This is a genomic window from Flavobacterium sp. IMCC34852 (assembly GCF_030643905.1).
Taxonomy (GTDB): domain Bacteria; phylum Bacteroidota; class Bacteroidia; order Flavobacteriales; family Flavobacteriaceae; genus Flavobacterium; species Flavobacterium rivulicola.
In genome coordinates this window covers 980414-1211099 of the sequence record NZ_CP121446.1, presented here as the reverse complement: position 1 = coordinate 1211099, position 230686 = coordinate 980414, and the positions used below count along the sequence as shown (strand labels likewise).

The window sequence follows — 230686 nt, the reverse complement described above, 5'->3', positions numbered from 1 at the left end:
ACTTAAACACATTAAAAGAAGACAATGAAAAAACACTAAAAAAAGTAGAAGAAAGACTTTTACCTTCGGGAGGATTTTCATGGTTTAGCGGCGGAAATCAAAACCGATACATTTCTCAAAACATAATCACAGGTATTGGCCATTTGAACAAACTATTTCCGAATGACAGCTTGAGATATAAAAACATTCTCTCGAAAACCATTCCTTATTTAGATAAAGTTTTTATGGAGACTTATCCCAAAAACGTAAAAATCGGCAGACCAAGTACAGCCAATTTGGACTATTTATATACCCGAAGTTTTTTTCTGAAAAGTTATCCAATGTCTAAAAAATGTGATTCTATTGCCCAACTGCAATTGCAGTATTGCAAAGAGGATTGGTTAGCTTATTCTCTCCTGGAAAAAGGATATTTGGCGCTGACTTTAAATCGATTTAATGAAAAAGATTTTGCCAAAAAAATCATTGCAAGTTTAAAAGAAACCATTTCCAACAACGAAGAAATTGGAATGTATTGGATTGAAAATGTTTCCAGTTACGGATGGTATGACTCCAACATCAGCACGCAAGCTTTATTAATTGAAGCTTTTGCCGAAATTGACAAAGACAAAGAAATCATTGATGCCATGAAAGTGTGGCTTATCAAAAACAAACAAACCAAAAATTGGCCCACGACCAAGTCAACTGCCGAGGCTATCTATGCTCTGCTCAGCCAAGGCACCGATTGGACATCTATCAAGGATAATACTAAAATTAATATTGGAGAGGAAAAAATCTTAACTCGAAAACTAGCAAAAAAAGAAGATGAGTCGGAAACCGGTTATCTCAAACTACAATTCAATGCTTCTGAGATAAGTCCGAAAACAGGAACAATTATCATTGAAAACAAAACTAAAGCACCCGGTTTTGGCGGAGCGTATTGGCAATATTTTGAATCCTTAGAAAATATCAAATCTGATTCAACACAAACTTTATCTATTGATAAAAAACTGTTCAAAAAAGTCAAAACTACTTCCGGAGAACAACTCGTTCCTGTGGAAAATGAAACTTTGAAAGTGGGTGATTTATTGACCGTGAGATTGACAGTCAGCGCCAATAACAATCTTGAGTTTGTGCATCTGAAAGACTTGAGAGCCTCTTGCTTGGAACCGGTTGATGTTTTGTCAAAATACGAATGGCGAGATGGTCTGGATTATTACAAAAGCACTAAAGACATTGCCACCAATTTCTTTTTCGACACACTTTATAAAGGCACTTATATTTTAGAATATGATTTGAGAGTCACCAATACCGGTGTCTTCAACAATGGAATTTCCACACTGCAAAGTATGTATGCTCCCGAATTCAGTACGCATTCCGATAATACCAAGATTATTGTTACAGAATAAAAAAAGCCGACTTTAAGTCGGCTTTTTTCTTATATGTTACTTCAGTTTATTTCACCAAAGTCATTTCGTCTACAATATGTTTGGCCCCTGAGAAATTCTCAATTACCCACAATACATAACGAATATCAACATTAATCGTTCTTTGCAATTTACTATCAAAGATAACGTCACCGGCCATTGCTTCGATGTTTCCGTCGAAAGCTAAACCAATTAATTCTCCTTTACCATTCAATACCGGTGAACCTGAATTACCTCCGGTAATATCATTATCAGTCAAGAAGTTTACGTGTAACGAACCGTCTTTGTCTGCATAACGACCGTAATCTCTGTTTTTGTTCATTTCCAATACTTTCAAAGGCAAGTCAAATTCTTGATCACCTTTTTTGTATTTCTTTACCTGACCGTCAAGCGTAGTGTAATTGTTGATTTTGGCGTCATTGCGTTTGTCAGCCGGTAACGAACGAACTTTTCCGTAAGTCAAACGCAAAGTAGAGTTAGCATCAGGATATTTAATAGTCCCGATTTTTGACTCTCTTAAACCTTCTACCAATAAACGGAATGAAGCACTGTAATCGTTTTGAGCTTTAGCAATTTCGTCTGATTTTGCTGAGAAGTGTGTCAACATATCATTAGACAATACATACAACGGATCATTGTCTAAAACACCTTGACTAGGAATCACTAAGAAAGCTTTGATTCTGTCTAATGAAGTAAAAATACTCATATCAAATGCTGCGTTCACATATTTAGCAAAATCATTATTGTTTTCGTCAGCAATCTTTTTAACAGATGGTGCAATCGCATATCCTGTTGATTTAGTAGCATACAATTTCAATTGAGCCGCTAAAATATCTTTCTCGGCAGGAATGTGCAATTCTTTGTACATTTCTGTTGCCATTTCTTCGATAGCCGGAGCCATTTGAGCTCGCTTAGTTGCATCGGCTTTTACATAAGCATCTAATTGTCTTCCTAACGTTCTACCAATTGTTCCGAATGTAGTAGTTCTGAACAATTGTTGCATGTAGTTATCGTGTCTTGACTTTTCGTTGGTCAAAGCATAAAACTTATTGATGTTGGCAATTACATTACCATATTTAGCTTTATTAGCCGGTTTGTTAGCCCAAGTATTGAACTTAGCTTCTTGTGCTGCTTTGGTCTTGGCGGTACCAAACTTAGTCAAAGCATCAATCATTCCTTGACGGTTTTTCCAATAGTTGGCTGTTGAAGCATATTTTGAAGCATAAACCAAGTTCAAAGCATCACTTTGATCCATATATTTTTTCATGTTGTCCATACCGGTTTTGGCACCTTCAACCCAAGCAGGATAAGCAAACTTTACGTTTTGCTCAATTCCGCCTGCCGGCATCCAACGGTTGGTTCTTCCCGGGTAACCTAAAATCATCGCATAATCATTTTCTTTTACACCATTGATATTTACCGGTAAATAGTGTTTAGGTTGTAAAGGCACGTTATTCTCTGAGTACTCAGCAGGATTGCCGTTTTTGTCAGCATACACTCGGAACATAGAGAAATCGGCAGTGTGACGTGGCCATTCCCAGTTGTCAGTATCACCACCATATTTACCCAAACTTTCAGGCGGCGTTCCTACCAAACGAACATCTTTGTAATCTTGATAAACAAAGTAGTAAAACTCATTGCCTTGGAAAAACGGACGAACAGAAACGGTATATTTTCCGCCTTCGTTATTTTCTTTTTCAATTTTAGCAATTTCGGCATTGATCGCTTTTTCTCTTTCAGCCTCGCTCATACTAGGATTTACGACTGCTAAAATACGTTTGGTACAGTCATCCATTCTTACGAAGAAACGAACGAACAAACTTGAAGGTTTGATTTCTGCTTTTCTGTTGGCTGCCCAAAAACCGTCTTTCAACAAGTTTTTCTCAGCTGTAGACAATTCTGCAATAGCATCATATCCGCAGTGGTGGTTGGTTAAAACCAAACCGTCTTTAGAAATGATTTCCGCCGTACAACCTCCGTTGAATTGCACGATGGCATCTTTCAAACTGTGGTTATTGATACTGTAAATCTCTTCGGCTGTCAATTGCAAGCCCATTTTTTGCATGTCTCTGTGGTTTAATCTTTCGATAAACATCAAAAACCACATTCCTTCGTCAGCTTTAACACTTGTCGGAACAAGCATAATAGCGGCAATCAAGGATAAAATAATTTTTTTCATTGTATTGATATAAGTTAATAGTTTGAATGTTAGTAGTCTATCTGAAAAAATAATTGTTACATCAAATAATCTAAAAACGTGTGCGAAGATACTTTTTTTTGTTAATTTAAGAGAACAACTTCAAATAAAACTATAACGTTTGAGTAAATTTTAACTTAATTTTTAGAATTAAAAAAAGCTACCCGTTTGGATAGCTTGTAAAATATCAGTTTTAACTTAAATACCGTGGCTATTCTCCGGCTCTTCGGTATTCACAATGAGCATTTCCCAAAGCTTGTACTTGAGTTCGGAGTATAGTCTCAATTTTTTTTTTATATTTATCAAATAATAATTTTGTTACAACAAAAAAGCCTAAATTAAATTTAAAAAATTGTTGTCAAAAATTTAAACTATATCGTTATGGAGGCTAATCAGACAGAAGGAAATAAATTTTTAGCATTTGTTAAGAAGGAAACTAGAAAACCCGCGTTTAGAAAGGCATTACTGATATTCTTTATCTGTACAATTCTGGGATTTGCAATAGGATTTATCTTTAATATGCTTCAGCTTGCCGCATCAGCAGGAATAGGATTTGGACTTATCTGGATGGGTGCTGCCTATTTCGGCCAAGATGAAAACGAGAAATAACATTAAAAAATCTCATCTCGTTTTTGAGAACGAGACGGGATTCTGTTTTATATTCCATGGCTGTTTTCAGGTTCTTCCAAATCAACATTGAGCATTTCCCAAAGCTTGTCTTTTAGCTCTGTCAATCCTTGATTGGCAATAGAAGAAATGAACAAATAAGGTAATCCTTTGAATTCTTTATCGAGTTGTTGTTTGAGCTCCGCTTTTAATTCATCATCCAACATATCACATTTAGAAATAACCAACAAACGGTCTTTATCTAACATCTCCGGATTGTAACGGCGTAATTCGTCTAATAAAATCTCGTACTCTTTTTTGATGTCATCCGCATCGGCCGGAACCAAAAACAATAGTGTTGAATTGCGCTCAATATGTCTCAAAAAGTAATGCCCTAAACCTTTTCCTTCGGCTGCACCTTCAATAATTCCCGGAATATCAGCCATTACAAAAGACTTGAATTCTCGGTAAGCAACGATTCCTAAATTTGGCTTCAAAGTGGTAAACGGATAATCGGCAATCTTGGGTTTGGCCGAAGTCAATACCGATAACAAAGTTGATTTTCCGGCATTGGGAAAACCTACTAAACCTACATCGGCTAGTACTTTCAACTCTAAAATCACATCCAACTCTTCTGCCGGCATTCCCGGTTGGGCATATCTTGGCGTTTGATTGGTAGAACTTCTGAAATGCCAGTTGCCTAAACCACCTTTTCCGCCTTTAATCAAAATTTTTTCTTCGCCGTGTTCAGTGATTTCAAATAAAATTTCTTCGGTTTCTTTATCTCGAACTACCGTTCCTAATGGTACTTCGATGATTTTATCTTCACCATCATGACCGGTACTGCGAGAACTTCCACCATCGCCACCGTGTCCGGCTTTGACATGACGTGCAAACTTTAGGTGAAATAATGTCCACAGACTTTTATTTCCTTTCAATATTATATGCCCACCGCGACCACCATCTCCGCCATCAGGACCGCCTTTTTCAATAAATTTTTCTCGGTGTAGATGCGAAGAACCTTTTCCTCCTTTTCCGGAAGAAACATAAATTTTTACGTAGTCTACAAAGTTACCTTCAGTCATTTTTTCTAGTGTTCAGTGTTCAGTGTTCAGTGCTCAGTAGTTTTGCCTACTGCCAACTGACCACTGTCAACTATTCTTTTATCGCTTTCACAAGCACTTTATCAATCTTCACGCCATCCATATCGATGACTTCCATTTCAAATTTGTTCCAAATCAGTTTTTCTCCTGTTTTGGGTATATTGCCTAATTCGGTCATGATTAAACCGCTTAAAGTTGTTACATCATAATCGTTTATCAACTCATCCATATCGAAATAAGTCAAGAAATCATGTAACGAATAATGGCCGTCAACCAACCAAGTGCCGTCTTCACGAGCGATTAATTTGAATTCATCTTCATAAAAATCGGCGGCATCACCTACCAAAGCTTCTAAAATATCATTCAAAGTAATAATCCCCTGAAAAACACCGTATTCATCTGTAACCAAAGCGTAATGCACTTTTGATTTTTTAAAATTCTCCAACGCTTTATAGGCCGAAGTATGTTCAATCAAATACACCGGATCTTTGGTGATGGTTTTTAAATTGAATTTGCCTTCTTTCTCAAAACTTGAGAACAAATCTTTCAGCAAAACCACGCCAACAACATCGTCTAAATTTTCGTTACAAACCGGATAAACCGAATGCAATTCGTCTAAAACTTTTGCTTTTAACTCTTCAATAGTATCTTCATACGACAGATATACTATCGACTTTCGGTGTGTCATCAACGAGTTGACTTTTCGGTCGCCGATGTGAAAAACACGTTCTACGATATCTTGCTCAATTTCCTGTACTTCACCGCCTTCGGTACCTTCTTTGATGATGGCTTTGATTTCCTCTTCGGTTACTTTGCCGTCGGCTGTAGGTTTGATTTTGAAAACATCCAAAATAAAATCGGTCGAAATGGTTAGCAACCATATAAAAGGCATGGTGATAACCGAAACCATTTTCATCGGAACAGCTACTGCTTTGGCTATGGCTTCCGGGTAATTCAACCCAATTCTTTTGGGTAATAATTCGCCTAAAACCAGAGAAAAAAACGTCAAAATTACCACCACTATTCCTACGGAAAGCGAATGAGAATAAGGCTTCAGCACTTCAAACCCTTCTACAAACAATTTGACATCTTCGGTGATTTTATCACCCGAATAAATACCGGTCAAAATCCCGATTAAAGTGATTCCGATTTGTACAGTCGATAAAAACTTGTTGGGCGAATTGGCCAAGTCTAAAGCGACTTTCGCATTGGTATTTCCTTTTTTGGCAGCCGTTTCCAATCGATTTTTACGGGCCGAAATCAAAGCGATTTCCGACATCGAAAAAACGCCGTTTAACAGGATTAAAAAAAGAATAATGAGTATTTCCATTGGAATTGGTTGTTGGTTTTCGTTGGTTAATTTTAACTACCAACCGTTAACCTTCAATTAAAATTTATCAAAAACGCTGGTTAGTCTTTCGGTTACTTCTTGTATGGTTCCGATACCGTTTACGGCGTGAAATTTCCCCTGTGCTTTGTAATAATCCATCAAAGGAGCTGTTTTTTCGTTGTATTCTTGGTAACGGTTGCGGATTTTTTCTTCATCTTGATCATCCGGTCGGCCTGAAGTCTTTCCTCTTTCCAACAAACGAGCTACTAAAATATTGTCATCCGCTTCTAAAGCTACAGTTGCGGTGATGTTTTGTCCTTTAGAGGCTAAAAATTGGTCCAAAGCTTCAGCTTGCGCGATAGTTCTTGGGAATCCATCAAATAAAAATCCGGCTGAATGCGGGTTTTTATCCACTTCGCTTTGCAACATTTGAATGGTCACTTCATCAGGCACCAAATCACCTTTATCCATAAAGGTTTTGGCCAATTGTCCTAACTCGGTGTCATTTTTAATATTGTATCTGAAAATATCTCCTGTAGAAAGATGGGTCAAATTGTATTTTTCTTTTAAAAATTCAGCTTGAGTACCTTTTCCGGCACCCGGTTTTCCGAAAAGAACGATGTTGATCATTGTAGTAGTTATGAGTTATAAATTATGAATTGTAAATTATTGCGCGAGTTGGTAAACGTCCGGTAAATTTCTACCCAAACCATCGTAGTCTAAACCATAGCCTACGATAAATTTATTTGGTATTCTAATCCCAACGTAATCAATTTTGATGTCTTTTTTATAAGCTTCCGGTTTGAAAAATAAAGTAGCAATTTTTAAGTGCTTCACTTTTTTCTCTTTAAAAATCGCTTTCAATTCTTCTACTGTATTGCCGGTATCCACGATGTCTTCCACAATCACCACCGTTCTGCCTTCTAAATCTTGGTTCAAACCTATTAACTGTTTAACTTCATTGGTGGTTTGTGTTCCTTCATACGAAGCCATTTTCACAAAACTCACCTCGCACATGCCGCGGTATTTTTTCATCAAATCGCTCAACACCATAAACGCACCATTTAAAACACCAACAAAAACCGGAACTTCATCAAAAAAATCATCGTCCATTTGCTTGGCCATATTCGCAATCGCAAAATCAATTTCTTCCGAAGAAATAAATGGCTCGAAGGTTTTATCGTGTAAGTGTATCATTTTGGTTTGAATTTTAAATAAGGTGCAAATTTAAAGAAGTATAAAGTATTAAAGACTAAGTATGGAGACTTTTTTGCAAAATAGATATATTTACCAAATGAATCCCGAATACTATACAACCATTGCCAATAGCACCGCGCATCGAAAAAGTAGAGATGACAACAAGAATTTCATTTTTACCCATCCCGAATATTTGAAAGATTTACTGCAAATAAGCTACAACACTACAGACAAAAACCACCACAAAGCCTGCTGGATTTTAGAATTGGTTTTTGAGGAAAAGATTGAACTTATCCAACCGCATTTAAATGATTTCTGCCAAAATTTAAGCCTTTATACTTCTGATTCTGCCATCCGTTCTTTGTCGAAAATTTGTTTGTTTTTGGCCCAAAGTAAAAAAATAATCTTAACCGAAACCCAAGAAGAAAAAATTACAGAAGCTTGTTTAGACTGGCTAATCCAAACCAAAAAAGCTGCCAATGCTGCTTATACCATGAGAGCTTTATACCATTTGGGCAAAAGACACTCTTGGATAAACGAAGAATTAAAACTCATTTTATCCCGAGAATTTGAAAACCAAACGCCTGGTTATCGCTTTGCCGTGAAAGACCTTTTAAAACGATTGCGTTAGTTTTATGGATTACTTATCTTTGCGCCAACAACTACAACCACAACAATGAACTATTTCTCTTCCGATTTTAAATTGGGCATCCTTGGTGGCGGACAATTAGGCAAAATGATTTTGGCCGAAACCCGAAAATTCGATATCCAAACGTATGTACTCGATTCAAGCGATGAAGCGCCAAGTCGTTTTGGTAGCCACGCTTTTTACAAAGGCAGCTTGATGGATTTTGATACCGTGTACCAATTTGGCAAAATGGTAAACTTGTTGACCATAGAAATTGAGAACGTGAATCTAGACGCTTTAGATAAATTGGAAGCCGAAGGTTTACCCGTTTTTCCTTCACCCAAAACGTTGCGAATGATTCAAAACAAAGGAAAACAAAAAGATTTTTACGTTGAAAATAATATCCCAACTTCACCGCACCAACGATTTGTGGACTTAAGTGATTTAAAAAAATCAATCGAAAAAGACGAATTAGATTTTCCTTTTGTGTGGAAATGTGCCCAATTTGGCTACGACGGTAATGGCGTAAAAATAGTACGCTCGGCTATTGATTTAATCAACTTACCCGACGTAGAATGCATTGCTGAGCAAATGGTACCGTTTAAAAATGAGTTAGCGGTTATTGTTGCCCGTTCGGTTTCAGGGGAAATCAAAACTTATCCCGTCGTGGAAATGGAATTCCATCCCGAAGCCAACCAAGTAGAATATGTCATTTGCCCGGCACGAATAGATGATAAAGTTGCTCAAAAAGCCACCGACATAGCTTTACAAGTATCTCAAGCCTTTAACCATGTAGGTTTGTTAGCCGTAGAAATGTTCCAAACGGCTAACGATGAAATTTTGGTGAATGAAGTCGCGCCAAGACCACACAATTCAGGTCATTACAGCATAGAAGCGAGTTATACTTCCCAGTTTGAAAATCATTTGCGAGCGATATTGAATTTGCCTTTAGGAAACACCGCTAGTAAAGTTGCCGGAATTATGGTAAATTTGGTCGGCGAAGAAGGTTTTTCAGGACAAGTGGTTTACGAAAACATCGAAAAAATCATGGCCATTGAAGGCGTAACGCCACACATTTACGGCAAACGCGAAACCCGTCCGTTCCGAAAAATGGGACACGTAACGATTGTCAATGAAGACATGACAGAAGCGAGAAAAATTGCGGAAGAAGTAAAGAATAGTATTAGAGTAATATCAATTATTTAATTTGGTTATTTGTTAATTTGGTTATTTGTTAACGATTCTACTTAAATCTTCAAATAAACAAATCCACAAATCCACAAATCCACAACATAATGAGCAAAGTAGCCATAATCATGGGTTCAAAATCGGATTTACCCGTAATGCAAGAAGCCATCGACATCCTTCAAGGATTTGACATACCAACCGAAGTCGATATCGTTTCGGCGCACCGAACGCCTGAGAAATTATTCGAGTTCAGCAAAAATGCTCACCATCGCGGAATTTCGGTGATTATAGCCGGTGCCGGCGGTGCTGCACACTTACCCGGAATGGTGGCTTCTATGAGTCCGTTACCGGTCATTGGTGTTCCGGTAAAATCGAGCAATTCTATCGACGGTTGGGATTCTGTCCTTTCGATTTTACAAATGCCTGGCGGTGTTCCTGTGGCAACAGTTGCCTTAAACGGAGCCAAAAATGCCGGAATTCTAGCCGCACAAATCATCGGAAGCCACGACAAATGCGTCTTGGACAAAATCATCTTTTACAAAGAAAGCTTGAAAGAAGCGGTGAACAAGTCATCGGATGAATTGAAAAAATAATAGCTTTATTTGGAGCTGTTTCCCGCTTTCCGCAGTATCTCTTCGAGGATACTTGCTGCAATCGGGGCTATAAAAACATTTAGAATATACACATGAAAATCTTAACCTCAACTTTTACCACCAAACACAATACGGCACCATTTTCGCAAATCAAAATCGAAGATTACCAACCTGCTTTTGAAGCCAACATCGCCAAAGCCAGAGCCGAAATTGACGCCATAACCCAAAATCCGGAAGCGCCGACTTTTGAAAACACCATCGAAGCGTTAGATTTTTCGGGACAAGAATTGGACAGATTGTCGTCTATTTTCTTCAACTTGAATTCGGCCGAAACTTGTGACGAAATGCAGAAAATCGCCCAAGAAGTTTCGCCTTTACTGACAGCGTTTGGCAATGACATTGCGCTGAACGAAGAATTATTCAAAAGGGTAAAAGCCGTTCACGATCAAAAAGACAACCTGAATTTAACCCCTGAGCAATCAACATTACTCGACAAAAAATACAAAAGTTTTGCCCGAAACGGAGCGCTGCTTTCCGAAGATAAAAAAACACGTTTACGCGAAATTGACGCCGATTTGGCCAAATTCAAACTGACTTTCGGTGAAAATGTTTTAGCGGAAACCAACAACTACAAATTACACATCTCCAACGAAGCCGATTTAAAAGGTTTACCGGATGGTGCCAAAGAAATGGCGCGTTCGTTAGCCAAAGCTGATGACTTAGACGGTTGGTTATTTACTTTAGATTTTCCAAGCTATTTGCCTTTTGTGACCTATGTCGACAACCGTGAATTGAGAAAAGAAATGGCCATAGCCGCCGGCAAAAAAGCGTTTCAGGAAAACGAATACGACAATCAGGAAAATGTAAAAACCATCGTGAAATTACGTCACGAAAGGGCGCAATTATTGGGTTACAACTCGCATTCGCATTTCGTTTTAGAAGAACGCATGGCGCAAAATCCGGAGAAAGTACAATCGTTTTTGAATGATTTATTGGAAAAAGCGAAACCGGCTGCGCAAAAAGAATTCGCCGAACTAACCGCATTCGCCAAAGAACTCGACGGATTGGAAAGTCTGGAAAAATGGGACGGCGCGTATTATTCAGAAAAATTGAAGCAAAAATTATTCAGCTTGGATGATGAGATTTTAAAACCGTATTTCAAACTCGAAAACGTTTTGAATGGTGCATTCACCGTGGCTGAAAAATTATTCGGCATCACATTTAAAGAAGTTTTTGACATTGATAAATACCATGACGATGTACAAACTTTTGAAGTGTTAGACTTTGAAGGCAAACTTGTTGCTGTCTTCTACTCCGACTTTTTCCCGAGAAAAGGCAAACGCAACGGCGCTTGGATGACTTCGTTCAAACCACAATATATTAGGAATGGTGTAAACGAAAGACCACATGTTTCTATCGTGTGCAATTTTACTCCACCAACCGAAACGAAGCCTTCACTCCTTACTTTTAACGAGGTAACGACTTTATTCCATGAATTCGGACACGCTTTACACGGCATGTTGGCCAATACTACTTATCCAAGTTTATCGGGAACCTCCGTTTACTGGGATTTTGTGGAATTGCCGAGTCAAGTGATGGAAAACTGGTGTTACGAACCGGAAGCGTTGGCTTTGTTTGCTAAGCATTATGAAACGGGAGCAATCATTCCGCAACAATATGTCGATAAAATCAAAGAAAGCGCGAGTTTCTTAGAAGGCATGGCTACGTTACGCCAATTGAGTTTTGGGCTATTAGACATGGCTTATCACGCCAAACCACAAACCATTGAGAACGTAAAAGCTTTTGAAAAAGCTGCGATGGACCACACTACTTTGTATCCTGATGTGGCCGAAAATTGCATGAGCGTTTCGTTTTCGCATATTTTTCAAGGCGGTTATTCTTCGGGGTATTACAGTTATAAATGGGCCGAAGTTTTGGATGCTGATGCTTTTGCGTATTTCCAAGAAAATGGGATTTTCAATACAGAAGTCGCTACCAAATTTAAAGACAACGTCCTTTCCAAAGGCGGCACCGAATTGCCGATGGAATTGTACAAACGTTTCCGCGGACAAGAACCGAAACCGGAAGCTTTGTTGAAACGAGCGGGATTGATTTAGATTATTAGACTAATTAGATTGTTAGAATACTAGAAACCGGAGTTAGGGCTTCGGTTTTTTTTATGCACAGACGATTGCGTTAGATTTGATATTAAGAGGAGGACAGCCAGTGGCTGTCAGGTATATTTTAGGTTATTTATGTTTGCGTTAGGGATTGCAGTGGCATCCTTTTTTGTATTTCATTTTCAAATGAAATACAAAAAAGATAGAACGGAAAGCCCGACCTGAAAGGGAACGCCCAAAAATTTAAAAATAAGTTTCATTTTTTATTGAAAGTTTAAAAACTTTTATTTACCTTTGAGTCATGGAATTCAGAGAAGCAAAAAATAAATTCGTACAAACCTGGGGCGCGTTAGGTTCACAATGGGGAATCAACAAAACCATGGCGCAAATTCACGCCTTGTTGATGGTGTCAAACGAAGCCGTTTCGATGGAAGACATTATGGAAGAATTGCAGATTTCTCGTGGCAATGCCAGTATGAACTTGAGAGCATTGATGGATTGGGGCATCGTTTACAAAGAGTACAAAACCGGCGAACGCAGAGAATATTTTACTGCCGAAAAAGACTTAGACGAATTGGCCGTAAAAATCTCCAAAGAGCGCAGCAAACGTGAAATCAAACCGGCTTTGAAAGTGTTGAAAGAAGTGTCTTCCATCGAAGCTGACGGAACTGCGGAGGAAAGACATTTTGTAGAGCAAACCACCAAATTGTATGATTTTGTTTTAAAAGCGGATAACGTTTTAGACAAAATGACCGAGTACAAAGACAATTGGTTGGCACAGATTTTATTGAAATTTATGAAATAGTAAAAAAATTTAATTAAAACTTTCATTTTTTTCTGAAAGTTTAAAATAAATGATAATAATGAAAGGATTAAAAGTTTTAAATACTATAGCATTAGCAATCCCGATTAGTTTTGCCTTATTATCTATTGTTGACGATGGTTTACTTATTGCAGCGGTTGTTTCAACTATGGCAACTGGATTTATTCAGCTAATGGCTAGTATCTACTTTTGGGTTGAATACCCGAAAAGCATACATATCAAAATCTATTTTTTCTTTGTGGGAACTTTCTTTTTTCTATTATTTACTAAACTAACTGATGATTGGTACTGGGTTATGCCACCAATACTTTGCTTGTATTTATCGGTATTAATTTACACTAAAAAAGAATAATCATGAACTTCACTATCCCAAACTGGCTCATTATTCTAAGCGGAATAGGCCAAATTTTTACCGCTATGATTTATCCTTATATCCGTCACCATGTTTTTGATTGGTATAACGATGTCAAACAACTCAAACCGCTCAATCAGGAAATTGCCAAAACTTATGGCAGATATATTCAAGGCTTGAATTTTTCTTTTGGTTTGATTGCTATTTTATTTACCAACGAATTGAAGGAACAATCTGCTTTAGCAGTAGCATTAACCGGATTGATTGCTATGTATTGGGTTGGAAAAGTCGCCACGCAAATCGCCTATTACCCAATGTATCAAATTCCGCAGAAAACGATTTTTAAAATTGGCAGTTATGGCATGAATACTTTGTTTGTACTGTTTGCTGTAGTGAATACTTTGCTTTTTATTCACAATTTAATCGGACATTTTAAACTTTAAAGTCATGAATCTCAACATCCTTGGCTACGCCATTTACTTGCTGATAACGATTTTCATCATCGTCAAAGTAGGCCGAATTTGCTACCAAAACGGCAATATTTATGTCGCCCAACTTATTCCAGACCACATGGATTTGTGTCATAAAATCAATCAAGTGTTGTTGTTAGGGTATTATCTGATGAACATTGGTTATTGTGCCATGACTTTAATTTCATGGGAAAAGATTATCGCATTCGACCAACTCATTGAAGTCATTGCCTTCAAATCGGCTATCATTATAGCAACGATTGCCTTGATGCATTACCTCAACATTTTCGTTCTTACCAAATACATTCAAAAATTAATTTAAATACTTATTATCATGGAAACCACAAAAATTTTAATCGGTTACGCAATCTACTTACCTATCGCTTTATTCCTTACTTACTATGTTTCTAGAACACTTTTCAAAAACAGTAAAATATACATGTTAGACATTTTTAAAGGTCGAGAAGAAATTGCGAATGCTACGAATAAACTCTTTGAAACCGGGTTTTATTTACTCAATCTTGGCTTTGCCTTAATGATTTTGGAAATGAATCTTTACAATGACAGTTATCAATTGCTAATCGAAAAACTGAGCTACAAAATTGGCGGTTTTACCATTTATCTCGGTTTGATGTTGTTCTTGAATTTATATTTCTTTTTTAGAGGAAAAAGAAAAGCCAGAGAAAATCAAACCCAACAAAATGCGATTGCCTAAACTTAAATATTCTTATTGAATCAATAAACCGGAGTTTAAGCTTCGGTTTTTTTTATTGAAATAAAAGAAGTAAAACCCACCACAAAACAGGAATGCTTTCAGCCCAAAAAGAAGAATAATACTTCGACCGGTTTTCATTGGAAAACAACAGAAAAAGCAACACCGATAAAGCAATTCCGGTTTTTAAAATCAGGGTTGTATAATTGAAATCGGCATACAAAAACTCTAATCCGACAAACACCAACATAAGTAACGACCCTAACTTTTTAGTTCGCTCAACGCCTATCTGTTGCGGCACGGTTTTTAAATGCGGATCGTCTTGCTTCAAATCAATGATTTCAAAAATCAATATCAAAACAAAAATCAAAATAAATCGCTGAATAGCCACCAAAAAAACATATGTGGTCAATGGAACTTCAGCATTAATAATCGGCAAAAACAAAGTCACGCCAACCCAACACAAAGCCACGATGTAAATCTTTACTCCGGCCCAATTTCGGGCATTCTTTTTATTGGGAAAGAACGGTAAAGTGTAAAGCAAAGTCAGAATCAAAAAAACAACCGCAATGATCTTGGTTTTTTGTGCCAATTGTAAAAAGAAAAATCCACAAGCCAATAATGATAGAAAACTCAAAACGGCTATCACTTTTAACTGCGTTCGCATCCGCAATTTTTGCGTTCGCGCCAAAGCATCGTACTTCACAAAATTATACCCGACAATCGTTCCGAAAAAAGCAAACGAAGCACAAGCTTCAATCATAGTAATTTGAAACAAAAAACCCGTCATTCGCACCAAAGCATAAACCGACAAAGCCACGTGAATACTGCTGTTGATGTAAAAGTCGAGAAGTCGTTTTAAAAATAGCATAGGCTAAAAGTAAGCAAAGTGTTAATAAGAAGCCTTTTCGGTTGAAAAATTGTCAAAATATTAGACTTTGTTTAGCACAAAATTAGAACATTAATAATTACTTTTGTTGGCGTTAAAAAGCAATCTCGTTTTCTAGCAAAACACACACAACTAAACACACTTATAGAACTTACAATTTAATGAGAACAGACGCATTTGCATTACGCCACATAGGTCCACGTGAGAGCGACCTAAACCACATGTTCAAAACTATCGGAGTCGAATCTTTTGACCAATTAATTTATGAAACCATACCGGATGATATTCGTTTGAAAAACGATTTGCAATTAGCCCCGGCAATGACCGAATATGAGTATTTAACGCACATTCAGGAATTGGGTAAAAAAAATAAAGTATTCAAATCATACATCGGTTTAGGTTATCACCCGACGATTGTTCCGGCGGTTATCCAAAGAAATATTTTTGAAAATCCGGGTTGGTACACGGCTTATACACCCTACCAAGCAGAAATTGCCCAAGGTCGTTTAGAAGCCATTTTGAATTTCCAAACCATGGTGATAGAACTAACCGGAATGGAAATTGCCAATGCTTCTTTGTTAGACGAAGGAACAGCAGCAGCAGAAGCCATGGCTTTGTTATTTGACGTTCGTTCTCGTGAACAAAAGAAAGACAACGTTTGTAAATTCTTCGTTTCAGAAGAAATATTACCCCAAACTTTATCGGTTTTACAAACCCGTTCTACGCCAATCGGTGTGGAATTGGTTGTTGGAAACCACGAAACTTTTGATTTCTCTTCTGACTTTTTCGGAGCGATTCTTCAATATCCGGGCAAATACGGTCAGGTAAATGATTATGCTGCCTTTATTGCCAAAGCGAATGAAAATGAAATCAAAGTAGCCGTGGCTGCCGATATTTTATCATTAGCCAAATTAACTTCTCCGGGAGAAATGGGCGCTGCTGTAGTAGTAGGAACGACCCAACGCTTTGGTATTCCAATGGGTTACGGCGGACCGCACGCAGCTTACTTTGCCACTAAAGAAGAATACAAACGCTCGATGCCGGGAAGAATTATCGGAGTTTCGATTGATGCTAACGGAAGACGTGCGTTGCGTATGGCTTTGGGAACTCGTGAGCAACACATCAAACGTGAAAAAGCTACTTCCAATATTTGTACGGCACAAGTTTTACTAGCCGTTATGGCCGGAATGTACGCCGTATACCACGGACCAAAAGGTTTGAAATACATTGCCAATAAAGTTCACGCTTCGGCAGTGACTTTGGCAGATGCTTTAAACAAATTAGGCGTTTACCAAACCAATACCGCTTTCTTTGATACGATTTCGGTAAAAGCGGATTCGGCTAAAGTAAAAGCAATTGCGGAAAAACACGAAGTAAACTTCTTTTATGTAGATAATGACACCATTTCAATTTCAATAAACGAAACAACCTCGTTGAGCGACTTGAACCAAGTCATCGCCATTTTTGCAGAAGCTACAGGTAAGGAAGCTTTCAAGGTTTCTGAATTAAGTTCAAACAACAATATCCCAACTTCTTTAGAAAGAACTTCAACTTTCTTGCAACATGAAGTGTTCAACAACCATCATTCTGAATCTCAGTTGATGCGTTATATCAAAAAATTAGAGCGCAAAGATTTGTCGTTAAATCACTCTATGATTTCCTTAGGTTCTTGTACGATGAAACTCAATGCAGCAGCTGAAATGTTACCTTTGTCTATGGCGAATTGGAACAGCATTCATCCATTTGCTCCTATCGAACAAGCAGAAGGTTATATCACGATGCTTAAAAAATTAGAGCAACAATTGAACGTGGTTACCGGTTTTGCCGGAACTACTTTGCAACCCAACTCCGGTGCGCAAGGCGAATATGCAGGTTTAATGGCGATTCGTGCTTACCACCAATCCCGCGGTGACAACCACAGAAATGTGTGTTTGATTCCATCCTCTGCTCATGGAACCAATCCTGCGTCGGCAGCGATGGCCGGCATGAAAATTATCGTAACCAAAACCATGGAAAACGGTAATATTGACGTAGAAGATTTAAGAGCAAGAGCGATTGAGCATAAAGATAATCTTTCTGCCCTGATGGTGACTTATCCATCAACGCACGGGGTTTTTGAAAGCGCTATTTGTGAAATTACTAAAATCATCCACGACAATGGTGGATTAGTTTATATGGATGGTGCCAATATGAATGCTCAGGTTGGTTTAACCAATCCGGCGACAATTGGTGCTGATGTTTGTCACTTAAACTTACACAAAACGTTCGCGATTCCTCACGGCGGTGGCGGACCTGGTGTTGGCCCAATTTGTGTTAACGAAAAATTAGTACCGTTTTTACCAAGCAATCCGATTGTAAAAGTGGGTGGAGACCAAGCGATTACTGCTATATCTGCGGCACCTTACGGTTCGGCCTTGGTGTGTTTGATTTCTTATGGTTACATCACGATGTTAGGGGCTGAAGGGTTGAAAAAATCTACAGAACACGCTATTTTGAATGCTAATTATATGAAAGCCCGTTTAGAAGCACATTATCCGGTTTTATATTCAGGAGAAATGGGACGCGCAGCTCATGAAATGATTTTAGATTGTCGTGCTTTCAAACAAAACGGCATAGAAGTTACTGATATTGCCAAGCGTTTGATGGATTACGGTTTCCACGCGCCAACAGTTTCTTTCCCGGTAGCCGGAACGTTAATGATAGAACCAACAGAATCTGAAGATTTAGCCGAGTTGGATCGTTTTTGTGACGCGATGATTTCAATCCGTAAAGAAATTGACGCGGCTTCGGCTGACGACACTAATAACGTTTTGAAAAATGCACCTCATACTCTAGCAATGCTAACGACTGATACTTGGACTTACCCTTACACGCGTGAGCAAGCGGCTTATCCATTGGATTATATTCACGAAAACAAATTCTGGCCAAGCGTTCGTCGTGTAGATGATGCTTATGGTGATAGAAACTTAGTTTGTTCTTGTGCGCCGATTGAGGCGTATATGTAATTCAAAGTACGAAGTTAGAAGTACGAAATACAAAGTAAAGAGTAATAGGTTTCAAGTTGTAAAATTTGGAACCTTTTCTTTTAACAGCTGATTTTAGTCAGGAAATCTAAACCTATGAAGTTTTATTTTTGTGTCAAATGAAGAAATTATGAATGATATTCAAAATCAGGGTGACTTGTATTTACTGGTCGATGAGTTTTACAAAAAACTTTTATCCGATGACACTATCAGTTATATTTTTACCGATGTAGTTAAAATAAAACTCGAAGAACACTTACCCATTTTGGTTACGTTTTGGTCTCAAGCCATTTTGGGAACCGGTGGTTATACCAATAATTTGACGCAAATTCATTTAGATGTCAATGCCAAAGAATACCTGTCACCTGAGCTGTTTAAAATTTGGTTAAATCATTTTTACAACACTGTGGATGAAAATTTTAAAGGGCCAAAAGCAGAGCAGATTAAAACGCAGGCCTTAAGTATTGGCACGATTATGCAGATTAAAATAAAAAACGAGAGGAGTTAACCTCTCGTTTTTATTTTATTTCTTAACGATTCTTTTAACAACAGTACCCGAATCACCGTTCATTTTAAGCACATATACTCCGGCTTGTAAAAACCGAACATCAATTTCATTGGAGTTAAAAACACCTTTTTTAACAATTTGTCCTAGATGATTATACATCTCATAATTAATCAAATAATCTGAATGAAGTACTTGTAAAAAATCATGTGTCGGATTAGGATAAACTTCTATGTTTTGAAGCAAACTCTCTACAGTACTCAAAGTGGCATCTACTACACAAATATTAAAACTTGAGGTAGTTATCGGGGTCGAATACTCGTTTACCACCCGCACATAATACTCGTTACCTACAGTATAATTTGTATATGTATAAGTTTCACCTGATCCGTTGCCATTTACATTTCTACAATAGACTAATGTCCCGTTACATCCTCCTTCGTACACCTGATAACCATTACTAACATCGACAACAGTTGACAAAGTAACGGTCATACTTGTATTAGTTGCTGTAAATTTATACCAAACATCTTGTGAAGGATTGGGCGAACACGAAAATATAGAACCTACACCATCCAAGGTTGAACCGCTTAATGCTACTGTATTGGTGGCACAAGTTGTGCTGGGTTGGAGAGTGATAGCGTTCACACAATTATCATTAGCCGGTGGTGGATAACTCTGTACACAAATAGAGAAGGTGTTGATAGATGTTGCTATAAAAGCATTAAAAACCCGAATAAAATAGGTGGTGCCAATTTCAAAGTTATTATACAATAGGCTTTCACCGGAACCGGTTGTATTGTTAGCATTTCTACAAAGGAATGTCGATCCGCTGCAACTACCGGTCAAGACTTCAAATCCGTTACTAATTCCAGAAGTTCCGAATAAAACTATCCCCATTGTTTTCTCTGTTGCCACAAAACTATACCAAACATCCTGAGAAGCATCTGGTCCACAACTAGGAGCAGCAGTGCTAATTGTAGAACCAGAAAATGTTCCCTCAACAGAATTACATGAAGAGGATGGATTCAAAGCAACAGCATTCGAACAATTATCGTTAGCCGGCGGAGGATAGCTTTGCAAACAAATAGAGAATGTATTTGAAGAGGCAGCTATAAATGCATTAAAAACGCGGATATAATAAGTGGTTCCTATTTCAAAGTTATTGTACAATAAATTTTCTCCAGAACCTGTAGTATTATTGACATTTCTGCAAATAATTACCGACCCGTCACAACTTCCGGTTCTAACTTCAAATCCGTTACTAATTCCTGCTGTTCCAAATAAAACTATCCCCATCATTTTCTCAGTAGCCACAAAACTATACCAAACATCCTGTGAGGCATCAGTGGCACAACTTGGCTTCGGTGTTGAAATTGTAGCGCCGTTAAATGTCCCTTCAACAGTTATACAAGAAGAACCAGGTGTTAAAACCGTAGCGTTGGCACACAAATCATTTTGAGAATAAACTAGCGTTGCACTAAAAAAGGCAACTAAGAGAAAGTAAATTTTTTTCATTTGCTTTTTTTTTACAAAAATATAATAATCCATTTATTTGCAAAAACGGTCATAATATAAATATTGTTAAAAAAACTTGGTAAAAAATAAACGAATTCGCAAAAATTATCAATTAACAAACAAAAGTGTTTAATATTATTTTTAAATCAATAATTTAGTGGAACTATTACCATTACACATGAACATTAAAATAACCGGTTCCGGAAGTTATATCCCGACCGAAATAGTTACCAATAAGGATTTTACCAAACATGTCTTCCTTAATGATGATGGAACACCTTTTCCACTTCCAAACGAAGTCATCACTGAAAAATTTTACGACATCACCGGCATCGAAGAACGCCGCTATGTTACGGATGATTTACAAACCTCTGACATTGCCACCATTGCCGCCAAAAGAGCTATTGAAGATGCCGACATTGATCCGGAAACTTTAGATTACATCATCTTTGCGCACAACTTCGGGAACGTAAAAAAAGGCGCCATTCAAACTGATTTACTGCCGAGTTTGGCTACCAGAGTCAAATTTGATTTGCGCATCAAAAACCCGAAATGTGTCGCCTACGACATGCTTTTCGGTTGTCCGGGTTGGGTGGAAGGCGTAATCCAAGCCCAAGCGTTTATCAAAGCCGGCATGGCTAAAAAATGTTTAGTCATCGGAGCCGAAACCTTATCAAGAGTGGTTGACATGCACGACCGAGACAGCATGATTTATTCTGATGGCGCCGGTGCAACAATTATTGAAGCTACAGAGGATGATGGCGGGATTTTAGCCCATGCTTCGGCCACATTTACTTATGACGAAGCCTATTATTTGTTCTTCGGAAATTCCTTCAACAAAGAACACGATCCCGATGTGCGTTATATCAAAATGCACGGTCGAAAAATTTATGAATTTGCTTTAAGTCAGGTGCCCAAAGCCATGAAGGAATGTGTAGAAGCCAGCGGCATCGACATCGGTAACATCAAAAAAGTACTGATTCACCAAGCCAATGAAAAAATGGATGAAGCCATTATTCAACGATTCTACAAACTGTTCGGACAAACCGCACCCGAGGGCATCATGCCTATGAGTATTCATAAACTGGGAAATTCGAGTGTGGCGACTGTACCAACATTATACGATTTATTGGTCAAAGGCAATCTCGATAATCATTCCATTCTAAAAGGTGACGTGATTCTTTTTGCTTCGGTTGGCGCAGGTATGAATGTGAATGCGATTGTATACAGAATGTAAAAAAGTTGGAAGTTGGAAGTTGGAAGTTGGGAGAAAAAAGTAAATTTGTAATCCAATTTCCTAATCATGTACGAGAAGACCTATCCAAGCAAACGCTTTAACATTACCCTTCAGTTTTTAAAAAAACATATTTCCACTTCTGAAACTATTTTAGATTTAGGGGTGCCAAATCCGTTTTCCAAAATCATGGAAGACAATGGTTATACTGTTATCAATACCAAAGGTGAAGATGTTGACAAAGACCAAATAGCGCTGCAAACTGATAACTACCAAGTGTTTACTGCCTTTGAAATTTTCGAACATCTACTCAATCCATATACCGTTTTGGAAAATGTAAAAGCGGATAAAGTTTTAATTTCGATTCCGCTTCGTTTATGGTTTTCTCCGGCTTATCGCAGTAAAACAGATATGTGGGACAGACATTACCACGAATTTGAAGATTGGCAACTCGATTGGCTTTTGGAAAAAACCGGTTGGAAAATTGTTGACCGAGTGAAGTTCACACATCCTGTTAAGAAATTAGGTTTCCGACCTTTATTGAGATATTTCACGCCAAGATATTACATGGTTTACGCAGTGAGAAAATGATTAGTAATTAGTGATTGGTAATTAGTCAAATGAAATACTACATAGTCATTCCGGCACATAATGAAGAAGCTTTTATGGCTTTGACTTTACAATCGTTAATAGAGCAAACTGTCTTACCAACAAAAGCGGTGATAGTAAATGACAATTCTACCGATAAAACGACTGAAATTGTTTTGGCTTTCGCCGAAAAGCATCCTTGGATTTCTTTGGTCAATAAAACTTCCGATGCGATTCATTTACCGGGAAGTAAAGTCATCCAGGCTTTTCAAAAGGGTTTGGAAACTTTAGACAACAATTACGATATCATCGTAAAAGCCGATGCCGATTTGATTTTTCCATCGAATTATTTTGAAACGATTATCCGGCATTTTCAATCCGATAAAAAAATCGGAATGGTTGGTGGGTTTTGTTATATCGAGAAAAACGGCGAATGGATTTTGGAAAACCTAACCGACAAAGACCATATTCGCGGTGCGTTGAAAGCGTATCGAAAAGAAACTTTCCAACAAATCGGTGGTTTAAAACCCGAAATGGGTTGGGATACTGTGGATGAATTGCTTTGTAAATTCTACCAATGGAAAGTGGTTACCGATGAAACTTTAAAAGTCAAGCATCTCAAACCCACCGGGGCCAATTACAATAAAACGGCGCGTTACAAACAAGGAGAAGCTTTTTATTCATTGGGTTACGGATTTTTTATCACTTCAATTGCTTCTTTAAAATTGGCGATGCGAAAAGGAAAACCATTATTGTTCCTGGATTATATCAAAGGTTTCTGGAAAGCCAAATCGACTAGGAAACCGTTATTGGTTACGAAAGAACAAGCACGTTTCATCCGAAATTACCGTTGGAAGAAAATGAAGGAGAAATTGTTTTAACCTTTTTAATGTACCTATCAAGTAAAATATAGTATTTTTACTGCTTACTATAAACTGAACACTGAATACTAAAAAATGATGCTCGTTCGCTATTTATCGCAAATAGGAAAATATTTCTTGATGTTGAAAGAAGTTTTCCGAAATCCCACAAAATGGTCGGCCATGCGGCAGTTAATTTTTAAAGAGATAGATGATTTAATCATTGATTCGCTCGGGATTGTTTGCTTTATTTCGTTCTTTGTTGGTGGCGTAGTTTCTATTCAAACCGCTTTGAACCTGACCAATCCTTTGATTCCGAAATACCTTATCGGGTTTGCGACGAGACAATCGGTAATTTTAGAATTTGCGCCTACTTTTATCTCAATCATCATGGCCGGAAAAATGGGTTCGTTTATCACCTCAAGTATTGGAACGATGCGCGTTACCGAACAGATTGATGCCTTGGAAGTGATGGGAGTCAATTCGCTTAACTATTTGGTTTTTCCCAAAATTATTGCTTTACTACTTTACCCATTTGTCATTGGAATTTCGATGTTTTTGGGTGTTTTAGGCGGTTGGATTGCTTCGGTTTATGGCGGATTTGCTTCGAGTAACGAGTTTATCACCGGAATCCAACAAGAGTTTATTCCGTTTCACATTGCTTATGCTTTTATCAAAACCTTTGTCTTTGCGATGTTATTGGCCACGATTCCTTCGTTTCACGGTTATTACATGAAAGGCGGTGCTTTGGAAGTAGGTAAAGCCAGTACGGTTTCATTTGTGTGGACCTCGGTGACCATTATTTTGGCCAATTATATATTAACGCAATTACTATTGACCTGATGATAGAAGTAAAAGGTATAGAAAAGTCATTTGGCGACAGCAAAGTATTAAAAGGGATTTCGACCGTTTTTGATACCGGAAAAACCAATTTGATTATCGGTCAAAGTGGTTCAGGGAAGACCGTATTGCTCAAGAGTTTGTTAGGCATTCATTCACCCGATAAAGGCACTATTTCTTTTGACGGCAGAATTTATTCGGATTTGACTCCGGATGAAAAACGAACCTTACGTACTGAAATCGGGATGGTGTTTCAAGGCAGTGCGCTTTTTGACAGCATGACGGTAGAAGAAAACGTAGGCTTTCCATTGAAAATGTTTACCAATAAATCGGCCGCTGAGATTAAGGAGCGCGTAGATTTTGTAATCAATCGTGTGAACCTTATCAATGCCAATCATAAAAAGCCTTCTGAAATTTCGGGCGGTATGCAAAAACGGGTGGCGATTGCGCGTGCAATTGTGAACAATCCCAAGTATCTTTTTTGTGACGAACCCAACTCAGGCCTCGACCCGAAAACCGCTATTGTAATTGACAATTTGATTCACGAAATTACTTTAGAATATAACATTACTACCGTAATCAATACCCATGACATGAACTCGGTGATGGAAATAGGAGATAAAATTATCTTTTTAAAAGAGGGCGTTTTGGCTTGGGAAGGCACTAAAAAAGAAATCTTTAAAACCGATAATGAAGCCATAACCGATTTTGTGTATTCCTCCAATCTGTTCAAAAAAATCAGAAAAGCGCAGAACAAAGAAGATTTATAAGCTATCGGTTGGCACTAAGAAATACCCAGCCGACTTTATTTTCTCCCGTTCTAAGATTTAAGATGTAATAATAGGTCGAATCGGGCAATCTTTCGCCTTTCATGTTTTGACCGTGCCACTCATCGATGTAATTATTTTTCTCATATACTTTTCTGCCCCAACGGTTGTAAATTTCAATTCGGTCAACTTCAAAACCGGCCAAATCAAAACTGTCGTTACTAAAATCATTATTAGGTGTAATCACATTAGGTATATAACAAATGGTTCTTACCACTTCTATAGCTTGCGATGCGGTACAACCATTTTCATCGGTTATGGTTAAATTGTAAAGCCCTTCTTCACCACCGGTAATCAAAATAGGATTTTGTGAGGCTGTAAAATTGTTAGGTCCTGTCCAGGCATAAGTTGCCATTGAAGCGTCAAATGAATTGGCAACCGGTGTAGCAGTAACTACATATTCGTTTTCGATGCAATTCTGGCTCAACGCTAATTGTGGCAAAGCATTAACCAAAACCTCAACGCCGGATGTTCCCGACGGACAGCCATTCTGACTAGCAAAAACCGTATACATTCCGTTGTTTGCTGCCGAAAGATTGGAGATTATAGGATTTTGTTCATTAGCGGTAAATCCATTCGGACCTGTCCATTGGTAGGTTACATTGGGAATGGGAGTGGCATAGAGTTGTAAACTTCCGCTTTCGCAAATAATACTATCGGCACCGGCAACCGGAATATCCGGGATTTCATAAAGGGTAATATTGATAAAGGCTTCGTCAAATAAACTACAGCTTCCGTCAACATGGTACCTGAATTCGTAACTGCCGTAAGGAACACTAACGGTATTCCAAAAATTATTGCTGAGCGTTCCGCTGGAAGTCATTTCATCCCAAGTTCCACCTTCATCATAAGTCCCTTGTGCTTGAAGCAACGCAAACAAATCGATGGTTCCTTGTCGGCCACAATAGGTAAAAGAAGCACTATTTCCGGCATTCGGTGGAATATTGGTCACCAAAACCTCATAACTCAATACCTGATTCAAACAAGAACTCGGATTGTTGGTATAGCTAATTCGAACATGATAAATTCCGTTATTGGCCAAGGCATTAAACGGATTGAAATTCAAAGAACTGGTCGTACTAAGGATATTTGTTGTGTTGTTGTCTTTCCACCATTCATATTGAAAAAAAGAAAAATCAGGCACCGAAAGCGTTAAGTTGTCTCCGTCACAGAATACTTCATTCGCCGTAATTTCAAGCGGATTGGGATTCACAATCTCAAAGGCGCTGTTTAAGAAATTCCCGCAAGCATCTTGCACTTGAAAATTATAGATGGCCGGTTCTAAACCGGTAAAAATGTTGGAGTTTCCATTTTCAATCAAAAAAGGCTGTCCGTTTTTAAGGGTAATTCTGTACTGCAAAGGATTGAAGCCAACGGCCAGCACAATCACTTCAAAAGTATTTCCGCAAGAAATAGAGTAAACATCATCAATGCGAGGCAAACCATTATAGTCAAATTCATAGATAGTTTTAAAACAATTGGTTTGAATGATACTGTTACTTATATAGCTTCTGAAAACTTTCAAAATTCGGAAATGCCCTTGGTAAGCTAAATTATAATTGATTGTATTATTAATCAGGGGAAAAGAGTTACTGTTATCGGGTATTGAGCCTTCTGTGTAATCATTTCCGTTTGAGGGATGTTCCCAATTGTTGGTTATGGTGTTGAGTTTCTGTAACCAATAGGCTGTAACTCCGCTATTATTACTCGTGTTATTTAAATTGAGGTCGAAGGAACCACAATTGGGAATTACAGCAACATCAGTAATATCTTGATGCCCCAAAATAGTAAAAGCGGTATTGGTAGTTACATTACAAGAATTCGTAGATTGAATCACGTAATCTCCGGCCGGAAGTGAATCTAAGACCAAATTCGTATCATTTAAAATAAGATTACCCATTAAATCCTGAGGTAAAGCAACCCCATAGGTTGCCGGAGCCGTAATCATCGCAATGGCATCAAATTGTCCGGTTAATCTAATAGCACCCGTTCCATCTTCACATCCTTCGGAAATAATCAGGTCCGGAGGAAGAGATAAAGGTTCTATTTCTATTTCCAACGTATGCGGTGCGTTGCATATATCGAGTACCTCAAAGACATAAAGTCCGACAGGTAAATTTACAAAGGTGATGTAATCCGCAGAATTAATTAAACTCGTATAATCATGTGGCAAAGCCACCGCATAAGTCGACGGCGCAGCAACCATGATGATTTCAGAAATACCGTAAATTGATACCGAGCCTGCAGTACAGTTCACTCCAAAAATGGAAATAAACGGCGGAGCAATTTCAACAATTACTATTTCTATGGTAAACACTTGCGGATTACCACAAACATCTATGGTATTAAAGACGTAAGTTCCGGCAACTAAATACAAAATGGTAACCGAATTATTCACAATTTGGCCAGTGTAATTTTGCGGTAAAGTAGTCGTAAAAGCGGCAGGCGCTGACACCAAAGTAACGGCTGAGACATTAAAAAAACTGACTTGCTTGTAAATACATCCTTGGGGTAACACAGTATAAGTAGCTGCAATGGATAAATTATCGACTACACCGTTGTGTGTATAAACCGTTCCACAACCATCCGTTACGGTGATACTGTAGTTATAGGGTTGGTTAGTATAAAAAGGAATTTCCTGGAAACTGGTAATTCCTCCGTTTACGGTTTGATTATAAGTAATTGATCCACCGGTAGCCGGAAAAACAGTAGTGGTTACCTGAAGCGGAAACTTCACCACACCAAAAGGCGTCGGAAATACTGATTCAAAACCAAAACCAACATTAACGGTGGTACAACTTGCGAGTATCGGTTGAAAAAAGCTAACCTCTAATGCCGGATCAGAAGCTTGTACAGTAAAGGTTTGCACTACTCCTTCACCACAACTGTCATAAACCCTAACACTATAAGTTCCTGCCGTCAAGTTATTGAAAATATTGGACGCTTGTAATGGTCTTATCATTGGTCCGGAAAAAAGTTCGTAACTCAATACGTTTGGTGTCACAGTTCCGGATAAAATAATAACTGTGATTCTTCCATCGTTACCACAAATTTCATTAGAACTGACTATCTGATAGGTCAATTCTTCTACATCATCTTCAATAACAACATCCTGCTGTTGTGTTCCGCTGTTCCCTGCCAATGTTTGTGTAGCTACTATTCGATAAGTTCCGGCGGTCAATCCTGATAAAGAACCGTCTGACTGAACAGATATCGGATTGGCTACATCCGGCAACTCATAAATGCTGTATAAAATTGTTGCCCCCGGAGTTGTATTAGATACACTGAAAGACAAAGAACCGTTTCCGGTACAAGTTTCATCAGTATGATTGACAGTAAGGGTAAAATTAGACAATTGACTAAAAGACAATTGTGTTAGGAATAAAAAGACAAAAGCAAACTTCAATTTAAGCGAATCCATTTAGTGCTATTTTTTTCTGACAAAACCAAATGGAAAGATACAACAAAAATCTAACGCCTACGTAAATTCTTAGTTTTTAACAAAGTGAAATGAGCAAATGATTATTTTCAACTATAAATCGTTAGCTTTTGCTGTGATTTTTTTGATGTCTTGTTCCTTACTTTTGGGATAAATCATCAAAACATTTTCGTTATCTACAATAATATAATCATCCAAACCATCAATCACGACCAACTTTTTAGCATCGGAACGAATGATGTTATTGGAAGCATTTTCTAAAATTACCGTAGCGTTAACCACAGCATTATTTTGCTCGTCTTTATCGAGTTTTTCGTGTAATGAACCCCAAGTTCCCAAATCATTCCAATCAAAAGTAGCCGGAAGCACATAGACATTGGACGCTTTTTCCATCACAGCATAATCGATGGAAATGTTGTCGGCTTTACTGTAATTATCGAGTATAAATTGCTTTTCACCCGAAGTATTATAGCTATTAAAACCTTGTTGAAACAAGGCATTCATTTGCGGTTGGAACTTCTCGAAAGCATCTGTAACGGATTTTACACTCCATATAAAAATCCCTCCGTTCCAAAGGAAATTACCGGCTTCTAAAAATACTTTTGCCGTTTCGTAATCAGGCTTTTCTCTAAACTGATTTACTTTTTTGATTGGACTGCTATCGCTTTTATCAAACTCAATATAACCAAAACCGGTATTGGGAAAAGTGGGTTGTATACCTAAAGTCAGTAATGCATTTTCTTTTTGGCAAAAAGTAAAACACTGTTTTAAATTATCGGCAAACGCAGTTTCGTCTTCTATCCAATGATCGCTAGGCGCGACAACCATAACGGCATTGGGATTCATTTTCTGAATCTTTAGCGAAGCATATAAAATACAAGGCGCCGTATTACGCATGGCTGGCTCCAGTAAAACTTGTTCCGGTTTCACTTTGGGCAATTGCTCTAAAACCAAACTGTTGTAACGCTCATTGGTTAAAATGAATATATTTTCAACAGGAACCAATTTTGACAAACGGCTGAAAGTTTTTTGAATCAAGGTTTCCCCAGAACCCAACATATCGTGAAATTGCTTCGGAAAATCATTAGTACTCACCGGCCAAAACCTTGAGCCTACACCACCGGCCATTATGATTGCGTAATAATTGTTGTTCATTTTTTCTAAAAGTAACTAAGTTGCTAAGGTACTAAGTTGCTGAGTTTTTTTTGTACTATCCCGGAATTATTTCCACCTCAGCATTAGCGTTGAACAAATATAGTCTTCCTGTTTTGACTTCCAAACATTCATAACGCTTCACCCTTAACCCTTTCTTTTGGAAAATTCTGCCGTTTTTGATTCGGAATAAACTGCCGCTCGGTACTTCATGTACAAAGTGAATATCGGGTTTTCTTTCATCAAATTGTTTTAAGGCAAAAGCCAATCGGGCATCGGTATCGCTACTGGCTGTGGGATTTCTGAAATGATTGGCCACCAAAGGCAAAACCGAATGCGGAAAAATCTCCGGGCGAATAAACGGCACCATCAATCGTTGAAACGTATGCTTCCATTCGTTGCCGTGAGGCTTTATCATTCGTCCAAACTTTTCATAAGCCACCAAATGCGCAATTTCGTGTACCAATGTGATTAAGAATCGGTACTTATTCAAATTGGCATTGACCGTAATCTCGTGCTTTCCTCCTATCGCCCGACGGTAATCACCGTGACGCGTTTGGCGCTCGTTCACGATTTTCAAATGCACATTGTTGCTCTTGATTAGCTCAAAGCAAGAAGGCACAGCGTGTTCGGGTAAATATTTTTGAAGGACTTCGCTCATAGTTAGTTGTCGGTTGTCGGTTGTCGGTTGATAGTTCTATGCAACAACTATTACCAAAAACCAATAACTTTTATGGAGTACTAGATGACACTTGAATCACTTTTCCGTTATGGTATTTATTGCCGGTTAAAGCAAAATTATAGATGTAATCGGCCATTTCTTTGGCAGAAATTGAGGCTTCGTAACCCGGAAATGCTTCTTGTAACATTTCGGTATTTACAGCTCCGAGTGCCAACACATTAAAAGCAATGCCTTGCTCTTTGTATTCTTCGGCTAACAATTCCGAAAGTGTAATCACTGCACCTTTACTTGAACTGTATGCGGCCAATCCGGCGAATTTCATGCTGCCTTGAATGCCGCCCATCGAACTGATGGAAACTACATGACTGCCTTTTTTCAAATAGGGCAAACAAACCCGCGTTAAATTGGCGACACCAAAAACATTCACTCGGTAAACACTTTCAAAATCTTCTTGTGACGTTTGTGAAAATGGTCGGTTGAGCAAACTTCCGGCATTGTGAATAATAATATCGACTTGTTTCCAAGCCGTAGAAAGGAATTTTTCGACTTCAATTAATTCTTCTTCTTTGCCTAAATCGACCGAAAGACAAGTGATATTCTCGTTTTCGATTAAAACTTGAGGTGTTTTTCTGGAAATGGCTAAGACTTGGTGTCCGGCTTTGGCAAATTGTAAAGCCAATTCGTAACCAATGCCACGCGAAGTTCCGGTAATAATGATGTTCTTCATGGGTTTCTTTCTTGTCGTAAATATACTAAAAGTAAGGATTTGAAATCCATTAGAAATATTTCTTCCAAAATTTAAATCCTTGCCAGATTCCAAATCCCAAAAATACTAGTGGAATAATAATTTGCATTAAATATTTGGCCAAAAAATCAACATTGGAAGCAAAATAATGCAGTGCCAAAATCAACGTAAGCATGCCGCAAAATGTTCCGACAACAGTTCCAAAGACAAAAACATATTTTCTCGAACCGGAAATTTCGATATAATTACCATTCAAAAGCCAAAGATTCCAGCCGGTCCAAAACGGAATCTGGATAAAGTTGAGGCAACTCAGCACAATTCCTAAAACAAATGGCGCGTAATTAAAACCGGTTGAAAAATCGCTTTTGGCATTGGCACTCGAGTAAAAAACATACGCCAAAAGGAACATGAATATTATCGAAAAACCTTCAATATACTTGGTCAGTTTTTTGTTTTCGGCTAATCTTTTGGCAAAAATTAAGGTGAAATAAATCACGAAGAACTCAATAATGATTACACCCAATAAATACAACATGGTTGGCGTCAAACCCAATTTTTCATAAACCTGAAAACCCACGACATTCAAATACCCCAAAGGAATCGACCCGATAAAACTCACCAAAAAACCGACTGTTATGTTTTTGAGATTTTGCATTAAAAATTCACAATTTTATTGCTTTGCTCCAAATGCAAATTATACTGTTCCATTCCCACTTTATGAGGCAAATAATCATAACCTCGTTTGTGATTGGCCACACTGATTTCGAACATATAGGTTATGTGTCGTGCCAATTCTTTCCATGCAAAAAACAGCGAATGTTTTGGGTCATAAATGTGTGTTGGTTCGCTCGCTGCACCATTTAATTCGACTATGGAGAAGTTTTTACCTTGTTCCAATTCGGCCCAAGTGTTGTACATTAAATCCATTCGCCCGAAATAAAACTCATCGATTTGCAGACACATATCGTCAATGACTTTGGTCAATTCGGGAGAAATTAAATGACTGTAATCTAAAAATTTCGCCCCTCGAGCATGATTGCCATACGGAACCAAATTGCGTTTTTCGCCTTTAGGCAAGATGTCTTTGAGTTGGTTGCCGTATTCTTTTTGTAATGCTTTTAACTGCAATTCGTAACGCGGATTGGCCTTTATCAATTCTTCAATAGTCGAACAACCATCGCCTTCCACAATAAGGAATTCTTTGGCTACAATTCCGGTAATTCTGCCGTTTTTTTCATGAGGATAACGCACATAAAAAATCCCGACTTCATTCGGAAACGGAATCAAATCTTGGATTAAGTAATCAAAATTAGCTTTGCTGTGGTAATTTTTTAAATCGTCTAGTGTATCGATTTTTTTCACGGCTGAACCGCGCAATCCAATATCAGGTTTGGCTATAAAAGGAAACTCGATTTTGGAATGGTTCAATGTATTTTCGACTTCGTCAAAAGACTGTTTTTCTTTGACCAATTTGGTTTTGGGATAAAACTGTGGCGGAATCAAATCATAGATTTCCATCTTGCTATCCATGATAAATCCTCCGTTTCGCATAGTTGGATTACAAGTATTGAAAAAGAAAATCGTCCGCGCTTTCAACGCATAATATGCCCAAAGAAAATAAATTGGGATATATACAATTTTGAACGGCCAATATTCCCAGTGGAAGAGTTTGTGGAGAAATAGTTTCAAATTAATTATGAATTACGAATTGCAAATTACGAATTCCTAAAGTGATAGAAACACGTTAGAAAAATCTTTTTCGGCAATCAAATCATTGTAATGAATGGCAACTTTGTTCTTTTCGATTACGGTTTGCGTGATGCTAAGTGTTTTTAAAATATCATTTCGGTTGATGACTAAGCCGTGCTCGGTGTTGTCTTCTTCGGTATAACGGTGAAAGTTGAATAGTTCTTCTTCGTTGACTTCGGGTTGTGTATCGAGGAAAGTAGAAAACCAATTCGCTCTTTTTTCTCGAATTTCTTTCGAATATAATGTTGATGACGACCAAATATGACTTTGATTCGTATCCAATGCTAAAGTGCTTTTGGCCAGCTCATTCCAACGCAATTGATAGAGCTTTTGGTTTTCGAATAAGACCAAAGTAAACGGTTCGATATCGTTTAGATCAATCGTTTGCCAAGCCTGAAAAGGCGATTCGCTGCTGATTAAATCGAGTACAATCAGACCACGACTTTTGCGATAACTGTTTTTTAAAGTATGTTTTTCTTCGGCACCATTTAGCAGAACCAAGACATTAGAATGTTCATCGATGGCATACCAAGTACCGCCGGCTTTATTGTCTTTAGGGAAGATAACTTTCTTATTATTGATGTGATAAGTTTTAGGTTCAATGGCATTCGGTCGAATGATTTTCTCATCACGATTAGAAGTAATGATAATTTTACCATTGGTGTTGACAAAACTTACTGTGCACATTGTTTTCGGTATTCGATGGTAGAACGTGCTACGCCAAAATCGGCATCAATTGCAATGGTTTTCGACTGGATAATCGCCACTTTGATTAACGCTTGATGGTGAATGCAATGCTCTAAATTGTACAACAATTCTCGGTGGTAATTACTATCAATCAATAGCTCTTCGCCATCGACTATTTGTTGCAATTGCAAGTTTTTGTTGGGTTTATCGACTTGGTTCAAAATAGTATCGATACATTCTTTGGCGAAAGCCGTATTGGTTTGAATCAGGTAATCTCGCTTTCGATTATCATAATTGACAACGCCTGTTTCATATTGGTTTTCCAAACACTGAAACATTTCAATAATGTGACGCGTGTGTTCGCCAATGGTGGCATTGCTTAAATCATGACACGGACAACAATAATCGTCGTCTGATAGTTGCAAGACCAAGCCTGATAATTCGTTAAGAGTTTTGTAGATCGCCGGAATAAGCATATTTTTTTGTTTGATTAATTATAGTTACGATTTTGGTCAAAAAATAGTTTTACAATTTAAATCGCAATAAATCCGGAATTTTATTTCGCTCCGCATACACCAAAAGCAAACAGCTTAGTAAAGTGATGAGAGCCAAAACAAATAACGTTCCACCATCATTTTGCACTTCTATTCCTAAAACAAATATATGAGAAAAAATGGCACCTAACATCGTACCCAATCCTAAAAGTGCGCCAAGTAAGGTTGTTCTGGGAATCAAAATCAAAATCGAAGCAATCAATTCGACCACGCCGGAACCAATTCGACCAAAAGGTTCAATGCCTAAAGTTTGAAAAATGTACACGCTTTCTTCAGCGGCGGTGAATTTGAAATATAAGGTTTGCAAAAGGATTACGACTGCGATGAGCTTGACAATCCAGAGTATAATTGGGTTTTTCATTGTATAGATTATTAGATTATTAGACTACTTAGAAGATAATTACTGATCACTAACAGCTGATCACTGACCACTAATCTTTTTCCAGTTGGCATCGGCTTTTTTCTTCAAATTGACTTCGTCTTTGTTCCAACTTTTGAGTGTATTGTTGAAATAAGCGTTGTAAAACAAATACAATTTACCATCCAAAACTTTAAACGTTTCCGGATTAATTTCTACTTTCTCGCCATAATCGCCCATTGCGAAAGCACACCAACCGCCATATTGAGGTTCGTAACTTGAAGGATTTTTAACGAAAGCTTCTTTGTTGGCTTGAGAAGAAAAATAGTAAGTCACGCCTTCATTGGTTGAAGCGAATGTCGCTTTCCCTTTTACTGCTTTTTTCTGTGTAAAATACGCCACAGGATCATAACCTTGAATGGCTACTTTTTTTTCTAAATTGAAATGAGTGGCTCTTGAAGTTTGCGCCAAACCGGTTACCGAAATAAAGGCAATCAGTAAGATTAGAATTTGTTTGTTCATGAGTTTTAATTTTTAAATTATCTTATTTGATAAAGCAAAAGTAAAGCGCCATGAAAAGCAGTTTTGTCGGTTAGTTTACAATTGGCGTGAAATAATTAAAAACAATTTATTTCTATTCTATTACCAATCCAAATCCCAGACAGAATTCATCAATTAATTTTTGGTATTGCGTTATTCCTTCTTTTTGCACACCGAACTGAATTTCAACTGAACCACCAATTCCATTATAAACAAATCCCTGATAAATATATTCGAAACCCTGATATTCTAGTTGACATTCGAAATAATCAACCTCAAGATTATTTAATTTCTTTTTTTGAATTTTAAAATTAGTAACCTTTCCAATACTTGTGTATTGTTCTTTGACACTTTTTTTTAAACTTTTTTCAGGGAAAAAATAATCAAACTCTTTGTAAGAGCAAGTAACTAGATTGTATGTATCATTAAAAACAGCATCCCATTCTGTTTGATTATCACTTTTTATCCAACTCTTGTTATAATCTATCTTATATAAACCTTTTTTTTCCAATATAAGTTTGAATCTGCGAAGTCTGCCCTATTGCACTTACACTTAATAAAACCATTAAGACCAATACTTTCTTTACCATACTGTTTGCTTATTTACTTTCGAACTAACTTCGAAATATCTTCTATGATAATTTCTTTTCGACCATAATGCATCAAGCCGTTTTCCTCTAACTCATTTAATAAAACAGTAGCGGTTTGGCGTGAAGTACAAATGATTTGAGCGATGTCATTTTGGGTAAGATAATTTTGAATCGTAACCCGATTGCCATCGCGTTTCCCATCGCGTGCTGCCCAATCTTTGATAAAAGTGAGCAATCTGGTTTTAGCATCTTTGGAAACCAAATTGGCGTAGTTGTTTTTGATGCGTTTTAATTTCAGTCCTACAAACTTCGTGTAAGACAGTGCCAAACTTGGATTGCGCAACAACAAATCTTCAAAATCCGATAGGAGAAAACTGCAAATGGCCACATCGTCAGTCAAGGCTTTGGCATATTCATTAGAATTTCTGTCGCTTTCTAATGTTAATTCACCAAACAAATCGCCTTTTTCTATAATGTCTTTGATGGTTTCGTTGCCGTCTTCATCTATGGAAACAATTTTGATATTCCCTTTTTTAAGTAAAAAAACACGTGGTACATCCGAAGAAGAAAAATATATGATATCGCCTTTTTTGGCTTTTTTAAAACCGGTAATTATGCACAACTGTTTGATTTGGTTCATACTCAATGTCCAAAACAATTTGTGATCGCGGAGATACCAATATTTTAATTCTTCATACATAAGGTAAATGTATAAATTTTATCCAATAAAAAACCCTTCCAAAAAGAAAGGGTTAATTTTATCGTTTGAAGTTTGTTTTAAGAAACCAAGCCTCTTGAAATTACAATTCTTTGGATTTCTGAAGTACCTTCATAAATCTGTGTGATTTTAGAATCGCGCATCATTCTTTCAACGTGGTATTCGGCTACGTAACCGTTACCTCCGTGAATTTGCACGGCTTCATTGGCTACTTCTAGAGCGATTTCAGAAGCGTATAATTTGGCCATAGCACCACTGTGAGCAATGTCTTTCCCTTCGTCTTTTTCGCAAGCCGCTTTCATGATTAACATTTTGGCAGCTGTGATTTTTACATACATATCGGCCAATTTGAACGCAATCGCTTGGTGTTTGAAAATTTCTTTGCCGAATGCTTTGCGTTCTTGTGAATATTTCAATGCCAATTCGTAAGCACCGGTCGCAATTCCCAAAGCTTGAGAAGCAATTCCGATTCTTCCGCCGTTTAAGACATTCATCGCAAAGTTGAATCCGAAACCGTCGGCACCGATTCTGTTTTCTTTTGGAACCTTAACATCGGTAAACATTAACGAATGAGTATCACTACCGCGAATACCCATTTTCTTTTCTTTGGGCCCGATTTCGAAACCGGCCCAACCTTTTTCTACGATAAAAGCATTGATACCTTTGTGTCCTTTTTCGACATCGGTTTGTGCCATTACTAAATAAGTTGACGCAGTTCCACCATTGGTAATCCAGTTTTTGGTACCGTTTAACAAATAGTAATCGCCCATGTCTTTGGCGGTTGTTTTTTGCGAAGAAGCATCACTTCCGGCTTCCGGCTCTGACAAACAGAATGCCCCGATTACTTCACCTTTCGCCAATGGCACTAAATATTTCATTTTTTGTTCTTCCGAACAGTATTTTTCCATTCCGGCACAAACTAATGAATTGTTCACCGACATGATTACCGCCGCAGAAGCATCTACTTTGGCAATTTCGGTCATCGCCAAAACATAAGAAACACTGTCCAATCCGGCGCCACCATATTTTGGATCCACCATCATACCCATGAATCCTAAATCTGCCATCATTTTGACTTGCTCGGTTGGAAATTTGGAGTGTTCGTCTCTTTCTATTACGCCCGGTAACAATTCCGCTTGAGCAAAATCTCTGGCGGCTTGTTGAATCATTAACTGTTCTTCGGTTAAATTAAAATCCATAAATTGTAACGATTATGTTTGTTGTTTCTTTAATTTTGGTGTGCAAAAATAGGATTTAAAAGTTACAATTTCAAACGTTTTCGTAAATTTAGCCAATGTTGAAAGAAAGTTATAAGGTTATCGGTGTCATGTCGGGCACATCGTTGGATGGCGTTGATTTGGCACACATTCATTTTACGGTAATTGACCGCAAATGGCAGTATAAAATCCTTGAAAGTGAGACCATTTCTTATAGCGACAATTGGTTAAACAAATTGCGTACCGCGGTTGATTTTTCGGAAGCCGAATTAAAGCAACTTAATCAAGACTACACGATTCTTTTAGGGAATATCATCAAAGACTTTATCCTAAAATACAAGATTAAAAACCTCGATGCAGTTTGTAGCCATGGGCATACGATTTTGCATCAACCCCAAAATGGTTACACTTTACAAATTGGTAATCTAAAAGAAATTGCTCCAATTGTTGGCGAAACCATCGTCTGTGATTTCCGAGTGCAAGATGTGAAACTCGGTGGTCAAGGCGCGCCGTTAGTACCAATAGGTGATAGAATTTTATTCTCCGATTATGATTATTGTTTGAATTTAGGTGGTTTTTCGAATGTGTCTTTTGAACAAGACGGCAAACGAATTGCTTTTGATATTTCGCCGGTAAATACAGTTTTAAATTTTTATGCGAATAAATTAGGTTTACCTTATGACGACAAAGGCAATATTGCTCGAAGCGGTGAAACAGATATGGCTTTATTGGAAGAATTGGACAATTTATCTTATTACCAAAAACCTTATCCGAAATCTTTAGGCTTTGAATTTGTCAAAACTGTTGTGCTTCCGCTGATGGAAAGTTACGACCTGAGTATGGAAGACAAAATGCATACTTTTATCAAACACATTGCCAAACAAACAGCTTTGGCGCTTCCAAACAGAAGAGGAAATATGCTTGTAACAGGCGGTGGCGCATACAATACTTTTTTATTAGATTCGATGCAGGATTATTTACCCGAATTGCAACTAATTGTTCCCGATGCTAAAACTTTAGAATATAAAGAAGCTTTGATTTTTGCCTTGCTTGGTGTATTAAAGTTAAGGAAAGAGATTAATGTTTTGAGTAGTGTGACCGGCGCGAAGAAAGATCATTCATCAGGGTTTATTTTCGATAAGTGATATGAATTTGAGAATTATAGCTTTCCCTTTTTTATCTTTATCATAGTCCATAATTACATCATCAAAATCCTTAATTAATTTATTGGCCTCATCGGAATTATTCAGATGCACAAGTCTTTGCATATAATCTGAAGCAAACCAATTATAGTCTTCATCAACCAAAGCTTTCAAATTCTTTAACATTAAAGCGTCTATTTCATTTTCATTTCCTTCGTAAACCAAATCAACAAGACCTAAATCAAGATACGACTGGTCAGCTGACTTAATTAAAGCTGTTTTCAATCTTTCTTTTTGATCATTGGAAAGCAATAATTCAAAATCGGGAGCTTTCGATCTGGAATAAAACGACATAAAATGACTATCGGGCGACAATTCAAAAGTACCTTCCCATTGGGTATAATGATTCTCGGCACATTTAACGAGCCATTCAACGGTTTGTTTGAGTTGTTCTATCGTATTGTCCACTTTCAATATCGACTGTATTTCCTGAATTCGCTCTTTGTAGATTGCTATTCCTTCTTTATCTAAAGTCTTCGAACCATAGGATAAAGCATGTGTTGCGTACTTTCCGTTTTCTTCATCTAAAAAAGCCAATACATCTGTGTTTTCATAATACATATCAGAAGCCGGACAAATCATACCTGGTTCAAACTCAATTTTGATAGTGTCATCTTTTATGCTTCCCTGCAATCTTTCATTGACTACAATATAAGCAAATGTATCTGTATCACTTTGCTTTCTATTTATTTTACGTGTTATTTTTTCTACTTTAATTACATGTCCAACAATGATATGTTTGCTCTCTGACACTAGCATCCGTAAAGGTCTTGGCGAAATTGGATAAGTAATTGCATTGGCAGCATAAAACCAAAAAAGACAAATAATAAAAAATAGTTTTTTCATAAGACTACATTTAAAAACGACTACAAAACATTCTATAATATTAAAACAAAATCTAAAACAAATCTCATAATTTTTTGCTAAAATATATTTAATCAATATATCATAAATTGATTAAAACATAAACAATCAAAAGCACTTCTGCAAAAACTAGTTTTAATAAATAAATCCCAATTCGTAATTCCCAATTCGTAATTTTCAAATTCCTATATTTGCACCACAAACTAAATTACACTCTAACTAAAACTAAGAATCTGAAGTGAGCTCAGATTAGATACAATGAAAGACTTATTAAAAAAATTCGAAAACAAAGAACCCGAAATCGTATTCAACTGGAAAGACGCTGAGACAGAAGCCGAAGGATGGACAGTAATCAATAGCCTTCGTGGCGGTGCTGCCGGTGGTGGAACGAGAATGAGAAAAGGACTAGACATGAATGAAGTATTGTCATTAGCCAAAACTATGGAAGTGAAGTTCTCTGTTTCAGGTCCGGCGATTGGTGGTGCTAAATCAGGCATCAATTTCGACCCGAATGATCCACGCAAAAAAGGTGTGTTACAACGTTGGTATAAAGCCGTTTCTCCTTTGTTAAAAAGTTATTACGGAACCGGTGGTGATTTGAATGTTGACGAAATCCACGAAGTTATTCCTTTCACGGAAGAATGTGGCGTTTGGCATCCGCAAGAAGGGGTTTTCAACGGGCATTTCAAACCAACAGAAGCTGATAAAATCAATAGAATTGGGCAATTGCGTCACGGCGTAATTAAGGTAATCGAAAACCCAAAATTCTCTCCGGATGTTTTAAGAAAATATACTGTAGCCGACATGATTACCGGTTTTGGCGTTGCTGAAGCGGTTCGTCATTTCTATAATATTTATGGCGGAGATGTTCAAGGCAAAAAAGCGATTGTACAAGGATTTGGAAATGTAGGTTCGGCTGCTGCTTTTTATTTGGCCGAAATGGGTGCCAAAGTTGTCGGAATCATTGACCGCGATGGTGGTGTGATCAACGAAGAAGGTTTTTCTTTTGAAGAAATCAGAATGATGTTCCTGAATAAAGACGGTAATAAATTGGTAGCCCAAAATATGATTCCGTTTAATGAAATCAACGAAAAAATATGGACTTTAGGTGCTGATATTTTTGCGCCATGTGCCGCTTCAAGATTGGTAACCAAAGACCAAATCGATAGCTTAATCACGAATGGCTTAGAGGTGATTTCTTGTGGCGCGAATGTACCGTTTGCCGACAAGGAAATATTTTTTGGCCCGATTATGGAAGAGACAGATAGCAAAGTAAGTTTGATTCCGGATTTCATCTCCAATTGTGGTATGGCGAGAGTTTTTGCCTATTTCATGGAGAAAAAAGTACAAATGACTGACGAAGCCATTTTCTACGACATTTCGGAAACCATTAAAAAGGCTTTGGACAAAGCGCATGCTTTGAATTCTGACAAGAAGAATATCAGCGCGACTGCCTTTGAAATTGCACTGAAACAATTAGTTTAGTAAAAAATTAACAGCGAGGTTTACACAATATTTAGTACTTTTAAGCGTTATAACTTTAACGAACAAAAGAATAGTTATGAGTTTTGAACTATCCAATGACGATAAAAAATCCTTAGCCATTACTACTGTAGTGTATGCTTTATTGATTCTTTTACTTTTCTTATTGCGTTTTTGGCCTCCGGCTGACATGAAAATCATGGGCGGCGGTGGCGGTGGCGGTATTGAGATGAACTTTGGCGACAGTGATTACGGTATGGGCGATAATTACAAAAGCGAAGTCTTAAATGTAAAAGACCAAGCTAAAGTAGCCCCAACGACAACTTCTCCTGAAGACAATATCATTTCGGATGAAAATGACGATGACGATACCAATGTAGCCATTCCTAAAAAAGACATCAAGAAAACACCAACTCCTGTAGTTCCTAAAAAAGACATCAAACCCGCACCGGAAAAACCAAAAGTTTCCAAAAATGCCAATGATGCCTTATCAAGTATTTTAGGCAATAAAGGTGGCGATGGTAATGACACTAAAGGCGGTAACAAAGGAAGTGCTAACGGCAACCTAAATTCAAGCGGTTATTACGGTAACGGCAGTGGAACAGGTTCTGGCGGCGGAAACGGCAGTGGAACCGGAACCGGAACAGGTTCGGGAACAGGTTCAGGAAATGGAAGCGGAAATGGTGGTGGCAACGGCAGTGGTTCAGGTTATTCCCTAGGAAACCGAAAAGCTTTGAGTAAACCACAACCGGATTACACTTGTCAGGAACAAGGAAGAGTAGCCGTGCAGGTTACAGTTGATCGAAACGGAAATACAGTCAGTGTTACCGCCGGAGTTCAAGGCACAACCAATACGGCGAAATGTTTGCTCGACCAAGCAAAAATTGCAGCCATGCAAACCAGATGGCAAGCTGATGCCAATGCGCCCGAAAAACAAGTTGGAAAGATAATTTATACTTTCAGTTTGAACTAAACATAAAAAAATCCCATTCGAGTGAATGGGATTTTTCTTTTATACTATTTCGATTACCAACCGTCTGCTTTCTTTTTCTTATCCATAAAAGTGACCAAACTTTTATTTAACTCGTTAAAAAGAGATTCATAAGCGGCAGGTACATCGTCTTTGTACTTCTTCAAACTTCCATCTTTATTGTAATACTCTGAGAAGTCATTAAGGTCGTGCGTTACCACAGTTGTTGCATTGTTAGGTTTTTCGGTTAAACCAACGGCTTCAAATTTGAATTTGCCTTCTTTAAAACTGATTTCAATAGTAAAAGTAGCATATGTACAAACAGTAGTTCCACCGGCTTTACTGCAAAGGAAATTCTCTTTTCCGCCTTCAACCGTTATTTTTTCTCCTTCTACAGAAGAAACTACTTTATACCCTTTTTTACTGTTTTCTTTAACCCAAGCCAAAGTCAGGTTGTAGGTATCTTTAGCCGAGCCTTCATAAGTCGTTACGATAAAATCGGTCAAACCTTCTTTGGAAAACTTGAATTCGGTGTCTTGGGCAAATGTTGAGGCTGAAATAAAAGCCATCAACAGCAACGTTTTTATTTTCATTATAATTTAATTTTAATTCGGACTCGTGGCGATAACGAACTTAAGTTTGTTCTTAACACCTATTTGCAGCACATCTACCAAGTCTTGGACTTGCATAGTGGCCGGAATTCTAATCACAACCGTTTGTTGCTTTTCGGGATCCATTTTGGACAAAAGTTTGTCTTCTAATTGACCAAAATCTACTTCCTCTTTATCGACAAAAAATCGTTTCTCTTCCGTCACCGAAAGCGTGATTAATTGTTTGTTGGTTTTCTCATTCGTTTTCGATTTCGGCAATGTCATTCGGATAACATTCGGATTTGCCAAGGTCGAGATAATTAAGAAAAACAACAATAAGAAGAACATAATGTCGCTTAACGAAGAGGTCGCGACTTCTGCATGAAATCGTTTATTTCGCTTTATGGCCATTTGGTCTTTGAATTATGTTTACAAATTCTAATACTTGTTTTTGAATCGACAAAGAGAAACCGTCAATCTTCCCGTTAAACAAGTGATAAGCGGCATAGGCAATAATCCCTACGATAAGTCCGGCACCACTACTAATCATCTTTTCGTATAAACCTCCGGATATATTCCCTATACTGATGTCTTCGGTTACCGAAATGCTGTAGAAAATTTTAATTACCCCGGAAATCGTACCGATAAATCCTAAGGTTGGTGCAATACCTGCAATCAAACCCAATTGACCTAATCTTCTTTCCATATAACCAATTTCGATATTGGCGGCACGCTCCATATTGGATTCAATTTCATTGATGTGTCTTCCAATAGTAAGTACACCTTCTTTTAAGATATTCCCTTGAGCTGTTCCGCTTCTTTCGGCAGCCATAACAGCCATATCAATATTGGCATTGTTCAAATGATTGCGTACATCCGACATCAAATGATTGTCGATTTTTGCGGCTTTGTGAATGTAGATATAACGTTCAAAAATGATATACAACGTATAAAAAAGCAAAAGCGCAATCGGAATCAGGAAAAGTCCTCCTTTGAAAATAAACTCTAAAACAGAAACTTCGTTGGTTAGAGCTGCATTTGCAGTGTCAGCAGTTGGAATGGCTTGCGCTAAAGTATCAACTTGCAACTGTAAAAATGTACTAATCATATTTATTAAATTTTGGGCTATTAATTCTGAAAATAATTTCAAATTTGTATTGACCTTACGGGCATCACAATATACAACGAAAAAAAAATTAAAAAAGTATATCAAAATTATTTTTTCCTAAAATTATGAACTATAAAGAAACCTTGGATTGGATGTTTAATCAATTACCGATGTACCAAACTCAGGGTGCCACAGCTTATAGAAAAGACATCACCAACACGGTTTTATTAGCCAATCATTTAGGCAATCCTGAAAAGCATTTGAAGTGCATACACGTAGCCGGAACCAACGGCAAAGGCTCAACTTCACACCTACTCGCTTCGGTTTTACAGGAAGCCGGCTATAAAGTTGGGTTGTACACTTCGCCACACTTAAAAGATTACCGCGAACGAATTGCCATCAACGGGAAACCTATTTCGGAAGACTATGTTTGTGACTTTATCAACAATAACAAATCATTTTTTGAAGCCCATCAATTGAGTTTTTTTGAAATGAGCGTCGGACTGGCTTTCGAATATTTTGTCAAACAAAAAACAGACATCAACATTATTGAAGTCGGTATGGGCGGAAGATTGGATTCAACTAACATCATCACACCGTTGATTTCTGTGATTACCAATATTGGATTAGACCATACTCAGTTTTTAGGCAATTCACTCGAAGCCATAGCCTTTGAAAAAGCAGGTATCATTAAACCAAATATTCCTGTAGTGATTGGCGAATATGTTACAGAAACCAAATCAGTTTTTGAAACCAAAGCCAAGGAAACGAATTCCGAAATCTATTTTGCCTCCGATTTGACCCATGAAAACTATCCATCAGCCCTATTAGGCGATTATCAGTTTTACAATAAAAAAACGGTTTTACAAACTTTGAAAGTATTACAAGAAAAACAATTGCTTTCAGTTTCCGAAGAAGCGATTAAAAAAGGCTTTTTGAAGGTAATTGAGAATACCAATCTTCAAGGTCGTTGGCAACAATTAGGAGAAAACCCAAAAATAATTTGCGACACGGCTCACAATGCTCATGGATTGTCCATTGTTTTAAACCAATTGAAAAAGGAAAAATTTGACACACTGCATATCGTTTTAGGTGTAGTGAATGATAAAAATCTGGAAGAAATTCTGCCGCTATTCCCAAAAAACGCGAAATATTATTTCTGTAAACCCAATATCCCACGCGGTTTAGAAGCTGAAATTTTGGCAACAAAAGCCGCAGATTTTGAACTTAAAGGTGAAATATATAATTCTGTTTCAAATGCTTATGCGAACACTACAAAAAACGCAACGGTCAATGACTTAATTTATGTAGGCGGAAGTACTTTTGTAGTTGCAGAAATTTTGTAATTTTTTTTCATTTTAATTTGCAGAATCAAAAAAACGGTCTATATTTGCACTCGCAATCAAGCGCAAGACGGGCGATTAGCTCAGTTGGTTCAGAGCATCTCGTTTACACCGAGAGGGTCGGGGGTTCGAATCCCTCATCGCCCACAAAGAAAACCGATTAGGAAACTAATCGGTTTTTTTATTTTCAATATGTGACAAAAGCTTGCTTTTAGGCGCAGATTGAAAATAAAAAAACAAGGCTGAGTAGCAGCCGCAGGTTTTCTTTGTTCAGGATTCCTCAGTATGGGATCACCGAAGGTAATCCTATTCAATTACGAACTAAAGTTCGTCTACCTGACTGCCACCGGCAGTCCTCCTCTTAATATCAAATCTCATCGCCCACAAAGAAAACCGATTAGAAAACTAATCGGTTTTTTTATTTTCAATATGTGACAAAAGCTTGCTTTTAGGCGCAGATTGAAAATAAAAAAACAAGGCTGAGTAGCAGCCGCAGGTTTTCTTTGTTTAGGGTTCCTCAGTATGGGATCACCGAAGGTAATCCTAATCAAAAGAGACTATTTTTTTAGGAGCACACCTATACCGCTTTCTTACACTCCTGCTCCCGCTTTCCGCTCTACAAGGTGCCACTGCAATCGGGGCTAATTAGACGCATTGATTTTCTATCATAAAAAAGCCACTCGCTTGAGTGGCTTATATATCTGTTGGTCTATCGTTTCAATGTGAAATGCGCTTTAAACTGCTTCATCTTGCCTTGTTCAGGGAAATCTACCGTGAACCAATAATCATCCGAAGGCAATAACTTTCCATTGTAAGTTCCGTCCCATCCTTCGCTTTGGTCACTCGCACTCAATTGTTTCAACAACTTACCGTAACGATCAAAAATGTATATCGTGGTTTGCTCCGCAAAATTTGATAATCCAACAATATTCCAAGCATCGTGGATACCGTCTCCGTTTGGTGTAAAATAACGTGGGTAATCTATCACCATCACTTGATCTATCGTCAGCTCTTCACAACTAAACGCTACTCCTCCTTCGGTATCCCAAACATGTATCACATGCTCACCTAAAGAAACCCCTTCAAAGATATTGCTCGATTGTCTTGGGCCGTCATCCAAACTGTATTCATACGTTCCCCAACCTTCAACAGTAACCGTAATAATTTGACTATCCGTAAAGGCATTGGTTACCGTATAACCTACTGTCCCTGATGCTATAACCGCCTGTCCTGATTGTATCACCGGGAAGTCTGCCGAGGTAGTCTCACACAATAAATCACTATTGCTTATCACTCGTACATGGTAGTTTCTGGTAGCACCCGTTGGTGAAGAAGTGTTTACCGTATACGTTGAACCCGTAGCACCTACAATTAAGTTGCCATCCTCATACCACTCAAAAGTATAATCCGAAGCGTTGACAATACCACTCTCTAAAACTAGTGGTCTTACCACTTCTCCCGTGGTGAAGTCAACACATATCGTAGTGACATCATTCTGGGTATCAATAACCGGATTAGGGTAACGCTCTATCTCTATATCAATAGTGGTCAGTGCATAACAGAATGGTACAATGCTATTGCTGCTGTTCTCTACCTTAACCCAAATCTGATCCGTATCGGGTTGGGTAATATAAGCTTGTGCTTCCGCCAGTGGGATAGCATTAATCCCTGCCTCTGCATCAGCCTGACTGTGGTAGTAACTAATCAAGAAAACAGCCGGGTCTTGTCCGTTGAGAATAGCCGTGTTGAATTGCGTTAAATCCAATTGGAATACCCCATCATATGGGTCGTTGTAATCATCACATTGTGAAAACTCTTGCGCTCCTGTTGCCGTAGCATATTCCTCCACTGCCAAAGTCAGTACTCCCGTTGCATTAACACAACCTGTAGCATTGTTCACTACTCTGATGTAAATATCTTGCGCATCTGGGGTAATATTAGTATACGGAGATACCAGTGGTGTCTCTCCTGTATTGGTAAAAGGATTGGCTCCTGCTGCTGTTAGATAATACGTAATGGTAAAATCAGCCGGGCTTTGGTTCGCACCCAAAATGGCGGTGGCCAAGATTGGGTTGGTCAAATCAAACTGTGCAATACCGTCGGTATTGTCATCACACATTCTGTATGGTGCCAAAGGTTGGATGACTTCAGGTAAAGGATTAACCGTTAAGGGTTGTTCCACCAATACATAACAGTTATTACCCAAATAATCCACTTGGTTGTTCTCTACTCTAATCCAAACATTATCGCCTACCAAAGCCTGAGTCGGGTCGGCTATCGGGAACTGAGCAGCATGAGCATCTGCCTCATTGGTATAGTAAGTCAAGGTAACATTCGTGGCGCCGTTAATGATATAAGCCGCATTTACCGTTACATCAAAAACTTCAACCATATCTCCCGGATTGTTGTCATCACATAGTGGTGCTAAAGGATTCGGGTCGGTGTTCGGTGTTGGTACCGGTAATACTCTAATGTCTAAAGTCGTAATGCTTTGACAACCCGCTGCGCTGGTTACCAAAACGCCTAAGGTTTGAACCGCCGGAAATATATTGGTATAAGCCGTAAAATCTGTTATGGTGGTTGCTCCTCCGGCTTGGGCTTCTGATAATGATGGGTAATACGTTACTGTATAACCTGATAATCCTTGGGTGATCTCAGCATCTTTTACCGTTAAATCAAAACTGTGGTATTGATTATTCGGATCGGTATCATTATCACAAACACTCAGTGGTGCAGGTGTGGTTAGTAACAATGGAATATTGATGATAACATCAAATGAACCTATATTGAAACAACCCGTGGTATTATCTTCTACTCTAACCCAAATAGTTTGGTTGTTCATAGCCGTATAATTGGTCACATTGATAATCGGGGCAATTCCATCCTGGGCAGCCGTTTGAGAGGTGTAATACTCAACAGTATAATTACTTGCAGCCAAAGGTTGTTGGGCCAAGATACTAGCTGTATTGACAGTCAAATCAATACTGGTAATGGCATCTTGGGTATTGTTATCATCATCACAAACTACAATGTCATCTAAATCAACCGGGGCTATTGGACTTGGGTTAACGTTTAGTTCTATTGGAATAACGCTCCAACATCCCGTTAAAGGGTCAACCGCTCTTACGTATAATATTTGTACAAAAGGATTGATATTGTTATAAAGAACACTCGTGTCAATTGGGGTATTACCCTGTTGTGCATCGGTTAAGGTCTCATGGAAAGTCAAAATATAGGGTGCACCTTGTAAAATGTCCGTTGTTAAGCTCGTCAAATCAAATCCGGAAAAGCCATCTTGATTCTCATCACAAATCGTGAAAGGCGCTGTTGGCGGAATTGGTGTTGGCAATGGAACTACTCTGATATCCATCGTAGAGATGCTGTAACATCCGGTGATGCTATTGGTGATACGAATACCTAAAGTCTGTACATAAATAATTTGGTTCGGATACTGTAAATCAGGATGAGAAACATTGATCGCATTGGTATCATTCTCTGCATCTGTCAAACTCGGATAGAAAGTTACCGACATTCCCGTCTGGCCTAATAAAACAGCAGCTACTTGAGAAGCCAAATCAAAAGTCTCAAAACCTATCGAGCCATTGTAATCACACAAAGTGTATTGAGCATAATTAGGCTGGGTAGCATTCGGTAGCGGATTCACTATCAAGTCTAACTCCACTATGTCATAACAACCTGTGGTATTAAATTCTACTCTAACATACACTGTTTGGTTCCACTGCGTTTGGTTGATGTAATTCGTCACACCGCCAATAGCATTAGCATCGTCTTGCGCATTGGCAAAAGTCGTATGGAAAGTAACCGTAACCGTAGTAGGATCAATAGACCCTAAAACCTGTGGTATCGTTGTAGTTAAATCAAAACTCTCAAAACCAGTCTGGCCTGTGTAATCACAAAGCGCATAATCATCCGGCTCGGTTGCCTCAGGGGTTGGGTCAACTATTAATTGTAATTCAACATAATTGGCACAACCGGTCAAGGTATAAAACACTCTGACATAAATCGTCTGTGTCCATGGATTGATATTGTCATAAGGACTCGCAAGTGATGGTGCTGCGCCTATCAAAGCATCGGTCTGGGTTTCGTAATAACTTATCGAAACTCCCGTTAGTGGCCAAACGCCTCCGGCTATTTCTGCAGTGGCTGAGGCTAAATCAAACACGCCAAATCCGTCATTATTAGGATCACAATAATGCAACGCTTGTGGAGTAACGGCAATAGGGCCTTGGGTTACTCTTAATAATTGCGTAGTGGTTGAATAACAACCCGTAACATTATCCTCTACTCTGATATAAACTATCTCGTTATCTGTTCCGGTATATGTACTTGGGGTAACTATCGGACTTGACTCATTTTGGGCCGCAAGCAAAGAGTTATAATACGTAACACTGACTAGTGAAGTATTCCCTGCTGTAACAACGCCTTCATTTATGGTCAAATCAAACAAAGCCTGTGTCGTGGCTCCGTTACTACATTGGAAGATAGGATCCGGTGTAGTCGCCGATGGCAAAGGATTTACCACCAAATTAAACGAACTCACCGAACTACACCCTGTGGTATTATTACTGATGTTTATCCAAATCTCTTGCGGATTACTAATGTTAGTGTACAAGTTCGGTAGCGGACTCGTTTGAGTCTGAGCATCACTCTGAGTCAAATAATATCCTATAGTAACATTGGCCTGACCATTGGCAATCTCTGCATCTTTACTATTCAAAGTAAACACTTCAATACCATCGCCCGGATTGGCGTAATCACACAACTCATAATCCGTAATCACCGGATTGGCTAATGGTAGTGGGTTGACAGTAATAGTATAAGAACCTGTTGTTGAACAGTTGTTTAAGCTGGCTACAATATTAATGGCTGCTGTTACAGCAGACGATCCATTATTAGAGGCAACAAAATTAGGAATGCTACCGGTTCCGGAGGCGGATAATCCAATCGATGACAAACTATTGGTCCAACTAAAACTAGCTCCTGCAGGAGTGCTGATAAAAGCATTAGTGATCACACCTTCTCCTGAACAAACCACCACATTTGATGGCACATTAGTGATTACCGGAAGAGGATTCACGGTAATTATTGCAGAGCCCGACTGTGTTTGACTACAAAACGGAGCGCTTGAAGAAGCAACACTCACTAAAGTATAAGTGCTGTTAACAGTCAACACCGGTGTAGTTATCGTGGCAATTCCTGTACCGTCTAAGGCAATTGTCTGATTGGCACCACCATTTATAGTGTAAGTTACCGTTGCATTGGCAGTACCGTTGAAAGTGATTACTGCTGTATTCCCGGAACAAATGGTTGTTGTACCTGAAATGGTTACAGTTGGAGATGCATTTACTGTTACAACGGCCGAACCTGTTTGTATCTGACTACAAGCCGGAACGCCTGCAGCGGTCACACTCACTAAAGTGTAAGTTGTATTGGTATTTAATGTTGGCGTGGTAAAATTAGCTGAACCGGCTCCGTTTAAAACAATAGTCTGATTGGCACCTCCATTTACAGTATAGGCAACAGTAGCATTTGGCGTTCCGCTAAAAGTAATTACAGTAGTATTTCCGGAACAAATAGTTGTTGTCCCCGAAATTGTTGCTATTGGCAAAGCATTTACCGTTACAACTGCCGAACCCGTTTGCGTTTGGCTACATGCCGGAATTCCAGCAGCTGTGACACTAATTAAAGCATAAGTGGTATTGGCTGTTAAAGCTGATGTAGTTAGCGTTGCTGAACCGCTTGCATTTAAAACTAAAGTCTGATTGGCACCACCGTTTATCGTATAAGTCACTGTTGCATTTGGTGTACCATTGAAAGCAATGGTGGTTGTTGAACCAGAACAAATTGTAGTTGTCCCGGATATAGTGGCTGTTGGTAAAGAATTAACAGTTATTACAGCAGAACCAGCTAGGGTTTGACTACAAGCAGGAGAACCAGAAGCAGTTACATTTACTAAAGTATAAGTACTATTTGCTGATAATATTGGTGTGGTAATAGTAGCCGAACCTGTTCCATTTAAAACAATTGTTTGATTGGCACCTCCATTTACAGTATAAGCAACCGTAGCATTGGGTGTTCCGTTAAAAGTAATCACTGTGGTAGTCCCTGAACAGATTGTGGTTGTACCTGAAATTGTTGCAGTTGGCAAAGCATTAACCGTCACCAGAGCCGAACCAACCAAAGTTTGACTACAAGGCGGTGTTCCGGATAAAGTTACCTGTACCAAATCATAAGCTGTAGTAGTTGTTAATGCTGGTGTTGTCAAAGTAGCCGAACCTAGTCCGTTTAAAAGGATGGTTTGATTCGTACCGCTATTAACTGTATAAGTCACCGTGGCATTTGGCGTACCATTAAAAGTGATGACTGTAGCACTTCCTGAACAAATGGTAGTTGTTCCCGATATGGTTGCCGTTGGTGCAGAATTTATAGTAATTACCGCCGAACCGGTTTGGGTTTGGCTACAAGTAGCAGCTCCCGAAACTGCAACACTTACCAAAGCATAAGTGGTATTTACAGTCAATGCCGGAGTAGTTAGCGTAGCTGAACCGGTTCCATCTAATACTATAGTTTGATTGGCGCCACCATTTACTGTGTAAGTAACGGTTGCGTTTGGTGTTCCATTGAAAGTAATATTCGTAGTTGATCCTGAACAAACAGAAGTTGTTCCCGATATCGTAGCGGTTGGTAAGGCAATAACAGTTATAACTGCCGAACCTGTTTGAGTTTGGCTACAAACCGGAGTCCCTGAAGAAGCGACACTTACCAAGCTGTAAGTAGCGTCCGCAGATAAAATTGGCGTCGTAATCGTTGCTGAACCTGTACCATCTAAAACTATAGTTTGATTACCTCCTCCATTCACCGTATAGGTTACTGTTGCATTAGGAGTACCGTTAAAGGTGATAGTTGTCGTATTTCCAGAGCAAATAGTGGTGGTCCCGGATATCGTTGCAGTTGGCAATGGATTAACCGTTACAGTTACAGATTGATTTAGAGGCTGTGAGCAAATAGTAGTTCCTGAAGCATCTATAGCTCTGACTCCTGTTAGCGCATAAGTTGTATTAGCAGTTGGAGACTGTGTTAAAACATAGCTCCCTGTAGCGTCAATATTAGCATTTTGAGTTGGTCCGCCATTGATGATGTAATCAAAATTAGCTCCTGGAGTTCCTGAAAAAGTAACCGTTACACTATCTCCTGTACAAATAGATGTTGGAGAAACACTCATACTCACAGTGGGAATTAAATTCACCACTAAATTAAAACAGACGATACTAAAACAGTTCGAAACATTATCTGTTACTCTTGCACACAAGGTCTGTGGATTAGATAGGTTTGAATAAATGTTAGGCAATGCGTTAACGTTATCATTAGCATCTGCAGGAGTTTCATGAAAAGTAATTGTATTCCCTGTAGTATCTGCATTTATAAGTGGTCTAACCGTATTAAGATCATAAATCCCAACATTAGGTGTACTACTACAAGCCATAACATCCGGAATTGAAGCTGCGCTTGGCGGTGAAGGAAAAGCTCCGGTTCCGGCTGTGGCCGAACCTATCCATTGTATTTGAAATCCTCCATCACCATTAGGTCTGTCAATCGCAATGTAATAGGATTGTCCCGGTAATACATTAAGCCATCTTACATAACCATTTCCATTAGGACCCGGACCTACTTGGGTATTCAAAGTGGAACCATACATCCCGGTCCAATTTGCTGTTGGCCCTGTTAATCCGGCTTGTTGCGGATTGGTTGTAGCGCATCGAATGGGCGCTCCGAGACTACCACAAACAGGATTAGGACCAAAAACCCAAAAATCATAATCGACTGTAATACTCGGATCATCAGGAATCAAATTAAACCCAAGTGTTCCTCCTTGAACAATATTGATTTCTAACCAGAGAGAATTGCTTTCAAATCCGCCACAGGCATTAATTTCCTGAGTATTACCTATACCATTTGCATTAGAAAAAAAAGTGCCGTTTCCACAAATAGTCAAGGCATTGACACAGTCGTTTGGCTCAACTTGGGCAACAATTGTATTGGCAAAAACAAAAGATAATAGTAGCGTTAAAACTTTCTTCATTGAATCATCATATTTATGCACAATAGCCAATCTCAATTTTCATCGAGATTAGCTATCATTTACCAATCATTAATCTATTTAACTTTTAATCTTAGCTGTATGACTGGGTATTGTATTTTATAATTAATCTATTTCTTCACAATCAAGAACTCTGAGCGTCTGTTTTGTGCATCTTGTTCTTGGGTACAATTCGTACCGCATTTTACTTTTTGTTCAGTGCTTCCGAATCCTTTACCTGAAATACGACCTTGAGTGATTCCTTTAGAAATCAAGTACTGAACAGTTGATTGTGCTCTTCTTTCTGACAAGTTTAGGTTGTAGTTTAAACTTCCTTTTGAATCGGTATGTGATTTAACAAAAATGACCATAGAAGGATTGTCTTGCATCACTTTTACTAACTTATCCAATTCAACAGCACCTTGAGCGGTGATGTTGCTTTTATCATATTCAAAATAAATCGGATTCAAGATAACTTCTGTATCGGTAATAATCACTTCAGATGGCGCTAAGGCAACCTCAACAACTGTCTCACCTGCTTTTACTGCTTTTACCGCTGAAGATGCAGTTTCAAAATTTTGGGCAGCTACTTGTAAACCGTAACCTAAATTACATTCAATAGGGTAACTTACTTTTCCTTCAGCATTAGATTTCTCTGTAGCGATTACATTGCCTTTTAAGTCTAAAATAGCTACCGAAGCATTAGTCAATGGCGCTTTTGTTTTGGCATTAGTTACTAAAACAATAGCTTCTGCTTTACAAAGTGGAGCTGCTGAAAATATAGCATCGTCACCATTTCTGTTGGAAGAGAAATAACCAATATTAGCATTTTTATTAAAACTGAAGGAGAAATCATCTTTCTCACTATTCACCGGTTTACCGAGATTTATGGCTTGATCTGAACCATTTAAATTGGTTTTGTAAACGTCAAATCCACCCAACCCTTGTCTTCCTAAAGAAGCAAAATACAAAGTATTATCTTCTGCAATGAAAGGGAAATTTTCTTTATCGGCTGTATTTACATTTGGACCTAAATTTTGAGGTTTACCATAACCATTAGCTTCTACAGTCACTTTCCAAATATCAGACTCACCCAATCCGCCCGGCATGTTAGAAGCAAAATACAAGGTTTTACCATCTTTACTCAAACTTGGATTGGTAGCTGAATAACTGGTGCTATTAAAAGGCAAAGCTTCAACATTGGTCCATTTACCATCTACTTTTGTGGCTTTGTAAATACCTTGTTGTCCAATTTTAGTATTGCTTTTTTTGCTTTTTTCGTATTGCCCTTCACTGTGACCGTCTCTGGCGAAAAACATGATATTTCCGTCAGCACTCAAAGTAACCGGACCGTCGTGAAATGGTGTGTTTAATTCTCTAACCGGTGTTGGTTCAGAAAAACTTCCTTTGTCATCTCTTGTTGATTGGTAAATGTCTAAATATGGTTGGTTATTCCATTTATCCGTTTTATTGGAACTGTTTCTGGTACTGGCAAAATAAAGAATATTGTCATTGGTCAATAACGCTCCGAAATCACTTTGTCCTTTACTTTTGATATTGGTTTCGGCAACATCAAATAATTTTGAATTGGTAGCCAAACTCGGGATGTAATTTGGGTTCGCCAAATGTTCTTTTGCTCTGTCGTCTTTAGGCATCATTTTGGCAAAAACATCCATTTGTTTATTGGCTTCCGAATATTTCCCCAAAACTTTTAAAGTTTGCGCATAACGGTAATAAGTTTCTGCATCCGCTTTACCTTTGGCCGTTGCTTTAGCAAACCATTTTGAGGCGTTTTCTGAATCAAAAACATTGTAATAACTTTCGGCTAATTGGGTATAAATGTATTCATTAGCTCCTTTGCTTTCGGCTAGTTTCTGGTATTCCTCGATAGCAGCAACATACTGATAGCTTTCAAAAAGCTTATCGGCTTTAGCGGTAGCACTATTTTGCCCGTAACTTGCTGTTAGCATTAATATCAAACTAAAGGTGATATATGTTTTTTTACTCATAAGTTTAATATTGGATTTTTGGTATTCGTGAATCTTCGATTTCATAATTGTTGTTTTTAGAAAAATCTTGGTGAAACAGAAACTTTTTTAGACAAATTTAAATCAAATAATAACATAAACTCATGTGAAGCCGGAGATGTTCCATTGATTTCTGAAATAACATGGTCATAAGCATAGCCAATTCTGACCGAAGGTGTTACTGCAAAGTTAATCATGGCTCCGAAAGAGTCGTCTAAACGATAGGTTCCGCCGATTTCATATTTTTCAAAGAACAAGAAGTTAGCCGAACAGTCAAGAGATGTTGGTGCTTTGAAAGCTGATTTCAACATAAATGATGGTTTAAATTTGGTGTTAGCCGATAAGTCAAACACATAACCACTGGTTAAAAAATAGTGTTGGGTATCGCTTCCAAATTGGTACTCTTGTCCGTTTCGGGTGATGTCTAAATGTTTTCCATCTAACATATTCGGTACCGATAAAGCGGCATAATATTTATTAGTATAGAAGAACAAGCCGGTTCCAATATTCAATTTGATATTGTTGCTGTTTTCGTCAAAGGCAAAATCGCCCGGTTGTTGGGTATACCCATTTCCAATATCTGAAAACAAGCCGATTTTTTGAAAAGTAGCCCCGGCTTTCAAACCAAAAGCCAATTTGCTTTGGCCACCCATACTAACGGTGTAAGAGAAATCTCCATATACATTGGTTTCTTCCACAGGACCAATTTTATCTGAAATAGCAGACAATCCCAATCCTACATTTTTACCAACGGGACTGTGAATAGCGAAAGTAGCCGTCTTTGGAGCGCCTTCTAAGCCAACCCATTGTTGGCGGTAAAGTAATCCTCCCGAAATATTATCTTTTGAACCTGCGTATGCCGGATTCATGACGTTCATATTATACATATATTGTGTATAATGTGGATCTTGCTGTGCTTTTACCTCCAATGCGAACAATGATAGTAATGCCAGTGCTAAATATCCTTTTTTCATTAGGTGTGTCATTTTATTTAATAATAGTTTGTTGGTAAACACAAACAAACTGTTTATACTCATTTGATTAATACTGTCTGTTTATGTAAACCCATCCGGTTTTGTTAGCACCTTCACTAGTGTGAATACTATAGAAATAAGTACCATCCGGTAATTCATCACCACCGTCTGATTGTCCTTTCCATTGGTTAGTATAATTTCCGGAGAAAGAGAATACTTTGGTTCCGTAACGGTTGAAGATAATAATATCTTTCACGCCGTAACCGGTTAAATCAAAGGTGTCATTCAATTGGTCATTGTTAGGCGAAATTCCTCTTGGAATCACTCTACAAGGATTATTTTCTACGGTAAAACTTTGAGTTGTATCACATCCGTTTAATCCAATGGTAACCGAGAAAGTAATTGGTAAAACCATAGAAGGGTTTTGAGCCATATACTCATCTACATTGAAAGAACCATTTGTTCCTACGATAGTTGTTCCTTGCATCCAAGTGTAACTTACTGTATCAGTATTAAAGTTTGCATCGATTACATCTAAAGTCAGCATGCTGTTTTGACAAGAATCACCAATGGCAAAAATTAACTCGGGAGTAATTGTAATAACCGCTGAGTCTGTAACTACTTGACTACATGAACTGGTTCCTGATGCTGTCACATCCACTAAAGTATAAGTAGTTGTGGCAGTCAAAGCCGATGTAGTAATCGAAGCATTACCTGAAGCATCTAACACTGTCGTTTGATTAGCCCCTCCGTTTACGGTATAGCTTACCGTTGCATTTGGCGTTCCGTTGAATGTTACGGTTGCTGTTGATCCGCTACAAACGGAAGTAGTTCCTGAAATGGTTACTGTTGGCAATGTTTCAACGGTTACTATGGCAGTTCCCGATTGAGTTTGAGAACACGAAGACAATGTTGCACTTGAAACACTTAATAATTGGTAAGTGAATACTCCAACGGTTGCCGTTGGCACGTTAACAGAAACGCTGTTTCCACTAGTAGTTGTTATCGTTTGAGAAGTACCACCGTTTACATTATAAGTGAAAGTATAAGGTTGAGCACCTCCAACACCGGTAAATGTAATATTTGTTCCGGTTGCGTTTTGACAAACAGTTGTAGTTCCAGAAATAGTAGCAGTTGGTAAAGAAACAACTGTTACCACAGCAGAACCTGACACCGTTTGACTACAAGCAGTAGTCCCTGAAGCCGTTACACTAACTAAAGTATAAGTTGCTGTTGCGGTTAAAGCTGCAGTAGTAATTGTTGCTGTACCCGAAGCATCTAAAACAATAGTTTGGTTTGCACCACCATTCACGGTATAAGTCACCGTTGCATTTGGTGTACCGTTAAATGAAATGGTTGCTGTTGACCCTTCACAAATTGTGGAAGTACCAGAAATGGCCGCTGTTGGTAAAGCCTCAACTGTTACTACAGCTGAACCTGATTGTGTTTGAGAACATGAGGTTAATCCGGCGCTTGAAACACTTACCAAAGTATAAGTAAATACTCCGACAGTTGTCGTTGGCACACTGATTGAAACACTGTTCCCCGTTGTTGTTGTTAAAGTTTGGTTTGCCCCACCATTGATAGTATAGGTGAAGGTGTATGGTTCGGCACCATTAGCGCCGGTGAATGTAATAGTTGAATTAGCGGCATTTTGACAAACAGCAGTCGTACCGGTAATTGTTGCTGTCGGTAGTGCTCCAACGGTAATTGTTGCTGAACCTGAAACAGTTTGGCTACAAGTTGTAGTTCCCGAAACCACGCTTACTAAATCATAAGTACTGTTAGCAGTCAATGCAGGAGTTGTAAGTGTAGCGTTTCCTGTGGCATCCAAAGTAATGGTTTGGTTGGTTCCACCATCAACAGTATACGATACAACGGCATTTGGTGTACCGCTAAATGTAATTACCGCAGTCGCACCGGAACAAATTGAAGTTGTCCCTGAAATAGCAGCAGTTGGTAAAGTATTAATTGTTATTGTAGCTAAACCGGTTTGCACTTGGCTACAAGCTAAAGTTCCCGAAGCAGTAACACTTACCAAAGAATATGTACTGTCTACAGTTAATGCAGGAGTAGTAATTGTGGCAATTCCGGAGGCATTCAATACAATAGTTTGATTCGCACCACCGTCAACTGAGTAAGTTACTGTAGCATTTGGCGTTCCGTTGAAAGTTATAGTAGTGGTCGCTCCCGAACAGATACTGGTTGTTCCTGAAATGGTCGCTGTTGGTAATGATTCAACTGTTATCAAAGCATTACCCGTTTGTACTTGACTACACGGATTAGTTCCAGTAGAGGTTACACTTACTAAATCATAACTTGCATTGGCAGTCAAAGCAGCAGTTGTTAACGTTGCAACTCCTGTGGCATCCAAAGTAATGGTTTGGTTGGACCCTCCGTTTACTGTATAAGTTACTACAGCATTTGGTGTTCCATTAAAGGTTATTACTGCTGTTGTCCCTTCACAAATTGTGGTAGTTCCCGAAATAGTGGCAGTTGGTAAGTCATTTACTTGAACCACAACTTGTGCTCTTGGTCCTTCACAACCGTTAGAATCTACTGCAGCAGCATAATAAACTTGGGAGTTGCCTGCTGAAACAGTGCTTGGTGTTGGAGCTACTGTTGTGCCTGTTCCTCCAACCGCTTGGGTATACCAATTAACTGTATGACCTGATGCAGCAGTGGCTGTTAAAGGCGTAGCTATATCATTAACACAATATACTACCGGGCTAACAACTTGAGTAGTTTCGTTTGTTCCTTGTTTTGTAATTGTTATTGTTTTATCACAGTAGCGAGATTTCCAATAGAACACATAACTTCCGGGAGCAGTGAATCCTGAAACGTTAGTTGATCCACTGTTTGGATTGGCTATTGTTGTAGTTGCAGGATTATTAGCATCTGCTTCCCACATTCCAACTCCATTAGCATTAAAGGCCATAGCAGTAGTTGTACAATCTAAGGTTGTATCAGCAGTATTAATTGTAATATCAACATTTGCTTTGAAATTAGCGGCATCTAAAATATGTCCGATATTATTCCCCAGCGTACGGAAAATAAAACGGGTAGTGGTTTGTCCGCTCGGAATGTTATAACTGCCTTGCACCAATTCCCAATCCGTACTATTCGCATTATGCTCAGCAATTACTGTAAATGGTCCTGAAGGCGGTCCTGCAAATAATTGAACCGTGGTTCCGGTGGTACTATTTTGTCTTGTGCCACTAGCAAAGCTATAGTCCATCACTGTAATTTCAGAAGTATCAAAATCTTTATACAATCCTTTAATATTAGGATCATTCGGATCCCATGCATCTGTACCGTCTTGTGTTAATTGAACACACTGTCCCCCTTCATATGGAATTACCCCTATATTGTTTCCTTCAAGGAAGAACATGGTTCCCCAATCAGTATTGGTTCTCCAGCCCGGTATTACTCTTGAATTAAGAATAGTTGAAATTCCTGATACAGTCTGCATTGGTAATTTTTCAAAACTATAATTAAAAGCATCCATATCACACAAATCTTCAGGAGTAGTCACACAAATATGGAATGTTTTATTAGTAATTCCTGGATCATTTAAAGTCAGTCTTATTTTATAAGTATTACCAACCACTAGTTCGCTAGTATATTTAGCTACAAATGAATTGTTATTACTACATCCTTTTTCAACAAGAGATCCGTCACCTTGGACTTCATATAAAGACATCATGATTTGCGGCCAAGCTCCAACATAACCTCCGGTATAATAAGTTCCAGGCGCAAAGTCACTTAATTCAACAACATGTACTTTTGAAGTGGCAACAAAGTCATACCAAATATCTCCGCTGTTCACGCCCGGACAAGAAGTCGGAACCGTGGAAGCTGTTGCGGTAATGAAAGAAGCATCAGCTCCTGAAACATCACAAGTTGAACCTGTATTCACTTGTAAACGAACAGCGTTTGCCGGTTCATCATTTCTGATAAACACTTTTGGTCCCGACCAATAACTTTTATTTGTTGAACCACATACGGCACGAACCAAATATTCATAAGTACCATCGGCAGCATTCATAAAATCAGCGGCTACCGGAGTATAACTTGGTGTATTTACAATGGTTCCTGATTGTGGTATAGTCCCGTTTTGATAGGGTTGTACAAAAACTTCCCATTGGGTTTCTGAACCGCCCGGTGTCCATGAAAAGACTCCTTGGTTACTTACTGCTAAATTAGTAGGCTGCGGACATGTCACAACACCACAACTGGCCACGCTGGTAAACAACGTAGTGTTTACGGTACCTAAACCTAGTGGGCTTGTCCAAACAACATTATTAGACTCGTCTCTGATGACAATTTGGGCTTGTGAATATTGTAAACCACTACCAAATCCATTCCAGTATAGTGAAAACTCAACACCTGAACATAAGTAAACCTGATAATCCAAAACGGCAGGCTGACCAAAAGTTGGAAACTCTAATGCTTGCACTACAGTCCCATTTTGCATTACAGTTACGTTATCAGTAACGGTACCTGTACTTCCGTTGGTAACTGACATGGTATATAAACAAACGGTTGTAAAATCACATCTTGTTAAAATTTCAAAAGGTCCAACCCATATACTTTCTGATGAATCGCTACAAATAGCTCTAATGTAATATTGGTAAAGTGTTGAAGGTGTTAATCCTGTAACTGTATAAGGGTGAGCATTAGCTGTATAAAGATATGCAGGCAAAGTATCTCCTACCGGTGCCGGTGTTCCATAAGGTTGCACTGAAATCTCCCAAGCGGTTTCTGTTCCTGTGGTTTCCCAATTAATCTGAGCAGAAACATCCAGTATGTCTGATGTAGTCACATTTATCACTTCAGGACAAGCCGGAATATCTTCTACAATTACGTTGTCAATAAAGGTATATTGCCCTCTGTAATTCCAAGGGTTTGGTGGAAAGAATGGGGTATGAAAAGCAATATTAATATTTGAATCCGTAGTAATTTGGTCTAAGTTAATGACCATTTCTCTCGTTTCTGTATTATTAATCACTTCATGAGTAAATACAATATGTAATGGTCCTGCCATAGTAATAGTTGCGGCTTCAGACACTGTAATTGTATTGCCAACCACATTAGTTACTGTAGTTGCATATGGAATAGGGAAACCAGGAATGTAAAACGTATCTCCAACACGAACTCCTGATCCATCAGCTACCGTTATTGTACTTGAACCCGCTGTCGTTCCGGCAGCATCTATAGTGGTGGTAAAATTATTTTCGTATAAAATGGTTGTAAATTGGTTGGTAGCTACACCATTTACAGACAGCATTACTTTTAAATCCTCTTCGAAGAAATTGCTGTATGTTTTGTAGTAAAAACGCAATCTTTGTCCGGCATGAGCCGAAAGTGTTGGGGTAATTAACCAATCATTATTGTTTCCATTTGTTCCGGTAAATAGAGCGGCCATTTGGTTACCAAACATTGGTTGCACCGTTTGGTTAAGATTCCAAGTGTTATCGTCTGCAACGTTATTGTAAACCGTCCAACAAGTCTCTGTTGGTGAAGTTGTATCAAAAGTTTCCAAAAATGGTGTTGGTAAGGCATCACAAATCGTTCTGAAAAGGAATGGTCCAACCCAAACACTACTTTCTGTATCACTACAAACTGCTCTTACATAATATTCGTAAGGGGTATCTTGTGTTAATGAAGTGACCTGGTAGGTTGGTGTATTATTGACTGTAACTCCAGAACCTGTAGGCACCCCTGACATTGGTGCTTGAACTACAACTTCCCACTGGGTTTCAGTATAACCCGGAGTCCAACTTAAATTGGCTGTGGTTTGTGTTATATTCTCAGCGGTTAAACCAGCTATATCAGGGTTCGGACATGCTGGGGCGTCTTCAATTACAAAATCATCAATGGTTACGAGACCGGTTTGTGCCGGATTAGGCATATTAGGAGGCATACGGAAAGCGATGTAAGTCGTTCCGGTTCCTGTGAATAAAACTGAATCTTCCTGAAAACTGTCATTGGTAAAATCGTGCAACGGAATCAAAGTAGTGTAAGTAGCAAAATCAGGCGTTGAAGACATCAATACTTCAAAGTTCCCTCTCGGATACAATGCAATCGGACCAATTCCGGCAGTTACCCTATAGTTAAAACGCAACCTTTTAAGACCAACGGCATTAACCGGTACACTGATTAACCAATCGTTATAAGAAACAAAAGGATCAAAAAAGGTGATTGGCTGTGGTCGTATGTTGGCATCTGTTGTACCGATTATCCATTTTGCGGGGTCTCCGTTAGCATTGTTTACAGACCAACAGAATTTCTTCGTATTAGGGTCATTGCTATTATAACTTTCATAATAGGGTGTAGGTTGTTCAATACATAAAGTATTAAAGTTAATAGGCCCTACCCAAATACTTTGCTCAGAAGCAGAACAATAAGCTCTCATGTAGAACTCATATTGTGTAGAAGGATTTAATCCGGTTATAGTAAACGGATTAGTATTCACAATATTCACCACAGCACCGGGAACAAATGGTTCCGTAGGCACACCTGTTCCTAAAGGCTGTGCCACCAATTGCCATTGCGTATTAGCGTAACCATTTGTCCAAGAAATTTCGACTGAATCTGTATCTAAAGTTCCCGGAGTAACCACCGGATAAGCCGGCTCCGAACAAGCCGGTAAATCTTCTATATAAACATCATCAATATACAACCATGATCCTGCTTGCAGAGCACCCGGTGGCACTACCCAAGCAATATTAACATCTGCCTCAATATTAGGTAACGGAACAATCATTTCAATAAAATTGTATGCCGTTGTATATTGGGCCAAAGGCACTACGGTTGTAGTAAAAGTATTTGGACCAACACCAGTCGTTGACATTCTTATTTCAAATGAACCAGGTCCGCCTGTTGGGTTGTTTACAATTAGCCCCCAGTTTCCATAAAAATTGTATCTGAAACGGAGTCTTTTTTGTGTAACACCATCAAAGTGAAAGGTTGGTGTAACCAACATATCGTTATTATTTGTCGACTCTGAAACTCTTAATTTCGCAACAGGCTCGCTAAAAGCATTTGGACCAAACCAAAAGAATCTTTCGTCATTATTCAAATTCAAAGAAGTCCAACATGGTTCCGGAGTATTAACGCTTGAGGTAGCATTGTTAAATCCGGTATAATAAGGTAATGGTAAAGGATTACAAAGTGTAGTGAAAGTTCTTGGCGCTGACCAAGACCCCGGAGTTCCATTACAAACGGAACGAACATATAATTTATAATCCATTCCGGGAGTAAGACTCGATATCGGATTGTTTACATTAGTATTGGTAGCAATTCCTGATTGAGCCGCTGTTGGAGCCGGATCAGTAGCTGGTAAAACCAAATATTCCCATGCACTTACCAAATTCTGAACATTATCCCAAGAAGCTGTCGCGGTAGTTTGCAACAAATCGCTTATAGATAATGACGGCTGAGTTGGTGAAGGACAGGTTGAACCACTAATACTAAAGGTAAAACAAATACCTGCTCCCGGATTAGTGTGTTGATAAGGTGACGAGATTACGAATATATAAGTTTGACCTGCTTGGGCATAGAAATTCGGAATTTGATAAGGAGTATTAGGGTTGGTGGTGTAAAGTGCAGCCAAACAACCAGCAGAAGTTCCAACACCGGCGCAACCATCAAAAACGAAAACACTCGAAAGTGCATTATAACAATTATTACCACCACCGCCTGAAGCTGTATTGGTGGTCTGAGTAATATTGATTAACCCTGAAGCAGTTGGCGTGTAAGTAAGATAAAGGTGGTTTCCTAATAATAGGTTCTGAGTTTGATTTGCTGGTTGACAACTCATCCCTTGGCTATTCATCGGTACATATGTAGTCCCGTCATAATACTGATCCAAATTGGTTATCAGAGTATATGGTGTAGTTATAACATCCGGTGGAATTACGATAGCCGACGGACAAGTTAAACCAACTACAGAAGTGGTAAAAGAAAAAGGACCTGCCCAAGCACTTGACGTTTCTGAGTCACAATTGGCAATAATGTAAAAATCATAGCTTGTTGCAGGGTTTAATCCTGTGGGATTATAAGTTGTTCCGGTTACCGGGATTCCGGTAGCACCATGCCCTGCTCCTGCCGGGACAACTTCTACTCCGAATGATGTTGCAGTAGGATGTGTCCATGATATACTGGCACCATCAATTCCGGGAACTATTGTTGGAGTTGCCACTGGATCGCAACTTGACATGACCCTAACCCTATCAACAAACCAAGTATCTCCTATGGTTGCTGTGGTTCCTAGTTGATTAGTGATGGCAACAAAAGCAATATTAACCGGAATTCCTGCTCCAACCGCTCCGAGTGAAACAATCTTTTCTTCATAAGTAGTTGCAGAAACATTTAATTGAGCCTCAGTCCATGAAGCCAAAGTAACATTATAACTGGTAAGATCAGCCTGATTACCGGTGGAGATTCTCACCTGATAGGTAGTACCTCTGTTAGAAAAACTCCCTTGCTTGGTCATGAAACGAATCTCTCCATTAGCCGGAGTGATGTATTGAGAGGTAATCATAAAATACTCCGCAGTAGTATTTTGTGTGTTATTCAATGACGGATTCACCGTTGCGCCTCCGGTACCTAAATATCCCCCGGCAGCTGTATGAACCCAGTTATTGGCAAATACCGTTTCTGTTCCGCCTTGTCTTCCTTTGACAAGCCATGAAGCCGGTATACCACTTTCGAAATGTTCTGTTTGGCTGTAACCAAAATTGGCTACAATCAGAAATACCATAACGAAAAATTTCTGAAGTACTATTTTATTAATAAAGTAGTCTACATTACCATTATTTTTTTGAAAAAAACCATGTAGTGGTTTAGGCAATATAGTTTCAAAAAAGGAATAATTTTTCTGCATTTTGTTAATTATTAAATTGGTTGTATTAGTTTATTTTAAAAAAATTAATTTTCTTTTTCGAATGTCGTCTGACTGAAAAATTAATTTCGATTTTTAAAAATGATCTTTCCATTTTGCCCTATCAGTTTTTAATATTTCTTGCTTGAGAAAAGTAAATAGTCCTTCTAAATTTGATTTGAAATCTATCTGTTTGAAAACAGAAAGCTCTTTGAAATGTTAAAATTTAGACTGAATACGCTTCGGCAATTTTTGGCTGTAAGAACAAATTCATTTCAACCTCTGTTTTGGCTTAATTTGATCTAAAAAAAGACAAAAATGAGAGAAAATTACTGAAATAAAAAAACTAACAAAACCCTGATTTACAGCAATAAACAACAGTATTTATGTGCGTTTTTTAATTCCTTACACTAAGATACGCAAATAGCAAGAGTCGGAAAATGATTTTACTTTATAATTTACTGAATTTATAAAGTATAACAGGTGGATTTGGAGTGAATTTAGGGGGAAAAATAGGGTTTAAGCCTCTTTGCCTTTCTTGTTTTGTAAAATGTAAATTTGGCTTTTTATGGCTTCAATTTCTTTGTTTTTACGTTTAATTATTACGTAGAAAAATAAAACAATAAGAGTTAAAACAAAAAATAAAACAAGTAGTAAATAATAAAATTTATTGGAAAGTTCGTCACGATTTGCTTTTGATTCGGCTTCTTTAACCCCTAGTGACTCACCTACGGATAAACGTTCACGATCTTTAATTTGCTTTTGGACTTCGATAAATTTTTGTTGATTGGTTTTGAATTGATTCCAATCATTAATAGCTAAATAGTTCTCAGATAATCCCATGTAAATCTCTTGATTCAGGATTAAATCATTAACTTCAGAAGAAAGATATAAAGCTTCATCAAGTGCTTTGATGGCCTCGATGTTTCTGCCTTCGAGAGTAAATACCTTAGCTGAACCCTTTAAGGCAAAGGCTTGTAAACTTTTAGCATTTACTTTTTTGGCCATTTGTACAGCTATCTGAAAATTTTCTAGCGCTGATTTGTTATTCTTTAACAACAAATAACAATTTCCTTTGTTATAGGTCGCGATACTAATTTTGGATAAATCTGATTCTTTATTTGATTTTTTTAACTCGGCAATCCCTCTGTCTAAAAAGGCAATGGCAATGGCGCAGCTAAGCTTTTCTTTGTAAATAAATCCTCTTACGATATAGTTTTTACCCAATTCAGTATGAATAGAATCTTTAACAGGATACTCCCCTATTAACTGTTCGGCTTGGTCTAAATATTGAATAGCTTTGTCATAAACCTTTAATTGGTGGTATTGAATACCCATTTTATTGACAATGGTTATTTTAAGCAGTTCATCATTGGTTTCATCCAATAATTCATTGGCTTTAATAACGTACTCTAATGACTTTTCATAATCACGTCGGGAAGAATAAGCATCTGAAATAATCTTGTATGCTTTAATTTTATAATCAACATTGTCTCCGGCCATCTTAATAATCTTGTGCCCTAACTTGATTACATTATCCGGATTTGCATAAATTTCTGTAGAAGCTACTTTGAGGATACTATCTATACTTTTGAGGTTTTGAGAACTCAAAGTATCAGCAATTACAAGTTTTGCAACAAGTAATATCAGCATATAGTATATATTCTTCTTAGTATTCATTTACTCTTCTAACAGATTATTTTCTTTTTCTTGATTTAATAATTCTATAAACTTAACCGGTGATATTCCGGTTATCGATTTAAATACCGTGGCAAAGCTGCTATGGGATGAAAAACCGCAGTTTTCGGCCAAATAACTAATCTTATAATTGATAAAATTAGGGTCAGTCTTGAGTTTTTCAATAATGTAATTAATCCTCAATTTATTGATATAAGTATTAAAATTAACATTGTAATGGGTGTTTATAATTTCCGACAAGTATTTGGTATTTGAGTCTAGTTGACCCGCTAAAACCGCTAGTGAAATATCTTTATTGATAAAACGTTTTGAACTTTCAAATTTCTTGAGTTTATTTAAAATTTGCTCTTCTGTTTCCTTGAGAATGACATTCTTTTTAGGCTCGTTTTTTTTATCTGTTACGGTAAAACTTTCTAAAAGATTGCTTCTTGTAATTTCGATATAACTAATAATCTCATCTAAACCTTTCTTTCGTTGCATTACTTTTTGCCAAAATAAAAGACAAATAAGGATAGTAATAAAAAACAAGGCTGAGATGACGTACAAGAAATTAATATAGTTTGACTTGTCTTTAGAATACTCATCGGCATATTCATCGGAAACAAGATTATATGTGGTATTAATAGCTTCTTGTTCTTGGGCTTCCGTTTCGCTTTGGGCTTCAAAAAATTTGATATTAATTGCCTTATAATTGGTCAAATCATTTAATGCCAAATAACTGGAACTTTGTAACTGCATGATTTTAACTTGCCAGAAAAGGTTACCCAACTTTTTCGCTTGAACCAAAGCCTCTTCGGTTAATTTAATGACATCTTGGTGCTCTTTTTTGTAAAAAGAAATACCCGCCAAACCATAAAGAGCATCAATTTTAGAATAGGCATTGTCCCCATTTTGCTCATTAATCATAGCTATAGCTGAATCAAAATATTTTTTAGAAGCTGCTAAATCCTTTTTTTCCAAAAACAAATGTCCCAGCGTTATGTCAAAATACAACTCTAACTCTTTGAAGTCGCTTGCCATTTTAGTCAAAAAAGCTTCTTGTGATTTTAGCAAGTTGATTCCTTTATCAACTTGACCTTCTTTCAAAAAATACCTTGCTTTTTCTATGTCAATTGAAATTTCGTAATAGGGCTTTAATTTGTCATTGGTCACATTATTAACCTCATTTTCCAAATTAGTCAATATTTTTTTTGCTTGCTTATCTAAAGACAACTCTCTTAGCAGTATGACTTTATTAATTTCGATTCCTATTTTTTCCTCTTCATCCAAATACTCTTCGTAATTCTTTTCTTCATAGAGAAAATTTAAAGCACTGCTGTAGTCTCCTTTTACTTTATAAGCCTTAGAAATTAAAAAATTGACATGCGCCTTTTCCTTATTTGAAATACCGGTTTTACTCAATAAATATTGGGCAACTTTTAACGCTTGATCAGGGTTTGAATTGATTAATCTTTCGATATCACCTGTTAAGTGATGCTTGTTTTCAGATGATTGCGCACTTATAGTGGTATGGAAAAATCCAATGAAAAAAAACAAATAAAAGAGGCTATTTATTTTAGCAAGACAATTCATGCTTTTTCAGGTAATTTGTTTAGCAATTTTCTAATCGGAATGGTAAATATATCTATAAATACAGACAAAAGTAATATTTTAAAACGTTAAAATAAACGATAAAATCTATAAAACCACAATAGAATAGCAAAAAAAATCCTCCCCGATAAATCGAGAAGGATTTTCAATTAAAAAAATACTTAGGAAATTCTTACTATCTTTTCACAACGCGAAGGGTTTTAACTTCGGCTCCTTGTGTGATAATTACATTATAAATTCCTGATGGATATCTGTTTCCAACTTGAAGCTCCGCAATATTTGCTGCACTAACTTCATGTTGTTCAACCAATTTTCCTGTCATATCATAAACCATTACACTTACACTCTCTTCGCTTGAAGTAGTCAAACTTAAATTGAAGTTTTCACTGTAAGGATTTGGATAAGCTACTACTGCAAAAGGAGATTTCTCAACACGTGCCTCAGGCGTAGTAGTTTTACAAGCTTGGTAATAAACTGTTACCGCAGCACTGTAAACCACAGTTCCACAACTGTTGGTAAATGAAGCTCTGTAATAGTTTGCTCCTACTGCCGGATTAGCAATAGTATAAGTTGTTGCGGTTTCACCAGAAATATCACTAAATCCTGTTGTTGTTGATGTAGTTGATGTTTGCCATTGAATAGCACCAACATAACCAGCACCAATAGTCAATACTTTTGAAGCATCAGTTGTACATAATGGCGCCGCTAGAGAACCCGCTGGAGAAGTTACATTGGCTGTAACTGGCTTGGCAACTGGTTTTGCAACAACATTTACAATAAAATAAGCTGTAGTTACTGTAGAACATGCCCCAATTGTAACTACTGCCTGATAAGCCGTTGAAGCCGTCAAGTTACCAGTTGCTAAAGTTGTATTGGTTTGTCCGTTTATATTAGCAAAAGTTCCAGGTAATCCGGTTGTAGCAGAAACACTTGCTTTTTGCCATTGAATAGCTCCGGTAGAACCAGATAAAGTTAAAGTAGTTCCTGTAGACGGACATATTGTAGAATTTCCTGCAGAAATAGTTCCTGCTACAGCGTTAGTTCCAATGGTATATTGAACAACATTACTGTATTCTGTAGCACATGAACCGCTAGTTACTCTAGCTCTGAAATAGGTATTAGCCGTAAGGTTTGATACTATGTAACTTGTTGCTGTACCTGATGAAGACGGCGTAGTAAACGCTGTAGTATTGTTAGGGTTGAAGAATGTTGGTACAAATGAAACTGTTTTCCAATAAGGTACTGTTAAAAAGTTTACACCATCTGTAGAATATTCCCATTGTACTTTTCCTACTTGACCTGCAAGTTTCAACGTTCCGCCACCATTTGCACAAACAACACCACCTCCGGTTACTGTTCCAGCAACTGTAATTGGATTTACGGTGATAGTTTTAACAGCACTTCTTGCCATTGTACAAGATCCGCTGTATACTACATTTCTAACATAGAACTTAGAAAGTGGCGGATAAGCTACATCATTCATTGTAAATACTAATCCGTTTGCACCACTTACAGGAGTAAAACCTGTGGTAGTTGAAGTAGTTGAAACTTCCCATTGATTTGAGGTTCCAACATAAGGAGCAGAAGTAAAAGTAATATCGCCTCCTGTACAAACACCTGTTGTAACTACACTATTTGAGGTTGCTGTAACTGCTCCGGCTTTTGCCGCTTTATTAACAGTTATCTTAACAACCGGTGATGTAGCAGTACATGCTCCATTTGACACCAAAGCTCTGTACCATGTATCAACAGTTAAATTAGCTGCTGTTAATTGATTACCTGAAACACCTGTAGTTACAGTTGACCAAGTTGGAGAAGCTGAAGTATAGTTGATTGATTTTTGCCAAACTACTGTACCGTTGTTTCCATTTAATGTAAGCACTGTACTATTAGTGTAAGGTAATGGAATAAGGTTTCCTGCCAAATCAAGCGGTGTCCCTGATGCTAAATAAGCACAAACAGTAACATCTCCACCACTAATGGTACCCGCAATTGCAGGAGAACTTACGGTAATTTTAGTAGCAACTCCATTAACCGAAGAACAAATACCATTTGAAGCGACAACTCTGAACCAAGTATCTTGTGTTAAAACTCCTGAACTAAGTGTTAACGCAGGATTAACCGCTGACAAAGCAGTTTGAGCAATTACACCGCCAACGTTATTATAAGTAATTCCATCTGTAGAAGATTGCCATTGAATGTTTCCGATACTTCCGGCAGCCAATGTTAAGTTCACAGTAGTTCCTACACAAGTTGTGTTTGCCGGATACAAAGTAGCATTGGTAGATGACTTTGCTGAAACAGCCGTAGCTTTAGACAAAACTGTTTGTTCTTGTAGAACAACAGTATCAGAAGTTACATTATTACAAATTCCACCATTGATAACAACTCTGTATTTTGTTCCTACTGCAGGAACAGAAGCTGTAGTCCTTGTTATATTTAACGTAGGTGTTGTAGTACCTGAATAATTTGCATTATTTGCCAAAGCAGTCCAAGTAGTTCCTGTAGCTGTTTGTGTATACCATTGGTATAATGCTCCTGTAGCTCCTGTAGCAGTAACAGAAACGGAAGCAGTTCCACCGGTTGCCTTACAAATAGTAGGATTAACCGGTTGTAGAGTAATCCCACAATTAGCATTTAAATCATGGCTCAAAGTATTGGCTTGAGTATACACTAAACTAACTCCAGGCGTACCTGCCGGAGCAGTAGTTGAATATGAGTATGATGCTGCTCCTAGAGTTGCGCCAAATGGGAAAGCATTTACAGCCGTATTGGTTTTACCGATATTATTGGGTTGTAACCACAATTGAGCATTAGAATTCTGAGTCCAACTCGCGGTATTTGTCAATCGGTATCTACCAAAAGTATACGTTCCGTTAACAACATCAAATGCAGTATCTATTGTTAAGGGAGAAGCCGTAATTCTGATATGCCCTGGCGTAACAGTGCTTGGTGAAGCAGCATTGATTAATCCTGCAATTGCAGCACTTTTTCCACCAATATAGGCACAAGAAACTGTACCACCATTTACAATAGCTGTATTGTAATTAATCCCTGCTGACATAGCAGATAATTTAACCCCAGCAGCAGCTGCTCCTGTTCCATCTACCGTAAGCATAACATCAAATTCCATAGTCGTGGAAGTAGAAGTTACGTTTGCCAGACTCACTGTAAAGTGAGTCCCGGCAACTTGAGAAAATCCTGTTAAGGAAATCATCATTAAGCAAAGAAGCAATAAGCTCTTGCCTAAATTATTTTTTATAATTTTCATTTCTTTTGAATTTAAATTAATTATGGGTGATTAGAAAAGATAAAATTATCTGAATTCAGGAATAATATTGGGAAATCACCAACGTCAACCGTTCCGTCTCCGTTTAAGTCTGTATTAAAATATCCAGAAATAAAGTTGTCATTATCACTAAATAAAGCAGGGAAATCTCCCACATCAATACTTTCATCTTGATTGATATCCCCAGAATAGAATCCAAACACTCCAGAACCTAAGTTTTTCATATTGCTACCATAAGCTTTGTTAGCTGCAGTTGAGAAATCATAAGTAGCAGTAGAAGTACCAAAAGCCTCAGCAGCAGCACTCCAAGTTTGAATTGCATTTCTGTGTTTTACTGCAATAAAATAATTTCCAGCTGGAGCTACTAATTTAGCAGCAACAGTTCCGTCAGTTTTCAACACTGCACTTGCAGAAGATACCACTGCATAAGTTGAAGCGTCTCTTAATTCTACAGTAACATCATCAACATCAGTAGTACTTGTACCAACACCTTCATTAGCTTTAACTGGAGTCATTTGACCACCGCCAATGTAGTATCCTTCGATGAATAATTTCAAGTTTTTAGTACAACCTACTGTTGCCTCAACAGCAACTCTAGGTGAAGAACAAACTTCAGTAACATTCAAATCAAAGAAGTTATTATTCTCTGAATTGCTAGTTGTATCAAAACTAGAAGCCCCAAGGGTAACAGTTACTGAACCTCCTCCAGCCGGAAGTGTTGCAACTCCAGGCGAAACTCTGGCCAACATATTGGTAGCACTTAATCCTGAAGTAACTAAAAGCGTATATCCGTTACCGGCAGGAATGTTATAGTTTAAGTTTACTGTATTCGAAAACGAAGCTGATATAGTACCCGTATTCGTTGTAGGAACAAATGTTACTGCATCTGTACCCGGAACTTGAACACCATCTTTAAATAATTTGATGGTCATTTGAGCACCGGCATCAAGAGCACCAGCCGTTTGTCTTGGATAAACTTTAACCGAGTTTAAGATTATGTTTTTAGAAGTATTGAAAACAATACCTGTAAAATTAGAGGTTGAAGTAGAAGTCCCTGTCAACGATTTTCCAACGGTGTAAGTTGAAGTTGATTCAGTAGCTGCATAATAGGTCGTTGTAGTTGCTGGTGACGGTGTGAAAGGACTACCGGTTGCCAAAGGTGATCCACCTGTTGCAGCAGCATACCATGTGATAGTTCCTGAAGCAGCAGTTGCTTCTAAGTTAACCGGAGTACTTGCCGTACAAGTTGTTCCCGGTGTAGTTGTATCAACAGCACTGCTAAGTGTTACCTGAACAGGAGTTGAAGCTACAGTAGAAGGACCAAAAGTACAAGTTACATTACAACGGTAATATGTGTTTTGAGTTGGAGCTCCTACATAAGTAGCCGCCGTAGCACCACTAATATTTACATAAGTCGTTCCTCCATCAGTTGAACTTTGCCATTGGTAAGTAATACCGGTTGCAGTAGTTGAATTTTGAAGACTTAAACGAACCAATTGTGATCCACAAAGTGAAGATGGATTTTGAACCGTTGAAAAGGTCAAAGTTGTTTGTCCGGCACTAGATGCAGTAGCTGGTTGAGATAATACTAAAGCTGTACCACTAACCGAAACTACTGTCGTTCCTGCTTGAATACCGTTACCTGTAACTGTTAACCCTGCAACAATCAATGGCGAAGCAGTAGCTTGTAAAGTAACATTAGCCGAACCATTCACAATTCCTGTAGATGAACTATTTTGAATTACAATATTAGTTATAGTTGATAAATCTGCTATTGTATTACCAGGATTGAAAGTTGTACAGTTTGGTGTTGTAGCATAGGCAAAATAGGAAGAGGTATAACCCGCTCCAGATATTGCAGTTGGTGCCGCAATGGTATTTAATGTACCGGCAGTGTAAACCATCGCATTTCCAAATGTATTATCATAAGTTCCATTTGCAATTGGCGCCTGAACAATAATATTATTAGCACCAATTGAAGGATGACCTAATTGAACTTTATAATCAGACATAGATCCTAAAGCACCTTCTCTGGTAACTCTCCAGTTGGTAGCACTTAAATTACTGGCATTTACAGATGTTGTCCCTGCATTTGAAGTATAAGCCTCAGCAGTAATAGAGGCTCCAGCAGTTATACCAACCCAAACAGGAGTATAACTGGTTTTCCCAACAGGAAATAGTTGAAAAGATGCACTTGTTGAATTTGTCGCAAAAGATTTGTTGTAAGGACCATCGATAAAAGAAGTATCGCTAAATGTCCCTGAAAGAATAGCACCTGAACTTAAATCAGCTAAACCATGATATAAAGGATAAGTAGCAGAGGTATGAACAATCCCTGAATTCAATGTAAGTGAAGAGGTTACTCTGAAATTCAGCATGCTAATAGTAACACCAGCACTACTTGTATTATTAATGGTTAATCCGGCAAACGAACCTGTTGATGCCGCAGTAGTTAAGTTGTTGTAAAAATTACCTGAACCTGAAATGGTTTGAGGAAGAGTAGTAGCTCCCAAAGCACCATTGGCTAAGTTTGTAATTGTATTTGCAGCCATAAACATTGAACCATTATTGGTTATGTTTCCTCCAAAGAACATTCCTCCTGAAGTATTTGTCTTTTTGAAAACACTGCCTGAAGTAATATTCAATGCATTTTGTACACTTAATACATTGGTTACATTGAAAAATCTATCTGCTCCGTCAAGTGCATTAACTGTTAAGTTGCCCAAAGACAACATTCCTCCTCCTTGAATAAAATTACAAAGGAAACCATTGGTAGTTACCGCAGCTTTATCAGTTGAAACACCGTCACCAATTTGTAACGTATGGTTTAATCCTGCCACATAATTTGTCGTTGCATTATAAGCAACAGCAAAACTACTCAAATTGCCGGCATAAAAATTCAATGCTACCGGTGCTACCATAGCTCCCGTACATGGAAGAGATAAACCTATTTTAGATTGAGTACCAACAGCATCAATACTAGTAACTGTAGTTCCCGGAGCAATACCTGTTCCTGAAACCGCCTGACCCACACTAATTAATGGATTGGCAGCAGGTAAAATAATCGATGAACAGTTAGGTGAAGCCCCAGAGAATGTAATTGTCTCAGCAGCAATAATTGGTGAAGTAGCTAAACCAGTTACCGGATTTGACAAGAATATGGCATAAGCAGAATCTGCAAATCCTGAACCTGCTCCTGTAACAGTAGTTCCGGCTGGAATTCCGTTACCGGTAACAATCTGACCTACTGCAATATTGAACCAATTGGCCGTAGATGTTGGAACACAAATTACACTACTACCATTATTCATAGCACTGAAATCTATGGTTGCACCTGTGAGAATAGTTGCAGTTGTTCCCTGTGATAAAGTAATTGATATTGGGGCTACAGAAGTTTGAGGCACTGTAAGTGCTGTAATAGTTGTACCAGGAGCTATACCTGTACCACTAACAACTTGTCCTATTGAAAAAGTATTGGCACGGTTAAAATTAGTCATACTCAAAACAGTTGAACCTGATGGAGCATCAGCCGCTAATGGCTTTGCAAAAGTACTGGCAAAAGTTGTCATAGTAAAATTTGTAACTGAAGTAGCACTAGTAGCAATAACATTATTGATAAGCGGATCTACAATAGTAATAGTACCTCCGGTTAAATTTAAATTAGGAGTATCTAATTTTAAAGAAGAACCTCCTTGACCAACACTGGTTGAAGCATTACCTGCATCATTACTATCAATAGTAACATCACCGCCAGTATGATTAAAAGTACTTCCGGCTCTGTGATAAACACCACCGTTTACTCTTAAAGTTCCACCTGAAACAGTACTAGTACCAAAGTTGGTAAAAATAGCATTGTTGTTTGTACAACCAACAGTCAAAGTACCTCCGGCGTTAACCAAAGTACCTCCTGCATTAATAGTTACACCGGCTGCAGAAGCAGTAGCATTAACTGTTACAGTATGTCCTGAAGCAATGGTAACAATATCACCACAAGCAGGAACCCCACTTGGAGTCCAAGTCCCGGCAGTATTCCAATCTCCTGAACCGGTAGATGTTTTTGTTGTTCCGCCTTGTACAGAAGTAGTAGCTCCACCAACATACATTGGACCATTCGCCGTAATGTTAGCTAATGTAAGTCCGGATCTTGCAGCAAAAGGAGCTGTTGTCCCGTTGATATGTGTTCCGCCAGCCGCAGCTGCACCGTATAATATTCTTGTGCTACCATCATTAGTGGCAAAAGCACCAGTAGCATAAAATCCTAAAGCAAAAGCAGTTCCTGCGTTAGTATAAGTAAATGCTGCCGGTGTACTAAGAGTTGTATCAACTCTACTATCCGGTGTAGTAATAGTCCAGTTTCCGTCATAACGAGTTCCAATGGTAATTCCGTCAACAATAGATACAGCGCTCATTGTGTTAGCGTCTGCATAAGTGATTGCTAATTCCCCTGCAACAGTACCTGAAGCCGGAGAAAGAATAGAAGCCCATCTGTTTTGACCATTAGCATTTATGATAGGAAATAAAACATTCGCATTGTTATAATCCAATCCTGCATCAATAGTTCCCGATGATGGATTAGCTGAAGTAGTGTACCATCTCGCCACAGTTCCACCAATGAAACCGGTTCCAAGACTACAAACAACATTGGTACTCAAAGCACCATAATTCCCAAGGATGATTTTGTTACTACCAAGAGCAACTCTTCCACTGGTTAAGGTTAATTTACTTCTAATTCTGGCATTGTTTACTTGCCAATCGATATTAGGTGTTGCAGTACTAGTATTAGTAACTGTCAATTGATTGATAATTCCAAAAGTATTGGTTGTACCATTTGCTTTAGTAGTTCCTCCTAAAAAGCTACCAGCATCCGTTGAAATAGTTTGTAATGTAGAACCATTTAAATTTAATTCTCCAACACCAGCACCTGTAGTACCAAAAGAAATATCTAAACGACCACCACTAGTAAAACTGATATCATGACCAACCTTTAATAATCTACCGTTACCAGCCGGTGTAACAACATTGGTAGGTTGGTAAACATTAAATCTGGCACCTGACCCACTAATAAATAAGTCATTACTTACTGTAAACTGGTCAGAAAAGAAACCAAATTGAGCCACTGCACCAGAACCAGCGATAGCTAAATCTCTTGCGCCTAAAGTGATTTTCTCATTGATATCCACTGTATGACCTGCTGAGATAACCACGTCATCTGAAGGCGAAGGTACATATCCTAAATCCCAAGTACTTGGACTTGTAAAAAGACCAGATGAAACTGATGTTAAAGTTTGCCCACCAGCTCTTGAAACTAATGAAATATTATCAACTGCTAATGGAGGATTTGTTCCACCACCATTTCCATTTGACCACATGAAAATAATTCTGGCAGTAGTTCCTGCGAAACTGGCAGGAATAAATCCAAATGATGATTGCGTTGTGGTATTGGTATTAGAATAAATAATAGGAGTTGCTCCTGTCAATGTATTTGGAAAAGTAGACTGTACATTTGAACCAATCGGTGTTACAGTTGTTGGCGCAACAAAAACCTGCCATGTATTAGCAGCAGACTTCCAATCAAAAGACAAAGCAATATTAGTATGTCCTGCAGGAATCACTACATCTTTGTAAAAATAAATCGTTCTAATTCCTGATATATTAGTCGCATGCGTCACTCCATTGTCTAAAGACAAATAAGCAGAGTTGCCACTAATATTAGAAGCAAGCGCACCAAAAGTTAACAACACATTAGTTTGTGCTGTTGCGTTGGTTGTTGGTAATGTTAAAGTCAAAGTAGTACCACTAATATTCGACACATATGTGTTTGGTTGAATATTTGCACCGGAAACAGACTGACCAATAGCAATGCTTTGGTTTAAAGCAGACAGCGTTACTGTATACGATGTAATCGGTATGGAACTAGCCGTTTGAGTTGTGCCTGGCGTAGTATCAGAAACTGCTGTTCCCACAGCCCATTTCACTGCACCTGTGCCTTCATTGGCAACTGTCCAACCATTGGCAGCAAAAGTGCTACCTAAATTAAAACCTCCATCCGTCGCCGGATTGATAATGGTTGTTTGAGCCTGTATGCCGGTTACAGCAGACAAGAGCATCAAAAGCAACCATGCAAAACCAAATGACTTTGGTTTTTGTCCAATGTGCTTCCCGTCCGAGGACGATGTTTGCAGCAATGAACTTTTCAAAAAGTAATTGATAAACATAATTATTTGAATTGGTTAATAAATTGTTGTTGTGGAAGTAAAACTATTATTTATACTTATACAAAAAAAAAGAAGACTTTCTAATTTAATGAATTTTAAAAGCCGTTTCCCCTCTAAAAGGCTCATAAATAAAGGATTTTCAAAAAAAATAACTGTTAAAATCAAAAAGGTTTTCAGCAATATTTAAAAGTAATTTGAAACCTTTTTGCATAAAAAAACCACTAACAACGTTAGTGGTTTTCTTTCATTTATTTCAAAACCCAAATTGAAATAACTACTAGTCTTTTTTAATCAATTTCACAACTTTAACTTTTCCATTTGAAATTACTTTTATCAAATAAGTTGCTGATGGCAACGATGATAAATCCATTGAACTTTCAGTTACGTTAGGTCTTTCCTCTAAAATAACTTGCCCAAGTAAATTCATAAGTACTATAGCGTTAATATTCTCAGTATATTTTATGGTAACAATTCCAGACGTTGGATTAGGATAAACTCTGAAGTTCGCATCATCAAAACCATCAACCTCCAATGCCACTGTAACCGTCACTGCAAAAGGCGCACTGGCACAACCCAAAGAAACGTTAACTGCATAATAAGTTGCACCATCTACTAATACTGTTGTAATAGCTAAAGGATTCACTTGATTTTGAGCATCAGCCAAAGAAGCATACCAAATCACAGTTGTTGGACTCACCACTAAATCCTCTAAAGTAGCATCGTTTAAATCATTAACCGATACCGTTTGAGTTGAGGAACCTGTTGGTGTCGGCGATGAGTTGATAGTTAAATTCAAAGTTTCTGTATGACAATCTACTACCGAAGTATAAGTGCCCGAAGCCGTATAAGTCGCTCCGTTTACCGACCATGTATAAGTGTCACAAGCCGAAGCCGTAGTGGTATTTGAAGTGCTTGGCGTGATAGTCAAATTCAAAGTTTCTGTATGACAATCTACTACCGAAGTATAAGTACCCGAAGCCGTATAAGTCGCTCCGTTTACCGACCATGTATAAGTATCACAAGCAGAAGCCGTAGTGGTATTTGAAGTGCTTGGTGTAATAGTCAAATTCAAAGTTTCTGTATGACAATCTACTACCGAAGTATAAGTGCCCGAAGCCGTATAAGTCGCTCCGTTTACCGACCAAGTGTAAGTATCACAAGCAGAAGCCGTAGTGGTATTTGAAGTGCTTGGTGTAATAGTCAAATTCAAAGTTTCTGTATGACAATCTACTACCGAAGTATAAGTGCCCGAAGCCGTGTAAGTCGCTCCGTTTACCGACCATGTATAAGTGTCACAAGCCGAAACCGTAGTGGTATTTGAAGTACTTGGCGTGATAGTCAAATTCAAAGTTTCTGTATGACAATCTACTACCGAAGTGTATGTACCCGAAGCCGTATAAGTCGCGCCGTTTACCGACCAAGTGTAAGTATCACAAGCCGAAGCCGTAGTGGTATTTGAAGTGCTTGGCGTGATAGTTAAATTCAAAGTTTCTGTATGACAATCTACTACCGAAGTGTATGTACCCGAAGCCGTATAAGTCGCTCCGTTTACCGACCAAGTGTAAGTGTCACAAGCCGAAGCCGTAGTGGTATTTGAAGTACTTGGCGTGATAGTTAAATTCAAAGTTTCTGTATGACAATCTACTACCGAAGTATAAGTGCCCGAAGCCGTATAAGTCGCTCCGTTTACCGACCAAGTGTAAGTATCACAAGCCGAAGCCGTAGTGGTGTTTGAAGTGCTTGGCGTGATAGTTAAATTCAAAGTTTCTGTATGACAATCTACTACCGAAGTATAAGTGCCCGAAGCCGTATAAGTCGCTCCGTTTACCGACCATGTATAAGTGTCACAAGCCGAAGCTGTAGTGGTATTTGAAGTGCTTGGCGTGATAGTTAAATTCAAAGTTTCTGTATGACAATCTACTACCGAAGTATAAGTGCCCGAAGCCGTGTAGGTTGCTCCGTTTACCGACCATGTATAAGTGTCACAAGCCGAAGCCGTAGTGGTATTTGAAGTACTTGGCGTGATAGTCAAATTCAAAGTTTCTGTATGACAATCTACTACCGAAGTATAAGTGCCCGAAGCCGTATAAGTCGCTCCGTTTACCGACCAAGTGTAAGTATCACAAGCCGAAGCCGTAGTAGTATTTGAAGTACTTGGTGTAATAGTCAAATTCAAAGTTTCATTGACTGTACATCCATTTAAATTGGTTGATGTACCCGTGTAAGTTCCACTCATAGTATAAGTCAATCCGGTTACTGACCAAACGTAGCTATCACAAGCTGATTCGTTAGTGACATTCGTTATTGGAGTTGTTGGACCCGAAACCGTTACAGGCACAGTAACATCAGGACAACCTGCATTTGAAACAACTACAGAATAAGTACCAACACTTAAACCATTAATGGTGAAAGCTCCTGACACTAATGTGGCATTTTGCGAGGCACCTCCATCTATAGTATAACTAATCGCAGAAACACTTGGCGTTAAAGCTGACATTGTAATGGTAGCAGCACCATCAGTTCCTCCAAAACAATCTACGTCTGTCACTACAGGTGTACCCAAAGTTGCACAATCCTGAGTTGATACATTTAATAATGCCGACAATGGTGTGGCTTGAGAATAGCCTAAACTAACTCCCGGAGAACCAGCAGGGGCAGTTGTACTGTAAGAATAGGATGCCGCTCCCAAAGTCGCTCCATAAGGAAAAGCATTCACAGCGGTATTGGTCCTACCAATATTATTAGGTTGCAACCATAATTGAGCATCAGAATTGCTTGTCCAACTTGCTGTATTTGTCAATCTATATCTACCAAAAGTATACGTCCCGTTTACAACATCAAATGCAGTATCTATAGTTAATGGTGAAGCCGTAATTCTTATATGCCCAGCTGTAACTGTACTAGGTGTCGTTGTATTTACCAAGCCTGCGATTGCAGCGCTTTTACCACCTATGTAGGCACAAGTAAGAGTCCCACCGTTAACAATAGCCGTATTGTAATTAATCCCAGCTGACATGGCGGATAACTTAACCCCTGAAGCAGCATCTCCGGTACCATCAATCGTAAGCATAATATCAAATTCTAATGTATTAGAAGATGAAGTAACATTCGCCAATGTAATTGTAAAATGAGTTCCGGCCACCTGAGCATTCCCGGTATAGGAAAACATAAAAAAGAGAAGAACTAATAGTTTCTTGCAAGAAGTAGTGTTAATCATTATTTTATAAATTAGAATTAAATAAGTTTACATTAAAGTTAGATTATACTTCAGAAAATTGCTTAAAAAGCCTATTTTCCTGATACTTTTTTTCAGCTTTTAAACCATATAAATAAGGTTTAAAATGTACCACATTTGTAATAACATATAAAAGTAAAAACAATTCCCGAACTTGAGATGAATTTCTCTTTCTAATTTAGTGAAATTCAAAAGTACTCCACAGTAATTATGCACCTATATCTTGCTGATTACTAAAATAATATCCAAATAAAAAACTCCTCAGTTTATTAAGGAGTTGTAAGTTTTTAAATATATTCTAAAGTTCGTTCTAATGCCATACCTCTCGACCCTTTTATCAAAATAATCTTTTGAGTAAAACTATGGTCGGATAAAAAATCAGCGAAGTCTTCAAAAGTGGCATAAAAGTGAAGCCAATCCTTTTTTATAGTATTGGCAAAAAAATCTTTACCAACCAAATGACATTCAAAAGAACATTCATTAGCTAAAAAATCAACTATAGATTTATGCTCAGACAAACTTTCTTCGCCTAATTCATACATATCACCAATTACAATAGCTTTGTTAGGTTTATCTAATTGAATGAAATTCTCCAAAGCCACTTTCATGCTGCTTGGATTGGCATTGTAGGCATCGAGTATAATTTCATTGCTTCCTTTTACCAACAACTGTGACCGGTTATTTTCCGGAATATAACTTTCAACAGCTTCTTTAATTTCTGAAGGTAATATGCCAAAATAATGCCCGATAGTGATGGCGGCGCTAATGTTATTAGCATTGTACAATCCAATCAAGTGAGAATGAATAGTTACACCTAGGGCGTCAATTTTGACAAGAGGATTTGCCACAACCCTTTCAATAAAAACATCGGCTGTTTTGTCTTGCCCGCTAAAACTATAGCGCTTAAAATCAACCGTTTTACTGTTTTGAATTTCATCGTCTACATTGACAAAAACCAATTTATCATTGGCTTTCAAATAAGCATACATTTCACTTTTGCCTTTAATAACACCTTCCACTCCGCCAAATCCTTCTAAATGAGCCTTTCCGAAATTGGTGATAAAGCCATAATCCGGTTGGGCAATCTCACATAGAAATTCAATTTCTTTCTGATGATTGGCACCCATTTCAACTATGCCAATTTCAGTATCTTTAGTAAATGTCAAAAGTGTCAACGGAACGCCTATATGATTATTCAAATTACCGACAGTAGCTACCGTTTTAAACTTTTTAGACAAAACCACATTAATAAGTTCTTTGGTAGTTGTTTTACCATTACTTCCGGTCAATGCAACTATTGGAGTTTTTAAAAAATTCCTATGGTAGGAAGCCAATTCTTGCAGTGTTTTTAAACTGTCTTGAACCAAAATTGTTCTTTCGTCAATGTAATACTCTTTATTATCAATGATAACATAGGAAGCACCTTTTGCTAAAGCTTCTTCCGCAAAAGTATTCGCATCAAATCGATCGCCTTTGATGGCTACAAATAAAGCATTAGACTCAATCTTTCTGGTATCGATAGAAACCCGAGAACATTTTAAAAATAAGGCGTGAATATTCTGAATGGTCATTTGGAATAGTATTAAAATAAAAAAGCCCTTAAAATTAGGGCTTTTTTGGTAGTATTCATAAACTAAAATTAGTTTCTTGGTCTTTTCTTTTTGTCAGCTTTAGGACCAACTCTAGACATTGCACATCTGAATCCGATGTAGTCAGTAGCTATATCTTGAGGGAAATATCTTCTTTGAGCCGGATCTAACCAATAAGCTCTGTCTCTCCAAGAACCTCCTTTGTAAACTCTTACATCGTCATTAACTAAAGTGGTTCTTTTGTTTGACTTGTCATATTTTTTAACCATGTTTCCTAAACTGTCTGTAGAAACATTGTGTTTAGGCGAATCATACATTCTTTGGTCATCTCTTAACTTACCTTTTTCATCACCTTCTTCTGAGTTACCGAATTTAAAATATCTGGTAGATTGTTTATCTCCATCACGGTAGTTTCTGTTATCAGATTTGTCGAAGTTTTGTCTTAAATAAGTTTCATTTTCATCAACCGGTACTTGAGCGATTTGTCCTGGGAAATTTCTTGAAACAATTTTACCGTTAGATAACGTGTCAAATTTTTGAGTTTCTTGAGTAACTAATTCTACTTTACCGTCTTCACCAATTTTATTTTTCATGTAAACGTTACCTCTGTAATAGTTGAAGTCATTAGCCTCATCATCTACAATTGGTCTGTAAACATCGGCAACCCATTCCGCAACATTTCCTGCCATATCATACAATCCGAAATCGTTCGGCGGATAAGACTTAACTTTATTAGTGATATCAGCACCATCATCAGACCAACCTGCGATTCCACCGTAATCTCCTTTTCCTTGTTTAAAGTTAGCCAATTGATCTCCTCTTACTTGTCTTTTTCCGGAACGAGTGTAAGTACCAGACCAAGGATATTTCTTTTGCCCTTTGTAAGCGTTATATTCTCTTTGACCTACGTCAGCAGCAGCAGCATATTCCCACTCTGCTTCTGTTGGAAGTCTGTACTCTGGCAAAATTATACCTGAAGTTCTTTGCGCATATACATTCTTAGGACTGTTACCGGCTGTGTTAGTAGCACCGGCTGCAGGAGCCGCTCCTCCTTTGGGAGCTTTACCGGCTTTTTGGCCTTTTTGTAATACAATATTACTATCACCACCCATAGCTGTCGAAGGTGAAGCTAAATAAGCCTCTGTACTAAACACTTTGTCAGCAGCAACGTCAGTTACTTTAGCATCTTTTTTCAAGAAACGTTGTTCTTCTAATATTTTCTCATTTACGCGATCTGTTCTCCAAATGGCAAACTCTGTAGCTTGAATCCAATTTACGCCAACTACAGGATATTCAGCATAAGCCGGATGTCTTAAATAGTTATTGGTCATTGTTTCATTATAACCTAAACGGTTTCTCCAAACCAAAGTATCCGGAGATGCACCTTCGTAAATGTTTTTGTAATTTTCTTGATCCGGCGGGAATACTCTTTTCAACCAATCTAGGTATTCCATATACATCATATTGGTTACCTCAGTCTCATCCATGTAGAAAGACATAACGTGTTGCTGATTTGGAGTATTGTTCCAATCGTGCATCACATCATCCTGAACTTTACCCATGGTAAATGTTCCTCCTTCGACCAAAACTAAACCGGGACCTGTAGCTTGCTTTTTGAATTTAGAAGCATACTGAAAACCTCCTTTTTTATCGTTGATTTTCCATCCGGTAGCTTTTGAACCGCCTTTTGAATCGGATTTTTTACTACAACTAGTAAAACCAATCATTATCACTAATGACAGTAATAATTTTACAGCAATAATTTTGTTTACTTTCATACTTTTAGTAGGTAAATTTTAGTGCCGCAATATAAGAATTAACCTTTACATTGCAACATCTTTTTAAAATTAATACTAAATCCAAACTCTCTTTTGGATTTTATATAGAACGCAAAAATAATAGTTTTATTGTATTTTGTCCCAAAAAAAAATTTTTTTTACTTTTTAATACTATTTTGTTGAAATTTGCGTTTATTGTTTACTATGAAAAAGATCTCTACTGTTTTATTGCTATTTGTTACCATCATAGGTTTTTCACAAGTGCAAGGGAACATCACTTTGAATTGGACTGAAAAAAAAGGGTTCTCTCATGGTGATTCTTCCTTCAATATCCCTCAATTCAATCCCGAAAATTACCAATTTGACAGCTATACAAAAACTGTTAGTTTTCTACTAACACTAAATCTTATAGGGGTTTTCGACGAAAACAGTATTCAAATCCGAAACTTGGTTTATGAAACTATATCCGAAAACCAACTCGGAGATTTAGACCCGAAAAACATTCCTACTGCTTTTAATTATAAATTCAAAACCAATATTGCGCGAGACAAATTTTATGGGCAACTAGTGGTTTCTCCTATAATCAAGGACGGGAACGACTTTAAAAAATTAGTTTCTTTCAGTTACAACATTCAACAAAATCAAAACAACCGTAATAACAATACAGCCAACAATGTAAATGCCATTCAAAATTCTGTATTAAGTTCAGGAAATTGGTATCGCTTTTATGTAGAAAAATCAGGCGTCTATAAAATCACCAAAAATTTCCTACGCAGTTTAGGTTTGGATACTACTGTAGACCCAAGAAAAATAAAAATTTACGGCAGTGGTGGTAAAATGCTCCCTTTATTAAACGCAACAGCCTACCCGATTGATTTAGAAGAAAACGCTATCCAATTTATTGGTGAAACCGACGGTGTCTTTGACAGTCAGGATTATATCCTTTTTTACGCAGAAGGCTTTGACAATTGGAACGATGACTATAAAACCAATTTAAACATCTATGCTGAAAAAGCTTATTATTACGTAACCGCTACCGGTAGCGATAACGGCAAAAGAATCGTTGATTTAGTCCAGCCTTCAGGAAGCGCTGATACCATTATTACAACTTTTGATGATTACCAGTTTCATGAAACCGAAAAAACCAATTTTGCCCGATTGGGCCGAATTTGGTTCGGCGAAGATTTCAATACTGATAACGAACAAGAATTCGATTTTACCTTTCCAAATTTAGTAACCGCTACACCTATAAGAATATCCGTGCATGCCGGTTCTGCCGCTTTTACACCAACCTCTTTTAAAGTTGAAGCCAACTCTCAACTGGTAGGCAACATTAATATGTCTGCACTCAGCCCTACTGGAAGCACCAAAATTTTAGTTGGTATTTCAACCAACGATGTCAATGTATCCTCTGAAAATGTAACTGTAAAAATCACTTACGACAATGGAGGCGTACCCGGCTCAAGAGGTTATTTAGACTTCATCAACATCAAAGCCAAAAGAAACTTACAGGGCTACGGAAAACAATTCCGATTTCAATATGACCAAGCCAACTCGTTATCAGGAATTGGTGAATTCCAACTCTCAAATGCTTCCGGTATTAGTCAGGTTTGGGATATTACGGATATTTATAATGTCACCAAAGTTGAAAACACTACCCAAAACTCCTTTTCTTTCAAATCAAACCTCGGTGAAATCAGAAAGTATATTGCAATTGACAGCAACGATTTTTTTAGCCCTTCAAAAGAATCCAAATCAAAAGTCGACAATCAAAACCTAAAAGGGACCATATTTAATAATGCTCAAGGCCAATTCCAAGACATCGATTATTTAATCGTAACCCCAAAAGATCTTAACGCACAAGCAGAAAAGTTGGCCAATTTCCACAGAAACTATTCTGGTTTAAATGTGAAAGTGGTCAATTTAGAAAACATATACCACGAATTCTCTTCAGGCAAACAAGACATAAGTGCTATCAGAAATTTTGTGAAATATGTATATGACAATGGTTCCTCTAATGACAGCAGAGTAAAATACCTGAATCTTTTCGGCGATGGCTCTTTTGATTTTAAAGACCGCATTCCAAACAACACCAATATTGTTCCTACTTATCAAGGGTTAAATGGTTTTACCGAATCAGAGGCTTCGTTTACCTCCGATGACTTTTTTGGCATGATGTCACCCGATGAAGGCCGATTAGATTTTGGGTTTCTTCCTTTAAACGGAACCATGACTGTTGGTTACGATTTTGGCGGTATCGACATAGCCGTCGGAAGAATGATTGTAAGCTCTGTACAACAAGCAGAAGAAATGGTCAATAAAGTAATCGAATACCATGACATTAAATCCTACGGAAGTTGGAGAAATATTTATGTAGCTATTGGTGATGACCCTAACGCCGATCAACCCAGCGACCGTCAATTACAATTCTATCAAAACAGACTGGCGGATCGTATTGCACTCGAAAAACCATTTATCAATACCAAAAAAATCCTTTTGGATTCTTATGTCCAAGAAACTTCCGCAGGCGGTAAACGCTATCCTAAAGCCAGAGAAGATATTTTTGCCTCCTTTGAAAAAGGAGCGTTGGTCTTCAATTATCTGGGACATGGTGGCGAAGACGGCCTTTCTGAAGAACGCATTTGGGAAAAATCAGACGGACAAAATTTAGCCAATCGCTATAAATATCCTTTGTTCATTACCATTACTTGTGAATTTTCAAGATTTGACAATCCGTATCGACCAACAGCCGGTGAGTACACTTTTTGGAATCCGAGAGGTGGCGCTATTTCTATGATTACTACAGTAAGATCTATAGGACAATCAACCGCGCAGTACTTTAATGATGTTTTGGCTCAATACTTATTTGCCTATGGCAGCAACCAATACACTTCCATAGCAGAAGCCTTGCGTTTGGCCAAAAACACGGGCCCTAATTCGGCTACAAATATTGTGTTTTATTTAGGTGATCCGGCGCTGATGCTGGCCATTCCAAAACCAAAAATCGTGCTAACAAAGGTCAATGATATGCCTATAACCGGACCGATAGACGATTTCAAGTCGTTGTCTTACATGAAATTGTCCGGTGAAGTTTTAGACCAAAACAATAACCTCTTATCAACTTATAACGGAGAATTATCGGTTAATATTTTTGACAAAACCATTACCGTAAATACACTCAGAAATGATGGCTCTGATGCTATGGTTTCTTTAAACGGACCATTAGCCACCACCATGCCGTTTACCGCTTTAGGCGAAACCATCTTCAGAGGGAATGCTTCTATCAACAACGGTCAGTTTGAGTTTGGCTTCGTGGTACCAAGAGACATCCGAATTCCTCTTGACTACGGAAGAATTAGTTTTTACAGCAAACGCAATCAAATACTATTAGACAAAACAGGATACAATACCGACATCAAAATTGGCGGAATCAACCCCAATGCCGAAGTTGATAATATCGGACCAACTGTTAAATTGTATATGAATGATGAAACTTTTGTCAATGGCGGAATCACCAACGCCTCTCCTTTTCTATTGGCCATCTTAGAAGATGCAAATGGTATTAATACAGCCAGCGGTATTGGTCACGACATAGTAGGAATTCTGGATGGAGATGAAAGCAATCCGTACATCATGAATGACTATTATGAAACCGAATTAGACGATTACACCAAAGGAAGAGTTTATTTTCCTTATCGAAATTTAGCCCCCGGTTTACATACTATTACTTTCAAAGCTTGGGACGTTTACAACAATCCTATCACAGCCGAAATTCAGTTTATTGTAATTGGTGATGAAAACGTAGCCATAAACAATGTTTTGAATTACCCTAATCCTTTTGTCAACTACACTGAATTTTGGTTTTCACACAACAGACCTTTCGAACCTTTAGAAGTACAAGTACAAGTAATGACCATTACCGGTAAAATTGTTTGGTCTAAAAACCAAACCGTAACTACTGATGGTTTCCTTTGCCGAGACATCACTTGGGACGGGAAAGATGACTTCGGCGATCGTATCGGTAAAGGCGTTTACGTTTATAAACTGACCGTAAAATCCACTTTATCGAATAAAAAAGCAGAAAAAATAGAAAAACTTGTAATCCTTTAGGAAAATACTATATTTGTTAACTTTTATTAAAATGAAGATGAAAAAAATTGCAATCCTTTTTATATTATTTACCACCATACCCACTATAAAAGCCCAGCAAGATAGTCGTGTTATTACAACAGGAGTTCCCTTTTTATTAGTAGCCGCTGATGCCCGTGCCGCCGGTATGGCAGACCAAGGTGTCGCTACTTCTGCTGACGCTTTTTCCCAACAATGGAATCCGGCGAAATATGCTTTTTCTTTAGATAAACAAGGTTTCACTGCAAGTTATACTCCTTATTTAACCGATTTAGTAAATGACATCTCATTAGGTCAAGCCACTTATTATAACAGAATCAACGAGAGAAGTGCTTTTGCCGCCAGCTTACGTTATTTTGGTTTGGGAGAAATTGAATTCAGAAGAGAAGCAGATGACCCGGCGCAAATTGTAAAACCAAACGAACTAGCGCTTGACGGATCTTACTCTTTAAAATTAAGCGAAAGATTTGCCATGGCCGTAGCCGGACGATACATACGTTCCCAACTAAGATTCCCAACAGAATCAGGAGGCGATGCCAAGCCGGCCAGTTCTTTTGCTTTTGATATTGCCGGTTTTTACCAAGGAGAAGAAACCGCTTTAGCCGACTTTAATGGGCGTTTGAGATTGGGATTCAACTTTCAAAACTTAGGCCCGAAAATCAATTACGACGCCGGTCAAGATGATGAAAGCAGTGCTAACTTCCTCCCTGCTAACATGAGATTAGGTGGTGGTTATGACTTCATTTTTGACGAATACAATAAAGTATCGGTTAATATTGAATTAGCCAAACTTTTGGTGCCAACCCCACAAAGTGCCGATTTAGATGGTGACGGATTGGTTACCACTCCGGAAGAATTAGCCTTGAGAGATGCAAACAATGCTGCCTACAACAAAGTCAACTGGGTTTCTGGTATTTTCAAATCGTTCAATGATGCTCCGGGCGGATTCAGCGAAGAGTTAAAAGAATTCACTTATTCTGTTGGAGCCGAATATTTATACCAAGATTCCTTTGCCATGCGATTGGGTTATTTCAATGAAAGCCCGGAAAAAGGAGCCAGAAAATTTTTCTCTCTGGGTGCCGGATTTAAATACAATGTAGTCAAAGTAGATGTGTCCTATTTATTCTCCGCATCCAAAGTAAAAAACCCATTGGAAAACACGTTGCGTTTTTCCCTAACGTTTAACTTTGGTGATAAATACGAAGAATATTAGCAGATAGTTAATCATAAATAAAACATCCAAATTTCTCCTCTGAAGTTTGGATTTTTTTTCCGCAAAAATGAAATAAAATTATTCCTCTGAATGAAGCAAATCAACATCAACACCTCGTTCGCCGTCTACGAATCGGTCGAAGAACTTCCGCTGGAAGTACAATCCTTAATGCATCAAGCGGTCGACATCAGAAAAAAAGCCTACGCTCCTTACTCGAAATTCAGAGTTGGTGCCGCATTGCTGTTAGACAATGGTAAGATTGTTTTAGGTTCCAATCAGGAAAACGCAGCTTATCCATCCGGACTTTGTGCCGAAAGGGTGGCGATTTTTCAGAGCGGTGCTATTTATCCTGAGGCCAAGATTGTAAAATTAGCGGTTACAGCAGCTTCTGATACCAACGAAACCAAGTCACCAATTCCTCCTTGTGGTGCTTGTAGACAGTCCATTTCTGAATACGAATTCAAACAGAACACTCCAATAGAAATCTATTTTATGGGAGAAAGCGGTGAGGTTTACAAATCGGATTCCATCAAAAATTTATTGCCTTTAAGCTTCGATAAAAACTTCTTATAAAAAGGTAAAAATTACTGCTTTTAAATTTCACTTCTTAAGTGGAATGTTTTACTTTTGCGTTTCGCAAATTTGTGTGTGAGTGAACTATTTTGCGTTGAATAATATTTTAGAACTTAATAACGCTTTAGCAAAAAGTAAAAAATGAAAGAAGTAACCAGAGAAGTTTATTTAAAATGGTATGAAGACATGCTGTTTTGGAGAAAGTTTGAAGACAAACTTGCCGCACTTTATATTCAACAAAAAGTTAGAGGATTTCTTCACTTATATAATGGTCAGGAAGCCGTTTTAGCAGGTGCTTTGCACGTGATGAACTTGGGCGGAAAAGACAAAATGATTACAGCCTATCGTAATCACGTTCAACCTATCGGAATGGGTGTTGACCCAAGAAAAGTAATGGCTGAACTTTTAGGAAAAGTAACAGGAACATCCAAAGGAATGGGTGGATCGATGCACATCTTCTCCAAAGAACATGGATTTTATGGTGGTCATGGTATCGTAGGAGCTCAAATTCCTGTGGGTGCCGGTATGGCTTTCGCCGATAAATATTTCGAAACCGGTGGGGTTACCCTAACCTATTTTGGGGATGGTGCTGCACGTCAAGGTTCGTTACACGAAGCTTTTAACATGGCCATGTTATGGAAATTACCGGTAGTATTCATTTGTGAAAACAATGGTTATGCGATGGGAACTTCTGTAGAAAGAACCGCAAACCACACCGACATTTGGAAACTTGGTTTAGGTTACGAAATGCCATGCGGACCGGTGGATGGAATGAATCCTGTAAAAGTAGCCGAAGCCATGCACGAAGCCATGGAAAGAGCACGTCGCGGAGACGGACCAACCTTCTTGGAAATGAAAACTTACCGTTACAGAGGTCACTCTATGTCGGATGCGCAACTATACCGCTCAAAAGAAGAAGTGGAAGAATACAAAAAAATTGACCCAATTACCCAAGTATTGGATGTCATTAAAGAGAAAAAGTACGCTACAGATGCTGAAATTGAAGTGATAGACGAAAGAGTGAAAGATTTAGTAGAAGAATGTGCAACATTCGCCGAAGAATCTCCTTTTCCGGAAGCACAACAATTGTATGACGTGGTTTACGAACAAGAAAATTATCCTTTCATCCCTCACAGACTATAATTATGGCAACAAAAATCACTATGCCGCGTTTAAGCGACACGATGACCGAAGGAACCGTAGCCACTTGGTTGAAAAAAGTTGGGGACAAAGTTTCTGAAGGCGATATTTTAGCTGAAATCGAAACCGATAAAGCCACCATGGAGTTTGAGTCGTTCAATGCCGGGACTTTATTATACATCGGAATCAAAGAAGGTGAAACCGCCGCAGTAGATTCCCTTTTAGCCATCATTGGTAAAGAAGGCGAAGACATTTCCGGGTTAATTTCGGGAGGCAATTCAGCTCCAGCAACTGCTGAAGTAAAAGCTGAAGCTCCTGCTCAAGCTGAAACCCAACAGTTAACCGACAACAGTCAACCGACAACCCTACCAAAAGGAGTTGTAGTAGTCACCATGCCGCGTTTGAGCGACACGATGACAGAAGGAACTGTAGCGACTTGGTTGAAAAAAGTAGGTGACGAAGTGAAAGAAGGAGACATTTTAGCCGAAATCGAAACCGATAAAGCTACTATGGAATTCGAATCTTTCAACGCCGGTACTTTATTATTCATTGGAATTAATGAAGGACAATCGGCACCGGTAGACAGCGTATTAGCTATCATCGGTCCTGCAGGAACAGACATTAACGGCATAGCCGAAAATTATAAAAAAGGTGGCGCTGCTCCAGCGGCGGCTCCGGCAGCAACAGAACAAGTAGCAACAACTGCACCGGTTGCCGAAACCACTCAAACAGCGGATGGTGGAAGAATTTTTGCTTCGCCATTAGCCAAGCAAATTGCTAAAGACAAAGGAATCAACTTGTCTCAAGTAAAAGGTTCAGGTGAAAACGGCCGTATCACCAAAAGTGATGTAGAGAATTTTACGCCTTCAGCGGCTGCACAAACCGCTCCGGCTGTTGCACCAAGCACTCCACAAGCTGCTCCTGCTCCTACAGTAAAACCATTTGTCCCGGCCGGCGAAAAATTCAGCGAAGAAATCAAAAACTCGCAAATGCGTAAAACCATAGCGCGTCGCTTGGCAGAATCTAAATTCACAGCTCCTCACTACTACCTAACCATAGAAGTAGCGATGGACGAAGCGATGAAATCTCGCGCTGTTATCAATACCGTTCCGGATACGAAAGTATCGTTTAATGATATGGTAGTAAAAGCTTGTGCTATGGCGCTTAAAAAGCATCCACAAGTGAATTCACAATGGAGAGAAGATGCGATGATTATCAACCACCATGTTAATATTGGTGTTGCTGTTGCCGTTGAAGACGGTCTGGTAGTGCCGGTATTGAATTTTACCGACCAAATGAGCCTGACTCAAATTGGCGCCAGCGTAAGAGATTTAGCCGGTAAAGCCAAAAACAAAAAACTAACTCCGGCCGAAATGGACGGCAGTACGTTTACGGTTTCTAATTTGGGTATGTTCGGCATCCAATCTTTCACTTCTATTATCAACCAACCGAATTCTGCCATCCTATCAGTAGGAGCGATAGAAGAAAAACCGGTAGTAAGAAACGGTCAGATAGTAGTTGGAAATACAATGACACTAACATTAGCTTGCGACCACAGAACTGTTGACGGTGCAACAGGAGCACAATTCTTGCAAACACTGAGAATCTTCTTGGAGAATCCGGTTACTATGTTGGCGTAAACCAATTGAATTTCAATTATCTTTTATAAAAAAATCCCATTCAGCTGAATGGGTTTTTTGTTGCTATATCTATCTAATTCTTAACAATCTTTTTTACTATAATTTCTTTTTTATCTGTAAGTAGTTTTACAAGATATATTCCTGCAGGATAACTGTAAAGATCGATTGAATTGGCATTTTCCCAGCTATTAAGTTCTTTCCCTTCTATTGAATAAAGAGTTAATCTTTCCAAAAGCATAGTATCTTCTAATTCAAAATAGACAACTCCTTTTGTGGGATTTGGATATGCTTCTATCAAACTAGAATAGTCAGGTTGGTTAATCTCTAAAACGCTGCATGGAGCTTGCACACTGGTAATATTATTTAATGTAATATCCGTTTTTACAACCGTTCGAACATTGTTCCCTTGAGAATATTCTAAATTCCCTAAAAATATAACTTGACCATTGATAACATAAGCTCCTAGACCAACACTTGAAAAATCTACAATTTGATTGTAATTATCAAAAATAGTATTGTCGTTGATTTTTGTTCCATTCAAATCATTTATTCTCATAATTCCCCATGCAGCAGGATCCCAGTGATCAGAAGCATAATAACCCGTCGCAAATATGTCATTGTTGCATCCAAAATCAAATGATAATATTGCTTCATTTGTACCGTTATCACTATTAGGTGTTCCAATCGTAGACATGTTAAGTATTGTGGTCGGACTGGTATGATTCCATGCTAATACCCCGTTCGAAATGTTTATCTTTTTTATCTCAAAAGATGTTGTAACTGAGCCAACATACCAATGCCTAAAACTAAGGTATAAATAATTATCTTTAAACTTATGGTCAGAAACAAAAGCCTCATTAGACACATTATTACTCTTCCAAAAAACATTACCATTATTGGAATTTATTTTATAAACATCCATATCATCTTCTTCACTCAACGCATAAAGATTGTCTGCACTATCCAAAAATAAATAAGCAATAGTAGGGAGTAAACCTTCTGAAGGAAGTCCGCTCATATAAGTTTTTCTCCAGAGTGTTGTATTGAAATCGATACCGTTAATTTTTTTTATGTAAGGATAGGCATTTGATTCATGATAAACAAAAATAAGATTCCCTTTTGAATCCTTACAGTAACTATGGGAATCCGTAGATACGGTATCTTCAAAAATCACTGTTCCGGAATAAGTTGGAGCGGTTTTACTTATCAAATTTATTTTGCGACCGATATTGCTGCCACCGGAAGAATATTTAGGTTCAACCAAAATAACATTGTTGGCATCATAGTCAATGAACTCATACTCAACATAAGTTTGGACACCATCAAAAGAAGAAGACCTCCAAACCAAGCCACCATTGCTTTTGTTTATTTTCCATAATTGAAAGCGTGATGGACTCCATTGCCCAACCGGATCATAGGCCGTTACTAATGCCAATATAAAATAAAAATCTCCGGTAGCATCGTAAATCTTATATGGTACTGTTGCATCAATTGAAAGAGCCGCATTGTTATATTGTTGACTCCATAACGTTTCCCCATTGCCGTCTATTTTTGTAGCAACCATGTTTCCCCAATTATTAAACTGACTTTGTGTATGGGAAAGTATTACAATTTCGCTTTCAGATTTTACAGCATCAACCATAATATCACAAGTTTGTCCATAGGAATAGAATCCCAATACCAATAGTATATATCTAAGTGATTTCATGATTAATTGAGTGTTATTGATTTAGTATAAGAACAGCCTAAAGCGTTGGTAACAGTCACCGAGTAAACACCCGGTTGGCTTATATTTATCTTATTGGAAGTTCCACCCGTTGACCATAGTATACTGTTCTCCGTTAAAGCTATTGTCAATGACTTATAAGCCCCGCAATTGTCTTTCTCAACAACAATTGGAAAATCTCCCAAGGCTGCATAATTCGACAAGAATTTTGTGTTATTACTAAAGTTATTATCTAATAGATTGTTTGGATTGCTCACAATGAAAGATATTTTTTCATATAGGTTATTAGGTATTAAAGTTAGATTAGCAAAAGGAACCTGAACAACTTGACCGGGATTTATGATTGTAGTATACGAATTTAATACACTAGGGTAAATGCTGAATTTAGCTTGAATATCAAAACTGTTAACAACAGTCGAACCGTTATTTTTAATACTTAAAAGTATTGCTGTATTGGCACAGTCAACCAACGATGGCGAATCAATGCTAACCAATTCTATATCTCTAAAGCTACTTAAGTCCATATTAAATTCATCAGCTCCTATATCAGGTATGACATTTCTGATTTCATTGTCTATATCAGTTCCAACATCCGAAAGAGATGTTCCACTTCCACTCAATATAATAGCATTTGGAGTGTGTAAATCGGTATCGCTCGCGTAAACCATATCAGAAATTTTACTATTAACTTCTTTGCCAGTTGCACTTTGCCAGTTTAACAAACTATAAAAGTCTGGGTTTCTGTAAATAGGTGTATCGTTATTACTGCTAAAAGCATTATAGTCCGAAACCACTAGGGCTTGGTTAAACGTTTGTGTAAAATCCATAGCCTTTAATCCTGTTGAATAGAACACGTTGTTTTTTACTATAAAAGCTGTAGTATAATAATTAGGTTCAATATAGATGCAATTGTAGCTTGACTTAAAATTATTATTCAAAACTTTACAGCTCCTGAAGTCAGTAATTCTCAAATTTTGAGACTTAGAATTGACAAAATTATTGCGCAGAATTAGATTAGAGATGATACTGCTTGATGGATTCATCGCCTTAAGTGACAAAGCCGAATAAGTGGTATTTTGTACTGAATTATAACTATTATTGATTATATTTCTTTCTATCAATGCATTGCCGGTAATACCCGTTGTAAGGATACTGCTCTTTATAGTTGCGCTGGAAAAAGTATTGTTACTGATAGTAAAATTATTTAACGAATTCAGTTCAATGGTTTCTACATTATCACCATTAAAAATATTATCAGAAATTGTGAGATTATTTTCAGTTGCTGAGAAACTATTTTTTAAGATGCAGCAGCCTACCATTCCATTAAAAACATTGTTAGTAATAGTTAAATCAGAACCGCTAACAACAATAAAGGATAATGCTTCTTTACTATTTACATTATTATACATGGTTTCAGTAACAGTCATGTAATTATGAGTGAAAACACAATTAGTTATTGCACAATTATCGCCTGAAATTTTAAACGCATTTGCATTTGAAGGATTAGTAGACTGATAAACATCAAATGTTAATTTATTAAAAATCAACGAATTTGAATTTAGCCTCATCATACACCCTGTGAGTGTCACACTATTTGGATTTAAATCTTCTGATTGAAAAGTGATACTGTTAACTGAATTGGCCCCGGGAACTGTACCAAACAAAAGATTATATACATTATAAGTTCCGGGTTTTATCTGAAAAACTACTGGACCAGAAACCCCGCTTGTAGTTAAAGCGGTAACTGCAAGTTGTACCGTTGCATAATCACTCCCGCTGGCTCCAATAGTATAAGTACCATTCAGTTGTCCAAAAATAAAAGGCGAAAAGCTCAACAATACTAGGGTAAAAAATTTTTTCATAAAAATGATTTGAACCTCAAATATATACAAAATACTTGTAAGATAAAATACACTTCAAAACTTTCTCAAGATTCATCTATTTAGTAAGCCTTGCTTTTTTAAACAAGCTCAACCCTTGCTAAACAACAGTTTTTCAATCCTTTAACAAATATTTAATACTATGCGCGCATATAATGGCAAACTGTTTGTAAGACCTTTTGTGTGAAATAATTCACAACCAATCTTTAAACTTTTTATTATGAGCACATTTTCAGAAATCGGACACGCAAAAAACATTGCCAACTTCCAAGACCTAATTGCTTTCGTAGAAGGCTACGGGTCAACGTACAACCCCTCAAAAGACGCATTAAAACTACCACAATTAAATACCTTAGTTACCCTCTCCCAAACACACCTTGCAGAGGTAATCACAAAAAACACTGCCTTCAACAATGCAGTAAATGACAGAATAATTGAGTTCGCAAACCTAAAAGGGCTCTCAACCAGAGTTATAAACGCTCTTGAAACTACAGACGCCACCAAAGAAAAAATTAACAACGCAAAAACATTCAATCGCAAACTCCAAGGTAAAAGAGCTTCGCAACCAACAACACCGGCAGACCCTAATGCTCCGGCACCCAATACCATCAGCGCAAGCCAACAATCCTATGACCAACAAATCCAACATCTAGGTGGTTTAATCTCAGTATTGCAAACCGAAGCAAGCTACACCCCAAACGAAACAGACCTTACCATTGCTAGTCTAACAGCTAAGCAAGCTAGTCTAAACGTAAAAAACAATGCCGTCTCTGTAGCCTATGCGGGTGTCAGCAACTCAAGAATAACCCGCAATAACACACTCTACAGCGAAGAATCAGGCCTAGTAGAAATAGCCTCCGAAGTAAAGAAATACATAAAATCCATCTTCGGAGCCACCAGCCAAGAATACGCACAAGTAAAAGGAATACAATTCAAAAAAATAAGAGTATAGCAAACCCAAAATCAGATTTCCTGCTACTCCATTAAGGAAACTCGCCACTGCGAGAAGAAAACACCTTACTGCTATTAGAAAACCACTAACTGCAGTAAGGTTTTTTATTACTGCAAAAAGAAAACTCCCTACTGCAACTAGATATCTCACTACTGCAAAAAGAAAACTCCTCACTGCAATTAGATTTCTCGCTACTGCAAGTAGAAAACTCCTTACTGCAACTAGATATCTCGCCACTGCAAAAAGAAAACTCCTAACTGCAATTAGATTTCTAGCTACTGCAAAAAGAAAACTCCCTACTGCAACTAGATATCTCGCTTCTGCAAAAAGAAAACTCTCTACTGCAACTAGATTTCTAGCCACTGCAAAAAGAAAACACCTCACTGCAACTAGATTTCTCGCTACGGCAAAAAGAAAACTCCCTACTGCAAAAAGATATCTCACTACTGCAAAAAGAAAACTCCTCACTGCAATTAGATTTCTCCTCACTGCAAGTAGATTTCTCCCTACTGCAACTAAATATCTCACTACTGCAAAAAGAAAACTCACTCCTTCAAGTAAATAACAATAAAGTTGCACAATGTCACCCTGAGCCTGTCGAAGGGCAAACCGTCCAAAACATTTGACCCGAGCGAAGCGAACTGACGAAGTATATTAAGAGGAGGAAGCCCAGTGGGCTTCAGGCCTGCCTGCCGGTAGGCAGGTATGCGAACTTCAGTTCGCCAATAATATAAAACAAAAAACCCCTCATCGTTAGATGAAGGGTTTTCAAAAAAAAGGCGGCGACATACTCTCCCACATTACTGCAGTACCATCTGCGCAGTCGGACTTAACTTCTCTGTTCGGAATGGGAAGAGGTGAGCCCCGACGCAATAACCACCTTAAGCTTTTAGCTAAAAGCTGTTAGCCGTTAGCTGCGGCCTTCGCCGCTAATATCTTAACATACTGAGATAAAGAAAATAATTTTATGCAAGAAAGTTTCTCCAGCCTCTTGCGAGGCTGGATGACGTACATAAGCTTACGGGTTATTAGTACTACTCGACTATGACATTACTGCCTTTACATCTATAGCCTATCAACGTGGTCATCTTCCACGACCCTTAAAAGAAATCTCATCTTGTGGTGGGTTTCGCGCTTATATGCTTTCAGCGCTTATCCCTTCCCAACGTAGCTACTCTGCGGTGCTCCTGGCGGAACAACAGATACACCAGAGGTTAGTCCAATTCGGTCCTCTCGTACTAGAATCAGATCCACTCAAATTTCTTGCGCCCACAGTAGATAGAGACCGAACTGTCTCACGACGTTCTGAACCCAGCTCGCGTGCCACTTTAATGGGCGAACAGCCCAACCCTTGGGACCTTCTCCAGCCCCAGGATGTGACGAGCCGACATCGAGGTGCCAAACCCCCCCGTCGATATGAGCTCTTGGGGGAGATCAGCCTGTTATCCCCGGCGTACCTTTTATCCTTTGAGCGATGGCCCTTCCATGCGGAACCACCGGATCACTATGCTCTACTTTCGTACCTGATCGACCTGTATGTCTCTCAGTCAAGCTCCCTTATGCCATTGCACTCTACGCACGGTTACCAAGCGTGCTGAGGGAACCTTTAGAAGCCTCCGTTACTCTTTTGGAGGCGACCACCCCAGTCAAACTACCCACCAAGCAATGTCCCCCATATGATGGGGTTAGACCTCAGATAAGCAAAGGGTGGTATTTCAACAATGACTCCACAACGCCTGGCGACGCCACTTCATAGTCTCCCACCTATCCTACACATCACTTATCCAAGACCAATACTAAGCTATAGTAAAGGTGCACAGGGTCTTTTCGTCCCACTGCGGGTAATCGGCATCTTCACCGATACTACAATTTCACCGAGCTCATGGCTGAGACAGTGTCCAGATCGTTACACCATTCGTGCAGGTCGGAACTTACCCGACAAGGAATTTCGCTACCTTAGGACCGTTATAGTTACGGCCGCCGTTTACTGGGGCTTCAATTCAATGCTTCTCCGAAGATAACATCTCCTCTTAACCTTCCAGCACCGGGCAGGTGTCAGGCCCTATACCTCATCTTACGATTTTGCAGAGCCCTGTGTTTTTGATAAACAGTCGCCTGGACCTTTTCACTGCGGCCCCGATTGCTCGGGGCGACCTTTCTCCCGAAGTTACAGGTCTATTTTGCCTAATTCCTTAGCCATGAATCTCTCGAGCACCTTAGGATTCTCTCCTCGACTACCTGTGTCGGTTTACGGTACGGGTTCTTATAATCTAAGTTTAGAGGTTTTTCTTGGAAGCCCTTAGGTACACTATCACTTTGGCCGAAGCCTCCGTGTACTATCGCATTTCCCCAAAAGCCGTGGATTTGCCTGCGGCTCTTATAGGTAGGTGCTTTAACGAACTATTCCGTCAGTTCGCGGTACTTTCATCACTCCGTCACCCCATCACAATTATAAGAAGTACGGGAATATTAACCCGTTGGCCATCGACTGTCCCTTTCGGGTTCGCCTTAGGACCCGACTAACCCTCAGCTGATTAGCATAGCTGAGGAAACCTTAGTCTTTCGGTGTGCGGGTTTCTCGCCCGCATTATCGTTACTTATGCCTACATTTTCTTTTCTAACCAGTCCAGCATGCTTTACAACACACCTTCAACCCTGTTAGAATGCTCCCCTACCACTCCATTGGAGTCCATAGCTTCGGTAGTATACTTATGCCCGATTATTATCCATGCTCGTCCGCTCGACTAGTGAGCTGTTACGCACTCTTTAAATGAATGGCTGCTTCCAAGCCAACATCCTAGCTGTCTGGGCAGACAAACCTCGTTTTTTCAACTTAGCATACATTTGGGGACCTTAGCTGATGGTCTGGGTTCTTTCCCTCTCGGACATGGACCTTAGCACCCATGCCCTCACTGCTGTAAAACATTATATAGCATTCGGAGTTTGTCAGGAATTGGTAGGCGGTGAAGCCCCCGCATCCAATCAGTAGCTCTACCTCTATATAACTATTATCAGCGCTGCACCTAAATGCATTTCGGGGAGTACGAGCTATTTCCGAGTTTGATTGGCCTTTCACCCCTACCCACAGGTCATCCGAAGACTTTTCAACGTCAACCGGTTCGGACCTCCACTATGTGTTACCACAGCTTCATCCTGCCCATGGGTAGATCACACGGTTTCGCGTCTAACACTACTGACTAAAGCGCCCTATTCAGACTCGCTTTCGCTACGGATCCATGACTTAATCACTTATCCTTGCCAGCAACGTTAACTCGTAGGCTCATTATGCAAAAGGCACGCCGTCACCCCACTAAAGGGCTCCGACCGCTTGTAAGCGTATGGTTTCAGGATCTATTTCACTCCGTTATTCACGGTTCTTTTCACCTTTCCCTCACGGTACTGGTTCACTATCGGTCTCTCAGGAGTATTTAGCCTTAGCGGATGGTCCCGCCAAATTCAGACAGGGTTTCACGTGCCCCGCCCTACTCAGGATACCACTATCCTTATCTTCTCTTACCTATACGGGACTATCACCCTCTTTGGTTAACCTTTCCAGGTTATTCTAGTTCAATCCGCAAGAAATGTCGTGGTCCTACAACCCCAAAATTGCCGTAACAACTTTGGTTTGGGCTAATCCGCGTTCGCTCGCCACTACTTACGGAATCACTTTTGTTTTCTTCTCCTCCGCCTACTTAGATGTTTCAGTTCAGCGGGTTTGCCCATCTATCGATGTACTATGTCTTCAACATAGTGGGTTGCCCCATTCGGATATCTACGGATCAATTCGTGTGTGCCAATCCCCGTAGCTTTTCGCAGCTTATCACGTCCTTCTTCGCCTCTGAGAGCCTAGGCATCCCCCATACGCCCTTATTTTGCTTATTGTACTTTTAGCTAAAAGCTAACAGCTATTAGCTGACAGCTTAAAACTGTGTTTCTTTCTACTTTTTAAATTTTCTTATCTCAATATGTCAATGAACTTTATCTGTGTGGATTGGGTTATTTGGTTATTCGGCTATTTGGTTTCCCAAATCAACAAATTACCGCATAAACGAATCAACAGATTCGTGGAGAATATCGGAGTCGAACCGATGACCTCCTGCGTGCAAGGCAGGCGCTCTAGCCAGCTGAGCTAATCCCCCAATCTAATTATGAATTGTGAATTATGAATTATGAATTGGTCAATCCATAACCCCTCAACCCTAGAATTTCCAAGCTAAAAAAAGTAGTCCCGGGCAGACTCGAACTGCCGACCCCTACATTATCAGTGTAGTACTCTAACCAGCTGAGCTACGAGACTCTGTTTTCTTTGCTTAATATTATTTGAACTAACAGCGAGAGTAAAAAAATTCTACTTTTTGAGGACTATCCCCTATATCGTCTCTAGAAAGGAGGTGTTCCAGCCGCACCTTCCGGTACGGCTACCTTGTTACGACTTAGCCCCAGTTACTAGTTTTACCCTAGGCAGCTCCTTACGGTCACCGACTTCAGGTACCCCCAGCTTCCATGGCTTGACGGGCGGTGTGTACAAGGCCCGGGAACGTATTCACCGGATCATGGCTGATATCCGATTACTAGCGATTCCAGCTTCACGGAGTCGAGTTGCAGACTCCGATCCGAACTGAGAACGGTTTTATAGATTCGCTCCTACTCGCGTAGTGGCTGCTCTCTGTACCGTCCATTGTAGCACGTGTGTAGCCCAAGGCGTAAGGGCCGTGATGATTTGACGTCATCCCCACCTTCCTCACAGTTTACACTGGCAGTCTTGTTAGAGTTCCCGACATGACTCGCTGGCAACTAACAACAGGGGTTGCGCTCGTTATAGGACTTAACCTGACACCTCACGGCACGAGCTGACGACAACCATGCAGCACCTTGTAAATTGTCCGAAGAAATATCTGTTTCCAAATACGTCAATCTACATTTAAGCCTTGGTAAGGTTCCTCGCGTATCATCGAATTAAACCACATGCTCCACCGCTTGTGCGGGCCCCCGTCAATTCCTTTGAGTTTCATTCTTGCGAACGTACTCCCCAGGTGGGATACTTATCACTTTCGCTTAGCCACTGAAGTTGCCCCCAACAGCTAGTATCCATCGTTTACGGCGTGGACTACCAGGGTATCTAATCCTGTTCGCTCCCCACGCTTTCGTCCATCAGCGTCAATCCACTGGTAGTAACCTGCCTTCGCAATTGGTATTCCATGTAATATCTAAGCATTTCACCGCTACACTACATATTCTAGTTACTTCCCAGTAATTCAAGTCTATCAGTATCAATGGCCGTTTGATCGTTGAGCGACCAGATTTCACCACTGACTTAATAAACCGCCTACGGACCCTTTAAACCCAATGATTCCGGATAACGCTTGGATCCTCCGTATTACCGCGGCTGCTGGCACGGAGTTAGCCGATCCTTATTCTTACGGTACCGTCAAGCTCCCTCACGAGGGAGTGTTTCTTCCCGTACAAAAGCAGTTTACACACCATAGATGCTTCTTCCTGCACGCGGCATGGCTGGATCAGGCTTGCGCCCATTGTCCAATATTCCTCACTGCTGCCTCCCGTAGGAGTCTGGTCCGTGTCTCAGTACCAGTGTGGGGGATCTCCCTCTCAGGACCCCTACCTATCGTTGCCATGGTAAGCCGTTACCTTACCATCTAGCTAATAGGACGCATGCCCATCTTTTACCGTTGGAACTTTAATATGTCTAACATGCGAAAAACATATACTATGAGGTATTAATCCAAATTTCTCTGGGCTATCCCTCTGTAAAAGGTAGGTTGCATACGCGTTACGCACCCGTGCGCCGGTCTCAAGGAAGCAAGCTTCCTCTACCCCTCGACTTGCATGTGTTAAGCCTGCCGCTAGCGTTCATCCTGAGCCAGGATCAAACTCTTCATCGTATATTGTTGATGCTCGCGCATCGTTTTTTTAGACAAAGGCTAGTCTTTTCAAAAATCCTAAGATTTCCTTACTCTCTTTTTGTTGTTCTAACATCTCTGTTAGAACGGCTGTCAATTCAATATGTCTATGAACGTTGTCTTCTTTATTATCAAACCAATCTCTCGATTAGCGGGTGCAAAAGTAAGCATCTTTTTTAAACTAACAAGGCTTTTTGAAATTATTTTTGAATTTATTTCAAATTCCTCGTTTTACAGCTTTTCAATGTGCTTTTCCTCTCTTGCGGGGTGCAAATATAAAAATCTTTTATCTCCCAATCCAAATAAAAAACACTCTTTTTTAGACTTTTTTTTAATTCGCTGATAGCTTGAATTTTACAAGTGCAGTTCGTCGACTGTTTGCTTTTCATGGTTTCCTCAAAACACCAAATGAACTCATTTAGCCCCGATAGGAGCTAGCTACCATGTAGCGCGGATAGCGGGACTGAACTTGATTGTATGCAAAAAATGTGTGCTACAAAATCCCACGCGCCGCATAATTCCTTCGTTAAAATAGCCACAGAGCTATTTCTTAACGCTCACTTCTACTCGAAACGGATAGATTTGGAAGGTGTGATTTTAGTAATGATATAGGAAGGAATTAATAAAACCAACAAACAAATCACTACAGTACCTATATTAAGAAGTAATATGTAAAACAGATTGATGTCGACCGGCGCTTCGTTGACATAGTAACTTTCGGGGTTGAGTTTGATGATGCCGAGGTATTTTTGCAACAATAGCAAACCGATACCAATGATATTTCCCCAAAGCAATCCTCTTCCTATTAAGTAGGCGGCGTTGTAAAGGAATATTTTTCGGATGGTCCAATTGTTGGCGCCGATTGATTTCAGAATTCCTATCATTTGAGTTCGCTCTAAAATTAAAACCAAGAGCGCTACAACCATATTAATGGTAGATACGGCAATCATGACAATTAGTATAACGACAATATTGAAGTCGAATAGTTTGAGCCATTCGAAGATGTAGTAGAATTTTTCGACTATGGTTACAGAATCTAAGGTAGAGGCTGTTTCGGCATAAACTTGTTGTCCTTTTTGTTCTATTTGGGTAAAATCGGTCACAAAGACTTCGAAAGAACCTATTTCATTGGGTTTCCATTTATTGATTCTTTGCACATGGCGAATATCGCCAATAACATAACTGGCATCGAATTCTTGAAAACCCGAATTGTAAATTCCTACTATTTTAAAATTACGCAAGTTGTAGCCTTCGCTGTTTTCTTTCATAAAATAGGTTACAAACTTATCATTGAGTTTTAAACCTAAGCGATTGGCGAGATATTGTGAAATGAGCACCTCTTCGTTGAGATTGGTTTTGAAATCGGGCAACCTGCCTTCAACCAAATACTCTTGCAAGTTGGCCGTTTCGTAGTCTTTTCCGACCCCTTTAAAAATAATCCCTTCGAAAGCGGCTTCAGTCCGAATGATTCCGGCTTTACCGGCTACGGCTTGGACATGCGTAATACCTTCAATGTTTTTGAATTTAGGGTAAAAACTTTGGTTGATGGAAATGGGTTTAGTGCTGACATCGGAATTATTATCATTGTAACCGGAGATGATAATATGACCGTTAAAAGCAGAAACCTTCTGGCGTATTTTTTGTTGAAGTCCAATACCGGTCGCAATAGAAACAATCATCATAATCATTCCCAAAGCAATGGCGGTGATGGCAATTTTTATAATTGGCGCAGATATACTACTTTTATGGTCTTTAGCAGTAATGAGTCTTTGGGCTATAAAGTATTCCGGTTTCAATTCCTTAATCGATTTGTGACAAAGATACACAAAGTTATCGGCGCTGAATTACTGCTCATTTTAGAAAATTATTTGTTATGAAATATTTTATCAACGGAATCTTATTGCTTTTAGCCTATTTGTTTATTTCTTCATCTTGCGGCATCAGGGAGAAAATCAGTGAGAGAAATCTTGAACCTACAAATACTGTTCGGCCAACGGTGGCACAACCTATAAAAACAGGTGCTGATAATTCAGTCACTTATCTTCCTTTATTAAAAGGAAAGAAAGTTGGCATAGTGACCAATCAAACCGGAATCCTTTCCAACAAAACACATTTAGTTGATTACCTTACAGACCAAAAAATCAACCTCCAAAAAATCTACGCACCCGAACACGGTTTTCGTGGCACCGCTGATGCAGGCGAATTGATTAAAGACGGCAAAGACACCAAAACCGGTTTGCCGATTATTTCTTTGTACGGCAACAACAAAAAACCAAAACCGGAACAATTAGTCGGAATTGACGTGATGGTTTTTGATTTACAAGATGTCGGTGCGAGATTCTACACTTATATTTCTTCGCTACACTATATTATGGAAGCTTGTGCGGAAAACAATATTCCGCTGATTGTTTTGGACCGACCCAATCCAAACGGTGCTATTGTGGACGGACCGATTTTAGAAAAAGAACACACTAGTTTTGTAGGTATGCACCCAATTTCATTACTTCACGGGATGACCATTGGCGAATATGCGCAAATGATTAACGGCGAAAAATGGTTGAAAAAAGAAGTACAATGTAACTTGACTGTGATTCCATGCTTGAATTACAAAAGGGAAATGCCATACAGTTTGCCTGTAAAACCTTCGCCGAACTTACCCAACGACCAAGCCATTAATTTATACGCCAGTTTGTGTTTGTTTGAAGGAACAAATGTAAGTGTTGGCCGCGGTACTGAAAAGCAGTTCCAAATTTACGGCTCTCCGTTTTTACCGAAAAGCGGCTTTAGCTTTACCCCGATACCGAATTTTGGTGCCAAAGAACCGATGCACAAAGACCAATTGTGTTATGGAGAAGATTTGACGCAAATTCAAAAAGTAACCCGTTTGGAACTAAAATGGTTGATTAAAGCCTACAACACCACTTCGGACAAAACCAAATTCTTCAACGACTTTTTTACCAAATTAGCAGGAACCAAAACCCTGCAACAACAAATTGAAGCCGGAACTTCCGAAGACGACATCAGAAAATCTTGGGAGAAAGGTTTGAATGAGTTTAAGACCATTCGTCAAAAGTACCTGATTTACCATTAAAACTCATCACGTCTGATTATCAGACAATTATTTTTATTACTTTTATGAAATATAAATAATTATTATGGATAATCCTGTTAAAAATAATTCTCGCGCTCCCATTTTAGACATGCTCAGAGGTGTTGCCTTATTGGGTGTATTTGTAGCCAACATTGCTGTTTTTTCAGGATATGTATTCCTGCCGGATAAGAAGAAATCACTTTTACCTACAGCAGCCACCGATGTTTTTGTTGACTTTTTTCATTTTGCTTTTATCGACGGTAAATTTTACTCTATGTTTTCGTTGCTCTTTGGTATTGGATTTTCCATCATTATCAGCAAATCCAGAGGCATTCTCACTTTTTACAAGCGCCTGATTATACTGATAGCCTTTGGATTGGCTCATATCTTTCTTCTTTGGTTCGGCGACATCTTATTGTTATATGCCTTGCTTGGTTTGTTATTGCCGTTGTTTGCCAAAGCCTCCAACAGAACGTTACTGCTATTGGCTTTGGTTTTAATCTTAAGCCCGATAGTATTGGATACTGCCCGAACCTTGAGTAATGATAAGTTTTCTCCTGAAAGCTATTTCTACCAAAAAGGGGCGGAAAAAGACCAAGAAATCGGCTTGACTGAAAACACCGATTTTGTAAAATTGGTAAGCGAAGCCGATTACCCCAAATTTAAAGCTATAATGGTAGGCGGATTTTATTATCGCTGGGGTGGATTAATTGAAAACAATAGGCTACCTAAAGTGTTCGCTTTGTTTCTATTAGGAATGATGATTGGCAGGAACCGCTGGTATGAAAACTTGGCAGACAAGAAAAAACTACTGCTTCAAATTAGAAAATGGTGTCTGATGATTGGCTTACCAACCACATTGGTCTTTGCTTATCTCAGTGTTTTTAATGACGAAGAACCCAAAATAGCGCATGCCATAGCCTATGCTTTTAGTGTGATTCCGATGGCTTTCGTTTATATAACTTCACTAATTTTATGGTATTTAAAAAGCCAATCCGGATTGAGGGCTTTTGCTTACGTGGGCAAAATGACTTTGACCAATTATATTTTGCAAAGCTGTTCGGCCTTTTTACTTTTTTACGGAACCGGCATGGGCTGGTTTGGCAAAATGGGTTCAACAGTAACTCTTTTCATGGCCATTGGTATTTTTGGAATCCAAATTATTCTCAGCCAATTTTGGTTGCGCTATTTTGAATTCGGACCACTCGAATGGATTTGGAGACAGCTGACTTACGGCAAGTTTATACCATTGCGAAAACCCGATTAAATCTGAACCATTATATTCGGATTGACTTTTAAAAGTTCCTGAATAAATGCTTCTCTTTCTTTGGGTGAAATGAGCACCTCGTCATACTTGTTATAAACCACCGCAATTCGGTCTAAAGACAAAGCCGGAGAGCTCAATGGGTTGTGAGTACTGTAGATTTTTTTAATCGATTTGATATCGATTTTTTTCCACCATATGATCAGGTTTTCTCCGTCAATTTTGTACTTGATTGATTTAAACATTAAAAAAACCAAACTTAAAACTCCGAATGATACCGAAAACACCACGTAGTCTTTACTCAAAAGTCCTTCAATCATCGGATAACAAAACACTATAAAAATAACGATAATCAACCACCAATCGATTTTAGATCTATACACTTTCATATCTTTATTATAAAGGGAGTTTTTTCTTCATTTCTTCTACTATATTATAAGCTGCCGGACAAATGGACACATTCTTCAACGTCAAATCTGAAATTTGTTGGAACTTTTTTCTATCCGTATGCGGAAACTCGCGACAAGCTTTCGGACGAACTTCATAAATCATACAATAATTTTCGTGGTCCAAAAATGTACATGGCACACTTTGCAACACATAATCTTGGTCTTCATCAATTCGCAAATACTGGTCGATAAACTGTTGAGGCTTTTGCTTCAAATGCTTCGCTATGCGTTCGATATCGGCAGAAGTAAATAATGGCCCGGTGGTTTTACAACAATTGGCACAAGTCAAACAATCGGTTCGCTTAAACTCGGCGTCATGTAAATCCTGCATCACATAATCCAAATTCTTAGGTACTTTCTTTTTCAGCTTGTCGAAATACTTTTTGTTTTCGATATGCTTATCTTTGGCTAACTTTTGTAGTATGTCAATTCGTGGATTTGTCAATTTGGTTATTTGATAAATGAATTGCAAAATTACATAAAACGAATAACCCAATAACCGAATAACCGAATAAACTCATGAAAGATCTTTTCGGCCAAGCCATCCTCGATTTCCAAACCCATAATGCGCCCGAAGATTTGGTCACGGAAACCAACATCTCCGAAGCCGATGAGATGAGCGTTGAGTATCTTTTTCGATCTTATAATGATATGCCGAAGTTGGAAAAGAAAGCTCTCCAACTGGCCAAAGGCAAAATCCTCGATGTAGGTTGCGGTGCCGGAAGCCATAGTTTATATTTACAAGCAAAAGGTTTTGACGTTACGGCCATCGATATTTCGCCCAGCGCCATCAAAGCTTGCCAACTTCGTGGCGTGAAAAATGCCCGAGTTCAGAATGTATTGGATATTGAGAATGAAAAATTCGATACTGTTTTTTTATTAATGAACGGCACGGGAATCTTTGGCACATTGGCCGAAACTTCGAATTATTTACAAAAACTAAAATCACTTTTGAATCCGAACGGACAAATTTTGATGGACAGTTCCGATATTATTTACATGTTTGACCAAGACGAAGATGGTGCCTATTTGGTTCCGGCCGATGGTTATTATGGCGAATTGACGTTTACCGTTTCTTACAAAGGAAAAACCGAAGACACTTTTCCGTGGCTTTATCTCGACTACAACACTTTGCAAAATGCCGCTCACGCCAATGGTTTGGAATGCGAATTGGTACTCGAAGGCAAACATTTTGATTATTTGGCTAAACTCACCTTATCATTATGAAAGATTTACGCTATCCCATCGGAACTTTTGAAGCCCCAAAAGCATACACGGCTGAACTTTTGGCGAAAGCCATACAAACGATTGAAACTTTCCCGCAAAAACTAAAAGCCGAAGTCGCACATTTAACGCAAGAACAATTAAATACACCATATCGTCCTGATGGTTGGACCGTTCGTCAAGTCATTCACCATTGCGCCGACAGCCATATGAATTGTTTTATCCGTTTAAAATGGACGCTAACCGAAAACAATCCGACCATCAAATTCTACTACGAAAATCTTTGGGGTGAAGGCATCGACAACAAAACCATGCCGATTGAACCAACACTGCAATTTTTGGAAGGTTTGCATTATCGCATGGCATTTGTGATGAAAAGTCTCTCGGAAACCGATTTGGAAGCCGCTTACATTCATCCCGAACACAATAAGGAATTCCAACTCCGCGAAATGATTTGCTTATACGAATGGCATTGCAATCACCATTTGGCGCACATCACCGAGTTGAAAAAAAGAGAAAACTGGGTTTGATTTTTAGGAGCTTAATCCGGCTTTCCATTCCAATCTCTTCGAGGATTTCCATTACAATCCGGGCTATGATTCTATGCTTCTATCAAATCTGTGGTTTGAATAATATCTTCCAGCGCTTTGTACAAAATATCCAAGTCTTCCTGAGAATTATAAGCATTAATCGAATACCTCAAATAAATATTACCATTCAAAGGCATGACCGGAATCTGTATTTTGTATTGGTCATATAGTAAATCCTTCAACTCAGCAGGCTTATAAGTCTTCACCGGAATACTGGCCATTTGGCCTAAAAATTCTTCGGTAATCGGTGCCAATGGTCGTGTTTTTAGCAAATCACAAAAGCGTTGGTAATTGGCAAACACGATTTGCTTACAAGCTTTTGATTTTTCCTTCCAATTATTTTGTTCCAAAAACTCAATGACTTTGGGTGTACACAAAAAAGCCGAATGGTCATTGGTTCCCTGATACTCGTGGTAATCCAAAAACCGACTCTCACTTGGCGCTACACTTTCATAACCCCAACTCACCACCAACGGATCTAAATCGTCTTGGAATTCTTTTTTAACGTACAAAAAGGAACTGCCTTTGGGAGCCAACATCCATTTGTGCAGTGTTCCGGTATAGAAATCGGGATTTAAATCGGTTATATTTAAATCGATATGACCTGGAACGTGTGCGCCGTCAACAATGGTGATTAATCCTAACTCTTGCGCTTTATCACAGATTTCCTTGACCGGAAAAATCAAAGCCGTTGAGCTCGACATTTGGTTTAAGAAAACCACTTTGGTCTTACTGGTATAACCTTTCCAAAACTCCTCAATAATTTGTTCTTTGGATACAATAGGCAAACTAATAGGTTGACGAACATACTTGGCTCCTGATTTTTTACAGTAAAAATGCCACGTTCTGTCCATCGCGCCATACTCGTGATTGGTGGCCAAAATCTCGTCTCCCGGATTGAGTTTTAAACTTCTCATTACGGTATTAATTGCCACAGTCGGATTGGGTACAAAGAAAAAATCTGCAGCATCACAACCTATAAATTCGGCTAATGGTGCTTTGGCAAGCTTTAAATATTGAGGCAATTTCTTTTGGATAAAGACAACCGGTTCGTTTTCTAGCTCTAATTGAAAGCGTTGGAATTCTTCAAAAATCGGTTTCGGGCAAGCGCCAAAAGAACCGTGGTTTAAAAATGTGATGGAAGGATCAAGTAAAAATTGTGATTTCATGTAAAGATTTTTTTGATGATGATTGTATTTTTGGTAAAAATAAAAAATCCCAAACAGTGTTTGGGATTTTAACTTTATTTTATGCTGAATGATTACTGCATGTATTTCATTACCAAGGCTTGTACTTCTCCTTGCAAACTCATCATAGAGTCTTGTGATTTCTGAGCAATTACACTAGCTTTTTCAGACATTTTTTTTCCTACCGGACTATTATAAAAGGCCAATATCGCTTTGACATCTTCTTTTGAATATTCTTGAAGGTAAATATCAATTGTAGCATCTGTAGCCTTTTTGATAATGATATCAAACTCTACAGCAAAAGCGGCTTTTTTATCTGCAGGAATCATCTCCAACACTTGTTTTTTAGCGCTATCTATCTGACCCAAAGCACCGCTTTTTTCTATCACTTGTTCTACTTCTTCTCTGGTTGCCTTGTCTTGTGAAAATCCTAATTGTGACACTAGTGCTAAAGCCACAACGAATAATAATTTCTTCATTTTTTTAAAATTAGTTAATAATGGTAAAAATACTTTTTTATGGTTACAAAAACAACAATGCTCAACTTTTTAAAACATAAATACTAAGGCAATTGTATAGAAATTGGCAAAGCATACATCACTCTGACCTTTTGACCATTTTGTTCACCGGGAATCCATTTTGGGCATTCTTTTAAAACCCTGATAGCTTCTTCTCCTGTTCCGAGACCGATATCTCTAATAACTTTGATATCGGAAAGACTACCGTCCTTTTCAATTACAAATGTCACAAATACTTTCCCCTTTAATCCTTTAACATTCGGGGTTTTGTAATTCTTACCGATGTATTTATAAAATTCATTAAGTCCACCCGGAAATTCGGGCTTCACTTCAATACCGGACGTATTGTAAATTGAATTGTCGTCAGTATTGGGCGATGCTGCCGGTTCAACATTTTGAGCAAAACCCAACATTGAGAAAAGCATAAAAAATAAAACTTTGATGGTTTTCATAACATTACGGGATGTTTAAATATTTGTGGGTTTGCAATGACACTCTCCATTTTGGGTTGTTCATGACATAGTCAACAATCAGCGGCGTCATTTCTTCTTTTTTGCTCCATTCCGGCTGTAAAAAAAGAATGGCATTCGGGTTAACTTTAGCGGCTTGTTCTTCGGCAAAGATAAAATCGTGTTTGTTGTAAATAATGACCTTTAACTCGCTGGCTATTGCATAAGCATCATCAACAGGCAACTTGTTTTTCTTAGGTGACAAGCAAAACCAATCCCAAGTTCCCGAGACCGGATAAGCTCCCGATGTTTCGATGTGTACTTTTAAATTTTTGGCTTTTAATTTTTGCGTCAGCAAAGTCATATCCCAAGTAAGTGGTTCTCCACCGGTTACCACAACAGTATCGGCATATTTTGCAGCATTGTCAACTATGGTATCGGTATTGGTTGGCGGATGCAATTCGGCATTCCAGCTTTCTTTTACATCACACCAATGACAGCCTACATCGCAACCGCCAATTCGGATAAAATAAGCTGCGGTACCGGTATGATATCCTTCGCCTTGAATGGTATAGAATTCCTCCATCAACGGAAGCATTTCTCCTTTATCAACAGCCAATTGTGTTTCTTTTGATAGCATTATAAATAATATAGTGGGCAAAGATACTCAATTTGAGAATGGATTTAAATAAAAAAACCGCCCTGAAACATCAGGACGGTTTTAGCATATTTGGACTGAAATTTATTTCAATAATTTCAAAGATTCAGTAGCATAGTTATTCGCCGGATCAAGGGCTAAAGTTTTATTAAAAAACTCTATGGCCTTGGCTTTATCGGTGTTGGCAAAATGAGCAGCCATACTATTGTAAGCTTCAATAAATTTAGATTTATTTTTAGTTACCTCAGCTTCTCCTTTGGCAGTAACCACGTCGATGTATTGTTGGTAGTAAGTGGCCATCATTTCATCATTATCTAACAAATTATTGGTTCTAGCTCTGAACAAATAAGCATCGGCTGTAGTTGGCGAAGCTGTAATTACATTTCCGAAAGCCACGTCTGCTTTTTGCAAAGCAATTGGGTCTGCTTTAACTACATCTTTTCGAGTGTTGTCATAGTATAATGAATTCCCCAAGTAAAAGTTATCTAACAAATAGTTTTTAGAAGTTGGATTGGTAACCGCTACTTCAAAAACTGCTGCGGCTGCTGAAAATGCTTTTAAGTCGTATAATTTTTTTCCTAATTCGTTTAATTCATTAGCCGCTAAAGGCTCCATTTCAACTGCCTTTTTGATATCTGCAATGGCTGAAGCTAATAAAGTAGGATCAATAGTTTTACCATCGGCACTGCTACCTTTTTTAATTTTGGCTTGACCTAAATACAAATAATCACGAGGAATAATCTTGTTCGCCGGATTAGAAGTATATTTTTGTAAAGCATCTAAAGCAGCATCAGGGTTACCGTTTTCGTAAGCTGAATATCCTAAATAACGAAGGATTCTTGGATTTACTCCATCTAATTCTTTCATTTTGTTAGCCTCTACTTCCAAAGCTTTATAATCTTTTGCCAAGATCAAAAAGTCGGCGTGACGCATACGTGAAGTAACAGAATAATCGGTTAGACTCATGTATTTTTCATAAAACCCTAATGCTTTTTGAATGTTTTCAGTGTAAGTAGATGGCACATTGTTTCCCCATAAATAGTGGGTTTCTGCTAACTCTCTGTAAACCGGACCATAATTTGGATTGATGGCAATCACTTCGTTGTAAGCTTTAACAGCTTCAGTGTAAGCTTTGGCTCCTTTTAACAAAACACCCAATTGCATTTTAGCTCTGATTAAAGAACTGTCTGTTTGGTAGGCATTTCTGTAAGCAACGTAAGCTTCGTTTTGTTTTCTTTCTCCATAATACGCATCACCCAAAGCCAATTGAACTTGAGCATCTGTAGGGTTAGCCGTAGCTGCTTTGGTCAAAACTGTGATAGCACTGGCATAATCAGGTTTGTCAGCATTCATAAAAGCACGAGCAATGTAAACATACTCCTCTGTATCTTTCTTCTTCAAATCTTTGGTAACCATGTCAAACTTAGCTTGTGCTGCCGCTCTATTGTTGGCATCTAAATCCATTTGAGCTAAACCAATGTTATTTAACCTTGCTCCTTCACTGGCGGTTAATCCTTTTTGAAAATAGATGGTTGCCGAGTCAGCAATATTTTGTTTTAAGTAAATGTTACCCAAAAGAAAAGCAGCTTTCCCGTTTGACGGTTTGGCTTGTATAATTGATTTTAATAACGATTTAGCCTTTTCAAATTGTTCAGCATCAATAGCTTTCTTCGCCGTTTCCAAATCCTGTGCTTTCGCAACGGTTGTTGCTACTAACGCTAAGCTGAATATTTTAAACTTGTTCATCTTGCAATTTTTAATTTTTATCTTTAGTAATATTGTTTCTAATCATGACTTTTCTGGAGGGAACTCGCTTAGGTACTAAACCTGATTTTAAAATAATTCGCTGTCCTCTTTCTCCTCCGAGGAAGGAAGCAAATCCCATTCCCAATCCTGAATATCCTTGACAATTGACGATATACAAATCACGTGCCAAAGGATATATTCCTTGTGCCAGGTTGTCTTGTGTTGGAAATACAAACTCGCTTGAACCAACCTCTTTCACCCCTAAAACGGTAATTTTATCAACCGTTTCTTGTAATTCTAATGGCGGTTGGAAAACCCAATTTATGCCAATCACCCCAATCATTCCGTCATTTTGGGCTACATATTTCATTACTTCCTCATTGGTCTTGAAGGAATAAACATTTTTTTGCCCTACTGCTGAAACGCCCGCCTTTTTAGAAATATAGCGAACGGTACTTGAGTTGGCATTGTCAAAAACTAAACCTTTAATAGTTGACCCGGCTTTTCCGTTCAAAAAATCATACACCTCTTGCAAAGCAATTAAAGAATCGTTGACTGATTTGCTTCTGATAAAAGCAACGGCATCAGTAGCAAAAGGAGTAATTTTGGGATTAATCTTTTTGGCTTGAAAAGCTTTTAACTCTTCCGGCAGCAGTGTTCTTGTGAGCACTGCGATAGTGGCCGTATCATTCAATAAAGCATTCAAGACTTCATTTTCAGACTGCGAAACCAATTTCAACTGGGCTTTGTATTGCGTTTCAAAAACAGCTTCTTCGTCTTCAATGATCGGTAAGATAGACTCATCAACATAAATGGTAGCTTTTCCCTCAATGATACTGTCTAATTTATCCTCTTTATTCTTTTGACAAGAAAAGACGAATAGTAAGGTCAGCAATAGAAAACCTGTAATAGTCTTAGTTATTTTATTCATCATCTAAATTATTCAAACGCTTTATTTGAGTAATAAAACGCAAAAAACCAAATAATAGTATTAGGCAACCTACAATTATTTGAAGATTATTGGAGAGATTCAGTTTTAGTTTGTCCCAAAACAACAAAAGTAATCCCAAGACACTGAAAGCAATAAAATTCAATAAGCTAATAACGAGAAGAAATCGCTCTTTAAGCGATTTCTTCTGAAAATTTTCTATGATTTTTGAAACCATTTATTCTGCTGATTGGATAGAAATCGGTAATGAGTACAATACCCTAACCTTTTTTCCATTCTGCTCACCCGGATTCCATTTCGGACAAGATTTTAAAACTCTGATCGCTTCTTTTCCTGTTCCGTATCCAATATCTCTGATTACTTTGATATCCGTTAATGAACCGTCTTTCTCTACCACGAAAGTTACAAATATCTTACCTTTCAAACCTTCTTCTTCCGGTACTTGGAAATTCTTACCAACGAATTTGTAGAATTTCTCTAAACCTCCCGGAAAATCAGGTTTTACCTCGATACCAGCGGTGTTATAGATTTGATTATCCTCTTCTACTACACTTGGTCCGTTTCCTACCGGCTCAACCGTTAATGGTGCATCCGGATCTCCTTTGATAGTTTCATCACCTAATTTTTTGTCCTTGATTTCCTCAATCTTAGGCGGTTCTTCAACGATTTCCTCTGTTTTAGCCACAACCGGTTTCACAAACTTTACCTGATCCACTTTTGGTGGAGGCGGTGGCGGTGGTGGAAGATTCTTAGGTTGCTCTTCTTTTGGCGGCAACTTAATCGTTACAATTTTTTTATCCAAATTAGCATCTTCATCAGCGCTGTCCGGAATTAAGCTTATGATAAGTGGTGCGCTTACCGCTAAACCAAATATAAATGCTCCTATGACCAATGAACGCAAAGTAGTTTTCGGATTCTCTTTACGCAACTCATAAGCACCATAGGCTTTATTACGTCCCTCAAAAACGATGTCTATCCACTGTCTTTTTAATAAGTCTAATTTCATTTTTTTACTTTTTAAAGATTAGTACAAGACACTACTTGTTCATTTCGTCTACTAGTTTTTGTTCTTCAGGTGTGATATCATTTACAATGGCGTAAGTAGGCACATCGCAAATAGCCATTTCATCCAAAATATCAACTAAGTTTCTGTATGTAGCTTTTTTGGTAGGCTTGATAATAACAATCATTCCTTTCTTTTTATCACCTGTTATCTGTGGAATAGAAACTACTCTTTCAAGTATTTCTTTTCTGATTCCGTTTTTACCATAAACTGCATCGGTTGGCGCTCCTCCCGGTTCTGGAGAATCCAATAAACCATGATACCATTTGATCTTATTGTCTTTTCCCATGAGAATCGTAACAGTTCTTCTTTGATCAACCTTCATTGGCTTGTCAGTTGGTTTATCTTCTTTATCAGGCAACCCCAAATCCATAGATTGTGGTTTAGATAAAGATGTGGTCAACATGAAGAACGTAATCAACAAGAATGCCAAATCCACCATGGCTGTAAGATCCACTTTTGCGTTGGATTTTTTACTTCTTACCTTTTTACTGCCTTTTTTGCCACCGCCGCTGTCGCCGGTATTTAATTCAGCCATTTTATATTATTATTAATATTAATAGTCTCTTCCTCTTAAACCAGTAACTAAGTTAAAGCTATTGATTTTTTGGTCCTGTAAAATATCCATCACTCTTTTGATTTGAGGATATAATTCTTTAGCATCGCCTTTGATAGCAAACTGAAGTTCTTTTGTAGCACCTTCATTGATGTTTGCTTGTCTTGCGCCTTGTATCCAATCTTGCAATTGGTTGTTGATAGAATCACAAGGAATACCTGATTGTACTCCTTTTTTAACTCTATCTGCTCCTTTCATGGCCAGTAATTGTTTCAACCCTTCTATCGGAACTCCAAACTCATCCACTAAAGCGAACTGAGCTTTTTCTTCCTCTGTGAAAGTCAATTGATATTTCTGAGCCATATAATCCAAAGCTCCCGAACGGATTGCTCTGTCTTTCATTCCAAAGAATACTTGTTCTTTACCATCACTTTTCCCTACAGTCAACATCACCAATCCCGTTTCCGGCAATTTGGTTTGTACTGTTGATGAAGGCGTGTCTACCGGTAACGGCTCCGGCATTTTGGCCGTTGCTGTTAAGATAAAGAAGGTAAGTAAAAGGAAAGCCACGTCACACATCGCCGTCATGTCGATGGCACCTGCTGCCTTATGCGATTTTACTTTAGCCATTATTTACTTGTTTTTAAATTACAATAATTAGATTGTCTAATTACTGCTTTATGATTTTAAACTTCCTCTGAATTTTCTGTAAGTGTTCACGATAGTTGAACCAGCCTCATCAATAGAGTAAGTCAAAGTATCGATTTTAGAAGTAAAGAAGTTGTAAGTTACAATTGCTAAAGCAGAAGTAGAAATTCCCGTAGCTGTATTAATCAAAGCTTCAGAGATACCATTTGCTAACGCTGCTTGGTCAGGTGTACCTGCTGTAGCTAACGCACCAAACGCTTTGATCATCCCTGTTACTGTTCCTAATAATCCGGCTAATGTTCCTAAAGCTACTAATGTTGACAAAATGGTCATGTTTTTCTCTAACATCGGCATCTCTAATGAAGTAGCTTCTTCGATTTCTTTGTGGATAGTCTCAGCTGCTTCTTCGCTGGTAAACCCTTCTTTTTTAACTTCTTGGTATTTAACTAAAGCCGCTTTGATTGCATTCGCTACAGAACCTTGTTGTTTGTCACAAGCTGAGATAGCATCATCAATATTTCCTGCTTTTACACTTCCTTGAACATTTCTCATGAAAGTATCTAAGTTCCCTTTTCCTCCTGCTTTAGAGATTACAAAGAAACGCTCAAATGAGAACACGATTACCATCAAAAACAATCCCATCAAAACCGGTACAATTGGTCCTCCTTTGTAAACCATTGCTAAATAATTCCCCGGAAGTGGATGACCTGTATTTACACCACCTTCAAAGTTTGAACCTGCACCCATGATGAAGTTCCAAATAATCCAACCAACAAAAATACATGCTACAATGATGATTCCTGACATCATACCTAAACCGTTTGACCCAGATTCTTTTTTAACGTTTGCCATTTTTTTAAATTTTAAAAGTTTTAATAAATTATAAGTTTTAGTTGTTAATAAACTTGATTAGGGGCAAATTTAATTTTTTACTCGAAATAAAAAAACTTTTTTTAACTTTAATAACATATCCGTAACATATCGTTTTTGAATGCTTTTTTGAGGTACTTTAGGTCATTTAAAACAATCATTAAATAATCAATAAAATTAAGTCTAATTTTCAAGGTTTTAATCAAGTATCTATAGGTATAACGAAAAAAGTCTTGAAAACGTATATTTAACGAAAACAATTTCGGTATTTTAAAATTACTCCTTTTTTTCTAGCAAAAGAAAGTAATTAACATTTCATAAATTTTAGAAATTGTATTATTTTGCCCTACCTTTATATTTGCATTAAAAACTTAGAAAATAAATGGCAACAGCATCCGATTTTTCAAAATACATTAACGACGGTTATAATTTTAAAGGCGAAAGCATCACTCTGGGCGGCGCTATCTTAAATGGCGAAGCTTTATCAGACACCTTTGTTAAAGTACCATTAAAAACCCTAAACCGTCACGGCCTTATTGCAGGAGCTACCGGAACCGGCAAAACCAAAACCATACAAGTACTTTCCGAACAATTATCATCCTTCGGAATTCCGGTTTTGATGATGGATATCAAAGGTGATTTTTCAGGTATTGCCAAAGAAGGCGAAGAAAAACCATTCATCACCGAACGCCATGCCAAAATCAACATTCCCTATAAAACCGAAAGCTTTCCGGTTGAATTAATGTCGTTGTCCCAACAAAACGGTGTGCGATTGCGCGCGACGGTTTCCGAATTCGGACCGGTACTTTTCTCCAGAATTCTCGACTTAAATGACACGCAAGCCGGAGTGGTAGCCGTAATTTTCAAATATTGCGACGATAAACAAATGCCGCTCTTGGATTTAAAAGACATTAAAAAAGTCATCAACTACATCACCGAAGAAGGCAAAGAAGAAATTGAAGAACACTACGGCAAAATATCAACTTCGACCACCGGAATCATACTGCGTAAAATTATTGAATTAGAACAACAAGGTGGCGATATTTTCTTTGGCGAAAAGTCATTTGAGATTGACGATTTAATGCGAATCGATGAAAACGGTAAAGGCTATGTCAACATTCTTCGATTGACCGATATACAAGATAAACCCAAATTATTTTCGACCTTCATGCTGAGTTTATTGGCAGAAATATACCAACAAATGCCCGAAAAAGGTGATGCCGATCAGCCTGAATTAGTCATTTTTATAGACGAAGCCCATTTGATTTTCAGTGAAGCCAGCGACGCTTTACTCAACCAAATTGAAACCATCATCAAACTCATTCGTTCCAAAGGCATAGGCGTTTATTTTATTACCCAAAATCCTATGGACGTCCCGGCAAGTGTATTAGCGCAATTGGGTTTGAAAATCCAACACGCTTTGAGGGCTTTTACCGCCAAAGACCGTCAAGCCATCAAACAAACGGCCGAAAACTATCCGGTTTCCGAGTATTATAAAACTGATGAAGTGCTGACCTCACTGGGAATTGGAGAAGCTTTTGTTACGGCTTTAAACGAAAAGGGAATTCCTACGCCGCTAGCAGCTACCATGATGCGCGCACCTATGAGCAGAATGGATGTTTTAACCGAAAGCGAAATTGCTGAAATCAACGCCAAATCGAAATTGGTTAGAAAATACAACGAAGAAATCGACCGCGAAAGCGCTTACGAAATGCTGACCAAAAAAATCGAAGAAGCCAACCAACAAGCCGAAGCCGAAGCAGCCACCGAAGCCCAACAAGAAGAAAGAAAAAGCAACGAACCAAGTACAGCTGAAGTAATTGGGAAATCGGTTACTAAAGTGGTTACCAGCGCTACCTTTATCCGTGGTGTATTCGGGATTTTAACCAAGCTTTTCAAAAAATAATGAAATCATTTCTGACCATTGGTCTATTAATTTTGTCCAATGTTTTTATGACTTTGGCTTGGTATGGTCATCTGAAATTTAAAGAACTCAAATGGTTTGAAAACGCCGGATTAATTACCATCGTTTTAATCAGTTGGGGATTGGCTTTATTCGAATATTGTTTCCAAGTACCGGCCAATAAAATTGGTTTTCAGGGCAATGGCGGACCTTTTTCACTAATGCAGTTAAAAGTCATTCAAGAAGTCATTACCTTGGTTATTTTTGTGATTTTTTCGATGTTGTTTTTCAAAAATGAAACCTTCCGTTGGAATCATGCTGTGGGCTTTGTATTCCTGATATTGGCCGTATATTTTATCTTTAAAAAGTAGTTCTCATGAAAAAAATAGTCTTAGCACTCATTACTGTTGCCTTTTTAGGTTGTAATAAAAAAGAAGCGGTCACCAAACTCGATTTGGAACCCATCAAAAAAGAAGTCTTGAAAGCCGAAGAAGACTTTAAAAACATGGCGCAAACCAAAGGCATACCCGAAGCCTTTTACACTTTCGCCGACAGCAATGCGGTCATCAAACGCGAAAACGATACATTGATTATCGGCAAAGAAAACATCAAGTTGTACTACAGCGACCAAAAATACCAATCGGCTAAAGTGACTTGGACACCCAGCCATGTTGATGTATCCAATGATGGAACCATGGGTTATACTTATGGCGATTACGTATGGTCGATCAAAGATTTTCAGGGAAAAGAACGAGAATTCAAAGGCGTTTTTCACACCGTTTGGAAAAAGCAAAGTGACGGCAGTTGGAAATACACTTGGGATTAATACTTATTACAAATAAAAAAACCAAAGGTTCACGAACACCAAAAAAAATATAAGACAGTGAGTAAATATTTTATTCAAAAAGCGCCTTTTGTAGTGCCAACCAACGACGGCAAACTCATAGAAGAACACCACGGGAATGCCACGACCAACAATCCGGATATTTCAATCGCACACATGATTGCACCGCCTAAATGGAGCGAACCGTTTCAAACCCCTGAGTTTGACGAATACACTTATATCATTTCGGGGAAAAAGCAGTTTATCATTGATGGAGAAACCGTAATACTTGAAGCCGGACAATCCATTAAAATTGAAAAGAATACGCGGGTACAATATTCCAATCCGTTTGATAAACCTTGCGAATACATCGCGATTTGCCAACCGGCTTTTGATTTTACGAAAGTACACCGGGAGGAAGAATAACCCTAGCCCGGATAGGAACAGCATCCTTTTACACCTGTCAGGTGTAAAAGATATAGTGTATAGCCGGATAAAGCTCCTAAAATCTATTGTAATAAATCAATGATTTTGTTTTCGACCGCTTCGCTATTCCAAATGGCTTCTATATTCGGCATTTGCATCACTTCTTCCATGATTTTATTTTGGAAATCGCCAATGGCCAGAGCTTCAGCATAAGGTTGTAAACTAAAAGTCACTCGACTGTACAATGGCATCCATTTATCGGGATGTTTGTCGGAGAACCATTTTTCGATTTTCTTTTGCAACAGGAACTTTTCATCGGCGGTTTTGGTACTCATTTCGATGAAGTTCCGAAGGGATAATTCGGCAATCGCATCGGCGTTAGGCTTGCGCGATTTTTGGTATTCGGAGAAAATCGTTTTCCAATCATCACCATATTTAGAAATCATTTCACTTAAAATGGTAATGTCTTCAAAACCGGCGTTCATTCCGTGACCGTAAAAAGGGACAATCGCATGTGAAGCATCACCAATCAAGGCTACTTTGTCCTCAAACGTCCAAGGATAACACTTCATAATCGCCAAATAACTGGTTGGATTTTTAAAGAAATCGCGAACCAAATCCGGAATTACTTCTTTGGTATCAGGGAAATAATTGGCAAAGAAATCAACTAACGAAGCTTCGTCTTTTAATTGCTCAAAAGAATTTTCGCCCTCAAACGGCATAAACAACGTACAGGTAAAACTGCCGTCTAAATTAGCTAAAGCCATCAGCATAAAATTGCCGCGTGGCCAAATATGCAATGAATTTTTATCAATCTTATGCGTTCCGTCAGCGTTGGCCGGAATATGCAATTCTTTGTAGCCTAACTTCATGAACTCTTGCGAGTAATCAAACATGCTTTGACGTTGCATTCTGTGGCGAATTCTCGAAAAAGCACCATCGGCACCAAAGACTTTGTCGTATTTTAATTCAGTCCACTCACCTCTTTCGGTTTCCCCAATGTGAAGTGTAGCGGTTGCTAAAGTCACATCCCAAATTTTGTGTTCGAAGAAAAACTCAACGCCTTCCGCTTCTGCTAAATCAATCATTCTTCGATTCAGAATTCCACGGGAAAGTGAAAAAATAGCTTCTCCATCTTTGCCGTAATATTGGTAATTGAGTTTGCCGTCTTTTAAATGAATAGCTCGTTTATCGACCGGAATTCCAATCTTTCTGATTTCATCATCCAAACCAACATCTTCCATGGCTTTCCAACCGCGATTAGACATCACCAAATTAATGGAACGTCCGGAAAATTCAACCGTTCTGATATCAGGGCTTCTGTCGTAAACGTGGATTGTATGTCCTTGTCTTTTGAGATAAATTGCCAATAAAGTTCCGACCAAGCCTGAACCAACGATAGCAATTTTTTGAGGATTTTGCATTGAAATCTGGAAAAAAAGTTAGGCAAAATTACTGAAATATTACAGAAGTTGACCCAACAAAGCACAAATATTTAGGCCGATAAAATATATTTGTTTAATAAAATTGTAGTTTTGTTAAACAAAATGTATCTTTGAAATAAAATACGGCATGAAAAAAATAACCCAAAAAGAACTAGCCCATTTATCCAAAATCCAACGACTAAACCTCATTAACAGTTGCACGGGTTACAAGTCGGCGAATTTAATTGGCACCAAATCAATAAAGGGAAACAGTAATGTTGCCGTGTTTTCTAGCGTCACTCATTTGGGGAGCAATCCCGCTATGTTGGGTTTTATCCTTCGACCGAATGTAGTAGCGAGAAATACTTATGACAACCTAAAATCGAATGGCTATTTCACCGTGAATCATATCGCTCAAAATATCATTGCCCAAGCGCATCAAACCTCAGCCAGTTACAATGCGGAGGAATCCGAATTTGAAATAGTGAATTTAACCGAAGAATATCTTTCTGAAATCGACGTGCCGTTTGTTGAGGAAAGTCCGGTAAAATTGCTTTGCAAATACCTCAACGAATACGAAATCAAAGAAAACAACACTATTCATATCATAGCTTCTATTGAAGAAATTTATTTCAAAGAAGCAATCTTGCACGAGGATTATTGGTTGCAATTGGACAAAGCTGATGTGGTCACTGTAAATGGTTTAGACGGCTATTGTTTGCCTAAAGTTTTAGACCGATTTGATTATGCTCGTCCGCATTTAAAAACCAAATCTATCCTCAAAAATGGCGCATAAAAAAGTAAACCTACCCGAGAAAATCTGTAAAACCTGTGGCCTGCCCTTTGCTTGGCGCAAAAAATGGGAAAAGAACTGGAACGAAGTAATCTATTGTAGCGAAAAATGCAGAAGAAACAAAAAACAGGATTAGTTTGGTTTAGAAATGACTTGCGCGTGAATGACAATCACTCCTTGTCTCAAGCCATTCAGAAGAACAATCAAGTCATTGCCGTGTACTGTTTTGATCCAAGACAGTTTGCCGAGACCACTTATGGATTTAAAAAAACAGCGCAATTCAGGGCTAAGTTTTTGATAGAGACCATTGAGGAACTCAGTACTAATTTGGCAAAAAAGAACATTAGCCTTTTGGTCATTCACAACACGCCCGAAGAAGTGATTCCCGAGTTGGTGAACCAATACAAAATCGACACTATTTACCTTCAAAAAGAATGGACAGCAGAAGAAACAGCTGTTACTGAAACCTTGAAGAACGAGTTGGAAAATATCGCTTGGCAAGAAAGCTACGACCAATTTTTATTCCATCCGGAAGACATTCCGTATGCTGAGTTCAAAAAAATTCCCGAAGTGTTTACGGAATTCCGAAAGCAATGTGAGAAAACCGTTTCGGTCAGAAGTTGTGTAACAATCAAAGCAATGCCGGAAAGTAATAGAATAGCGAATGATACTGCTATTCCAACCTTAAAAGATTTAGGTTTTGAAGATTTTAAAATGTCTTCTAAAACTGCTTTCCCGTTTCACGGCGGAGAAAACCAAGCTTTGTTGCGCATAGCAGAATACTTTTGGGACACCAAAAAATTATCCGTTTACAAAAAAACGCGCAATGGCTTAATTGGGAAAGACTACAGCTCGAAACTCTCGGCTTGGTTGGCCAACGGAAGCATTTCGGCACGAACGATTTATTGGGAAGTAAAAAGTTATGAAAAAGAAAACGGTGCCAATGAAGATACCTATTGGCTGATTTTTGAATTGATTTGGCGTGATTATTTCAAATACATTTCTCTCAAACACGGCAATAAAATTTTCCAACTCAAAGGCATTTTGAACAAAACCTACGAATGGAAATTCAATAACAAAGCTTTTCAGCAATGGACTAACGGAACCACCAAAGAACCATTTGTAAACGCCAATATGATTGAACTCCAACAAACCGGTTGGATGAGTAATCGCGGAAGGCAAAACGTGGCGAGTTATTGGGCGAAAGAATGGGAACAGGATTGGCGTATTGCAGCTGCTTATTTTGAAAGCATGCTAATCGATTACGACGTGCATTCTAATTATGGGAACTGGATTTACAATTCGGGCGTAGGCAATGATCCGCGGGATCGAAAATTTAACATCAAACGCCAAGCTGAAATGTATGATGCCAATGGTGCTTTTCAAAAACTTTGGCTCCAAACAACCTTATTCTAAATGAAAACACTTCGGCTAATTCTCGGTGACCAATTAAACAGCCATCATTCTTGGTTTCAAACCAAAGACGATTCCGTAATCTATTTGATGGCGGAAGTGCGTCAGGAAACCGATTATATGAAACATCACATTCAAAAAGTTACGGCCTTCTTTTTGGCGATGCGACATTTTGCCGACACACTGCAAGCGCAAGGGCATCAAATTCGGTATTACAAAATTGCAGCCGAAGACAATTTGCAGGACTTTGAAAAGTTAATTCAAAAAGAAATCGCATTACATTCCATTACTCATTTCGAATACCAATTACCTGATGAATATCGCCTTGACGAACAACTGAAGGCCATTTGTGGTAAATTAAGTATTCCAAGTCGAGTCTTTGACACCGAACATTTTTACACCAAAAGAGAAGAACTATCCCAATTTTTCCAAGGCAAAAAACAATTGTTGATGGAAAGTTTCTACCGCATGATGCGCAAAAAACACCAAGTGATGATGGTAGGCGAACAACCTTTGGGCAATCAGTGGAATTTTGACCATGACAATCGCAAAAAATACAAAGGCGAAGTTCCGGTACCCAAAGCCAAGCAGTTTCCGAAAAAGGTTTCAACGGTAGTTGACGAAATCCAACAAGCCGTTATTAGTACTTTTGGCAATATTGACCCTGATAATTTTGGTTGGCCTGTTTCCCGCAAAGAATGTTTGGAATTACTCGATTATTTCTGTCACAACTTACTGCCGTATTTCGGGACTTATGAAGATGCGATGCACACCCAAGAAAAGCAATTGTTTCATTCGCGTTTGTCCTTTGCCATGAACAGTAAAATGCTTTCTCCAAAAGAAGTGATTGATACCGTTGTGATGCATTATCATCAAAATCAAGCAACGATAACTTTGGCACAAGTCGAAGGTTTTGTGCGGCAAATTATTGGTTGGCGCGAATATGTAAGAGGGATTTATTGGAAGGAAATGCCCAATTATGCCCAAATGAATGTATTGGAAAACCACGAACCCTTACCCGATTTCTATTGGACCGGTCAAACCAAAATGCATTGCATGAGTCAGGCGATAAATCAAAGTTTGGACGATGCTTACGCCCATCACATTCAACGACTAATGGTCATCGGAAATTTTTCTTTGCTCACCCAACGCCATCCCGACGCCGTTGACGCTTGGTATCTTGGTGTTTATATCGACGCGATTGAATGGGTAGAATTGCCCAACACACGTGGCATGAGTCAGTATGCCGATGGCGGTATTTTGGCGACCAAACCTTATGTTTCTTCGGGTAGTTATATCAACAAAATGAGCAACTACTGTGAGTCGTGCCCCTACAGCGTCAAAGACAAACTGGGCGACAACGCCTGTCCGTTCAACAGTTTGTATTGGAATTTTTTAGACGATAAAAAGCAATACTTCAAGAACAACCAGCGCATGGCGATGATGCTGAACTTATTGAACAAAATACCAGCCGACGAACTTTATCGAATCAAAGAAAAAGCCGCTCACATCATTCAAAACCCAGATTTGTATTAGGATTTTGGTTTGAAAATTAGTTTGGTCGAGGTAGCTTCGATTTCTTTTTTATTCAACTTCATTTTTCTGAATTTTCCGTTGACAAACATCTCTGATTGGTCGCTGTAATGCTTACTCATAGGATTTCCTGATTGTCCGGTTGGCAATACGCTTAAGCTGTTTTCAATATCCGAAAAGTCTATGATACGTCGCGTTGATGGTCCGCCTTTAACCGGAATTACAGCTTCATCGGTGTAAATAAAGAGTTGGTTATTGATGACTTCATTGGTGCCCGAAATTGGAAATGGTCCAACATTAAAAAACTGGCTAAACAGTTTCACTTTGCCGATTGGATGCTGGAAAGTTACTTGATGCACTTTGCTCCATTGCCATTGTGAGACATCGCTGCCCAATTGATTTTCTAAAGACTTGATAGCTTCTTTATATGACTTCGTAAGAATCTCGGATTGGGTTTCCTTTTGGTCTTTGGTGTTGACATTGTCCCACCAAGGCGAAGCGGCATTGGCGGTTTGGTTTTCAATCATTTGCTTAACGATGTGTGTGTTCAATAACAGTTTGAAATTCTCTTCCCCGAATTCATCTTCTAATGTCGCTTTCAGGTAAAAATAAAACCATTTGTTGCAAAGCGTTGGCGCAATGTCATTCAACTCATGCGTCGCTTTCCAATCTTTTAAAATGGTCAAAGCCTGATTTTCATTGGCACTGAAATTAGCAATATTTAAAGCCTTAGTCATATTGCCAACGATAGTTTGTGCCGTTGCCGAAGTGTTATCGACTATCATTTTAGAAACAGTTTCTTTATCCCATTTATTTTTTTGCTCTAATAAACCATTGATTCGCATGGCTCTGTCTTTGGGCAAATAATAGCCGGGATACAAATAGCCATCGATAGGTGTCGGTTGGTTATTGGAACTGTACACATAATGCCACGGTGGATTAATCGCTTGCGGATTTTGGTCAAAAGACAGCCATTCTTTCTTATCATCGATACCATTGGCACCGTTGAGGATAAAATTAGCATTGACACTCTTAGGCAATTTGTATAATTTACCTGAAGTAATCCACGCGATATTGCCTTTGGCATCGCCATACATAATGTTTAAGCCCGGCGCGTGAATCAACTCAATACTTTTGTGGAAACTTTCTAAATTTTTAGCGTGGGACAATTCATAAACAGCATCGAGAATTCGGTTTTTTTGTTGGGTATAAATCCAATGCATCGCTACAGACTTCTCGGTTTCCAAACCGTCTAATAAACCGGTGATTATTGGTCCGTGTTGGCTGGTTTTGACATTCAGCTTAACATCTGTGCTATCTTTGACCTTGATGGTTTTTTGTTGGTAAGTGTAGTTTTTAAAACCATCAGGCGTTTTGTATTGCTTAGGGTTATTTGGATTTTCTTCTTCCTGAAAGAAGTCCACATCATCGTTCTCAAACATGGTTAAACCATAAGCATACTCTCGATTGTGACCCAAAAGCGGAAATGGCGTTCCGGCAATATAATAACCGTACATTTCATAATCAGGGCAAACGATGTGCGCTTCATACCAAGTTCCGGGTTGGGAATACATGATGTGCGGATCATTGGCCAAAATGACTTTCCCTTTTTTGGTTTTCTCACCGCCAATTACCCAACTGTTACTGCCTATAAAAGCCGGAACCGGAGAAGCTTCAAGCAAACTCGTTACTGATTTTGAGATTTCGCTGTATTCCTTGTATTTCCCTTGAAACGATTGCAATTGTTGGGTTCCGAGTTCGCCGTTGATTCCGAAATCTTTTAAATAGTCTAGGCCAAAACGGTCGCGAATGTCGGTCAGTAATGGGTCAGTTTTTTGGGCCATCGCAAAGCTGAAGGACATAAATCCGAAAATATTATACACATCTTTTAAAGTGAATTTTTCTTGTTCAATTCCGAGTAATCTGATTTCAATCGGTGTTTTGCCCTCGGCGATATATTGATTAATTCCGTCCAGATAGGCTTGCGCCAAAAGGTAGGTTTGCGAGTTCTTGTCTAATTGCGCTACTGCTTTCGCCGAATTCTCATCGATGCCAATTCCGCCAAAAAATTTGTCTGTTTTTAAAGCCGCGCCACCAAAAATCTCCGAGAGTCTTCCCGGCGCGATGCGGCGCATGAGTTCCATTTGCCATAGTCGGTCTTGTGCATGAACATACCCCAAAGTGGTCATGGCATCTTTTTGGTTCTCAGCATAAATGTGCGGCACACCATAGTCGTCAAAATAAACCGTGGTTTCTTTATTGAGATTGCCTAGAGTGAATTCACCTTCATAATCAGGCTTGCTGTATTGCAAATAAGTTGCGCCAACAATAACGATTAAAACAAGGAGGAATAAAATTACCAGGAGGATTTTTTTAACGAGTTTCATGGAGAAGAGATTGAATACTCAAATATAAGGAATTGGAGAGTACGAAGTACAATGTGGGAAATACGAAGTTTATATAATCCGAATTAAAAAGAAACCCCTTCATCACTGAAAGGGTTTTTTAATACTATTTTCTTTGGAAATTAATTTTCTGTCCGACGTTTAGTCCGTTGTTTTTGGCAAAAATACCACACATGTGGAAAAGCATTCTTGCGCCAACATTGCCATCCCAATCGTCGGTTTCACCCGGTGCTACTTCTACCAAATCGAAGCCTATGATTTCTTTACCGCTTTCGGCTAATTTATTGAACAAATAAGTGGCTTGTTCAAACGAAAATCCGCCCGGAACCGGTGTTCCTGTGTTCGGACAATACCAAGGATACATCCCATCGATATCAAAACTGATACAAACCTTTTGCGGTAACGAAGCAATGATCGCTTCACATTGTTCCGCCCAAGTTTTGCCTTCAAAAGTTTCGGCTTTTAAATCGGCGTCGGTGTTAATTAAAACCCTTCCGTTTGATTTTTGCACCACTTCTACTTCTTGCTCGCAGAAATCGCGAATTCCGACTTGCACTAATTTAGAAATTTGAGGAATTTGCAAAGCATTGTACATAATTGAGGCATGAGAAAACGTAAACCCTTCGTAGGCGATTCTCAAATCCATGTGCGCATCTAAATGCAGTATTCCGAAATTGTCATGGATACTAGCCAACGCTTCATAATAACCTAATGGGGTAGAATGATCGCCACCTAAAAGGGCTACTTTTTTGCCTTGCTGCATCCAGTGTAGGACACGGTCTTTCACTTCATTGTGCAACTCACGACACACTTTGTTGATTTTATCTAAATCGGCTTGCAATGCCGGATAATTTTCTACGACTTCACCGCTTTCTAACAATTCTATAATGGGTTGTGCCAAGTCTTTATATTTCTCTGAATTTTTCTTCCAATGAGCAGGCGCTTCATCTAGATAAATCCCCAACTTCCACAATTCCGGGAAATCTTGGTGGTTTAAATCGACCTGAAAAGAAGCATCGAGTACCGCATCCGGACCTTCAGAAGCACCGGCGCCGTAACTTACGGTTACTTCCCATGGTACGGGAATGATGATAATTTCTGATTGTTCGGCTGAAAAAGGCAATCCAAAAACTGTGGCATCGGCTAAACCGGGTTGGCTTGGATCAAAATTGGCTATGATTTGTTCTTTGGTCATTTTATCTTAAGGTTCTGAGGCGCAAAGGTACTAAGGTTCTGAGGTTTTTGCAAGAGTTGTTTTTAAAGCAACTGAGTTGCTGAGTTTTTATAAATTAAAAACCACAACGATTGCTCATTGTGGTTTGTATTATTTGAATTTAAAAATTTATTCTTTGATGAACTTGCGGGATACTTTTGCCGAATTGAAAGTTACCGTATAAACACCTGATGATAAAGATGAAACATCAATATTTTCCTCATTAGAAGAAATCTTTTTACTCATTACAACTTGACCTAACACATTATAGATTGTCACACTCTCGTTAGAATCAAATGCTCCTTTTACCGTAATTTGATTTGAGGCAGGATTCGGATACATAATAAAATTGTTGCTTATGGTGTTGCTAAGTCCTAAGTTAGGCATTACGGTTAAGTTAAAAGTTCTGTTTATTGTTGAAGCACCATTGGTAGCCGTCATTGTAATCGTGTAATCGCCGGGAGTCAATACTGTTCCGGCAACCGGAGATTGGGATAAGCCGGCATTACAACCATCAATTATTGGATTGGCCAACGTTGCAAAACTTGGCAAGGCATATGTATTTGTAACTTCAGCTTGAACGGTTTGGTTTTCGATAGGATTCATTGTCAAAGCCAATGCAGGCATTGCATAACCGGCTTCAAGGAATTTTTGAGTCATCACAGCCACATCGGCACAAGGATAATTCATATTGATGGCTGCTGTTCTTACGGCTATGGCTGCGTTTTGTTGGTTGGTATTACTAGTTGTCAAATCCAAACCATTAAGAAAGGCTTTATCTGTTTTTTCTCTTCCGATACCATCCCAAATTTTCATTAATGCGGTGGCCCAAATTTGTCCGTCGGTGTGAATTTGGTTTACCAAACCGCCATTGTATGATGCTCCGTAAGCAGTAGTTCTTCCGTTCCAAAAAGGATTGTGTCCGTCCCAACTGAAAACGTAATTATACTGAGGTGTATCGGATGTCCATTGGTTGAGGCTTCTGCTGTAGGAAACGGCCCAATAATCCCCACAACCTTCACTCAAACCATTAACTTGAGATAATCCGCCACCGGTAATCCAGTCGTGTAAGCCGTGGCCTAATTCGTGTAAAACCACATCGGCATCTTCGGCATCATCAACGCCACCTTCACCAAACTGCAATTGACCGTTTCCGTAAAAAGAATTATCGGCACTGCTGGCTCCATGAGGATCAAAGAAAACTGCACCGGCATTGGCACTTTGATAAGGAACGCAATTTATTCCTAACGTTTGGTTGATGTATCTTAAACTTTTATCCAAATGATAAAAAGCTGTCACTGCTTCAAAGCCATCTTCTAATCGGGTAAAATTAAAAGCCGATGAAGATTGGGTAAAAAGCCCTTTGTTGGGCATACCCAACTCTTTGATTTCTGCATACGTACTTTTTAGTTTGTACGTTCCGGCAGTCAAATCGATTTCCGGTAAAGTTACTGATACTCTGGCGTTGTTCAATTGCGTGGTAGCGGCATCACTTCCGTCGGTATATCCCGGGTCTCCGTAATTGACTCCGGCTTGAGATAGCGGATCGGGATTAAAAACCATTCCCGTTCCCGAAACAAAGGCCAAAGGTGCCATTGAAATTGGCGCTTTGGTTTTGCTTTCATTTTTATTATGCTTGTGATTTTTATGATAACAAGCAACATCTTTGGTACTTAAAACAGCTCCGGTTTGGGCATCAACGATGGTTTCCCAACTGCCTACTTTTGAGTAAGCATTGGTCAGTACTTTGTAGACTAATTTTGTTGAACCCTGTTTGTTATAAACGCCTAATTTGCTTTCTTGAAAAGTGATGTCGCCATTAATTTGCAATGCTTCATTGGAGATAGACGCAGCATTTTCTTTGGTAATTGACGGTATTGTATTGATATCGGCAACGGCTGCATCATAACTCGAAGCCGTACATGAAATCTCACCATAGGGGGAAAAATGGACGACTATTTCCGAGTCGATTACAGGTACTCCATTTTTTTGTTGCTGAAAGCGCAAGGTTTCACCGGCTTGTGTTTTTCTGACAAAGCGCAGTGAAAAAGTCTCATTGGGATTGATTTCTAATTTTTCTGCATTGGCTTTTAACCATAATCTTGCTTCGGTTTCTTTGTCGGAAACTTGGGCAATACTGGCTGTTATAACAGTAAAAAATGCCATAACAACATGGTGTAATTTTATTTTCATTCTGATGCTTTGGTTTGTGGTATTTGGTCAATAATCGGTTGCAAATCAACGAATTGTTTTTACAAAATCCAATTTTATTTGGCTAAAATCCCTTGTTTTAAAATTTGTCCGAAATCATACATATCTTCATACGAGCAGTAGAATGGCGCAGGAGCTAATCGAATTACATTGGGTTCACGCCAATCAGTGATTACACCGTTTTTCATTAAATAATCAAACAAGCTTCTGCCCTGACCGTGAAGAAAAACAGAGAGTTGACAAGCTCGCTCTTTTTGGTTGGTTGGCGTAATAATTTCAAACTCGGCACCGTCCAATTCGGCATCGATTTCGTGAAGGATGAATTCCAAGTAAGCGGTTAATTGGTTTCTTTTTTTTATGAGTTTTTCCATGCCTACTTCGGCAAACATTTCGGCTGAAGCCAAATACGGCGCTAAAGATAAAATAGGTAAATTACTCACTTGCCAACCGTCGGCACCGTGAACCGGATCAAATTGCGGTTCCATTTTAAAACGGCGTTCTTTATTATGTCCCCACCAACCTGCGAATCGAGGCAAGTTACTGTGATGATGCTTTTCATGAACGAAACAACCTGAAGCATTTCCGGGTCCGGAGTTCATGTATTTGTAGCTGCACCAAGCGGCGAAATCTACGTTCCATTCGTGTAATTTTAATTCGATATTTCCGGCAGCGTGTGCCAAATCAAATCCTACTTTGGCTCCGACTTTATGTCCGGCTTCGGTGATGGCTTTCATATCGAAGACTTGTCCGGTGTAATAATTGACGCCACCGATTAAGACCAAAGCCAGCTCATCGCCTACTTCATTTATCTTGGCTACAATATCTTCCAAACGAATGTTGTGTTCGCCTTCTCTGCGTTTGATTTCTACTATGGCATCTTCCGTTTTATAGCCGTGAAAATCGACTTGGCTTTGGAACATGTATTGGTCGGAAGGAAAAGCTTTTTCTTCACAAATGATTTTATATCTCGTGGCGGTTGGGTTGTAAAAAGACACCATTAATAAGTGTAAATTTACCGTCAGCGTATTCATTACCGTGATTTCGGAAGGTTTGGCACCCACAATTTGGCTCAACGGGTTGGCAAATCTTTCGTGGTAATCCCACCAAGGTTTTTCGGCGTAGAAATGACCTTCTACGGCTAAATTGCCCCAATCGTTCATAACATCCTCTACATATTTTTTGGTGCGTTTGGGTTGTAACCCTAAGGAGTTTCCGGTGAAATAAACAACGTTTTTGCCGTTGTGTTGCGGGAATACAAATTCGTTGCGGTAATTTTTTAATTCGTCTTGCGAATCGAGTTGTTGGGCAAATTCGCGGGTATTTTGAAAAGTCATAGTGTTGTTTAGTTTGGCGTAAAAGTAAAAAAAAGGGGAAAGAAAAAAGGGAAAAGGGAAAAGTTTTAATGTGCAAATGACCCTAGCCCCGATTGCAGTGGAAATCCTTTTTAGATTTTCCGGAGGGAAATTTAAAAAGATTGCAACGGAAAGCGGGACACGAGCTCCTAAAGAGTGAACTGGCGAAGCAAACAGCTCCCAAAAAAAAATCCCAACATTACTGTTAGGATTATAGTTTTAGATGATTAACATCGCGTCGCCGTAAGAATAGAAACGGTATTTTTCTTTGATGGCTTCTTCGTAGGCTTTTTTCATTAAATCGTGACCACAGAATGCCGAAATCATCATTAACAACGTTGATTTAGGCGTATGGAAGTTGGTAATCATACAATCGGCTATACTAAAATCGTACGGTGGAAAAATGAATTTGTTGGTCCAGCCCGTATACGGATTCAAGGTTCTTGCTGAGGAAACTGAGCTTTCAATGGCACGCATTGAAGTAGTTCCTACGCAACAAATTCTGCGTTTTTTCTCTTTGGCTTTATTAACGATATCGCAAGCTTCTTGGGTGATGATTAGTTCTTCGGAGTCCATTTTGTGTTTGGACAAATCTTCTACTTCAACCGGATTGAAAGTACCTAAACCTACGTGTAACGTAATTTCTGCGAAGTCAACGCCTTTGATTTCCAATCTTTTCAATAAGTGTTTAGAGAAATGCAAACCGGCAGTTGGTGCGGCTACTGCGCCTTCTTCTTTGGCATAAATGGTTTGGTAACGCTCGGCATCTTCTTCGGTTACTTCGCGGTTGATGTATTTTGGAATTGGGGTTTCGCCCAGTTCGGTTAATTTTTTTCTGAATTCGGTATAAGAACCGTCGTAAAGGAAACGCAAAGTTCTTCCGCGTGAAGTAGTGTTGTCAATAACTTCTGCTACTAATGAATCATCTTCACCGAAATACAATTTGTTTCCGATTCTTATTTTACGAGCCGGATCAACCAATACATCCCAAAGGCGTTGTTCTGCATTGAGTTCTCTTAATAAGAAAACTTCTATACGTGCGCCGGTTTTTTCTTTGTTTCCGTACATACGCGCCGGAAAAACTTTGGTATTGTTTAAAATCATTACATCGCCATCATCGAAATAATCGATTACGTCTTTGAATAATTTGTGCTCAATGGTTTTGGTTTTTCTGTTAACGACCATCAATCTTGATTCGTCACGATTTTCTACAGGAAATTCAGCTAGTAATTCGGTTGGTAAATTGAATTGAAAGTGAGATAATTTCATCTAAATTGAGTTATAAGTTATAAGTTATGAGTTATGAGTTACCATAATTTTAACTGCCTGCAAATATACTATCGTGAGATAGGCGTTGTCAAGTGTTTTGGGGTTTATTTTTGTAAAAGGTTCTGAGGTACTGACTTGCTTAGGTTCTAAGATTTCCTAAAGTTCAGAAATAGTGAATCCGATGCTTTTTAAATCTTCCCAAAAGGCGGGATAGGATTTGGAAACGACTTCAGCTTCTTCGATAATTACCGGGACTTTTAGTGCCAATGGTGCGAAAGCCATGGCCATTCTATGGTCTTGATAGGTTTTAATAGTGACATTTTCAGTTATCGATGATGAAGGTTCTAGAGTTAGACTATCATTAGTAACTAAAACATTTGCGCCAAGTTTTGTTAGTTCAACTTTTAAAGCTTCGAGTCGGTCAGTTTCTTTGATTTTGAGTGTATGCAAACCGGTTAAATGACAGCCAATTCCCAATCCGAAGCAAGTTACGGCTATGGTTTGGGCGATGTCGGGAGAATTGTTGAGTTCAAAGTTGTCGGTTGTCGGTTGTCGGTTGTCTTTTTTTCTCAATCGAATACTATTGTTTTCAAAAATAGTTTCCACTCCAAATGTTTTATAAATTTCTGCCAATGTGCTGTCGCCTTGCAGGCTGTTTTGTTTATAGCTTGACAAGGTGATTTCGGTTCCGATTTCGGACAAGGCTGCAATGGAGTAATAGTAGGAAGCTGAAGACCAGTCGGATTCTACAGTAAGGGATAAGGGATAAGGGATAAGGGATAAGGGTTTGACTGATATTATATTTCCTACGAATGATGTTTCTACGCCAATTTCATTTAGCAAAGCTAAGGTCATTTTGATATACGGAACAGACGTGATTTCACCTTTTAAAGTTAATTCTATACCGTTTTCCAGTTTGGGTGCGATGAGTAACAATGCTGAAATGTATTGGCTACTGACATTGGCCGGAAGGGAAACTTTAGACTGCGTTAGTTTTTTTCCTTTGATTTTGATGGGTGGAAAACCTTTGTTTTCTTCGTAGGTGATTTCGGCTCCGAGTTGTTGTAAGGCTTCGACTAAAATTTGAATCGGGCGTTCTTTCATTCGGACAGAACCGGTTAACACAACTTCGCGATTTTCTTGTGTGGCAAAATAAGCGGTTAAGAAACGCATGGCTGTTCCGGCGTGGTGAACATCTATAAGTTGCGTGTTGTGTGTTGCGAGTTGCGAGTTTTGCAATGCTATAGCCATGACCTCTGAATCATCGGAATTGGAAATATTTTCCAATACCAAATTCGGATATAACGCTTGGAGTAATAACAGACGATTAGTTTCCGATTTCGAACCCGTTATTGAGATTGAAGATTGAGGATTAACGATTGAAGATTTTAGCTGTAAATTCATTTGTTATTTCACGGAGTTACACAGAGAAGCACAAAGATACACATAGAAACTCCCTACTTCCAACTTCCGACTCCCAACTTATTTCAGTTTCTCGTTGTTGTGATGGCGGTCGTGGTCGCGTTTGGTTTTTAAATCCATTTTTTTGTCGAAAGCCGCTTGCAGGTCAACACCGGTTTGGTTGGCTAAGCACAAAACCACAAAAACCACATCGGCTAGTTCTTCACCCAAGTCTTTATTTTTATCGCTTTCTTTTTCGGATTGCTCTCCGTAACGTCGGGCAATGATTCGGGCTACTTCGCCTACTTCTTCGGTGAGTTGCGCCATATTAGTTAACTCATTAAAATAACGGACACCGTGATTTTTGATCCAATTATCGACTTCTTGTTGGGCGTTTTTGATATCCATTTTATATTTTCTTTAAAACGATTTTCTCGGTTTGTTTGTTGACTAGTTCTTTAAAGAAGCTTTTCAGTGCGTCGTAATATTCGGAACCAATTACTGCATTGTTAATATCAATGGCGTAACTGATTTGAACTGCTTTTTCAGTACTTGAAATGTTGTATTTAAAATTGGCCAATCCGTCAGGCATAGAAACTGCTTTTGGTGTTGGTAAGGTTTCTATAACATAACCCTCAGGAATGGTCAAAGAAATGTTGTATTTGTCTTGATGAGGATATCCAAAATCAACCGGATATTCTCTGACTTCTTGTTTGAAAGGATTCACATCAAGGGTAAAAAATAAAAACGGTGATGTATAGATTTTGTCCCCTATTACCTCAACACTGTTATTGGTTGTAAAATTATAGTTTTCAATTATGGGTTTGGTCAAATCCAAATTATTTTGGACTTCATAATCGGTCACTTCAATTCCTTTGTATTTTTTTTCTAACCTATCTACCAGACTTTCTTTGACCAAGCCATTGTATTTATCTCTGTAAAGATAAGCATTGTAATCAAAATACTGCTGCCTGATTTTTCCTTCTACTTGTCCTTCCGGTTTAATTTGGGCGATAATATTGATTAATTCTTTGGAATTCAATTGCGGCATTAAATCAATTTCTGAAGAAGAGCCATCTTCTTTGATTACTCTTCCATTCCAATTTAGGTCGCGAATAGGCAAAATATTGATGTCTGAATTTTTATCAGTAGCGTCCAACAAGAGACTTTGTTGCTCGTCAATAACGTTGACAATTACATAATTGAATATTGATTTATTGGGGAATTGCGCATAGCCATTTTCTCTGGTACTGATTAAAACCGGATAAGCTTCGACTCCTGCCATTCTGAGCATTGACAATAAGATAAAGTTAATTTCGGCTACATTCCCTACTTTTTCCTGATACGCTTTTATTACCCCTTTTTTGGTGTAGTATCCGTATTTTTCATCCCAATTCATTCTAGTTTTAACAAACGATAAAACTGCATTTATTCTGTCTCTTTTGGTAAAATCCTTTTTAATTAAGAGATTTAAATCACTCATAAAATAGGCTGTCTCTTTTAATTCTTTGCCAAAACGTTCTTCTTCGTAGATGGATTTTGCCACATTTTCCCAAGTAGTGGCTATTTGTTTCGGCTCTTGATCGGGATATCTTACCAATTCTAACTCATGTTCAATTTTTCCGTAATAATTATTGATAGAATTCACATAATCTTCTTCTCTTAAGGCGGGAATGTCTTTAGCGATGTATTTGGTAACAATTTGATTATACCTCATTACTTTGCCCACATTTGTTTTATCAATCTTACTGTTAAATGACTGAGAAGTAGGCTCAACATTATACGTTACTTCGGGCTTGACGTATCCTCTTATCATTCCTTTGTAAATATAAAATTCAGGAACTTGAGATTCATACTCTGCATAGTCAACCGGTATGTTGTACTGAAATTGAAAATCGGGTAAAACAGAGATGTTTTCAGATTTTAATCGGTATTTCAATTCGATAATAGAACCTTCTTTTACATTGGGAAAAGTAATGGTTTTCTTGGCCCAAAATTCATTGATTACTTTTTTAAATTTACTTTGACTGACAACTTTTTCTTTGATGATTTCATTTCCTTCTAAATTGTAGGTATAAGCGCTGATAATATCAACATATTCATCATTAAGATTTTCGTAACCAACGTAATACGGAATATCAAAATTAGCCCAATCGAAACCCTCTTTTTTATAAATTTTTATCTTTATATCGAATTCAGTTGCCGATTCAAATCCGTTTTCTTCATAATATGTAAAAGTTGTTTTGGCTTTTTTAAAGATGATAACGGCAGAAGCCGAAGTGTCTTTAGCATACACTTTTTCGGCTAACTCTTCTTTCTTTACTTTACCCAAAACAGCTTTTTGGGCAACAAGATGACAACTTAATAAAATAAAAAATAAGCAAAAAATTCTATTACTCATATTACGCTTTTTTGAGCACTATTTTCTCCGTTTGTTTGTTGACCAATTCTTTAAAGAAACTTTTAAGCGCATCGTAATAATCCGGATTAATAATAGCACTATTGATATCTAGAGAATAAATTAATTGCAATTGTGTACCATTATTGGAGATATTGTATTTAAAATTGGCCAAATCATCGGGCAAACCAATTGCTTTGGGCTGAGGCAATGTTTCCACTATATAACCTTCGGGCATTGTTAAACTGATTAAATATTTGTCTTGGTTAGGAAATACAAAATCAACCGGATATTCTCTCGTTTCTTGTTTGAATGGATTTTCGTCTAATGTAAAAAACAAAAAAGGTGAAATATACATTTTGTCTCCTATAATTTCGACATTTTTTTCGGTAGTGAAAGCGTAATTTTCTACCACCGGCTTTGACAAATCTGATCTGTTTTGCATGTCGTAATCGGAAACTTCCAATCCTTGACTTCTCTTTTCTATGCGTTCTACTATACTTTCATTATTTATTCCGCTGTTTCGGTCTCTGTAGGAGAACGCATTATAGTCAAAATATTGGCTTCTGACTTTTCCTGTAACTTGCCCTTCAGCATTGATTTGTGCCATAATATTGACTACTTCTTTTGAGTTAAACTTCGGCATCAAATCTATTTGCGTTGAAGTTCCGTCTTTACGGATCAAACGGCCAAACCAATTTAAATCACGGATTGGTAAAATATTCGGCAATGAATACTTATTGGTGGCGTCAAATAAAAATACTTTACCGTTGAGCTCAACACCGGAAATAACATAATCAAATGCCGTTCTGGAAGGAAAAAGTGAGATCCCGTTCCCTCGTGTACTCAACACTACCGGATTGGCTTCAAAACCGGCATGTCTAAACATTGAAGTCAACATGAGATTGATTTCTGCCACATTACCTACTTTATCCAGATAGGCTTTTCTAACTCCGACATCACAACCATATCCGTAGAAATCATTCCAATTCATTCTGGATTTAACAAAATTAAAAATGGAAGCTATTTTTTCTTCGGGTGTTGCAGCACCGGCCAAAACGGTTTTGAGGTCTTCTTCATAATAACCGGTTTTATTCAATTCCGGTCCGAAACTGTCATTTTCATAAATTGATTTTACTACATTTTCCCAATCAGAGGACAAGTTCTTCATAGGTTGATTAGGATATTGAATAGAATTTAATTCATGTTCAATACTGCAAGTGTAGTTTTTAATGTTATTAACAAAAGACTCGTCTTTTAAAGCCGGAACATTTTCTATGGTGTAAGTAGAAGTGATTTCGGAATAGCTGAATTGGTCATTAGAAAAACCGGTCGTGGTTACTCTTCCCTCGGATCTTTCTTTACTGGTAGTATTGATGATTTTTGTGGTACTGTTTGATTCATATTTTGGCACCAAAAACCCACGCATTAAGGGTTTGTAAACATAATATTCCGGAATTACAGTTTTGAATTGACTGTACACAACGGGGATACTGCTTTGAAAAGCCCAATCCTCTAATACACCTATACTTTCTGATTCTAAAGTATATTCATACTCAATGATTGACCCTTCTTTTACATTAGGCATGGCAATTTTTTTTCTGCCCCAAAATTTGCTGAGTTTTTCATCAAACTCACCTTCGCTTTTTAACTTTGTCTTTTCGATTTTTCCATCCACTAAATTATAGGTTACGGCATCTCTAAAATTTACGCGCTCTTTGGTATTTCCGCCAATGTAGTAACGAACCGACTTATTGGCCCAATCGTATCCTTCTTTTTTGTAAATTTTAATTTTGGTTCTGACTCTGGTTTTCATAACAAAACCCCTACCCTCCAGATATTCAAACCTCACTTCGCCTATATCAAACAATACCGCTGCGGCTGCCGAGGAATCTGCCGGACAAACTTTTTCGCTTAATTCTTCCACAGTAACTTTACCCAATTCACGTTTTTGGGCAAAAGAAGTAAAAGAAGTCAATAAAATAAGGATAATGATTTTTTTCATGGTGGTTAGGATTTTGAAATGACAGTTTTTGAATTATCTAATTTGGCTATGGATTCTCTGAACTTTCGGTAACTTTCGTATTTGGAACTTTCGTAGAATCCTTTTTTGATTATGAGTTTTCGTTTGCAAATTATGGTTTTGGAATTTACCGGTACAAACTCTATTTTGTACTCGCCAAATTCGGTTTTGAGTTCTGCATTATTGGGTTTAGCTTCGAAAATATAGCCCTCCGGAATGCTAATCTCAAATTCATCCTCATCGGTGTAGCCTCTGATGATTTCAAAAGGAAATTCTCGGTTTTTATATTTCTTAGGCACATAATTGTTTTGGTCAAAGGCATTGAGTGCAAACATTAATTTTCCGGCCGAATTTTGGGCGTAACTCTCCGCTTCCATTTCTAATTCTTCTGTAAATTCAATCTTATTCTTGTCATTGACCAGTTGCATTTTTTTGATGGATAAGTTATTGATATTATCAAACTCTTCCTTGTACCTACTGGTCTGATCTTCCTTACTCATTCGCTCTTTGCCAAAAGAATTGTCATACTGTATGCCATAAGAAATCATTTTAATTTTTCCGGACAATTTGCCTTCCTCATTTACAGAATATGCTCCTTTTATAGTTCTTAAACTTTCAGTCTCGGTGTAAGTTTTGGTCTTTACAATTTCACCGCCTTCGGGTTTGATTAACAATATATTCCTATCATCCGTGAAATCACCTTGAAAGCCAAAAGGCTGAATTTGACTTGTACATTCCAACCATACCAATCCTTTATCAGTGGGCAAAGTCAGAATAACATGATTTCCTTGTACTGAAGCAAAATCCTGTTGCAAATCTTTAGTCTCATCATCTCCTGCGTACACTACCGTGTAGTAAGAATCAACACCAACCGTCTTTAGCAATGACCGAGTGTAATTTGTCAGCGCTTTGCAATCGCCATAACCTAGTTTGTCAACTTCTTTAGCTAACATGGGTCTCCAACCACCAATTCCAACTTGAACACTGACATAGCGGGTTTTTTCTTGTACATACTTGTAAATAATTTTAGCCATTTCAACCGCATTTTTTTCAGTTCCTATAAGTTGCTTAATTTTAAGTTTGGTCTCTTCCGGAATTTCTTCTGTATCAGACAATAAAGATTGATAATACCATTTACCAAACTCATTCCAATTGGTAGCAATACCTTCAACATTTTCTAAGGAAAATTTTTCCAAAGAAAAATAAACCAGCGGAAATATTTTGGTGAAACCCGGCGCTAGTTCTTCTCTCTTCTTAGCTACTAAGTTCTTCGCAGCATAAGTTATTGAAGTGGCGGTTTCCTTTTTTTCAATTCCGAAATGACTTTTAAAATTTATTTCTTTGGTTTTTAGTCCCAATTCAGATTTGTAAACAATGGTCATGGTTGTTTTTTCTACACTTTCCAAATACCCGTTCATCGGGCTCCACGGACGTATAAAAGCTGTGTTTGAAGTTGCTACTTCACTCTCAAAAACTATCGTGAACGGATAGGTTGTTGGTGTAAAATCAAGATACAAAGCCCTGTTGTCATTAAAAATCGAAACCCCATCAGCTACACTGACATCCTTAAAATCCTTTCTCCTGTAAGTTTTAATTTCCTTTCCAAACAAATCATATACTGTGGCTTCAATTTTGCTGATTCGTTGATTTTTATCGTAGTTCTCAGATAAGTCCAAACTTCTTAAACCCAACTCATTCAAAACTGTTGTAACCACCATGGATTTGATTGTCATTTCTTTTTGAGAAGGAATTGAAATATTAACCTCATTCAAGCGAATAACGGCATTGGCATTTTGCTTTAAACTATCGGGGATAAGCATCGCGGCATATTCTAACTTTTGTCCTTGCGCGATTACAAAAAATAAAAGGAAGAAGAATGGTAAAATTCTTAGTTTCATGGGCACTAAATTTTACCAAATATAAAAAATTATGATTTATTTTATAATCTTATTCTTTATTTTTTTACAAAATATTTTTTGATTTTCGGGCTAATATAAACTTCGAATAAAGCCATAAAAATTCCGAAAAAAGCTGCAGAAGTGAGCGCTTTTTTAAAATCCCTCTCGGCCTCAGTATAATACATCATCACTCCAAAAAGAGTTCCGTAAACCAAAAAACCAACTAAAAATGTGATGGCTTTCTGCTTCATATTATTCTTTGTTTTTGGTGTCGATTATAATGGTCACCGGACCGTCATTTAACAAGGCTACTTTCATATCGGCGCCAAATTGTCCGGTTTGTACTTTTTTGCCCAATTCGTTTTCCATTTGGGTGACAAAACTCTCGTATAAAGGAATGGCTGTCTCAGGTTTGGAAGCCTTTATGTATGAGGGTCGATTGCCTTTTTTGGTCAAGGCATGAAGCGTAAACTGACTCACAATAATCATCTCACCATTGGTCTCTTTTAAAGAAAGATTCATCACTTGATTAGTGTCGGCAAAAATTCTGAGATTGGCAATTTTGGCGGCCAACCAAGTAATATCTTCTTGAGTATCGCTGTCTTCAAATCCAACCAAAACCAATAATCCTTGTTGAATATCGGCCACGATTTGACCTTCAATCGTTACAGAAGCACGGGAAACTCTTTGGATGACTGCTCTCATTTTGGGCTATGATTTCCGGGTTTCGTCACTGGCAATTCGGTCATCGTTGTAAATATCGGAACGGTAATGCTCATCGTCTCCCTCGAGAATCTTGAGGTAACTGTTGTAACGCGACCATGCGATTTTATCTTCTTCTAACGCTTTTTTAACGGCGCAATGCGGTTCTTCTTTGTGCAGACAGTTATTGAATTTGCATTGCTCCTTTAACCTAAAAAACTCAGGGAAATAATCGCTGATTTCCGAAGGTTCCATGTCTACTATACCAAAACCTTTGATTCCAGGCGTGTCAATGATTTTAGCCCCAAAAGATAGGTCATACATTTCGGCAAAAGTCGTCGTGTGTTGTCCTTGTTTGCTTTGTTCCGAAATGTGTTTGGTTTTCAAATTCAAACTAGGTTCTAAAGCATTGACTAGAGTAGATTTTCCAACACCCGAATGTCCCGAAAACATGCTCACTTTTCCCGTCATCATGGTTTTCAATTCGGCAATTCCCTTTTGTTCTTTGGCAGAAACTCTCAGACATTTGTATCCTATTTCGGAGTAAATGTATTGCAAGTACAATTGCTCATCGAGCAGGGCTTCGTCAAAAGTATCTATCTTGTTAAACACCAAAACCGCTTCAATCCCATAGGCTTCGGCAGTAACCAAAAACCTATCTATAAAACTGGTCGTTGTTGGCGGATTATTAATCGTAATCAAAAGGAAAACGATGTCAATATTAGAGGCAATAATATGGGTTTGCTTTGACAAATTCACAGATTTTCGAACGATGTAATTCTTACGGTCGTGAATCGTATTGATGGTTCCCGTAATGTCATCGGAAGTGTCATCCAATTCAAAATCGACCACATCGCCCACTGCTATAGGATTGGTGCTTTTAATGCCTTTCATGCGAAACTTTCCTTTGATACGACATTCATAAACCGCATTATCTTCGGTCTTCACGGTGTACCAACTTCCGGTAGATTTATAAACGAGTCCGGTCATTTTTTGAATTTAGTATAGTGCAAAGGTAAAAAAAATGAAACTGTAATGGGTTTAAAGTTTGTTTCAAATAAAAAGGCTGTGAAAAATCACAGCCTTTAGATTTTTAGTCTTCCAGGATCATGCGTCCCAGTTTATCCAGTTTCCTTCTTGAGGAATAAACGATAAACTCATTTTGATTTTTGCGGTAATAAATCCCCGGGCGAAGCACCAATTCGTTCTTGATTACTTCTTCGGGATCTTTTCTGATGATTTGACCTTTCTCATCAAAGATAAAAAGTGCCGGAACTGCGTTGTTGTAATTCCCTAATGATTTGATTTCTTCAATATCAGTAACGCCTTTGTTTTTCACATTATCATTGAAAAGCAAATTCAAAACACCATCTTTGTATATCGGAATGGCCCCTAAATATTCAGGACCTTTCCCCATTTGTGCCAAAGGAATAGCCATGGCTATGCCTACTGCAAAGTTGCCGTTTCCGCCAACAGCTCCAAAAGCAAATGACATAGTCGTCACCGTAGCCGATTGTTCTTTTGGCAATACATTACTCCAGTCTAGCGAACCATCCGGTTTAAGACAAGTAACGATGATTTCATTTTTTGTATAAGTTACCGGAGTAAAAGCCAAAGGCCCGATTCCTGAGCTTTGACCAACATAAACAAATTGTAACTCAGACAACACGATGATACCGCCGTCGTTTTTCTCAATTAAGGTAGTAATGCTGTAAAGTGGTTTTAAGTCTTTCCCTTTCTTAGCTCTTCTTTCCCCTAATAATTTAACTTTCGTTGCATAATCAAACTCGTTAAATTTTAAGTTGTCATTTACATTCGTGGCCAAATTAATGGTAGCATTGTAAACTCCTTTTAGTTCTTTGTTGGCTTTACCGTTTTCACGAACACTAGAGTAAAATCCAACCAATTGCAGTGTGTTTTTGTTGGTTGACATCATCTTACAGTTGATGATTTCTTTGCCTTTGATATTAATATCAACCACTTCTTTCACATAGTTGTTGGCTCTTTTGAAAGCGTGAATTTGGAATTTTTCTACTTGTTCTTTCTTTTTAGAATCGCGGTAGCTTTCGTTGATTACCAAAAACACATCGTCTTGAAAATTCAATTCAAAATCAGAAATGGTGAACTCGTAATCCTTCTTGCTGTCGTCAAATTTCACTTTTTCTTCGCTGCTGAAAAGTGTGGCTAATTTGTCGTCAAACAATTTAACTTCGTATTTAATAGCGTCTTCTTTAGGGAAACGAGAAGTGTGCATGATTAACAAAGCGCCTTCATCTGGAGATTGTTTGAAGTAAAATCCGCCACGCTCCGATTTTTTGGCTACTTCAGAATTGAATAAGGTAACTGATGTTTTGCTTAAAACTCCTTTTTCTGAAATTTCGGATCCGACTAAATTGAAAATTTTCTCTTTTTTGTTGTAAACACTTCCAATGGCATACAATTTACCGTTTAATAAAAAAACGTCTTCAAAGTCAACCTCTTTATCACTGATTTGTGGAATAACAATAGGATTAGACGAAATAATTTTCATGGTTTTTGATTCAAATATTTTTAGGAAATAATCCTCCTTTTCTTTGAATCCGAGAGCGTAAATTTTATTGCCGGTTTCTCCAATAATCTTTACGATTTTTTGTTTGTCTTCCGGTAATTCTTCACCGTAAGTCATGTTGATTTTGTCAATTTTGTTCTGTGCATTCAAGCTTATGCAACTGCAAACAAAAAAGACAAAACCTAAAAAGGTTTGTTTCATTTTGGTTGTTTTAAAATTAAAGATTGTTTTTATTGTGGCGCAATGATACAAAAAAAACCTGCCAAAATACTGACAGGTTTTCTTTTTAACTTAAAGGAAGTAATTAATTATTAATGACTTTCTCTTGATGGGTAATACTTTCTTGGTGAATTGCCTTGAAAATCTTCAAGATAAACTCTTCGCTCAAGCCTTTTTCTTCACCGTCTAAAATCATTTTCCCGAGGATTTCGTTCCAACGTTTATTCTGCAAAACAGCTACGTTTTTCTCCTTTTTCAAGGCTCCGATTTTATCGGCGACTTTCATTCTTTTGCCTAAAATCTCGAGTAATTTTCTGTCGTATTCATCAATATCAACACGGAATCTCGACAAGCGGTTGTTGTAATCATCAGCGTCATCGGTTTCTTTTCGGATGGTTAAATCGAAAATAATTTGTTTCAATCTTGTTGGCGTGACTTGCTGAGCCGCATCGCTCCAGGCATTATCAGGATCAACATGGGTCTCTATGATCATTCCGTCATAATTCAAATCCAAAGCTTCTTGAGTGACCTGAAAAATCATATCGCGGTTTCCGGTAATGTGTGACGGATCAATAATCAAAGGAATATCCGGGAATTTATTCTGAAAATCAATAGCTATCTGCCACTCGGGAATATTTCTGTATTTTGTTTTTTCATAAGTCGAAAAACCTCTGTGAATAACGCCCAGTTTTTTGATTCCGGCATTGTACAATCGCTCCAATCCGCCAATCCACAAAGACAAATCGGGATTCACCGGATTTTTGACCAAAACAATTTTATCGGTATTTTGCAAAGCATCCGCCAATTCCTGAACCGCAAACGGGTTTACAGTTGTTCTGGCGCCAATCCACAATACATCAATATCGTATTCCAACGCCAATTTGACTTGGGCTGCCGTTGCTACTTCTGTCGCCATGAGCAAACCGGTTTCTGCTTTGGCTTTTTTGAGCCATTTTAAACCAATTTCGCCAACGCCTTCAAATCCGCCCGGACGCGTTCTGGGTTTCCAAATGCCGGCTCGAAAAATTGACACTTTAGAATCTTTTAGTTCGTGGGCAATTTTTAAGACTTGGTCTTCGGTTTCGGCACTGCATGGTCCGGCGATTACCAGAGGATGATTCAAGTTGAAATCATCTAACCATTTTCTATTTTCTGCTGTAATATTCATAGCTTTTTATCTGTTGTAAATTTAGTAAAATCCAATTCGTAATTCGTAATTTCTAATTCGTAATTCTTTTTATAGCTTCTTGTATTTTTTCTTCGGTAACACAAAGCGAAAATCGAATGTAACCTTCGCCATTACTACCGAAAATAATGCCGGGCGTGATGAAAATATGCTTTTCAATTAAAATTTTATCAATAAAAGTTTCTGCTGAAATGGCTTGCGGTAATTTGGCCCAAACGAATAAACCGACACTATTTTTATCGAAAGTACAATCCAGTTTTTCCGCCAATTGGAAGATAAGATTTCGGCGTTTGGTATAAATTTCGTTTTGCTTACCAAACCAATCTTGGCCCAATTTCAAAGCTTCAATCGCGCCTTTTTGAATCCCGTAAAACATCCCGCTGTCCATGTTGCTTTTGACTTTTAACACCGCATCGATTAGGGTGGCATTTCCCATAACCATTCCCACACGCCAACCGGCCATATTGTAAGTTTTGGATAAAGAATTCAGTTCTAAAGTGACGTCTTTGGCGCCCTCAACTTGCAAAATCGAAATTGGGTTTTCGTTTAAAACAAAACTGTACGGATTGTCGTTGACAATTAAGATGTGGTGTTTTTTGCCAAAAGCAATCAATTTTTCAAACAACTCAATTGTTCCATTGGCGCCGGTTGGCATGTGCGGATAGGAAACCCACATGAGCTTGACTTTCGACAAATCCGTTTGCTCCAAAGCTTCAAAATCAGGTTGCCAATCGTTGGTGGCTGTTAAATCGTAATTCACTGCTTTGGCTTGTACCAATTCGGTGACCGAAGCATACGTCGGATACCCCGGATTAGGAATCAGTACTTCATCGCCTTCATTTAAAAAAGCGAGTGAGATATGCATAATGCCTTCTTTGGAACCCATTAACGGTAAAATTTCGGTATTGAAATCCAAATTTACCCCAAACTGATTCGCATAAAAATCGGCCATGCCTTTTCGCAATTCGGGTAAGCCTTGATAGCTTTGGTATTCGTGGGCTTTGTCGTCATACATCGATTGGTTCATCGCATCAATCACGGTTTTATCGGGCGCTAAATCTGGACTGCCGATACCCATATTTATGACCGGTTTTCCTTCGGCTATGAGTTGGCGCACTTCTCGCAATTTTCTGGAGAAGTAGTATTCTTGAACGCTGTTTAATCGGTTGGCAGTTGTTATCATGGTGTTCCTCTTTTGTATTCACCCAAGACTTTGAAATGGGTAGTCATTAGGGCTAAAATGTTTTTGGCTTTTTCATAATGTTTGTACTTCTCAAAAATCACATCCACAAAAAATGAATATTGAAAAGGTGTTTCTATAATGGGCATCGATTGAATTTTAGTTAAGTTCAGTTTGCAGTTGTTCATTACATTTAACACCGTGGCCAAACTGCCCGGTGTGTCATCTAATTCAAATTTGATTGAGGCCTTGTTAATTTGCTCTTTGGGTAACTCTTTATTGGTAGTTTTGACAATCACGAATCGGGTTTTATTACTTTGCACGGTATGAATACCGGCAGCTAATATTTCCAAATCGTATAATTTCGCGGCAATCGGAGCAGCAACGGCGCCTATTCCCATTAGTTTTTGCTCCTGAATGCGACGTGCAGTTTCTGCGGTATCGCCACTTTCGACCAATTTGATGTGCGGATATTGGCTAAAGAAAACAGCACATTGCAACAAGGCAATAGGATGCGAATGGACTTCTTTGATGTCTTCGATTTTTTGACCTTTCAACACCATTAAGTTCATGTGAATGTCGAGATAATGTTCTCCAATGATGTGCAAATTATTGCGGTCGATTAAAGCGTAATTGGGAATAATCGAACCGGCGATAGAATTCTCCAACGCCATGACACCTTTGTGCGCTTGATTATTCACTAAACTTTTCACCAAATCATCAAACGACATGCATTCATCTAAATCATTCACCTGTTCAAAATATTCTTGTGCCACTTGGTGGTGAAACGAACCTTTAATGCCTTGTATAGCAATTTTTGCTTCCATAAATCCAAAAAAAAATCCCAACTTTCGTTGGGATTTATATTATAGTTGTTTTAAAATTTTACTTTTTCACATAACACAATACTAATCCCTTTTTCTGTCCGAAGAAGAAATAAAAGAAATAGGTATAAAAAGTGTTAAACTGTCTCATGCTGCTGTTTTGTTTGGCTAATGTAAAAAATTAAAGTATAGGTTTTACAAGACTTGGCAAAAAAAATTGCGGAATCGTTTTCGTGAACATCATAAAAGCAGTAATTCTTCGTTATACTTTTATTAATTATTACATTTGCTCCAAATATTACCTTTATGTCGATAGAAGTTCAAAATATTTCCAAAAGTTACGGTGCCCAAAAAGCATTAGATAATGTTTCGTTTTCCATTAAAAAAGGAGAAATCGTGGGTTTCTTGGGCCCGAATGGCGCCGGAAAATCTACTTTGATGAAAATTTTAACGACTTATATCAACGCCGATGAAGGTTCGGCTGCCGTAAATGGAAATGATGTCAATGAAGCTCAAATTCAGGTGCAAAAATCAGTAGGTTATTTGCCTGAACATAATCCGTTATACTTGGATTTATACGTTCGCGAATATTTAGCTTTCAATGCCGATGTGTATAAAGTAGCCAAATCGCGTATCGAAGAAGTCATTGAATTGACTGGTTTAACTCCGGAAAGTCATAAAAAAATAGGGCAATTGTCTAAAGGTTTCCGTCAACGTGTGGGTTTAGCCACTGCGCTACTTCACAATCCGGATGTTTTGATTTTAGACGAACCTACTACCGGACTCGACCCGAATCAATTGGTGGAAATCAGAAATGTGATTAAGAATGTTGGGAAAGACAAAACCGTTTTTCTTTCTACACATATCATGCAAGAAGTCGAAGCCATTTGCGACCGCGTCATCATCATTGACCATGGCAAAATTGTAACGGATAAAAAACTGGACAAACTGGTTTCGGAAGAAAAAGAGCAAATCATAGAAGTAGAATTTGACAAAGCCATTGACGCAGCTTTATTGGCCAATTTAGCCCACATCAAAACCTACAAAAATAGCGGTGACAACCTTTGGTTACTAACCTTCAACACCGAAGAAGACATGCGCCCAGAAGTATTTGACTTTGCCCAAGCCAACGGTTTGAAAACGTTACAAATCAGTTTGAAGAGTAAGAATTTGGAGCAGATTTTTAGGGAGAAAACTAAAAAATAGTATTCCCTAATTTACGGGTAAATTATATTGCCCTGATACAATTCGGCGACATTTACAATCGGCGGTACATTTTTCAGGATAATATTTCCGGTACTGTTCATCGTTCCGGTAATGCTTTGAATGGGTTTTAGCGTCATATCATTGGAACCGCGATGGTATACATAAATATTTTGGGCGATTAAGTTTTCTGCCTCTACTCTTCCATCACCAAAATAAAAATTAAAACTGCCGTTGTTGGTTTGCCCTGAAAGGTAAAAACGTGAGACATTATTGTTCTTTATGGTAAGACTTTCGTTATTGATATTAAGGATAAAATCACCGGTTCCGGCTCCAGTTTCGCCATCGGCATCTTTGTCAAAAGCTGTGAAGGTTAAGGCAGGAAAAGTTAACACACCATTAGAACTGATATTCCTGTCGGTTTTAGAATACACTTCTTCTAAGGTTGGCGTAGTGACTAAAATCTTGGTCGTACCGTAAGCCCGAACCCAATTGCAGCTGGCATCATCTTTAAAAATTAGTTGGTCACCGTTTTGAATCACCTGAACATTATCAATAAAATTTTCGCCGGCCACAATTTCCACTTTGTGCTCCAAACCTTGGGTGATGACCACTTCAATGCCTCGGTAGACTTTGATTTTTTTGAAAGCTTGCACTTCCACTTCTTTGGTTATGATGGCTCCGGTGCTTTCCACACAATCACTTGGTTTTTCACAAGCGTTCAGCATCCAAAACAACACTATCAATAAGGAAAACTTTTTCATGATGCTACTTTTATAATCGGTAACCAATACCAAACTCTAGGGCTTCTGCCAAAAACAAATGGGTTTTGATGGTAAAGCCACCGAAAATTTTCTTGGTGAAATAATATTTTATCCCAACCCTATCATAAATCGGAATGTCTTTTTTAAACGGTTGGTAAGCATAATATCCTACCTGTGCTTCCAGGGAAATTCGGTTAATCAACAATTCATGTCCGATAAAAACACCTACTCTTTTGTAATCGGTATTGGCGCTAATGTTGTCTTCGGGATAAGCCACGGAATAGTATTTAATGTATTCCTGAATGGATTTAGTCAAAAACAATTCGGCACCAAACTGCAACGCCGATTTTCGGTTCAAACGTTTATCGGCGTAAAAACCTATATGGTAAAAGGGAAATTGCCCACTGTTGATAATAGGATTTTCGTTGACTCCGGTGCGCAATACAAAATTATAATGAATCGGTTCCTTATAGCTTTGCTGAACTGTTGTAGTATCAACTTCTTGCATCAAATCCTCAGCAAAATTATAACTTACCCCTAAATTTAACACATAAGTATTGATGCCGCTGTTGGGCGATTTTACCCTTCCGTTAGAATAATGGGTGAATAAAATTCCGGCCTGCAACCCAATATTTTTGAACAAATTTTGGTTATCGTAAGCCAACCCGATATTGGTATTGCCCATAAACTTACTGCCAAAGGCCTTATTTTTGCTGTTTTCTGCTTTATCGTAAGGATTGGTAGTCAAAGCAATTCCTTGGGACAATTTGAGTTGCAAATGTCTTTTCAAAAAGTAAAAATTATACAACGCACCTACTGCATAATTCTGCCCAAGGGGTTGACTTTTAAAATCCTGATACAAAAAATAACCCCCATAATCCGGGTAATTATAGGCGCGATGCCATTCTTTAGAACCATCCGTTCTGTTGAGCAACGACACCACAAAACCTTTCGGATGACCGTTAACCAAATGGTACATGTCTTCGGTATGCGGTAAAATATTTCCCCTAAAAACCGAAGCTTCCACGGCAAATGAGGCATTATTTTGACCGAAAAGCGAAAAACTAAACAGTAAAAAAAGCAGGTAAATTTTTCTCATCCTAAAATTTAAAACGCACAAATATAACGGAATATCTTAAGGTTTGATATTAAGAGGAGAATGTCCGGTAGACATTCGGCATTTTTTTTTATTTAAAAGCAAATGGCTTGGCCTTTTTTGTTGGCCTTGTTCCCGCTTTTGGTGTTACCTCGAAGTTTCGGGGGTAACACTGTCAATCGGGGCTGGTTAGGATTTGTCTTTTGTGAAATCTGTTTAAAAAACTTCCTTGGCAATTGCCTTGATGTTCTCTGCTTTTCCCATAGAATAGTAATGCAACACAGGAATTCCGGCAGCCACCAATTCTTTGCTTTGGGCCACACACCAATCAATCCCAATTTGTTTTACCTCATCATTGTCTTTCGCTTTTACCACAGCCATGATTAAATCATCGGGTAATTCCAAACTGAATCGGTGCGGAATCAAGTTCAATTGTTTCTTAGTCGCAATCGGTTTCAATCCCGGAATGATCGGCACTGTGATTCCGGCGGCGCGACATTTGTCCACAAAATCAAAGAATTTTTTATTATCAAAAAACATTTGGGTAATAATATAATCCGCTCCATTCTTGATTTTTTGTTTCAAGAAATGGATATCGCTGTCCAAACTCGGCGCTTCCATGTGTTTCTCCGGATAACCGGCTACTCCAATGCAGAAATTAGTTTTGGCTGAATTTTTCAAATCTTCATCTAAATAAATTCCGTTGTTCAAATTGCTGATTTGTGTCACCAATTCGGTCGCATAAGCATTCCCTTCTTTCTCAGGATGAAAATAAGTTTCGGTTTTCAACGCATCGCCACGAAGCGCTACTACATTATCAATGCCTAGGAAATCCAAGTCGATTAATAAGTTTTCCGTATCTTCTTTGGTAAAACCACCACACAATATGTGCGGAATCGCATCGACATTGTATTTGTTTTGAATACCGGCACAAATCCCAACTGTCCCCGGACGCTTTTTTACAATTTTCTTTTGTAGCAAACCATTCGGTAATTCTTTGTATTCATATTCCTCCCGATGGTAAGTCACATCAATAAAAGGCGGATTGAATTCCATCAACGGATCAATGCTGTCAAAAATCGATTGGATGTTTTGCCCTTTCAAAGGCGGTAAAATCTCAAAAGAGAATAAGGGTTTGCCGTTGGCGTTTTCGATATGTTGGGTTACTTTCATGTCTGTTGTCTGTTATCAGTTGTCTGTTAAAAATCTGAAATCAAAAATCGTTAATCATCAATCTGCAATATTTGGACTTAACCATTTTGTAGCTACTTCAGTTGCTATTCCTCTTCTTTTGGCGTAATCTACCACTTGGTCTTCTTTGATTTTTCCGAGTCCGAAATACTTGCTTTCCGGATTCCCGAAATAATAACCCGAAACCGAAGCCGCCGGCCACATCGCCATGCTTTCTGTAAGCTTCACGCCTATTTCTTGTTCGACATTTAAAAGTTTCCAAATGGTGGGTTTCTCCAAATGATCCGGACACGCAGGATAACCCGGCGCCGGACGAATGCCTTTGTATTCTTCGTCAATCAAATCTTGGTTTGATAAAGATTCATCGGAAGCGTAGCCCCAAATTTCTTTACGGACTTTTAAGTGTAAATATTCTGCGAAAGCTTCGGCCAATCGGTCGCCTAGTGCTTTCACTAAAATCGAGTTGTAATCGTCTAATTGCTTTTCGAATTCGGCTGCTTTTTCATCGACACCGAAACCTGTGGTTACACAAAAACAACCAATGTAATCTTGCTTTCCGCTGTCTTTGGGTGCTACGAAATCGGCTAATGCTATGTTGGGTGCGCCGGCGGTTTTTTGGGATTGTTGTCTTAAAGTTAAAAATGTTGTCGGTTGTCGGTTGTCAGTTGTCGGTTGTACCAAAATGTCATCATCGTTAATAGTATTCGCAGGGAATATTCCAAGAATTCCTTTGGCGGTTAACCATTTTTCGGAAACGATTTGGTTAAGCATTTTTTGGGCATCTTCAAATAACGAAGTGGCTTGTTCACCCACTACCTCATCGGTCAAAATCGCAGGGTATTTTCCGAACAATTCCCACGAACTGAAAAACGGCGTCCAGTCAATAAAATCAACCAGTTCCGACAATTCCACTTCAATGGTTTTGGTTCCGATAAAGTTGGGTTTTACCGGATTGAAATTATCCCAATCCAATTGCAATTTGTTCTTGCGAGCATCTTCAATCGAATGGTAATTTTTATCTCTACTTCTATTCAAATACCCTTCTCGGAGTTTGTCGTATTCGGCACGAACGGTTTTGGCATATTCCACTTTGGTTTCCGCCTGAAGCAAATTGCTCGCCACCGTTACCGCTCGGGAAGCATCGTTCACATGCACAACGGTTTCTTTATATTCCGGCGCAATTTTCACCGCGGTATGAGCACGAGAAGTTGTGGCACCACCTATCATTATTGGAATTTTGATATTGAGTTTGTCCATTTCTTTGGCCAGATACACCATTTCATCTAGTGATGGTGTAATCAATCCGCTCAACCCAATGATATCAACGTTTTCACGAACAGCAGCTTCAATGATTTTTTCCGGCGGTACCATTACGCCTAAATCGACAATCTCGAAGTTGTTACAAGCCAAAACTACCGCTACTATATTTTTACCAATATCGTGTACATCTCCTTTTACAGTCGCCATCAAGACTTTTCCGGCTGAAGACGATTTTCCATCTTTCGAAGCTTCTATATAAGGCAGCAAATAAGCCACGGCTTTTTTCATCACACGGGCAGATTTGACTACTTGAGGTAAGAACATTTTTCCGCTTCCAAACAAATCGCCTACTACATTCATCCCGTTCATCAAATGGTTTTCGATGACTTCAATGGGCTTTTCTACTGACTGACGCGCTTCTTCGACATCTATTTCTATAAATTCATCTATTCCTTTGACTAATGAATGGGTTAATCGTTCTTGTACCGAACCGTTTCGCCATTCTTGAACTGCTTTTTCATTGGTTTTGAAATCGCCTTTAAAACTTTCGGCCAAATCCAATAATCTTTCGGTCGCGTCTTCTCTTCTGTTTAGTAAAACATCTTCTACATGTTCCAATAAAATCGGGTCGATTTCATCGTAAATCTCGAGCATTTCAGGATTTACGATGCCCATCGTCATGCCGTTTTTAATCGCATGATACAAGAACGCCGAATGCATCGCTTCACGCACTTTGTCATTCCCACGGAACGAAAATGAAACGTTGCTCACCCCACCGGAAACTCCGGCATAAGGAAGATTTTCTCGAATCCATTTGGTGGCTCTGAAAAAGTCTAAGGCGTTTAGTTTATGCTCTTCCATTCCCGTTGCTACCGGGAAAATATTCGGGTCGAAGATGATGTCTTCGGGTGGAAAATGCACTTCATTGACTAAAATATCATACGAACGTTTGCAGATTTCGATACGTCTCTCGTAGTTATCGGCCTGTCCTTCTTCGTCGAAAGCCATTACGATTACTGCTGCGCCGTATCTTTTAATCAATTTGGCGTGATGAATGAAAGCTTCTTTACCTTCTTTTAGGGAAATAGAATTCACGACACCCTTCCCTTGAATGACTTTCAAACCGGCTTCGATGATTTCCCATTTAGAGCTGTCAATCATCACCGGAACACGAGCAATATCGGGTTCGGCCGCAATTAGGTTTAAGAACTTAGTCATGGCATACACCCCATCCAACATTCCTTCGTCCATATTGACATCGATGATTTGGGCACCGCCTTCCACTTGGGCACGGGCAATATCGAGCGCTTCTTCGTATTTTTCTTCTTTAATTAAGCGAAGGAATTTACGGGAACCGGTTACGTTAGTTCTTTCACCTACGTTGATGAAATTACTTTCCGGGGTTACTATTAACGGTTCTAATCCGGATAATTTTAAATATTTTGCTTCCGCCATTATATCGTTTCTAAAATTTGTCTTGGTTTGAATTCTTTAGCTACCTCAGCGATGGCTTTGATGTGTTCCGGCGTGGTACCGCAACAGCCACCGATGATGTTGACTAAATTGTCTTGCAAATAGTCTTTAATCAGTGCTTGCATTTCCGTTGGTGTTTGGTCATATTGCCCGAAAGCATTGGGTAAGCCTGCATTGGGATGTGCTGAAATATTTAAAGTAGTATTGTGTGCTAGTCTTTTTAAATAGGGTTTCAATTGGTCGGCACCTAAAGCGCAATTGAATCCGATACTTAATAAGGGAATATGCGCGATAGAAATCAAAAACGCTTCCACCGTTTGACCGGAAAGTGTTCTTCCTGACGCATCGGTAATTGTTCCGGAAACCATTACGGGAATATCTAAATTGCGCTCTTCTTTTACCTCTTCGATGGCGAATAAAGCGGCTTTGGCGTTTAGTGTGTCGAAGATAGTTTCCACTAAAAGTACATCACAACCACCGTCGATTAACGCTTCTACTTGTTGTTTGTAAGCGATTCGCAAATCGTCAAAAGTCACAGCGCGAAAACCCGGATCATTGACATCGGGCGACATGCTGGCTGTTCGGTTGGTTGGCCCGATAGAACCGGCTACAAAACGCGGTCTGTCGGTGAATTCATCGGCTACTTCTCGGGCAATTTTGGCGGATTGGTAATTGAGTTCATACACCAAATCTTCCATGTGGTAATCGGCCATCCCGATGGTGGTTCCTGAGAAGGTGTTGGTTTCTACGATATCGGCACCGGCTTGAAAATACAAGCGGTGGACTTGTTTTACGGCTTCGGGTTGGGTGATGGAAAGCAAATCGTTGTTGCCTTTTAGCGGATGTGGAAAATCTTTGAAACGCTCGCCTCGGAAGTCTTCTTCGGAGAAGTTGTTGCGCTGCAGCATGGTTCCCATAGCGCCGTCTAGGACGAGGATTCTTTCTTTGATGGCTTGCTGTATTTTTGACATATTATTTTGGTTGTCGGTTATCGGTTATCAGTTGTCGGTTAGACTACTGACTCCAAAAAATCAATACATTTTACTTTTTAGCCCCGATTGCAGTAGCTACCATGTAGCACGGAAAGCGGGAATATGGACTGCAACAATGCGCAAGCCATTCGCTCAAGATACTGAAACAAGTTCAGCATTAATTATAGTATGTTATCGTGAAAGTGAGAAGAATTCTCGGGGTTATCTGCTCTCGATTAATTGAGATAGAATGTAGCACCTTCTTTTGGCAAAGGGTTGCTAAGCTTTCAACGGGTCTATTCCCTCCAGCTTTCGTGATAACGAACAATAAGTTTATGAACGCTGCAAAGTAATGACACAGAATTCACATTTGCAAGGGTTTTGGAAAAATAAAAACCTACAACGTTTTCGCGCTATAGGTTTTTGGGGTGAATGGTTGGCTAGTTATATTTGAATCGGTTTATAACCAAATCGCTTCTTTGATTTTGATTTTCTCGGCTACTTTGAGAATATCGGTCAAAACGCCACGAGCCGTAACTTGTTTTCCGGCTCCGGCGCCTTGAATGACGATTGGGATTTCGCCATAAGATTGGGTATAAATTTCGATTAGATTATCGGCACCTTTGAGTTGGCCTAAAGCCGAACTTCCGGGAACCGAAACCAGTTTAACTTCCAATTGCTTGGTTTTAACCTCCAATTCACCTACATAGCGCAAGACATGGTTATCGGCTTGGGTGATTTTGGCAATTTGGAAAGGTTTGTCAAACAATTGTTTGTTGACTGCATACTCAGATTTGGCGCTTTTTTCATTTAGGTTTGGCAGCAAAAGGGATTCAATTTTGATATCGGTGAATTCAAATTCTTGTTCGATTTCACGGGCGAGAATCAATAATTTTCTGGCTACATCGTGTCCGGATAAGTCGTCTCGAGAATCCGGTTCGGTGTAGCCGTTTTTCTCGGCATCGAGTAAGATTTTGGAAAACGGCAATTCTTCTGTAGAAAATCTATTAAAAATATAACTCAACGAACCCGAGAATACACCGCGGATTTTCGTGATTTCTTCACCTGAAAAGTGCAAATCGTTTATCGTTTGAACGACCGGCAAACCTGCACCAACATTGGTTTCGTATAAAAATGTTTTATCGTGTTTCTTGAGATTTCTTCTCAGTTCTTTGTAGAAATCGGTGTGCAATGTATTCGCTTTTTTATTGGCGGCGACAATATTGAAACCGTTTTGGATTAACGGAATGTAATTTTTGATGATGTCTTGACTCGCAGTGGCATCGACAGCTATCAGGTTTTCCAATTGTTGTTCTTGCACGTATTCGATGATGTCTTCGATTCTGAACGGAATGGCGGATTGGGCGAAATTGGCTTCCCATTGGTTTTTGAGCCCGTCTTTTTCGAAGAAGGCCAAAGTAGAATTGGTGATGATGGGAAATCTCAAATCGATATTCTTCTTCTCAAGAAAGAATTTTTGACTTTCAATAACTTGGTTGACTAAAGTACTACCGACATTGCCGATACCGAAAAGGACTATATTGATTCTAAGCGCTGACATAATTTTTTTGTTTTTGTTTGTTAAAAATGGGTGATAAAATTTGGGCTAATTGTTCGAATTCGATTAAAAAAGCGTCGTGTCCGTGGATGGATTTTATTTCGTGATAGAAGACATTTTCTTTTATCGGTTTTAAGTTTTCAACCGTTTCCCGATTTTCATCCGGAATAAAAAAATAATCTGTATCAACAGCGACTACGTGAATGTTTCCTTGAATGGCTTTGGCTACCGCCAAAAAATCACCTCTGTTCCGAGTAATATCATTGGTTTTGAGCAAATGATTCATCAATTTGTAAGCCGATAAACGAAAGCGATTTTTGAGTTTCACACCGTGATTGGCCAACCAATTCTCGATTTGAAACACTGAAGAATCATTGAATTTACTTCTTTGAAAGCGTTGGTTGATTGATTGGGGTGTTCGATACAATAACATAGCGTGCAATCTCGCATCGGCAATGGGATCATCGGAATTGTTCAATACTTGGTCTTGGATTAGGACATTGGCAATCACCCAATCGGTGGCTTTCCAATCGGTGGCAATTGGGATGAGATTTTGAACTGCATTTGGCTTTAACACTGTCATTTCCCAAGCTACTGCTCCGCCTAAACTTCCTCCGATCACCGCAAAAACTTGTTCGATTTTGAGGAAATCTAAACCTTCCCAAAAAATACGTGCCACATCGCGAATGGTAAAATCTTTGTAGGTTGAAATCAAATTCCCGAAGTTGTCATCATAGCCATTTCCCGGAATGTTGAACGCAATTACGGTGAAATGATTGGTATCAATGATTTTTTCTTCTCCTATTAAATCGTTCCACCATCCGTTTTCTCCGGTGACATTGGAGTTTCCGGTTAAAGCGTGATTGACTACCACAACCGGCGCTGTGCCGATGGCTTGACCAAATGTTTGATAGAATAACGGAATGTATGGGCGTTGTTTTCCGTTTTCTAAATCGAAATTAAACAAATCTATTTTTTCCAACTTTTTCATATTATTTTTTTAAAGTTTTTTAAAAGACTGCCTTCAAACTCAACCTTGAAGACAGTCTTAACAAACAAACAAACAACCCGAGGCATTTGAGATTAAGAAAAATTAATTAATCTGGAGCGCAGCGGAATAAAACCTAACCAATGGTTTTCTTTTACAGCGTTGTTGCTGTAGCTTCATATTCTTTAACCAACACCACTGAAACCGGCGTTGGATTGATCAAATTGTCCTGAACCGGACAACGGTTTTCAACGGTGATTAACCAATCCTTTAATTGGTCCAAAGTGGCATCAGATTTGGGCTTTACGGTTACTTCTATCGATTTAAATCCGGCTCTTTCATCGCTAATTTTTCCCTGGTATTTGTCTAAACTTAAGGTTCCCGAGATTTCAACTTGAAGTGATTTTAAATCGATGCCTTGTTCTTTGGCTACCAATTTCCCGACGGCATTGATGCAACCGGCATAACCGGCCAAAATGTATTCTATCGGACTTGGTCCTTCCAGTTCAGGAAATTGATCATTTTTACTAATTCTGATGTCGAAGTTTTGGGCTTTGACTACGAATTGATTGTTTTCTTTAGCATAGCCAATTATGTTTACGGTTTTTGTGCTCATGTTATACAGTTTGTGGGGTTTTAATTTTTACAAAGGCTTCTTTCAAATCGGCTTTCAAGTCGTCGATATTTTCTAAACCAACAGACAAACGGATTAAGTCTTTGGTTACTCCGGTTGACTCTTGTTCGGCGCCAGATAATTGTTGGTGCGTTGTGCTTGCCGGATGGATGATTAATGATTTAGTGTCTCCAATATTGGCTAGTAAAGAGAACAATTTGGTTTCATCGGCTACTTTCTTGGCTGCTTCAAATCCGCCTTTCAGACCGAAAGTTACGATGCCACTTTTGCCTTCCGGTAGGTATTCATCGGCTAAAGCTTTGTATTTTGAAGTTTCTAATCCGGGATAATTTACCCATGCTACTTCTTCTTGGGTTTGCAACCATTGGGCTAAGGCCAAAGCATTTTCGCTGTGTTTTTTGATTCTGATTGCCAAAGTTTCCAAGCCTTGAATCGTTTGGAACGCGTTGAACGGAGATAAAGCTGCCCCAAAATCGCGTAAGCCTTCGATTCTTACTTTGGCGATAAATGACGCTGCGCCCAAAGCTTCATAGTATTTCAAACCGTGATAACCGGCTGATGGTTCGGTAAATTCAGGGAATTTCCCATTGCTCCAGTCAAAGTTTCCGGCATCGATGATTACGCCTCCAAGTGAAGTTCCGTTTCCGGTAATGTATTTGGTTAGCGAGTGAATGACAATATCGGCACCGTGTTGAATTGGGTTTAACAAATAAGGCGTAGCGACTGTGTTGTCCACAATGAAAGGCACTTTAAACCCTTTGGCTTCTTTGGAAATGGCTTTCAAATCCAGCACATCCAGTTTAGGGTTGCCCAAACTTTCTGCGAAAAACGCTCTGGTGTTTTCTTGGGCGGCTTTGGTAAAGTTTTCAGGATTAGACGGATCTACGAAAGTAGTTGTGATACCCAATCTTGGTAAGGTTACGTTCAACAAATTGTAAGTTCCTCCGTAAAGACTATTCGACGCTACGATGTGGTCTCCCGCTTTTAGTAAGACCAACAAAGTGGTGGCGATGGCTGAAGTTCCCGATGCGGTAACCACGGCTCCGATTCCACCTTCGAGAGCGGCTAAGCGTTGTTCCAAAATGTCGTTAGTTGGATTGTTTAATCGCGTGTAGATGAATCCGGCTTCGGCTAGACCAAATAAGTTAGCGGCGTGGTCAGAATTGTTGAATACATACGAAGTCGTTTGGTAAATCGGAACGGCTCTGGTTCCTGCGTTTTTAGTAACGTCGTGTCCTGCGTGTAAGGCGTTGGTTGCGAATTTTTGTGTGCTCATGATTTTAAAATTTAATTGTTAGCTATTTAGATTATTAATTTTTGGGAATAAAAAAAGTCCTTTTGGATGGCTTACCAAAAGGACTTCTAGAGTATAAATATAAACTTCGATTAAGTCTTTCGCTTTTGGTAACAGGGCATGTCGATACAACAACACATCATCATGTGCATCATACGGTTGTTGTTCATCATATTTTTTGCTGTTACTTTCATTGCTTTATGCTGAACTCGTTTCAGCATCTGTTTTAAATTATTGTTTTTACTTTTCACTAGACTCTGAAATTATTTCAGAGTAAAAAAAAACCTCTGCGATTGTGCAGAGGTTTGATGGATATATTTTAAATTTAAAATTATGCCATAAGCGTCCTCTGCGGAGATTTCCACATCATGCGACACATATTGCAAATATTTAATTTCATTTTTTTCTTGATTTTTATCGGAACAAACTTCTGAATGTTTTTTCAATTGACCAAACAAAATTTGAAAATTTAACATTTGAAGTTTGGTTATATATATTTAAATACTACGTATTTAGATTTTAGAAAAAATCATAAATAAAATAAAAAAAGATAAATTGTTTTTTGTTTTCGAATTAGTCTTTATACATTTGCAACCGAAAAATAAGAGGAAAAATTTGAACTGATTGCAACCTCGTTAAAAAATGCTAAAGCAGAAACTCTTCTTTAGCTTTCATAGCAATCTCCTCTTTTTTCAGTTAAATTAATATTAAACTAAAATATAGTTATGGCTTATTTATTTACTTCGGAGTCGGTTAGTGAAGGACATCCGGATAAGGTGGCAGACCAAATTAGTGATGCGTTAATTGATAATTTTTTAGCCTTTGATGCTGAGTCGAAAGTGGCTTGTGAAACGTTGGTTACCACCGGTCAAGTAATTTTGGCTGGTGAAGTAAAATCGAGCACTTATCTTGACGTTCAACAAATTGCAAGAGAAGTAATCAAAAAAATCGGATACACTAAAAGTGAGTATATGTTTGATGCGGATTCATGTGGTATCCTTTCGGCCATTCACGAACAATCTGCTGACATCAATCAAGGGGTTGACAGAGCCAGCAAAGAAGAGCAAGGTGCTGGTGACCAAGGAATGATGTTTGGTTACGCTACAAATGAAACAGAGAACTATATGCCATTGGCTTTAGATTTGTCTCATGCTTTGTTAATCGAATTGGCTAACTTAAGAAGAGAAAACAACGAAATCAAATACCTTCGCCCGGATGCTAAATCGCAAGTGACTTTAGAGTATTCAGACGACAACAAACCGGTTAGAATTGACGCCATTGTAATTTCTACTCAGCATGATGATTTTGCGGCAGAAGCAGAAATGTTGGCTAAAATTAAAAGCGATTTGATTTCGATTTTGATTCCGAGAATTAAAGCCAAATACCCACAATACGCTCATTTATTCAATGACAATATTACTTACCACATCAACCCAACCGGAAAATTCGTTATTGGCGGACCACACGGAGATACCGGTTTGACCGGAAGAAAAATCATTGTGGATACTTATGGTGGAAAAGGTGCTCACGGTGGTGGTGCATTCTCCGGAAAAGATCCTTCAAAAGTAGACCGTTCTGCGGCTTATGCGACACGTCATATTGCTAAAAACTTAGTAGCGGCAGGATTGTGTGATGAGATTTTAGTACAAGTTTCTTATGCGATTGGAGTGGCAAAACCAACCTCTATCAACGTAAATACTTATGGCACTGCAAAAGTGAACATGACCGACGGTGAAATCAGCAAAGTGGTTGAAGGTATTTTTGACATGCGACCTTACTTTATTGAGCAACGTTTGAAATTGAGAAATCCAATTTACAGCGAAACCGCAGCTTACGGACACATGGGAAGAACACCGGAAACGGTTACTAAAACTTTCCAGTTGCCGAATGGTGCTCCGAAAACAGTAACGGTAGAGTTATTTACTTGGGAGAAATTAGACTTCGTTGATAATGTAAAATCGGCTTTCGGATTGTAATATTCTTGGCTAATTATCATAAAAAAACCCAACTCATGAGTTGGGTTTTTTGTTTTTTAGCCCCGATTGCAGCAAGTATCCTCGAAGAGATACTGCGGAAAGCGGGAAACAGCTACAAATTATACTTCAAACTCAACATTACATAGCGTGGTTGCACTCTGTATTGTGACGTTCTGGTTGAGAACTGCGAGAAGTTATCGTCATTTAAAGACGTTGTATTAAGTAAGTTGGTAGCCGAAATTTTATACTCCCATTTGCTGTCTTTGGTCTTTTGATAAATCAAACTCGCCGAAAGAAAATCGTATTCATTTTCTACTGATTTGTCTTCGTTGTAGTAGTGATAAAACTCGTATTCACTCACAAAGGAAAAACTTTTCAAGAAGAAATAATCCAATTTTACCGTTGGTCTGTCGGTGAAAAACGTATCATTCGGATAATCATTGATGGTATAACTGTAACCTAATTCGATATTCGGTAAGTTTTTAAAATTAGTCGATGCTCTTAAATTGTAGGTTTGGGTAAAACTTTCATTGGTTATCAAAATATCTTGGAATGTGGCTCTGTCAATTTGAATGTTATTGAATTTACTCCAATTCAAATTTACATTTAAAGAAGCCTTATAGTATTTAAAGAATGAGCGACCATAACTGCCGAAGAACGACAATGTCTCATCGGCAAACTCCGAGTTAAAAGGCGAAGACACTTGGTTTACATTGTCGAAGAACGCTCTGGTTTTGATGGCATCAACGGTGCGATTGTAACTTACTGCGGCCGAAATATTTTCAAAGTTGAACATATTGTATTTAAAATAACGCAAAGAATGCGATTGCTGAACAGCATTCTCCAACGTTCGGTTTCCGCTTGATAAACTGCTGTAATTATTCAAAACAAAACCTTCTGCTTGACGATTGATGTCGGTGAAATTATTGGTAAACGAAAAATTATAGGTTAACGTTTCCGCCTTTTTGATTTGGTATAACGCTAAGAAATCAGGTAGAATTCGAGTAAAGTTTTGCTTATAACTCGTTCCCAATTGCTCGTTATTCAAAGCATAAGTATGGAAACTCACTCCGGGCGTAAACGTAAATTTACCGGTTAACACTTTGTAATGCACTCCCAAAAAAGCATCATTAAAACGGTAAGTAACATTATTAGTATTAGTGGTATTGTCTAAATTATTTACGTTTCCGTTGTCTAAAACTTGGTACATGCTCGAGTTGAAACTTTGGTTCGAATAAGTATTCCCCAAAGTCACATTGATGTTGCTTTTTGGTGTTAGCATAAAATAATAATCGAGCTTACTGTCTAATTTGTTGGTTTTCACGAAACGATTTTGGCTCAAATCGGTTCTGTTTTGCGCGGTGTCATACCCCAAAATATTGCTCGGTGGCAAGACTGACGTAAACGGGTCAGATTGTAAATTGGCGTTATAAAAAGGATTCTCATCTTGGTACAAATGCTGAGATTCAAAAGCAAAAATATGCTTTTCGGCTGCAGTATAATAAAAACTCAAATTCTGATTCACTGTAACCGGATCTTGTTTTTTGGCAGTAAAAATATCTTCAGTAGTCGAATTGTTATCCTCATCAATGGTTTCTCTCAACAAGGAATTGTTCTCATCTTGTTTGGAAAATTTAGCCAAAATATCATAATCAAACTGGAAATTGGCATTCGGTTTATAACTTGAGCTTAGCTTGAACAAGCCCAAATTGCTTTTTTGGTGTGCAATCTCCGCTCTGTTTTCGGTGGAAGCCACTTCGGTAGAGGTTGGATCTAAAAAGTTAGTCGACGATACTGTTTCCAAATCGGTTATAGAAGAAGAAAGAATTCCGAAACCACTAATTGTCCATGATTTGGATGGATTATACGAAAAGTTGGTGGCTCCGAAATCGGTTTCTATTTCTTTAGCACGATTGTTTCTAAGCAATGAAATCCCTAAATCATTGGAAGACACATTAAAACTCGAACCACCTTTGGACATCATATTCCTGAATCCGCCGGTGAACTTGAAATAGTCTTGAATGGTCAGTGGCAATTCGCCTATATTATTAAAATTGGTAATAATATTGACGCTGTATTTCGGGCTGTAATAAAACAATTTCGGGTTGATATTGTAACGATCAAACTTGGTTTCGGGTTGAAAACCCCCGGCAGCAGTAACATCTCCAAACCAGAAATTCTTTTTTCCAGATTTCAGCTTGATGTTCATCGCCACATTGTCTTGATTGTTTTCTACACCTTTTAAGATAGAATTTTCATTAAAATTTCGCAATACCTGAACTTTGTCAATCGCATCAGCCGGAATATTTTTAACGCCTAATTTGGTATCACCATCAAAAAAATCTTTGCCTTCGACCATTAATTTGGTTACTTTTTTGCCTTCCACTTCTACTTCTCCATCGGCATTAACTTCTACTCCGGGCAATTTTTTTAATACATCTTCTAATTTTCGTTCGGTTCCGGTTTTAAACGAATCCGCATTATATACAATGGTATCGCCTTTGATAGAAACCGGCATTTCGCGGACGATTTCAACACCATCCAGCTCGATACCACCGCTTTCCATAGTAATGTTTTGGGTAATATTTTGCGTTTGCGTGGTAACCGTTATCTCTTTGTTTTGCATCCCGAGATAACTTAGTTTGATGGTATAAGTCGCATTGGTTTTAAGGTTCAAAACAAATTTTCCTTTATCGTTGGTAATGGCATAAGCGTCCATGGCTTTGGTGGCTTGGTTCATCGCCATGATGTTAGCCATTTCCAGCGGTGCTTTGGTATTGTCTTGAATGACTCCTTCGAATCTGATGGTTTGGGCTTTGGCTGTAGAGATAACCAAAAACAATAATAAGGAAAGTTTTTTCATGAAGTCGTTTTGAAATGAATGATGGTGTAGATTATCTTGACATTCTCATTTGGAAACCGCCACCGCGACCGCTGTTCATTTCCTGCATTTCCTCCATTTTTTTAATTACGATTTCGTCATATTCTTTTTGAGAAACCTCTTTGCCGTTACTTGGTGCTTTAATTTCTGCTTTGTCTTTTGGATTTAAAACAATTTTGGAACAAAGAATGGTTGTTTTCCCGTCATTCACTTCTAAAATCAATCCCGGCAAACCCCAGTAGCCTTCCGGACCTTGACTTACCGGAATTTCAGGCGTGTACCAAGCGGTAATAGTCACTTCTTTGGGCAATTCAATTTGATCCATGAAACTGGTTTTAGTGCCTTCTTTGGTTTCTTCTTTGGCTTTATCCTCTTTTTTTTCTTCCTCTTTTTTTGGACGGAAGTTTCTAAAATCAGTCTTACTCGCCGGAATTACCGTAGTAGCTTTGAAACAATTATAGCCGCCGATAACACGGGTTTCACCGGTCATTTGCCAATTATAAGTTCTCAAAGAATCTTTGACCAAAAATTCTTTGCCCATAAATTCTTTGTCTACCGTATATGTCTTGTCTTTTACATTTTTATAGTACGTTCCGCCGCCGCCCATAACAGAGCTCATCATTCTGAAACCACCTTGACCTTGGCCGGGTGTTTCCAATTTTTCTTCTTCTTTGTAAATGGAAGCCGATTTGTCAAAGTTTAGAAAAAAAGTTTTTTCAAACATCTTCTTCATGCGCTCTTCAATCATTTTCTGCATTTCGGGTGTTATTTCTTTGTTGCCTTCAAAACGAGATTTGAAATCAGCAGTACTGGTTTTTGATTCGTAAACGGCCATACCTTGAAAGTCTTTTTGGGCATGAGTCACTAAATAAGAGAAGACAAAAAACGAAGCGAATACAATTTTTTTCATTGTTTTTGGTTTTGTTACGACAAATATGACGAAAGTAATTGTAAAGTGTTACCAATGATTTGTTAAAAAATAAGTTGAGACCATTAAAATTAACGCGGTTTACAGTAAATTAGCCTCATGATGCAAAAGCTTATTTACCTTCTTTTTTTAATGACCTGCTGTCAAGGTTTTGGTCAAAATCCCCGATTGAAAACTACTGAAATTAATGCGCAAACTTTAGAGGATAAAATCTATGCGGGTTTTGACGGTTTGGGTAATAACTATTTTATCAAAAACAACGTTTTCAGCAAACAAAACGAGAACCAAACTTGGGAATACAAAAACGTGGCTTTGGGCAAAATCAGCTCGGTAGATTTTATCAATCCGCTAAAGATACTTTTGTTCTACGAAGATTTCAATACCGTCATTTTACTCGACAACCAATTGAATGAAATTCAAAAAATCAATCTTTTTGAAATTGACAACACCATTTTTGCGTCTAAAATAGGCCTGGCCTCACAAAATCAGTTTTGGATATACAACGCCTTAACCCAGCAAATCATGCTGTTTGACTACTTGAAAAATACTTCCAAAACAGTAGGAAATCCAATCGCAGAAAATATCAAATACACCCAAACTGATTTTAATCACTTCTACTGGATTGACGAAATTAACAATTGGTATGCCATCGACCTCTTTGGCAAGGTGACTTTATTGGCTAACATTCCGCCATTTGAAAAAATACAAATTGTGGACCAGGAAAAATTATTGTTTTCAAGAGACAACACTTTGTATTGTTTGAACAATCAATCCAAAACGATTTTCGAAATCGAAATTGTTGAGAAATCGTTCCGAAATTTTTATTACAAAGACCAAATTTTAGCTATTTTTACCAACCAACAAATTAAGAATTTTAAAATAAAACTACCATAATGCACATAGCAGTAGCAGGAAATATAGGCGCAGGAAAAACAACACTAACCCGATTTTTAGCCAAACATTTTAAATGGGAACCGCATTTTGAAGATGTGGTTGATAATCCGTATTTGGATGATTTCTATCACCAAATGGAACGTTGGTCATTCAACTTGCAAATTTATTTCTTGAATTCGAGATTTCGTCAAGTGTTGCAAATTCGCGAAAGCGGCAAAAACATCATTCAGGATCGTACAATTTATGAAGATGCGCACATCTTTGCGCCCAATTTACATGCGATGGGTTTAATGACTAACCGCGATTTTCAAAATTATTCCGATTTATTCGAATTGATGGAAGGCTTAGTTGGTTCACCGGATTTGTTGATTTATTTGAGAAGTTCGATTCCTAATTTGGTTTCTCAAATCCACAAACGCGGTCGCGATTATGAAAACACTATTTCCATTGACTACTTAAGCCGATTAAACGAACGCTATGAAGCTTGGATTTCGACTTACGACAAAGGAAAATTGTTGATTATTGATGTCGACAACATAGATTTTGTAAACAATCCAGAAGATTTAGGAGTGATCATCAACCGAATTAATGCCGAGATAAACGGATTGTTTTAAGAGATTATTTCGAAGATTCAATTTCAACCATCAAACGTTTTAAGCGAATCATTATAAAATCACAGATGTTTTTAAAAGCAATGTAAGCGTCATTTTCTGCAGCTTTGCTTGGCGCTGAAATTTTTTCATTAGGATGTTTTCTTTGGAATTTGATTATTTCATTCCCAACAAAGAAGTCTTTGGTCCCAATCCATTCCCGACATTCTAAGTTTTTCTTCTTCTGATTTATACTGTCCAATCTTTTAATAGCTTGGTTGTGAAAATCAAATTGTAAATCCTGATACGCCCAAAAAAGCTCTTTGGTGCAATTTACTCTATCTTTTCTGACGCTTAGACATTCATTGTATTCGACCATTAAACTATCCAGTGTTGCTTGGGTTTGACCGCAAATCACTTCAAACCAAAACATGCTAACCCATACAAAAAACGATTTCTTAAACATACTGGAATTTATTTCAAAGTATCAAATAATGATTTTACTTTTATGGATTTAACCGGCTTTGACAACTTGATTTGCAACTTCTGCCCAGGTAAAATGTCAAAAAAATTATCGCTGAAAATCACTTCTTCGGCTGCTGACAAATACACATTTTTGGTCAAAACATCCGTCGTAATTTCATAAGTTAACTCATCGATTTTAGTAAGTTGAATGTTAGGTTGATTGAGTTGTAAATCTTTGGGTTTGACAAAGTAATATAGCGCATTTGCTTTTTTGCCATTTTGCATTATGCAAGATACCGACAAGACTAACTCCTTTAAATTATTATCGCTGTAATTCTCTTTTGGAAGCGCTACAAACAAATCTCTCGTATCGGCCGTAATATCAAATTCTACTTCATCTTTTTCCACTAGCTTTCCGTAAAAATCCAATAATTCAATTTCAAACCTTACTTTGTCGGAGTGAGAAGCTTCACTAACCAAATAAATTTCATAATTGACTTCATTTTCCTTAATAGAAATCATTACATCCTCAAAACTCCGCTTCGCCTGGTATTGAAAAGCTTTCCATTTTCCATAATAATCCACCGAACTCCAGGAAGTCACAGGCCAACAATCATTAAGTTGCCAAAATAATGTTCCCATACATTTTGGGTCGGTTCGATGTGCTTCGATAGCGATTTTCATGCCTTCAGCTTGAAGCAATTGGGACACATAAATATAGTCTTCAAAATTAGTTGGCACTTGGTAATCGCGCGCCATATATTCGTTGATGGTTTTGTAACCCGTTGGGTGTTTTTGGTGATTTTTTACCGCTTCCGAATCGAAATGCAGTTCATCGCTTTTGGCGAAAGCCTGAAACGTTTTGATATCAGGCATGCCTTGAAAACCATATTCGCTCATGAATCGCCCGACCTTTTTTTGGTACATTTCAAACGGTTCCATTCCCCACCAAACACCCCAATAATGGGCATCACCACTGAGCAAACTCTCTTTTCTACCCCAACCGATAGATGGAGATGACGGCCAATAACGGTTTTCATTTTTGGGCAACAAATTGTCAAGGGTTATTGGAATTAAGTCGTGAAAGAGCTTTTGATAGTCTTTCCAAATCTTAGTCGAATCTTGCTCCGAATAGTTGTATTGTTTTTGCCAACCCCAATTGTGCCAGCCTTCATCGTTCTCATTATTGCCGCACCAAAGCGCTATACTCGGATGGTTTTGCAAACGCGTTACATTATCGATGACTTCCTGTTTTACATTCTCCAAAAAGGCTTCATCGCCGGGATACATCGCGCAGGCAAACATAAAATCCTGCCAAACTAAAATGCCGTTTTTATCACACTCGTCATAAAAACTATCTTCGGCATACACACCGCCGCCCCAAACTCGGAGCATGTTCATATTAGCATCAACCGCATTTTTGACAATCGACTTATAAACTGAATCGGTTGCGCGTGGTAAAAAACTGTCAGGCGGAATGACGTTAGCACCTTTCATAAACACCGATTTGCCGTTGACTTTAAAATAAAAACTCTTTCCAATCGCATCTTTTTCCTGAACCAATTCAATCGTTCGCAAACCGATGTTTAGTTTTTTGTTATCAATGACTTGATTGTTTTGAGTTAAACTAATTTCAAACGGATACAACTTCGCTTCACCCAAGCCATTGGGCCACCACAATTTCGGATTCGCAATTTCGTAGGTTAATGATAAATTATTTTTTCCTTTTTTGAGTTGAAAGAACTCCGATTTATGATTGATTTTTAATTCATATCGAGAATTATTGGCACTGTTTATTTCGAGAATAAACTCTACTTTCGCTACCTCTTTATTCGTCAAATCCTGCTTGGTCTTGAGATTATTTATCGTGGCATTGTTCCAAAAATGAAGTTTTATGTTTTTATAAATCCCTGAAGTAACAAATCGCGGTCCCCAATCCCAACCGAAATGGTATTGTGCTTTTCGGGTGTATATTTTTTCGTCGCCCGGTAAAGTGTAAGTTAGTTTTTTGGCTTCTTCTTTTCCTTTTTTTACGGCAGAAGCGAAAGTAATTTCGAGTTTGTTTGGCCCAACTTTCAGCAGCTTTTTCACATCAACTTTCCATGTTCGGAACATGTTGTTGGCGGAGAGGATTTTGGTTCCGTTTAGAGTCACTTCGGCAAAAGTGTCTAAGCCGTCAAATTGTAAAATGGCATTTTGATGATTCAGCTCTTCATTTGAAATGTTGAAAGCCGTTTGGTATTGCCAGTCTTCGTTTTCTATCCATTGTAACTGTTTTTCATTGGCACCGAAAAAAGGATCGGGAATTAATTGGTTCGCCAACAAATCAGTGTGCACGGTTCCGGGAACTTTGGCAGGAAACCAATTGGTTTGGGTTACTTTTCTGAAAGTCCATGATTCTAAACTTAAATTACGTTCTTTATTTTGTGCCCAAAGTACCATTGGCCACAAAAAAACAATCAGGAATTTGAACAGTAAAGTTCTCATTGGAGTTTAGATTTTAAGGCTTGAACTTCCGTGGCCGAAGCCGTTTCACTTCCATCAGTTATAGCCGAAGAATGATAGAAAATCGCTTTGGCATTTTGTTGAATAACTTCAATATTTGCCGACCTCAAACCGCCGCCAGGCATGATAGTAATACGGTCATTGGCTTTGGAAACCAATTCGGTTAAACGGTTCATGCCTTCCGTTACATTTTGGGCTTGACCCGACGTTAAAATCGTTTTGAAACCGCAGTCGATAAGTTGTTCCAAAGCCAGAAAAGAATCTTCAACCTCATCGAAAGCTCGGTGAAATGTGCATGGAAAGGGTTTGGCCAAATTCACTAAAGTTTTATTTTGTTCAAAATTGATACTATTGTCTTCTTTTAAAATCCCAAAAACAAAACCGTTAACATTTAATTCCTTTAGGGCTAAAATATCGGATTGCATTTGCTCAAACTCTTCTTCTGAATAAACAAAATTGCCACCACGCGGTCGAATCATGACATACAAATCGATGTTTAACTTTTCTAGTGCTTGTTTTACGATTTCAAAATTTGGTGTTGTGCCACCCACTTCAATTTCGGCACAAAGTTCTACTCTATCGGCACCGTTTTCTTGGGCGATTAGAGCTGATTCTAAATTGAAACAAGCGATTTCGAGTAGGGGATTTTGAACCATATAAGGCATATAAGTTTATTTCAAAAAGTAATCAGCATCTACCAATTTATTTCCGGAGTTATCGTTAACCGCATAATTAAATCCGCCTTGAATACAATACGCACCATAATTGCCTTGTTTGTCTAAAGCGATAAAACCAACTTGGATGTCTTTAAGGTTTTTGTTGCGATTTTGGGTCAGTTTTACAATGCGCGACACGGCTTCTTCACAAGCAGCTTGTGGTGATTTTCCTTGTCGCATCAATTCTACAACCAAATGACAACCGGCAATTCTAATAACTTCTTCTCCATGACCGGTGGCTGTAGCCGCTCCGATTTCGTTATCGACATACAAACCTGCACCGATAATGGGCGAATCACCTACCCGACCGTGCATTTTGAACGCCATTCCGCTCGTAGTACAGGCACCGGACAAATTTCCGTGAACATCCAAGGCTATCATGCCAATCGTATCGTGGTTTTCGATATTAGCAATGGGTTTGTACTGACTGGTTTTGAGCCATTCTTTCCATTCTTTTTCGGAAGCTTCTACTAGGAGATTTTCTTTTTTGAATCCTTGAGACAAGGCAAACTGTAAAGCGCCGTCACCGACCAACATTACATGTGGGGTTTTTTCCATCACCGCTCGAGCAACAGAAATCGGGTGCTTGATGTGCTCCAAAGCCGCTACCGAACCGATATTGGAAAACTCGTCCATGATACAAGCATCGAGCGTTACTCGTCCGTCTCGGTCAGGCCGCCCTCCGTAACCAACGCTTCTTTCGGTTGGGTCGCCTTCCGGAATTTTCACTCCGGCTTCAACGGCATCTAGGGCACGACCATTATTCTTTAAAATATCCCAGGCAGCGCCATTGGCTTGTACGCCGAAATTCCAAGTGGAAAGCACAATTGGCTTATTGATTTTACCTTTTGGTTTGGCCGAATTGGCTGCTTTGGAAGCAAACGATTGCAAAGCTAAAGCCACTGAACCTGCAGCGGCGGTTTTGAGAAAATTTCTGCGATTTGACATGACTATTCTACTATTATTTCATCTGCAAATAGCCATGCTTTGTTTCCGGCGCCGGGTTGACCGTCAGGAATAGTGCCGAAGTTTTCGACCGTGACTTTTACAAATTGGATGTTTCTTTTATTGCAGTCTAAGTTGATTTGACCTTTGCTTTTTTGAATTTCTTCAGCAGAAAAAGTGCCGACGGTTTCAAATTGAATCATATCTTCTGAAACCTCGAAAGTTACTTTTTTCGGAAAATAAATCCATGATGAAGGACTGCTCAATAATCCGATTCCTAGGCGACTGATTTTTTGTTTAGAAGCCAAATCGATGGTTGCGATTAAATCAGTTCCCGAGAAGCCTAACCAATTTTGCCCAAATTTAGCTTTGTCGCCTTGAATTCCATCCACCAAAGTAAATCCACCGCCTTTGGCATAATTGCCATTAGGTTGATTTTGCAGTGAAACCAATTGGCTTGTGGCTTTGTGAATGAGGAACGATTGTTCGGCGACATTGCTTTTGGCACGGTCATCTTCGAAATAAGCGGATTTAATCGTTTGTGATTTGGTGATTTCCAGCGGTTGGTTGTAAACCTTGGATTGCGCTGTGGGTTGCGTTCCATCGGTAGTATAATGAATGCCGTTGGGATGCTGATTGGTTTTTAATAAATACAAAACACCATTACCTCCGGGTTTGGGCATCACCTCAGATGTAATTTCAAAAATCGCTTTGCTGTAATTGATGCCTTTTTGTTGTAAAACGGGAAACTGTTGGATCATTCGTTTTTCGAAATCGGCATATTTCTCGGGATTGGAAGTTCCCCAAAGCACTTCGGAAAGCGCCATCATTCTTGGAAAAATCATGTATTCCACTTGTTCTGGTGTGTCGATATATTCAGTCCAAACATTGGCTTGGGCGCCTAAAATGTATTTTGCTTCTTCATTGGACAATTCTTTTGGAATGGGATTGAAGGCATACACTTTTTCCACGGGAGTATAACCACCAATGGCCAACGGTTCATTTTTTGGATTGCCCTGATAATGGTCGAAATAGCAATGCGAACCGGGAGTCATTACGACGAAATGTTTTTGTTTTGCGGCTGCGATTCCGCCTTCGGTGCCACGCCAACTCATTACGGCTGCATTGGGCGCCAAACCTCCTTCGAGGATTTCGTCCCAACCAATGATTTTTCGGCCATTGGCATTGACAAATTTTTCTATTCTTTGGATGAAATAACTTTGGAGTTCATGTTCGTCTTTCAATCCTTTTTCTTTGATTAAAGCTTGGCAATGCTGACAGTTTTTCCAGCGCGTCTTTGGACATTCATCACCGCCAATGTGAATATATTGTGACGGAAATAGTGCCATCACTTCGGCTAAAATATTTTGCAAGAAGGAAAATGTTTCCTCTTTGGGACAAAAGACATCGTCTAAAACGCCCCATTGTTTTTCGACTTCAAATGGTCCGCCGGTACAAGAATATTGCGGATAAGCAGCCAAAGCAGCTACGGCATGGCCGGGCATTTCGATTTCGGGTACGACGGTAATGTGACGTTGTTTTGCGTAAGCTACCACTTCTTTGATTTGGTCTTGGGTGTAAAATCCGCCGTAACGTTTGTCATCGTATTTTTGTTCGTTATAATGGCCAATCATGGAACCGTTTCGCCAAGCTCCGACTTCTGTTAGTTTAGGATATTGTTTGATTTCGATACGCCAACCTTGGTCATCGGTTAAGTGCCAATGAAAGGTATTGAACTTGTACATCGCCAGGTAATCGATATACTTTTTGACAAACTCTATAGAGAAGAAATGTCGGGCGCAATCGAGGTGCATGCCGCGCCAGGCGTATTTGGGTTGGTCAAAAATATTTAGACAAGGCAAAACAAACGTTTCATTTTTATCTATTGGAACCAACTGAAGTAAGGTTTGGATTCCGGTAAAAAAACCTCGATTGAAAGGAGCTGTTATAATTACTTCTGTGGGTGAAATGTTAATATTATATCTTTCCTTGCTCCAATAAGGATCAATCGGGTACATTTCTTTCAAAATGATTTTAGAATCTACATTTGATTTTGCAACAATGGCTAATAGTAAACCAGTTTGCTGTTTTATGGCTTGTTGCAAATATTGTGCTTCATACGTATTGGCATCGGCCAGAATTACTGTTTCTTTATTTAAAACAAAATGTCCTTTTCGAATTTCAATCGATTCGGGTTGTGGAATTAGAGGCAATGAATTTTGTGCAAAAGCAATATTGAAAAGCAGCAATAAAAAGTAAGCGAATTTGGAAGTCATAGGGTTGTGTTTGTATTGGCTAATTTACACAAAAAAGACAAAAAAAATGCCCCGCAATTGCGAGGCATCTTTATTATATTAAAAATCTTGCGATTATTTCAAAGCGTCCACTTTAGCTTTTACTTCGGCTTCTGTACCTTCAAAAGTTTGGGTAGTAGCAGTTCCGCCTACTGTAGTAGTTACCGTTGCTTTTGCTTTTCCGTTTGTGTTGGTAATTTCAACTCTTACGTCTTTAGTTGCAGTAGCTACTTCCGGTTTGGCACAACAGTCTTTTTTATCAGCGATGAATTTCCCATCAGCACCGTAGTGTGACAAACAAGCTTCTTTTTGCTCAGGCGTACAACCTAAAGAATCGCACATTTTAGCACATTCTTCTTTAGTCATGTCTTTGCATTTGCTCATATCGCATTTGCCCATGTCTTTACACTCTTTTTTCATCTCCATAGTGCATTCCATTTTTTTGGTTACTGCACCGGCTTCGTGACCACCTAATATTGGAGCGATTACCAATCCGATCAAACAAGTTAATTTGATTAAGATGTTCATTGACGGCCCTGAAGTATCTTTGAATGGATCACCCACAGTATCTCCGGTTACCGCCGCTTTGTGCGCATCAGAACCTTTATAGGTCATTTCTCCGTTGATTTCAACACCCGCTTCGAAAGATTTTTTAGCGTTGTCCCAAGCACCACCGGCGTTGTTTTGGAACACAGCCCAAAGTACACCAGAAACAGTAACTCCGGCCATATATCCACCCAACATCTCAGCGATTAATTGGTTGTTATCTCCATAAACTAATTTACCTAATAATACGATTGCAATTGGGAAACCGATAGTTAAAACACCCGGCAACATCATTTCTCTTAAAGCAGCTTTAGTAGAAATTTCCACACATTTACCATATTCAGGTTTGTTTTTACCTTCCATGATACCCGGAATTTCTTTGAACTGGCGACGTACTTCGTATACCATGTCCATAGCCGCTTTACCCACAGAGTTCATTGCTAAAGCAGAGAACACCACCGGAATCATACCTCCAACGAATAACATTGCTAATACAGGCGCTTTGAAGATATTGATCCCATCAATTCCTGTGAAAGTTACATACGCAGCGAATAAAGCCAATGAAGTTAAGGCCGCAGAAGCGATGGCGAAACCTTTTCCAGTTGCAGCAGTAGTGTTACCTACAGAATCCAAGATATCTGTTCTGGTACGAACTTCTTTTGGTAATTCACTCATTTCAGCGATACCACCGGCATTGTCAGAGATTGGTCCGAAAGCGTCGATGGCTAATTGCATTGCAGTAGTTGCCATCATTGCAGATGCTGCTAAAGCCACCCCGTAGAAACCGGCGAAAGCATAAGAAGCCCAGATAGCACCGGCAAATAACAATACGGTTGGGAAAGTAGAAATCATACCTGTTGCTAAACCGGCGATTACGTTAGTTCCTGCACCGGTTGAAGATTTTTGTACAATGGCCAAAACCGGTTTTGTCCCTAATCCTGTGTAGTATTCTGTTACAGACGAAATAACTCCACCAACTACTAAACCAACGATAGTAGCATAGAACACTCTCATTGATGATATTTGTTGTGCTCCTTCACCATAAAATTCCATGGTCATTGTAGCCGGTAATAAATATTGTACTAAGAAGAAACATGATACGGCAGTTAAAATAATAGAAACCCAGTTTCCAACGTTTAACGCACCTTGTACTTGTTTTTCTTTAGCATCATCACTTGATATTTTTACTAACATCGTTCCGATGATAGAGAATAAGATTCCGAAACCTGCGATTGCCATTGGCAATAAAATTGGTCCGATACCACCGAAAGCGTCTTCGATTTTTCCGCCCATATCTTTGATTACATAGTTACCAAGTACCATCGCAGCTAATACAGTCGCTACATAAGAGCCAAATAAATCGGCACCCATTCCGGCAACGTCACCTACGTTATCTCCAACGTTATCTGCAATAGTAGCAGGATTTCTTGGATCATCTTCCGGGATTCCTGCTTCTACTTTACCTACTAAGTCGGCACCTACGTCAGCCGCTTTGGTATAAATACCACCACCAACACGAGCAAACAAAGCGATGGATTCTGCTCCAAGAGAGAAACCGGCTAATGTTTCCAAAACGATGGTCATGTCTTCTGTGGAAGTCCATACACCGTTCATAAAGTAACGGAAGAAGATGATAAAGAAACCTGTTAAACCAAGAACCGCCAATCCGGCAACGCCTAATCCCATTACAGTTCCACCACCAAAAGACACTTTCAAAGCTTGTGGTAAGCTTGAACGAGCGGCTTGGGTTGTTCTTACGTTAGTTTTGGTAGCGATTTTCATTCCCATATTCCCGGCTAATGCAGAAAATACTGCTCCAAAAATAAAGGCAACTACAATTAATATGTGTGTTGTTGGAACTACAAAAGAAATTCCGGCCAATACAGCACTGGCAATTACAACGAATACTGCTAATAATCTGTATTCTGCTTTTAGGAAAGCCAAAGCTCCTTCATAAATATAATCTGATATCTCTTTCATTTTGCCATCACCTGCATCTTGTTTTAAAACCCAAGATCTTTTGATAGCCATAAAAGCTAATCCAATTAATGCCATTACTATCGGCACATAAATCATCATTGATTCCATAAATATAATTTTTGTTATAAATTTTATCGGTCGCAAAAGTAACAAAACTTTAACAAATAAAAACAATATAATTAGTGAATATTAGTTCAATTGGTATACATGTATTTAAAGTAAATTATTGCTGACTAAACCAAAAACAGTTTTGACTCTTAAATAAGATGATTTATTTCGAATAAAGCTACATTATGAACTTCCTATTTCGTTTGACCAAATAATGATGCCATAGAAAATAAGTCGCCATAGTACGGTAAGGCTTCCAGTTTTCGGATAACGCCATCATGACTTCTTTTTCTTCGCAACCGTATAATTCCTTGATGGTATTCACAACAGCTATATCTCCCAGTGGAATGATATCGGGCGATTGTAAAGAAAACATCAGATAGACATCGATTGTCCAATGACCAATACCTTTGATTTGAATCAATTCTTTTCTGACTTCATCGGGATGTTTTTGAGAAAGCGTTTCTAAAACCAAAATCCTATTTAATATAGCGTCCGCCAAAGCTTTCAAATAAATAGTTTTTTGGCGACTGACTCCGCAGTTTCTGAGTGTTTCTTCAGAAGCTTGAAAAATAGTTTCAGGAGTAACATCGCCTAAAATATTTTCAATTTTGACATAACAAGCACGAGCCGACTCAATAGAAACCTGTTGCTCTAAAATGAGTTTACACATCGTTTGAAAACCTTCCGGTCTTGAAGGCACAAAGGGATTGCCGTATTGCTGATGCAGCTTTCTTAAAACGGCATCTTTTTCAACCAAATAAGCAATGGCTTCCTGCATCTTAGAAGTAGAATCCGAACGAACCTTTGATGGTAAAATTATTAGTATCCGGTAAATTTCGGTAGTTGCCTCTCCAAGCAAAGTCTAAACGGAAAACTTTGAATATATTCCCGATACCGGCGCTGTATTCCCAATAGGGTTTTTCCGGTGCTTTGTATATCAATCCCGAAGCGTTTATGGCTCTGTTCTCATCGGAAACTGTTCCGTAAACACCTCTGATTCCCACAATCTCACGCAAGTTTAGCTTTCTTATACCGGGAATTCGGGCAAAAATCTTTCCGTTGAAGTTGTGTTCCCATTGGAAAGTCGCATACTCATCGGCTACAAATTCGTAAAAATTCAAATTACTGAAAGTGTTTTGGATGATAAAGTACGTTTGGTTTCCGGGAACGACACTCATCAATCCTAACGGAATTTGTCCAAAGGTTTTTCCTAATTCCATGGTAAAATTAGAACGGCCTAATGCGCCTATGATAATGGGTTGTTTGTAGTATAACTGGATTTTTTGGTAATCAAAATCGCTATCAATTAATCCTTTGAATCCCTGACTGTAATTGATAAAGAAACGGCTATACGGACTGTCGATTTCTCTTCTTTCTACACCATAACCAATTGTTTTTCGTTTGGGAGTATATTCGACTTGGACATTGATTTCGGATTGCTTTACTTCACTTGCGGTAGTAGTAAAAGTATCATCGGTATAATAATTCAAGCTAAAAGTATTCGAAGCCGATTCCAACGTTCGATACGAAAATCCCAATTGGAAGGTTAGGTTTTTAACCGGTTCAATTTCGGCTGCCAAAGTACTGAGGTTGATGTTGGTCAGTTTCCCATTAGCACCCGTGGTAAACAATCCGGAAGAAGCGTAACTTCTGCCTAAAACATCATTGGTCGTGGTTAAACTGGCTCCGATTTGCTCCACATCGCGCCTATTACCGCCGGAGATGATAATTCTATTTTTCTTGTCGATCATCCATTTTCCGGACATACCGTATTTGAATTTGTTATCCTCAAATCCGTAAGCAGTATACCCTTGTAAACGCCAGGTATCATTGGGCCCGAAATACGTTCTGCCGCCGGCACGCAAACGCCAACCTTCGACTTCATTGAAACCTACGGTGGAGAAAATAGGTCCGTAATCTAATTTCAATTTCGGGATTTCGATGTAACCGCTTCCTAAAATGGACACCAAGCTATATAGGCGTTTGAATTTCTTAACCGTTTTAAGCGTATCAATCATTTCATAGATTTTCCGCTCATCCTTGTTGAGTTTTTCAAAGCGATTCTCTTCCCAGTATTCATCGGTTTTGGCGTACACTTCATTGTCAATAAAATTGACTTCCTCTTTATAGAATTTCTCCGGTTTCTTTTCGTCAAACTTGAAATTGCGGTACAAAGTGGTTCTTTTGCCGTAAACGCCTTTGGATTCTTCTTTTTTGCGCAAAGCGAAATCAGACATCATATAATCTCGGGTTGGCAAGAAAACAGAATCGTTTAACACTTCAAATTCCTGTTCGATATAAATGTCTTTTACCCAGTTGATGTTGGCACTTTTAGTCACCGCCATATTGATAGTTTTGATGGCAAAAGTGGAGTCATTTACCCAAAAATCGCCTTTGAAAGTCAGCTCGTTTTTACGTCTCGGATAAAACACGATATTGTAACACCATTTATTGTCGATGAACGCGGTATCGGTTAAAACATAATTATAAACATCTATTCCGGTACGCGATAACGGACTCACAAAACTCTTGTCGAAAAAGTTCAAATAATTGTCATAAATATCAAAATCGTTATACAAATCTTTGATAAACATATTCACGCCATCGCCGTTTCCTAAGCCTGAATTTTTATTGGCTTTGAGGATTTCTTTGGTTTTTTTGGCTTCATTATCACCATAAAAATCAGAGAGTGATTCGTTGATGAAAATAGGCAAATAAGTTTTTCCGGTAACGCTTGAAGTATCGATGTTTTTGAAGACAAACTCCATGCCTTTGAAAATTTTGCTTTTCATAAAAGCGCTGTCAATGGTGTTCATGTCAAACTCTACTTTTTCATACTTTTCGTATTGGTATTGCTTGAACATTTTTAGCCCGTTCTTTCTTCTGCGTTCCCAAATTTTTCTCAAAATATCTAGCGCCGGATTGTTTTTTTTGGAGGTTTTACCGGCGTACACTTTAACTTCTTTGAGCGCATTTCCTTCTTTCAATACAATTTTAAAATCATAATTTACCGGTTTGGGCAACTTTACCTCGGTATCCGGAAATCCGACAAAAGAAACAATCAAAGCAGTATGTGTATCGGGTGATTCAATATAAAATCGGCCGTCTTCGTTTGAAACAACACCACCGGTTTTGACTCCTTTAAAAACAATATTAGCATACGGAATCGGTTCATTTGAACTATCAACCACTATACCGCTAACTTTAGTTTGGGCAGAAAGACTGAAAACAAATAGGAAAACAATTAAGGAAAATATCTTTTTCATAGGCAAAAAAAAAACTCCATCTTATTTAGTAGGATGAAGTTTCAAATATAAGTATTTAGAGTATTAGATTTTTCGACTTCTCAGGTATTTAAAAAAATTTTCAAATACCCGACCAAACCGTTAGTCTGACTATCTATTTATATGTTACTTTTTTAACTGCTTTTATTACATCTTCTGCATTTGGCAACCATTCTTTTAACAAGGTTGGCGAATAGGGAGCCGGTGTATCAGCCGTTGTGATTCTTTGGATTGGCGCATCTAAATAATCGAAGGCTCTTTCCTGAACCATATAGGTGATTTCAGAAGCTACGCTGGCAAATGGCCATGCTTCTTCCAAAACTACTAATCTGTTTGTTTTTTTAACCGAATTGATGATACAATCGTAATCCATTGGGCGAACCGTTCTCAAGTCGATGATTTCACATGAAATTCCTTGTTTTGCTAATTCATCAGCAGCGATAAAAGCTTCTTTAATAATTTTTCCGAAAGAAACGATGGTCACATCTGTTCCTTCTCTTTTCACATCAGCAACACCTAACGGTAGTGTGTATTCTTCATCAGGAATTTCCCCTTTGTCTCCATACATTTGCTCCGATTCCATAAAAATCACCGGATCATTATCACGAATCGCTGATTTCAACAAACCTTTGGCATCATAAGGCGTAGAAGGTACTACCACTTTCAAACCCGGCGTATTGGCAAACCAGTTTTCAAAAGCCTGAGAGTGTGTGGCTCCTAATTGTCCGGCTGAAGCCGTTGGCCCACGGAACACCATTGGCATTGGGAATTGTCCGGCCGACATTTGACGCATTTTGGCAGCGTTATTGATGATTTGATCAATTCCAACCAACGAGAAGTTGAAAGTCATGTATTCTACAATCGGACGGTTACCGTTCATGGCTGAACCTACTGCAATTCCGGCAAAACCAAGCTCTGCAATTGGTGTATCGATGACTCTTTTTGGACCGAATTCGTCTAACATTCCTTTAGAAGCTTTGTAAGCACCATTGTATTCGGCTACTTCTTCTCCCATTAAATATACTGATTCGTCGCGACGCATTTCTTCACTCATCGCTTCGGCAATCGCTTCTCTAAATTGTATCGTTCTCATATATGATTTTGTTACGGTCAATAATTTTGAAAGGCAAAAATAAAAATTAAAAATGATTAAAAAACATTTCTGAGCCTTAATTAATAGCCTATTAACAAGTCTTCGAGACAAGACCATTTTTAATCATCAACGAAATCGATTGAAATTTGAAAAAATTATATGCATGCATATAAAAATTAGAAATATATTTTATACTTTTACGCTCAGAAAAAATCACTAAATAAATATTGCAATGAAAATATTAGTTTGCATCAGTCATGTGCCTGATACTACTTCAAAAATCAATTTCGTTAACGGTGATTCTGAATTTGACACTAATGGTGTGCAATTCGTAATCAATCCTAATGACGAATTCGGATTAACCAGAGCCATTTGGTTCCAAGAACAACAAGGCGCAAATGTTACTGTAGTCAATGTTGGCGGTGCTGATACTGAACCTACTTTAAGAAAAGCATTAGCCATAGGTGCCAACGAAGCGATTCGAGTAAACGCTACGCCTACTGATGGTTTTTTTGTCGCCAAACAATTAGCCGAAGTGGTAAAACAAGGCGCTTACGATTTAGTAATCTGTGGTAAGGAATCTTTAGACTACAATGGCGGAATGGTACCTGGAATGTTGGCCGGTTTATTGGATTACAACTTTGTAAACTCTTGTACCGAATTGACTATCGATGGAAACTCAGCCAAAGCCGCGCGCGAAATAGACGGCGGAAAAGAAACCATCGCCGCTTCTTTACCTTTAGTTATTGGTGGCCAAAAAGGATTGGTAGAAGAAAAAGACCTACGTATTCCAAACATGAGAGGAATTATGACGGCAAGAACCAAAGTATTGACAGTTTTAGAACCGGTTGGTGCTAACAACAATACCAAAGCGGTAAAATTTGAAAAACCGGCACCCAAATCAGCGGTAAAATTATTCTCTGCTGATGATTTAGACGGATTGGTCAATGCCTTACACAACGAAGCAAAAGTTATCTAATTTTAAAACGAAAGACATGTCATTATTAATATATGCAGAATCGGCAGACGGAAAATTCAAAAAAGTAGCTTTTGAATTGGCATCGTACGCGAAAAAAGTAGCCGAATCATTAGGAACAACGGTAACTGCTGTAACCGTAAACGCCGGCAATGTTTCCGATTTATCCAAATACGGTGTAGACAAAGTATTAAAAGTAACCAATGATAAATTGGCTAACTTCAATGCCAAAGCTTACGCCGATGTAGTAAAACAAGCCGCACAAAAAGAAGGTGCGAAAGTAATTTTACTTTCTTCTACAACCGACAGTTTGTACATGGCGCCACTGGTAGCCGTTGGCTTAGACGCGGGATTTGCTTCGAATGTGGTGGGATTACCTTTGAGCACTTCGCCTTTCCAAGTAAAAAGAAATGCTTTCTCTAACAAAGCGTTCAACATCACTGAAATCTCAACCGAGGTAAAAGTTTTAAGTTTAGCCAAAAACTCATATGGTTTAGTAGAAAGCGCTGCTTCAGCTACCGAAGAAGATTTCGCACCCAACTTAAACAATGCCGATTTCAACGTAAAAGTAGAATCTGTAGAAAAAACCACCGGAAAAGTAACTATCGCTGATGCCGATGTAGTAGTTTCGGGCGGACGTGGTTTAAAAGGTCCGGAAAATTGGGGCATGTTAGAAGAATTGGCCACTGTGCTGGGCGCTGCAACCGCTTGTTCTAAACCTGTTTCTGATTTGGGTTGGAGACCTCACAGCGAACACGTAGGCCAAACCGGAAAACCGGTAGCAACCAACTTGTACATCGCCGTGGGAATTTCGGGAGCCATTCAGCACATTGCCGGAATCAACTCTTCTAAAGTGAAAGTAGTGATTAACAGCGATGCCGAAGCACCGTTCTTCAAAGTAGCGGATTACGGGATCGTTGGTGATGCCTTTGACATTTTACCACGTTTGACACAAAAACTAAAAGAGTTTAAAGCTCAAAACGCTTAAACCGTTATTAATTCATTCCAAGAGTCGTTGAAAACTTTATGTTGCAACGGCTCTTTTTTTGTGCTTTCCATTTTTAGAAGCGAAAAGTTTTTGTTACTTTGCAGTCCGTTTTCCTGCTGTCCGCACTACAAGGTAGTCGCTGCCATCAGGGCTAATGGGGAAACCATTTTTATATTTGTCAGCGTAAGAGTAGGGATACTTTGTACGCCAAACACCACATCAAAAAATAATGAGTTTAGTAAAACTAACCATCAAAGGAATTTCTTATAGCCAAACCCAAAACGGCGCCTACGCTCTAATCTTAAACGAAGTAGACGGCGAGAGAAAATTACCTATAGTTATTGGTGCTTTTGAAGCGCAATCCATCGCTATTGCCTTGGAAAAAGAAATCAAACCACCAAGACCATTAACACACGATTTATTCAAAAGTTTCGCTGACCGATTCGACATAGTGGTAAAACAAGTTATCATCCACAAGTTGGTTGACGGCGTCTTTTACTCGAGTATCATTTGCGAACGCGACAAAATAGAGGAAATTATCGATGCCCGAACTTCAGATGCTATTGCTTTAGCACTTCGATTCAACGCACCGATTTTTACCTACAAAAACATCTTAGACAAAGCCGGTATTTACCTCAACACTAACCCAACCGACCTCGAAAATCAAAACACTGAAGACGAAGGGGTATTATCTACTCCGGAAACTTTCGGACTAGACAGTGAAGGCAATGCCGGAGATGCTTATGTGAGCATGAGTCTTTCGGAACTACACGAAGCTTTGGAAAAAGCCGTTCAGGACGAAGATTACGAGAAAGCAGCGAAAATTCGCGATGAAATATCAAAACGAGAAAGTTAATTCGGTTATTTGGTTATTCGGTTATTCGTAACAAATTACCAAATCCACAAATCCACAAATAACCAACAATGAAGCAATACCACGATTTAATGCGACACGTTATGGAAAACGGTTGCCAAAAAGGAGACAGAACCGGAACCGGAACCAAAAGTGTTTTTGGTTATCAAATGCGATTTGATTTAAGCGAAGGTTTCCCCATGGTGACTACCAAAAAGTTGCATTTAAAATCGATTATCTATGAATTGCTTTGGTTTTTAAAAGGCGATACTAATATTGCTTACCTCAAAGAAAACGGCGTCAAAATTTGGGACGAATGGGCCGATGAAAATGGCGATTTAGGTCCGGTATACGGTCACCAATGGCGCAATTGGAACAGTGAAGAGATCGACCAAATCACTGAGTTAATAGACACTTTAAAGAAAAACCCGAATAGCCGACGCATGTTGGTTTCCGCCTGGAATCCATCTGTTTTGCCCGATACTTCAAAATCTTTTTCAGAAAATGTAGCGAATGGGAAAGCGGCTTTACCACCGTGTCATGCATTCTTTCAGTTTTATGTGGCCGATGGGAAATTGTCTTGCCAACTGTACCAAAGAAGTGCCGATATTTTCTTGGGCGTTCCGTTCAATATTGCGTCTTATGCTTTGTTTACGATGATGATTGCTCAGGTATGTGACTTGCAAGTGGGTGAATTCATCCATACTTTTGGCGATGCCCACATTTACAACAACCATTTCGAACAAGTGGAATTACAGTTGTCACGCGAACCAAGACCACTACCAAAAATGATTTTAAATCCGGAAGTGAAAAATATTTTCGATTTTACTTTTGAAGATTTCACGTTAGTAGATTATGATCCGCATCCTCATATTAAAGGTGCTGTAGCGATTTAAACAAACAATCATGAAAATAAAACTGCTTTATTTCTTTTTCTTTTTTACAACAATTCTTTTATCGCAAAACAACCAAGATAAAGTTATTTTTTTGGATTCTTTAGGCAAAGAGACAACTGCTGAAAATTATAGTTACAAAAGAGTCATAAAAGATTACTACAAAGAAAAATCTGAATACCAATGGTTAGAATATTACAAATCAGGCGGTCTTAAATCAGAGCAAAAGCTGAGCGGTAAAGATGGTGGATATTCCATAGGTGAAGAAATCAAATATTATGAAAATGGGAATAAGAAAAGTTCCACTTTTTATGAAGATAAAAGGCAAGCCGGAAAATATACGGAATGGTTTGAAAATGGTAATTTAAAGCAAATAGGAAAATTTAACCCTGAAAAGTTCAATACAAATGAGTATTATTTAGCCGAAACCATTTGGGATGAAAATGGAGTCAAAATGGTTGAAAACGGCAATGGTTTATTTGATTTTCATGCCGATAAGACTCACACAAAGGGCGAATATAAAAACGGAAAGAAAGATGGTATTTGGACAATGACGAGTGAAACATATTCCTATGTAGATGATTATAAAGAAGGTGATTTTATTAATGGCTATCACATCGACAAAAACGGCATTAAAAAAGAATATCAAGTTTTAGAAAAAAAGCCTGAACCTAAAAAAGGGTTACAACATTTTTATAAGTTTATTGGAAGTAATTTTAAGCCTACCCGTGATGGGGTTAAGAACAAAGTAAAAGGAAAGATTTACCTTAATTTTGTTGTGGATAAAGACGGAAAAATAAGTGACATTAAAATCATAAGAGGATTAGGCTATGGTTTAGATGAAGAAGCTATTAGAGTCCTTGAAGAATATCCTGAATGGTTTCCGGGAGAACAAAGAGGTGTAGCTGTAAGATGCATGTATTCATTACCAATAGCACTTGATTATAGTAAATAAAAAAATCCGTCTCGAAATCGAGACGGATTTTTTCTTCTAACCAAAACTAAAACCTATAGTGCTAAAACACTATTTTCTGCTCCGGCAAATTCGTTATACGCATAACTGTCTGCCTCAGGATCGTTTACATATGAACCATCCACTAAATATTTAAACTCGAAAGAGTTGTCTTTTGGTAAATCAAAAGTTGCTTTGAAGGTTCCGTTTTTTAATTTAGATAATTCACCTTCAGCCGGATTCCAATTATTGAAATCGCCTACTACTGCTGCAGTATTAGCCTCTTTTGCCTCGATTGAAAAGGTAACTTTAACAACCGGTTTTGTTTTTATAACTTGTTTCTTGATAGCCATAACTAATTCATTTATAGATTACTGAGACAAAGTAAAGTGATTTTTTTATATCTTTTACACGCTTAATTATTTTTATGACATTGCTAAAAACATAGCCAAATAAAAAGAAGATTTACAATTTAAAAGGACTAAAATTTTACATCTGCCATTAAGAAATCGGTTTCGTAATACATTATTCCAAAATGAGATTTTATCATTTTAAAAATAAATTTTATCTTTAAAGCACAAATTTCGTCTTATGGAGAGTAACCAACACGAATTATACGAATACGCCCGGAACAGAATCAACCAAAAAAAGCGTTTGTTTCAACACTTTATTGTGCTGGGCATTGGTAGTGTTTTTTTGTTTACGGCGAATCATTTGTTGAATTATCACGACGAAACCAATTGGTGGATTTGGATCGTAGCCGTTTGGTGTAGTCTTTTCATTTTTCATGTTATTAAAGTACTTATCACCGACAGTTTTATGAATAAAAACTGGGAAAGAGCCCAAATAGACAAGTTGATGCTCAAACAAACCAAAAAAATTGAGCAACTCAAAAACGACTTGGAAAATACAAAACCTACAAAATAATGATAACACTTATAGCCGCTGTGGCTGAAAACAATGCATTGGGCAAAGACAACCAACTGCTTTGGCATTTGCCCGATGATTTCAAAAGATTCAAAACCCTGACATCCGGTCATTACATTATTATGGGTAGAAAAACTTTTGAAAGTTTTCCAAAGCCGTTACCCAATAGAACTCATGTAATTATTTCCCGCCAAAAAGATTTTCAGCCCGAAGGTTGCATTGTAGTTGATTCCTTGGAGAAAGCCATTGATATTTGCCCCAAAGAGGAAGACATTTTTGTCATTGGCGGAGGCCAAATTTACAAACAATCCATCGCTATAGCGGATAAAGTTGATATCACTCGTGTGCATCACTCCTTTGACGCAGATACTTATTTTCCGGAGATTGATTTGAACCAATGGCAATTGGTTTTTGAAGAATTCCATCCCAAAGACGAACGGCATGAATTTGATTTTACGTTTCAAACCTTTATCCGAAAATAATAATTCGCTCCACAATTCTTAAAGAAAATCATAAGCCTTATCGCAATTAAAATATTGGCTTATATTTGTCGAAAATTCGAGCATGTCAAAGCAAATTACACCTTACAAAGAATCCACTTTAGGCAAAAAAGAACAAGTCACCCAAATGTTTGATACCATTTCGGGAGAATATGACGGTTTGAACAGAGTCATTTCGATGGGGATTGATGTCAAATGGAGAAAGAAGGTAATCGAATTGGTCAAAGCCAAAAATCCTGAAAACGCACTTGACATTGCCACCGGAACAGGAGATTTAGCTATCATGATGGCCGAATCCACAGCAGCAAAGAAAATTATAGGATTGGATTTATCGGTTGGAATGCTCGAAGTAGGCAAGAAAAAAATTCTGGATAAAAACTTAGCCGATAAAATAGAAATGGTAGTTGGTGACAGCGAAAATATCCCATATCCCGACAACTATTTTGACGCGATTACCGTTTCGTTTGGCATCAGAAACTTTGAAACTTTGGAAAAAGGTTTGGCCGAAATCTATCGCGTATTAAAACCCAACGGTATTTTTGTAATTTTAGAGACTTCGGTTCCTACGAAATTTCCTTTCAAGCAAGGTTATGGTTTTTACACCAAATTCATTCTGCCACTAATCGGAAAACTATTTTCTAAAGATAATAGCGCTTATGGTTACTTGTCAGAATCAGCGGCTAATTTTCCTTTTGGTGAAGCTTTGAACAATATTTTGCGAAAAGTTTCGTTTATAGAATGTAAAGCAATGCCGCAAACTTTTGGAGTAGCTACCATTTATACTGCTACAAAAAAATAAAAACTGTATTCTCTGCCTGAGCATGAAAAAAATAATTGTCTTTTTTACCTTCTTTACTCTCAGTGTGCAAGCACAATTTGGGACAAGTATCTTCTCTAAAGATCCCATTGTCAATTTGGAAAACTTTGATAAACAAAGAGTCTATTGGGGTTATTTTTTAGGTTTTAGTTCTTTTGATTTCAAAACCGATTACAAAGTCCCAGGACAAGACATTAATGTAAAAGGAAATAGCGGTTTTAATGTAGGCTTGGTTGGCGTTTTAAGATTGCACGAATATGTAGAATTGCGTTTCGAACCCGGATTGTATTATGCCAGCAGAACGTTAACCTATCCCGGATTTACCAATGAACGCGATGCTTTGAGAGAAGTAAAAGCGACTTATATTGACTTTCCGTTAATGCTGAAATTTTCTTCGCTTCGTACCGGAAATGTGAGACCTTATTTATTAGGCGGTGTTGGAACCACACTCAACTTATCGAGTAATTCTAAATCAAAAGACGACAACTCGGAACAAAAATTCAGAGTCAAACCTTGGACACAGAATTATACTTTTGGTTTTGGGATAGATTTATATTTTGAATACTTCAAGTTTTCACCTTCCATCAGAGGTGTTTTCGGATTTAATGACGAGTTAATCCGCGATGATGACCCAAACAGCCCTTGGACAGGTAACATTGAATCATTGAAAACCCGTGCAGTTTTAATCAACTTTACTTTCCACTAGAAATTTCTTCTAAACTCACTTAAACATATTGCAGTGGCTGTAGCTACATTGAGGCTTTCGGTTTGTTGAATATCGCCAAATCTGGGAATCGCAATTCTGTTTTTGATGATTTTTTCTACCGAAGTTGAAATTCCATTGGCTTCGTTGCCAAAAATTAAAACACCCTCTGTTGGCAACACTTCTTTATAAATATTTTTGCCATCCATAAAAGTCCCGAAAACCGGAAGTGACGTTTGGGCAATAAAATCCTGTATATCCAGATAAACCAAATTCACTCTGGTTATAGAACCCATCGTAGCCTGAATTACTTTTGGATTATACACATCGACCGTTTCCTTGGAACAAACCAATTGTTTCACACCAAACCAATCGCAAAGTCGTATAATGGTTCCCAAATTACCCGGGTCGCGAATGTCATCGAGCACAACTATCAAACCTTTGTCCTCTATGATTTTGGCTTTTGGTATTTTGAAAATGGCCAAACACGAACTTGGAGAAGTCAAGACCGAAATTCGCTTCATATCGACTTCTTTTATCAATGTTTTTTGGGACGGAAGAACACTTTCAAAAATACTTTCAGTCTCAAATAAATGTTCGAGCACAATATTTGATTGTAACAATTCCTGTATTACTTTTACACCTTCGGCTATAAACAACTGATGCTCGTTTCGGTATTTTTTATGTTGAAGACTGGTAATTAATTTTATTTGGTTTTTACTAACCATAAAATACTGTATTTTTGAATTAAATATTTCGCACCACTTGAAAAAGAGTATCACAAAAATATCATTATTTATTCTAACCGGACTAATTATCTTTGGTTGTAATACAACAAAAAGAGTTCCTGACGGGAAAAGACTACTCACTAAAAATGATATCTATGTTGATGATCAAAAAAATAATTTAGAAGAAGTCACCAACCAACTCTATCAAAAACAAAACAGTGCTATTTTAGGGTATCGTTTAAGATTGAACCTTTACAATTTGGCAAAGCCGAAATCAGACTCGTTGTTCAAAGCCAAAATGATTAAAAACCCCAAACGTTATTACCATAAAGCCAATTGGCTTTCTAAAAAACAAGTCAAGCGATTGGGAGAATCTTTTCTTTATTCGGGTCTTGATAATTTCTTGAGAAAAACAGGCGAAGCTCCGGTTATATTGGATACGGCAAGCACCAAAAAATCATTGCGCCGTTTAAAATCCTATTATTACAATCGTGGTTATTTTGATGTCACTACAAAATATAAAATAGACACTATCGACAAGAAAAAAGTCAAACTCCGATACGACATCAATACCGGAAAACCCTATATTATTGACAGCCTTAACGCCTACATTGCTAGTGCTCCTTTGGATTCAATTTATCAATTGAGAAAAAAAAGCTCCTTAATCAAAACCGGTCAACGTTATGAAACCAGCATCTTTATCGAAGAAAAAAAGCGCATCACCGAGGATTTCAGAAACAATGGTGCTTTTCGTTTCCAACAAAATTATGTGAGCTTTGATATTGACACCATCAATAAAAAACACAGACCCAATGTAAACTTGGTCATCGAAAATGAAATCATTCGAACTGAAGACAGTGTACAAACAAAACCATTTGAATTGTACAAAATCAGTAAAGTAAATATTTACACCGATCACAGTCCGACCAATCCCAATGCAACTGTTAAAGATAGCGCGACTTACAACGACTTTACACTTTACAGTACCGACAAATTAAAATACCGACCTAAAGCCATAACCGATGGAATTTTTGTAACCAAAGGCAATTATTTTTCAGACTTCAGAACCTCGGTTACTTCCCGATACTTGAGCAATCTCAAAGTATTCAATTATCCGCTGATTCAATATGTGGAAGATAAATCCCAAAAGAACAGTTTGATTGCCAATGTGTATTTGACCCCGAGAAAGAAATATACTTTCGGGTTTTCTACTGACTTTACCCACTCCAATATTCAGGATTTCGGGATAACCGGAAACACTTTCTTAAGTATCAGAAACGTATTTAATGGTGCGGAAACTTTTGAAATTGGTTTCAGAGGTAACATCGGTTCGTCAAAAGATTTGAGTAATCCTAACAATACTTTCTTTAATATTTCAGAAATTGGGGTTGATGCCAAGTTGAATTTTCCCCGCATCTTTTTGCCTTTCAAAACAGACAAAATCATTCCGAAAACTATGATTCCTTACACTACTTTGAGTGTAGGTTATTCTAAACAAACCAATATCGGGTTAGACAAACAAAATTTTACCAGTTCACTGACTTACAATTGGACTCCGAAAAGAAACACGAGTTTTAAATTTGATTTAATCAACATCCAGTTTGTAAAAAACCTGAATCCTTCGAACTACTTTAATATTTATAAGTCGTCTTATAACACGGTAAATGAAATTGCGCAAAGTTATCCTAATGTCAATCCGGCTTATTTTGATGATGGTAATTTGAGGATTGAAGATGGTGTTTTGGCATTTTTTAATGATGTGAGTAATGGACTTGTGCCTGTAACTTTACCCGATGCGAAATCACTCTTGAGTATCGCTGAAAGAAGAGCAAGATTAATTGAAAACAACTTGATTTTTGCCTCTAACATTACCTTTACTAAAACCTCAAAAAAAGATTTTTTTGACAATGATTTTTTTGCCATTAAAGCCAAAGTAGAATCGGCAGGAAACCTGCTTTCCCTTTTAGCCAGAGCTTCCAAACAATTACAAAATCAAAACGGCGCCAATACTTTCTTAGATGTAGAATTTTCACAATACATCAAAACCGAATTCGAATACATCAAACATTGGGATTTAAGCCGTAAAAAAGTTTTGGCCGTCAAAGCTTTTGGAGGTATCGCCATTCCGTATGGCAATTCTGAAGACGTTCCTTTTTCGCGTAGTTATTTTGCCGGAGGAACCAATGACAATCGCGCTTGGCAATCCTATAGTTTAGGTCCGGGCGCGAGCGGTAGTTTTTTAGATTTTAATGAAGCCAATATGAAGCTGACCTTTAGTGCCGAGTTTCGTTTTAATATTTTCCAACAATTAAATGGCGCGTTTTTTACAGATGTGGGTAATATTTGGAATGTATTAGACAATACTGAAGACGAAGATTATATTTTTAACGGATTACAATCACTTGAAAATATCGCTGTCGGTTCAGGGTTCGGGTTCAGATATGATTTTAATTTCTTTATTGTTCGCTTGGATTTAGGATTCAAGACCTATAATCCGGCTTTGGAAGAAAACGAAAGATGGTTCAGAGAAATGCGCTTCAATAAATCCGTTTTAAATATTGGAATAAATTATCCTTTCTAAAATCAGAAATTATTATTTTTGTAGCCCGTTCCGAAGTTTCGGAATTGGAATTAACTTAAAAACAACATAAAACAATGGCTCATAATATCAAACCGGGAGTTGCTACCGGAGATGAAGTACAAGCAATTTTTAATTACGCTAAAGAAAAAGGATTTGCACTTCCTGCTGTAAATGTTATCGGTTCAAGTACTATTAATGGTGTTTTGGAAACCGCTGCCAAACTAAATGCACCGGTAATTATACAATTCTCCAACGGTGGTGCTCAGTTTAATGCAGGAAAAGGACTTTCAAATGCAGGAGAAAAAGCAGCCATAGCCGGTGGTATAGCCGGAGCCAAACACATTCATACTTTAGCAGAAGCTTACGGTGCTACAGTGATTTTACATACCGATCACTGTGCCAAAAAATTATTGCCTTGGATTGATGGTTTGTTAGACGCTTCTGAAAAACATTTCGCAGAAACCGGAAAACCGTTATTCTCTTCACATATGATTGACTTGTCAGAAGAGCCTATCGAAGAGAATATTGAAATTTGCAAAGAATACCTAGCTCGTATGAGCAAAATGGGAATGACTTTAGAAATCGAATTGGGTATTACCGGAGGTGAAGAAGACGGTGTTGACAATTCTGATGTTGATAGTTCAAAATTATACACCCAACCCGAAGAAGTAGCTTATGCTTACGAGGAGTTGATGAAAATTTCTCCAAAATTTACTATAGCTGCGGCATTTGGAAACGTTCACGGGGTTTACAAACCGGGCAACGTAAAATTGACTCCGAAAATCTTGAAAAATTCTCAAGATTATGTTCAAAACAAATTCAATACCGGTGCAAATCCTGTAGATTTTGTTTTCCACGGAGGTTCAGGTTCTACTCTGGAAGAAATCAGAGAAGCGATTTCTTATGGGGTTATTAAAATGAATATTGATACCGACTTACAATTTGCTTTCACCGAAGGCATCAGAGATTATATGACCTCCAAAATTGATTATTTAAGAACTCAAATCGGAAGTCCGGAAGGCGCTGATTCACCAAATAAAAAGCACTATGATCCAAGAAAATGGATTCGCGAAGGTGAAGTCACTTTCAACACCAGATTAGAGCAAGCATTTGCCGACTTGAATAACGTAAACACATTATAAAGTACAAAGTACAAAGTACAAAGTACGAAGTTGAAATAAATTAATATTAATAAAATAGTGTTGGAACAGAAGATAAAACTTCTAACCTCCAACTTCTAACTTCTAACTTAATTATGGCTTGGTTTAAAAGAACAGAAAAAGGAATTCAAACCGCTACGGAAGATAAAAAAGACGTTCCTAAAGGACTTTGGTACAAATCGCCCACCGGAAAAATTATTGACCAAGATGAATTGGCCAGAAATCTTTGGGTTAGTCCGGAAGATGATTTTCACGTAAGAATTGGCAGCAAAGAATACTTTGAAATCTTGTTTGACAACAATGAATTCATAGAGTTAGATGCCAAAATGACCTCTAAAGATCCTTTGAACTTTGTAGATACTAAAAAATATTCCGACCGTTTAAAAGACGCTATCGACAAAACAGGATTAAAAGATGCTGTTCGAACAGGTGTTGGAAAATCAAAAGGAAAAGACTTGGTGGTTTGCTGTATGGACTTTGCTTTTATTGGTGGTTCAATGGGCGCTGTTGTAGGTGAAAAAATTGCCCGTGGTATCGATTATTCCATCAAAAACAAAATCCCTTTTGTAATGATTTCAAAATCGGGTGGAGCTCGTATGATGGAAGCGGCTTATTCCTTGATGCAGTTGGCCAAAACCTCTGCAAAATTAGCCCAATTGGCAGAAGCTAAAATTCCATATATTTCATTATGTACTGATCCGACTACCGGAGGAACCACAGCTTCTTACGCCATGTTAGGAGATATTAACATCTCTGAACCGGGCGCTTTGATTGGATTTGCCGGACCACGCGTAGTTCGTGACACTACAGGAAAAGATTTACCGGAAGGTTTCCAAACGGCCGAATTCGTTTTAGACCATGGTTTCCTTGATTTTATTGCACCAAGAAAAGAACTGAAAGACAAAATCAACTTGTACATTGATTTGATTTTGAATCAGGATGTGAGATAATTTAACCACATAAGAGACATAGTATATAAAGACACAAAGTTTATGCTTTGTGTTTTTTTATATCTGACTGTACAGTCAAAAAATGTCTTGTCTGCTTGAGACTACATTCCGCTTCTTATGGCTTCCACAGGATCTAGTTTAGACGCAGAGATAGCCGGTAATATTCCGGAAACCAATCCAACAAACACCGATAATCCGGTTCCGATAATAATATTGCCCAAACCTAGGACAAATTCAAAATCCAATACGTTGGTCAACAACATGGCCAGCAACCAAACAATTACCAAGCCAATCAAACCACCAATCAAACAAAGAATGATAGCTTCAAACAAAAATTGCAGGAGGATAAATTTATTTTTAGCGCCCAAAGATTTTTGAATTCCGATAAGGCTGGTTCTTTCTTTTACCGAGACAAACATAATATTGGCTATCCCAAATCCGCCCACCAAAAATGAAAAGAAACTGATTATAATACCTCCGACACGCAAACTTCCCAAGAGACCATCAATCATATCGGTAAGACCTGATAAAATGTTAATGAAAAAGTTATCAATATCACCTTGCTTTACCCCTCTGAAATTGCGAAGTTTTTGAGAAATATCTCCTTTCAAAGCATCAATATCAGTTCCCTTTTCGGGTTTTATTACAATTACCGGTAATACTTGAGGATTGTTATCTCCATAAATTCTTCTCAAAAAAGTGGAAGGAAAAAAAGCCGAAGTATCATCTCCACCACCAATGTCAATTCCGGAACTTCCTTTCTTTTTGGTGACTCCAATGACGGTAAATCTTTGTCCGTACATTCGAACAGTCTTTCCTATCGGGTCATTTCCTTCAAAAAGATTTTGAGCAATATCATAACCCAAAACCACAACTTGTTTTCCGGAATAGGATTCCGCATCATTAAAAAATCGACCTTGAGAAAACTCCATCCGTTGTACATCGACAAACTCTGCAGTTACCGCGACCATATTTACCGCTTCAGAGGTAATGGATTCATAAGTAATATTTTGATTGACCGTGAAATACTGAAAACAAGAATTTTCGACATGTTTCAAAGCGGTCTTCATATATTGGTACTCGTCAAAAGTCACATTCGGAAATTGCTCTCTTTTCCATCTCGGGATGTCTGTTGGGCCAAAAGACTGGCTGGTCAAATAAATTGTATTCTTATCCAGCGAACTCAGGTCGTTTTTTATTTTTCGATCTAAAGAATCGACCGCTGCCAAAACCGCTATGATAGAAAAAATACCAATAGTTACACCTAATAGCGAGAGCATTGTACGCAATTTATTGTTGCGCAAAGCATTCATGGCAAAGGCAAAACTTTCTTTTAGCAGTCTTAAGTAGAGTAACATTTATGGCTGATTTTGTTTAAGGCAAATTTCCATAAAAATAATGAAAATGCCGATTCTTTTGTATGTTGCCTTATTTGTGTCAAAAAACAAAATATTGTTACAATTCCCACTTGAATTTTGGCATTAAAAAAGCTACTTTTGTCCCCTTAAAACTATCTGTCCTTAGACATACACAACACACAGAACATGAGCACACCAAAAACAATCCAATCAGCCTTAATTTCGGTCTTTTCTAAAGACGGTTTAGAACCTATTGTTCGTCAACTACACGAACAAAATGTAACGCTTTATTCAACGGGCGGAACCGAAGAATTCATTAAAAACTTAGGAATTCCGGTAGTTCCCGTAGAAGAAATTACTTCTTTCCCTGAAATTCTTGGCGGAAGAGTAAAAACATTACACCCAAAGATTTTTGGCGGCATCTTAAATCGTCAGGACAATTCTTCGGATGTGGCACAGATGAAGGAATTCGACATTCCTCAAATTGATTTGGTGATTGTTGATTTATACCCATTCGAAAAAACAGTAGCTTCAGGTGCAAGCGAAGCGGATATTATAGAAAAAATTGACATCGGCGGTATCTCATTGATTCGCGCTGCGGCTAAAAATTTTAAGGATACCGTAATCGTGGCTTCGGTTAATGAATATAAGCTTTTGTTGGATTTGATTTCGACCCAAAACGGCGCCACTACCTTGGAACAAAGAAAAATAATGGCCGCCAAAGCTTTTCATGTTTCTTCCAATTACGACAGTGCTATTTTTAATTATTTTAATACTGATGAAACTATTTTCAAAGTAAGTATTGACAACGGACAAGTGTTGCGTTACGGAGAAAACCCGCATCAAAAAGGATTCTTTTTTGGCGAATTCGACAAAATGTTTACCAAATTGCACGGTAAAGAATTGTCATACAACAATTTGTTAGACGTTGATGCTGCCGTAAACTTGATTTTAGAATTCAAAGAAAACGACCCAACTTTCGCCATCTTAAAACACAATAACGCTTGCGGTTTAGCTACGAGAAGCAATATGAAAGAGGCTTACTTAGCGGCTTTAGCCGGTGATCCGACTTCTGCTTTTGGCGGTGTTTTAATTGCTAATGGCAACATTGATGAAGCTACTGCCAACGAAATCAACAACTTGTTCTGTGAAGTGGTTATTGCGCCAAGTTATGATGAAAAAGCCATTGCGATTTTATCTGAAAAGAAAAACAGAATTATTTTAGTACAACATGAGGTTGAATTGCCTCAAAGACAAGTCAGAACCTGTTTAAACGGATTGTTGGTACAAGATAAAAATAACATCACAGACAATAAATCACACCTAACTTACGTTACTAATACTAAGCCAAGCGATCAAGAGATTGAAGATTTATTATTTGCTTCAAAAATTTGTAAAAATACTAAATCAAATACGATAGTATTCGCAAAAAACAGTACATTAGTAGCATCGGGAACCGGACAAACTTCGCGAGTAGATGCCTTGAAACAAGCGGTTGAAAAAGCCCATAGTTTTGGTTTTGACTTGAACGGAGCAGTAATGGCCAGTGATGCTTTTTTCCCTTTCCCGGATTGTGTGGAATTGGCTCACAACGCAGGAATTACAGCAGTTATTCAGCCCGGTGGCTCGATAAAAGATGAATTAAGTATTAATTTTTGTAACGAAAATAAAGTTGCAATGGTATTTACAGGAACGCGTCATTTCAAACATTAATTTGTTTAACTTTGTGCGTTAAAAATTATATAAACGTTTAAACCCTTAAAAGACTTATGGGATTTTTTGATTTCATGACCGAGGATATAGCCATTGACCTTGGTACAGCCAACACTCTGATTATTCACAATGACAAAGTTGTAATTGACAGCCCTTCAATTGTAGCCCGTGATCGAATATCAGGCAAAATCATAGCGGTAGGAAAAGAAGCCAATATGATGCAGGGTAAAACTCATGAAAACATTAAAACCATTCGTCCTTTGAAAGACGGGGTAATTGCCGATTTTGATGCCTCTGAAAAAATGATTTCGATGTTTATCAAAAGCATACCGGCTTTAAAGAAAAAAATGTTTACTCCTGCCCTTCGCATGGTAGTTTGTATTCCTTCCGGAATTACTGAAGTAGAAATGCGTGCGGTAAAAGAATCGTGTGAGCGTGTAAACGGAAAAGAAGTTTACTTAATCCACGAACCAATGGCTGCGGCAATTGGTATTGGTATCGATATTATGCAGCCAAAAGGAAACATGATTGTAGATATCGGTGGTGGAACAACAGAAATTGCAGTTATCGCTTTGGGTGGAATTGTTTGTGACAAATCGGTTAAAATTGCCGGTGATGTTTTCACGAATGATATCGTTTACTACATGAGAACGCAACACAATTTATTCGTCGGAGAAAGCACCGCTGAGAAAATCAAAATCACTATCGGAGCAGCTACTGATGATTTAGAAACACCACCGGATGATATGTCGGTACAAGGTAGAGATTTATTGACCGGAAAACCAAAACAAGTAGAAGTATCCTATAGAGAAATTGCCAAAGCTTTAGACAAATCTATCCAACGTATCGAAGATGCGATTATGGAAACTTTATCACAAACACCGCCTGAATTAGCAGCTGATATTTACAATACAGGAATCTATCTTGCCGGTGGAGGTTCAATGTTGAGAGGTTTAGACAAACGTATTTCTCAAAAAACAGATTTACCGGTTTATATTGCTGAAGATCCATTAAGAGCCGTAGTTCGCGGTACCGGAATGGCGCTTAAAAATATTCCGAAATTCAGAAGTATTTTAATTAAATAATTAGCCGTTAAGACTATTTATTTTTTACCTTTATTTCGGCCATATTTATAACAATCAATATACAGTTTAAAAATGCAGCAAATTTTTAATTTTATACTAAAAAACAGTAATCGCTTACTGTTTTTGCTGCTTTTGGTCATATCCCTTTCTTTAACGGTTCAATCCCATTCCTATCACAAAAGTAAAATGATTAGCTCTGCTAATTTCTTTACCGGCGGCATTTATGAAAAGATTAATAATATTGATGAGTATTTTCATTTAAAATCACAAAATGAAGAACTAGCCCAAGAAAATGCCCGATTAAAATCGCTTTTATTCAATCAAAAAGACACTACGAAATTACCTCAAATTGATTCAATAAAAGGTGTTAAAAAAACCGACATCATTGTATCTAAAGTGATTCGCAATTCATACAGTGTTCACGAAAACTATTTGACCATCGATAATGGCTCGGCTTCGGGAATAAAACCCAATATGGGAGTCATTAACAGTGCCGGAATTGTTGGGATAGTTGAAAATACTTCTAAAAATTACGCTACTATCATCAGTATACTGAATATTAAATCCCAGATTAATGCTAAAATCAAAAAGTCAAACCACTTTGGCTCTTTAGTTTGGAACGGTAAAAGTACCGGATTTGTGCAGTTAATTGATGTACCGCGATTGGCCGGTGTCAGAAAAGGCGATACCATTGTAACCGGAGGACAATCGATAATTTTCCCCGAAAATATTGGGATTGGTACTATTGAAAAAGTTTACATTGACAATGTAACCAACTATTATACCCTCGATATTAAACTGTTTAATGACATGACCAACTTAGGCCATGTATATATTATTAAGAACAAAGACGCAGAAGAAATCTCTAATTTAGAAAATCAAAACAAGAAAAATGAATAGTGCATTATTAGGAAATATAGCCCGATTCATCTTGTTGCTAGCTGCACAAGTTTTGATATTCAACCGAATTGACTTGTTTGGGTTTATCAATCCGTTTCCTTATATCTTGTTCATCATTCTTTTTCCGGTTAACGGAAACAAAACCGGATTATTGGTAGCGAGTTTCTTTTTAGGACTATTGATGGATATGTTTTGCAATTCGGGTGGCGTTCATGCTGCCGCTTGTATTATTTTGGCTTATTTCAGACCGGCTATATTTAAGTTTTCTTTCGGTTTGAGTTACGAATATCAGACTGTAAAGTTGAATGATGTATTAACCCCTGAGCGATTCTCATTTATATTGATTGCCGTTGTACTGCATCACATAGTATTGTTTGTGTTGGAAGTCTTTAAATTGACTTTCCTTTGGGACATTTTATTGCGTACTATTTTAAGTACCTTATTTACTATTATCACTTGTATTATTATCATTTATATCATTAAGCCTAGTAAACGATGAGAAAAGTTTTGTTGCCCACAATTATTTTCGTTGTAACTATTTTACTTGTAACACGCCTATTCTATTTACAAGTAATTGATGATTCATTAAAACTAAAATCGGATAATAATGCGATAAAAATTAAGTATGACTATCCGGAAAGAGGTTATATTTACGACAGATATGGCAAACTTCTGGTAGCCAACCAACCTTCTTATGACATCATGGTAATTCCCAAAGATGTCAAAGATTTAGACACTACAGAGTTTTGTACTTTACTCAACATTACCAAAGAAGAATTTCTTAAAAAAATTGCCAAAGCTAAGGTTTACAGTCCTCGACTTCCTTCCGTTTTTTTGGCGCAGCTCAACAAAAAAGAATATGCTGCTTTTCAGGAAATTCAGAGAAAATTTAATGGCTTTTACATTCAAAAACGTTCCTTAAGAGATTATCAGGTCGCTTTTGGCGCCAATGTTTTCGGATTTATCACCCAAGTAAATGAGAGTATCATTGAAAAAAACAAATATTACAACAGCGGAGATTTAATTGGTAAACAAGGTGTTGAAGAAAGTTACGAGGAAATTTTACGCGGGATTAAAGGAGTAAAATATATCCAAAAAGACAAATACAACAGAGATATTGGTTCTTATAAAGAAGGTCGTTTTGATACAATTGCCGTTCAGGGAAAAGACATCAACCTAACCTTGGACGCTGAACTCCAAAAATACGGAGAAGAATTAATGATTAACAAACGAGGCGGAATAGTAGCGATTGAGCCCAGTACCGGTGAAATTTTGGCTTTGGTAACAGCGCCATCTTATGATCCTGCCATTTTAGTAGGAAGACAGCGGTCTAAAAACTATACCATGTTGTACCATGATTCTATTGCAAAACCCTTATACGATCGTGGGCTTTTAGCCGAATACACTCCGGGTTCACCCTTTAAAATCCTGACCGGTTTGGTAGCCTTGCAAGAAGGAGTGATTGATGAAACCACCAGTTTTGTTTGTCACCACGGTTTTAGCTATGCTCCCGGACGCTTTATGAGATGTCACGATTCGGGGGTCTCTGTTTTGCACAATGGTATTTACAACTCTTGTAACACTTACTTTGCCAGTGTTTACATGAAAACAATCAACAAATACCCAAAAGCGCCTATAGGTGTTGATGTTTGGAGCAACCATTTAAAAAGTTTCGGCTTAGGACAGTTTATGGGTTATGATTTACCTACCGGCAAAAAAGGAAGTCTTCCTACTTCAAAAACCTATAAAAGAATGTATCCCGGATGGGGTTGGTCAAGCAAAACCATTGTTTCTAATGCAATTGGTCAAGGAGAAGTTTTGATGACGCCAATTCAATTGGCCAATATGATTGCTACGGTTGCCAACAGAGGTTTTTATTATACGCCTCACATCATAAAGAAAATTAAAAACGGACAAATCGACAAAAAGTTCACCACCAAACACGTTACTACCATTGACAAAAAGTATTTTGAGCCTATGATTAACGGGTTGTTTGATGTTTACAATCTTGGTACCGCACACGGCTTGAATGTAGAAGGGATTGATATTTGCGGAAAAACAGGAACCGCTGAGAACTATACCAAAATAAACGGTAAAAGGGTAAAACTTCAAGACCATTCAATATTTGTGGCTTTTGCGCCTAAGGACAATCCCAAAATAGCCATAGCCGTTTTTGTTGAAAACGGGTATTGGGGTTCTCGTTGGGCCGGACCGATAACCAGTTTAATGATTGAAAAATACATCAAGAGAAAAATCACTCGTAAAGACTTAGAAAAGCGAATGTTAGAAGGAAGTCTTCAGGCCGAATACAATAAATACATTACAAATCCTATTCAGGATACTTTGATTAACAAAATGATAAAAACGCCGGTAAAACCTGCTGCAAAAGACACCAACGGAATTAAAAAGAGCACTGCTCCACAAAATTAATTTCAGCCAGGATGAAAAACCAAAGTGTAACAAATAACTTAGATTGGATTAGTGTAGTTATCTATATCATTTTAGTGATATTGGGTTGGCTCAACATTTATTCTTCCTCCTTATCTTCTATTGAAGAAGAAACTTCGATTTTTGATTTCAGTCAAATTTACGGAAAGCAGTTTTTGTTTATCCTTTTTTCTATTCCGATAATCTTTGTTGTGCTCTCTATTGACGCCAAGTTTTACGAAAAGTACTCCAGTATTATTTTTGCCATTGCTTTAGTATCTTTGGCCGGTTTATTTGTTTTTGGTAAAACCATAGCCGGACAGCGATGTTGGTATGGCATAGGTAGTTTTACCTTGCAGCCCTCGGAGTTTGCTAAGGCGGCGACTTCATTGGCTTTAGCCAAATATTTAAGCGATGTACAAGTCAATTTAAAAGACTTCAACAGGCAAGTACAGGCCATGATTATCATCTTCCTACCGGTGATGTTGATTTTACCACAACCCGATCCCGGTAGTGCTTTGATTTATAGTGTTTTTATTTTGGTTCTTTACAGAGAAGGTTTGCCTTCTTGGTATGTGTGGACCGGGTTTGTCGCCATTGTTTTATTTGTTTTGGCTCTAATTATAAAACCTTTAGCGCTAATCGGAATAGCCTTAGCAGTTATTCTTTTTATTTATTACAGAAGTCGTATCATAGATCGAAATTGGATATTGAGCAGCATCATTTTGGTTCTTATCTCGGGCTATGTTTTTTCGGTAGACTATGTTTTCGAAAATGTATTCAAGCAACACCATCGCGACCGTTTTAATATTCTTTTAGGCAAAGAAGTTGACATGAAAGGTGTTGGTTATAACACCAATCAATCTGAAATTGCCATTGGATCCGGAGGATGGTTTGGAAAAGGCTATCTCGAAGGCACACAAACTAAAGGCGGATTCGTACCCGAACAACACACCGATTATATTTTTACCACTGTTGGTGAAGAATGGGGATTCATTGGTTCGTTGTTTGTGATTGCCTTATTTGTTATTTTAATTATTCGAATCATCTACCTTGCCGAGCGACAGAAAACCAAATTCAGTCGGGTTTACGGTTATTGCGTTGCGGGGATTTTGTTTATACACTTCTTTGTAAATATAGCTATGGTTGTTGGTGTTTTCCCAACAATCGGAGTACCGCTTCCTTTCTTTTCTTACGGTGGTTCGGGTCTTTGGGGATTTACCATCTTGCTTTTTATTTTCCTTAAAATGGATGCAAATAAGGTTAATGAATGGTAATTTAGGAATGGTTTTTGTAACTTTGGGATTACACTAAAAAATTCCAAGTCATGAAAACAAAATTTTCTTTTTTAATTGCAATCGCTTTTAGTAGCTTATCAATGAATGCGCAAGTGGTAAAAGATACTGTTGCAACACCTACAGACTCCATTGCTTTAAAACAAGTTGAGCTTCAAAAAGCCAAAGAAAAAGCAGAAACTTTATCGCCTGAGCAAGCCGCAGCCATACAAAAAGCTGCAACTCAAAAACAAAAAGAAGCTGAAAAAATGAAAAAGGCAGCCGAAAAACAAGCCAAGGCCTTAGATAAAGAACAAAGAAAACTGGAGAAAGAACAGAAGCAGTTTGCCAAAGAACAAAAGAAAATAGCTTCAGGAGAAAAAGACTTAATCAAAATCAAAGAAAAGCTTGAAGACGAAAAAAAAGATCTCGAAAAAATGAAGGCTAAACTTGAAAAAAGCAAAAGAAAAGGAAAGCTCAGTGACATTGAAATTGAAAAAGAAAACATCAAAATCAGCAAGCAACAAATCAGAATTCAAGAGTTACAAGAAGATCTCGATAAAACTGAAAAGAAACTGAATAAACTAAGACGCTAAAAAAAAGCCATCTCTTAAATGAGATGGCTTTTTTGTTGTTGTAATATGCTATTAAGACTTTACCACTTTATCTTTCTTCAATTTATTAGACAAGCCTTTGTTGTTTTCCGTTTGCAAATCGTTTAAGATGTGTATTGCTTCTTCGATATAAATATCTTTTGATAAGCTTTCATGCCATCTTTCGCGTTTTTCCTTAAGCACCGGATCATTCTTCATGCTTTCTACTTCATAAGGAAGCGATTTAAAGTCGAAAGCATTCTTGTAATCAGTAATAGGTTTGTATTTTTTATTTTTCTCATCCAAAGCTTTTTGCTCTGCTTTGAATTTGTCGATATTCAAACTGTAAACATTCTCCTTATTTCGCTCATCTAACCATTTGGCATTGTCATCAATCAACTGCAATTGCGGATTGTTCTGCATTCTGGTTTTGCTTTTGGAAATGGTCAAATCAAAGTTGTTTTGTTTGTCCCAAATTTTATAATCGGCAGCATCAATTTTGTCCCAAGGCATCGCATTTTCTATATCGCGCTCACCCATTTTTAAATAAGCATACTTGTCCGGTATAGCAATATCGCTTTTTACGCCTTCTAGTTGTGTAGAACCACCGTTAATTCTATAGAACTTTTGAGTAGTCGTTTTTAAAGCACCTAAATCTCCGTAAGTACTGCCGCGAACAAATTGGTTTAAATCGATTACATTTTGCACTGTTCCTTTGCCATAAGATTGTTTACTTCCAATCACAACACCACGTTTGTAATCTTGAATGGCTGCAGCTAAAATTTCCGAAGCCGAAGCTGAAAACTCGTTAATCATGACTACTAATGGTCCGTCCCATTGCACTTTGGCATCACGGTCATACAACACTTCTTTTTTACCGGCAGCCGATTTGATTTGTACAATCGGGCCTTGTTCTATAAATAATCCGGCAATATCTACTACTGTTTTCAAAGAACCTCCTCCATTATCTCTCACATCCATCACGATTCCTTGAACACCTTCTTTTTTCAATCTTTCCACTTCAATCGCTACGTCTTTTCCGGCATCGCGACTATTTTGGTCTTCAAAATCTATATAGAATTTTGGCAAATAAATGATGCCGTATTTGAAACCGTCTTTCTCTACTACACTCGACTTTACATAGGTTTCCTCAATTTCTACTTCATCTCTGATGATAGTAATTACCTTAATGGTTCCGTCCGTTTTCTTAACTGTCAAGCGAACTTCGGTTCCTTTTGGTCCTTTTATTTTTTTCACGACATCATCCAAACGCATTCCAACTACATCCACCGGTTCGCCATCAGCTTGTGCTACCTTCAAAATAACATCGCCTGACTCTAACTGTTTTCCTCTCCAAGCCGGACCGCCGGAAATCAATTCAGAAATCTCGGTAAAGTCATTTTTCTTTTGCAAACGAGCTCCGATTCCTTCCAGTTTTCCGCTCATGCTCAAATCAAAACGCTCTTTTTCATTGGGAGCAAAATAAGAAGTGTGTGGATCAAAACGAGAAGATATCGCATTTACATAAATCGAAAACCAGTCTTCACGGTCTAAATCTTTAATAAAGTTGAAGTTGTCATTTAGAGAACTTAAAGTGCTTTCGCGGGTTTCTTTCTCTAATTGTTCGAATGTTTTAGGCTCTGATTTTTTGGCCAAATCTTTATTGTTTTTCTTGTCTTCTTCTAATTTTTGTTTTTCAACCAAAGACGATAAAGCCGATAGCTTCACTTGTAAACGCCATCTTTCTTTTAACTCTTTAACCGATTTACAGTAAGGTAATTTTTCATAATCAGCATTAAAAGTTTCGTCCTTTTTATAATCAAAAGGATTGGCTAAAGCTTCTTTATAATAACTTTTGCTTTCCTCCATACGCTTCATCAAACGAGTGTAGGTCAAGTCAAAGAAAGACAATTCTTTATTTAAAATTTGGTCGTCAATTTGCATCTCATACTCGGCAAACTCATCTATATCTGATTGCAAAAAGAAACGTTTTGACGGATCCAAAGCATTCAGATAATCTTTGTAAACTCCTTTAGAAAAATTGTCATCGATAGCGGCCGGGCTGTAGTGCCCTTTTTCGATGACAAAAGTTAACAACTCTATCAGCAATTTATCTTTCTCAGGATCTGATGCTTTCTTACTTGGGAACAAACTAAATCCCAACAAGGCCACTGATAGTGTCAAAACTACCAACAGTGCTTTATAATTTCTTTTCATAAACTGCATTATAACATTCATTAATTATTGGTCTAAATTAAACAAAAAACCATGCCAAGATTTTCCTTGTCAGATAAAATTTTGTTAAAATGATTTCATTCGTTCCTCTCGGAACCGCAATTGCTTCAAAGTTATAAAAAATTGTAGCGTGGTAAAGCCTTAAAATGGTTAATTTTGCATGCACCGTAAGTCGTTAAAATAACTTACTTTGTTACAGAATTAAAAAAAAATGATGACCAAACCCACTATTTTAGTTACCAATGACGATGGCATCAATGCGCCGGGAATCAGAGCTTTAATTGACGTCATGGCCGAAATTGGTGATGTAATAGTTGTCGCGCCCGACAGTCCGCAAAGCGCCATGGGACATGCGATTACAATCAACAGCACTTTATATTTGAATAAAGTTTCTGCCGAAAATGCAGTCATTACAGAATACGCATGCTCCGGAACTCCGGTAGATTGTGTGAAATTGGCGGTGAATGAAATTTTGAAAAAGAAGCCCGACTTGTGTGTATCCGGTGTCAATCACGGTTCAAATTCTTCGATTAATGTGATTTATTCGGGCACGATGAGTGCCGCGGTTGAAGCCGGCATTGAAGGTATTCCTGCAATTGGTTTTTCCTTGTTGGATTATGCTTGGAATGCTGATTTTGACACCATAAAACCATTTATCAAAAAAATAACTTTAGAAGTTTTGACCAAAAAATTACCTGAAGGAACTGTTTTGAATGTTAACTTTCCCAAGTTAAAGCATGACGATATCAAAGGCATTAAAATTTGTCGTCAGGCAAAAGCCATTTGGATGGAGAAATTTGACAAACGCCAAACACCCTACGGCAAAGATTATTATTGGTTAACGGGCGAATTTGTTAACCAAGACAAAGGCGAAGACACCGATGAATGGGCTTTGGCTCATGGTTATATTTCAGTAGTTCCGGTTCAATTTGATTTGACGGCACATCATGCGATTCAACAATTAAATTCATGGGATTTATAACATTTGACGAATGACACGAGCGTAGCGACTGCATTTTATTCAAATAACAAATATGCAAGTATAAAATGAAATACTACATCATTGCCGGGGAAGCTTCGGGCGATTTACATGGTTCCAATTTAATGAAAGCACTTTATAAAGAAGATGCTACTGCTGACATCCGTTTTTGGGGTGGCGATTTGATGCAAAGTGTTGGTGGTACTTTGGTAAAACATTACCGTGAGTTGGCTTTTATGGGATTTGCCGAAGTGGTGATGAATTTAAAAACCATCCTAAACAACATCAAATTTTGCAAATCCGATATTGAAAAATTCAACCCCGATGTGATTATTTTTATTGACTATCCCGGTTTCAATATGCGTATTGCCAAATGGGCGAAAGCTCGCGGTATCAAAACCCATTATTATATTGCGCCCCAAATTTGGGCTTGGAAAGAAAACCGAATCAAAGCCGTCAAAAGAGATTTCGACAAATTGTTTGTAATCCTGCCGTTTGAAAAAGATTTCTTTGAAGTCAAGCATCATTTTAAAGTTGATTTTGTTGGCCATCCGTTGATAGACGCGATTCACAATCGAGAGAACACCGATGAAGCTACCTTTAGAAAAGAGAACCATTTAGACAACAAACCCATAATTGCCATTCTTCCCGGAAGCCGAAAACAGGAGATTTCTAAAATGCTGAGTGTGATGCTTAGCATTGTTGATGATTTCAGCGATTACCAATTTGTAATTGCGGGTGCGCCAAGTCAGGACTATCATTTTTACGAACAATTTTTGTCCAATAAGAATGTCAAGTTCATTTCGAACAAAACGTATGATTTATTGAGTGTGGCCAAAGCCGCTCTGGTAACTTCAGGTACGGCTACTTTGGAGACTGCTTTGTTTAAAGTGCCTGAAGTGGTTTGCTATAAAGGCGGTTTTATTTCGTACCAAATTGCCAAAAGAATCATTACCCTAAAATACATTTCACTGGTCAATTTAATTATGGATGAAGAAGTGGTAACCGAATTGATTCAAGACAAATTCAACACTAAAAACCTAAAAAAAGAGCTTTCAAAATTGCTTGATGAAAATCACAGAAAAGTTCTTTTAGAAAAATACAACCAATTGGAAACCAAACTTGGAGGCATTGGCGCCAGCGAAAAAACTGCTAAATTTATCATAAATGACCTAAAGTAGTTTTGATTACAAACACTAATTTTTACCTTTGTAAAAAATAATTTTTATTGAAAAACATCGCTTACATATCACTTTTTTTATTGCTGTTTACCGCCTGTAAACCAACTTCGAGCATCGTCACTTCAAAAGAAGTTGCTGTAAAAAAAGGAATGTATGCCGAACCCAAAGCAGTTGCTACAACTCCCGTAAAAGTAACAGAAAAGAAAAAGAAAAGTCAAAATAAAGAGTTAATACAAACCCAAGTTACGGAACCTAATGTCACCAAAAAAGTGGCCAAAGTCAACAACCAAAATGACGACGACATTGTTATAGAAAATGAGGATGCCAGTTATTTAATCAAACAATTAATTAATAGCGCTTCCGATAATTTAGGTGTAGGTTATCGCGGTGGCGGTACTACAAAAGCCGGTTTTGATTGTTCGGGTTTAATTTATTCTACCTTCAAAAAATTCGATATTACTTTACCGCGTTCTTCTCACGAAATGGCAACAGTAGGTACCAAAATTGATTTGTCTAACGCCAAAAAAGGCGACTTAATTTTCTTCATCAACCGCGGTCAAAGAAGAATCAATCACGTTGGAATGGTGGTTGAAGTTACAGATGACGAAGTAAAATTCATTCACTCTTCTACCCAAAGCGGCGTTATCATTTCTTCTACCAAAGAATCTTATTACAATAGAACTTTCGCACAAATAAATCGTGTTTTAGAGTAATTTTCTTTCATTATGTTAAGATTTTGTGTAATTTAGTTACATGAAAATCTTACAATTTCCATTAGCCAGAATTACTTTTGCCTTTATATTGGGGATAATTTTATACCAAAAAGCCCAACCCGATTTAAATTTCGTTTTCGGAAGTATTATTGTGGGATTGGTTTTAATGACGGTTTTGCACTTTGGGAGCTATAGAAAACCAATCTATAAATTGATTTTTGGAGCACTTACTTTAGGGATTTCTTTCTTTTTCGGATTGGCAACTTCAGTTTTTCACAATGAAAGCTTACGCCAAAATCATTATCTCAATCAACTAGCGGAAGAATCATCACATCAAATCTCACTTCAGGTACATGAAAAACTAAAAAACTCTGCAAAAAATTTTCGTTATGTGGCCAACATCCAATATATTGACCATCATAAAAGTTTTGGTAAAGTCATCCTCAACATCAGACAGTCCAATAAAATTCAAGATTTGCCCATTGGCAGTCAAGTAACGCTTTTTGGTACTATTTATAAAAATAAAAATCCCTTCAATCCGAATCAATTTGACTATGGAAAATATTTGGAAAACCAACAGATATACGGTCAAATTTATACCGATGAAAAGCAAATAGTCATTGGTAAAACCGAGGCTACACTTTGGTCGCGCTTTTCCAATTTCAGAACTGAAATCATACAAAACTTATCGCTTTCACAGTTCAAAAAAGAAGAACTAAACATCATGATTGCTTTATTACTGGGGCAACAACAAGATATTTCACCTGAAACGCTAAAGGATTATCAATTGGCCGGTGCGGTTCACATTTTATCCGTTTCGGGCTTGCATGTTGGGTTCATTTTACTATTCGTTACTTTTCTTTTAAAGCCAATGCCTAATACTAAAAGGAATGCTGCTATCAAACTTCTAATCATTCTTTTATCATTATGGAGTTACGGAATTTTGGCGGGATTGGCGCCATCTGTTGTGCGTTCGGTAACCATGTTTTCGTTTGTAGCCGTTGGAAACCACTTGCGAAGAACGGTGAATGTTTTTCACACCTTATTGGTTTCTATGCTTTTAATCCTGCTATGGAAACCTTCATTCTTATTTGATGTTGGATTTCAGTTGAGTTATTTGGCCTTGTTTTTTATACTTTGGTTACAACCGTTATTGGCTGAAATTTGGCATCCGAAATACAAAGTCACTCAATACATTTGGGATATCTTAACCGTTTCTTTTGCGGCTCAAATAGGCACTTTGCCCTTAAGCATTTATTATTTTCACCAATTTCCGGGGTTGTTTTTTGTGACCAATGTTATAGTGTTGCCACTACTCGGAATTATAATGATAGTGGGAGTGATTGCCATTGTTGTGGCTTGCTTTGGAAAAGTTCCTCTTGTTGTGACAAAACCATTAGAATTTCTAATTGAACTGCAAAACAACATGATTGCTTGGATTGCTTCTTATGAAGATTTTGTTTTCAAAAATATATCGTTCACAAGTGTTATGCTTTGGGCTTCCTACTTGGTTATTATAATGATTATTATTTGGTTCCAAAAACCCAATTTCAAGCGATTTACAATCGCATTATTATCTATCATAACTTTGCAAAGCTTATATATTAGCACCAAACTCGAAACCTACAACACAGAAGAGTTTATTATTTTCAATGCGAGAAAAAGCAGCATTATTACCCAAAGAAAAAACGAATCTGTAACCGTTTACAGCAATGATAGTATTTTGAATTCATTAGAAAACAACACCACAATTCAAGCTTATTTGGTTGGTAATTTTTGTCAGGCCCAAGAGAAAAAGAATCTTCAAAATCTATTTTATTTTAAGGATAAAAAGATATTATTGATTGACAGTTTGGCCATTTATTCCACAAAAATAAAACCCGACATATTGATTATTACCAATTCCCCAAAACTGAATATGGAACGTTTGCTTAAGGTTTATAAACCCCAACAAATTGTAGTGGACGCTTCCAATTATAAAAGCTATGTTAAACTATGGGAATCCACTTGTGATAAAGCAAAAATCCCTTTTCACTATACCAGTGAAAAGGGATTTTATAAGATTTAATTCGGTTGAATTATGATTTTTTGGGTGCTAAAATTTTATTGGCTCCATCTAACCATGGTGTTGGACCACCGGCAACATAACCTGTGCTTCCCAATTGCTCTAAGTTGATTTTACCATCTTTTTTAGTAGCATTCACAAACCATACGGTAGGATAACCTCTAACGCCTAAAGCTTGTTGTAATTCCATGTTTTGTTTTTGAATTTCCGGTTGTTGTGCAGTTCTTCTCGGGAAATCTAATTCGACTAAAACCACGTTATCCTTCGCCCATTTCGCAAACTCAGGCGTTTTTAAAACTTCCTTTTGCAAACGGATACACCAACCACACCAGTCGCTTCCGGTGAAAAATAACATTAAAGGCTTTTTAGATTTTTTAGAAATTTCCATGGCTTTGTTGATATCAGTTTGCCAAGTTAATTCTTGTGCATGTATCGTTAGAGATCCTAAAACCAGGAATAACATAAGGATTAATTTTTTCATGTGATCTTATTTTTTTTTTACAAATATATACAAAAACAGTACCAATTGCTGTCGGCTATTTTACATCCTGCATTAATTTTTTGACCAATGGTGAAATCAAAATAAGGACAACTCCGGCAATCAAAGCGTAAATAGCCAATTGCTGATAACCATCGGCATAAGTATTAAGTTTTTCCAAATTGGTAGCATTCTCAGAAGCCTCAGCTATGTTGGCGCCAAGTAAACCGGCAAAATACTGACCATAGGCACTGGCTAAAAACCACATTCCCATGATGACTGCTTGTGTTTTTTGCGGTGACAATTTAGTCATCGCACTCATTCCGATTGGAGACAAACAAAGCTCACCGAATGTTATGATAAACCACCCGAAAGTAAAAATGCCCAAAGAGGTTCTTCCATCAGAATCGGCAAAGAATTTTGTATAGTAGAAAATCCAAAAACCGGCCGCTAAAAATATAAAGGCTAACCCGAATTTTATCACGGTATTGGGTTCGATTTTTCTTTTGGCCATCCACAGCCAAACCAAACCAACCAATGCGGCAAATCCGATAACAAAAAATGAATTGGCAGAATTGTTAACTCCATTCGGGCTCAATTGTACTCCTAAAATTTCATTGTTCAGATTGTTTGCTGCGTACAAACTTAAAGAACCACCACTTTGCTCAAAAAACGCCCAAAAGAAAATGGAAAAAATGATAAAAACTAATGCGGCTAACAACTTTTTATTTTCTACAGAGGAGAAGTTCTTCATTTCATAAAACAAATACAAAATTGAAGCAGGTCCGATAAACATCATAAAGTAATCCGTATACACCGTGTTGGCAACCATTATTATAATAACAGGAACAATCGCCAAAGAGCCCACAAAAGTTAGAATCTCATACAACTTTCTTTTAGAATCTTCTAAATTCATTAATGGTGACAAACCAATATCTCCAAGGCTTTTTTGTGTTTGGGTAAATGTCAGTAAGCTAATAACCATCACGATAGCTGCAAATCCGAAACCTACATTCCATCTTAAATTTTCGGGAACCAATGATTGCCACAATGAACCTTCAGCAACAGCAATACAAATATAACCGCCAATCAATGCTCCCAAATTCACTCCCATATAAAAGAATGAAAATCCGGCATCGCGTCTGGGATCACCGTCTTTATACAATTGACCAACCATTGAAGAGATGTTCGGTTTAAAAAAACCGGTTCCCACTATAGTAAACCCTAATCCGATAAAAAAGAAATTTTTAGGGTCTATAGCCAAAATGACACTTCCGATAATCATCAAAATTCCACCCCAAAAAAGCGATTTTCTGAGTCCTAAAATCTTGTCAGCAAATAATCCGCCAATAAAGGTAAAAGCATAAACCCAAGCTTGTGTAGCTCCATATTGTAAATTGGCTACTTTTTCATTCATGGCCAAATGTTGCACCATAAAAACTACCAGCATGCCACGCATTCCGTAGAAACAAAAACGTTCCCACATTTCGCTGAAAAATAAATACCAAAGTTGTTTTGGGTATTTGCCTTTAAAATCCTGAATTTGTGCTACAGTTTGATTGGTTTCCATTAGTTTATTCCTTTTTCTTTCATTACTTTATTTAATTGTTTCAGTAAGGCAAACATCAGTAAAGTGGCAAACATCAGTAAGGCAAAATTCACCCAAAAGAAATTGGCTTTGTCATCATAAGTATCCCACAAACTGGCCAAAACGCCCGACATTTTATTCCCGATAGAAGTGGATAAAAACCAACCGCCCATCATTAAAGAAGTGATGTTCTTTGGCGAAAGCTTGGAAACTACAGACAATCCCATCGGACTGAGGAATAATTCTCCTATGGTAATGACGCCATAATTGGCTACTAACCACCAAACTGAAACTTTCTCGCTTCCATTGTTACCAATGTGAACTGCTGCAACCATTACCAAAACAGATAACGCTGAAATTAATAATCCGAAAGCAATCTTTGTTGGTGTACTTGGTTCTTTCTTTCTACTGCGTAAAAAAGTAAAAAAGGCAACCACCAAAGGCGTTAAAATAATTACCCAACCCGGATTGATAGACTGACTCAAATTAGTGGCCCAAATACTGATTTTACTTCCTTCTTCGGGTTTCTTTTCCTCTTTTACATTTCTGAAATAGATAGGATAATCCACCACTTTTTTGACTTCTCCATTTTCTTTTTGAAGGCGAAATCCGGCGTCGTATAGTTCTGTTGAATCTTTTTTGTATTCTATTTCTTTGGCCAATTTCAAACCATTGAAAACTGTTTGGGTTGTGCCGGTAATTTCTCTGTCGGTGTAACGGTCGGCCCAAGTATTCAAGGCAGATCCGTTGAGTTTAAATACAGCCCAAAATAAAATGACCACGGCAAAAATGGCCAGTAAAGCTCCGATAGGTCTTTTGTCCTCGGTTTTGGCTTTGAAGTACAAACTTCCGTAAAAGAAAATTACCGGAATACAAGCGAAAATAAAAGCATCAGTACTGTCAGAACCGAAAATGTAACTGTTCAAATTTGTCTCAGATTGCACGCCTTTAATTAACCAACCGATAACTCCGAAAATTACAGAAGGCAATAGGATAAACAATACAATTTTATAAAAAGGCATATCGCCTTCTTGTACGCCTTTTTTCTCGGTTTTATCGCCATAGTGTTTGGTTCCCATCAAGAAGACAATTACTCCGATGAACATTCCGACACCCGCAGCCATAAAGGCGTATTGCCAACCTAATAATATTTGTAATGCTGCTCCGAAAAAATTACAGATGAATGCCCCAACATTAATTCCCATATAGAAAATGTTGTAACCCTCGTCTTTTTTGTCTTTGTATTGCTCGTCATTATAGAAATTCCCAAGGAGCGTAGAAATATTGGGTTTAAAGAATCCGTTCCCCAGAATGACCAAGGTCATCGCCACATACAGCATTGTAATATCGTGAATTCCCATCAGCATATATCCTGCTCCCATCATCAATCCACCAATGACAATTGATTTTTTATAGCCAAAATACCTATCCGCAACCAAGCCACCAATAAATGGTGTTAAGAATACCAAAGCTATAAAAGTCCCGTACAAATCGGACGCTTCTTTCTCGGTCATGGCGAATCCGGCCTCAACATCTTTGAGGTATAAAGTAAAAATACCAATCATTAAATAGTAACCGAATCGTTCCCACATTTCGGATAAAAACAAATAAGGCAGTGCTTTAGGATGACTTTTCCACATAATTTTTTGATTTTAAAAAACAAAACCTCCAAGAATCTTGGAGGTTTGAAAGATATAAAAATATTTTTAATCTGTGATGCTACGTTATACCGTTCATCATTTTCTTTAATCTTGGCGACAACAAGGCTAATATGATAGCCGCAATACCACAAAGCACCACGAAAACCATGAAGAACTCATACAAGTTGTGAATTTCAAATCCGGCAAAGGAAGTATTCTCCAAAGGCAATTGCTCTTTTTCAAACAATGCTACTTGCTCAGGAGTTAAAGTAACTTTTTTGTCCAAAACGTCTTGTAAATTGACCCCTATTTTTTCTGCTTTGGCAAATTTGTCTCCGGTTGCAGGAATAATAGCTCCCAAAGAGCCCGCTAAAGCATAACCGGCTGCATTGGAAATAAAGAACACCCCATACAACAAAGATGCAAATCTTTTTGGCGCTAATTTACCCACCAATGACAAACCAATCGGCGATAAACAAAGCTCTCCCAAGGTTTGGATAAAGTACAACAACATTAACCATTTGATGGCCAATAAACCTGAGTTCCCTAAATCTTTTACATTGTGGGCAATGATGAAATAACTTAAAGCAATCAAGGCTAAACCTATGGCTTGTTTTAAAGGTGAAACCGGTTCTTTTCCGTTGGCTCTCAATTTATCCCATAACAAACTGAAAGGCAAAGCCATCATTACCACAAAGATTCCGTTGAAAATTTGAACCATTGAAGGCGGCATGTTCCAACCGAAAATATTTCTGTCTGTCTGATTATCCGCAATAAAAGTTAAGGAAGAACCTGCTTGTTCAAAAGCAGCCCAAAAGAAAATGATAAAGAAAGACACAATGTAGATAACCCAAATTCTTTGTCTTTCAATTTTAGTTTCCGCTGAGCTCATGATTAAATAAGCTAATGAAATACCGGCAGAATAAATAAACGGATAAATAATTCCTTTGATTAATTGTCCCATTTCTACCGAAGTGAATCCAAATTCTCCCACCAAAATATATCTGAAAACAAAAAACAAAGCCGTAAATAACACAAAAGCAATACCTATAGCTTTACTGCTGAATTGAGCCGTTTGTGTTTCTCCTTCTTCATAATCGTCCGCTGCATTATTTTTTGGCAATCCTCCAATAGGTCTGCCTTCCGGAGTAACTACATATTTGTTTTTCAACAAAAAGAAAGTTATAGTTCCGATTACCATAGCAATAGAAGCAGCCAAGAAACCCCATTTGAAAGCAAAAATATCACGAACTCCGGTTTCAGCATCTTTAACATCTCCAACCCATGGACAAATAAACTGTCCTAAAAAGGCTCCGATATTAATTCCCATGTAGAAAATCGTAAAGGCGGAATCCAATTTATTTTTTTCTTGTTTGGGATACAAACTTCCTACCATAGAAGAAATGTTTGGTTTAAAAAACCCATTTCCAAAAATGATGATAAACAAGGCTACCCACATGAATAACTTAGCACTACCAATACTGGAATCGAAAGTAGAAGCACTGATAAACAACAAAAATTGTCCGATTGCCATCAAAGTTCCACCTAACATAATGCTGTATCTGTTGCCTATGTATTTGTCAGAAATGAAGCCTCCTAACAGCGGAGTGAGATAACAAAGCGCTAAAAATCCTCCGTAAATGATAGCTGCATCTGCCTCTTTAATCAGTAATGAATTTACCATAAACAAGGTTAGAATCGCTCGCATTCCGTAGAAGTTGAATCGTTCCCACATCTCGGTTCCGAATAGCACCCAAAGTCCCTTTGGATGTCCTGTTTTTACTGTAGTTTCGCTCATAAAATTGGTTTTAGTTTATTGGTTGATTATAAATTCTCTTTAATGAAATTGGTCATTTTATTGTACAATTGGATTCGGGTTTTGCCTCCGTAAATTCCATGGTTTTTGTCGGGATAAATGGCCCAATCAAACTGTTTGTTGGCTTGTACCAAAGCTTCTACCATTTGCATCGTGTTTTGAACGTGTACATTATCATCAGCCGTTCCGTGAATTAAAAGAAAATTTCCTTTCAACTTACTCACGTGATTGATTGGTGAATTGTCGTCATATCCGCTTGCATTTTCCTGAGGTGTTTGCATATATCTTTCGGTGTAAATACTATCGTAGAAACGCCAATTGGTCACCGGCGCAACAGCAATAGCCATTTTAAATACATCAGCACCTTTGAAAAGACAATTACTGCTCATGAATCCGCCATAAGACCAACCGAAAATACCGATTCTGGTTTTGTCAACATAAGCATAATTTCCAATGACTTTTGCAGCATCTATTTGGTCTTCTACTTCGTATTTTCCTAATTCTTTTTGGGTACATTTCTTGAAAGCCGCACCTTTAAATCCTGTTCCTCTTCCGTCTACACAAGCTACTATATAACCTTGTTGTGCCAACATCATAAACCACATGTCATTAGAATCCAACCAATTATTGGCTACTTCTTGCGAACCCGGCCCGGAGTATTGGAACATGAAAACCGGATACTTTTTAGTAGCGTCAAAATCTTTGGGTTTAATCATCCATGCATTGAGTTTGTGCCCTTTTTCGGTAGTTAATTCGAAGAATTCTTTAACTGGTAAATCGTATTTTTTGATTTTTTCTGCCAAAGCTTTGTTGTCTACAATAGACTGGATTTGTTTTCCGTCTTTGGCACTGTTTAAAGTATAAACAGTTGGCTGGGTAGCGCTGGAATATCGGTTGATAAAATATTCGAAATTCGGACTCAAGGTCGCGCCATTGGTACCGACTTGTTTTGACAATTTAATTTTATTTTTTCCGTCTAAACCTATGCGGTAAACATCTCTTACTATTGAACCATTCTCAACTGATTGATAGAAAATAGTTTTGTTTTTTTCATCAAAACCGTAGTAAGCGGTCACTTCCCAATTGCCTTTGGTTACTTGGTTTTTTAACTTTCCGGTTTTGTCGTATAAATAGATGTGATTGTAACCGTCTTTTTCTGAAGTCCAAATAAAACTATTGTCTTTTAAAAATGTCAGGTTGTCGGTTACATCAACATAAGCTTTGTCTTTTTCGTTCAAAACCACTTTTGCCGTTCCGGTTGTACTATCAATAAACAACAAATCTAAATTGTCTTGATGGCGATTTAAGACTTGAGCTGAAAGCACATTAGCGTCATTAGTCCATTCCATTCTCGCGATGTAGAAATCATTGTAATTCCCTAAGTTGATGACTTTAGCGGTGGCCGAAGTCACATCGTAAACATGCAAAGAAACCAAAGCATTTTTTTCACCTGCCTTTGGGTATTTGAACGTTTCCACTGTTGGATATAAGTTTTTCTTGAAAACATTCATAGAAAACTCAGGCACTTCACTTTCGTCAAAACGAATATAAGCCAACTTTTTACTATCGGCACTCCAATCATAAGCTCTGACAAAGGCAAACTCTTCTTCATAAACCCAGTCGGTTATCCCGTTGATGATGCTGTTTTTCTTTCCGTCTGAAGTTACCTGAGTCACTTTTGCGGAAGCAACATCATAAACAAAAAGATTGTTGGCTTTGGCAAAACCTATTTTAGAACCATCGGGAGAAAAGGTTGGTTCTTGCACTTGTTCCAATACTTTGGTTAGTTTTTTGGTGGTCAAATTGTAAAGGAAGTAATCGGCGGTAAACGAGTGTCGAAATATCGGATTGGAATTATTGGCTATCAACAATTGTTTTTCATCTTTACTGAAAACATAACTGTCAATACCGTCAGCCAATTCAGGAAAACTCTTAGTGTCTATTAAGGTGCTGACTTTTTTTAGCGTGGCAAAATCATACAAATCGATTTGCATGGATCTTGATGTTCGATCAAAATTGAGCACAGTGTATTGATTGGTATTCTTCATGGCGATCAATTCGTCCATGGCTTCAGGTCTGAAAGCTCCTGAATATATTTCTTCAACGCTTAATTTTTGCTGTGCTGTTAAAGAAAAACAAGATAAAAGGAACAGTACGACTGTTTGTTTTAATTTCATTGTAAAGAGGTGTTATAAAAGAGGTCAATTTTAGTGAAAAAATTAGAAACCACCACACATTTTTGTGTTAAATGCATTTTCAACAGGGATTTTAGGCTTCAGAATTTCCCGAAAAACAAAAAACCCCGATAATTTCTTATCGAGGTTTTGTGGTGGTATCTCCAGCCCCGAAGCTTCGGGGGAACCAGGGACACATAGACTAAAAATTATTTTTTAAAATAATATCTGCTAAAATTTCGGGATTAGCAATGGCCTTTTCGATGAATACTTTACTTTTCATTCTCTTTATAAACTTCTCAAGTCGAACAGCTTGATCTTTAGAGATACATTCGAATAACAAAATAACTTTCCAATCTTCGGCAATCTTAGTAAAAGAGCCTTCATATAAATGTTTGTTATGCTTCAATAATCTCTTATCCATTTCGTCTGTTTCACCGACATAGAATTTATTGACTGACGAAGAATAAATAATATACAAGAAATGCATATTGTAAAAATAACAAAAAACCCCGACAATTTCTTATCGAGGTTTTGTGGTGGTATCTCCAGGAATCGAACCAGGGACACATGGATTTTCAGTCCATTGCTCTACCAACTGAGCTAAGATACCTTGCGTTGTTGCGGGTGCAAATATAGAACGATTTTTAATTTATCCAAAACAAATAATAAAAAAAATCTATTCGTAACTTAGCCTCATTAAAAACCTTACCATGCTTTTAGCCATTGATGTTGGGAATACCCGAATTAAAAGCGCTGTTTTTGAACACAATACTCTTTTGGAGCTGTTTGTTTTTGAACACAAAGAAGTCATCGAAAAAATAAATTTTATTTTAAAACAGTATCCCAAAATAGCGACATTGGTTGTTTCGTCGGTGGGAAATTTGGATAAAAACACCTTCGATTACTTTAAAGAACGCGTCAAAGTTTATCCGATTTCACGTGAAAGTGATTTTCCGTTTCAAAATTTATACTCCTCTCCGGAAACCTTAGGAATAGACCGGATGGTATTGGCCAGTGCCGCCACTTTGCAATTCCCCAATCAAAACCGATTGATTATTGATGCCGGCACCTGTGTTACTTATGACTTTGTAAATCAAAATGACCAATACCTTGGCGGTGCTATTTCTCCCGGAATTCGAATGCGCTATGAAGCCTTACATCATTTCACAGCCAAACTTCCCCTTTTAGGTTGTTCAAATCCTGAAAATTTCATTGGAAATACTACCCAAGAATCAATACATTCGGGTGTGGTTAATGGGATTACTCTTGAAATTGACGGCTTTATTGAACAGTATAAAGCCCAATACGCTAAATTTATCATAATTTTAACGGGTGGCGATGCAGAATTTTTGGCTAAACGATTAAAAAATACCATATTTGCCAATTCAAATTTTCTGCTGGAAGGTTTGAACCAAACATTTCAATACAATCAAAAATGATTAAAAAAATTATAGTAAGCCTTGGTTTACTTTTTTCATTCTCTGCCTTAGCCCAAGAAGGAACTTCTTCCCCTTATTCTTATTACGGAATTGGTGATATTAAATTTAAAGGAACTGCCGAAACACGCTCTATGGGCGGCCTGACTATTTTTCCGGACAGTATTCACCTAAACCTTCAAAATCCGGCGCACTTGGCGAGTTTGAAACTTACCGCATTCGCTATCGGAGGTACTTACGCCAATACCAAATCAAAAACCGAAACCCAAGAAGAAAAAGCCAGAAGAACTGCGCTTGATTATCTTGCAGTTGGAGTGCCTATCGGCAAATTAGGCTTGGGATTTGGACTTATTCCCTATTCTTCGGTTGGCTATAAAATTCAAAGTGTTTCCACAGACGAAGTGCCTATTTATTCCAGATACAGTGGTGTTGGCGGTGTCAACAAAGTGTTTTTCGGAATGGGTTACCAATTGACCAAAAAAATCAACATCGGAGCGGATATTCAATATAATTTTGGAACAGTAGAAACCACTAACTTAAGATACCAAAACGAAATTCAATACGGAACCCGTGAAGGAAATGAATCTACTCTTCAAGGATTTAATGTTGATTTTGGCGCTACTTATCAAACAAAAATTAAAAACAAACTCAACTTCTTCAGCAGTTTAACCTATTCTCCTGAATCAAAAATAGAACTCAATAACTTACGCTACATTGAACTTATTCAATTTTTAAGTACCGGTGGCATATCCACTATTCAAAGTGAAGATGTAACGGTTGCAGATACCAGTATCAAATTGCCATCAAAATTCTCTTTTGGTTCCGGTTTGGGTGTTGTAAAAAAATGGTTGGTTGGTGCTGAAGTTACCCTTATCAACAACAGCGTAATGTCTAATCGTTTTAACGACATTAACGGTGCTACTTTTGAAAACTCTGTTCGTTATAGTCTAGGTGGTTATTATATTCCTAATTTCAACTCCTACGCTAACTATTTCAAAAAAATAACTTACCGCGCCGGAATAAGGTATGAAAATACCGGATTGGTTATTCAAAACAAATCGATTACTGATTTTGGAGCCAATGTTGGTTTTGGTCTTCCGTTGGGCGGAACTTTTTCTAAAATCAATATTAATTTCGAAATGGGTAAAAGAGGGACAAAATATTATAACTTAGTCGAAGAAAACTATTTCAACATTAGTGTTGGTTTATCGCTAAGCGACAGATGGTTTGTAAAACGTAAATATGACTAAAACTTTTTCACTATGAAAGCCATTTTTTCTCTGATTGCTATTTTATTTATTACCAGTATCAACGCTCAAAAGTTTGACTGTTCATCAAAAATGACAGCTTACCAAGATTCGTTTAAAGCAAAAAATATTGAAGCCGCTTTTGAAACTTGGAACGAAGTCAAAAAAAATTGCCCCAAACAAAGTGAATTAGTTTACACTGACGGACTTAGTATTCTTCAATATAAAGTAGACAATGCTTCTAATGCTGAAGACAAAGAAAAACTGGTTCGTGAAATTATAGCCCTTTATGACCAATTCCATAAAAACTACCCTGAAAAAACAGCCGATTTTGAAGTAAGCAAAGCCATGGCTTTACACGACAACAAGATTGAGGCTAAAGAAGAAATTTTCAACTTGTTGGAAAGCGGTTTTTCTAAAGCTTCGGGTAGTATAACTAATGCCAATGCCATTTATACTTATTTTAGTCTTTGTTATGAAAAATACAAAGCCGGCGATAAAAAATACACGGCTGATTTGGTATTAGACAAATATACTTTGGTGAATTACATGCTTACCCAATTGCAAAATACCCAAACAGAGAAATTAGACCAATACAAAACGGCGCAACGCGGTATCAATGCTCTGTCGAAAGACTTAGTTAACTGCGACAATTTGGCTTCTTATTACGAGAAAAACTTCACGCAAAACAAAGAAAACAGCGAATGGATAATTACCGCATTGACCAATCTTTCGGCTAAATGCAGTTCCAAACCGATTTTTGCAACTATGGCAGAAAAATTATACGCTGCAAAAGCTACTTCACAATCGGCTTATTTTATGGCTTTGGCTAATTTGAGACAAAGAAAATTCACCGAAGCCATCCAATTTTACAACCAAGCAGCCGATTTAGAAACCAATCCTCAGGAAAAAGCTAAAATTTATTACACGCTGGCCACAGGATTATTGGCAAATGACATGACCAAATCTAAAGAAACTTTGAACAAAGCTTTACAAGCTGATCCTAAAATGGGAAGAGCGTATTTGTTTTTGGCCCAATTGTACTCTTATGCGCCGGAAGAATGTGGTAAAACCGAGTTTGAAAAGAAAGCCATTTTTTATTTGGCCGTAGAAACTGCCAAAAAAGCCGGTATTGCCGATCCTAAATTAAAAACGGCCGCCGATAAAATGGCAGAAGATTTTGTTCCAAAAGCTTTAACGAAAAGCGAAATCAATGCCGCTAAAATGAATGGTAAATCATTCACAATTGAATGCTGGATTAACGAAACCATTACCTTTCCGGCCAAATAATGACTGCTTTTTTCAAAAATAGTCTCCTTGTTTTATTTGTACCGACTTGTTTGACGGTTGCTTCTTGTGAGAGCAATTTTAAAGAAGTTCAAAAAATGGGCATATCCGAATTTACCCCAAGCGGTGATGCCGATTCCATCAACCTCAAGTACACTGATTCGGGCAGAATTACCGCCAATTTAGTCAGTCCAAAAATGCTGGATTACGCCACGGTTGAATTTCCTTTTACCGAATTCCCGAAAGGCATGCATTTGACTTTATACGACAAAAACGGAAAGCAAACCTACATTGATGCTGATTATGCCGTTAGATACAAAATCACTGATATGATTGACCTACAAGGTCATGTAAAAATTTCAAACCAAAACGGGGAACAACTAGAAACCGAGCAATTGTATTACGATCAAAAAAACGAATGGTTTTTTACCGAAAAAAAGTTTAAATTTACTTCTCCAAAAGGTGTTTCTTATGGCGAAGGAATTGATTTCAGTAAAGATTTCAAAAAAGTAAATTCTCAAAAAGTATCCGGACTAGTCCAATCATCAGAATAACTATGAATTATTTAAAATTTACCCAATACGCCTATCTTATTGCTGCCGTCTTATTTGCTATTGAAGCCTTTAACCAATACAAAGCCGGAGAAACAAACAAAGCCATTCTTTTGGTTCTGTTTACATTCGTAGGTATTTTTATGTTTTTCTTTCGCAGGAATTTTGCCAAAAAATTTGAAGAGCGCAACAAAAAACCTTAAAGCATGGAAGTCGGAATTATTATCTTGTGTTTGATACTTTCCGCCTTTTTTTCCGGAATGGAGATTGCCTTTATTTCTTCCAACAAAATTTATCTTGAAATTGAAAAAAAACAAGATGATTTTATTTCCAAAATACTAACCAAGCTTACCGAAAAACCATCGAAATTTATTGCCACTATGCTGGTTGGCAACAATGTAGCGATGGTTGTTTACGGTTTTTTCATGGGCGATTTGCTGATGGAATGGTTTGTCCGTTTAGGATATCAATTTACTGATTTATCCAATTTATTGTTGCAAACCGCAATCTCCACTTTGATCGTTTTGATGACTTCGGAATTTTTGCCCAAAGTATTTTTTCAGATTTATGCCAATAGTTTTCTGAAGTTTTTTGCATTGCCGGCTTACTTTTTTTACAAACTCTTTTACTACATTTCTTCTTTTATGATTTGGATTTCCGATTTCATCTTGAAGAAATTCTTTAAAACCGAAGGTGACCAAATTACCCTTTCTTTCAGTAAAGTAGAATTGGGCAATTACATAACAGAGCAAATGAACGCGGTGCAAGACCATGAAACTGTTGACTCTGAAATTCAAATTTTTCAAAATGCACTCGAATTTTCCGGGGTAAAAGCCAGAGACATTATGACGCCGAGAACCGAATTAGTAGCGATTGACCTATACAGTTCTGTGGCCGAGTTGAGACAACTGTTTATTAAAACCGGTTATTCTAAAATTTTGGTGTACCTCAATACGATGGATGATATTGTAGGCTACGTACATTCGTTTGAACTTTTCAAAAAACCCAGAACCATCAAATCGGTGATGATACCCGTAGAATTTGTTCCCGAAACTATTTACATCAAAGACATGATGAATTTGCTGACCAAAAAGCGAAAAAGTGTGGCGGTAGTTTTAGATGAATACGGCGGCACTTCAGGAATTGTCACCATCGAAGACATAGTAGAGGAATTGTTTGGTGAAATAGAAGACGAACACGATTCAGACGAAGCTTTCACTGAAAAACAACTCGACGAGACTACTTACCTGTTTTCCACAAGATTAGAAGTTGAATACTTAAATGAAACTTATAAATTAAATATCCCCGAAGCCGATTCTTACGGAACTTTAGGCGGATTTATCGTAGATTTCTTCAAAGAAATTCCCCAAAAAGGAGATCAAATTACCATTGAAAACTTTCAATTCACCATTGAAGAAGCCACAAATAAGAAAATCGAATTGGTCAAAATGACACTAATCGATTAGTTTCTGTAAAAAAATTAAAAAATAGATGAAATTATAACTAAGTGAGTATTATTATTTCACAGATAATTGTATTTTCGCAAACTGAATTAAAAATTAACAAGATTAGAAATGGCAATTTTATCAAAAATTAGAAATCGCTCAGGCTTACTTTTAATACTTATAGGTTTTGCATTATTGGCTTTTGTCGTGCAAGATTTATTTAGCAACGGCTTTAAAAGCATCTCAACTGACGTAGGAAGTGTTAACGGAAAAGATATTTCTTTTGAAGACTTTAGAATTAAAGTAGCAAACGTTGAAAAAAACGGACAAAATGGTCAACCCATGACTTCTATGCAAGCTTCCAACCAAGTTTGGAACCAAGAAGTAAGTGTGGCTTTGTTGACAGCTGAATTCGAAAAATTAGGTTTGCGCGTTGGCGAAAAGCACATAGTTGAAGTATTTAAAGCTGATCCTAACATTGGACAAAACCAAATGTTTATGAACGCTGCCGGAAAATTTGACGTAACCAAATTTAAAGACTACTTCAAATCGAATCCGGAAGGAATTCAAATCTTAAAAGAAAGAGAAAAAGACGCTGAATTGAATGCTAAATACCAAATTTACAATTCATTGGTAAAAGGCGCCATGTATACCACAGAGACTGAAGGTAAATTTAAATATGAAGCCGAAATGAACAAAGTAACTTTTGACTTTGTATCAGTGCCTTACTCAAGTATTAAAGACAGTGATGTTAAAATCAGCGACGATGAAATTATCGCCTACATGAAAACCAAAGAGAAAAAATTCAAATCTGAAGAATCTCGTGAATTGGACTATGTATTGATAGAAGAAAAACCATCAGCGCAAGACGAAGCCGAAGTTAAAAACAAAATCAACTCGTTATTGACTTCACGTGTTGAATTTAAAGACGGTAAAAACGATACCATTCCAAGTTTCCAATCGGCAACCAACATAGCCGAATTTGTAAACCAAAATTCAGACATTCCTTTTGACTCAACTTATATTGCTAAACAAGATTTGCCGGCTGAACATGCTGAACAATTGTTTGGATTGGCAACCGGTCAAATTTACGGACCTTACATGTTTAGCAACTACTATTGCATTTCAAAAGCTTTAGGAAGAAAAGCAGGCGCCAAATCAAAAGCCAGTCATATCTTAATTAGTTGGGAAGGCACTCAAGTTCCTAATAAAAAAGAAAAAAGAACTAAAGAACAAGCCAAAGCCAAAGCGGAAGGTTTATTAGCCCAAGCTTTAGCCAATCCATCAATGTTTATGATTTTGGCGATGTCTAACTCTGATGACTCCTCAGCACAACAAGGTGGTGATTTGGGTTATTTCGGTCCGGGCCAAATGGTAAAACCGTTTAATGATTTTGTATTCAATAATCCGGTTGGAAAAATTGGTTTAGTAGAAACTGAATTCGGTTACCACATCATCAATGTAACGGATAAGCAAGACGCAATCAAATTGGCTACCATTGCTGAAAAAATTGAACCATCAGAAGCTACTAACGATAAAATCTACACCCAAGCTACTAAATTCGAAATGGATGCTACTGCCGGTAAAGATTTTGCTGCTTTGACTAAAGAAGCTAAATTGACTGTTAATCCTTCGGTAAGAGTTAAAGCTGTTGACGAAAGTTTTGGTACCGTTAGCAATCAAAGACAAATCGTAAAATGGGCATTTGCTGACGACACTAACATTGGTGACGTAAAACGTTTTGAAGTAGTTAATATTGGGCATGTGATTGTTAAATTGAAAAAAGTAAACGAAAAAGGCTTAATGGCTGTTGAAGAAGCCAGACCTCAAGTTGAAGGACTTTTGAAAAACAAAAAGAAAGCTGAAATGATCAAAGCTAAAATGACCGGAAGTTCATTAGCGGCTATCGCTTCTGCCAATAAAGTTACCGTAGTTAACGCTGTTGATTTAACTCTTGAAAGTCCGGCTGTTCCGGGTGCGGGATTTGAGCCAAAAGTGGTTGGAACTGCCTTCTCTTCAAAAGCAGGACAAGTTTCTAAAGCTATTGATGGTAATTCAGGTGTATATGTATTGGTAACTAAAACTGTTACAAAAGCACCGGCGCTTCCAAAATATACTGATTACGTTAATAAATTAAAACCACAAGCTACCGGTAATGCCGGAAGATTTATGCAAGCGTTGAAAAACGAAGCAGACATCCAAGACAACAGAGCTGATTTCTATTAATCGTAAATCACCATAAATAATAAAAACCCCGAATTGACTTCGGGGTTTTTTATTATAAGATCATTTCTTGGTACGGTATGACAACATCAAATCCTTTTGCTTTAAAATAATCCGTTGGATTTTCTTTGGAGATACTCAGCACAAAATCGCCCCCCCAAGCGCCGAGACTTTTTATCACGCCGTCAAAATCATGAAATAGCGTTTCTTTAACCGTCGGTAATTCTAAAATATTGCTCAAGGCTATCTCGTGTTGGGCCAAAGCCAATGCGAATGTTTTTGGTTCTTCGGCATCAATCACTGTTTTAGTAATTTCATTTATCACCGGAATTGTTTTACGAATGTCAACTTGATTACTATAGTATGACGCTATTGCATTTCTGCTATTCTGCTTTTTATTCAAATAAACAAAGAAAATTTTACCCGTAAAATCAGGTTTGAAATCTACTATCTCTACCAAAGGTTTTTCATCAACAATTTGGTATAAAATCCCCGAATCATTTTGGGCGCAAGCAATATCGTAGCCACTCCCGCCAAAACTTCTTTTAAGCAGCTCATAGGCATCAATTTGCAACCACTGAGCCACATTGTTGATTAGTGTAGAAGAAGTTCCTAAACCCCATGATTTTGGAAAAGTCAATTCGGTCGTGATTTTGTATCCTTTTGAAGTCGAAATAAAATCGGAATTCATCAAATACGCTTCGTGTAAAATTTCGATTAAAGTATTTTTAATGCTTTTAGTATCTTCATGGCGTTGCTTTCTGACTATGGCGTCAAACGAAATAGTATCTTCAAACCAAACACTACCATCGCTGTCAAAACTTGTCCATTGAATGGTATTGCTTTCACCGGCTTCAATAGTTAAATTTTGACCGTATTTGGTAGGCAATGCAAAAGCTTTAGCACCGTCGAGAACCAAATATTCTCCGGTGATTAGCAATTTCCCGTTACTATAAAAAGTTTGTTTCATTTTTGCTCAACCTGACAATATTATTTTCTTAAATGCTCAATCATCTCCACCACAGAGGCATGAGTAACCGTATTCTTTTCGAAATGTTTGGCAATTACTTTTCGCTCTTCGGCAGTTGCTTGGTATTGATTGAGAATATTGTTTAAGTGCATTTTCATGTGACCTTCTTGAATTCCGGTTGTGGTAAGCGAACGCAAAGCCGCAAAATTTTGTGCCAATCCTGTAACGGCGACAACTTGCATCAATTCTTGTGCAGAAGGTTTGCCTAAGATTTCCAGAGCCATTTTAACCAACGGATGTAAGGAAGTCAATCCGCCAACGGTTCCTAAAGCCAAAGGAATTTCCATCCAAAAAGTGAAAATACCGTTTTCAATTTGAGCATGAGACAAGCTCGAATATTGTCCGTTGCGGGAAGCATAGGCATGTACTCCGGCTTCTACGGCGCGGAAATCATTTCCGGTGGCCAAGACTACGGCATCAACACCATTCATGATGCCTTTGTTGTGCGTAACGGCACGGAAAGGTTCAATTTCGGCGATACGAACAGCTTGCACAAACTTCTCGGCAAACTCTTGTGGGTTTTCGATTTTCTTTTCGGCTAATTCTTCTACCGGGCAAGAAACTTCGGCACGTACTATACAATTCGGAACATAGTTTGACAAGATACTCATGACAACCGTAATGT

At 38.1% G+C, this 230686-nt stretch carries 173 protein-coding genes, 4 tRNA genes, 3 rRNA genes, 1 pseudogene and 1 riboswitch (2 of these 182 cut by a window edge); of the genes and pseudogenes, 75 read left to right on the top strand and 106 right to left on the bottom strand.

Annotated features, from left to right (window positions below; all coding sequences use genetic code 11):
• On the top strand, positions 1 to 1385 hold the 3' end of the coding sequence (locus P7V56_RS05235; protein WP_171222629.1) for an alpha-2-macroglobulin family protein. Its footprint begins 5113 nt before the window's first position; only the last 1385 of its 6498 coding nucleotides appear in the window; its start codon lies off the left edge, out of view; its stop codon occupies positions 1383 to 1385.
• A gap of 46 nt (positions 1386 to 1431) precedes the next feature.
• Here P7V56_RS05235 and P7V56_RS05230 read toward each other — a convergent pair whose 3' ends face one another.
• Positions 1432 to 3582, bottom strand: a complete 2151-nt coding sequence (locus P7V56_RS05230) for a S46 family peptidase (protein ID WP_171222628.1) — start codon at positions 3580 to 3582, stop codon at positions 1432 to 1434.
• A gap of 399 nt (positions 3583 to 3981) precedes the next feature.
• On the opposite strand from P7V56_RS05230, the gene P7V56_RS05225 reads away from it, so the two are divergent.
• Entirely contained in the window at positions 3982 to 4209 is a 228-nt protein-coding gene (locus P7V56_RS05225) for a hypothetical protein (RefSeq protein WP_171222627.1), read from the top strand.
• 47 nt (positions 4210 to 4256) lie between these two features.
• On the opposite strand, the gene obgE is transcribed toward P7V56_RS05225, so the two are convergent.
• From obgE to hpt, 4 genes are all read right to left on the bottom strand, one after another.
• Positions 4257 to 5291 carry a GTPase ObgE gene (obgE, locus tag P7V56_RS05220; RefSeq protein WP_171222626.1) on the bottom strand — a complete coding sequence of 345 codons (1035 nt, stop codon included), beginning with the start codon at positions 5289 to 5291 and terminating at the stop codon, positions 4257 to 4259.
• Positions 5292 to 5361: 70 nt separating this feature from the next.
• Positions 5362 to 6588, bottom strand: coding sequence for a hemolysin family protein (locus P7V56_RS05215; RefSeq protein ID WP_240976654.1), 1227 nt, complete (start codon positions 6586 to 6588; stop codon positions 5362 to 5364).
• Between the two features lie 108 nt (positions 6589 to 6696).
• Positions 6697 to 7269, bottom strand: a complete 573-nt coding sequence (locus P7V56_RS05210) for an adenylate kinase (protein WP_171222624.1) — start codon at positions 7267 to 7269, stop codon at positions 6697 to 6699.
• Between the two features lie 36 nt (positions 7270 to 7305).
• Positions 7306 to 7836: a hypoxanthine phosphoribosyltransferase gene (gene hpt / locus P7V56_RS05205; protein ID WP_171222623.1), complete on the bottom strand. Its 531-nt coding sequence runs from the start codon at positions 7834 to 7836 to the stop codon at positions 7306 to 7308.
• Positions 7837 to 7897: 61 nt separating this feature from the next.
• On the opposite strand from hpt, the gene P7V56_RS05200 reads away from it, so the two are divergent.
• The 9 genes from P7V56_RS05200 to P7V56_RS05160 all read left to right on the top strand — a co-directional run bounded on the left by P7V56_RS05200 (position 7898) and on the right by P7V56_RS05160 (position 14725).
• Positions 7898 to 8467, top strand: a complete 570-nt coding sequence (locus P7V56_RS05200; RefSeq protein WP_240976648.1) for a HEAT-like fold family protein — start codon at positions 7898 to 7900, stop codon at positions 8465 to 8467.
• A 45-nt stretch (positions 8468 to 8512) separates the two neighbouring features.
• Positions 8513 to 9670, top strand: coding sequence for a 5-(carboxyamino)imidazole ribonucleotide synthase (locus P7V56_RS05195; protein WP_171222622.1), 1158 nt, complete (start codon positions 8513 to 8515; stop codon positions 9668 to 9670).
• 89 nt (positions 9671 to 9759) lie between these two features.
• Positions 9760 to 10245 (top strand): 5-(carboxyamino)imidazole ribonucleotide mutase, encoded by a 486-nt coding sequence (gene purE, locus P7V56_RS05190; protein ID WP_171222621.1) that lies wholly within the window; start codon positions 9760 to 9762, stop codon positions 10243 to 10245.
• A 92-nt stretch (positions 10246 to 10337) separates the two neighbouring features.
• Entirely contained in the window at positions 10338 to 12362 is a 2025-nt protein-coding gene (locus tag P7V56_RS05185; RefSeq protein ID WP_171222620.1) for a M3 family metallopeptidase, read from the top strand.
• A 304-nt stretch (positions 12363 to 12666) separates the two neighbouring features.
• Positions 12667 to 13170 (top strand): GbsR/MarR family transcriptional regulator, encoded by a 504-nt coding sequence (locus P7V56_RS05180; RefSeq protein ID WP_171222619.1) that lies wholly within the window; start codon positions 12667 to 12669, stop codon positions 13168 to 13170.
• Positions 13171 to 13228: 58 nt separating this feature from the next.
• Positions 13229 to 13540, top strand: coding sequence for a hypothetical protein (locus tag P7V56_RS05175; protein ID WP_171222618.1), 312 nt, complete (start codon positions 13229 to 13231; stop codon positions 13538 to 13540).
• 2 nt (positions 13541 to 13542) lie between these two features.
• A complete protein-coding gene (locus tag P7V56_RS05170) occupies positions 13543 to 13983 on the top strand; it encodes a hypothetical protein (RefSeq protein WP_171222617.1) in 441 nt (146 codons plus the stop codon).
• Positions 13984 to 13987: 4 nt separating this feature from the next.
• Positions 13988 to 14332, top strand: a complete 345-nt coding sequence (locus tag P7V56_RS05165) for a hypothetical protein (RefSeq protein ID WP_171222616.1) — start codon at positions 13988 to 13990, stop codon at positions 14330 to 14332.
• A 12-nt stretch (positions 14333 to 14344) separates the two neighbouring features.
• Positions 14345 to 14725 (top strand): hypothetical protein, encoded by a 381-nt coding sequence (locus P7V56_RS05160; RefSeq protein ID WP_171222615.1) that lies wholly within the window; start codon positions 14345 to 14347, stop codon positions 14723 to 14725.
• 52 nt (positions 14726 to 14777) lie between these two features.
• Here P7V56_RS05160 and P7V56_RS05155 read toward each other — a convergent pair whose 3' ends face one another.
• Entirely contained in the window at positions 14778 to 15593 is an 816-nt protein-coding gene (locus P7V56_RS05155; RefSeq protein WP_171222614.1) for a UbiA prenyltransferase family protein, read from the bottom strand.
• 179 nt (positions 15594 to 15772) lie between these two features.
• Between P7V56_RS05155 and gcvP the strand changes: the two genes are divergently transcribed.
• Both gcvP and P7V56_RS05145 read left to right on the top strand, forming a co-directional pair.
• Positions 15773 to 18616, top strand: a complete 2844-nt coding sequence (gene gcvP / locus P7V56_RS05150) for an aminomethyl-transferring glycine dehydrogenase (RefSeq protein ID WP_171222613.1) — start codon at positions 15773 to 15775, stop codon at positions 18614 to 18616.
• Positions 18617 to 18764: 148 nt separating this feature from the next.
• Positions 18765 to 19142 (top strand): group III truncated hemoglobin, encoded by a 378-nt coding sequence (locus P7V56_RS05145; RefSeq protein WP_171222612.1) that lies wholly within the window; start codon positions 18765 to 18767, stop codon positions 19140 to 19142.
• Positions 19143 to 19157: 15 nt separating this feature from the next.
• Here the strand turns inward: P7V56_RS05145 and P7V56_RS05140 are convergent, their stop codons facing one another.
• Positions 19158 to 20657 (bottom strand): T9SS type A sorting domain-containing protein, encoded by a 1500-nt coding sequence (locus P7V56_RS05140; RefSeq protein WP_171222611.1) that lies wholly within the window; start codon positions 20655 to 20657, stop codon positions 19158 to 19160.
• 178 nt (positions 20658 to 20835) lie between these two features.
• Here P7V56_RS05140 and P7V56_RS05135 point away from each other — a divergent pair, with 178 nt between their 5' ends.
• The 5 genes from P7V56_RS05135 to P7V56_RS05115 all read left to right on the top strand — a co-directional run bounded on the left by P7V56_RS05135 (position 20836) and on the right by P7V56_RS05115 (position 24949).
• A complete protein-coding gene (locus P7V56_RS05135; RefSeq protein ID WP_171222610.1) occupies positions 20836 to 21894 on the top strand; it encodes a 3-oxoacyl-ACP synthase III family protein in 1059 nt (352 codons plus the stop codon).
• A 66-nt stretch (positions 21895 to 21960) separates the two neighbouring features.
• Complete coding sequence (locus P7V56_RS05130) at positions 21961 to 22482, top strand: methyltransferase (RefSeq protein WP_171222609.1); 522 nt, start codon at positions 21961 to 21963, stop codon at positions 22480 to 22482.
• Positions 22483 to 22511: 29 nt separating this feature from the next.
• Complete coding sequence (locus P7V56_RS05125) at positions 22512 to 23360, top strand: glycosyltransferase family 2 protein (protein WP_171222608.1); 849 nt, start codon at positions 22512 to 22514, stop codon at positions 23358 to 23360.
• 75 nt (positions 23361 to 23435) lie between these two features.
• A complete protein-coding gene (locus P7V56_RS05120) occupies positions 23436 to 24182 on the top strand; it encodes an MlaE family ABC transporter permease (RefSeq protein ID WP_171222607.1) in 747 nt (248 codons plus the stop codon).
• Positions 24182 to 24949 carry an ABC transporter ATP-binding protein gene (locus tag P7V56_RS05115; RefSeq protein ID WP_171222606.1) on the top strand — a complete coding sequence of 256 codons (768 nt, stop codon included), beginning with the start codon at positions 24182 to 24184 and terminating at the stop codon, positions 24947 to 24949. The genes P7V56_RS05120 and P7V56_RS05115 overlap by 1 nt, the downstream gene beginning before the upstream one ends.
• A 1-nt stretch (position 24950) precedes the next feature.
• On the opposite strand, the gene P7V56_RS05110 is transcribed toward P7V56_RS05115, so the two are convergent.
• The 13 genes from P7V56_RS05110 to P7V56_RS05050 form a co-directional block, all read right to left on the bottom strand.
• Entirely contained in the window at positions 24951 to 28427 is a 3477-nt protein-coding gene (locus tag P7V56_RS05110) for a T9SS type B sorting domain-containing protein (RefSeq protein WP_171222605.1), read from the bottom strand.
• Between the two features lie 111 nt (positions 28428 to 28538).
• Positions 28539 to 29600 (bottom strand): mannose-1-phosphate guanylyltransferase, encoded by a 1062-nt coding sequence (locus P7V56_RS05105; protein WP_171222604.1) that lies wholly within the window; start codon positions 29598 to 29600, stop codon positions 28539 to 28541.
• A gap of 55 nt (positions 29601 to 29655) precedes the next feature.
• Positions 29656 to 30258, bottom strand: a complete 603-nt coding sequence (locus P7V56_RS05100) for a SprT-like domain-containing protein (protein ID WP_171222603.1) — start codon at positions 30256 to 30258, stop codon at positions 29656 to 29658.
• A 70-nt stretch (positions 30259 to 30328) separates the two neighbouring features.
• Positions 30329 to 31006: an SDR family NAD(P)-dependent oxidoreductase gene (locus P7V56_RS05095; RefSeq protein ID WP_171222602.1), complete on the bottom strand. Its 678-nt coding sequence runs from the start codon at positions 31004 to 31006 to the stop codon at positions 30329 to 30331.
• A 49-nt stretch (positions 31007 to 31055) separates the two neighbouring features.
• Complete coding sequence (locus P7V56_RS05090) at positions 31056 to 31679, bottom strand: hypothetical protein (protein WP_171222601.1); 624 nt, start codon at positions 31677 to 31679, stop codon at positions 31056 to 31058.
• A complete protein-coding gene (locus P7V56_RS05085) occupies positions 31679 to 32713 on the bottom strand; it encodes an ATP-grasp domain-containing protein (protein WP_171222600.1) in 1035 nt (344 codons plus the stop codon). The genes P7V56_RS05090 and P7V56_RS05085 overlap by 1 nt, the downstream gene beginning before the upstream one ends.
• Before the next feature lie 36 nt (positions 32714 to 32749).
• On the bottom strand, positions 32750 to 33460 hold the full coding sequence (locus P7V56_RS05080) for an NRDE family protein (RefSeq protein WP_171222599.1): 711 nt from the start codon (positions 33458 to 33460) through the stop codon (positions 32750 to 32752).
• Positions 33448 to 33936 (bottom strand): DinB family protein, encoded by a 489-nt coding sequence (locus tag P7V56_RS05075; RefSeq protein ID WP_171222598.1) that lies wholly within the window; start codon positions 33934 to 33936, stop codon positions 33448 to 33450. Before P7V56_RS05075 ends, P7V56_RS05080 begins: the two co-directional genes overlap by 13 nt.
• Positions 33937 to 33985: 49 nt before the next feature.
• Entirely contained in the window at positions 33986 to 34375 is a 390-nt protein-coding gene (locus P7V56_RS05070) for a DoxX family protein (protein ID WP_171222597.1), read from the bottom strand.
• A 60-nt stretch (positions 34376 to 34435) separates the two neighbouring features.
• Complete coding sequence (locus P7V56_RS05065; protein WP_171222596.1) at positions 34436 to 34894, bottom strand: YHS domain-containing (seleno)protein; 459 nt, start codon at positions 34892 to 34894, stop codon at positions 34436 to 34438.
• A 112-nt stretch (positions 34895 to 35006) separates the two neighbouring features.
• Positions 35007 to 35423, bottom strand: coding sequence for a hypothetical protein (locus P7V56_RS05060; protein WP_171222595.1), 417 nt, complete (start codon positions 35421 to 35423; stop codon positions 35007 to 35009).
• 92 nt (positions 35424 to 35515) lie between these two features.
• Positions 35516 to 36202 (bottom strand): Crp/Fnr family transcriptional regulator, encoded by a 687-nt coding sequence (locus P7V56_RS05055; RefSeq protein ID WP_171222594.1) that lies wholly within the window; start codon positions 36200 to 36202, stop codon positions 35516 to 35518.
• A gap of 77 nt (positions 36203 to 36279) precedes the next feature.
• On the bottom strand, positions 36280 to 37419 hold the full coding sequence (locus P7V56_RS05050) for an acyl-CoA dehydrogenase family protein (RefSeq protein WP_171222593.1): 1140 nt from the start codon (positions 37417 to 37419) through the stop codon (positions 36280 to 36282).
• A 95-nt stretch (positions 37420 to 37514) separates the two neighbouring features.
• Here P7V56_RS05050 and P7V56_RS05045 point away from each other — a divergent pair, with 95 nt between their 5' ends.
• Entirely contained in the window at positions 37515 to 38582 is a 1068-nt protein-coding gene (locus P7V56_RS05045; RefSeq protein ID WP_171222592.1) for an anhydro-N-acetylmuramic acid kinase, read from the top strand.
• Here the strand turns inward: P7V56_RS05045 and P7V56_RS05040 are convergent.
• Positions 38559 to 39485: a hypothetical protein gene (locus P7V56_RS05040; RefSeq protein ID WP_171222591.1), complete on the bottom strand. Its 927-nt coding sequence runs from the start codon at positions 39483 to 39485 to the stop codon at positions 38559 to 38561. The genes P7V56_RS05045 and P7V56_RS05040 overlap by 24 nt on opposite strands.
• A 276-nt stretch (positions 39486 to 39761) precedes the next feature.
• Here P7V56_RS05040 and P7V56_RS05035 point away from each other — a divergent pair, with 276 nt between their 5' ends.
• On the top strand, positions 39762 to 40988 hold the full coding sequence (locus tag P7V56_RS05035) for a Glu/Leu/Phe/Val dehydrogenase dimerization domain-containing protein (protein WP_171222590.1): 1227 nt from the start codon (positions 39762 to 39764) through the stop codon (positions 40986 to 40988).
• Between the two features lie 76 nt (positions 40989 to 41064).
• The gene (locus tag P7V56_RS05030) at positions 41065 to 41958 is read left to right on the top strand and encodes an energy transducer TonB family protein (protein WP_171222589.1); all 894 of its coding nucleotides are present in this window, start codon (positions 41065 to 41067) and stop codon (positions 41956 to 41958) included.
• Between the two features lie 53 nt (positions 41959 to 42011).
• On the opposite strand, the gene P7V56_RS05025 is transcribed toward P7V56_RS05030, so the two are convergent.
• The 3 genes from P7V56_RS05025 to P7V56_RS05015 are packed head-to-tail and all read right to left on the bottom strand — an operon-like array spanning position 42012 to position 43650.
• Positions 42012 to 42548: a DUF4468 domain-containing protein gene (locus P7V56_RS05025; protein ID WP_171222588.1), complete on the bottom strand. Its 537-nt coding sequence runs from the start codon at positions 42546 to 42548 to the stop codon at positions 42012 to 42014.
• A gap of 12 nt (positions 42549 to 42560) precedes the next feature.
• A complete protein-coding gene (locus P7V56_RS05020; RefSeq protein ID WP_171222587.1) occupies positions 42561 to 42956 on the bottom strand; it encodes an ExbD/TolR family protein in 396 nt (131 codons plus the stop codon).
• Entirely contained in the window at positions 42937 to 43650 is a 714-nt protein-coding gene (locus P7V56_RS05015; protein WP_171222709.1) for a MotA/TolQ/ExbB proton channel family protein, read from the bottom strand. The genes P7V56_RS05020 and P7V56_RS05015 overlap by 20 nt, the downstream gene beginning before the upstream one ends.
• Before the next feature lie 128 nt (positions 43651 to 43778).
• Between P7V56_RS05015 and P7V56_RS05010 the strand changes: the two genes are divergently transcribed.
• Positions 43779 to 44999 carry a bifunctional folylpolyglutamate synthase/dihydrofolate synthase gene (locus P7V56_RS05010; protein ID WP_171222586.1) on the top strand — a complete coding sequence of 407 codons (1221 nt, stop codon included), beginning with the start codon at positions 43779 to 43781 and terminating at the stop codon, positions 44997 to 44999.
• A gap of 69 nt (positions 45000 to 45068) precedes the next feature.
• Positions 45069 to 45143, top strand: a tRNA-Val gene (locus tag P7V56_RS05005).
• A 562-nt stretch (positions 45144 to 45705) separates the two neighbouring features.
• Here the strand turns inward: P7V56_RS05005 and P7V56_RS05000 are convergent.
• The 11 genes from P7V56_RS05000 to gldJ all read right to left on the bottom strand — a co-directional run bounded on the left by P7V56_RS05000 (position 45706) and on the right by gldJ (position 84376).
• On the bottom strand, positions 45706 to 53097 hold the full coding sequence (locus tag P7V56_RS05000) for an FIDD domain-containing protein (protein WP_304986240.1): 7392 nt from the start codon (positions 53095 to 53097) through the stop codon (positions 45706 to 45708).
• Between the two features lie 128 nt (positions 53098 to 53225).
• Positions 53226 to 55148: an OmpA family protein gene (locus tag P7V56_RS04995; protein ID WP_304986239.1), complete on the bottom strand. Its 1923-nt coding sequence runs from the start codon at positions 55146 to 55148 to the stop codon at positions 53226 to 53228.
• 11 nt (positions 55149 to 55159) lie between these two features.
• The gene (locus P7V56_RS04990) at positions 55160 to 56095 is read right to left on the bottom strand and encodes a PorP/SprF family type IX secretion system membrane protein (protein ID WP_171223385.1); all 936 of its coding nucleotides are present in this window, start codon (positions 56093 to 56095) and stop codon (positions 55160 to 55162) included.
• Positions 56096 to 56162: 67 nt separating this feature from the next.
• Entirely contained in the window at positions 56163 to 64862 is an 8700-nt protein-coding gene (locus P7V56_RS04985) for a choice-of-anchor J domain-containing protein (protein WP_171223386.1), read from the bottom strand.
• Between the two features lie 639 nt (positions 64863 to 65501).
• Entirely contained in the window at positions 65502 to 66635 is a 1134-nt protein-coding gene (locus P7V56_RS04980) for a tetratricopeptide repeat protein (RefSeq protein WP_171223387.1), read from the bottom strand.
• A 27-nt stretch (positions 66636 to 66662) separates the two neighbouring features.
• Positions 66663 to 68216, bottom strand: a complete 1554-nt coding sequence (locus P7V56_RS04975) for an AraC family transcriptional regulator (protein ID WP_171223388.1) — start codon at positions 68214 to 68216, stop codon at positions 66663 to 66665.
• Positions 68217 to 68445: 229 nt separating this feature from the next.
• Positions 68446 to 71541 carry a DUF8696 domain-containing protein gene (locus tag P7V56_RS04970; RefSeq protein ID WP_171223389.1) on the bottom strand — a complete coding sequence of 1032 codons (3096 nt, stop codon included), beginning with the start codon at positions 71539 to 71541 and terminating at the stop codon, positions 68446 to 68448.
• A 20-nt stretch (positions 71542 to 71561) separates the two neighbouring features.
• Positions 71562 to 77774, bottom strand: a complete 6213-nt coding sequence (locus P7V56_RS04965) for a DUF8696 domain-containing protein (protein ID WP_171223390.1) — start codon at positions 77772 to 77774, stop codon at positions 71562 to 71564.
• Between the two features lie 277 nt (positions 77775 to 78051).
• Positions 78052 to 80991, bottom strand: coding sequence for a T9SS type A sorting domain-containing protein (locus P7V56_RS04960; protein WP_171223391.1), 2940 nt, complete (start codon positions 80989 to 80991; stop codon positions 78052 to 78054).
• Between the two features lie 305 nt (positions 80992 to 81296).
• A complete protein-coding gene (locus P7V56_RS04955) occupies positions 81297 to 82580 on the bottom strand; it encodes a UDP-N-acetylmuramoyl-tripeptide--D-alanyl-D-alanine ligase (RefSeq protein ID WP_171223392.1) in 1284 nt (427 codons plus the stop codon).
• Positions 82581 to 82648: 68 nt separating this feature from the next.
• Positions 82649 to 84376, bottom strand: coding sequence for a gliding motility lipoprotein GldJ (gldJ, locus tag P7V56_RS04950; RefSeq protein ID WP_171223393.1), 1728 nt, complete (start codon positions 84374 to 84376; stop codon positions 82649 to 82651).
• A 204-nt stretch (positions 84377 to 84580) separates the two neighbouring features.
• On the opposite strand from gldJ, the gene porU reads away from it, so the two are divergent.
• The 5 genes from porU (at position 84581) to P7V56_RS04925 (ending at position 93070) form a co-directional block, all read left to right on the top strand.
• Entirely contained in the window at positions 84581 to 88486 is a 3906-nt protein-coding gene (porU, locus tag P7V56_RS04945; protein WP_171223394.1) for a type IX secretion system sortase PorU, read from the top strand.
• A gap of 37 nt (positions 88487 to 88523) precedes the next feature.
• On the top strand, positions 88524 to 89717 hold the full coding sequence (gene porV / locus P7V56_RS04940) for a type IX secretion system outer membrane channel protein PorV (protein WP_171223395.1): 1194 nt from the start codon (positions 88524 to 88526) through the stop codon (positions 89715 to 89717).
• A gap of 90 nt (positions 89718 to 89807) precedes the next feature.
• The gene (gene cdd, locus P7V56_RS04935; RefSeq protein ID WP_171223396.1) at positions 89808 to 90290 is read left to right on the top strand and encodes a cytidine deaminase; all 483 of its coding nucleotides are present in this window, start codon (positions 89808 to 89810) and stop codon (positions 90288 to 90290) included.
• Between the two features lie 141 nt (positions 90291 to 90431).
• Positions 90432 to 91433, top strand: a complete 1002-nt coding sequence (pdhA, locus tag P7V56_RS04930; protein WP_171223397.1) for a pyruvate dehydrogenase (acetyl-transferring) E1 component subunit alpha — start codon at positions 90432 to 90434, stop codon at positions 91431 to 91433.
• Between the two features lie 2 nt (positions 91434 to 91435).
• Complete coding sequence (locus tag P7V56_RS04925) at positions 91436 to 93070, top strand: dihydrolipoyl dehydrogenase family protein (protein ID WP_171223398.1); 1635 nt, start codon at positions 91436 to 91438, stop codon at positions 93068 to 93070.
• Between the two features lie 73 nt (positions 93071 to 93143).
• Here P7V56_RS04925 and P7V56_RS04920 read toward each other — a convergent pair whose 3' ends face one another.
• Together P7V56_RS04920 and P7V56_RS04915 are read right to left on the bottom strand one after the other, a co-directional pair.
• Positions 93144 to 94778 (bottom strand): T9SS type A sorting domain-containing protein, encoded by a 1635-nt coding sequence (locus P7V56_RS04920; RefSeq protein WP_171223399.1) that lies wholly within the window; start codon positions 94776 to 94778, stop codon positions 93144 to 93146.
• A gap of 2 nt (positions 94779 to 94780) precedes the next feature.
• A complete protein-coding gene (locus P7V56_RS04915; protein ID WP_171223400.1) occupies positions 94781 to 96658 on the bottom strand; it encodes a polysaccharide lyase domain-containing protein in 1878 nt (625 codons plus the stop codon).
• Positions 96659 to 96896: 238 nt separating this feature from the next.
• Between P7V56_RS04915 and P7V56_RS04910 the strand changes: the two genes are divergently transcribed.
• Positions 96897 to 97628, top strand: coding sequence for a hypothetical protein (locus P7V56_RS04910; protein WP_171223401.1), 732 nt, complete (start codon positions 96897 to 96899; stop codon positions 97626 to 97628).
• A 774-nt stretch (positions 97629 to 98402) separates the two neighbouring features.
• Here P7V56_RS04910 and rrf read toward each other — a convergent pair.
• The 6 genes from rrf to P7V56_RS04880 form a co-directional block, all read right to left on the bottom strand.
• A 5S ribosomal RNA gene (gene rrf, locus P7V56_RS04905) occupies positions 98403 to 98512 on the bottom strand.
• 124 nt (positions 98513 to 98636) lie between these two features.
• Positions 98637 to 101510: ribosomal RNA gene (locus tag P7V56_RS04900) — 23S ribosomal RNA — on the bottom strand.
• A 183-nt stretch (positions 101511 to 101693) separates the two neighbouring features.
• Positions 101694 to 101767, bottom strand: a tRNA-Ala gene (locus tag P7V56_RS04895).
• An 84-nt stretch (positions 101768 to 101851) separates the two neighbouring features.
• Positions 101852 to 101925: transfer RNA gene (locus P7V56_RS04890), tRNA-Ile, on the bottom strand.
• Between the two features lie 87 nt (positions 101926 to 102012).
• Positions 102013 to 103528, bottom strand: a 16S ribosomal RNA gene (locus P7V56_RS04885).
• The 16S, 23S and 5S rRNA genes sit together here with 2 tRNA genes alongside, the layout of an rRNA operon.
• Before the next feature lie 581 nt (positions 103529 to 104109).
• Complete coding sequence (locus tag P7V56_RS04880; RefSeq protein ID WP_171220809.1) at positions 104110 to 105342, bottom strand: ABC transporter permease; 1233 nt, start codon at positions 105340 to 105342, stop codon at positions 104110 to 104112.
• A 77-nt stretch (positions 105343 to 105419) separates the two neighbouring features.
• Between P7V56_RS04880 and P7V56_RS04875 the strand changes: the two genes are divergently transcribed.
• Positions 105420 to 106637 carry an exo-beta-N-acetylmuramidase NamZ family protein gene (locus P7V56_RS04875; protein ID WP_171220810.1) on the top strand — a complete coding sequence of 406 codons (1218 nt, stop codon included), beginning with the start codon at positions 105420 to 105422 and terminating at the stop codon, positions 106635 to 106637.
• 64 nt (positions 106638 to 106701) lie between these two features.
• Positions 106702 to 107904, top strand: coding sequence for a DUF418 domain-containing protein (locus tag P7V56_RS04870; protein WP_171220811.1), 1203 nt, complete (start codon positions 106702 to 106704; stop codon positions 107902 to 107904).
• Here the strand turns inward: P7V56_RS04870 and P7V56_RS04865 are convergent.
• Together P7V56_RS04865 and P7V56_RS04860 are read right to left on the bottom strand one after the other, a co-directional pair.
• Positions 107901 to 108290 (bottom strand): PH domain-containing protein, encoded by a 390-nt coding sequence (locus P7V56_RS04865; protein ID WP_171220812.1) that lies wholly within the window; start codon positions 108288 to 108290, stop codon positions 107901 to 107903. The genes P7V56_RS04870 and P7V56_RS04865 overlap by 4 nt on opposite strands.
• Before the next feature lie 7 nt (positions 108291 to 108297).
• Positions 108298 to 108795 carry a YkgJ family cysteine cluster protein gene (locus P7V56_RS04860; RefSeq protein ID WP_171220813.1) on the bottom strand — a complete coding sequence of 166 codons (498 nt, stop codon included), beginning with the start codon at positions 108793 to 108795 and terminating at the stop codon, positions 108298 to 108300.
• A 74-nt stretch (positions 108796 to 108869) separates the two neighbouring features.
• On the opposite strand from P7V56_RS04860, the gene P7V56_RS04855 reads away from it, so the two are divergent.
• Positions 108870 to 109577: a class I SAM-dependent methyltransferase gene (locus tag P7V56_RS04855; RefSeq protein ID WP_171220814.1), complete on the top strand. Its 708-nt coding sequence runs from the start codon at positions 108870 to 108872 to the stop codon at positions 109575 to 109577.
• The gene (locus P7V56_RS04850; protein WP_171220815.1) at positions 109574 to 110104 is read left to right on the top strand and encodes a YfiT family bacillithiol transferase; all 531 of its coding nucleotides are present in this window, start codon (positions 109574 to 109576) and stop codon (positions 110102 to 110104) included. Before P7V56_RS04855 ends, P7V56_RS04850 begins: the two co-directional genes overlap by 4 nt.
• A 71-nt stretch (positions 110105 to 110175) precedes the next feature.
• Here P7V56_RS04850 and P7V56_RS04845 read toward each other — a convergent pair whose 3' ends face one another.
• The 10 genes and pseudogenes from P7V56_RS04845 to P7V56_RS04800 all read right to left on the bottom strand — a co-directional run bounded on the left by P7V56_RS04845 (position 110176) and on the right by P7V56_RS04800 (position 118790).
• The gene (locus P7V56_RS04845) at positions 110176 to 111333 is read right to left on the bottom strand and encodes an aminotransferase class V-fold PLP-dependent enzyme (RefSeq protein ID WP_171220816.1); all 1158 of its coding nucleotides are present in this window, start codon (positions 111331 to 111333) and stop codon (positions 110176 to 110178) included.
• Between the two features lie 92 nt (positions 111334 to 111425).
• Entirely contained in the window at positions 111426 to 111830 is a 405-nt protein-coding gene (locus tag P7V56_RS04840; protein WP_171220817.1) for a DUF2059 domain-containing protein, read from the bottom strand.
• 83 nt (positions 111831 to 111913) lie between these two features.
• Positions 111914 to 112234: pseudogene (locus tag P7V56_RS04835) on the bottom strand (energy transducer TonB); the annotation flags it as partial.
• Positions 112235 to 112325: 91 nt separating this feature from the next.
• Positions 112326 to 112958, bottom strand: coding sequence for a 7-carboxy-7-deazaguanine synthase QueE (locus P7V56_RS04830; protein ID WP_171220819.1), 633 nt, complete (start codon positions 112956 to 112958; stop codon positions 112326 to 112328).
• Between the two features lie 102 nt (positions 112959 to 113060).
• On the bottom strand, positions 113061 to 114722 hold the full coding sequence (locus P7V56_RS04825) for a tetratricopeptide repeat protein (protein WP_171220820.1): 1662 nt from the start codon (positions 114720 to 114722) through the stop codon (positions 113061 to 113063).
• Between the two features lie 10 nt (positions 114723 to 114732).
• Complete coding sequence (locus P7V56_RS04820; RefSeq protein ID WP_317174646.1) at positions 114733 to 115656, bottom strand: PstS family phosphate ABC transporter substrate-binding protein; 924 nt, start codon at positions 115654 to 115656, stop codon at positions 114733 to 114735.
• Between the two features lie 232 nt (positions 115657 to 115888).
• Positions 115889 to 116677, bottom strand: coding sequence for an energy transducer TonB (locus P7V56_RS04815; RefSeq protein WP_171220821.1), 789 nt, complete (start codon positions 116675 to 116677; stop codon positions 115889 to 115891).
• 31 nt (positions 116678 to 116708) lie between these two features.
• Complete coding sequence (locus P7V56_RS04810) at positions 116709 to 117272, bottom strand: ExbD/TolR family protein (protein ID WP_171220822.1); 564 nt, start codon at positions 117270 to 117272, stop codon at positions 116709 to 116711.
• Positions 117273 to 117290: 18 nt separating this feature from the next.
• The gene (locus P7V56_RS04805; RefSeq protein ID WP_171220823.1) at positions 117291 to 117920 is read right to left on the bottom strand and encodes an ExbD/TolR family protein; all 630 of its coding nucleotides are present in this window, start codon (positions 117918 to 117920) and stop codon (positions 117291 to 117293) included.
• A gap of 48 nt (positions 117921 to 117968) precedes the next feature.
• The gene (locus tag P7V56_RS04800) at positions 117969 to 118790 is read right to left on the bottom strand and encodes a MotA/TolQ/ExbB proton channel family protein (protein WP_171220824.1); all 822 of its coding nucleotides are present in this window, start codon (positions 118788 to 118790) and stop codon (positions 117969 to 117971) included.
• 400 nt (positions 118791 to 119190) lie between these two features.
• Here P7V56_RS04800 and P7V56_RS04795 point away from each other — a divergent pair, with 400 nt between their 5' ends.
• The 4 genes from P7V56_RS04795 to P7V56_RS04780 are packed head-to-tail and all read left to right on the top strand — an operon-like array spanning position 119191 to position 121960.
• Positions 119191 to 120714 carry a helicase HerA-like domain-containing protein gene (locus P7V56_RS04795; RefSeq protein WP_171220825.1) on the top strand — a complete coding sequence of 508 codons (1524 nt, stop codon included), beginning with the start codon at positions 119191 to 119193 and terminating at the stop codon, positions 120712 to 120714.
• Positions 120714 to 121082: a DMT family protein gene (locus P7V56_RS04790; protein ID WP_171220826.1), complete on the top strand. Its 369-nt coding sequence runs from the start codon at positions 120714 to 120716 to the stop codon at positions 121080 to 121082. The genes P7V56_RS04795 and P7V56_RS04790 overlap by 1 nt, the downstream gene beginning before the upstream one ends.
• A 5-nt stretch (positions 121083 to 121087) precedes the next feature.
• Complete coding sequence (locus tag P7V56_RS04785; protein ID WP_171220827.1) at positions 121088 to 121537, top strand: YybH family protein; 450 nt, start codon at positions 121088 to 121090, stop codon at positions 121535 to 121537.
• A gap of 57 nt (positions 121538 to 121594) precedes the next feature.
• Positions 121595 to 121960, top strand: a complete 366-nt coding sequence (locus P7V56_RS04780) for a cupin domain-containing protein (RefSeq protein WP_171220828.1) — start codon at positions 121595 to 121597, stop codon at positions 121958 to 121960.
• Positions 121961 to 122043: 83 nt separating this feature from the next.
• Here P7V56_RS04780 and P7V56_RS04775 read toward each other — a convergent pair whose 3' ends face one another.
• The gene (locus P7V56_RS04775) at positions 122044 to 123384 is read right to left on the bottom strand and encodes an FAD-dependent oxidoreductase (protein WP_171220829.1); all 1341 of its coding nucleotides are present in this window, start codon (positions 123382 to 123384) and stop codon (positions 122044 to 122046) included.
• 148 nt (positions 123385 to 123532) lie between these two features.
• Here P7V56_RS04775 and P7V56_RS04770 point away from each other — a divergent pair, with 148 nt between their 5' ends.
• The 4 genes from P7V56_RS04770 to P7V56_RS04755 are packed head-to-tail and all read left to right on the top strand — an operon-like array spanning position 123533 to position 127126.
• Positions 123533 to 124180, top strand: a complete 648-nt coding sequence (locus P7V56_RS04770; RefSeq protein WP_171220830.1) for a flavin reductase family protein — start codon at positions 123533 to 123535, stop codon at positions 124178 to 124180.
• Positions 124170 to 124313 (top strand): DUF2256 domain-containing protein, encoded by a 144-nt coding sequence (locus P7V56_RS04765; protein ID WP_171220831.1) that lies wholly within the window; start codon positions 124170 to 124172, stop codon positions 124311 to 124313. Before P7V56_RS04770 ends, P7V56_RS04765 begins: the two co-directional genes overlap by 11 nt.
• A complete protein-coding gene (locus P7V56_RS04760) occupies positions 124286 to 125593 on the top strand; it encodes a DASH family cryptochrome (protein ID WP_171220832.1) in 1308 nt (435 codons plus the stop codon). Before P7V56_RS04765 ends, P7V56_RS04760 begins: the two co-directional genes overlap by 28 nt.
• Positions 125594 to 127126 (top strand): cryptochrome/photolyase family protein, encoded by a 1533-nt coding sequence (locus P7V56_RS04755; protein ID WP_171220833.1) that lies wholly within the window; start codon positions 125594 to 125596, stop codon positions 127124 to 127126.
• Here P7V56_RS04755 and P7V56_RS04750 read toward each other — a convergent pair.
• The 17 genes from P7V56_RS04750 to P7V56_RS04670 form a co-directional block, all read right to left on the bottom strand.
• Entirely contained in the window at positions 127123 to 129510 is a 2388-nt protein-coding gene (locus P7V56_RS04750; protein ID WP_171220834.1) for a penicillin acylase family protein, read from the bottom strand. The genes P7V56_RS04755 and P7V56_RS04750 overlap by 4 nt on opposite strands.
• A 124-nt stretch (positions 129511 to 129634) precedes the next feature.
• The gene (locus tag P7V56_RS04745) at positions 129635 to 130723 is read right to left on the bottom strand and encodes an agmatinase family protein (protein WP_171220835.1); all 1089 of its coding nucleotides are present in this window, start codon (positions 130721 to 130723) and stop codon (positions 129635 to 129637) included.
• 147 nt (positions 130724 to 130870) lie between these two features.
• Positions 130871 to 132934: a T9SS type A sorting domain-containing protein gene (locus tag P7V56_RS04740; protein WP_171220836.1), complete on the bottom strand. Its 2064-nt coding sequence runs from the start codon at positions 132932 to 132934 to the stop codon at positions 130871 to 130873.
• 74 nt (positions 132935 to 133008) lie between these two features.
• Positions 133009 to 134286 carry a kynureninase gene (kynU, locus tag P7V56_RS04735; protein ID WP_171220837.1) on the bottom strand — a complete coding sequence of 426 codons (1278 nt, stop codon included), beginning with the start codon at positions 134284 to 134286 and terminating at the stop codon, positions 133009 to 133011.
• Between the two features lie 237 nt (positions 134287 to 134523).
• Positions 134524 to 135573 (bottom strand): tRNA preQ1(34) S-adenosylmethionine ribosyltransferase-isomerase QueA, encoded by a 1050-nt coding sequence (gene queA / locus P7V56_RS04730; protein ID WP_171220838.1) that lies wholly within the window; start codon positions 135571 to 135573, stop codon positions 134524 to 134526.
• Positions 135574 to 135729: 156 nt separating this feature from the next.
• Positions 135730 to 136977: a 3-phosphoshikimate 1-carboxyvinyltransferase gene (aroA, locus tag P7V56_RS04725; RefSeq protein WP_171220839.1), complete on the bottom strand. Its 1248-nt coding sequence runs from the start codon at positions 136975 to 136977 to the stop codon at positions 135730 to 135732.
• Positions 136978 to 137055: 78 nt separating this feature from the next.
• Positions 137056 to 137382 (bottom strand): nucleotide pyrophosphohydrolase, encoded by a 327-nt coding sequence (locus P7V56_RS04720; RefSeq protein WP_171220840.1) that lies wholly within the window; start codon positions 137380 to 137382, stop codon positions 137056 to 137058.
• 1 nt (position 137383) lies between these two features.
• Positions 137384 to 139375 carry a DUF3858 domain-containing protein gene (locus tag P7V56_RS04715; RefSeq protein WP_171220841.1) on the bottom strand — a complete coding sequence of 664 codons (1992 nt, stop codon included), beginning with the start codon at positions 139373 to 139375 and terminating at the stop codon, positions 137384 to 137386.
• A gap of 1 nt (position 139376) precedes the next feature.
• Positions 139377 to 141377, bottom strand: coding sequence for a DUF3858 domain-containing protein (locus tag P7V56_RS04710; protein ID WP_171220842.1), 2001 nt, complete (start codon positions 141375 to 141377; stop codon positions 139377 to 139379).
• Between the two features lie 5 nt (positions 141378 to 141382).
• Positions 141383 to 143293 (bottom strand): DUF3858 domain-containing protein, encoded by a 1911-nt coding sequence (locus tag P7V56_RS04705; protein ID WP_171220843.1) that lies wholly within the window; start codon positions 143291 to 143293, stop codon positions 141383 to 141385.
• A 56-nt stretch (positions 143294 to 143349) separates the two neighbouring features.
• The gene (locus P7V56_RS04700) at positions 143350 to 143544 is read right to left on the bottom strand and encodes a hypothetical protein (RefSeq protein ID WP_171220844.1); all 195 of its coding nucleotides are present in this window, start codon (positions 143542 to 143544) and stop codon (positions 143350 to 143352) included.
• Between the two features lies 1 nt (position 143545).
• Entirely contained in the window at positions 143546 to 143998 is a 453-nt protein-coding gene (dtd, locus tag P7V56_RS04695; protein WP_171220845.1) for a D-aminoacyl-tRNA deacylase, read from the bottom strand.
• Positions 143999 to 144004: 6 nt separating this feature from the next.
• The gene (gene rsgA / locus P7V56_RS04690) at positions 144005 to 144985 is read right to left on the bottom strand and encodes a ribosome small subunit-dependent GTPase A (protein WP_171220846.1); all 981 of its coding nucleotides are present in this window, start codon (positions 144983 to 144985) and stop codon (positions 144005 to 144007) included.
• A 103-nt stretch (positions 144986 to 145088) separates the two neighbouring features.
• A complete protein-coding gene (locus P7V56_RS04685) occupies positions 145089 to 146744 on the bottom strand; it encodes a hypothetical protein (RefSeq protein WP_171220847.1) in 1656 nt (551 codons plus the stop codon).
• A gap of 103 nt (positions 146745 to 146847) precedes the next feature.
• Positions 146848 to 147930, bottom strand: coding sequence for a bifunctional 3-deoxy-7-phosphoheptulonate synthase/chorismate mutase type II (locus tag P7V56_RS04680; RefSeq protein ID WP_171220848.1), 1083 nt, complete (start codon positions 147928 to 147930; stop codon positions 146848 to 146850).
• 52 nt (positions 147931 to 147982) lie between these two features.
• Positions 147983 to 149131 carry a pyridoxal phosphate-dependent aminotransferase gene (locus tag P7V56_RS04675; protein ID WP_171220849.1) on the bottom strand — a complete coding sequence of 383 codons (1149 nt, stop codon included), beginning with the start codon at positions 149129 to 149131 and terminating at the stop codon, positions 147983 to 147985.
• Positions 149128 to 149955: a prephenate dehydratase gene (locus tag P7V56_RS04670; RefSeq protein WP_171220850.1), complete on the bottom strand. Its 828-nt coding sequence runs from the start codon at positions 149953 to 149955 to the stop codon at positions 149128 to 149130. The genes P7V56_RS04675 and P7V56_RS04670 overlap by 4 nt, the downstream gene beginning before the upstream one ends.
• 303 nt (positions 149956 to 150258) lie before the next feature.
• Here P7V56_RS04670 and gldA point away from each other — a divergent pair, with 303 nt between their 5' ends.
• Positions 150259 to 151158, top strand: coding sequence for a gliding motility-associated ABC transporter ATP-binding subunit GldA (gene gldA / locus P7V56_RS04665; protein ID WP_171220851.1), 900 nt, complete (start codon positions 150259 to 150261; stop codon positions 151156 to 151158).
• 11 nt (positions 151159 to 151169) lie between these two features.
• Here the strand turns inward: gldA and P7V56_RS04660 are convergent, their stop codons facing one another.
• From P7V56_RS04660 to P7V56_RS04620, 9 genes are all read right to left on the bottom strand, one after another.
• A complete protein-coding gene (locus tag P7V56_RS04660) occupies positions 151170 to 151919 on the bottom strand; it encodes a head GIN domain-containing protein (protein WP_171220852.1) in 750 nt (249 codons plus the stop codon).
• A gap of 10 nt (positions 151920 to 151929) precedes the next feature.
• Positions 151930 to 153018: an acyloxyacyl hydrolase gene (locus P7V56_RS04655; RefSeq protein WP_171220853.1), complete on the bottom strand. Its 1089-nt coding sequence runs from the start codon at positions 153016 to 153018 to the stop codon at positions 151930 to 151932.
• Between the two features lie 213 nt (positions 153019 to 153231).
• Entirely contained in the window at positions 153232 to 154188 is a 957-nt protein-coding gene (gene metF / locus P7V56_RS04650) for a methylenetetrahydrofolate reductase [NAD(P)H] (RefSeq protein WP_171220854.1), read from the bottom strand.
• Positions 154189 to 154245: 57 nt separating this feature from the next.
• Positions 154246 to 156921 carry a methionine synthase gene (gene metH / locus P7V56_RS04645; protein ID WP_171220855.1) on the bottom strand — a complete coding sequence of 892 codons (2676 nt, stop codon included), beginning with the start codon at positions 156919 to 156921 and terminating at the stop codon, positions 154246 to 154248.
• Positions 156921 to 157910: a homocysteine S-methyltransferase family protein gene (locus P7V56_RS04640; RefSeq protein WP_171220856.1), complete on the bottom strand. Its 990-nt coding sequence runs from the start codon at positions 157908 to 157910 to the stop codon at positions 156921 to 156923. The genes metH and P7V56_RS04640 overlap by 1 nt, the downstream gene beginning before the upstream one ends.
• 219 nt (positions 157911 to 158129) lie before the next feature.
• Positions 158130 to 158234: riboswitch (SAM riboswitch) on the bottom strand.
• Between the two features lie 136 nt (positions 158235 to 158370).
• Complete coding sequence (locus tag P7V56_RS04635; protein ID WP_171220857.1) at positions 158371 to 159471, bottom strand: homoserine dehydrogenase family protein; 1101 nt, start codon at positions 159469 to 159471, stop codon at positions 158371 to 158373.
• Positions 159458 to 160459: an alpha/beta fold hydrolase gene (locus P7V56_RS04630; protein ID WP_171220858.1), complete on the bottom strand. Its 1002-nt coding sequence runs from the start codon at positions 160457 to 160459 to the stop codon at positions 159458 to 159460. Before P7V56_RS04630 ends, P7V56_RS04635 begins: the two co-directional genes overlap by 14 nt.
• A 151-nt stretch (positions 160460 to 160610) precedes the next feature.
• Positions 160611 to 161072 carry an OsmC family protein gene (locus tag P7V56_RS04625; protein ID WP_171220859.1) on the bottom strand — a complete coding sequence of 154 codons (462 nt, stop codon included), beginning with the start codon at positions 161070 to 161072 and terminating at the stop codon, positions 160611 to 160613.
• A gap of 1 nt (position 161073) precedes the next feature.
• Positions 161074 to 162366 carry an O-acetylhomoserine aminocarboxypropyltransferase/cysteine synthase family protein gene (locus P7V56_RS04620; RefSeq protein ID WP_171220860.1) on the bottom strand — a complete coding sequence of 431 codons (1293 nt, stop codon included), beginning with the start codon at positions 162364 to 162366 and terminating at the stop codon, positions 161074 to 161076.
• A 743-nt stretch (positions 162367 to 163109) separates the two neighbouring features.
• On the opposite strand from P7V56_RS04620, the gene metK reads away from it, so the two are divergent.
• Positions 163110 to 164360, top strand: coding sequence for a methionine adenosyltransferase (gene metK / locus P7V56_RS04615; protein ID WP_171220861.1), 1251 nt, complete (start codon positions 163110 to 163112; stop codon positions 164358 to 164360).
• Between the two features lie 112 nt (positions 164361 to 164472).
• Here metK and P7V56_RS04610 read toward each other — a convergent pair whose 3' ends face one another.
• The gene (locus tag P7V56_RS04610; protein ID WP_171220862.1) at positions 164473 to 167223 is read right to left on the bottom strand and encodes a carboxypeptidase-like regulatory domain-containing protein; all 2751 of its coding nucleotides are present in this window, start codon (positions 167221 to 167223) and stop codon (positions 164473 to 164475) included.
• 31 nt (positions 167224 to 167254) lie between these two features.
• Positions 167255 to 168151, bottom strand: coding sequence for a GLPGLI family protein (locus tag P7V56_RS04605; protein ID WP_171220863.1), 897 nt, complete (start codon positions 168149 to 168151; stop codon positions 167255 to 167257).
• A 186-nt stretch (positions 168152 to 168337) separates the two neighbouring features.
• Between P7V56_RS04605 and P7V56_RS04600 the strand changes: the two genes are divergently transcribed.
• On the top strand, positions 168338 to 169063 hold the full coding sequence (locus P7V56_RS04600) for a hypothetical protein (protein WP_240976540.1): 726 nt from the start codon (positions 168338 to 168340) through the stop codon (positions 169061 to 169063).
• A complete protein-coding gene (locus P7V56_RS04595) occupies positions 169063 to 169677 on the top strand; it encodes a deoxynucleoside kinase (RefSeq protein ID WP_171220864.1) in 615 nt (204 codons plus the stop codon). Before P7V56_RS04600 ends, P7V56_RS04595 begins: the two co-directional genes overlap by 1 nt.
• Positions 169678 to 169681: 4 nt before the next feature.
• On the opposite strand, the gene P7V56_RS04590 is transcribed toward P7V56_RS04595, so the two are convergent.
• The 9 genes from P7V56_RS04590 to P7V56_RS04550 form a co-directional block, all read right to left on the bottom strand.
• Positions 169682 to 170119, bottom strand: a complete 438-nt coding sequence (locus P7V56_RS04590; protein WP_171220865.1) for a hypothetical protein — start codon at positions 170117 to 170119, stop codon at positions 169682 to 169684.
• 8 nt (positions 170120 to 170127) lie between these two features.
• A complete protein-coding gene (locus tag P7V56_RS04585) occupies positions 170128 to 172605 on the bottom strand; it encodes a beta-mannosidase (protein ID WP_240976542.1) in 2478 nt (825 codons plus the stop codon).
• Complete coding sequence (locus P7V56_RS04580; protein WP_171220866.1) at positions 172602 to 173279, bottom strand: copper homeostasis protein CutC; 678 nt, start codon at positions 173277 to 173279, stop codon at positions 172602 to 172604. Before P7V56_RS04580 ends, P7V56_RS04585 begins: the two co-directional genes overlap by 4 nt.
• Before the next feature lie 15 nt (positions 173280 to 173294).
• A complete protein-coding gene (locus P7V56_RS04575) occupies positions 173295 to 174287 on the bottom strand; it encodes an isoaspartyl peptidase/L-asparaginase family protein (RefSeq protein ID WP_171220867.1) in 993 nt (330 codons plus the stop codon).
• A 2-nt stretch (positions 174288 to 174289) separates the two neighbouring features.
• Complete coding sequence (locus tag P7V56_RS04570) at positions 174290 to 176560, bottom strand: beta-N-acetylhexosaminidase (protein WP_171220868.1); 2271 nt, start codon at positions 176558 to 176560, stop codon at positions 174290 to 174292.
• 93 nt (positions 176561 to 176653) lie between these two features.
• Positions 176654 to 179212, bottom strand: a complete 2559-nt coding sequence (locus tag P7V56_RS04565; protein ID WP_171220869.1) for a sodium-translocating pyrophosphatase — start codon at positions 179210 to 179212, stop codon at positions 176654 to 176656.
• A 178-nt stretch (positions 179213 to 179390) separates the two neighbouring features.
• Positions 179391 to 179993 (bottom strand): DNA-3-methyladenine glycosylase family protein, encoded by a 603-nt coding sequence (locus P7V56_RS04560; RefSeq protein WP_171220870.1) that lies wholly within the window; start codon positions 179991 to 179993, stop codon positions 179391 to 179393.
• Position 179994: 1 nt separating this feature from the next.
• Positions 179995 to 182481: a DUF5686 and carboxypeptidase-like regulatory domain-containing protein gene (locus P7V56_RS04555; RefSeq protein ID WP_171220871.1), complete on the bottom strand. Its 2487-nt coding sequence runs from the start codon at positions 182479 to 182481 to the stop codon at positions 179995 to 179997.
• Positions 182482 to 182614: 133 nt separating this feature from the next.
• Positions 182615 to 183592: a pyruvate dehydrogenase complex E1 component subunit beta gene (locus P7V56_RS04550; RefSeq protein ID WP_171220872.1), complete on the bottom strand. Its 978-nt coding sequence runs from the start codon at positions 183590 to 183592 to the stop codon at positions 182615 to 182617.
• A 232-nt stretch (positions 183593 to 183824) separates the two neighbouring features.
• Here P7V56_RS04550 and P7V56_RS04545 point away from each other — a divergent pair, with 232 nt between their 5' ends.
• The 5 genes from P7V56_RS04545 to P7V56_RS04525 all read left to right on the top strand — a co-directional run bounded on the left by P7V56_RS04545 (position 183825) and on the right by P7V56_RS04525 (position 188257).
• A complete protein-coding gene (locus P7V56_RS04545) occupies positions 183825 to 184571 on the top strand; it encodes an electron transfer flavoprotein subunit beta/FixA family protein (RefSeq protein WP_171220873.1) in 747 nt (248 codons plus the stop codon).
• Between the two features lie 16 nt (positions 184572 to 184587).
• A complete protein-coding gene (locus P7V56_RS04540) occupies positions 184588 to 185556 on the top strand; it encodes an electron transfer flavoprotein subunit alpha/FixB family protein (RefSeq protein ID WP_171220874.1) in 969 nt (322 codons plus the stop codon).
• Between the two features lie 229 nt (positions 185557 to 185785).
• The gene (locus tag P7V56_RS04535; protein WP_171220875.1) at positions 185786 to 186412 is read left to right on the top strand and encodes a bifunctional nuclease family protein; all 627 of its coding nucleotides are present in this window, start codon (positions 185786 to 185788) and stop codon (positions 186410 to 186412) included.
• 68 nt (positions 186413 to 186480) lie between these two features.
• Positions 186481 to 187305, top strand: coding sequence for a thymidylate synthase (locus P7V56_RS04530; RefSeq protein ID WP_171220876.1), 825 nt, complete (start codon positions 186481 to 186483; stop codon positions 187303 to 187305).
• 10 nt (positions 187306 to 187315) lie between these two features.
• Entirely contained in the window at positions 187316 to 188257 is a 942-nt protein-coding gene (locus tag P7V56_RS04525) for an energy transducer TonB (protein WP_171220877.1), read from the top strand.
• Between the two features lie 53 nt (positions 188258 to 188310).
• Here P7V56_RS04525 and P7V56_RS04520 read toward each other — a convergent pair whose 3' ends face one another.
• Complete coding sequence (locus tag P7V56_RS04520; RefSeq protein WP_171220878.1) at positions 188311 to 188607, bottom strand: isoamylase early set domain-containing protein; 297 nt, start codon at positions 188605 to 188607, stop codon at positions 188311 to 188313.
• Positions 188608 to 188845: 238 nt separating this feature from the next.
• Between P7V56_RS04520 and P7V56_RS04515 the strand changes: the two genes are divergently transcribed.
• The 4 genes from P7V56_RS04515 (at position 188846) to porT (ending at position 191204) form a co-directional block, all read left to right on the top strand.
• Complete coding sequence (locus P7V56_RS04515; protein ID WP_171220879.1) at positions 188846 to 189181, top strand: 2TM domain-containing protein; 336 nt, start codon at positions 188846 to 188848, stop codon at positions 189179 to 189181.
• Positions 189181 to 189663 (top strand): dihydrofolate reductase, encoded by a 483-nt coding sequence (locus P7V56_RS04510; protein WP_171220880.1) that lies wholly within the window; start codon positions 189181 to 189183, stop codon positions 189661 to 189663. The genes P7V56_RS04515 and P7V56_RS04510 overlap by 1 nt, the downstream gene beginning before the upstream one ends.
• A gap of 82 nt (positions 189664 to 189745) precedes the next feature.
• Positions 189746 to 190480 carry a bifunctional demethylmenaquinone methyltransferase/2-methoxy-6-polyprenyl-1,4-benzoquinol methylase UbiE gene (ubiE, locus tag P7V56_RS04505; RefSeq protein ID WP_171220881.1) on the top strand — a complete coding sequence of 245 codons (735 nt, stop codon included), beginning with the start codon at positions 189746 to 189748 and terminating at the stop codon, positions 190478 to 190480.
• A gap of 22 nt (positions 190481 to 190502) precedes the next feature.
• On the top strand, positions 190503 to 191204 hold the full coding sequence (gene porT, locus P7V56_RS04500; protein WP_171220882.1) for a type IX secretion/gliding motility protein PorT/SprT: 702 nt from the start codon (positions 190503 to 190505) through the stop codon (positions 191202 to 191204).
• Here porT and P7V56_RS04495 read toward each other — a convergent pair.
• Entirely contained in the window at positions 191201 to 191929 is a 729-nt protein-coding gene (locus P7V56_RS04495) for a TrmH family RNA methyltransferase (RefSeq protein WP_171220883.1), read from the bottom strand. The two genes, porT and P7V56_RS04495, sit on opposite strands and share 4 nt — an antisense overlap.
• Before the next feature lie 37 nt (positions 191930 to 191966).
• Here P7V56_RS04495 and tamL point away from each other — a divergent pair, with 37 nt between their 5' ends.
• The 3 genes from tamL (at position 191967) to accD (ending at position 196620) form a co-directional block, all read left to right on the top strand.
• Positions 191967 to 194510, top strand: coding sequence for a translocation and assembly module lipoprotein TamL (gene tamL / locus P7V56_RS04490; RefSeq protein WP_171220884.1), 2544 nt, complete (start codon positions 191967 to 191969; stop codon positions 194508 to 194510).
• A gap of 74 nt (positions 194511 to 194584) precedes the next feature.
• Positions 194585 to 195652 (top strand): class II fructose-bisphosphate aldolase, encoded by a 1068-nt coding sequence (gene fbaA, locus P7V56_RS04485; protein WP_171220885.1) that lies wholly within the window; start codon positions 194585 to 194587, stop codon positions 195650 to 195652.
• A gap of 113 nt (positions 195653 to 195765) precedes the next feature.
• Positions 195766 to 196620, top strand: a complete 855-nt coding sequence (gene accD, locus P7V56_RS04480; protein ID WP_171220886.1) for an acetyl-CoA carboxylase, carboxyltransferase subunit beta — start codon at positions 195766 to 195768, stop codon at positions 196618 to 196620.
• 101 nt (positions 196621 to 196721) lie between these two features.
• On the opposite strand, the gene P7V56_RS04475 is transcribed toward accD, so the two are convergent.
• Positions 196722 to 197978: an ABC transporter permease gene (locus P7V56_RS04475; protein ID WP_171220887.1), complete on the bottom strand. Its 1257-nt coding sequence runs from the start codon at positions 197976 to 197978 to the stop codon at positions 196722 to 196724.
• Positions 197979 to 198164: 186 nt separating this feature from the next.
• Between P7V56_RS04475 and purH the strand changes: the two genes are divergently transcribed.
• The 7 genes from purH (at position 198165) to P7V56_RS04440 (ending at position 205973) form a co-directional block, all read left to right on the top strand.
• Positions 198165 to 199691: a bifunctional phosphoribosylaminoimidazolecarboxamide formyltransferase/IMP cyclohydrolase gene (gene purH, locus P7V56_RS04470; protein WP_171220888.1), complete on the top strand. Its 1527-nt coding sequence runs from the start codon at positions 198165 to 198167 to the stop codon at positions 199689 to 199691.
• Positions 199692 to 199747: 56 nt separating this feature from the next.
• Positions 199748 to 200776, top strand: a complete 1029-nt coding sequence (locus P7V56_RS04465; RefSeq protein ID WP_121312631.1) for a rod shape-determining protein — start codon at positions 199748 to 199750, stop codon at positions 200774 to 200776.
• Positions 200777 to 200848: 72 nt separating this feature from the next.
• Positions 200849 to 201676 carry a rod shape-determining protein MreC gene (gene mreC / locus P7V56_RS04460; protein WP_171220889.1) on the top strand — a complete coding sequence of 276 codons (828 nt, stop codon included), beginning with the start codon at positions 200849 to 200851 and terminating at the stop codon, positions 201674 to 201676.
• Positions 201669 to 202175 (top strand): rod shape-determining protein MreD, encoded by a 507-nt coding sequence (locus tag P7V56_RS04455; protein ID WP_171220890.1) that lies wholly within the window; start codon positions 201669 to 201671, stop codon positions 202173 to 202175. The genes mreC and P7V56_RS04455 overlap by 8 nt, the downstream gene beginning before the upstream one ends.
• On the top strand, positions 202172 to 204106 hold the full coding sequence (gene mrdA / locus P7V56_RS04450; RefSeq protein WP_171220891.1) for a penicillin-binding protein 2: 1935 nt from the start codon (positions 202172 to 202174) through the stop codon (positions 204104 to 204106). The genes P7V56_RS04455 and mrdA overlap by 4 nt, the downstream gene beginning before the upstream one ends.
• 11 nt (positions 204107 to 204117) lie before the next feature.
• Positions 204118 to 205380, top strand: coding sequence for a rod shape-determining protein RodA (gene rodA / locus P7V56_RS04445; protein ID WP_171220892.1), 1263 nt, complete (start codon positions 204118 to 204120; stop codon positions 205378 to 205380).
• A gap of 50 nt (positions 205381 to 205430) precedes the next feature.
• On the top strand, positions 205431 to 205973 hold the full coding sequence (locus P7V56_RS04440) for a hypothetical protein (protein WP_171220893.1): 543 nt from the start codon (positions 205431 to 205433) through the stop codon (positions 205971 to 205973).
• Between the two features lie 51 nt (positions 205974 to 206024).
• On the opposite strand, the gene P7V56_RS04435 is transcribed toward P7V56_RS04440, so the two are convergent.
• Entirely contained in the window at positions 206025 to 208208 is a 2184-nt protein-coding gene (locus tag P7V56_RS04435; RefSeq protein WP_171220894.1) for a carboxy terminal-processing peptidase, read from the bottom strand.
• Positions 208209 to 208419: 211 nt separating this feature from the next.
• On the opposite strand from P7V56_RS04435, the gene surE reads away from it, so the two are divergent.
• The 4 genes from surE (at position 208420) to P7V56_RS04415 (ending at position 213146) form a co-directional block, all read left to right on the top strand.
• On the top strand, positions 208420 to 209187 hold the full coding sequence (gene surE, locus P7V56_RS04430; protein ID WP_171221565.1) for a 5'/3'-nucleotidase SurE: 768 nt from the start codon (positions 208420 to 208422) through the stop codon (positions 209185 to 209187).
• A 65-nt stretch (positions 209188 to 209252) separates the two neighbouring features.
• Positions 209253 to 210365: a lipid-A-disaccharide synthase gene (gene lpxB / locus P7V56_RS04425; RefSeq protein ID WP_171220895.1), complete on the top strand. Its 1113-nt coding sequence runs from the start codon at positions 209253 to 209255 to the stop codon at positions 210363 to 210365.
• A 47-nt stretch (positions 210366 to 210412) separates the two neighbouring features.
• A complete protein-coding gene (locus P7V56_RS04420) occupies positions 210413 to 211078 on the top strand; it encodes a C40 family peptidase (protein ID WP_240976544.1) in 666 nt (221 codons plus the stop codon).
• Positions 211079 to 211118: 40 nt separating this feature from the next.
• Complete coding sequence (locus tag P7V56_RS04415; RefSeq protein ID WP_171220896.1) at positions 211119 to 213146, top strand: ComEC/Rec2 family competence protein; 2028 nt, start codon at positions 211119 to 211121, stop codon at positions 213144 to 213146.
• Positions 213147 to 213156: 10 nt separating this feature from the next.
• Here the strand turns inward: P7V56_RS04415 and P7V56_RS04410 are convergent, their stop codons facing one another.
• From P7V56_RS04410 to P7V56_RS04380, 7 genes are all read right to left on the bottom strand, one after another.
• Positions 213157 to 213624 carry a thioredoxin family protein gene (locus P7V56_RS04410; protein WP_171220897.1) on the bottom strand — a complete coding sequence of 156 codons (468 nt, stop codon included), beginning with the start codon at positions 213622 to 213624 and terminating at the stop codon, positions 213157 to 213159.
• 55 nt (positions 213625 to 213679) lie between these two features.
• A complete protein-coding gene (locus P7V56_RS04405) occupies positions 213680 to 215191 on the bottom strand; it encodes a peptide MFS transporter (RefSeq protein WP_171220898.1) in 1512 nt (503 codons plus the stop codon).
• Complete coding sequence (locus P7V56_RS04400) at positions 215191 to 216849, bottom strand: peptide MFS transporter (protein ID WP_171220899.1); 1659 nt, start codon at positions 216847 to 216849, stop codon at positions 215191 to 215193. Before P7V56_RS04400 ends, P7V56_RS04405 begins: the two co-directional genes overlap by 1 nt.
• A 79-nt stretch (positions 216850 to 216928) precedes the next feature.
• Positions 216929 to 218647: a peptide MFS transporter gene (locus tag P7V56_RS04395; RefSeq protein WP_171220900.1), complete on the bottom strand. Its 1719-nt coding sequence runs from the start codon at positions 218645 to 218647 to the stop codon at positions 216929 to 216931.
• Between the two features lie 26 nt (positions 218648 to 218673).
• Positions 218674 to 220842 (bottom strand): S9 family peptidase, encoded by a 2169-nt coding sequence (locus P7V56_RS04390; RefSeq protein WP_171220901.1) that lies wholly within the window; start codon positions 220840 to 220842, stop codon positions 218674 to 218676.
• Between the two features lie 199 nt (positions 220843 to 221041).
• Positions 221042 to 221329 (bottom strand): GIY-YIG nuclease family protein, encoded by a 288-nt coding sequence (locus P7V56_RS04385; RefSeq protein ID WP_171220902.1) that lies wholly within the window; start codon positions 221327 to 221329, stop codon positions 221042 to 221044.
• A gap of 47 nt (positions 221330 to 221376) precedes the next feature.
• A tRNA-Phe gene (locus P7V56_RS04380) sits at positions 221377 to 221452 on the bottom strand.
• 100 nt (positions 221453 to 221552) lie between these two features.
• Here P7V56_RS04380 and P7V56_RS04375 point away from each other — a divergent pair.
• From P7V56_RS04375 to P7V56_RS04345, 7 genes are all read left to right on the top strand, one after another.
• Positions 221553 to 222281 (top strand): type III pantothenate kinase, encoded by a 729-nt coding sequence (locus P7V56_RS04375; protein ID WP_171220903.1) that lies wholly within the window; start codon positions 221553 to 221555, stop codon positions 222279 to 222281.
• Complete coding sequence (gene bamG / locus P7V56_RS04370; protein ID WP_171220904.1) at positions 222278 to 223528, top strand: BamG family beta-barrel-assembly machinery protein; 1251 nt, start codon at positions 222278 to 222280, stop codon at positions 223526 to 223528. The genes P7V56_RS04375 and bamG overlap by 4 nt, the downstream gene beginning before the upstream one ends.
• Before the next feature lie 12 nt (positions 223529 to 223540).
• Positions 223541 to 224815 carry a tetratricopeptide repeat protein gene (locus P7V56_RS04365; RefSeq protein WP_171220905.1) on the top strand — a complete coding sequence of 425 codons (1275 nt, stop codon included), beginning with the start codon at positions 223541 to 223543 and terminating at the stop codon, positions 224813 to 224815.
• Positions 224816 to 224910: 95 nt separating this feature from the next.
• Entirely contained in the window at positions 224911 to 225366 is a 456-nt protein-coding gene (gene lptC / locus P7V56_RS04360; protein WP_240976546.1) for an LPS export ABC transporter periplasmic protein LptC, read from the top strand.
• Between the two features lie 2 nt (positions 225367 to 225368).
• Positions 225369 to 225566, top strand: a complete 198-nt coding sequence (locus tag P7V56_RS04355; protein ID WP_171220907.1) for a hypothetical protein — start codon at positions 225369 to 225371, stop codon at positions 225564 to 225566.
• A 3-nt stretch (positions 225567 to 225569) separates the two neighbouring features.
• Positions 225570 to 226829, top strand: coding sequence for a hemolysin family protein (locus P7V56_RS04350; protein WP_171220908.1), 1260 nt, complete (start codon positions 225570 to 225572; stop codon positions 226827 to 226829).
• Between the two features lie 108 nt (positions 226830 to 226937).
• Entirely contained in the window at positions 226938 to 229034 is a 2097-nt protein-coding gene (locus P7V56_RS04345; RefSeq protein ID WP_171220909.1) for a peptidylprolyl isomerase, read from the top strand.
• Positions 229035 to 229086: 52 nt separating this feature from the next.
• On the opposite strand, the gene P7V56_RS04340 is transcribed toward P7V56_RS04345, so the two are convergent.
• The gene (locus P7V56_RS04340) at positions 229087 to 230001 is read right to left on the bottom strand and encodes a GYDIA family GHMP kinase (protein WP_171220910.1); all 915 of its coding nucleotides are present in this window, start codon (positions 229999 to 230001) and stop codon (positions 229087 to 229089) included.
• Positions 230002 to 230021: 20 nt separating this feature from the next.
• Positions 230022 to 230686, bottom strand: the 3' portion of a protein-coding gene (locus P7V56_RS04335) for a hydroxymethylglutaryl-CoA reductase, degradative (RefSeq protein WP_171220911.1). It continues 652 nt past the right edge of the window; the window shows 665 of its 1317 coding nt (coding positions 653-1317); the start codon falls outside the window, past its right edge; its stop codon occupies positions 230022 to 230024.

Coding starts and splice junctions, on each gene's coding strand:
- cdd (WP_171223396.1), top strand. CDS start 89,808: ATGAAGCAAATCAACATCAACACCTCGTTCGCCGTCTACGAATCGGTC.
- P7V56_RS05200 (WP_240976648.1), top strand. CDS start 7,898: ATGGAGACTTTTTTGCAAAATAGATATATTTACCAAATGAATCCCGAA.
- P7V56_RS04985 (WP_171223386.1), bottom strand. CDS start 64,862: ATGGTATTTCTGATTGTAGCCAATTTTGGTTACAGCCAAACAGAACAT.
- fbaA (WP_171220885.1), top strand. CDS start 194,585: ATGGCTCATAATATCAAACCGGGAGTTGCTACCGGAGATGAAGTACAA.
- P7V56_RS05120 (WP_171222607.1), top strand. CDS start 23,436: ATGATGCTCGTTCGCTATTTATCGCAAATAGGAAAATATTTCTTGATG.
- P7V56_RS05065 (WP_171222596.1), bottom strand. CDS start 34,894: ATGAACAAACAAATTCTAATCTTACTGATTGCCTTTATTTCGGTAACC.
- P7V56_RS04680 (WP_171220848.1), bottom strand. CDS start 147,930: ATGAATATTACAGCAGAAAATAGAAAATGGTTAGATGATTTCAACTTG.
- P7V56_RS04555 (WP_171220871.1), bottom strand. CDS start 182,481: ATGAAAAAGATATTTTCCTTAATTGTTTTCCTATTTGTTTTCAGTCTT.
- P7V56_RS04795 (WP_171220825.1), top strand. CDS start 119,191: ATGGCAACAGCATCCGATTTTTCAAAATACATTAACGACGGTTATAAT.
- P7V56_RS04400 (WP_171220899.1), bottom strand. CDS start 216,849: ATGTGGAAAAGTCATCCTAAAGCACTGCCTTATTTGTTTTTATCCGAA.
- P7V56_RS04655 (WP_171220853.1), bottom strand. CDS start 153,018: ATGAGAAAAATTTACCTGCTTTTTTTACTGTTTAGTTTTTCGCTTTTC.
- metK (WP_171220861.1), top strand. CDS start 163,110: ATGGCTTATTTATTTACTTCGGAGTCGGTTAGTGAAGGACATCCGGAT.
- P7V56_RS04710 (WP_171220842.1), bottom strand. CDS start 141,377: ATGAAAAAAATCATTATCCTTATTTTATTGACTTCTTTTACTTCTTTT.
- P7V56_RS04800 (WP_171220824.1), bottom strand. CDS start 118,790: ATGGCAAACGTTAAAAAAGAATCTGGGTCAAACGGTTTAGGTATGATG.
- P7V56_RS04810 (WP_171220822.1), bottom strand. CDS start 117,272: ATGGCTGAATTAAATACCGGCGACAGCGGCGGTGGCAAAAAAGGCAGT.
- P7V56_RS05055 (WP_171222594.1), bottom strand. CDS start 36,202: ATGTATGAAGAATTAAAATATTGGTATCTCCGCGATCACAAATTGTTT.
- P7V56_RS05130 (WP_171222609.1), top strand. CDS start 21,961: ATGTACGAGAAGACCTATCCAAGCAAACGCTTTAACATTACCCTTCAG.
- P7V56_RS04675 (WP_171220849.1), bottom strand. CDS start 149,131: ATGATAACAACTGCCAACCGATTAAACAGCGTTCAAGAATACTACTTC.
- P7V56_RS04720 (WP_171220840.1), bottom strand. CDS start 137,382: ATGGATATCAAAAACGCCCAACAAGAAGTCGATAATTGGATCAAAAAT.
- P7V56_RS04350 (WP_171220908.1), top strand. CDS start 225,570: ATGGAAGTCGGAATTATTATCTTGTGTTTGATACTTTCCGCCTTTTTT.
- P7V56_RS05075 (WP_171222598.1), bottom strand. CDS start 33,936: ATGCTTATTCCGGCGATCTACAAAACTCTTAACGAATTATCAGGCTTG.
- P7V56_RS04365 (WP_171220905.1), top strand. CDS start 223,541: ATGAAAGCCATTTTTTCTCTGATTGCTATTTTATTTATTACCAGTATC.
- P7V56_RS04630 (WP_171220858.1), bottom strand. CDS start 160,459: ATGAAAAAGTTGGAAAAAATAGATTTGTTTAATTTCGATTTAGAAAAC.
- P7V56_RS04770 (WP_171220830.1), top strand. CDS start 123,533: ATGAAAAAAATAACCCAAAAAGAACTAGCCCATTTATCCAAAATCCAA.
- P7V56_RS04670 (WP_171220850.1), bottom strand. CDS start 149,955: ATGGAAGCAAAAATTGCTATACAAGGCATTAAAGGTTCGTTTCACCAC.
- P7V56_RS04925 (WP_171223398.1), top strand. CDS start 91,436: ATGGCAACAAAAATCACTATGCCGCGTTTAAGCGACACGATGACCGAA.
- P7V56_RS04530 (WP_171220876.1), top strand. CDS start 186,481: ATGAAGCAATACCACGATTTAATGCGACACGTTATGGAAAACGGTTGC.
- gldJ (WP_171223393.1), bottom strand. CDS start 84,376: ATGAAAGTAAACAAAATTATTGCTGTAAAATTATTACTGTCATTAGTG.
- P7V56_RS05135 (WP_171222610.1), top strand. CDS start 20,836: ATGAACATTAAAATAACCGGTTCCGGAAGTTATATCCCGACCGAAATA.
- bamG (WP_171220904.1), top strand. CDS start 222,278: ATGATTAAAAAAATTATAGTAAGCCTTGGTTTACTTTTTTCATTCTCT.
- P7V56_RS04870 (WP_171220811.1), top strand. CDS start 106,702: ATGGATAATCCTGTTAAAAATAATTCTCGCGCTCCCATTTTAGACATG.
- P7V56_RS04765 (WP_171220831.1), top strand. CDS start 124,170: ATGGCGCATAAAAAAGTAAACCTACCCGAGAAAATCTGTAAAACCTGT.
- P7V56_RS05110 (WP_171222605.1), bottom strand. CDS start 28,427: ATGGATTCGCTTAAATTGAAGTTTGCTTTTGTCTTTTTATTCCTAACA.
- P7V56_RS04705 (WP_171220843.1), bottom strand. CDS start 143,293: ATGAAACTAAGAATTTTACCATTCTTCTTCCTTTTATTTTTTGTAATC.
- P7V56_RS04390 (WP_171220901.1), bottom strand. CDS start 220,842: ATGAAATTAAAACAAACAGTCGTACTGTTCCTTTTATCTTGTTTTTCT.
- P7V56_RS05025 (WP_171222588.1), bottom strand. CDS start 42,548: ATGAAAATAAAAACGTTGCTGTTGATGGCTTTTATTTCAGCCTCAACA.
- P7V56_RS04345 (WP_171220909.1), top strand. CDS start 226,938: ATGGCAATTTTATCAAAAATTAGAAATCGCTCAGGCTTACTTTTAATA.
- P7V56_RS04610 (WP_171220862.1), bottom strand. CDS start 167,223: ATGAAAAAACTTTCCTTATTATTGTTTTTGGTTATCTCTACAGCCAAA.
- P7V56_RS04740 (WP_171220836.1), bottom strand. CDS start 132,934: ATGAAAATAAAATTACACCATGTTGTTATGGCATTTTTTACTGTTATA.
- P7V56_RS04550 (WP_171220872.1), bottom strand. CDS start 183,592: ATGAGAACGATACAATTTAGAGAAGCGATTGCCGAAGCGATGAGTGAA.
- P7V56_RS05180 (WP_171222619.1), top strand. CDS start 12,667: ATGGAATTCAGAGAAGCAAAAAATAAATTCGTACAAACCTGGGGCGCG.
- pdhA (WP_171223397.1), top strand. CDS start 90,432: ATGAAAGAAGTAACCAGAGAAGTTTATTTAAAATGGTATGAAGACATG.
- P7V56_RS05050 (WP_171222593.1), bottom strand. CDS start 37,419: ATGGATTTTAATTTAACCGAAGAACAGTTAATGATTCAACAAGCCGCC.
- P7V56_RS04755 (WP_171220833.1), top strand. CDS start 125,594: ATGAAAACACTTCGGCTAATTCTCGGTGACCAATTAAACAGCCATCAT.
- P7V56_RS04995 (WP_304986239.1), bottom strand. CDS start 55,148: ATGAAATCGAAGATTCACGAATACCAAAAATCCAATATTAAACTTATG.
- P7V56_RS04840 (WP_171220817.1), bottom strand. CDS start 111,830: ATGAAGAAATTATTATTCGTTGTGGCTTTAGCACTAGTGTCACAATTA.
- metF (WP_171220854.1), bottom strand. CDS start 154,188: ATGAAAGTAACCCAACATATCGAAAACGCCAACGGCAAACCCTTATTC.
- P7V56_RS04385 (WP_171220902.1), bottom strand. CDS start 221,329: ATGCATTTCTTGTATATTATTTATTCTTCGTCAGTCAATAAATTCTAT.
- gcvP (WP_171222613.1), top strand. CDS start 15,773: ATGAGAACAGACGCATTTGCATTACGCCACATAGGTCCACGTGAGAGC.
- P7V56_RS05090 (WP_171222601.1), bottom strand. CDS start 31,679: ATGCAAAATCTCAAAAACATAACAGTCGGTTTTTTGGTGAGTTTTATC.
- dtd (WP_171220845.1), bottom strand. CDS start 143,998: ATGAGAGCAGTCATCCAAAGAGTTTCCCGTGCTTCTGTAACGATTGAA.
- P7V56_RS04620 (WP_171220860.1), bottom strand. CDS start 162,366: ATGAGCACACAAAAATTCGCAACCAACGCCTTACACGCAGGACACGAC.
- P7V56_RS04685 (WP_171220847.1), bottom strand. CDS start 146,744: ATGAAACAAACCTTTTTAGGTTTTGTCTTTTTTGTTTGCAGTTGCATA.
- P7V56_RS04405 (WP_171220898.1), bottom strand. CDS start 215,191: ATGGAAACCAATCAAACTGTAGCACAAATTCAGGATTTTAAAGGCAAA.
- P7V56_RS04965 (WP_171223390.1), bottom strand. CDS start 77,774: ATGTTTATCAATTACTTTTTGAAAAGTTCATTGCTGCAAACATCGTCC.
- porU (WP_171223394.1), top strand. CDS start 84,581: ATGAAAAAGATCTCTACTGTTTTATTGCTATTTGTTACCATCATAGGT.
- P7V56_RS04590 (WP_171220865.1), bottom strand. CDS start 170,119: ATGTTTAAGAAATCGTTTTTTGTATGGGTTAGCATGTTTTGGTTTGAA.
- P7V56_RS04475 (WP_171220887.1), bottom strand. CDS start 197,978: ATGTTACTCTACTTAAGACTGCTAAAAGAAAGTTTTGCCTTTGCCATG.
- P7V56_RS04660 (WP_171220852.1), bottom strand. CDS start 151,919: ATGAAAAAGTTTTCCTTATTGATAGTGTTGTTTTGGATGCTGAACGCT.
- P7V56_RS05215 (WP_240976654.1), bottom strand. CDS start 6,588: ATGTCGGAAATCGCTTTGATTTCGGCCCGTAAAAATCGATTGGAAACG.
- metH (WP_171220855.1), bottom strand. CDS start 156,921: ATGGCGGAAGCAAAATATTTAAAATTATCCGGATTAGAACCGTTAATA.
- P7V56_RS05195 (WP_171222622.1), top strand. CDS start 8,513: ATGAACTATTTCTCTTCCGATTTTAAATTGGGCATCCTTGGTGGCGGA.
- P7V56_RS04805 (WP_171220823.1), bottom strand. CDS start 117,920: ATGGCTAAAGTAAAATCGCATAAGGCAGCAGGTGCCATCGACATGACG.
- P7V56_RS04515 (WP_171220879.1), top strand. CDS start 188,846: ATGGAGAGTAACCAACACGAATTATACGAATACGCCCGGAACAGAATC.
- obgE (WP_171222626.1), bottom strand. CDS start 5,291: ATGACTGAAGGTAACTTTGTAGACTACGTAAAAATTTATGTTTCTTCC.
- P7V56_RS05115 (WP_171222606.1), top strand. CDS start 24,182: ATGATAGAAGTAAAAGGTATAGAAAAGTCATTTGGCGACAGCAAAGTA.
- porV (WP_171223395.1), top strand. CDS start 88,524: ATGAAAAAAATTGCAATCCTTTTTATATTATTTACCACCATACCCACT.
- P7V56_RS04495 (WP_171220883.1), bottom strand. CDS start 191,929: ATGGTTAGTAAAAACCAAATAAAATTAATTACCAGTCTTCAACATAAA.
- P7V56_RS04970 (WP_171223389.1), bottom strand. CDS start 71,541: ATGAAAATTATAAAAAATAATTTAGGCAAGAGCTTATTGCTTCTTTGC.
- P7V56_RS04540 (WP_171220874.1), top strand. CDS start 184,588: ATGTCATTATTAATATATGCAGAATCGGCAGACGGAAAATTCAAAAAA.
- P7V56_RS04955 (WP_171223392.1), bottom strand. CDS start 82,580: ATGACCATTCAGAATATTCACGCCTTATTTTTAAAATGTTCTCGGGTT.
- P7V56_RS04565 (WP_171220869.1), bottom strand. CDS start 179,212: ATGGAATCAATGATGATTTATGTGCCGATAGTAATGGCATTAATTGGA.
- P7V56_RS04340 (WP_171220910.1), bottom strand. CDS start 230,001: ATGAAACAAACTTTTTATAGTAACGGGAAATTGCTAATCACCGGAGAA.
- P7V56_RS05035 (WP_171222590.1), top strand. CDS start 39,762: ATGAAAGACTTATTAAAAAAATTCGAAAACAAAGAACCCGAAATCGTA.
- P7V56_RS05140 (WP_171222611.1), bottom strand. CDS start 20,657: ATGAAAAAAATTTACTTTCTCTTAGTTGCCTTTTTTAGTGCAACGCTA.
- kynU (WP_171220837.1), bottom strand. CDS start 134,286: ATGACTTTTCAAAATACCCGCGAATTTGCCCAACAACTCGATTCGCAA.
- P7V56_RS04535 (WP_171220875.1), top strand. CDS start 185,786: ATGAGTTTAGTAAAACTAACCATCAAAGGAATTTCTTATAGCCAAACC.
- P7V56_RS04410 (WP_171220897.1), bottom strand. CDS start 213,624: ATGAAAAAATTAATCCTTATGTTATTCCTGGTTTTAGGATCTCTAACG.
- P7V56_RS05125 (WP_171222608.1), top strand. CDS start 22,512: ATGAAATACTACATAGTCATTCCGGCACATAATGAAGAAGCTTTTATG.
- purE (WP_171222621.1), top strand. CDS start 9,760: ATGAGCAAAGTAGCCATAATCATGGGTTCAAAATCGGATTTACCCGTA.
- P7V56_RS04760 (WP_171220832.1), top strand. CDS start 124,286: ATGCAGAAGAAACAAAAAACAGGATTAGTTTGGTTTAGAAATGACTTG.
- P7V56_RS05080 (WP_171222599.1), bottom strand. CDS start 33,460: ATGTGCACAGTAAGTTTTGTCAACACCAATGGTAAAATTATCATTACT.
- P7V56_RS04865 (WP_171220812.1), bottom strand. CDS start 108,290: ATGAAAGTGTATAGATCTAAAATCGATTGGTGGTTGATTATCGTTATT.
- P7V56_RS04625 (WP_171220859.1), bottom strand. CDS start 161,072: ATGAGCACAAAAACCGTAAACATAATTGGCTATGCTAAAGAAAACAAT.
- P7V56_RS04775 (WP_171220829.1), bottom strand. CDS start 123,384: ATGCAAAATCCTCAAAAAATTGCTATCGTTGGTTCAGGCTTGGTCGGA.
- P7V56_RS04415 (WP_171220896.1), top strand. CDS start 211,119: ATGAAAATCTTACAATTTCCATTAGCCAGAATTACTTTTGCCTTTATA.
- P7V56_RS04560 (WP_171220870.1), bottom strand. CDS start 179,993: ATGCAGGAAGCCATTGCTTATTTGGTTGAAAAAGATGCCGTTTTAAGA.
- hpt (WP_171222623.1), bottom strand. CDS start 7,836: ATGATACACTTACACGATAAAACCTTCGAGCCATTTATTTCTTCGGAA.
- P7V56_RS04455 (WP_171220890.1), top strand. CDS start 201,669: ATGAATAGTGCATTATTAGGAAATATAGCCCGATTCATCTTGTTGCTA.
- P7V56_RS04815 (WP_171220821.1), bottom strand. CDS start 116,677: ATGAAATTAGACTTATTAAAAAGACAGTGGATAGACATCGTTTTTGAG.
- P7V56_RS05010 (WP_171222586.1), top strand. CDS start 43,779: ATGAACTATAAAGAAACCTTGGATTGGATGTTTAATCAATTACCGATG.
- P7V56_RS04990 (WP_171223385.1), bottom strand. CDS start 56,095: ATGAAAAAAGGATATTTAGCACTGGCATTACTATCATTGTTCGCATTG.
- P7V56_RS05145 (WP_171222612.1), top strand. CDS start 18,765: ATGAATGATATTCAAAATCAGGGTGACTTGTATTTACTGGTCGATGAG.
- P7V56_RS05045 (WP_171222592.1), top strand. CDS start 37,515: ATGTTGAAAGAAAGTTATAAGGTTATCGGTGTCATGTCGGGCACATCG.
- P7V56_RS04820 (WP_317174646.1), bottom strand. CDS start 115,656: ATGATGAATAAAATAACTAAGACTATTACAGGTTTTCTATTGCTGACC.
- P7V56_RS04715 (WP_171220841.1), bottom strand. CDS start 139,375: ATGAGTAATAGAATTTTTTGCTTATTTTTTATTTTATTAAGTTGTCAT.
- P7V56_RS04465 (WP_121312631.1), top strand. CDS start 199,748: ATGGGATTTTTTGATTTCATGACCGAGGATATAGCCATTGACCTTGGT.
- P7V56_RS04700 (WP_171220844.1), bottom strand. CDS start 143,544: ATGAAGCAGAAAGCCATCACATTTTTAGTTGGTTTTTTGGTTTACGGA.
- P7V56_RS04375 (WP_171220903.1), top strand. CDS start 221,553: ATGCTTTTAGCCATTGATGTTGGGAATACCCGAATTAAAAGCGCTGTT.
- P7V56_RS05185 (WP_171222620.1), top strand. CDS start 10,338: ATGAAAATCTTAACCTCAACTTTTACCACCAAACACAATACGGCACCA.
- P7V56_RS04915 (WP_171223400.1), bottom strand. CDS start 96,658: ATGAAAAAATTTTTTACCCTAGTATTGTTGAGCTTTTCGCCTTTTATT.
- P7V56_RS04750 (WP_171220834.1), bottom strand. CDS start 129,510: ATGAAACTCGTTAAAAAAATCCTCCTGGTAATTTTATTCCTCCTTGTT.
- rsgA (WP_171220846.1), bottom strand. CDS start 144,985: ATGACCGGACTCGTTTATAAATCTACCGGAAGTTGGTACACCGTGAAG.
- gldA (WP_171220851.1), top strand. CDS start 150,259: ATGTCGATAGAAGTTCAAAATATTTCCAAAAGTTACGGTGCCCAAAAA.
- P7V56_RS04570 (WP_171220868.1), bottom strand. CDS start 176,560: ATGACTTCCAAATTCGCTTACTTTTTATTGCTGCTTTTCAATATTGCT.
- P7V56_RS04525 (WP_171220877.1), top strand. CDS start 187,316: ATGAAAATAAAACTGCTTTATTTCTTTTTCTTTTTTACAACAATTCTT.
- P7V56_RS05230 (WP_171222628.1), bottom strand. CDS start 3,582: ATGAAAAAAATTATTTTATCCTTGATTGCCGCTATTATGCTTGTTCCG.
- porT (WP_171220882.1), top strand. CDS start 190,503: ATGAAAAAAATAATTGTCTTTTTTACCTTCTTTACTCTCAGTGTGCAA.
- P7V56_RS04790 (WP_171220826.1), top strand. CDS start 120,714: ATGAAATCATTTCTGACCATTGGTCTATTAATTTTGTCCAATGTTTTT.
- lpxB (WP_171220895.1), top strand. CDS start 209,253: ATGAAATACTACATCATTGCCGGGGAAGCTTCGGGCGATTTACATGGT.
- P7V56_RS04745 (WP_171220835.1), bottom strand. CDS start 130,723: ATGACCAAAGAACAAATCATAGCCAATTTTGATCCAAGCCAACCCGGT.
- rodA (WP_171220892.1), top strand. CDS start 204,118: ATGAAAAACCAAAGTGTAACAAATAACTTAGATTGGATTAGTGTAGTT.
- lptC (WP_240976546.1), top strand. CDS start 224,911: ATGGGCATATCCGAATTTACCCCAAGCGGTGATGCCGATTCCATCAAC.
- P7V56_RS04855 (WP_171220814.1), top strand. CDS start 108,870: ATGAAAGATCTTTTCGGCCAAGCCATCCTCGATTTCCAAACCCATAAT.
- P7V56_RS04635 (WP_171220857.1), bottom strand. CDS start 159,471: ATGTCAGCGCTTAGAATCAATATAGTCCTTTTCGGTATCGGCAATGTC.
- ubiE (WP_171220881.1), top strand. CDS start 189,746: ATGTCAAAGCAAATTACACCTTACAAAGAATCCACTTTAGGCAAAAAA.
- P7V56_RS04355 (WP_171220907.1), top strand. CDS start 225,369: ATGAATTATTTAAAATTTACCCAATACGCCTATCTTATTGCTGCCGTC.
- P7V56_RS05100 (WP_171222603.1), bottom strand. CDS start 30,258: ATGAGCGAAGTCCTTCAAAAATATTTACCCGAACACGCTGTGCCTTCT.
- P7V56_RS05070 (WP_171222597.1), bottom strand. CDS start 34,375: ATGAAAAACCCAATTATACTCTGGATTGTCAAGCTCATCGCAGTCGTA.
- P7V56_RS04395 (WP_171220900.1), bottom strand. CDS start 218,647: ATGAGCGAAACTACAGTAAAAACAGGACATCCAAAGGGACTTTGGGTG.
- P7V56_RS04825 (WP_171220820.1), bottom strand. CDS start 114,722: ATGAACAAGTTTAAAATATTCAGCTTAGCGTTAGTAGCAACAACCGTT.
- P7V56_RS05040 (WP_171222591.1), bottom strand. CDS start 39,485: ATGAAAAAACTATTTTTTATTATTTGTCTTTTTTGGTTTTATGCTGCC.
- P7V56_RS05175 (WP_171222618.1), top strand. CDS start 13,229: ATGAAAGGATTAAAAGTTTTAAATACTATAGCATTAGCAATCCCGATT.
- P7V56_RS04910 (WP_171223401.1), top strand. CDS start 96,897: ATGAGCACATTTTCAGAAATCGGACACGCAAAAAACATTGCCAACTTC.
- P7V56_RS04960 (WP_171223391.1), bottom strand. CDS start 80,991: ATGATTAACACTACTTCTTGCAAGAAACTATTAGTTCTTCTCTTTTTT.
- P7V56_RS05210 (WP_171222624.1), bottom strand. CDS start 7,269: ATGATCAACATCGTTCTTTTCGGAAAACCGGGTGCCGGAAAAGGTACT.
- purH (WP_171220888.1), top strand. CDS start 198,165: ATGAGCACACCAAAAACAATCCAATCAGCCTTAATTTCGGTCTTTTCT.
- P7V56_RS04875 (WP_171220810.1), top strand. CDS start 105,420: ATGAAATATTTTATCAACGGAATCTTATTGCTTTTAGCCTATTTGTTT.
- P7V56_RS04440 (WP_171220893.1), top strand. CDS start 205,431: ATGAAAACAAAATTTTCTTTTTTAATTGCAATCGCTTTTAGTAGCTTA.
- P7V56_RS04845 (WP_171220816.1), bottom strand. CDS start 111,333: ATGAAATCACAATTTTTACTTGATCCTTCCATCACATTTTTAAACCAC.
- P7V56_RS04830 (WP_171220819.1), bottom strand. CDS start 112,958: ATGCTATCAAAAGAAACACAATTGGCTGTTGATAAAGGAGAAATGCTT.
- P7V56_RS04435 (WP_171220894.1), bottom strand. CDS start 208,208: ATGAATGTTATAATGCAGTTTATGAAAAGAAATTATAAAGCACTGTTG.
- P7V56_RS04545 (WP_171220873.1), top strand. CDS start 183,825: ATGAAAATATTAGTTTGCATCAGTCATGTGCCTGATACTACTTCAAAA.
- P7V56_RS05160 (WP_171222615.1), top strand. CDS start 14,345: ATGGAAACCACAAAAATTTTAATCGGTTACGCAATCTACTTACCTATC.
- P7V56_RS05000 (WP_304986240.1), bottom strand. CDS start 53,097: ATGAAGAAAGTTTTAACGCTACTATTATCTTTTGTTTTTGCCAATACA.
- P7V56_RS04850 (WP_171220815.1), top strand. CDS start 109,574: ATGAAAGATTTACGCTATCCCATCGGAACTTTTGAAGCCCCAAAAGCA.
- P7V56_RS05030 (WP_171222589.1), top strand. CDS start 41,065: ATGAGTTTTGAACTATCCAATGACGATAAAAAATCCTTAGCCATTACT.
- P7V56_RS04785 (WP_171220827.1), top strand. CDS start 121,088: ATGAAAAAAATAGTCTTAGCACTCATTACTGTTGCCTTTTTAGGTTGT.
- P7V56_RS04520 (WP_171220878.1), bottom strand. CDS start 188,607: ATGGCTATCAAGAAACAAGTTATAAAAACAAAACCGGTTGTTAAAGTT.
- P7V56_RS05225 (WP_171222627.1), top strand. CDS start 3,982: ATGGAGGCTAATCAGACAGAAGGAAATAAATTTTTAGCATTTGTTAAG.
- mrdA (WP_171220891.1), top strand. CDS start 202,172: ATGAGAAAAGTTTTGTTGCCCACAATTATTTTCGTTGTAACTATTTTA.
- P7V56_RS04605 (WP_171220863.1), bottom strand. CDS start 168,151: ATGAAAAAAATTGTATTCGCTTCGTTTTTTGTCTTCTCTTATTTAGTG.
- P7V56_RS05165 (WP_171222616.1), top strand. CDS start 13,988: ATGAATCTCAACATCCTTGGCTACGCCATTTACTTGCTGATAACGATT.
- P7V56_RS05095 (WP_171222602.1), bottom strand. CDS start 31,006: ATGAAGAACATCATTATTACCGGAACTTCGCGTGGCATTGGTTACGAA.
- P7V56_RS05020 (WP_171222587.1), bottom strand. CDS start 42,956: ATGGCCATAAAGCGAAATAAACGATTTCATGCAGAAGTCGCGACCTCT.
- P7V56_RS04920 (WP_171223399.1), bottom strand. CDS start 94,778: ATGAAATCACTTAGATATATACTATTGGTATTGGGATTCTATTCCTAT.
- P7V56_RS05105 (WP_171222604.1), bottom strand. CDS start 29,600: ATGAACAACAATTATTACGCAATCATAATGGCCGGTGGTGTAGGCTCA.
- P7V56_RS04640 (WP_171220856.1), bottom strand. CDS start 157,910: ATGTCAAAAATACAGCAAGCCATCAAAGAAAGAATCCTCGTCCTAGAC.
- P7V56_RS05155 (WP_171222614.1), bottom strand. CDS start 15,593: ATGCTATTTTTAAAACGACTTCTCGACTTTTACATCAACAGCAGTATT.
- P7V56_RS04580 (WP_171220866.1), bottom strand. CDS start 173,279: ATGGTTCAAAATCCCCTACTCGAAATCGCTTGTTTCAATTTAGAATCA.
- P7V56_RS04510 (WP_171220880.1), top strand. CDS start 189,181: ATGATAACACTTATAGCCGCTGTGGCTGAAAACAATGCATTGGGCAAA.
- mreC (WP_171220889.1), top strand. CDS start 200,849: ATGCAGCAAATTTTTAATTTTATACTAAAAAACAGTAATCGCTTACTG.
- P7V56_RS04980 (WP_171223387.1), bottom strand. CDS start 66,635: ATGCTGATATTACTTGTTGCAAAACTTGTAATTGCTGATACTTTGAGT.
- P7V56_RS05170 (WP_171222617.1), top strand. CDS start 13,543: ATGAACTTCACTATCCCAAACTGGCTCATTATTCTAAGCGGAATAGGC.
- P7V56_RS04575 (WP_171220867.1), bottom strand. CDS start 174,287: ATGTCAAATCGCAGAAATTTTCTCAAAACCGCCGCTGCAGGTTCAGTG.
- surE (WP_171221565.1), top strand. CDS start 208,420: ATGACCAAACCCACTATTTTAGTTACCAATGACGATGGCATCAATGCG.
- P7V56_RS04585 (WP_240976542.1), bottom strand. CDS start 172,605: ATGAGAACTTTACTGTTCAAATTCCTGATTGTTTTTTTGTGGCCAATG.
- aroA (WP_171220839.1), bottom strand. CDS start 136,977: ATGAATTTACAGCTAAAATCTTCAATCGTTAATCCTCAATCTTCAATC.
- queA (WP_171220838.1), bottom strand. CDS start 135,573: ATGAAATTATCTCACTTTCAATTCAATTTACCAACCGAATTACTAGCT.
- accD (WP_171220886.1), top strand. CDS start 195,766: ATGGCTTGGTTTAAAAGAACAGAAAAAGGAATTCAAACCGCTACGGAA.
- P7V56_RS04595 (WP_171220864.1), top strand. CDS start 169,063: ATGCACATAGCAGTAGCAGGAAATATAGGCGCAGGAAAAACAACACTA.